The organism is Microbacterium sp. dk485 (genome assembly GCF_004570445.1).
GTDB lineage: Bacteria > Actinomycetota > Actinomycetes > Actinomycetales > Microbacteriaceae > Microbacterium > Microbacterium wangchenii.
This window is the reverse complement of the sequence record NZ_SPQW01000001.1, coordinates 1,965,116-2,188,094: the sequence shown is the minus strand read 5'-3', so window position 1 is coordinate 2,188,094 and position 222,979 is coordinate 1,965,116. Positions and strand designations below refer to the sequence as shown.

Here is a 222,979-nt window from a genome sequence, read left to right as displayed (position 1 = left end):
GAGTGTCGCTGCGGGTGGTCGACATGAGCGACCTGGAAGCCGTCGCCGCGGCGCTGGCCGTGGGCGCCCCGCAGATCCTGTGGGTGGAGACCCCGAGCAACCCCCTCCTGCGGGTGACCGACATCGCCGGGCTCGCACGCCTGGGCCACGACGCCGGCGCGCTCGTCGTGGTGGACAACACCTTCGCCTCCCCCGCGCTGCAGCGCCCGCTCGCGCACGGGGCCGATGTCGTCGTGCACTCCACGACGAAGTACCTCGGCGGCCACTCCGACGTCGTCGGCGGCGCCCTGGTGCTGAACGACGACGCCCTCGCCGAGCAGGTGCGCTTCCTGCAGTTCGCCGCCGGCGCCGTGTCCGGCCCCATGGACGCGTGGCTGACGTCACGCGGCATCAAGACCCTCGGGCTGCGGATGCAGCGGCACAGCGAGAACGGGCTCGCGCTCGCGCGCTTCCTGGACGAGGACGACCGGGTCGCCCGCGTGTACTACCCGGGGCTGCCGACGCACCCCGGTCACGACATCGCGGCCGCGCAGATGTCGGCGTTCGGCGGCATCGTCTCCGTCGAACTCGCCGACGCCGCATCCGCCCGCCGCTTCGCGGAGTCGCTACGCCTGTTCCAGCTCGCCGAGTCGCTCGGTGGCGTCGAATCGCTCGTGAACTACCCCGATGAGATGACGCACGCGTCGGTGCGCGGCACGGAGCTCGCGGTGCCCGCCGAGGTCGTGCGCCTCTCGGTCGGCATCGAGTCGCTCGACGACCTCCGCGCCGACCTCGACCAGGCGCTCTCGGCCGGCTGATTCGCTCTCACGGCCGCCTCCCTCCGTTCAGAATTCAGGAGACACGCCGCGCCGCGGCATCCCCAGCCCGGCGAAACCCCCGGATCTCCTGAGTTCTGCGCACCGCGGTGGGCTGGCGGCCGTCGCCCCGCAGCCGGAGCGGCACGCCCCCTCACCGGGATGCACCCTCATCGCGGCAACCGCAGCGACGCCGGGTGCGGCCCCCGGCCTGCGCAGAATTCAGGAGACACGCCGCGCCGCGGCATCCCCAGCCCGGCGAAACCCCCGGATCTCCTGAGTTTTGCGCACCGCGGTGGCGGTCAGGCGTGCGCCGCGCCCCACCGCCACCCCGCGATGGCGGGCTCGTCCTCGCCGTGCTCGCGCGTGTAGGCGCGGGCGCGGGCTCGGCGATCCAGCAGGTCCTGGCGCAACCCGGCATAGCGAGCCGCGCCCCCGGGCACGCGGTCGAGTGCGTCGATGGCGAGCTGGAAGCGGTCGAGATCGTTGAGCATCACCATGTCGAACGGAGTGGTGGTCGTCCCGCGCTCCTTGTACCCGCGCACGTGGAGATTGTCGTGCCCGTGCCGGCGATACGTGAGGCGGTGAACGAGCCACGGATAGCCGTGGAACGCGAAGATCGTCGGCACGTCGGGCGGGAAGTACCCGTCGAAGTCCGCGTCGCTCAGACCGTGCGGATGCTGATCCTCGGACTGCAGGCGCATGAGGTCGACGACGTTGACGACCCGGGTGGACAGATCCGGCGCGTGCTCGGCCAGGATCGCGGCGGCGGCGACGGTCTCGTGCGTGGGGACGTCGCCGGCCGCCGCGAGCACCACGTCGGGAGCGCGCCCCTCCTCCTCCGTGCCGGCCCACGGGAAGGTCCCCAGCCCGCGGCGGCAGTGCGCGATGGCTTCGTCCATCCCCAGCCACTGCGGCGAGGGCTGCTTGCCGGCGACCACGACGTTGATGTAGTCCACCGACCGCAGGCAGTGGTCGTACGTGCTCAGGAGCGTATTGGCGTCGAAGGGCAGGTACACCCGCACGATCTCGGCGCTCTTGTTCACCGCGACGTCCAGGAATCCCGGATCCTGATGCGTGAAGCCGTTGTGGTCCTGACGCCACACGTGGCTGGAGAGCAGGTAGTTGAAGCTCGCGATCGGCGCGCGCCACACGAGCGGCCGCGACGCCTCCAGCCACTTCGCGTGCTGGTTGAACATCGAATCGACGATGTGCACGAACGCCTCGTAGCTGTTGAACACGCCGTGCCGCCCGGTGAGGAGGTACCCCTCGAGCCACCCCTGGCACTGGTGCTCGCTGAGCACCTCCATCACCCGGCCCGCGCGCGCGAGGTGCTCGTCCAGGGGTGAGAACTCCGCGTTCCACTGCTTGTCGGTGGCGTCGTACACCGCCGGCGCCAGCCGGTTGGAGGCGGTCTCGTCGGGTCCGAAGATCCGGAAGGTGCGGGGATTGCGCCGGATGACGTCGGCGAAGAAGCGCCCGAGCACGGCCGTGGCCTGGGCGTCCTCGGCTCCCGGCGCACCGACCGGGACGGCGAAGTCGCGGAAGTCGGGCAGGTCGAGGTCGGCGCGGATGGTGCCGCCGTTGGCGTGCGGCGTCGCCGACATGCGCCGCTCGCCGTCGGGGGCGAGCGCGACGGTGTCGGGCAGCGGTGCACCGTCGTCGCCGAACAGCTCCTCCGGCCGGTACGAGCGGAGCCACTCCTCGAGCTGCCGGAGGTGCTCCTCGGTGTCGCGCGCGGAGGGGAGCGGCACCTGGTGCGCACGCCACGTGCCCTCCACGGGCAGTCCGTCGACCTCCTTCGGGCCGGTCCAGCCCTTCGGCGAGCGCAGGATGATCATCGGCCAGATCGCGCGCTCGGTGGAGCCGTCCTCACGCGCGGCCCGTTGGATGTCGCGGATGCGGTCCAGCGCGCCGTCCAGCGCCTCGGCGAACACTCGATGCACGTGGGCCGGCTCGTCGTCGGCATTGAAGGACACCAGGATCGGATCGTGGCCGTACCCCCGCAGGAGGCTCAGCAGCTCGTCATCGGGGATGCGGGCCAGCAGCGTCGGGTTGGCGATCTTCCAGCCGTTGAGGTGGAGGATCGGTAGCACGGCCCCGTCGGTGACGGGGTCGACGAACTTGTTGCCGTGCCATCCGGTCGCCAGCGGTCCCGTCTCCGCCTCGCCGTCCCCGACGACGCAGAAGACGGTCAGATCCGGGTTGTCGAACGCCGCACCGTACGCGTGGCTGAGCGAGTAGCCGAGCTCGCCGCCCTCGTGGATCGATCCCGGCGTCTCGGGCGCCGCGTGACTGGGGATGCCGCCGGGGAAGGAGAACTGGCGGAACAGCCGCCGCATCCCGTCCCCGTCGCGCGTGATCCGCGGGTAGATCTCGGTGTACGTGCCGTCCAGCCACCCGCACGCCACGACGCCCGGCCCCCCGTGACCGGGACCGGCGATGTACAGCGCGTCGAGGTCGCGCTCGCGGATGGCGCGGTTGGCGTGCGCGTAGACGAGGGTGAGCCCTGGGACGGTGCCGAAGTGGCCGAGCAGCCGCGGCTTCACGTGCTCCCGCGTCAACGGCTCGCGCAGGAGCGGATTGTCGAGGAGGTAGATCTGCCCGACGCTGAGGTAGTTGGCCGCCCGCCACCACGCATGCAGGCGCTGCAGGGTCTCGTCGTCCATGGGGGGAACCTAGTGCATGGGCGAGCCGCCGGTCACGGCGATCGTCTCGCCGATGACGTAGCTGGCCTCCTGCGACGCGAGGAACACGAAGGCGGGCGCGAGCTCCACCGGCTGGGCGGCGCGGCCGATGGGGGTCTGCGCGCCGAACTGCTCGATCTTCTCGTTCGGCACGAAGGCGGGCTGCAACGGCGTCCACACCGGCCCCGGCGCCACGCCGTTGACCCGGATGCCGCGTTCGATGAGCTGCTGCGACAGCGCCCGGGTCCAGTTGGCGATGCCGGCCTTGGATACCGCGTATTCGGCGAGCGAGGGCGAGGGCTGGAACCCCTGGATGCTGGAGGTGGTGATGATGGCCGCCCCCGGCTGCAGGTGCGGCGACGCCGCCTTCGTCAGCCAGAAAAGCGGGTAGATGTTCGCCTTCACGACGTGGTCGAGGGTCTTCGTCTCGAAGTCGTCGATGCTGTCGACCGTGGGCATCGTGCCGGCGTTGATGACGAGGATGTCGATCCCGCCCAAGCCCGCCACGGCCTTCTCCACGACGTCGATGTTGGTCTGCTCGACCTGCAGGTCGCCGGGGAGGAGGACGGCGGTGCGCCCCTCCTTCTCCACGAGTGCGGCAACTTCCTCGGCCTGCGCCTGCTCCTCCGGGAGGTAGCTCAGCGCCACGTCGGCGCCTTCACGGGCGTAGGCGATCGCGATCGCGCGCCCGATGCCGGAGTCTGCACCGGTGATGAGGGCCTTGCGCCCCGGCAGCCGACCGAGCCCGATATAGGTGGTCTCGCCGTGGTCGGGGGCCGGATCCATCTGGTGGATGTCGCCCGGTCCCGACTGCTGCTGCGGCGGGAAGGGCGGGCGCGGGTACTGCGTGGTGGGGTCCTGTGCGGTGTACATGTCGGCCATGCCCGCCACGGTAGGAGCCCCGGCTGACCCGCCCACCGGGGTTGCGGCGGGCGGGCCCGGCGGCTATGCGCTGCGCGTGGAGGGGGTGCGGTTCTCGGCGCTGACCATCCAGGAGAGCTGCTCGAGCCGCTCCAGGACGGCGTGCAGGATGTCGGCGCTGGTGGGGTCCTCCTCGTCCACCTCGTCGTGCACCTCGCGGCACATGGAGGTGACGGCATCCAGGCGCTCGGTGATGAGGTCGATGACCTCGGCGGTGTCGATCTCGCCCTGCGGGAACTCCGGAAGGCTGGTCGTCTCGGCGACGGTGTCGCTGCGGCCGTCGGGCAGCGCGTGGAGGGAGCGCATGCGCTCGGCGACGGTGTCGCTGAATTCACGCGCGGATTCGATCACCTCGTCCAGCTGCAGGTGGGTGTCGCGGAAGTTCCTGCCCACGACGTTCCAGTGGGCCTGCTTGCCCTGGATCGACAGCTCGATGAGGTCGACGAGCACCTTCTGGAGGTTCTCGCTCAGCTCCGCGGATGCGGTGAAGCCGCTCTCGGCGTTCTCCTCCTTCGTCAGACCCGCCCCCGCTCCGCCGCGTGCGGGCCGGCGGCGGTTGCGCGTGGGGGCGCTCTTGGCGTCCTTCGCCTTCGTGGTGGCCATGGCTGTTCTCCTTGCACTCGGAAACGGGACGCCTGCGACGCTAGCGCGGCTCCCCTCGAGCGGGCCGGGGCTTGTCGCTGCCGCACCCCGTTGCTATGCGCGCCCCGAGCGATAGTCGACGTGCTGCCGCGGCGCAACCCCGCCCGGCGCGGCGTCCGAGCTTTCTAGCGTGGCGGCATGGCTTCCGCCGATGCGCCCCGTCACACCGACCTGCGTGAGTACGCGCCCATCGGTGACGGGCGGACGATCGCGCTGGTGGGGCGGCGAGGACAGATCGATTGGCTCCCCCTCCCGCACCTGGACTCGCTGCCCGTCTTCGCCGGGCTTCTCGACACCGAAACCGGCGGGCGGATCGAGCTCGAACCCGACGAGGAGTACACCGTGCGGCGGAGGTATCTCCCCCGCACCAACGTGCTCGAGACCACGTTCCGCACCGCGTCGGGATCAGCGAGGGTGACGGATGCGATGGTCACAGGGGTCGCCGGACGCCTGCCCTGGGCCGAGCTGGCCCGGCGGATCGAGGGGGTCGAGGGCAGCGTCCGGTTCCGGTGGCGCGTGCAGCCGGGGACGCGGCTGCAGACGGCCGCACCGTGGACCGAGGAGCGCGGGGGCGTGTCCATCCTGCGCGTGGGCGACATCTCCCTGGCCGTGGTCGGCGACGGTCACGGCACCGCCCACGCCCAGCCGGACGGCGATGACGGTCCGGCCGTGCACGGGTCGTTCGCGACACGCTCGGGATCCTCCTCGGTGCTGATCCTGGTCGCCACCGACGGCGAGCCTCTGCACCTGCCCGACCCGGGCAACGTGCAGCGCGGCATCGACCGCACCGTGGCGGGATGGCGCGCGTGGTCACGGGAGTTCTCCTACGACGGGCCGTGGCAGCGGGCGGTGCAGCGCAGCGCCCTGGCGCTGAAGCTTCTGGTCTACGCCCCCACCGGGGCCATCGCGGCGGCGGCCACCACATCGCTGCCGGAGAGCCCGCGCGGCGGCAAGAACTGGGACTACCGCTTCGCGTGGGTGCGCGACCTCGCGTACACGACGCATGCGCTGGTGCGCTTCGGCCTGCGCGAGGAGACCCACGCGGCGATCTCGTGGCTGCTGCAGACGATCCGGCGCAACGGCCCCGAACTGCATGTGTTCTATTCGCTGCGCGGGGAGGTGACGGACGGCGTGCACGAGTACGACGTCGGCGGATGGCAGGGCCTCGGGCCCGTCGTCACCGGCAACCCCGCGCACGGCCAGCTGCAGCTGGGAGTGTACGGCGACCTCTTCGCGATCTGCCGCACCTACGTCCACAGCGGCAACATCCTGGACGTGGCCACCGGCCGCTCGCTGGCGGCGATGGCCGACCGCACGTGCGACCTGTGGCGCCAGCCGGATTCGGGGATGTGGGAGCTCCCCGAACTCCGCCACTACACGTCGTCGAAGATGGGCTGCTGGCAGGCGCTCAACGACGCCGTCTTCCTCGCCGAGCGCGATGCGATCCCGGGCAACCCTGAGCGATGGCGTTCGGAGCGCGACCGGATCGCGGACTGGGTGGCGCGGCACGGATGGTCGGAGGAGGCCGGCAGCTACGTCATGCACCCGGGCACGACCGACCTCGACACCTCCGTGCTGCTGCACGCCGAGAGCGGGTTCGACCGCGGCGAGCGGATGGCGGCCACGATCGACGCGATCACGCGCGACCTCGGCGCCGGGCCCCTCCTGTACCGGTACACCGGGATGGATCAGGAGGAGCACACCTTCGTCGCGGCGGCCTTCTGGCGCGTCTCGGCGCTGGCGTGCATCGGCCGACACCGGGAGGCGGTCGAGGCGATGGACGACCTGGTGTCACGGGCCAACGACGTGGGGATCTTCGCGGAGATGATCGCCGAGGACGACGGCGCATTCTGGGGCAACGTGCCCCAGGCCCTGAGCCACCTCGGCGTGGTCAGCGCCGCGCTCACGATCCGCGATCTCGTCCCCGCCGAGCTGCTCGACGGCCGGTGAGGAGCCGGTCAGGACCGCAGGTTCTTGCGGAGGAAGATCTGGTCCTCCCCCGTCTCGCCGCCGGCGCGCTCGGATTCGCGATACCCCTCCCGCGTGTACAGCCGGAGGTTGGCTTCACTCAGCCGCCCCGTGAACAGCTCCGCCTCGCGGGCTCCGGCCTCCCGGCCGCGCTCCTCCACGGCGTGCAGGATGAGCGAGCCCAGCCCTGCCCCCTGCATGTCGGGCGCGACGGCGATCCGGCCGATCAGCAGCAGATCCCCGTCGCGCTGCGCCCGCGCGGCGGCGACGATCCGTGACCCCGCGACGGCGACGCATCCGAGGTTCTCCACGAGCTCGGCCTGAAGTTCTTCGAGCGTCTGCGTGAGAGGCGGCATGTCCGCGTCGCCGTAGATGAGCGCCTCGGAGACGAACGCCGCCCGCTGTAGCGTCAGCACCTCGCCGGCGTCGGCCGGCGCGATGGGGCGGACCCGAGCCTGCGGCTCAGAGGACCGCGACGATGCCACGTGCGCTCAGCTCTGCCATCAGTTCCTCTTCGAAGATGTCGGCCTCGTCGCGAAGGTCGGCGTCGGCGGCGGTGCTCCCCTCGTTCATGGTGTCCTCCTGTGTGGAAATGTCTTCCTTCCAGTGAACACGCGACAGCGCCCCGGCCGGAGAGCGTTGACAACCGGGGCGCTGCTCGTTAGCGAGGGGTCAGCGAGGCACGTCCTCGCGCCACTGACCGGTCTCCGCGCCGCGGCTCTCGATGAACTCCTTGAAGTTCTTGAGGTCCTTCTTGACGGCGTGCTGGCCGACCCCGACGAGCGAGCCGACCTTCTCCAGCAGCCCCTCGGGCTCCCAGTCGATCTGCACGGTGACGCGCGTGGAGGTGTCGGAGAGCTTGTGGAAGGTCACGACGCCCGCGTGCTCGGTCTCCCCGCCGACGCTGCGCCACGCGACGCGCTCGTCGGGGTGCTGCTCGGTGACCTCCGCGTCGAACTCGCGCTCGGCGCCGCCGACCTTCACCTTCCAGTGGAGGTGGGTGTCGTCGCGCTGCTGGATCGACTCGACCTCATCCAGGAAGGAGGGGAAGGTCTCGAACTGCGTCCACTGGTTGTATGCCGTGCTCACGGGCACGTCGACGTCGATGGTCTCGATGATCTGAACCATGTCACTCCTCGTGTGGTTTGGTGCGACCAGCCCACCCCACGCGACCCGGGAAAGGGGAGGGATTGACAAGAGGCTGATGCGCGCTCGGCCCGGCCGCGACGGACGCGACTCAGCGCCCGGCGGCGTAACCGGACGCGCCGCGGGGATTCGCCGCGGCGGAGAGGATCCCGCCGGCGTCGCGGCCGACGGAGGACAGACGCCCCAGCGACCAGCCGTCGACGACCGTGACGGCGTGCCCGCGGGCGCGCAGGTCGTCCACGACGTCGGCGCCGAGGCGGGCTTCGACCACGACGCCGCACGGTTCCCATGCCCGCGGCCAGAACGAGCTCGGCAGGTGGGTCGTGTGGAAGGTCGGAGCGTCGATTGCGGCCTGCGCGGAGAATCCGCCGAGGATGCGGCGCAGCAGGTAGGGCACCTGCCACTGGTCCTGCTGGTCGCCGCCGGGGGTGCCGAGTGCCTCGATCACCTCGCCGTCGCGCTGCAGCAGGGTGGGCGACAGGGTCGTGCGGGGGCGGGCGCCGGGCCGCAGCGCCGCGGGTGCCGCCTCGTCCAGCCACGTCATCTGCAGCCGCGTGCCGGCGGCCAGCCCCAGCCCGGGCACCGCCGGGGAGGACTGCAGCCACCCGCCCGAGGGGGTGAGGCTCGCGATGTTGCCCGCCGCATCCACCACGTCCAGGTGGCACGTGTCGCCGCGGGTCTCGCCGTCGCTGCGCACGGTGGGCTCACCGACGCTGCCGCCCGCGCCACCGGCATCGGACACCAGCGGGGGCAGGAACGGCTCGCGTCCGGGCACGGCACCCGGTCGCCAGTCGGGGCTGGCCGCATCCGTGATCAGCGCGGCACGCTCGCGCGCGTACGCGTCGCTGAGCAGCACCTCCAGCACCTCGCGCGCGTCCTCTCCGTAGTACGCGTCGCGGTCGGCGAAGGCCAGCTTGAGGGCCTCGATGATGACATGTGCACCGCGCGCGCTGGCCGGGTCGAGCTCGTCGTCGGGGAAGGCCGACAGGATGGCGAGGGCCTGCAGCAGCACGGGCCCCGAGCCCCAGGCCGGGGCCTTGACGACGTCGATGCCGCGGAACCGGTAGGTCACCGGCTCCTCCCACGCGGCGTCGTATCCGCGCAGGTCCTCCGGCGCGAGCACTCCCGCGTACGCGCCGCCGTCGGAGTGGCGGTGGGGCCGGGCCAGGAACGCCGTGAGCTCGCGCGCGACGGATCCCTCCCGCCATTCCCGCAGCACCGCGTCGATGCGCTCGGTGCGCGATGACCCGGCTGCCGCGGCCAGCCGCCGCAGCGTGTGTGCCCACTCGGGATTGCAGAAGGTCTCCCCCGCCTCGGGGACCCGCCCGTCCGGCATCCACAGCGCCGCCGAGGTCGGCCAGTGCGCACGGAAGAGCTCGGCCACGGCGCCGACGGTCCGCGCCCAGGCCGGGGCGACGGGCACGCCGCGATCGGCGTACCCGATCGCGTAGGCGGCGACGTCGGCGAACTCCCACGTGCCGTGCTCGCGCAGGAGCAGCAGGAGCGCGGGGAAGGCGCCCGGGATCGCGGCGGCCAGGCCCCCCGCCCCCGGGACGGCCTCCAGTCCCAGCGACCGGTAGTGCGCGATGGTCGCCGCGGCCGGGGCGGCACCCTGGCCGGACAGCACGCGGGGCGCCCGCCCGCCGGGTGCGACCAGGCCCACGAGATCGCCGGCCGGGCCGTTCAAGTGGGGTTCGGCGACGTGCAGCACGAGGCATCCGGCCACCGCCGCGTCGAACGCGTTGCCGCCGCGCTCGAGCACGCTCTGCGCAGCGCCCGTCGCGAGCCAGTGGGTGGAAGCGGTCATCCCGAAGGATCCGGTCAGGGTCGGGCGCGTCGTGAAGGCCGGCGGAGTCCAGGGGGAGGGCGACATCGTCCCATTCTGACCTCTCCCCCGCGCCTGCGTCTTGCTTCACCACGGCGCGACGCAGTAGTTTTTCGGCATGCCGAAAAATCTCCGCCGAACGGTGACACTCGTGTCGATGGCGGCCCTCATGGCAGGGCTTCTCACCGGATGCGTCACCGCTTCGGCGACCCCCGGCGCGGACGATCGCCCCCGCGTGCTGACGACCTTCACCGTCCTGGCGGACATGGCGCGCAACGTCGCGGGCGATCACCTCGAGGTCGAGTCGATCACGAAGGTGGGCGCTGAGATCCACGGGTACGAGCCCACCCCCGGCGACGTCGCCAAGGCCGCCGAGGCCGACCTCATCCTGGACAACGGGCTGAATCTGGAGGCGTGGTTCGCGCAGTTCGTAGAGTCCGCCGATGTGCCCCACGTCGTGGTGTCGGAGGGGGTCGACATGATCGACATCACCGGCGACGCGTACGACGGCCGTCCGAACCCGCACGCGTGGATGAGCCCGGTCAACGCCCAGCGATACGTCGCGAACATGGTCGACGCCTTCAGCGAGCTCGCGCCCGAGCACGCCGACGACTTCGCCGCGAACGGCGAGGCGTACACGGCTGAGCTGCAGCAGATCCACGAGGAGCTGGTGAGCGAACTGGGGGCGCTGCCGGAGAACCAGCGCGCCCTCGTCACGTGCGAGGGCGCCTTCTCCTACCTCGCGCGCGACGCCGGTCTCACCGAGGCGTACATCTGGCCCGTCAACGCCGAGCAGCAGGCCACGCCGCAGCAGATCGCCGCGACGATCGAATTCGTCGCCGACAACGAGGTGCCCGCCGTCTTCTGCGAATCCACGGTGTCGGACAAGCCCATGCAGCAGGTCGTGGATGCCACGGGCGCCGAGTTCGGCGGCGTGCTCTATGTCGACTCCCTCTCCGAGGCGGAGGGCCCGGTGCCCACGTACCTCGACCTGCTCCGTCATGACACCGAGACGATCCTGGCCGCGCTGACCGGCGGCGCGCGGTGACACCCGCGATCACCGTCGAGGGGGTGACGGTCAGCTACGGCGATGTCGTCGCGCTCCGAGACGTGTCCCTCGAACTGGCGGCCGGAAGGGTGACGGGCCTGATCGGCATGAACGGATCGGGCAAGTCCACGCTGCTGAAGACCATCCTCGGGCTCATCCGTCCCGACTCCGGCACGGCGCAGGTGTCGGGCATGGCACCGGCGGTGGCGCGGCGGAAGGGCCTGATCGCGTCGGTGCCGCAGAGCGAAGACGTCGACTGGGCCTTTCCCGTCTCGGTGCGCGACGTCGTGCTCATGGGGCGATACGGGCGGCTCGGCCCGACCCGGCGCCCGCGAGCGGCCGACGACGCCGCCGTCGACGGGGCCCTCGCCCGCGTGGACCTGACCGACCTGGCCGACCGGCAGATCGGCCGCCTCTCCGGGGGGCAGCGCAAACGCGCGTTCGTCGCACGGGGCATCGCCCAGGATGCGGCGGTGCTGCTGCTGGACGAACCGTTCGCGGGGGTCGACAAGACCTCCGAGGCCACCATCGTCCGTCTCCTGCGGGAGCTCGCCGCGGACGGCCGCACGGTCCTGGTCTCCACCCACGACCTCGCGGCCCTGCCGTCCCTCGCCGACGACGCCGTCGTGCTGCTCCAGCGCGTCGTGTTCCGCGGGTCCGTCGCCGACGCCCTGCAGCCCGACACCCTCGCGCGCGCCTTCGGCCTGGACGCCCCTCTCGAGGGAGGAACACGATGAACCTCCTCGACGTGCTTGTGGAGCCCCTGCAGTACGAGTTCATGACGCGCGCGATCCTCACCACGGTGATCGCCGCGGTCGTGTGCGCCATGCTGTCGTGCTGGCTGGTGCTCATCGGCTGGTCGCTCATGGGCGATGCGGTGTCGCACGCCGTACTGCCCGGGGTCGTGCTCGCCTACGTCGTCGGCGCGCCGTTCGCACTGGGCGCGGTCGTCTTCGGCCTGCTCGCGGTCGCCCTGATCGGCGTCATCCGCGACACCAGTCGTGTGAAGGAGGATGCGGCGATCGGGATCGTCTTCACGACGCTGTTCGCGCTGGGCCTCGTGCTGATCTCGGTCACCCCGAGCCAGACCGACCTCAACCACATCATCTTCGGCAACATCCTGGGGGTGTCCACGGCCGATCTCGTCCAGATCGCGGTGCTCGCGCTGGTCGCCTTCGCCGTGCTCGTGGTCAAGCGGCGGGATCTGACCCTGTACGCCTTCGATCCCGCCCACGCGTTCGCCATCGGGCTGTCGCCCCGCCTGCTGGGGGCGCTCCTGCTCGGCGTCCTGGCACTGACCGCCGTCGTGGCCCTGCAGGTGGTCGGCGTGATCCTGGTGGTGGCGATGCTGATCATCCCCGGTGCGACGGCGTATCTGCTCACCGACCGGTTCGGCCGCATGCTCGTCATCGCACCGGTGACCTCGGCGCTGTCGTCGGTGCTCGGCATCTACCTGAGCTACTGGCTGGATGCCTCGTCGGCCGGGCTCGTCGTCCTGGTGCAGGGCGCGGTGTTCACTGCGGTGTATCTCTTCAGCCCCCGCCAGGGCGTGCTGGGGCGGCGCCGACGCGGAGCGGCTCAGCCCGCCGTGACGGCGGGCTGAGCCGGGCGCGGATCACGCGTCTTCGTCGTCTTCGCCTACGTCGCTGGTGATGGTGTGTTCGCGTTTGACGTCTTCGACGATGTCGGTCTTCAGATCGTCCGCGGGGTTCTCGTCTCCCGGTGACAGGGGCGGCACGGGGGTGCTCATCATGTCGAGACTCCTTTCAAGGACCACCAGCGTAGGCACCGGCACACGGGAGCGGCAGGAGGGTTGCGTCGGTCGCCCAGGGCGATTACGTCTCCGGGTCCGTCGAGCGCGCCATGGCGTGAGCGGGAAATTCGGCCACCGGTACGACGACGACGTCGTGGAGCTTCCAGTCCAGCCGCCGGCATCCCTCCTGGGCATCGGCGAGCTTGCGCAGCGACGGCGTGCGACCCCGCACCGGCAGCACGAACGCCTCCACGTGGAAGAACTGCCCCTGGTCGCGCGTGCGCGTGCGCACCTCTGCGACCCAGGGAAGCGATGACAGGTAGTCGTGCACCGCGTCGGCGTCGGGATGATGGTGCGCGTCGTCGAAGGTCGTCGCCGTGGTGTCCATCAGGTCGGTGATCGCCGCGCGGGTGTTCTTCACACCGTCCCACAGGATGCTGCCGGCGATGAAGGTCGCTGCCGCCGCATCCATCCACCACAGTCCCAGGCCGATGCCACCGACCCCCACGATCGTCCCGACCGCGGTCATCCAGTCGGCCTTGTTCATGTCGGCGTCGGCGTACAGCACTTTGTTGTGCAGTTCGCGCGCGAGCTTCATCTTGACGCGGCCGAAGTAGATCGGCAGCGGAATGGTGAGGACCATCACGGCCATCATGATCCAGCCCAGCCAGACGGTCTGCCCGAAGAGCTCGACCGATCCGATCGGCGGGCGCTCGGCCCGGACCAGCGCCGTCACCGATTCGACGATGAGAATGGCACCCATCGTGAACAGGGCGACGCCGGCGACCAGGTGGGCCACCCCCACGGAGCGGAAGAACCCATACGGGTACTTGCGGGTCGCCGGCATCGCGATGACGCGCACCGCGACGAGGAATGCGATCGGGGGGGCGAGGGAGAGGAGATCTTCGATCCACGCCGCCCGCATCGCCTGGGAGTTGCCGACGGTGAGCCCGACGGCGGTGATGGCGGCAGCGAGGAACGCGATCGTCGCCCACTCGATGCGGACGGCGCGCGCGAGGGCCCGCGCCTGCTGCTCGGGCAGCGTGTCGGCCAGCGTGCGACGGCTCACCGGTCCGCGCCGTTCTCGCGGAGGTGGTCCTCGACGGTGACCAGGAATCGGTTCTCGCCGGGGCGGGTGAGCATCACGTGCTTCTCGGTGACACCACGGTCATTGCGGACCTCGCGGTACACCGCGGTGACGGCGGCCTGGTCCGTCCACGGGGTGTCGTCGGTGAATCCGCCGACGGCCATGTCCAGTTCACCCTCGTGCAGAGCGTCGGCCAGCACCGCCTCGCTTCCCTCCACCCACTCCACGCGGGCGTCCAGGGCGCGAGCGAGGCTCTCCACGAGAGCGACCTCCGCACCCGTCGGCTCCCCCGAGGAGGTGTCGGTCCATGGCGGGTTGTGCGTGATCCCCGCCCGCAGCTCACCCCCGCGGACGCGGTCAGAGGTTCCCGCGGCGTCGGCGGGGATGCTCGTGCAGGCGGTCAGCAGGAGGATCCCGGCCAGTGCCATCACCGTAGCCGGACGCCCGCGGCGCGCGAGCACCGCTGACCTCTTGGATGGGGACGGAAGACGCGGACGCATGTCGCTCCTTTTCGCGAAGCCGGATTCCGGCGTAGCCTGACACAAACAGCGCGGGCGGGTGTGACCCTGGCGGTCTGCTCCACACACCGTCAGGTTCCGCTTCGGGGGCGGCATGAAGCGGAGGACCCGTGGGCAAGTTCCTGTTCGAAGGTCAGTTGAAGGCCGACTTCGATGACCGCCTGCTCGCGCATCTGCAGGTCGTCATCGGCGCCAAGCTGCGGCGCGGGGAGTCGTTCCACTTCACGTGGAAGGACGATCCGAGCATCGGCGACGGGAGGACGTCGATCTGGGTGCATCCGCACAGCGTCATCACCTACAAGTTCTACGGCGGCCGGCTGCCGGCCCTCAACCGCGCGTGGGTGGACGCGCTCATGTTCACCGCCAACTCGCCGCGTGGGCTGTACGTCGTGCCGGAACCGCCGGCGAACACAGGAGGGGAGCAAGCGACCGATGAAGCGTATTGACATCGCGTACGGCGGCCAGGCTTACTCGGTCGGCAACATCGACATCGCTCAGCTGCGCGAGCAGATTCTGAGCGCCACGAAGGACGGGGAGCCGATGTGGCTCGAAGTCAACGTCGGCGAGGGACAACCGCGGCCGACGTTCCTGCTGATCACCCGCGGAGTGGACATCGCGCTCACGCCCGTGCCGGGTGACGACGCGCATCCCTAGGCCTCAGATGCCCTCGTAGTCCGACCACTCTCCTGCCGCCAGGTCACCCTGCTCATGCGTGACGGCGCCGGCGTCCGGCGTTCCGTAGCGGCGAAGGTTGCGGGTCTTCTCGCGCAGCTGCTCGACGAGGTCCTCGTCGACGACCTCCTCGTACGGCACATCCGCGGAGCTGCTGATCAGCTGGCTGGCCGGGCCCACCAGGATCTCCGAGCGTCCGGGCTCTCCGTCGTCGTCGACGGTCGGGACGTCCACCGTCGCGGCGGTGCCCACCTGGGCCAGCGCCTGCGCGCACTCGAGGAGGGCACGTGCGATGTCGGTCCCGGTGAGGATGGAATCTCCGGCGTAGTGAATCCTGTCCATGCTCCACTTCTATCCGGCAGACGGAGTTTTCCGTTGACCCTTTTGATCTGCGCCGGAATGGGCTACAGCATTCCGGCGGCCCACGCCGGCGCCGCCGGCCTACGTGACCCGGATGAGGGTGCGGTGCCATCCGGTCGAGCCGTCCGGGGCCACCGGCGTCCGCTCCCCGATCTGGACGTCGCCGTTGCGGTCGACGGCACGCACGACGATGTTGTGCGCACCGGGAGCGGCATCCCATTCCAGGAACCACTGCACCCACGTGTCGTCGCTGACGGGGGTGGACAGGGTTGCCTGCTGCCAGCGGCTGTCATCGATACTCACCTCGACGCGCTCGATGCCGACCGTCTGCGCCCACGCGACGCCCGCCAGAGGGATGCGCCCGGCCGGGACGGGCTGCCCGGTGCGGGGGGTGTCCAGTCGCGAGGAGAACCTGATGGGCGCTTTCGCGCTGTAGCCGCGGGGTGTCCAGTACGCCTCATCCGCCGCGAAGGTGGTCACCTTCAGCCCGCTCAGCCATTTCGTCGCCGACACGTAGCCGTACAGCCCCGGTACGACCATGCGCACGGGGAACCCATGCTCCAGCGGCAGCGGTTCACCGTTCATCCCCACGGCCAGGATCGCGTCGAGGTCGTCGTCCAGCAGCGAGCCCAGCGGTGTGCTGGCGGTGAAGCCGTCGACGCTGCGCGAGAGCACCATGTCGGCGCCCGGGGTCGGTGCCGCCATCCTCAGCACGTCGCGGACGGGTACGCCCAGCCACTTCGCGTTGCCCACGAGAGGCCCGCCGACCTCGTTGGACACGCACGTCAGCGTGATGGCGTACTCGTCGAGCCCCATTCCGACGAGATCGTCGAAGGTGAGTTCAACCCTCTGCTGCACCATCCCGTCGATCACCAGCCGCCAGGCGGCCGGATCCACGGACGGCACCGTCAGCGCGGTGTCGACGCGGTAGAAGTCGGCGTTCGGCGTGAACAGGGGCGAGATCCCCGGGATATCGAGCTCGGCACCGGCGGGAATCGCCACGGAGGATTTCGCCGCGGGCAGGCGCAGGGCTTTGCGGACGGCGGCCAGCGACGACGAGGAGGCAGTGATCAGCGCGCGTGCCCCGACACCGATGAGGAGCGCGGATGCTCCGGCGATCGCGGTGACGCCGAAGAACGCGCGCCGGTCGACGGATCCCGGTCCGGCAGCGCCCTTCGCATGGACGGTGGGTCGCTCGGCGGGCTCCCCCTCGTGCGCGTGCGGCACGGGCTGCTCGAGCGGCCCCTCATCGCCGGGCGCGGCGGCCCAGGCGCGTAACCGGGCGATCAGCCACCACAGCACGAGGCCGCCGGCGACCGTGCCCCCCGCAGCGGGAAGCGCGGCGGCGGGACCGGCCCCGGCCCGCGTGAGGGAGGCGGCCAGCGAGAGGCCACCGGCGATCACGACCACCGCGATGCCCAGCGGCGGCCGGACGAACTGCAGCACGCCGGCCACGGACGCGGCGACCAGAACGGCGACGGCGAGACCGAGCAGCAGCGCGATCTTGTCGTACTCCCCGAAGGTCGTGATCGCGAGTTCCTTCAGCGGCTGCGGAACCGCATCGATCACGACCGACCCCAGGGCCAGCAGCGGGCTGGCCTCCGGCGATGCGACGAGCGCGACCAGCTCTGCCGCGGCGAGGAAGACCCCCGCGCCCACCACTCCCCCGAGGGCGGCCCAGCCCCAGAATCTGCGCCGCATCCTCGTCACCTTCCCCCACAGCCGATCCCCCCGTCGCGCGCCTGCGCGGCATCCCGTCGTGTGCATTCTCCCTGCCTCCGGCCGTTTCGCACCGGGAGGAGCCCCGGCGACGCACCGCCTGCGCGGATGCGCGGTCGCCGACGCTCCCCCTCGCACGCGTCGGCGACCGCTCTATCCCCCGGGCCCCCGCCCACCGGGAGCTTTCTCACATCATCGGCGGCATCAGCACCGTGTCGATGAGGTAGACGGTCGCGTTGGCGGTCTGGACGCCACCGCAGATCACGGCGGACTCGCCGTTGACCATGATCTCGTCACCGCTGCCGGTGACTTCGAGCTCGGCGCCGTTGACGGTGGCCAGAGTCCCCTCGACCTCGTCGGGGGCCAGCGCACCCGGAACGACGTGGTACGTCAGGATCGAGGTGAGCAGGTCGCTGTCGGTCTTGAGCGTCTCCAGGGTGGCCGCGTCGATCTTGGCGAACGCGTCGTCCACCGGCGCGAACACCGTGAACTCGTCCCCGTTCAGCGTGTCGACCAGATCGACGCCCGGGTTCAGCTGGCCCGACACCGCCGCCGTCAGCGTCGTCAGCAGGGGATTGTTCGAGGCCGCGGTCGCGACCGGATCCTGAGACATCCCCTCGACCGACCCGGCACCATCGGGCACCGTCTCGGCGTACTCCGCGCAGCCGGCTCCGACCAGGCCGGCGGCCGGATCCATCTCTTCCGTCTCCATGGTCTCCTCGGACGAGGGCGCAGAGGAGGACTCCTCCGACATGTCTCCACCCGATGACGGCGAGCAGGCGCTCAGGGCGATGACGGCCGCCACGGCCATCGGCATGCCGAGCAGGTACAGCTTCTTGCGGGACATCGTCTTCTCCTGATCTGGCGACGCCGGGGCGCCGTCGTGTCGGTGCTGCTGCAGCCGCTCAAGCGGGCTACACGGACTCTTCGGAACACGTCGCGGATCGGATGGGACGAAGTCGGCCCGGTTCGAATCGGACGGAGTCGGCGCGGCTCGGATCACCCGGTTCCGCGCGGGGGCGGACCGTCGCGTGTGTCCTGCGGCATGCTGGATGCTGTGGTGATCGACGGCGTGGAGGTGCCTGAGGACGGCGGCGATGCCGTCGACCACGTCGGCGCCCTCCTCGTGCGGATCGCCGGTGGGGATCAGGGCGCCTTCGCGCGCCTCTACGACATGCTCTCGCCCCGCGCCTTCGGCCTCATCCTGCGAGTCCTCGTCGACCGTGCGCAGAGCGAGGAGGTGCTGCAGGAGGTGTTCCTGGAGATCTGGCAATCCGCCGCCCGCTTCGCTCCGGATAAAGGTCAGGGGAGATCGTGGATTCTCACAATCACGCATCGCCGGGCGGTGGACCGCGTGCGGGCGGCGCAGGCCAGCACCGACCGCGACGTGCGTGCGGGCTTCCGCGACCTGGGGGTCGCCCATGACGGGGTGGCGGAGGAAGTCGAGCTGCGAGCCGACGCGGAACGGGTCGCCAAGGCCCTGGCGACCCTCCCCGAGCCGCAGCGTGAGGCGCTCACACTGGCGTATTACGGCGGTTACAGTCAGAGCGAGATCGCGGCGCTCGTCGGGTCTCCCCTGGGCACGGTCAAGACGAGGATGCGGGACGGCCTGTCCCGCCTTCGAGCGACGATGGGGGTGACGACGTGAACGAGCAGGACTTCGCCGAGCTCGCCGCCGGCGCCGCACTCCACGCCCTGTCGCACGACGACCAGGTCGCCTTCGACACCGCCCGCCGGCAGCATCCGGAATGGGAGCATCACGTGACGGCGAACGTCGCCACCGCCGCCGTGCTCGCCGACGGCGTCGCCGACGTCGCCCCACCCGCCGGCATCCGCAGCGCGCTGCTGGCCCGGATCGCCGTCGCCCCGCAGGATCCCGCCCCCGCGGCGCCGGAGGCCGAGCCGGACGTCCCCGGCGCGCCGGGCGCGCCGGCGCGGCGACCCCGTGCGTGGCGCGCGCGCTCCTGGTTCGCCCTGGCCGCGTCCCTCGCGCTGCTGGTGGGCATCGGCTGGGGTGCGGCGTTCGTGAACCAGCAGCTCAACCGCCCCGCGCCGGTTGCGGCCCTCGAGGAGATCCGGCAGGCCCCGGATGCCCGAACGGAGTCGGCCGCGGTCGCCGGCGGAGGCGAGGCGACGGCGTACTGGTCGCCGACGGTCGGCAAGGCCGTCCTGGTCCTGGAGGATTTCCCTCCCCTCGGCGAGGACGAGAGCTACCAGATGTGGCTCATCCGCGACGGCGCCGCCGTCTCCGCCGGCCTCGTGCCCGCCGATGACGGCAGCGGGCCCGCGCTCCTGGCCGACACGCCCGAGCCGGGGGACGTGCTGGCGGTCACGCGGGAGCCCGAGGGCGGTTCGCCCACCGGCCAGCCCACGTCCGATCCGCTCGTCGCGATCGAGACGCCCTGACGCCCTCGGTTCAGCCCGCCGCGGCGCCGACCCCGCCCCCTCTACCGTGCAGAATTCAGGAGACACGCCGCGCCGGGGTGCTCCGGCGGCGGCGATACGCCCGGATCTCCTGAATTCTGCGCACTCGGTCCAGCCCGATCCTGGCCCCACCCGGTCAGGCGAGCATGGCGTCGAGGGTCGACGCCAGCTCCGTGGAGACGTGGACCGCGCGATCGCCGCGAGGCGCGAGCAGTCCGCGGTCGTCGGCGCGGTACAGCTCTGCCAGGCTCTCGGCGATGTGCGGACGGAAACCCGCCTCGATCAACGCGGCCGGCCACGCCTCCTCCGGGACGGTGGCGACGTGGAGCTCGCGACCCAGCGCCGCGCCGAGGAGGTCGGCCACCGTCCGCTCGGAGTACTCCGGACCCAGCACGTCCACCACCTCGCTGCGGACCGGCGGGTTCTGGAGGACGTCGGCGACGACCGCGCCGATGTCACGCGTGGCCGCCATCGGGCGGGCGGTATCGGCGGAGGAGGCGAAGACCGGATAGACGCCGGCCTCCCGGGCCACATCGATCACGTCGCCGACCTTCTCCTGGAAGTGCCCCGAACGCAGGGCGGTCACGGTGGCCCCCGTCTCCGCGAGCGCGCGCTCCATCCGATGCAGCCCGCGGATGGGCCCCGTGCCCTCGGGAAGATCCGCGCCGCCGGAGGAGAGCATCACCACGTGCGGCACGCGCTGGTCGGCGACGGCCCCTGCGACCGAGGCGATCAGTTCGTCGGCGTGTGCGTCGAGGTCATCCGCGCTCAGGTCGAAGGGGAGCAGGACGAACAGACCGGAGCATCCCCGCAGTGCCGTCCCCAGCGCGGCTCGGTCCGCGAGCGCCGCCACGGCGGCTTCGGCTCCACGCGCGGCCCATCGCTCGGCGTCCGCCTGTCGCCGCACCACGACGCGGACGTCGGCGTGCGCGTCCATCAGTTCCTGTGCGGCGGCCGACCCGACGCGTCCGGTTGCTCCTGCGATGACGTACATGGTGGATCCTTTCCGTAGGGGTGAACGCGTCCGAAATTACGGGGATGCGCCAGGATGCTCCATGCCAGAAACGCCGTGATTCTTGCTCGATCGTCCAGCAACCGTGGACCGCCGGGAGTAATCTCTTCCGCAATGACCTCGATCGGAGGAGCCCCATGGATCGAGCACGGCTCGCACGACTGCTCCGAACCGTCCAGATGCGGAGCACGTTCTACTGCCATGCCGAACTGACCGGCCCGTGGGCGCTGGAGATGCCGGCCATCGAGGACTCCGTCAGCTTCCACGTCGTGACGAACGGGTCCTGCTGGGTGCGGCTCCCCGACTCCCCTCCGCTCGAACTGCGCCGCGGCGACCTCGCCCTCGTGCCGCACGGCAGAGGTCACGACCTCGTGAGCTCGCCCTCGGCGGGCCCGGCCCTGCGGGTCGACCGGCTTCCGCAGGAGTACATCGGCGAGCAGTACTCCACCCTGCGGCACGGCGGCTCCGGCGAGGCGTCGCAGCTCATCTGCGGCATCGTCTCCTTCGACGCCCCCGCCGCTCGAGAACTCATGCGTGCGCTGCCCGCCGTCGTGCCGGTGCGCGGCGACGACCTCGAGGCCGGATCCTCCGTCCACGACACGCTGCGCACGATGGCGAGGGAACTGTCGCACCCTCAGATCGGCGGTGAGACGGTGGCCACACGCCTGGCCGACGTGCTGGTGCTCCAGGCCATCCGGGCATGGATCGCCGGCCAGGACGGGTCGGCGAGCGGGTGGATGCACGCGGTGCAGGACGAGCGGATCGGGCGTGCCCTCGAAGCCATCCATGACGATCCCGGGCGCCGGTGGAACCTCCAGCTCCTCGCGCACGCGGCCACAATGTCTCGCTCTGCCTTCAGCGCGCGCTTCACCGAGCTCACCGGAGAAGCCCCGATCGCCTACCTGGCGCGGTGGCGGATGGCTCTGGCCCAGTCGCGTCTGGCGGACGGCGATACGACGGTCGCCGCCCTCGCCGACGAACTGGGATACCACTCCGAGGCGGCGTTCCATCGGGCCTTCACCCGCATCGTCGGGCGGACCCCCGGCTCCATCCGTCGACGAAGCCCTCTCCGCGCCGAGGTGGCCGCGCCGTCTTGACCCTGACGTCGCGTCATGCTCGAAGGTGATCGTCATGGCAAGCACGGCAGAGCGGGTGGGAAGGGCCGACGGGATGACCGCCGGCACGATCATCGGCGACGTCGGCCATCCCGCCGTGCGCCGCGTCCGCGACATCCTCCGGAGCTCGGCCGTCCGCCGGCGCACATTCGTCATCGACGACGAGGAGAACATCCTCGAGGCCGTGCGCAGCGGAGTGCGCCTGGACAGCGTCTACGGCACCGTCGATCAGCAGTCACGGCACGCGCCCCTTGCCGCAGCGGGGTTGACGGATGCGCCGTTCCATCTCCTCGCCGACGACGTCGTCGCGGCCCTGTTCGGCACGGACAGGCGATCACGGCTGTTCGCGCTGGCGCGGACGCCTCCCCCCGCCGTCCTCGCCGATGTGATCGCCCGGCCGGGCGACATCGTGGTCCTCGACGGAGTCCGGCTGATGGGCAACGTCGGGGCAGTGATCCGCTCGGCACGCGCGTTCGATGCCGCCGGAGTGGTACTCCTGGACAGCGGAGTTCCCACCGTCGTGGATCGGCGGCTGGTGCGCTCGAGCCGCGGCACGGTCTTCGCGATGCCGGTCGTGCTGGCCGACGCGGGCGAGCTTCAGCGGTGCCTCGACCGGGCCGACATCCCCGTCGCGAGCCTCAGCGCCCGCGCGCCCGCTCCCCTCAGCGAGGCAGGCCTCGTCGATCGCCGCCTCGCCCTCCTGATGGGCAGTGAGAGGCGCGGGGCGTCCGCCCGCATGGAGGAGGGCGCGGCGCTTCGTTTCCACGTCCCGGTGAGCCCGGCGGTGGAATCGCTCAACGTCTCCGTCGCGGCCGCCATCGCGCTCTACGAGCGGCGGGTCCGGATGAGTGCACCCGCGATCAGGAAGACGACCGCTGCGACCGGCTGGGCGGCAGTCCACACCGGTCCGCTCAGCGCGAGCGGATAGACGGGATTCCACACGACGGCGATCGCGACGAACACCGGCACCCACCACCAGTGCCGCGCCTGCACCGCGAACCACGCCACGATCAGGGCGAGGATGGCGGTGGCGAAGAGCACGAACAGCGCCCACCCGGCACCGAACAGCAGCGGCGCGAGGAACAGGATGGCCGCCGCGAGCAAGGACGGGACGAATGCGTTGCGCTGGGCCGGTGCCCGCGAGGGTTGCGCCATCCACTCAGCCTCCCACGGATGCGCCGGCCACCTCGCCATGCGACGACGGGCCGAAAGGCCCGGCCGTCCTTGCTGCCCTGCGCGGCCGGGAACTAGCGTCGGCCAGACACCACCCCCAGCGAAGCGAGGACCCCATGGCCGACCTGATCGTGATCGCGTTCGACACCGAGCCGGACGCGGAAGCCGCCTACAACAAGATCCAGGAACTCCAGAACGACCTCGTGGTCGAGCTCGCCGGGCTCGCGCTGGTCAAGGTCGACGGCGACGGCAAGACCCGCGTCGAATATCCGGGCTCGGCGGCCAGGTTCGGTCTCGGCACCGCCAGCGGAGCCCTGTTCGGAACGCTCGTGGGCATCCTCTTCTTCGTCCCCGTCGTCGGCCTCGTGTTCGGCGGCCTCCTGGGCGCCCTCTTCGCCGCGATGGACAAGTCCGGCCTGGATGCGGAGTTCCGCCAGCGTGTGCAGGACGCCGTGAGCGCCGGGAAGTCGGCCGTCGTCCTCTACGCCACCAAGCTGACGGCGGACAAGTTCGCCGCCGCCCTGGCGCCCTACCACGGGAGCGTCGTGCAGACCTCGCTGTCCCACGATCAGGAGCGCGAACTCGTCCACGACCTCAGCGCCACCTCCGCGTAGGCGAGGTCGGCGGGAATCACTCTTTTCCGCCCTCACCGTCCCGGCGGGGCCCCGCCGAAGAGTGACTGGGCCCGGGCCGGCAGGCGGGGGTGCGGGGTTCGTTGATGGACCATTTTGTCGACGATCATGGCGCAGACCTTCCTGTCGCATGCCCCGATCGGTAGTTTTGCGCGTAGGTCCGGCGCCCCCGACCGGACGTGTGAAGACTCGACGAGGAGCATCATGCACAGAATGACGCATGCCGTCGCGACGGTGACCGTCGCTTTGGTGGCAGCGCTACTGACCAGCACAGCCGCGTCCGCTCAGGAGGCAGCCCCTCCGATCGATGCCGAACGCTGCGCTGCTTTGGTGGGAATGGAGATCGACGCCGCGGAGATCGGCCTGCCCACGACGGGAGCCGCGGTCACGGCAGCCGAGTGGGTGACGGAGACCAACGGCCAGTGCCGCGTGAAGGGCGATATCCGCCCTGTCGACCCCACTGCGCCGAACATCACCTTCCAGGTGAATCTTCCCGACAACTGGAACAGCAGAGCGCTGCAGATGGGCGGCGGTGGCCTGAACGGCACCCTGGTCGCCGCGACCGGACCCTACCGCTATCAGCCTCCCGGGCAGCCGACCCCGCTGCAGGACGGCTTCGTCACACTCGGATCCGACGGAGGTCACCAGGGCGGAGGCGGCAGCTTCGCACTCAATGCGGAGGCGCTGCTCAACTACGGGCAGCACTCGATCAAGAAGACCCATGACGTCGCGATGTCACTGATGAAGGCCGCCTACTCCGCCGAACCCGAATGGTTCTACTTCGCCGGGTTCTCTCAGGGCGGTCATGAGGCCCTCGACGCGGCGGGACGATACTCGGACGACTACGACGGCGTCGTCGCCGGCACGCCTGCGTACAACGTGACGATGATGCACGCCGGCTGGGGCGACGTGTACAAGAACGCCCTCTACGCCGACGGGGGCGCCGGCTGGGTGAACCCCGCCAAGCAGACCCTGCTCGTCGACTCGGTGTACGCCACCTGTGACCCCATCGACGGCCTGGCCGACGGCATCATCTCCGACATATCGGGGTGCCTCGAGGCATTCGATGTCCAGACCCTGCGCTGCCCGGATGGAGCGGACACCGGCGACACGTGCCTCTCCGACGCGCAGATCGCGACGCTCGACACGCTGGCCTCCCCCAACGACATCGGCATCGACATCGCCGGAAACAGCGTCGCCGCACCGAACCCGATCTACAACGGCGGACTGCTCGCGGGCGGCACGATAGCCGGGTCGGCCATCCGGGGACAATACAACCTGGGTCTCGCCCCGACACCGTCCAACCCCGCCGTTCCCGCCCAGGACGCGTGGCACTACCAGACCGGAGATACGAACGCGAAGTGGTTCGTCACCGGCGACCCCACCCTCGACTATCTGGACTTCGACCTCCGGGCGCACGCCGAGCGCGTCTCCGAACTGGGCGACATCGTGGACACCACGAACGTGGACTTCACCCCCGCGCACGACAAAGGCGTGAAGATCCTGCTGTACACGGGGCTCGCCGATGACGGCATCTCGCCGTACAACACCATCCAGTTCTACGACCGGCAGGTCGCGGCGATGGGGAAGGAGAAGGTCGACGAGTTCCTGAAGTTCTACACGATCCCCGGGATGTCGCACGGCTTCGGCCCGTTCGTGGCCGGTTTCGAGTCGCTGCCCGCGCTCATGAAGTGGGTGGAGGAAGGTGTCGAGCCGGGCACCCTCACGGCGATCGACACCGTCGCCGCAACCGCCGGACGCGAGCGCCCCGTGTGCGAGTACCCGACGTGGCCGCAGTACACCGGCGAAGACCCGGACTCCGCCGACAGCTTCACGTGCGTCACCGACGCGTCGCCGGTGAACACCGCGGCGCCGCTCATCAGCGGCACCCCGGTCGTGGGGTCGACCCTCTCCGCGAGCGCCGGCGAGTGGACGGGCGGCGAGCCGACCTTCGCATATCAGTGGCTGCGGGACGGGCAGCCGATACCCGGTGCCACCTCGGCGCAGTACCGTGCGACCCCCGCCGACCAGGGCACGTCGCTGAGCGTGCGGGTGACCGCCACGTCCGCCGGCGGTTCCACCGAGGCGACAAGTGCCTCGGTGACCGTGAAGTACAAGGCTTCGGTTCTCGTGACGACGAAGCCGCTGTTGGTCACGAGCACGTCGAAGAACGTGACCGTCACCGTGCACATCCTGCCCTCGCGGGCGAGCGGCGACGTCACCGTCACGCTTGCCGGCAGGACCTTCACCGGAACGGCGGTGGACGGCAGAGTGACGGTGGACGCCGGCAAGCTGCCCCGGGGGGCTCACGTGATCACCGCGACCTATGCCGGTGACGACGCGGTCGCACCCGGAAAGGGCTACGGGGTGGTGCTCGTCCTGAGGTAGCCTTCCCGCCGGACCCGGCAGCCGCCGGAAGCAGAGAACCCCCGGGGATTCCCCCGGGGGTTCTGGCGGTAGCAGGAGCGGGGCTTGAACCCGCGACCTCACGATTATGAGTCGTGCGCTCTCACCAACTGAGCTACCCTGCCGCGACGCATCCGTTGGATGCTTCGAGCCCCGAGTCAGGATTGAACTGACGACCCCTTCCTTACCATGGAAGTGCTCTACCACTGAGCTATCGGGGCGTACCCGGAGCGATCCGGGCAACTCAACGAGAATACCAGAGCCCTGGGCCTCGCCTCACGCAGGTCAGCCGCCGGCGTGCTCCCGGAGCCACGGGAGTGGATCGATCGCCGTCGTACCGCCGGCGAGGAGTTCGAAGTGCGTGTGCGCGCCGAAGGAGCGCCCGGTGTCTCCGGTGCGGCCGAGGAAGGTCCCCACGCTGACCTGCTGGCCCGGTGTGACCTGGAGCGAGCCGTACTGCATGTGCGCGTAGCGGCTGGAGATCATCTCGCCGTCGATGACGTGATCGATCACGACGGTGACACCGAAGGCCCCGCCCGATTCGGTCGCGATGCGCACCGTGCCGTCGGCGATCGCCTGGATGGGCGCACCGGCGCCGGGCACGAAGTCGAGGCCCTCGTGCAGGCGGCCCGAGCGCATCCCGTAGCCGTAGGTCATCGGCACCCCGACCGCGAACGGCCACTGGATGGCCGAGCTCGGGTTGTTGACGAAGAAGCTGGAGAAGTTGGAGATGCCCGACTCGGCGGCGATCTCGGCGATCGTCGCGGTGCGGTAGCTCTCGTTGCGTACGAGGCCCTGAGTGTGCACGTCGGCCGGCGCGACGTAGGCCTGGATGGCCTCCTCGTCGGTTTCCGCGTCGCCCGGCGCCATGACGCTGAGGGCTGCCGTGCCACCCTGCGCAGCGGCGACGGCCTCGACCGGCGTGGTCATGCCGACGGTGAGCAGTCCGACGACGCCGATGACGCCGACGGAGAAGGATGCAGCGGCCATCCGCCGGAAGCCGGCACCGCGTCGCGCGGGCTCCGGCGCCGGAGCAGGCGTCAGGTCGCCCTCGTCGCGCGCCGCGGCGGCGACCTGCACGGGCGTCTCACCGGTGAAGGCGAACAGCCGGGCGGCGGCCTCGAACGCATCGAGTTCCGTCTCGTCCAACAGGGGCGCGGCCTCGTCGGCCAGGGGATGCGCGTCGGCCTCGGGCCATCCGGTGCGCACTCGGCCGAAGGCGGTGTCCTCTGCCTCCGCAGCACGCCCGGCGCGCACCTGCGGGAGATCGATCGGCGAGGTGGGGAGAGTGGCGGGCGAGGCGTCGATGGCGGCCGCAGCCGTCTCGACGACCACCGGAACGTCGGCCGGAACGGCGGGGAGCTCGAGCGCTTCGGGCGCGAGGTCGGGCAGGTTCTCGACGGCGACCTCGGGCGCGACGCTCGCGGCGCCGAGTCGGCCACGGGCTTCACGACGCGTGAGCGGCGGAGAGGCGGGCGCGGCCGGGAGGGTTTGAGCCTGTCGCCGCAACTCGGCTCTGGTGAGGGCGAGGCTTTCGTCCGCACGCGCGTGGGACGTGTGGCCGGACCGCCGGGGAAGGGCGGGCTCAGCCGGGCGAGGGTCGGTCAAGACGAGGAGGCTTCCGGGTCGTGTCACGAGGGCGCGACGATGTACATCGATTCGGGTTGGGCCACCCCCGCCATTCGGGCGACGAAGGTAACGATCGGGTAAACACTACATCGCGCGGTCTGGGAATGCCATGTGGACGTGAATCGAGCGGTACATCCCGCGGCTGCCGGAGCATGCGCTCGCTTCAGGATGACGCGCGCGCGCTCAGTCCGGCACGGTCGGACAGGCGGATCTCACGCATGAAGAATGCCGCGATGAAGCCGACCGCCGCCACCGGGACGAGGTACCAGAAGGACGGCGCGAGGGAGGTGGTGTAGGCCTCCACGACCGCCTCGCGCACGCTCGCAGGCAGGGACGCGACGTCGGCGGGGGTCAGGGAGCGGGCGCCGAATGCGGCAGGCACGTCGGATGCCGGCAGCTGCCGCATGTCTTCGGCGAGTGTCGTCGACAGACGCGTGGTGAAGGCGGTGGAGAACGCGCTCGTGCCCACGGCGGCGCCGATCTCTCGCAGGAAGTTGTTGGTCGAGGTCGCCACGCCCACCTGGGTGGCCGGAACGGAGTTCTGCGCCGCGATGACGATCGTCTGCAGGACCGCGCCCAGCCCGAGTCCGAGCACGAAGATCATCGCCCCGAACAGCACCATCGACATGCCCGCCGAGATGAGGGTGAGCCAGGCCAGCGCCGCCGTCGCGACCCCCATCCCGACGATCGGATAGAGCTTGTAGTGGCCGGTGCGGGTGATGAGCAGGCCCGACGCGAGGGAGGTGATGAGGATGCCGATCGTCATGGGCAGCATCAGCAGACCGGATTCGGTGGCCCCCACGCCCTGCGCCATCTGCAGGAAGGTGGGCAGGAACGACAGCGCCGCGAACATCGCCATGCCGATCGAGAGGGCGATGATCGCCGCGACGGCGAAGGTGCTGCTGCGGAACAGACGCAGCGGCACGATCGGGTCGCTGACCCGCGACTCCACGACGAGGAAGCCCGCCACGGCGAGCAGGGTCCCCGCCGTCAGCGCCAGCAGCCCCGGATCGCCCCAGTCGTAGCCGGCGGCGCCGGTGAGGGAGGTCCAGCTCGTGAGGAAGACCACGCCGGCTGTGGCCGTCGCCAGCAGCAGCGCCCCGCCGAGGTCGAAACGGTGCGCGGGGCGGTGCGAGGGCAGCTTCAGGGCGAACCATGCGACGCCCAGAGCGATCAGCCCGATCGGCACGTTGGTCCAGAAACACCACCGCCAGCCGGGCCCCTGCGTGAACCATCCGCCCAGGAGCGGGCCGGTCACCGTCGCCACGCCGAACACCGCACCCATGGGGCCCATGTACTTGCCGCGTTCGCGGGCGGAGACGATGTCGGCGATGACGGCCTGCGCGAGGATCACCAGCCCGCCGGCGCCCAGCCCCTGCACCGAGCGCCAGAGGATCAGGTCGACGAACGACCCGGCGAGCGCGGAGCCGGTCGATCCGACTACGAACAGCGCGATCGCCACGAGGAACGGGATGCGCCGACCGACGAGGTCGCCCAGCTTGCCGTAGATCGGCATGACGATCGCGATGGCCAGGAGGTAGGCCGTGATGATCCAGCCCTCGTTCTGCGCGGCGCCGAGGTCGCCCACGATGGTGGGAAGCGCCGTGCCCACGACCGACTGGTCCAGGGAGGAGAGGAACATCGCGGCAAGGAGTGCGCCGAAGATGACGAAGACGCGTCGGCGGGAGAGCTCGACGGGCGGGGCCGAGCTCGGTCCTTCGACGGGCTGGGTCATGCCCCGGGTCTACGCCGTGACACCTGGTGAGGCAAGCGTGGATCGCTCATCCGGGCCTTTGGGACCGGGAAGCCGCACGAGCCGGCAGGCGGTGTGGGCGTGTCAGTCGTCCAGCAGCGCAGACAGCCGCTCGAAGAGACCGGGTGCGGCGGCGATCGTCATGCGCCGGCCCGGACGGCCGCCGGGCGAGCCCGACACCACGCCGCCGGCCTCGTGGACCAGGAGCGCGCCGGCCGCGTGGTCCCAGGGCTGCAGTCCACGCTCGTAGTACGCGTCCAGTCGCCCCGCGGCGACGCTCGCCAGGTCCAGGGACGCCGCGCCCCCGCGTCGCAGATCGCGTGCGAGGGGCATCACCCGGCGGATCTGGTCCAGAGTGCCCTCGTGCGTGGCCGGGTCGTAGCCGAATCCGGTACCGATCAGGGCGCCGGCGGGGCCGGCATCGTCGTTGACCCGCAGCCGGTGGTCGCCGAGCCATGCGCCGCCACCCTGGGCGGCGCGGAAGAGCTCCCCGGTGGGTGGGCAGTACACGACGCCCGCCAGCGCGGTCCAGCTCTCCGGGTCCGGCTCACCGGCGACCGCGGCGATGCTGACGGCATAGGCGGGCTGCCCGTAGGCGTAGTTGACGGTGCCGTCGATGGGATCGACGACCCACGTGACCTCCGCGCCGCTCGGCCGGCCACCCGACTCTTCGCCCAGGAACCCGTCGGCCGGCCGCGCGACGCTCAGGCGCTGGCGGATCAGGTCCTCCACCTCGCGATCGGCCTCGGTGACGATGTCGGCGAGCGCCGACTTGGTGGCGGCGATCGTGACGCCCTCGGCGCGGCGCCGGTGCGCCAGGGCGCCGGCCTCCCGCCCGATCTCGGTGGCGATGTCGAGCAGGTCGTCGGCGGAGGTCATACCTCCACGCTACTGGCGCGTTCCCCGTCGCTCCGTGCACCGCCGAGATCCACCCTTCCGAGGGACGGTTCTTTCTGTAAAGTGTGAGAGCTTTACTTTCGCTTGTCGCACCGCTGCGACGGAGCCGCGCCGCCATGAGTCAGGACGCGCACTCCCTCGGCACGGCGCTCACCGACGAGCATGTCGATGAGGAGCCGACGAATGTCACCGAGCCTGCCCCGGGAGGGGAACGCCCGCGCGGGCGCGACTCCCGCCTCGGAAGCGATCCTTGCGGAACCGGTGGCGGATGCGGGCAGTGACGAGGTGCCCGGGTCCCCGCAGCGCCGCAGCTTCCTGTTCTTCTTCGTACTCGCCTGGTTCGGGCTGAGCCTGGCGACCGGGACGATCGGCGGGGCGGCCATCCCCAAGGTCTTCGCCTTCCTGGACGACGACACCAAGGGGCTGAACCTCTCGATCACGGCGGCGATCGGCGGAATCGTCGTCATGGTGATCACTCCGCTGTTCGGGCGGTTCAGCGATCGCACGATGTCGTCGCTGGGCAAACGGCGGCCTTGGATCCTCGGCGGCGCGATCGCGGGAACCGTGGGCGTGGTCGTCCTGGCCTTCTCCGGCTCGGTGTGGATGGTCGTCCTCGGATGGATCATCGTGCAGTGCGGGTTCGGCGCATCCAACGCCGCCGTCCACGCGCTGCTGGCCGATCAGATCCCCAAGCGCATCCGGGCGAGGGTCGCCGCCGTCGCCAGCGCCTCCGCGGGTCTGGCGCTCATCGTGGGCGCATCGCTCATCGCCGCGCTGCCCAACGGGGCGCAGTGGTCGTGGTTCCTCGTTCCCGGTGCGCTCGGAGCGCTCTTCAGCGCGCTGCTGTTCTTCGGGCTGCGCGACATCGTCCGCACGGAGCGCCCCGCCCCCTGGAAGTGGTCGGACGTCGTGGCGACGTACTGGCTCGACCCCATCCGCTACCGCGACTTCTTCTGGGCATGGTCGTGCCGGCTTCTCGTGACGATGTCGATCGTGTCGGTGTCGACCTACCTCCTGTTCTTCATCATCGATCACCTCGGAGTACCGGCCGAGGAGGCATCCGGAGTTCAGGCGATCACGCTGATCGTCTTCACCGTCGGCAACATCGTCATGACGATCCTGTTCGGGTGGATCTCGGACCGCACCGGCCGACGCAAGGGGATCGTGTGGGCATCGTGCGCACTGTCGGCGGCCGGCCTGCTCGTGGCGATCGCCGCCCCCGACATGTTCCTGGTCGGCATCCTCATCGTCGGGGCGGCGCAGGGCGCGTACGTCTCCGTCGACATCGCGCTGATGACCGAGGTGCTGCCGACGTTCGAGGAGGCCGGGAAAGACCTCGGGATCGTCGCGCTGTCCTACCAGCTGCCGCAGCTGCTCGTCCCTGTCGTCGCCGTGCCGCTGCTGGCGATCGGCGGCGGTGAGAACTACACGGCGCTGTACGTCGCCGCGATCGTCTTCGCCGTGCTCGGGGGGCTCTCGGTGCTGCCCATCAAGAGTGTGCGCTGATCGGGACGGATCGTCGTCCACCCGTATGCCCGGACTGGAGAGCTCATGCCGTTGCCACGCCCGCTGAGTGACAGCGAGCCCGACCACGCGGCCCTGATCGCGGAGATCATCGCCCGAGGACTCCCCCGGCTCGCACCGGGCGGAGGCCCGCTGCCCGAGCCGCCGCCGGCCGATCCATCCTCCCGGCCGGCATGGGAAGCCGAGGTGGCGCTGCGACGCGCACGCCACGACGCCGCCGCCCTGGCCGCGGGCGCGTTCTACGACACGATCCTGGCGGAGGCCTCGGGCGCCGCTTTCCCCGCGGCGGGCGAGCAGCCGGTCCAGACGACGTGGGCCGGTGCGCCGGTGCCCGGGGGCGCCGTGGGGCTCCGGGTCCACCGTCCGGCCGCCGAGGAGAAGCTGCCCGTGATCGCCTTCGTGCACGGCGGGGCCTACTGGATGGGCGGTGGCGCCGCCGGCTGGCACCTGAACGACACCCTGTGCCGGGAACTCGCCGCACGCCTTCCGGCCGTCGTCGTCGGAATCGACCACCGCCTGGCTCCGGAGCATCCGTACCCCATCCCCGCCGACGACGTCGCCGCGGCGATCTCGTGGATCGCCGATCACGCCGACGAGTGGGGAGCGGATGCGGACCGTCTCGTGCTCTTCGGGATCAGCTCGGGCGGAAACCTCGTTTCCGCCGCAGCGCACCGCGCCCTGGACGGGGAGCTGCCACGTCCGGTCGCCGTCGTCCTGCAGTCCCCGTCGGTGGATCTGAGCATCGAGTCGGGTCGCTTCCGGGCCGACGAGGCGAGCGTCGCGGACGCCCGGCGGATCATCGCGCTGTACACGGCCGGCGCAGACCCGGAGGATCCGCGCGTCTCACCCGCTCGCCGAGAAGACCTCCGCGGCTCCAGCCCGACCCTCGTCATCACCGGCGACGACGACCCGTTGAGCGCGGACGCGCTGGCCTACGCCGATCGGCTCGAGCTCGCGGGGGTCGCCGTAACTCGGCACCGGTATCCGATGACGCACACCGTCGCGACACCGGAGGTGTTCCGCCGCATGCACGACGAGACCCTCGCGTGGCTGGGCGGGGTGCTGGAATGAGCCCAGCGTCACCGTCGGCCGCGTTCCCGCGCGCGGTGGATGCTCCGCGCCTGCGCCGGCGGGCACGCGCGGAGCACCGGCGGCTCGGGGCCACGGCCGGCATGCCCGCGCCGAGCCACTCGGGCGTCAAGGTGCAGCGGGACATCCGCGTCCTCGCCTCCGACGGCGTCGCGCTGCTCACCGACCACTGGTTCGCTCACAACGCCGGCGGGGCGACGATCCTGATCCGCACGCCCTACGGCCGGCGCGGCATGGCGGCGGTCGCGACGTTCTTCGCCGAGCGCGGGCACCACGTCGTCATCCAGAGCGTCCGCGGGACTTTCGGGTCGGGCGGGCAGTTCTCCCCATTGCGCGACGACGTGTCAGACGGCCAGGCGACGATGCGGTGGCTCCGCACCCTGCCGTGGTCGGCCGGCCCTGTCATCTCGTGGGGTTTCAGCTACGTCGGAACGACCCAGTGGGCACTGTGCGACGGCCCCGACCGCCCCGACGCCCTCGTCGCGGGGCTGTCGGCCCGCAGCATCGACCGCGCCATGATCTATGCCGGCGGCGGTTTCAGCATGGAGACCGCCGTGACCTGGGCGTACGCCCTCGACATGCAGGAGCGAGCACTCATCGTGCAGCTGTGGAAGCTCCTGCACGCCCGGCACCGCGTCGCCCGGGGCAGCCTCGCCGTGCCTCCGGAGACCGCAGTACGCGTCACGACCGGCCGGGAGGCGGCCTTCTTCCGCGATTGGCTCGCGCACAGCGGCGACGACGCGTGGTGGGAGCCGATGCGGTTCGCCGGCGACCCGCGGACTGTGCCGCCGGTGACGGTGATCGCCGGGTGGCACGATCTTTTCCTCACCGGTGGAGTGGACGATTACCGGGAGTTGCACGCCGCCGGCCGCCCCGTCCGCCTGATCGTCGGCGACTGGACCCATGACGGGGCCGAAGCGGGGGCCGTCGCCGTCGGGGAGGCGCTGCGCCGCCTGAGCGATGCCGCGACGGTGCCGCCCCCATCGCCGGTGCGCGTGCAGGTGGGCGGCGCGGGCGGATGGCGCGACCTTGCGGCCTGGCCCCCTCCGAGCACCGACTCCCGGTGGCTGCTCGCGCCGGAGGGTCACCTCGACCCCGTCACGGGCACGCATGCCGGCAGCAGTGAGCACACGATCGCGTACGCGTACGATCCGGCAGATCCCACACCCCAGGGCGGCGGACGCTCCCTCAACCCCTTCACGTCCGGGCCGCGCGACCAGCGGGAGCGCGAGAGGCGGGCGGACGTCCTCGTCTTCACCGGCACCCCGCTCCCCCACGACACCGTCATCATGGGCGAGGCGACCGTCGACCTCACCTTCACCTCGACGAACCCCCGCGTCGATTTCTTCGTCCGCCTGTGCGATGTCGACGTGCGCGGACGCTCGCGCACGATCACCGACGGGTACCGGCGCATGGACGCTGTCGGCACCGTCTCGGACCGACGGAGCGTGCGTCTCACGCTCTCCCCCGCGGCGTACCGCGTGGCGGCCGGGCATCGGCTGCGACTCCAGGTGTCCTCCGGCGCGCACCCGCTCCACCTGCGCAACCCCGGCACCGCCGATCCACTGCACGACTTCGGCCGGCTGATCCCCAGCACGCAGACGATCGTCCTGGGCGGGGCGAGCCCCTCCCAGCTGACTCTGCCGGTGGCCGAATGATCGCCGCATCGCCCGCCGGCACCCGACCAGCGAGCTCCGAGACCGCATCCGAGGAGGACGCCCCATGATCGACTACACCGGCCTGGAGCCCGGCATTCGAGACTGGCTGGCCCGCATCGACGATCTGCAGGCGGAGTTCCCCCTGCCACGGCCGGGGGATTTCCCCGCCCGGCGCGAACGCGATCGGCGGCTCTCCGATGCGCTGGCGGCCGAGTTCGTCGCACCGGTGGATCCGCGTGCCGAGCTCACCGACATCGAGTTCCCCGGCGTCGACGGGCACGCACCGCTTTCCGCCCGCCGCATCCGACCTCGCGGAGTCGGCGGGCCCTTGCCCACCCAGCTGTTCCTGCACGGCGGCGGCTTCGTCTCGGGCAGCGCTCGCGAGCTCCTCAACGACGCGGTGCTGTCGGAGCGGTCCGCCGCGGCGGGGTTGCAGATCATCGCGCTGGACTACCGGCTGGCTCCCGAGCACCCGTATCCCGCCGCCGTCGAAGACGCCCTGTCGGTCCTGCAGGCGCTGTACACGGCCGCAGACCGCTGGGACGTCGACCCCTGGCGGCTGGGGATCGGCGGCGGCTCCGCGGGCGGCCACATCGCGGCCGTCACGGCGTTACGGCTGCGCGACGCGCGGCGCGCGGACCCGGCCGGCCCGTCACTCGCGCACATGCTTCTCGAGGTTCCCGCACTGGACCTGTCGGTGGACTGGCCCTCCATGCGGGCGTTCGCCACACCGGCCGAGCTCCAGGGCGCCCTGGCGGTCGTCGCGGCGTACCGCGGTGTCGAAGACCCCGGCCCCTACCTCAACCCGTCCCGGGTCGCCGACCTGTCCGGGCTTCCCCGCACCCTCGTCATGACGGCACAGTTCGACGCACTGCGGGATGCGGCCGAAGCCTTCGTGCACCGGATCACCCATGCCGGCGTGGCGGGACGACTCCGCCGAGGCGCGGGCCAGTTGCACGGCACGCCCGGCCTCACGGCGGCCGTCGCGTCGTCGCGCGACTGGCAGGAAGCGGCGATCGAGGAGCTGCGCGGGGAACTGGCCGAGTTCGACAGTGCCACCGCGACGGACCGCGAGGACCCCTCTCACACCGCCGACGCGTCGCCGTTACGATGAGGTCCGTGCGGATCGAAAGGTCGCGATGAGTCATGCCGTCTGACATCGAACCGCCCGACGAACGACGCGCATCCGCGAACGTGACGATCTACGAGGTCGCCGCCCGATCCGGCGTCAGCATCGCCACGGTCTCGCACGCGCTCAACCGTCCGGAACGGGTCGCCCCCACCACTCGCCGGCGGATCCTGGAGACGGCGGAAGAACTCGGATTCGTCCCCCGGGGCCGGGGCAGAGCCGTGCGGACCCTGCGTCGCATCGCCGTCGTCGCGCCGTTCTCGACGCATTCCACGTATCTGCAACGGCTCCTGGGGGTGCTCGCGGAAGCGGAACCCGACGCCGATGTGACCGTGATCGACTTCCCCGCGACGGATCAGCCGACGATCGACCGCGTCGTGGGCCGCGGGCCCGTGGACGGTCTCATCATCATGGGCGCCGAGCCGACGACGCGCCTGGCGGCGGAGCTGGAGGACAGCGGGGTACCGATCGTCCTGCTGGATCGGCCCTCGCAGGAGTACACCAGCGTCACCGTCGACGACAGGCGGGGCGGAGCACTCGTGGCCGATCACCTGCTCGAAGAGGGTGTGCGCGAGATCGCGTGGGTGAGCCCCGTACCGCGCTCGAGCGAATACGTCACCAACGGCGAGCTCCGCCTCCAGGGCTTCGCGCAGCGACTGCGCGAAGCGGGCTTCGACCGCAAGCTCGCCTTCGTCGTGTGCGACGACAGCTTCGAGGGCGGGCGGGCCGCGGCGGCCGAACTGCTCGCGGCGGAAAAGCGGCCCGACGGCGTCTTCGCCCTCCACGACATCATCGCCGCGGGTGTGGTGTCAGGGCTGCGCGAGGGCGGCGTCCGAGTGCCCGACGACGTCCGCGTGGCCGGCTACGACGATGTCGAGGTCGCGGAGGTGTTCTCCGTGACGACGGTGCGTCAGCCGTTTCCCGAGAGCGGTGCGGCGGCCGTGGAGGCGCTGCGGGCGCTCCGGGCCAACCCGCGTCGACCGGTGTCGCACATCAGCCTGCTTCCCGAGCTGGTCGTGCGCGGGTCCACCGCGACGACCAGCCCGGGCGCGGCGGATCAGCGCGGTGCCGGCGGCGGAGGCGGGAAGCCCTCGTAGCCCGGCTGCGGAGCACCGGGATAGCCGGGCTGCTGCTGCTGCTCGGCCGGCGGGTACGCCTGCGGCTGCTGCTCGGCGGGCGGGTACGCCTGCGGCTGCTGCTCCGGCGGGTACGCCTGCGGCTCGGCGGCCGGATACGCCTGCTGCTGCTCGACCGGCGGGTGCGCCTGCGGAGCGCTGCCCGAAGCGAGACCGTGCTGCTGCGGGTACGTCGGGTAACCGGTGTAGTACGCGTTCCAGTCGGGCGACCCGTCGGGCATCACCGGCAGCGGCGTCACGCCGTCGGCGAAGGTGGGCCACGGCAGGAGCGCCGGCTGCTCGGGCGCGTACGCGGCGCCGCCCTGCGCGGGCAGCGCGGCGTACGGCGCGGGCAGCGCGGCGTACGGCGCGGGCTCGGGCCGCGGGCGCTTGGGCGCGAACAGGGCGTTCATGAGCGGGATCAGCGCCGTGCCGACGGCCGCGAGGATCGTGATGGCCACGACGATGCGCCAGTACAGGTCACGGAAGTCGATGAACTCGTGGAACGTGAGCGGCAGCACGAGCATGACGGCGAGGCTGGCGACGAGAGCGACGGTGACGCCCGCGATCGTCTGGGTGAACGGCGTGATGTGGCGCGCGAGGGACTTGATGTAGAGGCGCACGTGCAGCAGCGCCAGCTGGAGCACGAGGATCACGGCGAGGAAGGACACGAAGCGGGTGAAGCCCTCGAAGCCGTATTCCTCTGTCGGCATCCAGATGAGGAACGCCCCCACCAGAAGCGTCACGACCCACGTGATCATGCTCGTGAGCGCGAACCACGCGGGCCGGCGCTCCGAGAGATGCACATCGAGGATCGCCACTCCGGCGAACGCCGCCAGCAGCAGGATCGTCAGGAACGCCCGGCCGATGATGTCGTTCTCGGGCCCGATGAGCACCCAGACCACGCACACGATCGCTGCGGCGATGAGTGCACCGATGGCGACCCAGATCGCCATCCTCAGCAGACCGCGGCTGCGGTCGCGGGCGGGCGGGGCGGGCTGAGGCGGATGCTGCAGGGCTTCGGTCATGAGGATCCTCTCGTGGCAGGTTCGCTCCATCCTGGCATGCGCACGCTCCGCCGCCCGGCTGCGTCGGCCCGGCTGGGGAAGATCCGCTAGTGTTCTCGCCCCGGGGGCATGACGCCGTCGACCACTGCAGCAGGCACGGCGTACCGACGCGGCGTCCCGAACCGGTGGGCGGTGATCGACACGGCCTGCTCCCGCAGGAACGGGAGCATCTCCACCCTGCCCGCACTGACGGCCGGGCCCGAGTACACGGCGACCGCCGGTGATCCCTCCGTCGCCGCGGCGATATCGCCCACTGACCCGCCCAGCAGCCGGATGCGACCACCTCCGCGCGCCAGGTCCGCCACGCGCCGCGTCCAGGCGGCGGGTCCCTCCGTGTGCGCCGTGATCCCCAGGCCTTCCAGCCAGGCGCGCACCGCCGGCGCCGGGTCGCTCGCGGTGCTGACGGTGAGATCCGCGCCGGCGCGCGCACCGGCGGCGACAACGCGCACGAGCGACCGCCAGGGCGCGTCCTCGATCCGGACGGTCACGGCAACGGGCGCATAGCGGAGGACGTTCTGCTCCGTCTCGAGCGCGGAGACGTCGCGGGCGAGGCCGAACTCTTCACGCCAGGCCCGCTCATCGGTGGCCAGTGCAGCGGCCAGCCATGCCCGATCGTCCTCGGGCACCGCGGCAAGGGCCGTGGTGGCGAAGGCGTCGAGGCGGCCGTCGGCCGAGGGCGCCGCATCCGTCCACGTTCCGAACCCGAAGAGGTAGCTCGGACCGCCGGCCTTGGTTCCGGCCCCCACCGCCGACTTCTTCCAGCCGCCGAAGGGCTGCCGCTGCACGATGGCCCCTGTCGTGCCTCGATTGACGTACGCGTTGCCCGCCTCCACCGTGCGCAGCCACGTGGCGATCTCCGCCTCCTCCAGCGAGTGCAGCCCCGAGGTCAGCCCGTACTCGATGGCGTTGACCAGCGTGACGGCTTCTTCCAGCGTCGCGGCGGACATGACTCCCAGCACCGGCCCGAAGTACTCGGTGAGATGGAACTCGCTCCCCGGCTGCACACCCACCCGGATGCCCGGGGTCCACAGCGCGCCCTCGTCGTCCAGACGTCGCGGCTGCACGAGCCAACGCTGACCGGACTCGAGCGTCGTGAGCGCGCGCAGGAGCTTTCCCTCCGCCGGGCCGATGAGCGGTCCGATGCGGCTGGCGGGCTGCCACGGCATCCCCACCTCCATCGAGGTGACGGCATCCACGAGCTGCTGCCGGAACCGGTCGGAAGTCGCGACCGATCCGACCAGGATCACCAGCGACGCGGCCGAGCACTTCTGGCCGGCATGGCCGAACGCCGAGAAGGCCACGTCGCGGGCGGCGACATCCAGGTCGGCGCTCGGGGTGACGATGATGGCGTTCTTGCCGCTGGTCTCGGCCAGCAGGGGCAGATCCGGCCGGAAGGAGCGGAACAGCTCCGCCGTCTCGTACGCGCCGGTGAGCACGACGCGCTCCACCGCCGGATGCGCGATGAGCCGCCGCCCGAGATCGCGGTCCTCCAGCTGCACGTAGCGCAGCACGTCGCGGGGGACGCCGGCCTCCCACAGCGCCTCCACCATGACCGCCCCGGCCCGGCGCGACTGCCGCGCCGGCTTGATGATCACGGCACTTCCGGCGGCGAGGGCGGCCAACGTGGACCCGGCAGGGATCGCCACGGGGAAGTTCCACGGCGGGGTGACGACCGTCAGCGCCACGGGCGCGAACTCGGCGCCGTCGACCCCGCTCAAGCCGCGACCCTGCTCGGCGTAGTAGTGCGCGAAGTCGATCGCCTCCGACACCTCCGGGTCGCTCTGCTCGACGACCTTGCCGCATTCGGAGCCCATGACCTCGATGAGGTCCGCTCTACGGGCCTCGAGCACGTCGCCGGCGCGGTGCAGGATCTCGGCGCGGCCTTCGGCCCCCAGGGCGCGCCACGCGGCGGATGCCGCGGATGCGGCGGTGAGGAGCTCATCCAGCGCGCCCGCCTCGGTGACGATGTGCCCGGCAGCGGTCTCCTCGCCCAGGCGGGAGGCGGCCATCCGGCCGACGATGCCGGCAGCCCACTCCCGGTTCGCGGCGATCGACGGATCGGAGTCGGGCGCGTTGCGGAATCCGCCACGCGGCGCCGGCTCCGCCGGAGTGCGGCGGTCCTGTACCCGGCGGGGCTCGGGAACACCGGAGGGCAGATCCTCGAGGGCGGCGAGGAAACGGTCGCGTTCGCGGGCGAACAGGCCCGCGTCGCTGTCGAGGTCGAACACCGCCGACATGAAGTTCTCCCCCGACGCCCCCTCTTCCAGGCGGCGGATGAGGTAGGCGATCGCGACGTCGAACTCCTGGGGGTGCACGACCGGCGTGTACAGCAGGATCGAGCCGACCGTGCGCCGCACGACGGCGGCCTGCGCCGTGGCCATCCCCAGCAGCATCTCGACGTCGATGCCGCCGGTCACGCCGCGCCGTTCGGCGAGCAGCCACGCCAGGGCGATGTCGAAGAGGTTGTGCCCGGCCACCCCGATGCGCACGTGCGCGGTGTGCTCGGGGCGCAGTGCGTAGTCGAGCACCGCTTTGTACGACGCATCCGTCGCCTGCTTGGTGGGCCAGGTGGCCAGTGGCCAGTCATGCACGTCGGCGTCCACGCGCTCCATGGGGAGGTTCGCGCCCTTGACCACGCGCACCTTGATGGGTGCGCCGCCGGCGGCGACGCGCGCCGCCGCCCACTCCTGGAGCCGCATCATCGCGCCCAGGGCGTCGGGCAGGTAGGCCTGCAGGACGATGCCCGCCTCCAGGCTCTGGAACTCCGGTTCGCCGAGGGTGCGCATGAACACCTCGAGGGTGAGGTCGAGGTCTTTGTACTCCTCCATGTCGAGGTTGACGAACTTGCCACCCGCGGCGGCGAGCCGGTACAGCGGCCGCAGGGCGTCGACGGCGTCGGTCACGGCATCCTCGAAGGCCCACGGCGTGTGCGGCGCCACCGTGGACGACACCTTGATCGAGACGTAGTCCACGTCGTCCCGGGCGAGCAGGCGGCGCGTGCCCTCCAGCCGGCGCGCGGCCTCGCGCTTGCCCAGGATGGCCTCCCCGAGGAGGTTCACGTTCAACCGGATGCCGCTGTCCGCTCCACCGCGGATCCGCGCGATCGAGCGTCCCAGGCGGCGGTCGGTGGCATCCACGATGAGGTGACGGACCATCGCGCGCAGCGCACGGCGGGCGATGGGCACGACCACCGCCGGCAGCACCGGCGCGGCGAGCGCCCCCGCACGGATCGCGGCCCTGAGGTACCACGGCAGGAAGGCGGGGACGAGGGGTTTCAGCGCGGCGAGGTTCCGGGCGGCCACGCGCAGATCCTCCGGACGGACGACGCCGTCGACGAAGCCGACGGTGAAGTCCAGCCCGCGCGGGTCGCGCAGCACCCCGGCCAGGCGCTGGGCGGAGACGTCGGCGGGCTGATCCCGCGCCGCCTCCAGCCATGCGCGCACGAGGGCGATGGCCTCGTCGGCGAGATCGGCCGGCGCGACGGCGTGGGGCGGGGAATCGGTGAGCGTCATGGCGTGCCTCCTGGGGATGAGCCCAGTCTCACCGCCCAGACCCTTCGAGAAAAGCGATGGATTACGATCAGTACCATTCGGCTCAACTGATGGGTGCTCGGAATGTTCGACCTGCGGCGTTTGCGCCTGCTGTACGAGCTGTCGGTGCGGGGCACGCTCGCCGCTGTGGCCGAGGCCCTCGCGTACAGCCCGTCGACGATCTCGCAGCAGCTCGCGCAGCTGGAGCGCGACGCGGGCGTGCCGCTCCTCGAGCCCGACGGGCGCCGCGTACGGCTCACGGCCCAGGGTGAAGCGCTGGCCGCGCACGCCGCCATCATGCTGGACGCGGACGAGCAGGCACGGGCAGAGCTCGAGCGCCTGCAGCCCTCGCACGCGCCCGTCCGCGTGGCGGCGATGCAGTCCGCCGTGCACGGTCTCATCCCGGCGGCCGTGCGCTCCCTCGCCGAGAGCGAACCCGAGCTGCGCGTCGAGGTCATGGAGCTCGCGCCCGAGGAGGGCCTGTTCGAGCTGTCGGCCCGGGGCTTCGATCTCGTCGTGGCCGAGCAGTACCCCGGCCACACCCGCGAGCACCGCGCCGGCATCGAGCACACGCTGCTGGGGCGCGACGCGATCCGCCTCGCCGTCTCACCGGACGAGCCGACGACCGATCTGGCCGCGTTCGCCGATCGCGCGTGGGTGATGGAGCCGCGTGGCACGGCGGCCCGGCAGTGGTCGACGCAGCAGTGCCGGGCCGCCGGCTTCGAGCCCGACGTGCGGTTCGAGCTCGCCGACCTCACCGCGCACGCCCGGCTGGTCGCCGCCGGCGCCGCTGTGGGCATGATCCCCGACCTGGTCTTCGCCGGCGCCACTCCCCCGGTGCGCCTGGTCGACCTTCCCGGCACGCCCCGACGCGACGTCTTCACCGCCGTACGCCGCGGGTCCCGTGGGCGTCCCGGCATCCGTGCGGTTCGGGCGGCGCTCGCCGCTGCCTTCGACGCATCCGCCGACGGGGATACGGAAAAAGCCCCCTGAGGGGGCTCTCCTTTGGTGGCGAGTGAGGGATTCGAACCCCCGAATGCTGAGCAGTCTGATTTACAGTCAGATCCCTTTGGCCGCTTGGGTAACTCGCCAGGTGCGCACCCGCCCGGCTTGTGCAGTCGACCGGAGGCGCGATCCCCCATATTACCTCCCCGCGACCGGCGCACCGAATCAGCAGGTCCGCCAGCCGAAATCAGGCGAATCGCCCGAATCAGGACGGATGCGGCGCAAAGCATCCTGATTCGGGCGTTTCTCCTGATTTCGGCGACCGCAGGCGCCGCAGGCGGCGGGGGCGGACGGGCGTCAGGTGCCGATGCGGTCCATGTCGCGGCCCTCGAGCGCGCGGGGAACGCGCAGCAGCGCGCCCTCGAACCGGCACGTGGCCGCTGCGACATCCATGGCCCGCTCGAGCACGGCACCCCACTCGTCCGCGTCGGCGGGCATGCCGTCCTGCAGCAGCGCGACGGTGGCGGCCAGCACGGCGTCGCCGGCGCCCATCGTGTCGACGATGCGCCCCGGCATGGCGGAGATCGGACGCGACACCGTGTCGGCCCCGGCGTCGATCGCGGCACCGCCCGCGCCGTACGTAGCCAGCACGGCGCCCACCCCGAGGTCGGCGATGCGGGGACGCAGGAGATCCAGCGATTCCCCGTACAGCAGTGTCGCGTCGTCCTCGCCGATCTTCACCAGCACGGCGCCGGTGCTGATCCGCTCGAATCCGCGCACGAACTCCTCCCGGTCGTGCAGCATGCCCTCGCGCGGGTTCGGGTCGACCGCGAGGGCCGCGGATGCCGAATCCAGCGCATCGGCGAACTCGTCGGTCTGCGCCCGGTCGTCGAAGGGGAAGCAGCTGACGACGACCATCGCCGCATCCGCGAAGGCGGCGCGCTCGGCGTCGCCGAAGCGGATGCGGCGCTTCTGCGCGGCTTCGTTGAAGACGTATTCCGGCTCACCCGAGGGCGACCGCGTGCTCACGGCGCGCGACGTCCCGAACGGCGACGGCGTCGCCAGCAGCTCGACGCCGTAATCCTCGAGGTACGTGCGGATCCGGCCGCCGGGTTCGTCCTCGCCGACCATCGCGACGAGCGTCGTGGGAACGCCCAGGCGTGACAGCCCCACGGCCACGTTGAGCGCGGCACCGCCGACGAACTCCCGAACGCCGGTGTCGTCGCGCAGCTCGTCGATGAGGGCATCACCGACCACGACCACCCGGCCGCTCATGCGTGCGCGCTTTCGAGCACGCGCTCCACGAACGCCTCGGTGCGCCGGCGCGTGCCGTCGATCTTCAGGTCCACGCTGGCGCGCACCTCGTTCGGCGCGAGCGGCATCGCCAGTCGCACCGTCTCGTGGCACGACAGGTCGGCGCACATGTACGTGCCGACGCTGTCGCCCGCCTCGCCGGCGTGACCGGCCTTGCGCGCGGTGAAGAGGGCGACCTGGTCACCGGGCTGCATCGTGTGGCACAGGTTGCACAGGGCCGAGCGCGCATGGGAGGTGCCCTCCGCCGCACGCAGGACGACTCCCAGCGGCCGGCCGTCGCGCTCGGTCACGAGGTATCCCCGGCCGCGCGTGCGGGGGTCCCGCCACGCGAGGAAGTCCAAGTGGTCCCAATCGGTCAGCAGGAAATCATCGGGCATCGCGACGATCCGTCGGTCCTCGCCGGCGGCGTTGACGAACGACTCGCGCACTTCTTCCTCGGTCAGAGGACGCATGGCATCACCTCGGCGACCAGTCTACGAAGTCGGATCCGACGCCGGGCCCGCCGGCTCGTCGCCGCCGATGCGTGCGAGCCGGGCGGGCTACTTGACGCTGCCGGCCGTGAGCCCTCCGACGATGTACCGCTGCAACGCCAGGAACAGCGCCATGGGCAGGATCGCCGCCAAGACCGCGCCGGCGGCGAAGAGGCTCCAGTTCGCCGCCGTCTCTTCCGACACCATCCGGTACAGCCCGACCGCCAGGGTCTGCTTGTCGGTGTCGACGAGCACGACGGAGGCGATCACGAAGTCGTTGAGGGTGGCGATGAATGACAGCAGCCCGACGACGGCGAGGATCGGCGCCACCAGGCGCAGGATGATCGTGAAGAAGATGCGGGCGTGCCCCGCGCCGTCGATCTTCGCGGCCTCGTCGATGGACATCGGCACGGTGTTGAAGAACCCGTACATGAGGTACGTGTTCACCCCGAGCGCCCCACCGAGGTAGACCATGATGAGGCCGATCTGCGTGTTCAGACCGATCGCGGGGAAGATGTCGGCGATCGTCGACATGAGCAGGAAGATCGCGACGAAGGCCAGCAGCTGCGGGAACATCTGCACCAGCAGCAGGCTGAGCAATCCGATGCGACGCCCGGCGAACCGCATCCGCGAGAACGAATACGCCGCCAGCGCGCCGAGGAACACGGTGCCGATCGCGGTGGCGAGCCCGATCACCATCGAGTTCACGAACCAGGCCGCGAACGGCTGGGTCGGGTTCTCGAACAGCCGCGTGAAGCTCTCCACACTGAACGTGCGGAACAGCCCGTTCGCCGTCAGCAGGGTCCCACCCGGGTTCAGCGCCGCGGACAGGACGTACAGGAGGGGGAAGGAGCAGAACACCAGCATCACGATGCCGATGAGGTGACGCCATCCGGTCTGCCGGAACCACACGCCGAAGGGACGTCGCGGCGCGCGCGCGCCTCGCCGGCCGGAGTCGTCGGCGCGCCCCGCCGCGGCGTCTTCGCCCAGAGCGCGGGCGACCTCCGGCCCGGTGCCCCCGGTCAACGGGGTCGAATTCAGCGCCATGTCAGTTCAGCTCCTCGAGGGCCTTGGTCTGGCGGAACGAGATGTAGGAGATGACCCCCACCAGGACGAAGATGATGATCGAGAACGCGCTGGCGAGCCCGAAGTCGCGCAGCTGCCCCACGAAGGCGACCTTGTAGACCATCGAGATCAGGATGTCGGTGGCGCCGGCGTTGATCGAGGCGTCGGCGAATCGGGGGCCGCCGCCGGTGAGCATGTAGATCAGGTTGAAGTTGTTGAAGTTGAACGCGAAGGACGAGATCAGCAGCGGGGCGACCGATACCAGCAGCAGCGGGAACTTGATGTACCGGAAGATCTGCCACACGCTCGCCCCGTCGACCTTGCCGGCCTCGGTGACGTCGTCGGGAATGGACTGCAGCGCGCCGGTGGTCACCAGAAACATGTAGGGGAAGCCCAGCCAGAGGTTCACGATCAGGATCGCGATCTTGGCCAGCAACGGATCCTGCAGCCACGGGATGGAGGCACCGCCGAAGATCACCTGGTTGATGAAGCCGAAGTCCTGGTTGAACAGTCCCGCCCACACCAGCGCCGACAGGAACGCCGGGAACGCGTACGGCAGGATCATGATGACGCGGTAGTACTTCCGGCTCTTCATGCGCGGATCGTTGAAGACGATCGCGAGGAACAGCCCCAGCACGAACGTCGTCGCCACCGAGAGGAAGGCGAACACGAAGGTCCAGATGGCCACGGCGATGAATGGGCCGCGGATGGATTCCTCCGTGAAGGCGCGGACGAAGTTGTCCACACCGACGGTCACGACCCACCCGGGAAGGAGCTCGGTGCCGTCATCGGCGGTGAAGGCACCCGTGCCGACGTCGTGGTACACCGTGCCCGTGCGCGTGTCGGTCATCGTGTCGGCGTCGGGGTCCCACTGCAGGCTCGACGTGAACAAGTACGCGCTCGAGCCGTCGGTCGTGCGGAGGTAGCCGTCGTTGGGGTCTTCGGACACCGGCACCGCGATGGCGCCGATCTCCTTCTGGTTGGCGATCACCTCGGCGAACTGGAGGGTGGTGTACCCCTCGGCTTCGATGGCCTTGCCGCCGCTGAACTCGGCGTCGACCGGCTCGAGGGGGGCGTCGCTGTTGCCCACCTCGGCGTCGCCGGTCTCGGGGTCGGTGACCAGCAGCGAGAACACGCCGTTCTGCTCGACCACCGTGATGGGGTACGTCGCGGAGTCCTCCAGCCGCGACTGCGACTGCAGCAGGAGCGCGTTCACCGCGTCGTCCTTGCTGGAGTTGTGGCCGGACCCGTAGTTGGTGAAGGCGATGTACACCGTGTACCCGATCACGAAGATCTGGAACACGAGCAGGAAGATGAGTCCGGGCGTGAGGTACTTGGCGGGAAGCAGTCCCGGCGTGAGATAGACGACGTTGACGGCGACCGTCACGACCGCCACGATGCCCGCGATGACCCACTGATCGGATGCGGCGAGCACCATCGTGGCGTAGACGGCGGCGGCGTCGATGATCGCCAGCGCGGCGATCTTGACCAGCCACACCTTCCACCCCGCCGACGCCGCTTCGGCGTAGCGCTCCGCGCGGCGGCGGCGCTTGTCGGCGGCCGGGTCCCGGCGCTCGGTGGGCTGATCGGTCTCGACCGGGGTGAGGGTCATCCTCGGGGCCTTCTTCTTCGTCGGATCGTGTGGGGTGAGGATGGGGCGGCCCGAAGACCGCCCCATCCGTGGGCGGAGAGACGCGGAGTCTCAGCCGCCGATGTTGCCCTGGATGTCCTCCGCCATCTTCGTCCAGGTGGCGGCGGGGTCTTCACCCTTGAGGATCGCAACCTCGGCGACGCCCCAGAACTCCCACACGGCGCCCATCTCGGGAATGCTCGGCATCGGCGCACCTTCGGCGCCCACCGCACCGAATCCGGCGATGATCGGGTCGCTCGCGGCCTTCTCGTACGCGGCAGTCAGGGCCGGCGGGCGGTCGCCCGCCTCGTACAGGGCGGTCTGGACCGGCTCGGTGGCCAGGTAGTTCACAAGGAACTCGTTGGCCGCGAGGGCGTTGTCCGACTTGGCGTTGAGGTAGAAGCCCTGCACACCGACGAACGGCTTGGCCGTCTGGCCACCGGCGGAGGGGATCGGGTCGATGGCGACCGTGATGCCCTTCGCCTCGGCGTCGGCGACGTTCCACGGGCCGGTGAGGATGAACGGCGTCTGGCCCGAGTTGAAGGCCTCCTTGGAGAGGTCCTGCGTCAGGTTCAGGTTGATGGTGCCGGCGGCACCCTGCTGGCCCAGCCACGACGCGAACGCGAGTCCGCTCTCGTCGCCGATGGTCAGCTGCGAGCCGTCGTAGCTGCCGTCGGCGTTCTGGGCGAAGACGGAGTTTCCGAACGACGTCTCGAACGGGTACAGGTGGTACGGGTCGGCGTTGGCCGGGTCGAGACCCACGACGAACGGGTACTGCACACCGGCCGCGGTGCCCTTGGCGATCATGTCGTCGAAGGACGTCGGGGCCTCGGGGGCGAGGTCGACGTTGCGCATGAGGGCGAGGTTCTCGGTCGCGTAGGGCAGGCCGTAGACGTTGCCCTCGTTGGTGAAGGCCTGGATGGCGACCTCCTGGAACTCCGCGGCCTTGTCGCCGAGTTCGATCGGGGCGACCAGGCCGTCCTGGACGAAGCCGCCCAGCCAGTCGTGCGCGCCGACGGTGATGTCGGGGCCCTTGCCCGTGGGGACCTGAGCGGCGAAGTCGGCCTGGATCTTGGTGAAGTCGCGCTGGACGAGTTCGACCTCGATGCCCTTCTCCTCCTCGAAGGTGGCCGCGACGTCCTTGAGTGCGTCCACGCGGTTCGCGTCGACCCAGACGGTCAGCTTCGCCGACGCGTCGCCGCCGCCGCTCGAACCTTCGTCGTCCCCGCCGCCGCCGGCGCATCCGGCGAGGAGCAGGGCGCCGGTCGCGAGGAGTGCGCCGAACCCGAGCGCTCCCTTGGTGTTCACCTTCATCGGTGTGTGCCTCTCTGTCAGAAGGAGTTCCCGCTGTCAGCGCACTGGCGGACACCGTCGACCCCGGCTCGTTATGCAAGCGCTTACAGTTTGGGCGAGCGGCGAGGGCCGCGCAACGCGCACGCCCATTCGATATCAAGACGTGATGGATCCGTATCAAGACGTGATGGATCCGTCTGGGCGGAAGCGCTTGCACCGCGGGGCGCCTCGCCGATGTCCGGCGGCACCCTCCCGGCTAAACTCGCGTCATGGCCGACAGCTCATTCGACATCGTCTCCAAGATCGATCGGCAGGAAGCCGACAACGCGCTCAACCAGGCCCGCAAGGAGGTCGAGCAGCGCTACGACTTCAAGGGCACGGATTCCTCGATCGAGTGGAGCGGGGAGTCCATCCTCATCAAGGCGAACTCCGAGGAGCGCGCGAAGGCGGTGCTCGACGTCTTCCAGACGAAGCTCATCAAGCGCGGGATCTCCCTGAAGAGCCTCGAATCCGGTGAGCCCACCGCCAGCGGCAAGGAGTACCGCATCGTCTCCACGCTGAAGGAGGGCATCTCTCAGGAGAACGCCAAGAAGATCGGCAAGCTCATCCGGGACGAGGCCCCCAAGTCGGTCAAGTCCCAGATCCAGGGTGACGAGCTGCGCGTGCAGTCCAAGAGCCGCGACGACCTCCAGGAGGTCATCCGCATCCTCAAGGCCGCCGACCTGGACGTCGACCTGCAGTTCATCAACTACCGCTGAGACGGCTCGCCGGCTCCGGCGCGCCAGAAGTCCACGATCGCTCGCGCGAGCGCGGCCGGCTGCTCGAGCGGGATGAGGGTCCGTGCACCCGCGATCGTGACGGATCGAGCGTTCGGCGCCTGGTCGGCGGCCCGCCGGGCGTCGGCCGGGCTCCAGTCGCCGCGGTCGTCGGAGGCGACGAACAGGCTCGGTGCGCAGATGCGCGCGAGGCGGTCGGTGACATCGGAGCGATCGATGATGAAGGAGCGCAGCGCGAAGCTCAGGCTTGCGCGCGTCGGTCGCGCCAGGCTCTCCATGACGACGCGCAGGATGCCGGTGTCCTTCGCAGAGTCGGACGTCAGCATCGCCGCCACGATGGCGTTCTCCACGGGACGGACGGGGCCGGCCAGGCGCAGGAGCGGATGCAGCAGGGCGATCTTCCGCCGGAGCTCCGCAGGAAGCGGCTCGACGGGTGCGCTGATCGCGACGAAGCTCCGTACCACCGACGCATCTGTGGCCAGCTCGTACCCGACATGACCTCCGAATGCGTTGCCGATCCAGTCCACCGGCTCGCCCACCCCGAGCACCTCGAGGGCGTCGCGCGCGGCACCGGCCGCCTCGGCGATGGTGGTGCGGCGCTGCAGAGGCTCGCTGAGGCCGAGCCCCGGCGGGTCGATCACGATGTACTCCCGCCCCGGAGCATCGGCCAGCAGAAGGGGCAGCAGCCGGTCCCACGTGTGACCGTCGACGAACATCGACGACCACAGCACCGTGGGGACGCCACGGCCGACCCGCCGGACGAACAGGGAGCCGAGGCGCGTGGGGACGCGCCGAGCGTGCTCGATGAAGGCTTCCACATTTTGATGTTAGCGTAATTAACATGAAAACCCGCACGTATCGCATGTCGGCACGGGCGGATGCGGCCGAGTCGACCGCGGAGCGGATCGTGGACGCGATGCTCGCGCGGCTGCGCACCACGCCGTACGAACGCGTCCGCCTCGAGGACGTCGCCTCGGATGCCGGCGTCACGGTGCAGACGGTCATCCGCCGGTTCGGAAGCAAGCCCGGGCTGATGACCACGACGGTGGAGCGTGAACTCGCGCGCATCGCCGCGACACGTGAGGCCGCGTCTCGGTCGACGCCGACCGAGACGATCCGCGCCCTCGTGGCGCACTACGAGGAGTATGGGCTGCTGATCCTCAAGACCTACGCGGAGGCGCCCCTCGTGCCAGGGCTTGCGGACATCGCCGGGCGCGGCCGGGCGTATCACGTGGACTGGTGCCGACGAACGTTCGCCCCACACCTCGATCCCGAGCTGGACGAGGCGACCCGCGCCCGCCGCTCGGCGCAGATCGTGGCGCTCTGCGATGCCACGACATGGCGCGTGCTCCGCATCGACGGCGACCTGGATCCGGGCGCCACCGAGCGCGCGCTCACCGAGATGCTGCTGCCGCTCCTGCACCGAACCGGCCCTTCGCCGAGCTGAGCCCCCGATCGCCGCCATGGCGTACGACCGCTGACAGTCCGCCGACCATCCTCGCCAAGGGCTTCTCGTGCGGAGCCGCCGCCCCTAGGCTGACACCGATCGGCCCAGACCCCGTCGTTCCCCCGAGGCTTCCGCGCCTCCCTCATCCCGACAAGGGGTCACCATGACCGACATCCTCCCCGGTTCCTCCGCCGCAGCCGTGCGGTCGACCACGCCGAAGCTCGCAAACGACTTCACCGAGCTCTCGCGCCGGGTCACCTCCAGCGGACTGATGCGACGCAGGTACGGCTACTACTGGACGAAACTGCTCGCCGTCCCGGTCGTCATCGCGGCGATGGGTCTCGCGTTCGTCTGGATCGGCGATTCGTGGTGGCAGCTGGTCACCGCCGCCGTGCTGGCCGTCGTGTTCACGCAGATCGCCATGCTCGGGCACGACGCCGCCCACCGGCAGATCTTCCGCTCGGGCACGTGGAACGACTGGACGTCGTTGATCATCGGCAATCTGTTCGTGGGGATGAGCTACGGCTGGTGGCAGCACAAGCACACCAAGCACCACGCCAATCCCAACAAGATCGGCTCAGACCCCGACATCGAGCTGCCGGTCATCTCCTTCACGGCGGATCAGGCGGCCGAGCGACGAAAGGGGCCGCTGGGCTGGCTGATGGCCCACCAGGGGCTCTTCTTCTTCCCCATCCTCCTGCTCGAAGGCCTCTCCCTGCACGCCGCCGGTGTGCGCCGGGTGTTCTCCCGTGAACCCCTGCGGCGACGGCCCGTGGAGATCACCTTCCTCCTGGTGCGCATCATCGGCTACCTGGTGCTGGCGTTCGTCGTCCTCTCCCCCGGGATCGCCTTCGCCTTCCTGGGCGTGCAGCTCGGAGTGTTCGGGGTGTACATGGGAATGTCGTTCGCGCCGAATCACAAGGGGATGCCGCTCGTTCCGGCCGGCGTGAAGGGCGACTTCCTCCGCCGGCAGGTGCTCATGAGTCGCAACATCCGGGGCAGCCGGCTGCTGGACACCGCGATGGGCGGGCTGAACTACCAGATCGAGCACCACCTGTTCCCCTCCATGCCCCGGCCGCACCTTCGCAAGGCCTCGACGATGATCGCGGCGTACTGCCGCGAGAAGGGGGTCACCTACACGCAGACCGGCCTGTGGCAGTCGTATGCGATCGTGGTCCGCTACATCAATCGCGTGGGCCTGGGCGAGCGCGACCCGTTCGAGTGCCCCCTGCTTCAGCAGCGCCAAGCGGTCTGACGCGGTCCTCTCTCACCCGCGCCCCTGACCCCGCCCGGGCGCGGCACGTTCGTCGAGCCGGCGCACCGACTCCCGCATCGCTCCGTGCAGCATGATCTCCAGATCGCCGACCACCCGGTAGGGGTGCTCCACCATGCCGTCCGCGACCCACCGCAGCACCACGGCGAGCACCGCTGAGGTGTAGAAGTCCACCACCAGGACGCGGTCCTGCGCGCGCACCGGCCCGCCGCCCTCCCGGTCCATCACGGCCTCGGTGATGGGCCGCATCTGCCCGAACAGGAAGCGCTCGAGCCCCGACCGGCCCAGCCCGTCCAGCACCCCCAGCGTCGACGAGCGGTTGTCGCGCATGTACCGCATCAACCGGACGAGGCCGTCGGCCCAGCCGAGTTCGGACGCGAACGCACGGACCCGGCCGGCGACCTCGGTCTCGAACACCCACACCGCGAGCTGCCGCACGTCGGGGAAGTGGTAGTAGAACGCCTGCCGGGTCAGCCCGCAGTCGCGCGTCAGCTCGGTGACCGTCACCCTGTCCAGCGGCTCGGTCCGCAGGCGGGCTTTCAGCGCCGCCGCCAGCGCTTCGCGCGCACGTCCATGCCGGTGCTCCTCGGCGGTCGCGTGGGCCATGCCCGACGGTACCACCGCACCGTTCTGGACACTTCGCCGAAGGTGTCTAATGACCAGCTGAACAGGGATTTATACCGTGGATATCACAGACGGCACGCATGCCGCGGGCCGCGGAACCGGAGGTCCGAAACATGTTCTTGTACGAATCGATTCCCTGGTATTCCTGGGCGATGTTCGGCGTCGTCCTGGTCGCCCTCATTGCGCTCAACGAGGTGACGCGCCGCTGGAAGTGGGCCGGTATCGGCTTCTTCGTCGTGCTGCCCCTCGTCCTGACGATCTTCGTGTGGCCGACGACGGCCGGAGAGGGGTCATCGACCGGCACCTGGTTCCACTGGGTGAAGGTGTACTCCGCCCTCATCGGGTGCCTGGGCTTCATGCTCATCCGCTACATCCCGCGTCTGGCCGCGAACCGGTGGATGCTGCTGTTCCCGCCGTTGATCCTCGCGATCAACATCGGTGAGGCCGTCATCCGCGACTTCGAGGTGGCCGGCCTGCAGGGCATGCACGACGGCGTCTTCATGGTCGGCGGCCCCTGGAACTACATGAACGCCATCGCCGGGATCCTCAACCTGATCACCATCTGCGGCTGGGCCGGCATCATCGTGTCGAGCGACAAGTCCAAGGACATGATCTGGCCCGACATGATGTGGTTCTGGATCATCGCCTACGACCTGTGGAACTTCGCCTACGTCTACAACTGCGTCGGTGACCACTCCTTCTACGCCGGTGCGGCCCTGCTCATCTCCTGCACCATCCCCGCCTTCTTCATCAAGAAGGGTGCGTGGCTGCAGCACCGCGCCCACACGCTGGCCCTGTGGATGATGTTCACGATGGCGGTTCCGACGTTCGTGACGTCGTCGCCGTTCGCCGTGCAGTCCTCCCACAACCCGACCGCGCTGTTCGTGGTGTCGGCCCTGTCGCTGGCGGCCAACGTCGCCGTGGCGGCCTACCAGCTGCACACGATCGTCAAGCTGCACAAGAACCCGCTGCGCGACGAGCTCTACACCGACCTGCCCCAGTACAAGGAGGTGCGCGACGCGAACCTCCCCGTCGAGTCTCCGGTGGCTCTGCCGCAGTCCCGGGAGACCGACCGACTGGTCACGGCCTGACCGCCGCCCCCGGCCGCGCGCCGCCGGGCGGCCCCCCCACGCGCGCGGGGGCCGAGCCTCACCGGCTCGGCCACGGCGCGTTCCTATTTCAAACCGGCCGTCGCGACACCCTGGATGAAGTACCGCTGCAGGAAGAGGAACAGGATCAGCACCGGCAGCAGCACGACCACGGCGCCGGCGAGCAGGAGGCCGAACTCGGTGGTGTTCGACGCCTGGGATGCCACGGCCAGCGCGACCGGCAGGGTGAAGGTGCCCTGACTCTGCGCGACGATCAGCGGCCAGAGGAAGGAGTTCCACGAGCCCAGGAACGACAGGATCGCGATGGTGGCGACGGCGGGCCCCGACAGCGGAAGGAAGATCTGGAAGAACAGGCGCCCCTCCCCCGCACCATCCACTCGCGCGGCCTCCAGGAGATCGTTGGGCAGCGAGTAGGCGAACTGCCGCATGATGAACACCGACAGCGGCGACACGAGGATCGGCGCGATGATCCCCGCGAGCGTGTCCACGAGCCCCAGCTGCACGATGATGAGGAACTGCGGAACGAAGATCGCCACGTAGGGCACGATCCACGCGAAGATCACGATGGAGAAGATCAGGTTCTTCCCACGGAAGTCGAGCTTGGCCAGGGCGTAGCCGGCCATCGAGCTGAGCAGCACGTTCGCCGAGACTGCCACCGCCGACACGATGGCGCTGTTGAGGAAGTAGCGCCCGAAGCCTTCCTCCACGAACAGGTCGACGTAGTTGTCGACGGGGAATCCGCGGGGGAACCACGCGCCGGGGTCGGACATGAACTCGGCCTGGGTCTTGAACGAGCCGAAGACCACCCACACGAACGGCAGCAGGAGCGCCGCGACGACGAGAATCGTCGCCGCGTACATGACGGTGGTGGCGAGGCGGGAGGTCTTGTTCAATCCTTCCCCCTCAGGAATCGGAACTGCACGACCGCCACCACCGACACGAAGGCGATCAGGATGAACGATCCCGCCATCGACGCGGCGGTGTTGCCGAAGCCGAACTGCTCGTAGACCCACAGCGCGATGGAGCGCGTAGAGCCCAGCGGGCCACCCGCGGTGAGGAGGTAGGGCTCTTCGAAGATGCTCAGGAACGACACCGTCATGAGCACCGTCACCAGCAGCGTGGTCGGCTGCAGGAGCGGGAGGGTAATCGACCAGAACCTGCGGGGTGCAGTCGCACCGTCGACGGCGGCCGCCTCGTACACCGACTCCGGGATCGACTGGAGCCCGGCGAGGAACAGCACCATGCACGTGCCGACGTTGCGCCACACGCCCAGCATGACGATGGCCGCGACCGCCGACGGGGGTTCGCCCAGCCAGTTCAGCCCGCCCGTGCCGAGATTCTCCAGGGCCGCGTTGACCGGTCCGCGCGGAGCGAAGGCGTACTGCCAGATGACGGCGGCGGCCACGATGTTCGTGATGACCGGCAGGTAGGCGGCGGCGCGGAAGAAGGTCCGCAGGCGTCGGATGCCGCGGTTCAGCAGCAGTGCGAGGGCGAGGCCCAGGACGAGGTTCAGCGGCACGCTCAGCAGCACGAACATCGCCGTGTTCAGCATCGATCTCTGGAACGCCACGTCCGTCAGGACGTCGACGAAGTTCTCCAGGCCGACGAAATCCACCGCCAGCGGCGTCCGGATGTCGCGCGAGGTCAGATCCGTGAGGCTCATCCCCAGTGCCGCGACCACCGGGATCGCGGTGAAGACCGCCGTGATGAGCAGGAACGGCGCGAGGAAGATCCACGCCGCACGGGTCTGGGACCTGCGGAGAACGCTCGAGCGCGGCTTGTGACGGTGCGGCGACCCCCGGCCGCCGGAAGGAGGGGACGGCGCCCGCTCTTCCGGCGTCGTGGTCGCCACGGCCGACACGACTACCGCCCGACGCCGATCGATTCGGCTTCGGCCTGCGCGGTGTCCAGCGCCTCCTGCGGCGTCGCCCCACCGCGCACGACACGCTCGATCTGCTCGCCGAGGATCTTGCCCACCTGATTCCACGTCGGCACCGCCGGGATGGGGACGCCGAACTCCATCGCCGCCCGCACCTCGTCCAGCGCCTCGTCGTCGGCGATGGCGGGGTCATCCCACGCCACCTTGACCGTCGGCAGGTTGCCCATGAGCCCGAACCACGTCAGCTGGACCTCGGGCTCGGACGCGTACTGCACGAACTTCCAGGCGGCGTCCGCGTTGTCGGCGTCTTCGGGGACCGCCCAGTTGCCTCCGCCGATGGATGCTGCGCGCTCCCCGTCGGGCCCGGCCGGCGGGACGAGCGCAGCCATGTGCGCGTCGAGCCACTCCTGACCGTTGGCATCCTTGATCCAGCCGCGCAGCCACGGCCCGTTGAGCACGCCGGCGAGGCGTCCTTCGGTGAGGTAGGCCACGGAGTCCACGGAGGTCGGACCGTCCGGCGACACGAACCCGTCGGCGAACAAGGAGCTGTAGAACTCCAGCGCCTCCACGTTCTCCGGGGAGTTGATGGTCCAGGCCGAGTTGTCGTCGTCGATGATCCCCCCGCCGTTCTGGTGCGCGAAGGTATCGAACTGCGCCGCGGTGTACTCGTCGAACGGCACGACGTAGAACCCGAGCGGGTAGGCGACGCCGGTGTCCTTGAGCGTTCGGGCGAATGCGCGGAGATCGTCCCAGTTCTCGGGGGCGTCCACGCCTGCCGCCTCCGCCAGGTCGGCGCGGTACTGGAACACGCGCGCGTAGGTGAACCACGGAACGCCGTAGGCGACGTCGTCCACCTGACCGGTCTCCCACACCGACTCGAAGAACGCGCTTTCGTCGACGAGGCCGTCGGGCACCGGCGCGAAGGCCTCGGTCGCGAACAGGGCGGGCTGGTGCTCGGCGAAGACGTAGATGAGGTCGGGCACCGTGCCGGCGGCGATGGCCGCCGTCATCTTCGTGACGAAGTCCTCCTCGGGGATCGGCGTCATGTTGATGTCGACGTCCGGATTGTCTTCGATGAAGGCGTCGAACAGCTCGGGCAGTTCTTCGCCCTCGGCTCCGGCGGCCCACAGTTCTATCGTGCCGGTCGCCGGTCCGTCGCTGATCCCCTCCGATGCACCGGAGGCGCCAGCGCCGTCGTCGGCGCGACCGCATCCGGCGAGGGTGACTGCGGTGATGGCCACCGCGGCACCGAGTCCGGAAGCCCGAGACAACCCTGTCTTCGTGGTGCGCATCATTGTCGCTGTCCTTTCCCTGGTGGTCAGGTGCAGGCCGGGTGTGCAGCGCTGCGGCCCGTCCTCCTGCATTGGATGTTACGTGCGCCCGCGCGCACTTCCGAGGGGACACGGCGACGCGATACCGCTGCGCTCGACCGCTTCGACGCAGGAGCACAGAGCCGGCGCTCACCCTTGATTGCCACGCACGAAGATTGACACACGCCCGGACCTTTGTCTACCTTTCAGGCATAAGTCCGGCAATGCTGAGACACGCCCGATGCGGAGGGAAGGTCATGACCACAGTGCTCCGGAACGCGCGGGTGGGCGGCGGTGACGTCATCGACGTGCGGGTCGAGAACGGGGCCATCACGCAGATCGGTGCAGGCCTGGAGCGCTCGGCAGAGGAGGTCGAACTCGACGGCCGCATCCTCCTTCCCGGCATGTGGGACAACCATGTGCATTTCACGCAGTGGGCGATGGTGCAGCAAAGGGTCGACCTGTCGGGGGCGAGGTCCGCCGCCGAGACAGCCGCGCTCGTCGCCTCCGCCCTGCCGCAGCGCGCCGGCGTACCGCTGACCGGGTTCGGGTTCCGCGATGGCCTCTGGCCGGATGCTCCCACCCGGACCATGCTCGATGACGCGGCGGGTCGCCACCCTGTCGTACTCGTCAGCGCCGACCTCCACACCGTGTGGCTGAACTCTGCCGCCCTCGAGCGGTACGGGCATGCAGATCACCCCACCGGACTCCTGCAGGAAGAGGCGGCGTTCGAGGTCACCCGCCGCATCGGCACGGTGCCCGAGGCGACGCTCGATGCGTGGGTGGCCACTGCGGGCGAGCATGCTGCCCGCCGCGGCGTGGTCGGTGTCGTCGACCTGGAGATGCGCTGGAACCTCGACCCCTGGGTCCGGCGCACCGCGAACGGGTTCGAATCGCTGCGGGTGGAGTTCGGCATCTACACGCGAGACCTGGAGCGTGCCATCGGGATGGGGCTGCGCACAGGCATGGCGATCAACGACCTGGTCACCGTGGGCGGGTACAAGGTGCTCACGGACGGTTCCCTCAACACTCGCACGGCCTTCTGCCACGACGAGTATCCCGGCCTGGAAGGGCAGGCGAACTCCCGCGGACTGCTCGAAGTGCCGCCCGAGCGGCTCGTCCCGTTGATGCGGCGCGCATCGGAAGCGGGGCTCGTCCCCGACGTGCATGCGATCGGCGACAGAGCGAACACCCTCGCGCTGGACGCCTTCGAAGCGCTCGGGATCGGCGGGCGCATCGAGCACGCCCAGCTCCTCGACGAGTCCGACGTCGGCCGGTTCGCGGAGCTCGGCGTCGTGGCCAGCGTGCAGCCCGAGCACGCCATGGACGATCGCGACGTGGCCGATCGGTACTGGGCGGGGAAGACTGCTCGCTCCTTCGCGCTGAAGACCCTCCTGGATGCCGGTGCGGAGCTGGCGCTGGGTTCGGACGCACCCGTGGCTCCGCTGGATCCGTGGGTGACTCTCGCCGCCGCGGTCGACCGCTCCCGCGACGGCCGCCCCCCGTGGCATCCGGAACAGGCGATCAGCGTGGAAGCGGCGCTGGCGGCGTCCACACGCACACGCGTCCAGGTCGGGCAGCCGGCGGACCTGATCGTCGTCGAACGCGACCCCTTCCATTGCACCTCCGACGAGCTGCGCTCGATGCCGGTGGCTGCCACCATGCTCGGAGGGCGCTTCACCCATCGGACGCTGTGACCTGCACCCGCCGGTTGCGGAGACGACCCCTACAACTCGCGCAGGTCCAGCCACGCGCTCGTGGCGTCGTCCAGGTCGATGTCCAGCGCTGCCGTCGAGGTTCTCGTCTCAGCGAGCGTGCGCGGCCCGATGAGGGCGAACGTGGGGAATTTCTGCTTCAGCACGTAGGCGAGGGCGACGGCAGTCGGGGAGACGCCGAGGTTGTCCGCGAGTTCTCGCACACGCCGGAGCCTTTCGAAGTTCTGCTCGCTGTAGTAGCACTCCACCAGGATCGGATCGGACAGGTCTGCGGGGTCGGCGCGGCTGAAGAAGCCCCGCGCGCCCGAAGCCCACGCGAACAGCGGGATCTGAGCCTCCTCGAGCCACCGCTTGGACGCACTGTCGGTGACGTGCCGACTCCCGGGGAACGGCAGTGCATGGGCTTCGGCGAGCCCGAAGTGATTGCTCAGCGCCGTGAAGCCCTGCGTTCCGTTGGCCCGCGCATACTCGTTGGCGGCGTCGAAGCGTTCCCGGCTCCAGTTCGATCCGCCGAAGGCACGGATGGCGCCCGCTCGGTGGTAGCGGTCGAGGACGTCCACGAACTCCCCGACGGGGATCTCTTCGTTGTCGCGGTGCAGGAAGTACAGGTCGAGGTGGTCGGTCTGCAGGTCCTCGAGGGTCTCCAGCAGCTGGGACTCCAGATTCTGCGGATCGCAGTACGGCGTGTGCGCGCCCTTCCCGATCACGAACACCTCCTCACGCACGCCCCGATTGGCCATCCACTGCCCGAACAGCTTCTGCTGCAGCCGATCGCCGTACTCATACGCGGTGTCGAACGCGTTCCCGCCGCGCTCGAAGAAGTCATCGAACACGACGCTCGCGAACCCGAGGTCGCGCTGGTTGTCGCAGCCGAAGACGAGACGCGAAATGGGCTTGTCCACGCCGGGGATCGTCCCGTAGGTCATCGAGTGGTCTCCGCGGACGAGGGGCCGCCTGCCGACAGTGGGGATGAACGCGTCGTCGTGTTCGAACGGGTAGCGGACGCCGGCCGCGGCCCGCCACCGGGCGAGGAGCTGCGCCAGCGCGATGGCTGTGCTCGCCGCATCCGGCGAGAAACCGGCTTCGGCGGCAGTGTGGACCGCGTCGGCCTCCCGCGCATACACCGCGGCCGGCTCGCACACCACGGCGCGTCGCCCCTCACCGGCGCGCGCCACCGTGAAGGTCGGCCGCTCGCCGGGCAGGACGGTCCAGGGCTGGGAAACCTCGATGACGCCCTCCGAGCCCCAGATCCGCAGCGGCGGAGTGTCCTCGAGCGAGATGGCGCTCGTCAGGTGGGCGGTGATGCCGTCGGCGAAGGTCAGCGAAGCGGTCGACCATTGATCGACCCCCGAGGGGTGCAGGGACGCCCGAGCGGTCAGCGTGACCGGATCGGGTTTGCGGCCGGTCGCGGAGACGACGGCCTGTGCCATCGAGGCCGCGTACCCGCCCACGTCGAGGATCGCTCCCCCGGCGACCTCGGGGTCGAACAGCCGGCCCGCGGGGTTGCCCGCCTGGAAGAGATACCCGGCCTCGATGTGCTGCAGGTCGCCGATCTCCCCCTCGGCGACGCGACGCAGGACCTCTTCGGTCTGGGGGTGGTACCGGTACATGTACGCCTCGACGAGCGCCACGTCCGCTCGCCGGGCAGCCTCGTGCACAGCCATCGCCTCAGCGAACGTGACGGTCAGCGGCTGCTCGCACAGGACGTGCTTGCCCGCTTCGGCGGCCCGCACGCTCCACACGGCGTGCTCGGTGTGCACGGTGGAGACGTACACCGCGTCGATCCCGGGATCGGCGATCAGCTCCTCGTACGACCCGTAGGCACGCGTCTGCGCTGATCCGTGTCGTGCAGCGAACGCCGCGGCGCGGGTGCCGTCGCGGCTGCCCACGGCGGCAAGCCGCCCGGACGCGCTGAGCGGCAACTGCTCGGCGAAGCGTTCGGCGACCTCTCCCAGGCCGAGAATTCCCCACCTGAACACCGTCGCGCTCATGGGAGCTCCCCTCCGAAACAGTCGGCGTTCAGGCGCGCGATTCCAGCTCCGTGCCGCGCAGACGGCTGAACGCGTCTCGGCTGATGCGCGCGGATTCGAGATCTTCGTTCGTGCTGAAGTCCTGCTCCAGCACCATGCAGCGGAAGGATGGCAGCTCGGCCAGCGTCGTGATGATGTCCTGGATGGGGAGGGTCCCCGTTCCGATCTCCACGAAGGACAACGGGTTCTTGACCTCCAGGAAGCGTTCCAGCGTGATGTTCTCGCGCGGATCGACGATGCCGTCGTAGAGGTTCAGAGGTTCAGAGAAGTCACGAGGGAAGTCCTTCTGATGGGTGAGGATCACGCGGTCGGCATACCGGTGGATCCACTCGAGCGGATCGTGGCCGCCGCGATACACCCAGAACGTGTCCATCTCGATCTTCACGAGCGCAGGATCGGTGTGCTCCAGGATCAGCTCGTACACGGGTGTGCCGTCGAATTCCTGGAACTCCTGGAAGTGATTGTGGTAGTAGAAGACCATCCCGCGCTGGGCGCACAGCTCCCCCACGCGATTGAACGCGTCTGCGCGCCGCTTGACGTAGTCGATGTCGCCATACGGGTAGAACTCGATGTCGCATCCGATGCCCGGACTGCCGATGCCGGCATGGAAGTCGAGCGTCGGGCCGAGCTGGGAGAGGTCGAGGGGATTGATGTGACTCCCGACGATCGAGAGCCCGTTGGCCTCGAGGACCGCAGCCAGGCGATCGGCCGAGATCCCGAACCCGATCCCCGGATCGGTGTCTGCTTCGTGATTGGCGCCTTCCACGCGGGTGAACCCGAGTCCGGCCAGGCGCGCCAGCGTCCCCTCGGGATCCACGGCCATCGCGTTGCGCACGGAGTACAGCTGAATGCCGACCTCGACGCTCATGATTGCCCTTCCTCCGCACCAGACGGACCGTCCACGTGAATGCTGGCACGCTTATGTCTTGTAAACAAGCAAAAGTACTTCCCTTCGCGGAAATTTGAGGCAATCGGGCACCCACAACGGATGCAGCGGCTCGCTGCCGGCATGAAGGCCGCCTCGTCGGACTGATCGGTGCGTAAACTCCCGACATGAGCCACCCTCAGGACGCCGTGGGCCTTGATGCCGGCGCAGTGGACCTGCTCAAGCTCCTGGCGGACCGCACCCCTCGGACGCGAGCCGAGATCGCTCGCCTCACGGGCGCATCGCGTTCGACGGTCTTCAACCGGATCAACGCTCTGCGCAGAGCCGGACTCGTCGCGGCAGTCGGCGAGGGATCATCGACCGGGGGCCGACCATCCACGAGGTTCGCCCTCAACGACCGGGCGCGCACGGTGGGCGCCATGCAGATCGGGCGCCGACACTGCACGGTCGCGGTCGCCGACCTCGGAAGCGGGATCCTGGCTCGCGAGCGATTCGACATCCGGCTCAGCGACGGGCCGGAGGTCGTGCTGGACCGCGCAGCGGAGGAGCTCGAACGGCTCATCCGGGAATTGCCGGCCGAGTACGGGCCCGTCGCGGTCATCACGGTCGGGGTCTCGAGCCCGATCGATCCCACGACCGGACTCATCTTCAACGTGAGCCCCATGCCGAACTGGTCCGCCTTCGCGCTCGAGCCGTGGCTGCGGGCGCGATTCGCCGTCGACATCCTCATCGACAATGACGCCACCCTGATGGCGATCGGCGAGCAAGCCGCGCACTATCCGTCGGCCGAGGACCTCATGTTCGTCACGGCCTCCAACGGAATCGGCCTCGGGCTCATCCTCCGGGGATCCGCCTACTCCGGTGCTCACGGCCTCGCCGGCGACATCGGCCACCTCCCGGTGCGTCGCCCCGACGCCGACGTTCCGTGCAACTGCGGCAACACCGGATGCCTCGTCGCCGTGGCGAGCTCGGATGCCATCTTCAGCGAGCTCCGCTCGCGGGGGGTGCAGGCGGAGAACGCCCAGGACCTGTTCGCCCTCGTCCGCGACGGCGACGTCACGACGGCGCATGTGCTCCGTCGTGCCGGACGCGACCTCGGCGATGTCCTCACCTCCTGCGTGACGCTGCTCAATCCCTCGGTGCTCGTCGTCGGAGGATTCCTCGCGTTCGCCGGCGACCACCTGATGGCAGGAATACGCGAGGTGCTCTTCGCCCGCTCCATCCCCCACATCACCGACAGCCTGACGATCGCGAAGACGCAGACCGAGCGTGATGCCAGCATCACGGGCGCAGCCATCCACGGGGCCCTGTGGACCCTGCGTCAGGAGAACATCACACGATTGCTCGCCACGGCGCCGGCCGGTGGCGCGCGGCAGGCATCCACCGCCGCCGGCTGATCCGTCAGCCGGCGGACGGCGTGCGGCCACCCACGTCGCGGGCCAGGGGCGCCAGGATACCGCCGGCATCCACCCCCGGCAGCAGCTTCGCGACCAGTCGGTCGAGCTGTGCCAGGTCGTGATCATCGAGCCGGTCGAAGAACAGCTCGTGCGCGGCCGCGAGGTACCCCGGTGCAGCGGTGCGGAACAGCTCCTCTCCCCGGTCGGTGAGGGTGGCGACGGCGACCCGCCCGTCTTGCGTCGAGCGACTCCGCGCCACCCGCCCGTCGGACTCCAGCCTCGACACCACGTGCGACAGGCGCGAGAGCGACGAGGCCATCAGGACGGCCAGGCGCGACATCGGCATGGAGCGGTCCTCGCTGAGGTGGAGGTGGTTCAGGACGAGGAACTCGAACTGACCGATTCCCTGCTGGGCGAGCAGGCGGGAGTTCAGCTCCGCCGGGATGCCGTGCGCGACGATGGCGAAGCGGATCCACGCGGTGCGTTGCAGCACGCTCAGTTCGGGGCCCAGCGGTTCATTCGTCATCACCCCAGCATAAAGGTTGACGCTTCAAGTATTCGGCCGTATCGTCGGTGCCCAACGCAGCGGATGTCCAGGGAGGAACGTGATGGGAACGAACAGCGAGGTCGATGTGTCCGTGTCACGCGGGCAGCGCAGGGCGTACCGCGCGCTGGCCGTGGCCGTGTCCGTGTGCGCGGCGCTGCTCGTGTGGGTGATCGCCTGGGCCGGCGGAGGCGGTCTCGAGGTCACGAGTCCGGCGGCCGGCACGCTTCGCATCGGAGCCGCCCTGGTCGTGGCGAGCGCACTCCCCCTGGCCCTCGCGGCATGGGGCGCCCTCGCACTGGCGGAGCGATTCACCCCCCGCCCACGGCGGGTGTGGACCGCGGTGGCCGTCGCCGTGCTGCTGCTGTCCCTGCCGCCGCTGCTCTTCCTGGAGGCGACGGACGCGACCAAGCTGACACTGGCGCTCATGCACGTGGTGACCGGCGTCGTCCTGATCGCGATGCTCCGTCGCAGCGGACGCCCCACGCGGTGAGTGGCGCTCCTGCGACGATCAGTCGTCGCCGGAGCCGGCGCCGTCCGCGCCGGACTCCATCTGCTCCTGCGGAGCCGCCGGCGGCTCGACGATCTGCTGCTCCGCCACGACGTCGTCGTGCCGGTCGTCGGGTGCGCTCTTCTCCGTGTTCGCCATCCCCCGAGCGTAAGGAGGTCACGGCACCGGGCACGGGGGGCTTGACGCGCACGCGGAGGATCCATCCGACCCGCTCGCGGATGCCAGGATGAATCAGTGAGCGGAGCGAGGACATGAGGCGCCCCCGCTCGCTCACCCCCGGCCTGCTGGCGGTGCTCGGCTTCCTCTCCGCCGTGGGGCCGCTGGCAACGGACATGTACCTGGCGTCGTTCACCGACATGACCGGCGACCTGCGCACCGACGCCCCCTCCGTGCAACTGACCCTGACGGCGTTCCTGGCGGGCATGGGTGCCGGGCAACTCGTCCTGGGCCCGCTCTCGGACCGCTGGGGGCGCCGCGCCGTGCTGCTGACGGCGGTGTCGCTGTTCGCTGCGACGAGCGTGGCGATGGTCTTCACCCCGTCGATCGAGGTGCTCATCGGCCTGCGCCTCCTCCAGGGGTTCGCGGGAGCGGGGAGCGTCGTGATCGCCCGGGCGATCGCCGCCGACCTCAGCACGGGTGCCACGGCGGTGCGCGCCCTGAGCCTCATCGCGACGGTCGGTGCGCTCGGGCCCGTGGTGGCTCCGCCCATCGGCGGCCTCATCGCCCCGATCGCGGGATGGCGGGGCGTGCTGGCCGCCCTCGCGCTGGCGGCCGTGCTGATGCTGGCGCTGGCAACCGTCGTGGTGCCCGAGTCGCTGCCCCCGGAGAGCCGGCACACCGGGACCGTCCTCTCCGTCTTCCGGCGGTTCGGGCAGCTCGCGCGCGATGCGTCGTTCACCGCGTACGTGGTCGTGTTCGGCCTCGGGTTCACCGGCATGATGGCCTACATCGCGGCCTCCCCCTTCGTGGGTCAGGTCGTGCTCGGGCTCTCGCCGCTGCTGTACTCGCTGTCGTTCGCCGCCGGCGGCGTCGCCCTCGTGTGCGTGAACCTCGTCAACGCGCGCGTGGCTCCACGGGTGGGACCCGAGCGGATGCTGCTGATCGGGGTCGCCGCGACCCTTACCGCCGGCGCGGCGATGACGGCGCTCGCGGCCACCGGCGCGCTCTCGGCGGCCCTGTTCATCGCCTACGCCTTCGTGATCACTGGCGGCGCCGGGCTGATCATGTCCAACGCCAGTGCGCTGGCCCTCGCACGCACCGGGCCGACCTCCCGCGGCGCCGGGGCGGCGCTGCTGGGCGCGACGCAGTTCGCCCTCGGCGGGTCGATCTCCCCCATCGTCGGCTTGTGGGGCGAAGGCACGGCACTGCCGATGGCCGTGGTCGGAACGTGCGCCGCGGCCGCCGCGCTGGTGTGCGCGCTCGTCGCACGGTCACGACACTGACGGATGCCTCATCCGCGGGTCACGCGGGCGTGCCGTCGACCCCGTCGTCTTCCTGCAGGGCCGGGCGATCCTCGGCGTCGATGCTCTCGCCGGTGCCACTGGGCTCGCCGGCGGACGTCGTGTCGGGCTCGGTGGTGGGTTCGATCGGCGGCTTCTCGCGGTCGATGTCCATGCCATCACTCCAGCACGGGTGCGTCCCACCCCGGACGGGGGTTGACACCCCGCCGTCAGCGGAGCCAGCGCATCCACCGGTCCAGGGTCGCGAACGCTGCCGCCCGCGGCTCGGGGCGGGAGCGGAACACGTCGTGGATCGCACCCTCGATGCGCGCGATGGTGACGAGCTCGCCTATGCGCGTCGCCGCGCGGGCGATGTCGTCGACGAAGAGCACCGAATCGGTCGAGGTCATGTCATCGCTCCACCGGATCGGCGGCGTCGAGCGCGCCGAGAGCAGCACGAGCGCGGGACATCCGACATCCACCCCGTCCGCGATCCGGCCATGCCCCGCCACGACGGCGGCCAGCCAGCGCGGATGCGTCGGGAACCCCTGCTCGGGCCGCCACGGTCCGACGCCCGCCGGGAGCACACCGATCTCGCGCTGCGCACGCGTATAGAACCCGAGGTCGAGGACCGGCTGCGCCCCGAGCGGATCGATGCGCGCGCGGGCGTTGATGAGCGGTGTCAGGGCCTGACGCCCAATCGGGCCCAGCTGGAGCTCGAGCCACGGGCTGTTCAGCACGAGAGCGGCCGCGCGGCCGCGGTGCCGGGCTGCCCACAGCGTGAGGGTGAGTCCGCCCGTGGAGTGTCCCAGCAGCACGAGCCTACGGGGGCCACGCGCGTCCACCTCCATCGCCGCGAGGGCGGCGGCGATGTCGAGGTCGTAGTCCTCGAGGGAGCGCACGTCGCCGGGGCGCTGCCCCGGCCGCAGGCTCCGGCCGTACCGGCGCAGGTCGAGCGCGAAGAAGCGGGCACCGCGTTCGGTCCAGAACTCCGCGACCTCGGTCTGGAAGAAGTAGTCCGACCAGCCGTGCACGTACAGCACGTCCACATCCCGCAGCGGACCCACCGTCCGCAGCAGGACAGAGGGGATGCTCCGCACCAGGGTCGCGACGATCTCCTCGCCGTCCTCGTCGCCGAGCGGGAGCGTCAGCTGCTCGAACCCCGGCCCGAGGATGTCGGCGCGCCACTGGCCACTCATCCTCCCACCCTACGGGCGGACCGATCCGCTCCCCCAGGGCCGCGCCCCCGCCCGGGCAGGGGTGCCCTCGAGCTGGCGGTGGTGGGTCACTCGCCGCGAGAGATCGAGACCATCTCGTCGCGAGGGACGACCTTGATGCGGGCGCGCTCGTGCGGGAGGCCGAGGGCCACTTCGTGCTCGTCGAGACGGTGCCATCCCTCGAGGTCGGTCCACTGGACCCCGCGCGACTCCAGCAGCGCGGGGATCGCCCCCTCCGACGCGTCCTCGGGCTGCCACCACGAACCCTGGTCGTTGATGAGATGACGCACGGTCTCCATCGCGTCCGATTTGGTGTGCCCGATGAGCCCGACCGGTCCCCGCTTGATCCACCCGGTGGCGTACACGCCCGGCACCGGCTCGTTGGAGTCCTTGTGCAGCACCTGGCCCTCGCGGTTGGGGATGACGCCGTGCCGCTTGTCGAAGGGCACACCCGGGAGCGGGGAGCCGAAATAGCCCACCGCGCGGTAGAGCGCCTGAATGGGGATCTCGCGCAGTTCGCCGGTGCCGACCACGCCGCCCTCGCCGTCGGGGCGCGTGCGCTCGTAGACGAACCCCGACACGTGGCCGGCCTCATCCGTCTTGACCTCGACGGGCTTGGCCCAGAAGTGCAGGTGCAGGCGGCGGGACGCCTCGCCGCCGGCGTTGTTCACGCTCGGACGCTTGCGCCAGGCCTGCAGCACGCGATCGATCACCATGACCTGCTTGTTGCTGGCGATGGCCGCCTTGGAGGCCTCGTCGTAGTCGAAGTCCTCGTCGTACACGACCATGTCGACGTCGTGGAGCTCGCCGAGCTCGCGCAGTTCGAGCGGGGTGAACTTCACCTGCGCGGGGCCGCGGCGTCCGAACACGTGCACGTCGGTGACGGGTGAGGCCTTCAGGCCCTCGTACACGTTGTCCGGGATCTCGGTGGGCAGCAGGTCATCGGCATGCTTGGCGAGCATGCGAGAGACGTCGAGGGCGACGTTGCCGTTGCCGATGACGGCGACCGAGGCGGCGTCCAGCGGCCACGTACGCGGCACGTCGGGGTGACCGTCGAACCAGCTGACGAAATCGGCCGCGCCGTACGAGCCCTCCGCGTCGATGCCGGGGATGTCGAGGCTCGTGTCGCGGACCGCGCCGGTGGCGAAGATGACCGCGTGATAGTGGCGCTTGAGGTCTTCGAGCGTGATGTCCTGGCCGTAGCGGACGTTGCCGAACAGGCGGATGTCGCCGCGGTCGAGCACTTCCCGCAGGGCGGTGATGATGCCCTTGATGCGCGGGTGGTCGGGGGCGACGCCGTAGCGGACGAGCCCGTAGGGCGCGGGCAGCTGCTCGAACAGATCGATCGACACATCGAACTTGCGCTCGGCCTTGAGCAGGATGTCGGCCGCGTAGATGCCGGCGGGTCCGGCGCCGACGATGGCCAGCCTGAGCTTGGTCATGAAGATCCTTTCGGGTTTTCCGGAGACCGGTCGCTGCGCGCGTTCGAAGGTCAGCTGGAGCGGTCGGCGACAGCCTGCGCGAAGCGCGTGAGCGCCTCGCGCACGGGGCCGTCGGGCACCGGGCCCAGCGCCGCGATCGCTTCGGCCGACCAGGAGTGGGCCAGATCGAGGGTCGCACGGGTCGCCTCGTGATCGCGCAGCTCGGCGAGCGCGCCGTCGAGGATCCCCGGGTCGGCGCCGTCGGCGATGCGCGCCACGCCGTCGTCGATGCGCGCGTGCAGGTCGCGGGATGCCGCATCCTGACGCTGCCCGAGCAGCAGGTAGGGCATCGTCGGCACACCCGCGCGCAGGTCGGTGCCGGGCACCTTCCCCGTCTCGTCGGGGTCGTCGGAGAGGTCCAGCACGTCGTCCAGCAGCTGGAACGCGACTCCGGCCTTCTCGCCGAAGACGCGCACGGGCTCTTCGTACTCCTCGGGGCCGCGCGCGAAGACGACACCCGCCTCGGCGGCGGCGGCGATGAGCGATCCGGTCTTGTCCGAGAGCACCTGCAGATAGAAGGCGACCGGATCGTCGTCGGCCTGCGGGCCCACCGTCTCGTGCATCTGCCCGAGGACGAGCCGCTCGAAGGTGTCGGACTGCAGCCGGATGGCGCGATCGCCGTGCCGCGCCATGATCCCGCTCGCGCGGGAGAACAGCAGGTCGCCCGTGAGGATCGCGATGTTGTTTCCCCACACCGTCTGCGCGCTGGGGACCCCGCGGCGGACGTCCGCGCCGTCCATCACGTCGTCGTGGTACAGCGAGCCCAGGTGGGTCATCTCCAGTGCGGTCGCGCCCTGCACGACGGCATCGGTCACGCCGTCCCCCAGCTGCGCGGTGAGGATCGCCAGCATCGGACGCACGCGCTTGCCGCCGGCCTCGTAGAGGTAACGGCTGGTCGCATCAGCGAGGGAATCGGTGACGCGCAGTTCGCCGGCGAGGCTCTGCTCGACGCGCTCGAGTCCGGCCTCGACCGTGGCGAGGAGCTTGCGGGAACGGACGCCGGCGAAAATGCGGTCGGCGAGGCCCAGTTTGCCCGCCATCTGCGAGCCCGCAGCGGAAGGTCTGGGGGTCACCGTCCCACCCTACCCCGCCAGGCTGGAGGCCTCTGTTCCCGGAGCGATGCCCCGGTGCAGCGCCACGATCCCGAACGACAGGTTCCGGTAGGCGACATCCGTCCAGCCCGCTTCCCGCAGCCACCTCGACAGCGTGCGCTGGTCGGGCCACGAGCGGATCGACTCGTTCAGGTAGTCGTACGCCTCGGCGTTGGAGCTGACCGCCTTGGCCACGAGCGGCAGGATGCGGCCGTTGTAGAAGCGGTACAGCTCGGCGAAAGCACGTGCGGGCGGGTGGGAGAACTCGCAGATCACGATGCGGCCACCGGGCTTGGTGACGCGGCGCAGTTCGCGCAGCGCCGCACGCGGGTCGTGAACGTTGCGCAGTCCGAACGACATCGTCACCGCGTCGAACTCGGCATCGCCGAAGGGGAGGTCGGTCGCGTCGGCCTGGACGAACGACAGGTTCGGGATGCCGCCGTGGCGGCGCCGGCCCTCCGCGATCATCCCGGGCGAGAAGTCGGCGGCGATGACCTCGGCGCCGCTGCGGGCCAGCGACACCGAACTGGCGCCGGTCCCGGCCGCCAGATCGAGGATCCGCTGCCCCGGGCGCGGGGCCACCGCGCGGGTGGTGGCGACGCGCCAGAACCGGTCGTTGCCGAGGCTGAGGACGGTGTTGGTGCGGTCGTAGGCGGGCGCGACCTGGTCGAACATGCCGCTGACGCGTGCCGGGTCCTTGCCGAGGTCGGCGCGATTCGGCTCGGGAGTGGTCACGTGTCGAGTCTAGGCCGGGCGGATGCGCCGCCCCACCGTGCACGCACCCCGCCCGGGACGGTGCGAGTCAGCCGGGGAAGGAGGCGAGCGCGTCGAGCCAGCGGCCGATCGTGGCGTCGTCGAAGGGGGCCCGCCGCCGCCGCACCTGCAGCTCGAGGTCCAGGGCGACCGACTCCAGGCGCTCGACGATGTCGAGCGGGTAGCCGTACTGCACGCGGTGCTCGTCCCACTCGTCGCGGTCGTCGATCCAGATGCCGCGGCCGGCCTCCTCGACCACATCGAGGTCCATGTCGATGCCGGTGGGCTCGTCGCCCTCCCAGCCCACGTCCCACGCGAGGTCGATGTAGACGCGCGTGGGGTGCGGGGCGGCGTTGGAGGTGAACGTCCACTCCCCGCTCGGCGGGATCAGGGTGACATTGGGCTGTCGTGCCCGCACATCGCGGCCGGGGCGCACGCTGCGCCATCCGGCCTGCTGCCCCACCCAGTCGCCGTGGTCATCGCGACCCAGGTACACGCACTCGTGCTCCCAGTGCACACCGCCGTCCCACTTGCGCCAGCGGAACATCACGCGGGTGCCGGGGGCAGGACGAGGGATCACGATCGCAGTCTAGGGATGCGGCGCCCACCCCGGGCCCTTCCCCCAGGATCGCTGACCGGGCGCGAACTAGGCTGGGAGTCGTGCCTTCGCCCGCCTCGCCTCCGATCCCGCGGCTGCGCGTCGTCACGCGCGAGATCGCGACGGTGGACGACGTCCTCGCGCATTCCGCCGCCACCGACCCGCTCTTCTGGAGTCGCCGCGGCGATGCGCTGGCCGGTTTCGGCGTCGCTCTGCGACTGGAGGCGGCGGCGGGCGCCCTGACTCCGGCGGCCGAACTGGCCGTCCGCTGGCGCGCGGTCGCGGCAGCCGCCGACATCGACGACGCCGTGGGGATCCCGGGAACGGGCCTGGTCGCGTTCGGCTCCTTCGCGTTCGACCCCAGCTCCGCTCACGCGAGCGTGCTGACCGTGCCGGCGACGCTCGTGGGGCGGCGCGGCGGGCGCACGTGGGTCACGCACGTCCGCGTCGACGACCCCGTTCCCGCCGAGGACGCCACCGCGCTCCCGCCCGCGACGCCGTACGGGCCGCACTGGTCGGCGACGCTCGGCCCCGGGCGCATGAGCGCACAGGGGTACCAGGACGCGGTGCGCGCGGCGCTGGCGGCGATCGCCCGCCACGACGTCGAGAAGGTCGTCCTGGCCCGCGACGTCGTGGGCACCGCGCCCTCCGGAGCCGACCTTCGCCGCCTCGTCCGCGCCCTGCTGTCGGGTTACCCGGACTGCTGGGTGTTCGCCGTCGACGGCCTGATCGGGGCGAGCCCCGAGACCCTGGTGACCGCCTCGCACGGCACCGTCACCGCGCGCGTCCTCGCCGGGACGATCGCCCGCGGCGCCGACGCGGATGCCGACACCGCGGCATCCCTGTTCCTCTCCGACAGCGGGAAGGACCAGGACGAGCACCGCTTCGCCGTGCAGAGCGTGTTGGACGCACTGCGCCCGCACACGAGCGCCCTCGCCGCGGCCGAGCAGCCGTTCACGCTGCGCCTGCCGAACGTGTGGCACCTCGCCACCGATGTGGAGGGGGAGCTGGACGACGGATCGTCCTCCCTCGACCTCGTCGCGGCACTGCATCCCACGGCAGCGGTCGCGGGAACCCCGACCCCCGCCGCGATGGCGATGATCCGCCGGCTCGAACCCTTCGACCGGGGCCGGTACGCCGGGGCGGTCGGATGGATCGACGCATCCGGGGACGGGGAGTGGGCCATCGCGCTGCGCTGCGCCCAGTTCGATCTGCCCGACGCCAACGGCGCCCTGCCCCTCACCGCCTATGCCGGAGCGGGCATCGTCGCGGGCAGCGACCCGGAGACGGAGCTGCTGGAAACGCGCGTGAAGTTCCGGCCGATCGTCGAAGCACTCGCCTGAGCCGGGGTCAGCGGGCGAAGCGCAGCGTGACGAGCTGGAACGGCCGCAGCTGCAGCGTCGCCTCCGGCCGTTCGCCCATCTGCACGTCCACGACCGCGGATGCCGTGGACTCGCGCTCGAGCAGGTCGGTCTCCGTCACGGCGGTTGCGGCGAACCCCGTCGACAGGCTGGCCGTCGTGCGGCGTCCGAGCGCTTCGTACAGACGGACGACGACGTCGCCGCTGCCGTCCTCGGCCAGTTTGACCGCTTCCACGACGACGCCGGGGGCGGACACGGACACGAGCGGCGGGATGTCCGTCGCGGCGGCTCCGGTCACGACCCGCTCGGGCAGGTTCATCCGGTAGCCCTCCGCGACGGCATCGGCGACCTCGGCGCCGATGACCAGACCGACCCGCAGCGCGTGCGCCCCCTGATCCTGCGTGGGATCGGGGAACAGCGCCGCGCGGATGAGCGACAGCCGCACGATGGAGACCGTGCCGCCGCCGGTGGAGCGCGGAGCGCGCGTGATGTCATGGCCGTAGGTGGAGTCGTTCACGACGGCGACGCCGAAATCGGGTTCGGCGACGCGCACCCATCGGTGCGCCACGGTCTCGAAACGGGCCGTGTCCCACGAGGTGTTCGTGTGGGTGGCGCGGTCGATGTGGCCGAACTGGATCTCCGAGGTCGCCCGGTCGGTGTGCACGTCGATCGGGAAGGCGAGCTTCAGGAGCTTCTGCGTCTCGTGCCAGTCCAGCTCGAAGGCGAACTCCACCGTGCGCGAGCCGGCCTCCAGCGAGATCCGCTGCACGATGCGCGAGTCGCCGAAAGACCGTTCCACCACGACCGCGTCCTCCACCGCCACGACGCGGTCGGCATCGGTCAGCTCCATCACGGTCGCGCGGTAGTGCACGTCGACGTCCCACGCATCCCACTGCGTCGGGGTGTCGCGATGCAGCTGCAGCAGTCCACCCGCGGCATCCGGCGGGATGCATTCGCGCCCGGTGGCGAGATCGACCGCTGAGGTCACCAGCCCGCGCCGGTCGATCACGACGCGGACGACGCCGTTGTCGAGCACCCACCCGGCGGCCTCGGCACGCGGGACCGTGCCGGCGGTGGCCGTGCGGGGAGCAGCCGACAGGGCAGGCACACCACGACGGGCATGCGGCGCCGCGTTGGCGGTGAGGGTGTGCGCGCCGTCCCCGGCCAGGCGGCGCAGGCTCGCGTCGATGATGTCCTCGAGCTCGCGCGCGACGTGGACGTAGTTGCGCTCGGCGTCGCGGTGGACCCACGCAATGGAGGACCCGGGCAGGATGTCGTGGAACTGCTGCAGCAGCACCGTCTCCCACGCGCGCGACAGGCGCTCGGCCGGATACTCCGCGCCTGTGTGGACGGTCGCGGCCGTCGCCCACAGCTCCGCTTCGCGCAGGAGGTGCTCGCTGCGCCGGTTGCCCTGCTTCGTGCGGAGCTGGCTCGTATACGTGCCGCGGTGGAACTCCAGGTAGAGCTCGCCCACCCACACCTCGGGGTCGGGGTATTCTGCCTCGGCCGTCTCGAAGAACCGACGCGGGGACGAGTGCACGACGCGGGGCGAGCCCTCCAGCGACTGCGCACGGGCGACGGCCGCGGCCATCTCCCGCGTCGGGCCGCCCCCGCCGTCGCCGTAGCCGTAGGGCAGGAGCGACACGGTGCCGCGTCCCTTGTCGGCGTAGTTCCGCTCGGCGTAGGCGAGCTCGGCGGCGGACACGGTGGAGTTGTACGTGTCCACCGGCGGGAAGTGGGTGAACAGTCGCGTGCCGTCGATCCCCTCCCACTGGAACGTGTGGTGGGGGAAGCGGTTGGTCTCGTTCCACGAGATCTTCTGCGTGAGGAACCACCGCGCGCCGGCGGCGGCTGCCACCTGCGGCATCGCGCCGGTGTAGCCGAACGAGTCCGGCAGCCACACCTCCCGCGTGTCGATGCCGAACTCGCGCAGGAAGAAGCCCTTCCCTGCGACGAACTGCCGCGCCAAGGCCTCCCCGCCGGGCATGTTCGTGTCCGATTCCACCCACATGCCCCCCACGGGGACGAACCGACCCTCCGCCACCCGCGCGCGGATGCGCTCGAACAGGTCGGGGTAGTACTCCTTCATCCACGCGTACTGCTGCGCCGACGACGCCGCGAAGACCACCCCCGGGTCTTCGTCCATGAGCGACAGCACGTTGGAGAACGTGCGGGCCACCTTGCGGACGGTCTCGCGCACCGGCCACAGCCACGCGGAGTCGATGTGGGCGTGACCGACCGCGTGCAGCGTGTGCGCACTGGCGGCCGCGGGGCGGGCGAGCGCCGGCGCGAGCACGGCACGACCGGCGGTCGCCGTGCCCGCGACGTCGTGCGGATCCACGGCGTCGATCATCCGCTCGAGCGCCGCGACGATGTCGGCCTGGCGCGGCGAGGCCGGATCCAGCTGCGCCGCGAGACCGTGCAGGGCCACGGTGTCGGCCAGCAGGCCGGCCACCTCCAGGTCGCGCAGTCGCACGTCGACATGACGGAGGCGGTAGACCGGATCCGTGCCCGCGGTGAGCGGATCCCCCACGGGTGTCGGCGCGAAGGTGAACAGGCTCCCGACATCGGGGTTGGACGCCCCTTCGATGTAGACGTCGACGGCGCCGTCGGCGCCGACGGCCTCGATGACGGCGTTGTTCAGCGGGGCGATCCCGCGCACCGGCCGGCCGTCGGGAGACCACACCATCGCCTCGCACTGGAAGCCCGGCTGGCCGATCGTGAAGCCGAGGTCGGCCACCAGTTCGGCTCGTGTCCCGGCCGGCAGCGCACCGTCCGCCCCGCGCCAGCGGTCGGGCACCGCGCCCGTCACGCGGAACCAGGTCGTGCCCCACGGGCGACCCCACGCCTCCCCCGCGGAGATCGGCCGGTACTCGCCCGCAGCCGCCTCCGCGAAGGTCACCGGCTCACCGGGTGCCTCCCAGCACGTCACCTCGAGAGGGTGCGCGTCGCGGTGCACGGCGGGCAGGAGCCGTTCGCGGATGAACCGGTCGACGCGGAGTGCGGCCAGGGTGGAGCGGTCGTGCATGTCGTGCCTTCCGGTGGAGCAGTGGGGAGAGGAGGCGGTCAGCCCTTGACGGAGCCGGCGAGGGCGAAGGCCCCGCCGGAGAGCTTCTGGACCAGGACGTAGAGGAGGACCATCGGTGCGGCGTAGAGCACCGAGTACGCGGCGAGCTGCCCGTAAGCGACCGAGCCGTACTGCCCGAAGAAGTTGAAGATCGATACGGCAGCGGGGAGGTTCGACGACGTGAACAGCAGCACGAAGGGAACGAAGAAGTTCCCCCACGCCATGGTGAACACGAAGATGAACACCACGCCGATACCTTGCCGCATGAGCGGGATGACGATGCGGCCGAGCGCCTGCATCGACCCGGCGCCATCGACCCACGCGGCCTCCTCCAGGGAGATGGGCACGGAGTCCATGAAGTTCTTCAGCATCCAGATCGCCATCGGGAGCGATGTGGCGGCCATGAAGACGACGACGCCCCACACCGAGTCGAGCAGTCCGAACGACACGAACAGCGCGTAGACCGGCACCATCATCGCGGTGATGGGCAGGCCCGTGCCGAAGAGGATCCCGTACATGAACGTCTGCTGGAACCGCATCGAGTACCGCGAAAGCGGGTAGGCCGCGAGCACACCGGCCACCACCGTGATGACCGCGGTGCCGAGGGAGATCACGACGGAGTTCAGCAGGGGCTGCCACGTCAGTTCCCACGTCATCACCTGCGTGTAGTTCTCCAGCGTCCACGTCCCCGGCAGCTTCATCGTGACCTGCGCGTCGCCGTCGAAGGAGGCGAAGACAATCCACAGCAGCGGCACGAGGAACAGCACGCCGATCACGGCGAGGAGAATCGAGGACAGCACGGTCTGCGGGCGCCGGCGCGGCGCGGAGACGGACACTGCCGCGGTGGAGGTCGCCATCACACCACCTCCGGCTTGAGGATCCTGATGTAGATGGCCGAGAACACGGCGCCGATCAGCAGCGTGACGGTGGCGATGGCCGTGCCGTAGCCGACCTGTGCGAACTTGAACGCCTCCTGGAAGGCGAGCACCGGCAGTGTCGAGGACTGGGTGCCCGGCCCGCCGCCGGTCATCACCCAGATGAGGGTGAACACGCCGAGGGTCTGCAGGGTCGTGAGGAGCAGGTTGGTGGAGATCGACCGGTTGATCACGGGAAGGGTCACGCGCGTGAAACGCTGCCACGCGCCGGCACCGTCGATCGTGGCCGCCTCGATCAGCTCGGGCGGCACTTCGGACAGCGCGGCGTTGTAGACCATCATCGAGAAGGCGGTGCCGCGCCAGATGTTCGCGAGGATGACCGACAGCATCGGGAAGTAATACAGCCAGCTCGTGCCCTCCAGCCCGAACCAGCCGAGGAACGCGTTGAGCGTGCCGTCGGTCTGGAAGAAGGCGTACAGGGCGAAGGCCGCCACGATCTCCGGCAGCACCCACGCGAGCACGACGAGCCCTCCCACCAGGGACCGCAGCGGCTTGACCGCGCTGCGCAGGAGCACGGCCAGCAGCATCCCGAGCACGTTCTGGCCGATCACGGCCGAGGCGAGGACGAACACCACCGTGAGCCCGAGCGAGAGCCAGAAGTCCGGGGATGCGAACAGCTCGGTGTAGTTGGCGAAGCCGATGAACTGCGGGTCGGCGGCGCGCGGCCCCGTCATCGCCCGGTCGGTGAGGGATCCGTAGAGCGAGTAGACGATGGGGCCCAGCATGAACGCGAGCAGCAGCAGCGTCGCGGGCAGGAGTGGCAGCAGGCGAGCGGCGGTGCGTCCGGGCCGTCCGGGCCGGGAGGGTGTCCCCCGGCCCGGACGGTGCCGACCACCGGTCGTGAGGGTGGCGGTGGCGGTCATCGCGGGTTCAGCCCGCCTGCGTGTTCTCTTCGCCGACGATGCCCACGAGAGCCTGGTCGTACGCGGTCTGCGCGTCCTCGGGCGTGGTCTGCCCGGTGTACACGCCCTCGGTGGCGACCGGGATGTTCGAGGAGATCTGCGAGTAGTCCGGCGTCGCGGGGCGGAAGTTCGTGTACGGGACCAGCGAGGAGAAGAACTCGAACGACGGGTTGAAGTCGAGGTACTCCTGGCTTTCGGCGACGTCGGTGCGCACGGCGATCTGGCCGGCCTCCTGGTGGTAGGTCAGCGCGTTGTCGAAGGTCAGGGCCTGTGCCATGAAATCGAAGGCCGCCTGCGGGTCGGAGGCGTTGGCGCCCATCGAGAGCGTCCATCCGCCCGACATCGAGGTGAAGCCGTCGCCCCCGCCATCCTGCGTGGGCATCGCGGCGAACCCGAGCGTCTCCTCCCACTCCGGCCATTCGTTCTCGCCGTTGATCCAGTTGCTCGGCAGCCACGAGCCGTCCAGCGCGATCGCGATGCCGCCCTGCGGGAGCAGCTCGGTGCTGACCTTCGTCCCCCAGCCGGCGTCCAGGGCCAGCGCAGGGTCGGGGCCGAGCTTCTCCTCGGCGACGGTCTGGTAGAACTCCAGCGCGTCGAGGAAGCCCTGTGATCCGGTCACCCACTTGTTCGACTCGGTGTCCATGAGCTCGTCCCCGGTGCCGTACAGCAGCATCTCGAAGCCCTGCATGGAGGTCGCCTCCCCCAGCGCCTGCGCGGCGTAGACGTTCAACGGGATGACGTCGGCATTGCTCTCCTGCACCGCACGCGCGGCGTCCAGCACGTCGTCCCAGCTCGTCGGAGCCCAGTCCTCGGGAAGGCCGGCGTCGGCGAAGATCTCCTTGTTGAAGTACAGGCCGCGCGTGTCGGTGCCCAGCGGCACCCCATAGATCTTGCCGTCATCGCCGAGTCCCGCCTGGCGGGCGCCCTCGTCGTACTGCTCCCACTCGTCCCACTCGGCGACGAACTCGTCGATCGGCTGCAGGTAGCCGGCCGCGGCGTCGGAGCGGATCTGGAAGGTGTCTTCGTAGATCACGTCGGGCGCGGTGTCGGCGGATCCGTTCATCAGCGCGAGCTTGGTGAAGTACTGATCCTGCTCGGCCTCGATCGGCATGAGCTCGACCGAGCGATCGGGGAACTCCTCCTCGTACTGCTCTTTGACCTTCTTCATGAGTTCGTCCATCGCGGTGAACGATTTGGTCTTCTGGTAGGCGACGCGGATGGTTCCATCGGACGCCTCCGACTCGGCACCTCCGCCGCATCCGCTCAGCGCCAGTGCCGTGGCGGTGAGGCCGGCGAGGGCGAGAGTCGTCGTCGATCTCTTCATGGTCGAAGCTCCTTTGCTCGTTCCGCAGTGCGCCCGGGGTGCGCCCCTCTTTTCTAAACCAACTGGAGTAAATGGGCAAGAGTGCGCCGAACCGGACCGCGGGTCAGCCCGAGGAGATCATCAGGTCGGCCGGGCGCGCCGTAAGCGCGGAATCGAGCACGAGACACGCGGCGCCCACCGCGGCGACGTCGGTTCCGAGCGCGCTGTCGAGCAGCCGGATGCCGCGCACCGTCGCGGTGGCGCGGCTGGCGGCCACCGCGCGCTCCAGCACGGGGCGCGCCGCCTCGGCCAACCGGCTCCACAACGGTCCCCCGACCACCACGACGTCGGCGTCGAGGAGATTGTTGATCTGGACGACGGCACGCGCGAGGTTCTCCCCGACCCGCTCGACGGCGGCCGCGGCGCGCGCGTCCCCGCCCCGTGCACGGCGCGTCAGCACGTCGACGTGGGCCCGCAGCTCCGGAGCGGTCGGCGCCGCACCCGCCCGCAGAACCCCTCCGTCGACGAGGAGCCGCTCCGGCGCGATCGCTGCGCCCAGGCACCCGCGGTGCCCGCACTCGCACAGCGGGCCATCGCGCTCGACGCCGAGGTGGGCGACGTCGCCGGCGTTGCCGGTGCGGCCCCGCAGCGGCGTGCCACCCATCGCGAGCCCCATTCCGACCCCGGCGCCGTAGTACACGAAGATCGCGTCGTCGAGCTCCTGGTCGGCATCCATCCACAGCTCCCCCACCATTGCGGCCACGACGTCCTTCTCCACCGTCGTGGGGAGCCCGGTGGCCGCGAACAGGTGCTCGCGCAGAGGGGCGTGATGCCACGCCGGTGCCAGCAGGGGCGGCTCGAACAGTGCTCCGCGCTCGGCGTCGAAGGGGCCGGGCGCGGCCACGCCGATGCCCAGGACGCGCTCGCGCGGGACGCCGGCGGCGGTCAGCAGCTCCTCGACGGCGTCGGCCAGATCGGCGACGAGGTCGGCGGCGGTGCCCATCTGAGGCGGAGTGCGCTCGCTGTGGGCGATGACGGCGCCGGTCAGATCGACCACGACGAACGTGTCGACGGCGGGGTCGAGATGGATGCCGACCGCGCAGCGGGCGGCGGGGCGCAGCTGCAGCGGCGTGCGCGGCTTGCCGGGCCCTGCGGCGACCGGGGTGCCCTCGACGATCCACCCCTCGCCCACGAGCCGACGCGCGACGTTGCTGAGCGTCTGCGCCGACAGTCCCGTCCGCTCGGCGAGCTCGGTACGGCTGATGCCCTCCGGCGCTCGGCGGATGAGGTCGAGCACCAGCGTCTGGTTGTACGTGCCCACCGCCGGCAGGTTCGACCCGCGTCTCATGAATCCCTCCGGTCGCACCCTACTGCGCCCCGGCAGTGCGAGGCCTCACGTCGCCGCCAGCCGCGCCTTCTCCCGTTCGACGTCGTAGTCCGGTGCCGGCCAGGTCGGGTTCAGCCCCGCCAGCGCCTCGGCCAGCAGTTCCTGTACGGCCAGCCGCGCGTACCATTTGCGGTCGGCGGGCACCACGTGCCACGGCGCCGCCTCGCTGGAGGTGCGCTCGATGGCCACCTGATAGGCGGCCATGTAGTCGTCCCAGCGCTCCCGCTCGTCGACGTCGCCCGGGTTGTACTTCCACTGCTTGTCGGGGCGGTCGAGCCGGTCGGCCAGCCGTTTCCGCTGCTCTTCGCGGGAGAGGTGCAGCATGACCTTGACCCACCGGATGCCGCGGGCCGCCGCATCCGCCTCGAACTCCTCGATCGCGCCGTAGCGCCGTTGGATCTCCTCCGGCGGAGCAAGGGCGCGCACGCGGCCGATCAGCACGTCTTCGTAGTGCGAACGGTCGAACACCCCGATGCGGCCGGGCTCGGGCAAGCGCCGTTCGACCCGCCACAGGAAGTCGTGGGCGAGCTCCTCCTCGGTCGGCTTCTTGAACGCCGCCAGCTCGACGCCCTGGGGGTCGACGGCGCCCACCACGTGCCGCACGACGCCGCCCTTGCCGGCGGTGTCCATGGCCTGCAGGAGCAGCAGCACCGACCCCTCAGCCGTACCGGCGACGCTCTGTGCGAACAGGCGCTCCTGCAGCTCGCCCAGCCGCGTGGCACCCTCCGCCAGGTCGTCGACGCCGTCACGTTTCCTCCCGGTGTACCCCGGCGTCGAGTTCGGATCGACATCCGCGAGGGCGAAACCCGCTCCGGCGCGCAGCGCCTCGGATGCAGCGGTGCGCCACCGCGCGGAAGTGGTCATGCCCTCATGATGGCGGCCCGCAGCCGGCCGCGCATCCCCTGCCTCACGGTGGCAGTGGGATGGCAGTGGTCACCGTGGAAGCGGGACCTCGATGAGCTGGCGCCCGCCGGCGGGGGACGTGAGCAGCTGATCGAGCGCGCCGCGCGTGGTGACCCGGTGGAACTCCCACCCGTACGCGAGAGCGAGGTGCTCGAGCCGCACGGCCTGCGGCGTGTACAGGACCCGGTCCATGGCCTCGGGGCCGGCCGTCGCCGCCACCTCCAGGCCGTCGAAGATCGTGCCGCCGCCGTCATTGCCCACGACGACCTGGATGCGGGGTTCGTCCTCGACGCCGGGCATCAGCAGCGCACCGGCGTCGTGCAGGAACGCCAGGTCCCCGACCAGGGCACGGGTGACGCCGGGCCGCCCGTCGGCCTGACTGGCGAGAGCCACCCCCAGTGCGGTCGCGACGGTCCCGTCGATTCCGGCGAGGCCGCGGTTGGCGTGCACGGGCACCTTCTTGCCCCCGAGGAGCGCGTCGGCCACGCGCACGAGCCGGGAGGAGCCGAATACGAGCCGGTCATGCGGCCACGTCGCCCGCCACAGCGCATCCACGAGCGACGCGCGGTCCAGCGGGGTGCGCAGGACGGCGACTTCGGCCGCGATCGCCCCGAGCCGCTGCTGCGGTTCGGCGGAGGACAGCGCCTGGGCGTCGGGCGCGGGCGGTGTCAGATCCACCGCGGCGGCGGCCGAGGCGCGCATCCAGCGGCCCCGCCACTCGCGATCGGGCGCACCGTCACCGACGCGCACGGCATCCACCCACGCGGTGGCGCCGTTGAGGTTGAGCGGTTCGCCGGGTCCGCGCACGGCGAGCACCTCGACGTCGGGGCGGGCCAGGAGCGCCGCGACCTCGCGGCTGAGGGTGGGATGACCGAACACCACGACGCGCTGCACGGCGCCGCCGAGGTCGGGTTCGCGCAGCAGTTCGCGATACCCGTGGACGAGGTTGCGGCCGAAGCGGGCACCGCTGACGATCTCCGCCACGAGGGGCCACCCGCCCACGTGGGCGAGTTCCTCCGCCGCGGGACCGGCATCCGCCCCTGCCACCACGATCGTGCGCGGCCCACGGGCGAGTTCGTGCGGCAGTGTCTCGGCAGGGCCCGCGTCGGCGCCGCCGATGCCGCCGCCGCCCTGATACAGCGCCCCCGACTCGCCCTCCGGCGATGCGTCGCTCTCCGCCGCCGCCGGCTCCGAGAGCCACGCGGGGAGGGCGCCGGCGAGCGGTTCCCGGTACGGCAGGTTCAGGTGCACGGGGCCGGCAGGGCGGCCCGCGCTCCCCCGCGCTGCGGTGAGAGCCTCCGCCGCGAGCGAGCGCAGCAGCATCGTCTGCTCGGAGGATCCATCGGGGTCGACGCTCTCCGGCACCGGCAGATCGGCGTCGAAGCGGACGTTCGGGGCGAACAGGCCCGGCTGGCGCGTGGTCTGGTTCGCGCCCACTCCGCGCAGTTCTGGCGGCCGGTCGGCGGTCAGGAGCACGAGGGGGACGCCGGCGTGATGCGCCTCCAGGACGGCGGGAAGGAGATTGGCGACGGCCGTGCCCGACGTGCAGATGAGCACCGCGGGGGTGCCGGTCTCGCGTCCGATGCCCAGGGCCGTGAAGCCGGCCACGCGCTCGTCGATGCGCACGTGCAGCCGGATGCGGCCGGCTCGCTCCAGCGCGGCGGCCACGAGCGCGAGCGCCTGCGACCGGGAGCCGGGGCTGAGTACGACGTGTGCGACACCGCTGCCCACGAGGGCACCCAGGAGCGCAGCGGCCGCGTCGGTGGCGGGTGCCGCGTCGGGGCGGCGGGCTGAGGTCACCTCAGCCGACGGCGCCGCGCTGACCGCGCGCGTCGTCGTCGCCGTCGGTGCTCGGCGGGGTGGGGCCGGGGTCGGCGGGCGGGGTGTCCGCGGAGGCATCCCCCCGGAACTGCTCGTCGTCGGCCTCGGCGTCGAGCTGGGCGAGCTCCTCCTCGAGGCGGCGGATGCGCTCGTCCTGGTCGGCGATCGATCCGATGCTGCCGAGGAACTCCGGGTCGTCATCGGGAGCGCGACGGGCGGCTGCGGCCTTCGCGCCTCGGCCACGTCCGACCACGAACCACAGGAGGCCGCCGAGGACGGGAAGCAGCACGACGATGGCGATCCATGCGCCCTTGCTCACACCGCGGTGGCGGGTGGCGGGCTGCAGCGCGCAATCCACGATCGCGTACACCCAGAACGCGGTGCCCACGAGCGCCAGGATCAGCAACAGCCTCGTCATGTGCTCATCCTAGGCGGGATGTCTGAGCGTGGGCCGGGCGGCCGGGACCTCGAGAGGTGCGAATTAGGATGGAGGCATGAACGCACGCTCCGCCCTGGTCTACACGGTGCTGCGGCTGCTCGCGTTCTTCGTGCCGTTCGGTGTCCTGATGCTGTTCCCGGTGTTCCAGGACCTGCCGTGGCTGGCCGCGCTGTTCGCGGCGCTGATCGGCCTGAGCCTGTCGCTGCTGTTCCTGCGCCGCCCGCTCGATCAGGTGACCTCCGGCATCGCGGAGCGCCGCAGCAGGGCCCACCGCCCGAACGCCGCCGACGACGCCCTCGCCGAGGACGCCGCGGCAGACACCGCGGCCTCCTCCCGCGACACCGACCGCTGACGATCCGCTCGGGGCGTCAGCCGATGAACGCCCAGAAGAGGAACGCGCCGTAGGCGAGCGAGGTGAGCGACGTCAGTGCGAGCGCGATCACCAATTCGCGGGGCACGCGGTAGGTCCAGACGATGAGGATCGCCGGCAGGGCGGCCAGCAGTGCCATGAGGCTCAGCCAAGCGATGGGGTAGAACAGCGCCAGATACGCCGCGATCCCGAAGGGGGCCAGCACCAGCACGGTGTACAGCACCTGCGTCGCCCGCCGTCCGATGCGCACCGTGAGGGTGCGCTTGCCGGCGACGCGGTCCTGGTCGATGTCGCGCAGGTTGTTGGCCAGGAGCACGGCGCATGCGAGGAAGCCGATCGCGACCGCGCCGAACCACGCCTCCTGCGGGAGAGCGAAGGCCTGCACCCACGTCGTCCCGAGCGTTGCGACCAGCCCGAAGAAGACGAAGACGAACAGCTCCCCCAGCCCCGCGTAGCCGTAGGGGCGCTTCCCGCCGGTGTAGAACCACGCCGCCACGATGCACGCCGCCCCGACCACGATCATCCACCACTGCTGCGTGCGGATGACGATGGCAAGGCCGGCGAGCGCGCCGATGCCGAAGAAGACCAGGGCCACGACGAGCACGGTGCGGGGCTGAGCCTTGCGCGATGCGGTGAGCCGCGCAGGCCCCACGCGGTGGTCATCGGTGCCGCGGATGCCGTCGCTGTAGTCGTTGGCGAAGTTCACCCCGATCTGCAGGCTCACCGCCACGACGAGGCAGGCCAGCGCGATGACCCAGTGGAACGGCTCGGCGCCGAGGTTGGCGGCGCCCGTTCCCACGAGCACGGGGCTCACCGCGAGCGGCAGCGTGCGCAGGCGTGCCGCACCGATCCAGTCGCGCGCGGTGGCCTTCGCGGGAGGCGCCGCGACCGGACGCTTCTGCGGATTGCCACGGGGGCGGGGGCGCGCGGAGCTGGTGCGGGCGGGACGTTTACGGGGTTGAGCGGCCACGAAGTGCCATCCTAGGCGGGCGCGCCACCCTCCACCGGCGGTCGCTGCCCGCTCCGCCTAGTGCAGCGATGCCACGAGTCGGCGGATCGCCTCGCGGTCGGGCTTGCCGGAGGGCAGGGAGTCGAGCTCGTCGACGACGATGAGCCGGGACGGCCGCGCGGGGGCACCCAGCTCGGCGGCGACGGCTGTGCGCGCGTGCTCGAGCTGCTCCGCCTCGCTACGGCGCAGGGCGTCGCCGCGCGGGGCGACGATGACGGATGCCTCGCCCCACTGCGGGTCGGCCACGGGCACCACGACGGCGGATTCGAGTCCGCGGATGCTGCGCACGACCTGTTCCACGCGATCGAGGGAGATGTTCACGCCGCCGGACACGATGACGTTGTCGATGCGTCCGTGGATGCGGAGCAGCCCGTGCTCGTCGACGAGTCCGGCGTCGCCCGTGCGGTACCAGCGGGTTCCGTCGGGATCGGTGGGGAACACCGCGGCCGTGCGGTCGGGTTCGCCGAGGTAGCCGTCGGCCAGGACGGGGCCGGTGATCTGCACCTCGCCGCCGACGACCCGGATACGCACGCCGTCCAGCGGCGCGCCGTCGTAGACGCAGCCCCCGCACGTCTCCGTCGACCCGTAGGTGCGGACGATCCGGGCGCCGGCGTCGGCCGCGCGCTCGCGGAGGGCGTCGGGGAGGGACTGCCCGCCGACGAGGATCGCCTCGAACGATTGCAGCGCGTCGGCGACGTCGCGATCGGATGCGGCGGCGTCGAGCACCCGCTGCAGCTGCACCGGCACGAGGGAGGTGTACGTGGGCACGCGCACGCCGTTCTCGGTGGAGGTCATGAGCCGTGCGGCGGCGGCGAAGGATGTGGGTGAGAACGATCCCGACAGGATCGCCGGCTCGCGCCCGGCGATCAGGGAGCGCACGAGCACCTGCACACCTGCCACGTAGGCCGGCGGAAGCGCGAGCAGCCACGCGCCCTCGCCGATGCGGGCGGAGGTCGCCAGCGCACTGGACGTCAGCGCGCTGCGGCTGAGCGCGACGGCCTTGGGCACGCCGGTGGAGCCCGACGTCGTCACGACGACCGCCGTCCCCGCCGGCACCTCGGCGGGCAGCTGGCCACGGGTGGAACCGAACCCCACCGCCGGCCCTGCGCCGAGGGCCGCGCGCAGGGCCCGCAGCACATCCCGCGGGTCGGCCGCGTCGATCTGCTCCAGCCTCACGTCGGTCTCACCCCCTCCGGATGCCGCTGTTTTCCACGGTCGACTCGGCGGTCGCTTCTCGCAAGGGGGTGCGCGGGGGCGTCAGTAGTGCCACGGGAAGCCGGTCCAATCGGGGTCGCGCTTCTCCAGGAAGGCGTCGCGACCCTCGACGGCCTCATCCGTGCCGTACGCCAGGCGCGTGGCCTCCCCCGCGAACACCTGCTGTCCGACGAGGCCGTCGTCGACGGCGTTGAAGGCGAACTTGAGCATGCGGATCGCCGTGGGGGACTTGCCGAGGATCGTGCGGGCCATCGCGATCGCCTCGCGTTCGAGGTCGGCGTGCGGCACGACGCGGTTGACCGCGCCGATCTCGTACGCGCGCTGGGCGGAATATTCCTCCGCGAGGAAGAATACCTCCCGTGCGAGCTTCTGCCCGATCTGGCGCGCGAAGTACGCGGAGCCGTAGCCGGCGTCGAACGAGCCGACATCCGCGTCCGTCTGCTTGAACCGGCCGTGCTCGGCCGAGGCGATCGACAGGTCGCACACGACGTTGAGGGAGTGCCCGCCTCCCGCGGCCCACCCGGGGACGACGGCGATGACAACCTTCGGCATGAAGCGGATGAGGCGCTGGACCTCGAGGATGTGCAGCCGCCCGGCGCGGGCGGGGTCCGGCGCGGTCGCGTCGTCGCCGGCGTAGGTGTAGCCGTCGCGCCCGCGGATGCGCTGGTCGCCGCCGGAGCAGAACGCCCAGCCACCGTCCTTGGGGCTGGGTCCGTTGCCGGTGAGGAGCACGACGCCGATGCGCGGATCCTGCCGCGCGATGTCCAGGGCCGTGTAGAGCTCGTCGACGGTGTGCGGGCGGAAGGCGTTGCGCACCTCCGGGCGATCGAACGCGATGCGCGCGATCCGCCCGTCGTGCGAGACGTGCGCCGTGATGTCGGTGTAGCGCTCGCTTCCAGGTGCCGCCGTCCACTCCGCGGCGTCGAACAGCTCCGAGACCATCAGGAGCCGTTCTTTCCGTCGCGCCAGCGCAGCCATCGCGCCACCGTGTCGTAATCCGCGGCGCCGGGCGCCCAGCCGAGGGTGTACAGACGCACACCGGCGTCGAACAGTGCGTCGGCCGCGTCGTCGTCGCGCCCCTTGAGCTCGTTGGAGACGACCATCCCGGAGACATCCCGACCTTCCACCTCGCCCCACTTCCGGATGACCGAGATCTTGTGCGCCATCTCCTCCGGCGCGACGAAGCTGTGCCAGATGTCGGCGTGACGCGCGACGATCCGCAGGGTCTTCTGCTCCCCTTTGCCGCCGATGAGGATCGGGATGCGGCGGGTGGGCGGCGGGTTGAGCACGCCCCAGCGGGCCACGACCCGGTCGAGGCCTTCCGCGAGGTCGTTCAGGCGCGTCCCGGGCGTGCCGAATTCGCACCCGTACTCGGCGTAGTCCCGCTCGAACCAGCCCGCGCCGGTGCCGAAGACGAACCGGCCGCCGCTGATGTGGTCGATCGTGCGGGCCATGTCGGCCTGCAGATCCGGATTGCGGTAGCTGTTGCAGTTCACCAGCGCGCCGAACTCGACGCGCTCGGTCTGCTCGGCCCACGCCGCGAGCATCGTCCACGACTCGAAGTGCAGACCATCGGGGTCGCCGTGCAGGGGGAAGAAGTGGTCCCAGTTGAACAGGACGTCCACGCCCATCTCCTCCAGCCGCAGCACCGCATCGCGGATCTGCGGGTAGGAGGCGTGCTGCGGTTCGATCTGCACGCCGATGCGCACGGGGGTGTCCAGGAGCATGCCGTCAGCCTATTCCGCGGTCACCGCGGCCCGGGCCCGGGTTGACGTCCGCCCCGCGCGCCGGGCCTTGAGGAAGGCCTCCACGCTGTCCCACCCGGCGACGCCGACCAGCGTGAACCCGAAGACGACCCCGACGATCACCGCCACGGTGTCGCCGGACTCCGGGATCACCGAGGCGAAGAACTCCGGGTTCACCAGCTCGCCCCGCACCAGCAGCCACAGCCCCGGCACCACGATGAGCAGATTCAGCAGCAGGTTGACCGAAGCCGAACGCGCCGTCCAGCGGCCGTGCGCATACACGCGGATTGCCAGGAGCGCCTCGCACGCGCACAGGGCGAGCAGGCCCCCGATCCACCACGGCCACAGCCCCGGCGCCAGGAACGACGTCCAGCCGCGGTCGGCCAGGTACGCCGTCCCCACGAAGTGGTCCCACAGGACAGCGCCGGCCACCACCCCGAGGAGAACGAGCGACGCGACCAGGTCGGACAGGCGCGCACCGCTGTCGCGAGGCTCCGGAAGCTGGTCGGGCGTCCATCGGCTCACGAACCCGACGTCCGCACCGCCCGCAGACCGTTCCACGGTGAAGAACACCAGCGTGGTCCAGAAGCCGACGTTCACGATCACGCTCACCGTGACGCTCGCGACCGAGCCGACGATCTCGCCGAAGGCCGCGCCGGAGAGGGTCTGGCCCAGCGCCACCCCGAACGCGGCGCACACCGGCACGATCGCCCACAGCAGCTTCGTCAGTCGCCACCACGCGAGGTAGTAACGCGGCCCGATGAGCTGCAACGGGCGGTCGATGTAGTCGGCCGCGAGGCGATCGGGGTCGCCCAGGTCCGTCAGCACCCCCCGCTCGGCGGCATCGGGCGATTCCCCGGCCGCCACGCGGGCGTCGAGCTGATCGTCGATCAGTGCCCGCAGCTCCGCGGCGAGGTCAGCGCGCTGCTTCTCGGGCACCGAACGCATCGCGGCATCGACGTACCGGTCGGTCAACGTGGACATGGTCATCTCTCCTCAGGCAGGGTGGCGATTGCGTCGGCGACGGCGCGCCATTCGGCGGTGAGCCGGTCGGCGAGCGCCGCGCCGGCGGCACTCGTGCGGTAGAACTTGCGGGGCCGCGTCTCGTCGGTGTTCCACTCGCTGGTCAGGTAGCCCTGCTTCTCGAGGCGGCGCAGCAGGGGATAGAGCGTGTTGGCGTCGGTGGGGAACCCGTGACGCTCCAGGTCTTCGAGCAGGCCATAGCCGTAGCCGGGCTCGCGCAGGAGCTGCAAGCAGGCGAGCACGACGGTCCCGCGCCGGATCTCCTGCAGGTGTCCGCTCAGCGCGTCATCCTCACTCATGACGCACACGGTACTGTGCGTCACACACTAACGTCAACCCCACACCGCTGTGTGCCCGTCACTGCACGGACGCACATCCGAGGCAGGATGGGGGCGTGACCGCTCCCCTACCCCCGCTCGACGAACTGCTCGCCGACGCGCACGTCGTCGCCCTCCCGATGGCGCGACGCTTCCGCGGTGTCGACGTGCGCGAGGCGGTCGTGCTGGAGGGCCCGTCGGGATGGACGGAGTTCTCGCCCTTCGTCGAGTACGACGACTCCGAGGCCGCGACGTGGCTCGCCGGCGCGATCGACTTCGGATGGGGCGAGCCCCCGACGACTCGGCGCGACACCGTGCGGGTCAACGCCACGATCCCCGCGGTCTCGGCCGACGACGTCCCCGCGGTGCTCGCGCGCTTCGACGGCTGCCGCACGGCCAAGGTGAAGGTCGCCGAGCCGGGGCAGACCCTCGCCGACGACATCGCGCGCGTGCGCGCCGTCCGCACCGCCATGGGCCCCGAGGGCCGAGTGCGCGTGGATGCCAACGGCGGCTGGAACCTCGATGAGGCAGAGCACGCCGTGCACGCCCTGGCGCCTTTCGATCTCGAGTACGTCGAGCAGCCGTGCGGCGGCCTGGAAGACCTGGCGCAGTTGCGGGAGCGCATCGCCTACCTGGGGATCCCCGTCGCCGCCGACGAGAGCGTGCGCAAGGCGGATGACCCGTTACGGGTCGCGCGCGCCGGCGCCGCCGACCTGCTCGTCGTCAAAGCCCAGCCCCTGGGGGGAGTGCATCGCGCGCTGGAGATCGTCGCCGCATCCGGCCTGCCGGCGGTCGTGTCCAGCGCGCTGGACACCTCCGTGGGACTGGCCATGGGCGTGGCGCTGGCCGCGGCGCTGCCCGAGCTGGATTACGACTGCGGCCTGGGGACCTCGTCCCTGTTCCTGGCCGATGTCGCCGACCCGCCGCTGCGACCGCGCGAGGGGATGCTGCCGGTGGGAGCCGTGGTGCCCTCGCCGGACCGGCTGCGCGCACTCGCTGCCGCGCCCGAGCGCCGGGAGTGGTGGCTGCGCCGTCTCACGCGCTGCCACGCGCTGCTCGCCGAACGCTGACCGGGGGTCAGTCCGACCCGGCGATGAGCAGCGGGACGACGCCCGCGAGGGCGTGCTGGACCTCCTCGCGTGCGCCGAGACGGTCACGTCCCGCCATCACCGCGCGCGTCATGGTCCCTTCCCACACCAGCAGCAGCAGCTGGGCCACCTGATCCTGCGGCAGCGCGAGGCGCAGCCCGCTGGCGCGCGCGATGTCGCCGATCATGCGGGCGATGTTCCGGCTGAGCTCCTGATCCTGCTCGAGGAACGCTTCGGCCATCGCGGGATTGCGCAGGGCATGGATGCGGATCTCGCTCATGAGCAGCACGCCCAGCCGGTCATCCCCCGGGAGATCCAGCACGCGCTCGACCAGCGCGACGGCGGTGGCCGGGGTCGCATCCAGCGCCCCCTCGCCCGCCAGCTCGGCGACCCGCGCCTCCACATCCGAGACGCGGGACCGCGCGACGGAGGCCGCGAGCTCGAGGAACATCTCCTCCTTCGACGCGAAGTTGGAGTAGAACGCCCCGCGCGTGAACCCCGCCCGCTCGCATACCGATTCGACGGAGGTCGCATCGAGCCCGACTTCGGCGAACACCTCGGTGGCAGCGTCCAGGAGCCGCTGGCGCGTGGCCTCCCGGCCGCGAGGGGTCGTGGCGGTCGTCTCGCTCATCAGTCCTCGTTTCACACGGATCACTCAGCCCCGGGGGGCTCTGCGCCACATACGATACATGGGTGTATCGGATACGACGCTGTATCGGAGCCGTCTGACCGATCGGAGCCGCTGTGTCCACTCTCCTCGCCACGCTGGGACGCTGGTCGTACCGTCACGGCTGGCGCGTGCTCATCGCCTGGGTGGTCGTCCTGCTGGCAGCGGGCGGCGGGGCGCTCGCGTTCAACCAGGGCACCGACAACTCCTTCTCCATCCCCGGCACCGAGTCGGAGGAGGGTCTCGAACAGCTCTCCCGGACCTTCCCGCAAGTCAGCGGAACGAGCGCCCAGATCGTCGTCGTGGCGGCGGACGGCGACCGGATCGATGACGATCCGTATGCGTCCCGCATCGACGAGCTGGTCGCCGATCTGGGTGACATCGACGGCGTCCTCGCCGTCACCGACCCGTTCGACGAGACCGTCTCGGGCCTGATCAGCGACGAGGGCGACGCCGCCATCGTGCGGCTGCAGTTCGACGGCCAGGGCGCCAGCGTCTCGCCGGAGTCCAAGCAGACGCTCAGCGACGCCGCCGACGACTTCGCCGCCGACCTCCCCGACGGCGCGCAGGCCGCACTGGGCGGCGACCTGTTCGCCCAGTCGATCCCCGGCGTGACGATCACCGAGGCGCTGGGGCTGCTCATCGCCCTGATCGTGCTGATCGTGACCTTCCGCTCGTTCGTGATGGCGGGGCTGCCCCTGGTCACCGCGATCCTCGGGGTGGGGCTGTCCATGGCGCTCATCCTCCTGGCCACCGCGGTCGCCACCATCTCCTCGACCACCCCGCTGCTCGCGCTCATGCTGGGCCTTGCCGTCGGGATCGACTACTCGCTGTTCATCGCCGCGCGACATCAGGACCAGGTGCGCGGCGGGATGGACCCGGAGGAGTCGGCCGCACGCGCCACCGGCACCGCCGGATCGGCCGTCACGTTCGCCGGCGTCACGGTGCTCATCGCCCTGATCGGCCTGTCGTTCGCGAACATCCCCTTCCTCACCACCATGGGGATCGCCGCATCCGTCGCCGTCGCGATCGCCGTGGTCGTCTCGGTGACCCTCACTCCCGCGCTGCTGGGCTTCGTGGGCCGCCGCGCGGCCGGGCGCACAGCGGGCGGTCGCGCCCGTCGGCGGGAGGCGGCTGCACGCGAGGCCGAGTCCCAGGCTGAGGCGGAGTCCCAGGCCGGGGCCGATCTCGACGCCGACGCCCCGGCCACGCCCGCTGCCGTCGTGCGTACCAACCGGTGGGTCGCGATGGTGTCGCGGCGGCCTCTGGTCACCGCCATCGCCGTCGTGGTGGGCTTGGGCATCCTGGCCATCCCGGCGGGAAGCCTCGCGCTCGCCCTCCCCAACGCGGGCGTCCTGCCCGAGAGCAACTCCGCCCGCCAGAGCTACGACCTCGCCGCCGAGCACTTCGGCCCCGGTGTCAACGGACCTCTCGTGCTGACCGGCACGATCGTGACCTCCACCGACCCCCTGGGGCTCATGTCCGACATCGCCGCGGAGGTCGAAGACCTTCCCGGCGTCGCGGAGGTGGCCCTGGCCACCCCGAACGAGACCGCCGACACCGGCATCGTGCAGATCGTGCCGGAGACGGCACCGGATGACCCGGCCACCGCCGACCTCGTGCGCGAGCTGCGCGCCCAGCACGACCGGCTGCTCGACGAGTACGGCATCGACCTCAAGGTCACCGGCTACACCGCCGTCGCGATCGACATCTCCGACCGCCTGGGCGCCGCCCTCGTCCCCTTCGGCCTGTTCGTGGTGGGCCTGTCCTTCCTTCTGCTCATGGTGGTGTTCCGCTCCATCGCCGTCCCCCTCACGGCCGCCCTCGGCTACCTGCTGTCGGTGGCCGCGGCCTTCGGCGTGGTCGCGGCGGTGTTCGAGTGGGGCTGGTTCGCCGACCTGCTGCACGTGTCCCGAGTGGGGCCCGTGATCAGCTTCATGCCGATCGTGCTGATGGGCGTGCTGTTCGGGCTCGCGATGGACTACCAGGTGTTCCTCGTGACCCGCATGCGCGAGGACTACGTCCACGCGCGGGCCAAGAACGCCTCGCGCGCCGACGCCCGCGCTGTAGCCGTGGCGGCGGTGCGCTCGGGCTTCTCCGCGACCGCGCGCGTGGTCACGGCCGCCGCGCTGATCATGTTCGCAGTGTTCGCCGCGTTCGTGCCCGAGGGCGACTCCTCGATCAAACCCATCGCGCTGGGCCTGGCCGTCGGCATCGCCGTCGACGCGTTCCTGGTGCGGATGACCCTGATCCCCGCGCTCATGACGCTGCTCGGCGACAAGGCGTGGTGGATCCCGCGATGGCTCGACCGGATGCTGCCTCAGCTCGACGTCGAAGGCGAAGCCGTCGAGCGCGAGATCGCTCTGCAGGACTGGCCGGGGCCCGGCTCGCGCGCCGTCGTGATCGCGGACGGCGTTTCGCTGGCCGCCGACGACACCCCCCTGTTCGACGGCCTCTCCCTCGAGGTCGAGCCGGGGCACGCGGCCATCCTCACCTCCGCCGACCCGCGGACCGCACGCGCGGCCCTGTACACCCTCGCCGGACGCGTCTCGCCCACGGACGGCCGCCTCCGCGTCGCCGGGCACCTCCTGCCCGGCCGGGAGGCGTGGGTGCGCAGTCATGTCGGCATCGCCGCGCTGGATGAGGCCGCAGACCCGCTCGCCGAGCTCCGTGACGCGCTCACCGGCACACCCGGAGTGCTCGCCGTCTCCGGCATCGACACCATCGCCCACGGCGCCCTGCGTGATCAGGCCGCCGCCACCCTGCGGGATGCCGCGACCACCGGCGAGTGGACGCTGCTGCTGACCGCCGCCGACCACGACGCGGCACGCCGCGTGCTGTCGGAGGCCGGCTGGACCGGCGCATCCGTCACTCACGTCGCCGCCGCATCCCCCCGCACGTTCGACCTGTCCGAGGTGACCGCATGACCCGTCCCGGCTCCCCCCTCGCGCTGGAGCGCGCCGGCTCCCGCCGGCCCGTGACCTGGCTCACGATTCTCGGCGCCCTGCTGCTGCCGGTGATCGTCGGCGGCGTGCTGGTCGCCGCCCTGTACAACCCCGTCGAGCGCCTCGAATCCATGAGCGCGGCCATCGTGAACGAGGACGAGCCGGTCACGATCGACGACCAGCCCGTGCCGCTCGGCCGGCAGCTGACGGCGGGTCTCGTGGAGGGGTCGGATGACATCCCGAGCAATCTGAACTGGACGATCACGAACGACGAAGACGCCCGGCAGGGCCTCGCCGACGGCTCGTACGCGGCCGTCATCCGCATCCCGGAGAACTTCTCCGCCGCGGCGACCTCCACCTCCCCGGGAGGCGAGGCGCCCGAGCGCGCCACGATCGAGGTGACCACGCCGCCGGACAGCCTCGTGGTGGACGACGCCATCTCCGCGCAGATCACGCAGGCGGCGGCATCCCTCCTGGGAACGTCGCTGTCGGAGGTGTATCTGGAGAACGTGTTCCTGGGTTTCACCACGCTCGGCGACCAGCTCGGCACCGCCGCCGAGGGCGCCGCCCAGCTGGCCGACGGCGCGACGCAGGCCGCCGACGGTGCCACCGAGCTCTCCGGCGGCATCGCGCAGCTCTCCGACGGAGCGGCCGTCCTCGCCGACGGCGCGACCCAGCTCGCCGGCGGCGCCGCCGAGCTGGGCACAGGGGCCACGCAGGCCGCCGACGGCCTGGACACGTGGGCCGGCGGGGCGCAGGAGATCGCCGCGAACGGACGGCTCCTCGCCGGCGGGCTGCAGCAGACCGCCGACGCCATCCCGCAGCTTCCCGCCGAGCTGGTCACGGCGGCGAACGGTCTGGCCGCCAACAGCGCCGCCATCCAGTCGCAGGTCACCGCGGCATCCGAGGCGCTGAGCCAGGCGGCTACCGAGTGCGCCGCGAACGGCGGATCGGCGGAGCTGTGCGCCACCCTCACCCAGCTGTCCACCGAGGCCCAGGCGGCCGTCGGGCCGGTGAACGAGCTGATCGGCCAGTCCGACGCGATCGCCGCCGGTGTCACCGGGCTCCAGCAGCTCGGCCCGGGCCTGCAGACGATCTCCGCGAACCTGGCACAGCTGTCCGGCGGAATCGACCAGCTCGCCGCCGGAGCGACGTCCGCTGCCGGCGGGGTGCGTCAGCTGTCGGACGGTGCCACCCAGCTGTCGGGTGGAGCATCCGCGTTGGCCGACGGGGCATCACAGCTGGCCGACGGGGCCGGCGAGGCGGCCACGGGTGCCGAGGAGCTGTCCGGTGGCGTGCGGCAGGTCGCCGACGGCACGGCAGGCCTGGCCGAAGGCCTCGACACCGCTGTGGCCGAACTGCCCTCCTACACCGACACCGAGGCGGCCGACCTCGCCTCCGTCGTGGCCGACCCCGTCGCGGCGGAGGGCGTGGGCACGAACCTGTTCGGCGCGTCGGCGGTGCCGCTCGTGGTCACCGTGGCGCTGTGGTTCGGCGGTCTGGGAACCTTCGTGGCGCTGCGCGCCGTGACCGCGCGCACGCTGTCCTCCCGCCGCCCGTCGGCTCTGCTGGCGCTTCGCGCACTGGCTCCGGCCGCCGGGATCGGGGCGGTGCAGGGCGTGCTCGTGGCGATCGTGGTGCAGCTCGCCGCCGGCTACGACTGGGCGGACTGGTCGCTGTTCGCCGCCGTCGCCGCGGTGGCGGGCGTCGCCTTCGCCGCGGTCAACCAGGCGCTCGTCGCGGTGTTCGGCGGGGCCGGGCGCTGGATCTCCGCACTCGTGGGCGTCCTCGCCGTCGCGACGGGGGTCGTCTCCACCGTCCCGGGGGTCATCTCCGCCGCGGCGGGGATCCTCCCCACGGCTCCGGCCTACCAGGGGATGCTCGCGGCCCTGACCGCCGCGGGCGGCTTGGGAGCGGCGGTCGTCGGGCTCGTCGTGTGGACAGCGCTGGCGTTCGTCGCCACGACCATCGCCGTGGCACGTCGCCGCTCGGTCTCCGCGCGAGCCCTCCTGACCGCCGCCCCGGCCTGACGCCGGCTGACCCTGGTCACTCGCGTCGACCGCTCACGCGGTCGACGAGCTGAGTGACTCCTGCGCGAGGGCACTCCGGGCGGCGTCGACGATCACGCCTGCCACCGTGTCGGACTGCGTGATGTAGACGTCGTGGCTCCCCGAGACCCTCGTGGTCTGGGCGCCCATGCGCTCGGCCATGTACCGGAGCATCGCCGGGTCGAAGGACTTGTCCTCCGTCGCGATGACGGCCCACGTCGGCTTGTCGTGCCACGCCGCGTTCTTCACGGGTGTGGCGAACACCGACATGTTGATCGGCACCTGGCTGTCACGCAGGAACGCGGCATCCTCGTCCGTCGCGTCCGCAGCGAACCCCGCCTTGAACTTCTCGAGGTTGAGGAAGCCGTACCCGTCCTCGACGGTGTCGATGATGAATTCCGGCGTCGGCGCGAAGCCCTCGTACTGCTGGCCGGTCGTCTCTCCCGCGTCCGGCGCGAGGGCCGAGACGTAGACCAGTCCCGCCACGCGGGGGTGCACGCCCGCCTCGGTGATGACGGTGCCGCCCCACGAGTGGCCGACGAGGATCGTCGGCCCGTCCATGAGGTCCAGCACGCGCGTGGTGGCCGCGACGTCGTCCTCGAGGGAGGTGAGCGGGTTCTGCACGATCATGACCCGGTACCCGCGCGCGGTCAGTGCGTCGTAGACGCGGCGCCAGCCGGAGCCGTCCGCGAACGCGCCGTGCACGAGCACGACATTGGTGATCTCTGGGGTGGGAGTGGTGCTCATGGTGCTGTTCCTTTCGTTCGCGCGCCGGCAGGTCTCCCCCGGTGCTGTCCAGTCGGGACGGTTGTCCGGACGGAATGCAATATATTGCATTCCGCGGACTACGACAAGACTGCGACGATCGTGATGCACGCGAAACGCCGCCCCGCGCCGGAAAGGCGCGGGGCGGCGTCAGGACCGAGGGAGACCCGGGGTCAGCTGGTCAGACCGGAGTACGCGTGCAGGCCCTTGAAGAACATGTTCACGATCGTGAAGTTGAAGATCACGGCGGTGAACCCGATGATCGACAGCCACGCCGATCGCGTGCCGCGCCATCCGCGCGTCGCACGGGCGTGGATGTAACCGGCGTAGAGCACCCAGATGACGAAGGTCCAGACTTCCTTCGTGTCGAAGCCCCAGTACCGGCCCCATGCGTCGTTGGCCCAGATGGAGCCGGCGATGAGGGTGAAGGTCCAGAAGATGAACCCGACGATCGCGAAGCGGTAGGCGAGGGACTCCAGCGTCTCACTGGAGGGGAGGGTGCGCAGGAACCCGGGCCCGCGCTTGGCCGACGGCGCGGATGCTGCGTCGCCCGACGCCACGGCCGCCACCGCACGCCGCTCCCGGCGCGACTGCATGAGCTGCAGCACCGACAGGCCGAAAGCGAGCGCGAACAGGGCCGTGGCCAGCGACGCGACGAACACGTGGATGACCAGCCACGCGGACTTCAGCGGGTCGGCCAGGGGCACGACCTCGACATAGAACGCCAGTGTCGCGCCGCCGAGGAGGACGACCGTGAGCCCCGTGATGAAGGAGCCCAGGAAGCGAAGGTCGTAGCGGAAGAGGACGACCAGGTACACCGCGACGATGAGCATCGTGCCGGTGAGGGCGAACTCGTACATGTTCGACCAGGGGACGCGCTCGGCGGCGATTCCGCGCGTGACGTCGGCGGCGACGTGGAAGAGGAAGCCCAGCACCGTCAGAGACGTGCCGATCCGCCCCCAGACGTAGCGGGGCTTGGCTGCGGCGCCCGCGTCCATGGCGCCCTGCGGCCGCCCGGTCCGGGTGCCGGCGGGAGCGGTGGCGGCGCCGGCGGTCACGAGTTCGCGCTCGCGCGCGGCGTCCTGCGCCTTGAGCGCCACATCGGAGCGGCGCGCGAGATCGACGGCGTAGGCGATGAAGGCCAGCACGTAGATCGCGATGGCGGTCCAGACCAGCAGCACGGAGACCGCGTCGAGGGAGAGCGTTTCGGATCCGGGCATGGTCTCAGTCTACGTCCGAGGTGCTGCGCCAACCCTGGACGGCGGCGGCGTGACGGGCCTGGAACTGATCCACCGCGGCGCCCAGCGTGGGGTCCTCCCCGCGGGCGAGTCCGGCGTACTCCAGGTGCACGGAGCTGCCCTGCACCGTCGCCTTGACCCACATCCGCCGTCGCGGGACGAACAGCGCCGCCAGCAGGCCGAGGGTGGCCAGAACCGCGAAGAGCAGCACCCACGGGGCGGCCAGGTCGCGATGGATCGACAGCGACGCGAACCGCTTCACGGATTCGGCATAGCCGGTGGCACCCTCGGGCGATTCGTCCTCGAAGGTGATCGTGCCGAGCCCGTCCGGCAGTTCGGCCGACTGCCCGGGGGCGAGCTCGATCGAGTCGATGCCCGTGTCTCCACCGCTGAGCTGTTCCATCTCGCTCGTGTCCAGCGTGTAGACCGAGCGCGGCTGGCCGCCGTCGATGCCGAGGTCGCCGACGAAGACGTTGAAGGTGACGACGGGACTGATGAGGTCGGGATACGCCGACGTGAACGCGCCGGAGGCCAGCGCCGCCTGCGTGGGATAGAAGAACCCGACCAGGCCCATCTGCTCGGGCAGACCGTCGGGCACCTTCACGACGCCGAGCGAGGTCATGTTGGTGTCCTGCGGCAGGAAGGGCACGGAGTCGTGGAAGATCTCCTCGCCCTCGGCGTTGCGGATGGTGAGGGTCGGGGCGTAGCCGTTGCCCATCAGGTAAACGCGGTCGCCCGCGACGTCCAGCGGGTGGTTGACGCGCACCTGCCCCTCGCCCTCCTCGCCGTCCACGCGCGTGGTGAGGTTCGCGGCGAAGTCGCCGGCCTGACCGGCGCCCTGTTCGCCGAGGGGCACATAGCTGACGTCGAACTCGTCGAGGGTCAGCGCGTAGGGCGTGAGAGTCTCGGCGCTCACGAAGCGACCGGGGTTGAACGAGGAGTAATCCAGCAGCGAGTTGACGAACGTCGTCCCCTCGACGATGACGCGCTGGCCGGTGTAGGTGAATCCGCCGCCCACACCGACGGCCACGAGCACCCCGACCAGTGCCCCGTGGAAGACGAGGTTGCCCGTCTCACGCAGGTACCCGCGCTCCGCCGACACCGAGAAGGCCCCACGGCCGTCGTAGCGCTCGACGCGGTACCCGGCCTTGCGCAGCTGCCCGGCCGCCAGCTCGACGGATTCGGCCGCCAGGCGGGCGGCGTCGTCGGGGGACGCGGCATCCAGCTCCGCCTCGCGGAAGTCGTCCAGGCGCGACAGGCGCGCGGGCGTCCGCGGCGGGCGTGAGCGCAGCGCCTTCCAGTGGTGCTTGGTGCGCGGGATGACGCAGCCGATGAGCGAGACGAACAGGAGGAGGTAGATCGCGGAGAACCACGGCGAGGAGTAGACGTCGAACAGGCTCAGGTTCTCGAGGATGGGAGCCAGGTCGGGGTTGTCGGTGAAGTACTGCGTGACGCCGTTGGGATCGGCACTGCGCTGCGGCACGATCGATCCCGGCACCGCGGCGATCGCCAGCAGCAGCAGCAGGACGAGCGCCGTGCGCATGCTCGTCAGCTGACGCCAGCCCCACCGCATCCATCCGACGAATCCGAGGGCGGGCGCGGTGATGTCCTCGGGATCGGCGGAGGCGTGGTCGGCAGGGCGCAGCGGGTCGGTCATGGTCGATTCGTCAGAGCGGGAGGGGGACACTCTGGATCACCCCCTGGAGTTGCGACATCCACGCGCCCCACACGCCCGTGACCATCGCGAGGCCCAGGAGGATCAGGAGCGCCCCGCCGATCAGGTTGATGGCGCGGATGTGGCGGCGCAGGAACGCCACCGAACGGGTCGCCCAGCCGAAGCCGAGCGCGAGGAGGAGGAACGGGATGCCCAGGCCCAGCGAGTAGGCCAGGCCCAGCAGCGCGGCGCGGCCGGGGTCGCCCAGGTTCCACGACACCGAGAAGATCGCGGCAAGGGTCGGGCCGATGCACGGCGTCCACCCGATGCCGAGGGCGATGCCCAGCAGCGGTGCGCCGATGAGCCCGATGTTGTTGCGCGCCTGCGGTCGCACGGTGCGCTGGGCGATGCCGAACAGCCCGATGAAGACCAGCCCGAGCAGGATGACGATGACGCCCATGACGCGCGTGATCGGGTCGGCGTACTCGACGAAGAAGCGCCCGACCGTGCCGCCCAGGACGTTGACGGTCATGAACACGAGCGTGAACCCGGCGATGAACAGCAGCACGCCGCCCAGGAGCCGGCCGCGGCCGGGCGCCGCCGTGGACGAGCCGCGGCGGGGCGCGACGGAGCCGCCGATGAACCCGAGGTAGCCCGGGACGAGCGGGAGCACGCACGGGGAGAGGAACGACACCAGCCCGGCGGCGAGGGCGATGGGCAGGGCGAGCCACAGCGCACCGTCGAACACGACCGCGCCGGGGTTCACGCCGGCTCCGCGAGGACGTCGCGCACGATCGTCTGGAGGATCGAGGCCTCCGGCAGTTCGCCGATGATGCGCGCGGCGACGCGACCCTCCTTATCGAGCACGAGCGTCACGGGCGTGGCGGTGAGCGGCGCATGCTCGGCGAAGGCGAGCTTGACCGCGCCGCCGTTGACGTCGATGACGCTCGGGTAACTCACGCCGTTGTCGCGGGCGAAGGATGCCGCGGTCGCGGCCTGGTCGTAGGTGTTCACGCCCAGGAACGCGACGTCCTGCCCTTCGAAGCTCTCATACGCCTCTTCCAGGCGCGGGGCCTCGACGATGCAGGGGCCGCAGGCGGCGTACCAGAAGTTCACGACGAGCACCTGGCCGGCGTAGTCGGCGTCCGACACCTCGGCGCCCGTCTCGGTCACGCCGGCGAACTCGACCCGTTCACCGCGATCCGCGGCCGGGATCTCGGAGGTCTGGAAGCCGTTGGCGGCGATATAGCCCTTGTTGTCGCCCGCCCGGTACTGATCGGCCAGCGGATCGGCCGCACACGCGCCCAGCCCGAACGCGAGAGCGGCGGTGAGGGATGCGGCGAGGAGGCGCCGGCGCATCACACGGCCCCCACGTCGACGGCACCAGCGGTCGACGCCGGCTCTGCGTAGTCGACCTCGACCCAGCGGTCGCCGCGGCGCTCGAAGCTCGTGACGCTGGACAGTGCGCAGCGACGGCGACGCGGATCGTGGCGCAGCGCGCCGCCGGCGATCGAGAGGTGCGAGATCCAGATCGGGAGCTGGTGCGACACGATCACGACATCCCCGCCGTCAGCCGTGTCCCACGCGTCGTCCATGGCGGCCCGCATCCGCGCGACGATGCTCTCGTAGGCCTCGCCCCAGCTGGGGAGGGCGGGGCGGGCGAGGTGGCGCCAGTTCAGCGGGTTGTAGAAGACCCGCCCCATCCGCCGGCCTTCGAAGACGTTCGTCGGCTCGATCACGCGCTCATCGATGACCGGCTCCAGCGCGAACAGCTCCGCGAACGGCTCGGCCGATTCGCGCGTGCGCTGCAGCGGTGAGACGACCAGTGCACTCACGGATCGTTCGAGCGATCGCACGTACTCGGCGGCCTGCCGGGCCATCCGCCGCCCATCGGGGCTCAGGCCGAAGCCGGGCAGCCGTCCGTAGAGGACACGCCCGGGGTTGTCGACCTCGCCGTGGCGCACGAGGTGGAGGCGATCGGCGGACACCCCTCCAGTCTAGGCGGGGGCGTTCTGTGGAGCGCCTGTGGGGAGGGTGGGCCCTGGGCTCGGTCAGACGCCGTCAGTGCCGGTGCGGCGCGCGCGCGTCAGCATGCGCACCCGGACGACCACGAACCACACCACCGCGACGAGAACGGCGGCGATCACGACGTACTGGAGGATGTCGGCGTACTGCTCGATGACGTGCCACTGCTCGCCGAGGAGATACCCGGCCAGGACGAAGATCGTGTTCCAGATCAGACTGCCCGCCGCCGTCAGCAGCGTGAACCGCCACACCGGCATCTTCGCGACACCGGCGGGGATCGAGATGAGGCTCCGGAAGATCGGCAGCATCCGGCCGAAGAACACCGCCTTGCCGCCGTGCCGCTGGAACCACGCCACGGTCACGTCCACGTCCTGCACCTTCATCAGCGGCATCCGGTCGGCGATCCGGCGCAGCCGCTGGACCCCCAGCCACCGGCCGAGGCCGTACAGCGCGAGGGCGCCGACGATCGATCCGATCGTGGTCCAGATGAGGGCCTCGGCCAGCGAGAAGGAGCCGCGGCTCGCCGCCAGACCCGCCATCGGCAGCACCACCTCGCTCGGCAGCGGGGGGAAGAGATTCTCCAGCGCGATCGCCAGGCCCGCGCCCACCGGTCCGATGATGTCCATCAGGGAGACGGTCCAGTCGGCCAGCGCCGACAGCCACGATCCGTCGCCGGCTGTGGAGGTCGCGGCAAGCGTGATTTCGGTCATCGGGGCCTTTGCTCTCGGTGATCGGCGGACGTGCGGGTGCCGCGGTTCAGCCTAGGCGCGGGAGGTTACGAGTTGCTGGGGGCTCGCCCCCGTCCCGGTTCCGGTCAGCTGGATCCCGGACTACGCACCCACCGCGGCGCCGACGATCGCGACCGCCACGAAGAAGGTCAGCACCATCAGCGCAGCGCTCACCAGGGGCACCCAGAAGGCGACACGCCTCACGACGAGGAGGATCACGGCCCCCACGAGGCCGAGCAGGAGCGTCACCCACGGCGAGATCGCCGCGAACCAGACCCCGAAGGTCAGCAGGCCGTCGTTGCAGTTGTCGTCGAAGCATCCGTCCGACGCCATCGCGAGGAAGAGGCCGAAGTACGACGCCAGCGCCGCGAAGATCGCCAGCAGGATCAGCAGGACGACGGTGAGCACGATGTCCCACACGCGCACGGGCCGGGCGGTGCGCGGCGGGGCGGCGGTGGAGTCGGGGGGCGGGGCGTAGCTCACGCGCTCATCGTAAGGGGCGGCCGCGGACGGGGCGCAGGGCACGCGGGTTATCCACAGAACGCGGTGCGACCGGGGTTTTTCGCGGTCGCAATGGCGGTGGCCCGCGGGAGGATACGGGTATGGACGAACTCGTCGGCACCCTCCGCGATCTGATCGATCGCGCGGATGCGGCCGTCGGCGAGCTGATCGCGCGAGACGCGTTCGGCATCGCCCGTGACGACGACATCCTCGAGGCGCTCAGCCTCGCGGGGCGCCTCGAGCGCCGGGTCGAGGCCGTTCTCGTCGAGCTCGCCGGTGAAGCGGCAGCGCGGTCGGGTTCCCCCGATCGCGATGCCCGGCTCACTTCGCACGCCGGGTGCCACGACGTGTCGGAGCTGCTGCAGCGCACCACGCGGGTGGCGCCCCAGACGGCGGCGAAGTGGCAGCGGGCGGCCCGTGCCGTGCGCGGGCAGGTGTCGCCGTCGTCCGGTGAGGTCCTCCCCCCTTTCCTGCCCGCTCTGCGCGCCGCCATGACCGCCGGCGAGGCCGGCGTCGACGGCGTCCTGGCGGTGAGCACGGCGCTGGCCACGCTCGACCGACGCGTCCCGCGGGAGGACCTGCTCGTCGCCGACGAGATCCTCGCCGCCCAGGCACGGGGAACCGGACCGGATGCCGCCCCGCCGGCGTGCGCGGAGCTGCTCCGCCTGCAGGCGCTGGTGTGGTCGGCGGCGCTCGACCAGGACGGCGCAGAGCCGCGCGACCGGGCCGCCGCCCACCGCCGCGGCGTGACGCTCGGAGCACCCCAGGACGGCCTCGTGCCCGTGCACGGAAGGCTCATGCCGGAGGTGGCCGCGCAGCTGCGGCGCATCTTCGACGCCGTGCTGTCGCCGCGGGTCGGCGGCGTCGCGTTCCGCGAGGAGCCGCCGGCCGGTTCGTACGCCGACCTCGACGAACGACCCCCGGTCGATGACCGCCGGCTCGCGCAGCGGCAGCACGACGCGCTGGCCACCGCTCTGGGCGCCGCCGCCGCGAGCGGTGAGCTGCCCACGATCGGCGGGGCCGCCCCCACGCTCGTGGTCTCGGTCCGCGAAGAGGACCACCTGACCGGTGCGGGCTGGGCGTACGCCGAAGGCACCGATGAGCCGCTGTCGCCCGCATGTGCCCGCCACGTCGCCTGCAGCGGCAGCATCCAGCGGGTCGTGGTGGATTCCCACGGCCGCATCCTGCGCCTCGGCACGGAGGAGCGCGTCTTCAACCGGCATCAGCGTCGCTCGATCTCACTCCGCGACGGCGGGTGCCTCATTCCCGGATGCGGCGTTCCAGCCGGGTGGTGCGAGATCCACCATGTCACCGAGCACGCCCACGGTGGGCCCACCCACACCGACAACGGCGTGCTCCTGTGCTGGTTCCACCATCGGTTCCTCGACCGCAGCGGCTGGGGGATCCGGATGAATCGCGGAGTCCCCGAGGTGCGTGCCCCCGGGTGGCACGACCCTCATCGCCGATGGCGAGCGGTCACCCGGTCGCGCACCCGCCTCCTCGACCTCGTCGGCCGGCGGACGTAGAACCATCCGGGCCGGGACATGGCAGCCGGCGATGAGCGCGGGAATGTGTGACCGCGCGAGCGGCTGGATCGGGCCGTGCCCTGCAGATACGGTCGGGGCATGGTCGCTGATTCCGTGGCCGCGCGCTATCGCGGTTTCGCCGAGATGGAGGCGCGTGGGGTTTCCCCGACCTACGAGGAGTGGGCACTCGGCGTCGGCGGAGACGAAGAGGTCGCCGCGCTGATCGGCACGCTCCCCCGCGCGAAGCAGCAGGCAAACCTCGTCTTCGCTTCGGCCCGGGCCGCTGGCGCGCCGCTGGCGGACTACGAGCGCTTCCGCACCTGGCTCGTCCCGCACTGGCGCCGCGTCCGCGCAATCATCACCGTGCGGTCGACGCAGACCAACGAGGCGGGCCGATGCGCGGTGCTGCTCCCGGCCCTCGACGCCATCGACGGACCGCTCGCCCTGCTGGAGGTCGGCGCATCCGCGGGTCTTTGCCTCTATCCCGACCGGTACAGCTACCGATACGACACGCCCGCCGGCGCCGTAGCGATCGATCCGACGAACGGCCCGAGTCCCGTGCTCGCCCGTTGCCGCACCACGGCGACGACGCTTCCGGCGCGCGTGCCGGAGGTGGTGTGGCGCGCGGGGATCGATCTCCATCCGCTGGATCCCAGTCGGGGGGACGACCTTGCCTGGCTCGAGGCGCTCGTATGGCCCGAGCACGGCGAACGACGAGAGCGGCTCCGCTCCGCCGCATCCCTCGTCGCGGCGGAACCGCGGCCGGCCGATATCGTCCCCGGTGATCTCGTCGCAGAACTCGACACCCTCGCCGCCGCCGCGCCGAAGGGTGCGACCCTGGTCGTGTTCCACAGCTCGGTACTCGTCTACCTCGACCCCGGCCGGCGCTCTGCTTTCGTCGACATCGTGCGCTCCCTCCGCGGCGCGCGGTGGCTCAGCAACGAAGGTGAGGGGGTCTTCCCCGACATCGCGCGGAAACTACCCGAACCGGCCGCGGGGCGAACGGTGCTGGCTGTGGACGGCGAACCCATCGCCTTCACCGGGCCGCACGGTCAGAGCTACGAACCCATCGAGGCCGACCCGGGGGAACGGGTTCACCGCCCGCACGTAGACTGAACCCTCGTGAGTGAACGCGTTCTCGTCAAGCAGCTGCAGTCCCTCCCCGACGGCCCGGTATCGGTGTCGGGATGGGTGGAAACGGTGCGCGATCAGAAGAAGGTGCAGTTCGTCATCCTCCGGGACGAGACCGGTGCCGTGCAGCTGGTGAACCCCGCCACGCGTGAGCTCGCCGAGGACGCCGGCCCCGAGGCATCCGCCGCGCTCGCCCTGACCGAGACGATCTCGGCCCTCGCCACCGGAACCTTCCTGACGGTGCGCGGCCAGCTCAAGCACGACGAGCGCGTCAAGCTCGGTGGCGTCGAGATCAAGATCGGCACGCTCGACATCGCGGCCGAAGCCCTCCCCGAGACGCCCATCGCCGCCGACAGCGGCATGGACAAGCGCATGGACTGGCGCTTCCTCGACCTGCGCCAGGCCCGCAACAACCTCATCTTCCGCGTGCAGACCACGCTCGAGCACGCGATGCGCACGTACTGGATCGAGCGCGACTACATCGAGATCCACTCCCCCAAGCTCATGTCGAGCCCTTCGGAATCCAACGCCGAGCTGTTCAGCATGGACTACTTCGAAGACAAGACCGCGTACCTCGCGCAGAGCCCGCAGCACTTCAAGCAGATGGCGCAGTCGGCCGGCTTCGGCAAGATCTTCGAAATCGGCGACGTCTTCCGCGCCGACCCGTCGTTCACGAGCCGCCACGCGACCGAGTTCACCTCCGTCGACGCCGAGATCAGCTGGATCGACTCGCACGAGGACGTCGCCCGGATGCAGGAGGAGCTCCTGCAGTTCGCCATCCAGGCGGTCAAGGACAAGCACGGCGCCGAGATCCAGGAGCTCTTCGGCATCCAGGTCGTCGTCCCCACCCTCCCCTTCCCCCGCATCCCGCTGGCCGAAGCCCGCGAGACGGTCAAGCAGCGCGGCTACGAGATCCCTCGCACCGACGGCGACCTCGACCCCGAGGGCGAACGTCAGGTCGCCGCGTACATCGAGGAGACCTACGGACACCAGTTCGTCTTCGTCACCGACTACCACCCCGAGATCCGGCCGTTCTACCACATGCGCGATCCGGAGACCGGGATGACGCGGAGCTACGACCTTCTGTTCAAGGGCGTGGAGATCACCACGGGCGCTCAGCGCGAGCACCGCGTGCGCGTCCTGGAGGAGCAGGCCGTCGAGAAGGGGCTCGACCTCGCCGGCCTGGAGCACTACCTCGACTTCTTCCGGTACGGCACTCCCCCGCACGGCGGGTTCGGCATGGGTCTCGCGCGTCTGCTGATGCTGCTGCTGGGCGAGTCGTCGATCCGCGAAGTCACGTTCCTCTTCCGCGGTCCCACGCGCCTGGCTCCCTGACCCCACCCCGCACCATCCGGCACTGAGCCGACGGCCAGGATCGGTCCAGCCTCGCCCCGTAGCGTGGATGCACGTGTTCGACAATGCCTGGCTGAACTTCGCGGTCACCTTCGTCGCGTGCGTCGTCGTCGCGACGATCGTCACCCTCCTCGTCGCGTGGATTGCGCGGCTGGTCGCGCGACGACGGTCGTGGCCGCACCGCCTCGTCCACCACGCCCGCCTACCGTTCCGTACGCTCGTGCTGCTCGCGGGGATGTGGACGGCCGTGGGGCTGGCATTCCCGGAAGCGTCGTGGCTGCCCGCGCTCACTCAGCTGCTCTCGATCCTCGTGATCATCGCCGCCGCGTGGCTGCTCGGCGCCCTCGTGACGTTCGCGACCGACCTCACCCTCGGCCGTAATCGCATCGACGTCCCCGACAACCGGGTGGCCCGCCGCATCCGCACGCAGACCCTCATCGTGCGACGCCTGGCGATCGCGCTCATCGTCGTGATCGCGCTGGGCGCGATCCTGCTCACCTTCCCCGCCGTGCGCGCCGTCGGGGCGAGCGTGCTCGCGTCGGCCGGTATCGCCTCGATCGTCGCCGGTCTGGCGGCCCAGACGGTGCTGGCGAACATGTTCGCCGGCCTGCAACTCGCCTTCAGCGACGCCCTGCGCGTGGACGACGTCGTCGTCGTGGAGGACGAGTGGGGACGCGTGGGCGAGATCACCCTGAGCTACGTCGTGCTCGATCTGTGGGATGACCGCCGGCTCGTGCTGCCGTGCACGTATTTCACCACCCAGCCGTTCCAGAACTGGACTCGGCGGGGCAGCGAGCTGCTGGGTTCGGTCGAGCTCGACGTGGATTGGCGCGTCTCGCCGGCGCGCATGCGCGAGCACCTCGACGACGTGCTGGCCCGCACCGACCTGTGGGACGGGCGCGCCTCCGTGCTGCAGGTGACCGAGGCCACCGGCGGACTCGTCCGCATCCGCATCCTCGTCACGGCCGCCGACGCGCCGACGCTGTTCGATCTGCGCTGCCACGTGCGCGAGGCGATGGTGACGTGGATGCAGCACACGATGCCCGCCGCGCTCCCCGTGCAGCGCGTGCTGGTGACCAGCGCGGGGGACGCGCAGCCCGCGCCCGCGCGCGAGCACTCCCCCGAGCCGGGTGCGGGCCTGTTCACCGGCAGCGCGGAGGCCGAGGAGCGCGCATCCGCCTTCACGAACGCGATCCCCGTCATCCGCCCCGAGGACGATCCGCCCCGTCCGCCCCGCGAAGACTGACCCCGGCGTCCCCGCCGACCTGCCTCGGCCCGCTGCCCAAACTCCGCAGAAACCGGCCGGATGGCCTCGAAACGGGTTTGTCGGGGCCTTTCCGGCGCATTCTTGCGGAGTTCGGGCAGCGGGAGGGCGGCGCGAGGGCGCAGCGGCGGCGCGGCGCAGCGCGAGGACTCGGAGGCGCGAGGGCGCAGCGCGAGGGCGCGGCGAGGCGCGCGGGGGCCCTAGGCCCTCTCCGCCACCAGCAGCGCCTCGCGCAGGCGGTCCGCGGAGACCCGCCAGTGCGCGTGGAGGGATCCGTCGATCAGCACGACCGGGATCTTCTCCCACCATCGCTCATACAGGGCGGCGTCCTCCAGGATCGAGAGACGCTCCACGGCGACGGAGTCGGCGACGTCGTCGGGCAGGTCGGCGACCACCGCCTCCACGATCTCCTCGGCGACATCGCACAGATGGCACTCCGGTTTGCCGATGACCGTCAGCGTCGTCACGACCGGATCCCCTGCGGCATCACGGCGCGGCACTCAGTGCTCGAGGCCGTAGCCGGCCTCGACCCACGCACCCGTGCCGCCTTCAATGTTGGTGGCATCCATGCCCCGCGCGGTGAGGGCCTCCACGACACGCGCCGAGCGTCCACCGACCTGGCAGATCACGTCGAACGGGCCCTCCGGGAGCTCATCGAGGTGCTCGCCGAGGGTCGACATCGGCATGTTGACGGCACCCGGCACATGGCCGGCCGCGTACTCGTCGGGCTCGCGCACGTCCACGAGCGGAACACCCTCGCGCTCGCGCAGCTGCTGGACGGAGATGGACTGCATGGCGACTCCAGAATGACGGCGGAACGGTCGAACACGAAGCGCCCGCCACGAAGGACAGGCGCTCGGTGTGTTCGGCCGCTTACTTCTTGTTGCGGCGCTGGTGACGAGTCTTGCGAAGCAGCTTGCGGTGCTTCTTCTTCGCCATGCGCTTACGGCGCTTCTTGATGACAGAACCCACGGAAAACCTCACAATGTCAGGGGTCTGGGTGCCGATCGCCGGCTCCCGGGTACACGAGGCGCAGAAAAAGGCCTCAGATCAGTCTAGCCGACGTCGGAGACCGGCCGTTGCATGGCATCGACCACAGCCGATTCCGGCACGCGGTAGCTGCGGCCGAATCGCACGGCGGGAAGCTCGCCGGAGTGCACGAGCCGGTAGACCGTCATCTTGGACACGCGCATCAGCTCGGCCACCTCGGCGACGGTGAGGAAGCGCACGTCCGGCAGTTCGGCCATGGCGTTCCCCTCTCGCGGTGTGCTGTCGACACTCTAGGCCGTGGGTGCGACGCGTGTAAACCCGCGTGGCTGATGGGCCGGATGGGGCAGAATCACGTGTCGCGGCGAGTGCGCGCCGCACGCTGACGCGCTTCGGCGAGCGCCTGGCGTTCGAGCTTCCGCGCCGCCCTGAGCGCCTTCTCCGCGTCCCGCACGGCCTTGCGCGCCTCGCGGTACCGCTTGTCCTCGGCGACATCGGGCGCTTCCGGCTCGTGCCACGGCGCGGAGGGTGCCGGCGGTGCTCCGGATTCACGCTCGGCCATGTATGCGGCGAGCCCGTCGAGAGTGCGATCCAGCCCGAACTGGAAGGGGTCGGCCTCCGAGCGGAACACACCGGCGTCGACGGCCCGCCGGAGGGCCGGGTACTCCTCCGGCGTGATGAGGGTCGCGAAGAGCCGATCCTCGTACGCCGCGATCTCCTCCGGCGACATCCCCCGTTCCCTGGCCTGGCGGGCGTAGGCGGCGAGGATCGTGCCGTACCACCGGGCCTGGCCGGTGACCTGCAGCGCCGCCGCGAGGCGCTCGTCATCGGTCAGCGGAGTCTCGGCGAGGGCGTCGAGCATGACGTCCATGAAGGCCGCGGAGTTCGGCGTGGCCGGTGACCCGGTGATCGGGATGTCGAGGATCCACGGGTGCTCCAGGTACACCTGCACGCTGGCACGGAATGCGGCGACCAGCCTGGCCCGCCACCCCTTCGCCTCGCGGATGGACTCCGGGGGAAGCCCCGTCGCCTCCTCCTGCATGAGCTGGATGAGGTCGTCCTTGGCGCTGACGTATCGGTAGAGCGACATCGTCGTGTACCCCAGGCGCGCGGCGACCGCCGCCATCGACACCGCGCCGAGTCCGTCGGCGTCGGCGATCTGCACGGCGGCGTCGACGATGCGCTCGAGGCTCATCTCCCGCTTCGGCCCGCGCTGCGGGTCGGCCGCCATGCCCCACGCCAGCGCCACGCCGCGCGGCAGCTCGAGATCGGGGGTCTGCTCATCCACACCGACATCTTAGGGCTGTTTATGACGTACACCGTGTGTTATCTTCATACGCAGTTTAGGTCGTATACAGAAAGGAAAGCCGATGGATGCCGCCATCTCGGTCCACCGCCTGCGCAAGCAGTACGGCGGACATGCCGTCCTCGACGGCCTGGAATTCAGCGTCCGTCGCGGTGAGGTCTTCGCCCTGCTCGGACCGAACGGGGCCGGCAAGACGACGACGATCTCGATCCTCACGACGCTGCAGCTACCCGACGGCGGGGAGGCCTCCGTCGCGGGATTCGACGTCGCGACCTCCCCGCGCGACGTGCAGCAGCGCATCGCCCTGACCGGACAGGCCGCCGCGGTGGACGATGTGCTCACCGGAGCCGAGAACCTCATGATGCTCGGCCGGTTGTCCGGCCTGCGCCCCCGCATGGCGCGCGAGCGCGCGACAGAGCTCCTCGCGCGGTTCGATCTGACCGACGCCGCGTCGCGGCCGGTCGGCACCTACTCCGGAGGGATGCGGCGGCGTCTGGATCTGGCCCTGAGCCTCGTCGTCACCCCGGAGGTGCTCTTCCTGGACGAACCCACGACCGGATTGGACACCCGCAGCCGGCGTGAACTGTGGGACGTCATCCGCACGCTTGCCGCGGGTGGGACCACGGTGTTCCTCACGACGCAGTACCTGGAGGAAGCGGACCAGCTCGCCGACCGCGTGGCCGTCCTGCACGGGGGTCGCATCGCCGCATCCGGCGCTCCGTCCGAGCTGAAATCGCGCGTCGGAACCGAGGTGGTGGAGCTGCGCGACCCCGCCGGCGAGCTCCTGCAGGAGATCGCCACGGACGGGACGGTGCGGGGACTGCGCGCCGCCCTCGACACCCTCGACGCGGACCGGGACGAGGGTGCCGTGACCCTTCGTCGACCGACCCTCGACGACGTGTTCCTTGCCCTGACCGACGACCCCGCAGCCCTCCCCGAAAGGAGCACCCCGTGACCACCCCCGCCCTCCTGCGCCCCCGCCTGACCGGGATCACCGCCGAACGCGTCTTCGTGCGGCGATCGCTCGTGCGCTCGCTGAGAGATGGGGAATCCCTCATGATGGCGATCCTGCTGCCGGTCCTGCTGATGCTGATGTTCACGTTCGTCTTCGGCGGCGCCCTGGAACCCGGCGGCGGCTACGTCGACTACGTCGTCCCCGGGATCATCCTCACGTGCGCGGGCTTCGGCGCGTCGTCCACGGCCCTGTACGTGGCCGGCGACATGAAGGCCGGCATCGTCGACCGTTTCCGCACCATGCCGCTGCGCTCGGGGGCGGTGCTGACCGGACACGTCGTCGCGAGCCTCGTGCGCAACCTCCTGGCCACCGGCGTCGTCATCCTCGTCGCCGTGGTGGTCGGCTTCCGCCCCACCGCGGGCGTGCTGGGATGGCTGGGCGCCCTGGCAATCATCGCGCTGTACATCCTCGCGATCACGTATCTGTTCGCCGCCATCGGCCTGGCCGCACGGAGTCCGGAAGGGGCGAACGCCTACGGTTTCATCCTGCTGTTCCTGCCGTACCTCTCCAGCGCCTTCGTCCCCGTGGAGACCATGCCGCAGTGGCTGCAGGGGATCGCCAGCACCCAGCCGGTGACACCCATCATCGAGACGATCCGCGCCTTCCTCTTCGGCACGGGCGCGGGAGCCGAACTCGGATGGGCGCTGGCGTGGTGCGGTCTCATCCTCGCCGTCTCCGTCGCGTGGGGCGCGTGGCTGTTCCGCCGGCGCAGCCGCTGACGAGGATTCACAGCGCACGCTGAAACTGCCCTGACATCGCGCAAATCCCGGATGGCGATAGTGAGGGCATGACCGAGAAACCAGCTGCCGGACCGGCTCCGGCCACACCCAGTACCCCGGAAGAATCCACCACCCCCGACGCCACGATCCCCGCGGCTCCTTCCCCCGCCGAGACTGCGGACGAGCCGACGAAGCGCAAGCGGAACTGGCCCGTCATCGCCGCGGCCGTCGCCGGTGGCGTCGCCGTCACGGCGCTCGCCTTCGGCGGCGGTCTCGCGACCGGCTGGAACCTGAACTCGGGCCCCGAGTCGGGATTCGAATTCACCGACGGCTCACAGATGCCGGAGGAGGGCGGCCCGGGCTCCGACGACCGGAACGGCCCGCGCGGGCACGACCACCCCTCCGAATCGCACGACCGCGACGGCTCCGGACCGCGTGACGGATTCGGACCGCGCGGCGGCGACGACGACCGCACCCCCACGGCCCCGGACGACGACGCCGACGCGGACGACACCGAGAAGGACGACGCGGATCGGGACGCCGACCGGAGGGACGCCGACCAGAAGGACGACGCCGACAGCGACGCGTGAGGCGTCAGCGGCCCGGCAGTTTGCGCAGGGCCGCTGTCACGGCGTGCTTCGCCGACGCGGCGGCGCGCCCGACCACGTCCGCCGCATGAGCGGCGGGTTCGGGCAGCGTCGCCGGCGTCGGCGGATCCGCGGAGAAGAAGGGAACCAGCCAATCGTCGACCTCGTCCAGCGGCGCGGTCTGCAGGCTGTAATAGCGATGCTGACCCTCTTCGCGCACCGACACCAGCCCTGCGTCCCGGAGCACCCTCAGGTGCTTGGACACCGTGGGCTGGCTCGCCCCGAGGACCTGCACGATGTGCGACACGCTGGTGCCGTCCTGGCCGTCCGCGGAACGATCGAGGAGGAGCTGGAGGATGTCGCGACGCGTGCGGTCTGCGATCACGTCGAAGATGTCCGCCATTGCTTCAGATTAGTCGCGCTCGCCGCGGAGTACCATGAGCGGGGTCCACGAGCGAAAGGGGCGACGCGATGGCGTCAGCGCCGGCGTGGGCTCGAGACCGCCACAGATGGTCGGCGCCACTCGACCGAGGCTGGGACCGGGTCCGCAACCTGACGACGTCGTCGCCGGCCCGGTTCGCGGTGCTCGTGTTCCTCGCGCTCATCCTGCTGTTCACGGCGCTGTACTCGTTGCCGGCCGCCTCGGCCGACGGAACCCGCACGCCGTTCGCCGACGCGCTGTTCACCGCGGTGTCCACCATCTGCGTGACGGGCCTCGCGACGGTGGACATGTACTCCCACTGGTCGCCGCTGGGTCACGTCTTCACCTACATCGGCGTCAACGTGGGCGCCCTCGGCGTGCTCACGCTCGCATCCATCCTGGGGCTGGTGATCTCCAAGCGCCTCGGGCTGCGGGCCAAACTCATCGCCGCCGGCGACTCGAACCCGCTCCGCGTGCACGGCGGGCCCGTCAACGAGGGCCAGACGGTTCGTCTGGGCGAGGTGGGACAGCTGCTGCTCACGGTCGCCCTCTCCACCCTCGCGATCGAGGCGGGGCTGGCGATCCTGCTCTACCCCGCGCTCATCATGGCCGGCATCGACCCGCTCGTGGCACTGTGGGAAGCGCCCTACTACGCCGCCATGGCCTTCACCAACACGGGGTTCGTCCCCAACGCCAACGGCCTCGTGCCCTTCGCCGACGACTACTTCCTGCTCACCGTGCTCATGGCCGGCGTGTTCCTCGGCTCGATCGGCTTCCCCGTCATCTTCTCGCTGTGGAAGAACTACTGGCACGTGCGCCGCTGGTCGCTGCACACCAAGCTCACCCTCATCACCACGACGATCCTCTTCGTCGCCGGGGCGGGCATCATCCTCCTGCTCGAATACAACAACCCCAAGACCTTCGGGAGCATGGACGCGTGGGACACCACGTTCCAGGCCTTCTTCGTCTCGGCGATGACCCGGTCGGGCGGATTCAGCGTCGTCGAGATCGGCGACATGAACGGCTCCACCCTCGTGGTCGGCTCGATGCTCATGTTCGTCGGCGGCGGATCGGCCTCCACCGCCGGCGGGATCAAGGTGACGACCCTCGCCGTGCTGGCCCTGGCCGTGTGGTCGGAGGCGAAGGGCCGCTCGTCGGTCGAGGCCTTCGGTCGCCGCATCCCCAGCGACGTGCAGCGCGTCGCCCTCTCCGTCGTGGCGTGGGGCGCGACGATCGTGGCGGTCTCCACCGTGGCGATCGGTCAGATCACCCAGGCGCCCATCGAACAGGTGCTGTTCGATGTGATCTCCGGCTTCGCGACGGTCGGACTGTCCACGGGTCTGACCGCCGACCTGCCCGACCCGGCCATCTACGTTCTGGCGGCGACCATGTTCATGGGGCGCGTTGGTACAGTGACACTCGCCGCGGCGGTCGCTGCGACGTCCCGCACGCAGCTGTACTCCCTGCCCGTGGAAAGGCCCATCGTTGGTTGACCGCATCCGGAACGATTCGCCCGTCCTCGTCATCGGCCTCGGCCGGTTCGGCGCCGCGTGCGCCGGTGAACTCGACCGGCTGGACCGCGATGTGCTCGCCATCGACGAGAGCCTCGAGCTCGTGCAGAAGTGGTCCGAACGCGTCACGCACGCCGTCCAGGCCGACGCCCGCAACATCGACGCCCTCAAGCAGATCGGCGCGCAGGACTTCCAGGTCGCCGTCGTGGCGGTCGGATCGCTCATCGAGGCATCCGTGCTCATCACCGCCAACCTCGTCGACCTGAAGGTGCCGCAGATCTGGGCCAAGGCCGTCTCGCAGGCGCACGGCAAGATCCTCGCCCGCGTGGGCGCCAACCACGTCATCTACCCCGAACGCGAGGCCGGCGAGCGCGTGGCGCACCTCGTCAGCGGGCGGATGCTCGATTTCATCCGCTTCGACGACGACTTCGCGCTGGCGAAGATGTACCCGCCGAAGTTCATCCGGGGCATCGGCCTGAACGAATCGGGCGTGCGCAGCAAATACAACGTCACAGTCGTGGGCGTGAAGAGCCCCGGGCGGCCGTTCCGATACGCGGAGGCGAACACCATCGTGACCAACCACGACCTCATCATCGTGTCGGGGACCAACTCCGACATCGAGCGGTTCGCCTCGCTCGACCGCTGAGCGCCGGCGGCGGCGTCAGCCTGCGGCCAGCTCCCGCGCGCGTGCCAGCGCCGCATCCGTCGCCCGCTCGAACACCGCGGCCAGATCCGCCTCCTGCAGCACGGCGACGGCGCGTTCGGTCGTGCCCTTCGGGCTCGTGACCTGACGACGCAGTTCGCGCGGGTCCTCGCCCGTGGCCTCCATCAGCGCCGCCGCGCCGACGAAGGTCTGCCGCGCCAGCATCCACGCCTCCGCCTCGGTGAACCCCTTCCGCACGGCCGCCTCGGCGAGCTGTTCCACGAGCAGGAAGACGTAGGCCGGACCGGAGCCGGAGATGGTGGAGAGGGCATCGATCTGCGACTCGGGCACCTCCACGACCTCTCCCACCGTCTCGAACAGGCGTCGCACGACGGCGATGTCGCCCGGGGATGCGGCGGCATCGGCCGCGAGGCCCGTGACGGCCTTGCCCACCAGCGCGGGCGTGTTCGGCATCGAGCGGAGGACGACCGCGCGCGGGCCGAGGATCCGGGTGAAAGTGGCGAGCGGCACACCCGCGGCCAGGCTCACCACGAGAGCTCCCTCGCGCACGTGCGGGGCGATCGCGCGGAGCAGATCGGGCACCATGGCGGGCTTGACGCCCACGAGGACGACATCGGCGGAGGAGGCCGCGACGGCATTGGCCTGCGGGTCCTCCTCGAGGGCGAGACTGGTCACGCCTTCCAGCGCGGCGAGACTCCCCGCCTTCGCGGCCGTGCGGTTGGTGACGGTGATCGACGGGGCCAACCCCGAACGCACGAGACCCTTCAGGATGGCGCCGCCCATCGATCCGGCTCCCAGGATCGCGACGGCGGGCAGGGAGTCGGACGGCGCATCGGTCATGGCGCCATCCTAGAAGCACCGCACGGCCGCAGCGGCGGCACCGACGGCCCGACCGGAGGAGAGGAACCGCCGCAAGGGCCGAGGGTCGCGTTCCGTCGCGCCGACGCCGGAGATATAGTCGATGCGCAGGCGCCCGATCGCCCGCGACACAGTGCGGAGGACCTCCCCATGACCCTGTTCGACGGAATCTCCTCACGACGCGTCGAGACGCCGCGGCTGAGCGTGACCGTGCTCGAGCGGGACGGCGACGATCCGTCCACCCCCGCCGATCGCACCGTCGTCTTCGTCCACGGCACCGTCGGGTCCTCGCTGTTCTGGCAGGAGATCCTGCAGGACCTCCCGAGCGACCTCCGCGTGCTCGCCGTCGATCTGCGCGGGTACGGCGGCACCGAGAACGCACCGGTGGACGCCACACGCGGGGTGCGCGACTTCAGCGACGACCTCGCCGCCACCCTGGACACGATCGGCATCCGCACCGCCCATCTCGTGGGCTGGTCGCTCGGCGCAGCCGTCATCCTGCAGTACGCGCTGGAGCATCCCGCGCTCTCGCTCACTCTCGAAGCGCCGATCTCGCCGTACGGCTTCGGCGGCACCCGCCGGGACGGCACGCGCCTCACACCGGAGGATGCCGGCACCGGGGGCGGGACGGCGAACCCCGACTTCGTGCGGCGCCTCGCGGCAGGCGACTCCGGCGACGAGGCGGAGACCTCGCCGCGCAGCATGTTCCGCGCCGGCTTCGTCGCGAGCGGCTACCGCAGCGATCACGAAGACGTGTGGGTGGCGGCGATGCTCGCCACCTCCACCGCCGGCGGCAACTACCCGGGTGACTCCGTGCGCACCGACGCGTGGCCCGGCTTCGCCGCCGGCACCACCGGTGTCCTGAACGCGCTCGCCCCGAAGCACTTCGACCTCTCCGGCATCGTCGACCTCGCCGAGAAGCCGCCGCTGCTGTGGGTGCACGGAGAGGTGGATGCGATCATCTCGGATGCGTCGGTCTACGAGCCCAACGGACTCGGGAGCCTCGGGATCCTGCCCGATTGGCCCGGAGACGACATCGCCCCGCCGCAGCCGATGGTGTCGCAGACCCGCGACGTGCTGGACGCGTACGCCGCGGCCGGCGGCGACGTCGTGGAGATCGCGCTTCCCGGCGTCGGGCACAGTCCGCACCTGGAGGCCCCGGCGAAGTTCCGCCATGCGCTGCTGACCCGCATCGGCTACGTCGGCACGCCCGCCGACCCTGCTCCCACCACCGAGGCCATCATCATCCGATCGGCGGACTGACGTGAGCGCAACCGGAGGCGGCCGCGCCATCATCGCGGCGTTCCTGGCCAACATGGGGATCGCGATCGCGAAGTTCCTCGCGTGGCTGGTATCGGGCTCGGCATCGATGCTCGCCGAGGCGATCCACTCGCTCGCCGACTCGGGCAATCAGCTGCTGCTGCTGCTGGGCGGTCGCCGTGCGCGGCGCAGCGCCGACCGTGAGCATCCGTTCGGCTACGGCCGCGAACGCTACGTGTACGCGTTCGTGGTGTCGATCATCCTCTTCTCCGTGGGCGGGCTGTTCTCCCTCTACGAGGGCGTGGACAAGCTGACGCACCCGCACGAGCTGGAGAACGTGTGGATCCCCATCGCCGTGCTGGTCATCGCGATCGTCCTGGAGTCCTTCTCGCTGCGGACCGCCGTCAAGGAGAGCAATCATGTCCGGCTGCCCGGCCAGTCCTGGGTGTCGTTCGTGCGCCGCTCCAAGGCCCCCGAGCTCCCGGTCGTGCTCCTGGAGGACATCGCTGCGCTGACCGGTCTGGTGTTCGCGCTGTTCGGCGTGGGGCTGGCAGCCCTGACCCACAATCCCGTCTTCGACGCCATCGGCACCCTGATGATCGGCACCCTCCTCATCCTCGTGGCGATCGTCCTGGGCATCGAGACCAAGAGCCTGCTGGTCGGCGAGGGCGCGACCGAGGCCGACCACGACCGCATCGTCGCCGCCATCGAGGACGGTCCTGAGGTCGATCGCGTGATCCACCTCAAGACGCTGTACCTCGGCCCCGACGAGCTGCTGGTCGCGGCGAAGCTGGCGCTGCCCGCCGACGAGACGCTGACCGCCGTGGCCGCGCACATCAACACCGTCGAGGAGCGCATCCGCGCAGCGCTACCGGTCGCACGGGCGATCTATCTCGAGCCGGACCTCGACCGTGCCGGCACGGACGTCGCCCCGGGTGGCGCGACAGCGGCGGGGACGGGCACCCTCGCGGACGGCACTCCCCCGGCGGGCTGACAGACTGGGCCGGTGGAGTACTGCATTTTCACCGAGCCGCAGCAGGGCTACGACTACGACGACCAGCTCGCCTTCGCCCTGGCGGCCGAACGCCTCGGCTTCGACGCGTTCATCCGCTCCGACCATTACCTGCGCATGGGTGAGGGCGATCCCCTCCCCGGAGGCACGGATGCGTGGACGACCCTGGCCGGCCTCGCCCGCGAGACCAGCCGCATCCGCCTCGGCACGCTCGTCTCCTCCGCGACGCACCGCCTCCCCGGTGTGCTCGCCGTCCAGGTCGCGCAGGTCGATCAGATGTCCGGCGGCCGGGTGGAGTTCGGCCTCGGCACGGGCTGGTTCGAACGCGAGCATCGCGCCTACGGCATCCCGTTCCCCGCGAAGAGGTTCGGCATCCTCGAGGAGCAGCTGGCCATCCTCACCGGCATGTGGCAGACCCCCGTCGGTGAACGGTTCGACTTCGCCGGCGAGCACTACACCGTCGAGGACTCCCCCGCCCTGCCCAAGCCGGTCCAGACGCGCATGCCGGTGATCGTCGGCGGCGGCGGCCCGCGCCGCACGCCCGCGGTGGCGGCGCGGTTCGCGACGGAGTTCAACATCGGCTTCGTGCCCGAGCCCACCGTGGCCGAGAAGTTCGCCGGCGTGCGCGCGGCGTGCGAGGCCATCGGTCGCGACCCGCGAACCCTCAAGCTCTCGGTGGCGACCCCGACGCTGGCCGGGGCCTCCGAGACCGATGTGGCCCGACGCGCGGCGACGCTCGGCCGGGATCTGGATGAGTACCGCGGCAACGGCGGCAACGTCGCGGGCGGACGGGCGGAGATCGCCGCCAAGGTCGAGCGGCTGCAGGCGCTCGGCGCCGAGCGCGTGTACTTCCAGCTCATGGACATGGGCGACCTGGAGCAGCTCGAGTACCTCGGGTCCGAGGTGCTGCCGCACCTTCCGCGCTGACCTCTCCGTGCGGCCGGGTCCGCGGCCGGATCAGCGGCGCCCGGCGAAGAAGCGCTGCAGCAGCATCAACGACGCCTCCGCCTCGACACCGGCGACCACCTCGACCCGGTGGGGCAGACGGCGGTCGCGCACGACGTCGTACATCGAGCCGGCAGCCCCGGCCTTGTCGTCCCACGCGCCGAACACCAGCCGCGGCACGCGCGCCTGCAGCACCGCCCCCGCGCACATGACGCACGGCTCGAGGGTCACCACGAGGGTGCAGCCGGCCAGATGCCATGTGCCCGCGGATGCAGCCGCCGCCCGCAGCGCGACGACCTCGGCGTGCGCGGTGGGATCGTGCGTGCGTTCGCGCAGGTTGCGCCCCTCGCCGATCACCGTGCCCGCCGCATCCGTCACGACCGCTCCCACGGGAACGTCGCCGGTCTCCTCCGCCCGCTCGGCCAGGGCGAGCGCGCGACGCATCGCGAGAAGGTCGCCGGGCAGGACGGTCATGCGGCTCCGAGGTTCGGACGAGGTCGAGCGGATAGATTGAGCCTATGCGTGTGCACGTGGCCGACCACCCCCTCATCACCCACAAACTGACGGTGCTGCGCGACGCGCGCACCCCCTCGCCGGTGTTCCGGCAGCTCACCGAGGAGCTCGTGACGCTGCTGGCGTACGAGGCCACCCGCGGCGTGCGCGTCGAGCCCCACGAGATCCAGACCCCCGTCACGACCACCGTGGGCGTGCACATCAGCGAGCCGCGCCCCATCGTCGTGCCGATCCTGCGCGCGGGGCTGGGCATGCTCGAGGGCATGGTCAAGCTCCTCCCCACCGCCGAGGTCGGCTTCCTCGGCATGGTGCGCGATGAGGAGACCTTCGAGCCCACGACGTACGCCGAACGCCTTCCCGACGACCTCAGCGACCGCCAGTGCTTCGTGCTGGATCCGATGCTCGCCACGGGCGGCTCGCTGGGAGCTGCGATCGACTTCCTCTTCCGCCGCGGCGCGCAGGACGTCACCGCGATCTGCCTGCTGGGCGCGCCGGAGGGCGTCGCCGCGATCGAGAAGCAGGTCGACGGACGCGACGTGACCCTCGTGCTGGGAGCGCTGGACGAGCGCCTCGACGAGAAGGGCTACATCGTGCCGGGCCTCGGCGACGCCGGCGACCGCCTGTACGGCACCGTCTGACCTCCTCCGGAGTCCTCAGGCGGGCACGAGCGTCGCTGCCGGAGTCGCTGCGGACACCAGTCGCGCGAAGGCGCTCAGGCGCGCGACGCCCTCCGGGGTGCGCGGCAGGTCGTCGAGCAGCCCCGGCGAGTAGATCAGGTACGCGGCTTGCATCGCGCGCGAGAGCGCGACGTTGATGCGGTTGGCCAACAGCAGGAACTCCGGACCCCGCGGCGCATCCCGCCCAGACGACGCCGCGAGCGACACGATCGCCACGACGGCTTCCTGCCCCTGGAACCGGTCGACGGTGCCCACGCGCACGGCGGGGAACCCGGACGCGGACAGCGCCTCCTCCACCGCGACCTGCTGCGCGTTGTAGGGCGTCACCACGATGATGTCCTCCGGCCGGAGAGGCCGGGACGGCAGCATCCGCACCGCGCCGTCGTCGTCGACCTCCGTCGCCGTCCACGAGCGGCCGACGAGGTCGGCGACGATCCGCACGACCTCCGCCGCCTCCTCCGGCGAGCACGTGGCGTTGCCGGAGTGGCGGAGCGCGACCGGATGCACGCCCGGCTCGATGCCCTCGAGCTCGCGCAGCGCCGTGGAGGGGTGGGAGGCGAGCTTGCCCTCGTACGACAGGCGCGAGACGGGGCCGGCCACCCGCGGGTGCATGCGCCATGTGCGCGAGAGGAAGTAGCCGTACTCGGGCGGCACGACCTCCGCGCCGTCCATGACCCAGCCGAGCGCCGAGGTGTCCACGGGCTCGGGGTGGGTGCCCTGCGACACCTGCGGCAGCTGCTGCGGGTCTCCCAGCAGCAGCAGGCGCGGCGCGGCGAGGGAGACGGCGATCGTGGAGGCCAGGGAGAACTGGCCGGCCTCGTCGATGACGAGGAGGTCGAGGCTCCCCCGGGGAATGCGCCCCTCGTGACTGAAGTCCCACGCGGTGCCGCCCACGACGAACCCGCCCGACGCGTGCTCGGCGGTGAAGGCGGCGAGGCCGTTGCGCGGCAGCGGCGTGAAGGAGGTCTCCGCCGCGGGGTCTTTCGGGGTCTTCGCCACGACGGCTGCCGGCACGCCGGCGGCGACCACGCGGTCGAGCATGTGCTCCACGACGGCGTGCGACTGCGCCACGACGCCGATCTTGTACCCGCGCTCGGCGACCAGCCGGGCGATGACGTGGGAGCCGACATAGGTCTTCCCCGTGCCGGGAGGGCCCTGCACGGCCAGGTAGCTCCGGTCGAGGTCGGCGACGCTGCGCACGATGGCGGCGACGTCGTCACCGGCGGACGGCGTGAGGGCCCCGGCCCCGCCCTGCCCCTGTCGAAGGGTGCGCGGCGGACGGCGGAGCAGGATGTCGGTGGCCGCGTCGGCCGGCAGCGAGGGGGCGGCGGCCAGCGCCGCATCCGCCCATGCGTCGATCGCGGCCTGCTGGTTGCCCGCGCGCGGCGGGGCGGCAGGCGTGAGGGCCAGCGGCAGCTCGCTCCAGGTGTTGCCGTCGACGGCGGTCTCCTCCACGACGGCGCCGTCGTCGAGCACCTCCACCACGCGCACCCAGCGTGCCCCGTGGATCCACCGCGGACGCGGCTGGTACGGGAACGGTGCCGGCAGGTCGTAGATCGCGAACGGCTCTCCGCCCGCGGTGAGGCGGGTTCCGGGCGCGACATCGCCCCGCAGCTGCAGGATGCGGCGCTCCGCTCCCCTGCCCGATTCGGCGAAGTGCCAGTCGGTCAGCACGCGCGAGCGCGCGGCGTCGACCACGACCACGTCGCGCGTGTCCTCCCACACCGAGACCGGTTCGCGCAGGCGCAGGAAGTGCGTGGCCCAGAACGACTTCGCCTCGCGCGGGTAGTAGTCGATGGCCGCAGCACCCAGCCGCAGCGCACCGGCCTCCGACTCCGGCGCCTCGGCGGCCCAGCGCTGCAGGGCGGTGGCCCGCGGCGACTCGGCGTAGACCACCTCGTCGGGCTCGAGTCCGCGCGCGGGCACGAGCCCGGCCTCACGCGCCCGGTCGACGAGCCAGTCGCGCAGGCGCCGCGTCGAGACGCAGTCGTAGCGGTTGTAGTCGGCGAGGTCGGCGAGGATCGCCTCGGATGCGGCGGTGTCGCCGTCGTCGGCGAGCGCCCGCGCCTGCACGTACCGCACGATCGAGTCGTCGCCGCGCTGCACGTCGGAGGTGCGGACCTCCTCGCCCATGTACAGCGGCTCGAGCTTCTTGATCGAGTACGACCGCGACCCCACCCGCAGCGCGCGGCGCACGATCGGGTACAGGTCGACGAAGACGCCCTCGCGCAGCAGCCGGTCGACGTCACCCTCCCGCACGCCGTAGCGCGCCGCCATCGTGAGCAGGTGGGCCGGCTCGTAGGGCGCGTAGTGGTAGATGTGCATGTCGGGATGCTGCGACCGGCGGAGGGCCACCAAATCGAGGAAGCGCTCCAGCGCCGCCTTCTCGGCGGCGAAGTCGTGCGCCCACAGCGCGGAGTACTGCTCCCGCATGTCGACCCAGCCGAAGAGATAGTCCAATCCCCACTGGCCGCCTTCGCCCTCGGTGTAGAGGGGGTCGCCCTCGAAGTCGAAGAAGATGTCCCCCAGATCGGGGCGGGGCAGGGCGCCGAGCGCCTGGGGTGCGACGACCTCGTATACCGGCACGGCGGTCGCGTCGGCGTCGGGGTCGGGACTCTGCAGCTGCAGTCGGGCCTGCGTGCGCAGCGACGCGAACGTGTCGGCGCTCATGCCGTCGGGCGCCTCGGGCGCACCGGCCAGCGCGTCGATCGTGCGGATGCCGGCCGCCGTCAGCCGTGCCCGCTGCACCGGGCGCATGCCGGCGACCAGCAGCAGGTCGCGGTGGGCGACGATCTCGAGCTCGCACGTGGGGCAGCGCCCGCACGCGACGACGGCGAGGTCTCCGCGCGGGTCGCCCCACGCGATGGGCTCCCCCGCGCCGCCCAGCTCGACACGACGGTCGGCGATCAGCGCGCGCAGCCGCTCGCGTCGCAGGCCGAAGACGGGCAGGAGGTCGTCGACCTCGTGCGTGCTGACGGTCCCGTCGCCCAGGAGCAGCTCGACGCGGTCGGAGCGCGGCACGCCCAGCCGGTCGAGCTGGTCGACGTATGCCGCCAGCTGCATGAGAGCGGTCACGCGGGCGTGTCGGGCGAGCTTGGTGTCCTGCACGAGCCACCGCGCAGTCGGCTGGCTTGTCGCGGTCGCCGGGCCCGTCGCGCCTCCCGGCTCCGCCCCGGGGTCGCGCACGAGGAAGTCGGCGAACCCCACGAACTCGTCCGTCGCGAACGCCGCCTGGTAGATCACGTCGGCGTCGGAGGCCAGGGCGGCGCGCGTGCGCTCCACCGCCGCGGCGAGCGCCGCCGCATCCGAGGACCGCGTCTCGGGGATCTCCACGACCCCGGCGCCGTACCGCTGCCGGTACGCCTCGAGCACGCGCAGTTCGTGCGCCGTGCCCAGACGCCCCGCCCGTTCGAGGGTGGGGTCTTCGGGGTCTTCCACGGCGGCGACCCGGCCGAGCTTGGCGTCGATCGCACGCAGCCACGCGAACTCGCACTCGGCGGCTGCTTTGAGGTCGCTCGCGCTCCAGACGATCCGGCCTTCGTTCTCGATGTAGCGCATGGTCCCCTTCTCCGTCTTCGACCCTAACCGCGACCTCCGACGTCGCCGCACGCCCCCGCGCGGGAGCGTCAACCCCCGAGCGGCCGCGGGAGCGCCCTGCCAGGATGGGACGGTGAGCACGAGCCTTCCCTTCGCCAGCGCATACCGGCACGGGTTCGCCCGCGTCGCCGCGTGCACGATCCCGGTCGCCATCGCCGACCCCGCCACCAACGCCGAATCGGTCCTCGCCACCGCACGGAAGTGCCACGACGAGACCGTGGCCGTCGCACTGTTCCCCGAGCTGTGCCTCACCGGCTACTCCCTCGAGGACCTCGTGCTGCAGGACCCGGTCCTGGATGCGGTGGAGGCGGCCGTGCAGCGGCTGGTCGAGGCATCCGCCGACCTGCTCCCGATGCTCGTGGTCGGGGCGCCGCTGCGCCACCGCAACCGCCTGTACAACTGCGCCGTCGTGATCCACCGCGGCGAACTGCTCGGCGTCGCGCCGAAGTCGTACCTGCCCAACTACCGCGAGTTCTACGAGCGGCGGTGGTACGCGGCCGGCGACGATCAGGCCGGCGAAGACATCCGCATCGGCGACCTCGCGGCCCCGTTCGGACCGGATCTGCTCTTCGAGGCGCTGGATGTCCCCGGCCTCGTGGTGCACGCCGAGGTCTGCGAAGACATGTTCGTGCCCGTCCCGCCGTCCTCCGAGGCGGCGATGGCCGGCGCCACGGTGCTGCTGAACATGTCGGGCAGCCCCATCACGATCGGGCGCGCGGATGACCGCAACCTGCTGGCGCAGTCGCAGTCGCTGCGGTGCCTGGCCGTGTACGCGTATGCGGCGGCCGGCATGGGCGAGTCGACGAACGACCTGTCATGGGACGGCCAGACGATGATCTACGAGGGCGGGCAGCTGCTCACCACCACCGAGCGCTTCCCCGACGGGCCGCGGCGCAGCGTCGCCGACGTCGACCTCGACAAGATCCGCCAGGATCGCCTGCGCCAGGGCACCTTCGACGACAACCGCCGCACGTACCGGCCGGCGTTCCGCACCGTCCCCTTCGTCCTCGCGCCGCCGGCGACCGACATCGGGCTGCGCCGCTCCCTCGACCGGTTCCCCTTCGTCCCCGACGACCCGGCCCGCCTCGCGCAGGACTGCTACGAGGCGTTCAACATCCAGGTCTCGGGGCTCGAGCAGCGCCTCACCGCGATCGGCGGACCCAAGCCCGTCATCGGGGTCAGCGGCGGCATCGACTCCACGCACGCGCTGCTTGTCGTGGCCAGAGCGATGGACCGCATGGGACGCCCGCGCAGCGACATCCTCGCGTACACGATGCCCGGCTTCGCCACGAGCGACCGCACGCGGAAGAACGCCATCGCGCTCGCGGAGGCTCTCGGCGCATCCATCGAGACCATCGACATCCGCCCCGCCGCCGAGGAGATGCTCCGCCAACTCGGGCACCCGTTCGCCTCCGGCGAGCCCGTGCACGATGTGACGTTCGAGAACGTGCAGGCGGGCCTGCGCACGGATTACCTCTTCCGCCTCGCCAACCACCACGGCGGCCTCGTGATCGGCACCTCCGACCTGTCCGAGCTGGCCCTGGGCTGGGCCACGTACGGCGTCGGCGACCACATGAGCCACTACGCCGTCAACGTCGGGGTGCCCAAGACGCTCATCCAGCACGTCATCCGCTGGGTCATCTCCGCGGGCGAGGTCGACGAGGCCAAGGACGTGCTGCAGTCGGTGCTCGACACCGAGATCAGCCCCGAGCTCGTGCCGGCCGACGCCGAGGGACGGATGCAGTCGACCGAGGACCGCATCGGCCCGTATGCGCTCCACGACTTCACGCTGCACCACATCCTGCGGTTCGGGTTCCGCCCGTCCAAGATCGCGTTCCTCGCCTACCAGGCCTGGCGCGACGCCGAGGCCGGCGAGTGGCCGCCCGGATTCCCCGACGACGCACGCTATGCGTACGACCTGCCCACGATCGCCCGGTGGCTGGAGGTGTTCCTGCAGCGGTACTTCGCGTTCGCGCAGTTCAAGCGCTCGGCCATCCCGAACGGGCCGAAGGTGTCCCCCGCGGGGTCGCTGTCGCCCCGCGGCGACTGGCGCGCCCCGTCCGACGGCAACGCCCGCGCGTGGCTCGAGGAGTTGCACGCCGCCCTCCCCGACGTCTTCCCCTCCTCCTGACGCCGAGACACCACATCCCGTCCGAGACCCCCGGCGACGCGTGGTGTTTCGGACGGAAAGTGGTGTCTCGGCGGACCGGGGCGGGGGCCGGCGGCGGGGGTGCTACTCCTGCAGGCCGATGCGGTCGGGGATGGCGAACGGCAGGCCCGGTAGCCACGAGGCCGGGTCGGGCCACGGGCGCGAGGTCGGCAGCGCCGTCAGGGTGCGCCGCAGCGCGGCATCGCGCGGTGACGAGGGTGCGGCCCTGGGGAGGACGCGGCGGGGTGCGCGGTGCCCGAGCGCCCCGCACCACCAGTGCCGCCACGTCGCGTCGGCCTGGTCGGGGTCGAGCACGATGTAGTAGTCGGGCATGAGCGCGCGGCCGGCCTGGAAGTCGGCCAGCGTCGTCTCGACCTCCACTTCGAGCGTCCCGAGCGTCGCGCGCTCCTCGTACAGCTCCACCCACGCGGCGGCGACGTGCTCGAGCGGGTCGGCGTCGTGCACGATCCACGGGGTGGATGCGGCGGCGATGCGCCGCGCGGCGAGGGCCGGTTCGGTGCCGTGCAGGCTCAGCGTCTCCACTCCCGCGAGGCCCTCCAGCGTCTCCAGCGCGTCGCCCGAGCCGGCTCCGACGACGGCGACGATGGTTCCCGTTCCCGATGTGTGCGCCATGCTCCACGGTACGACGCCGCACGTGCGCTGTGGGAAAGACTCGCGCGGACGCAACCCCGATGCACGGGTAGGGCGGCGTCCCTAGCCTCGGACGCATGGACGGCTTCGCCGCGATCGACTTCACCCTGGCCAGGGAGGTGCTCCAGCGGGGCATCGCCGCGGTCTACGTCGTGGCCTTCCTGTCCACCGCCGCGCAGTTCCGTGCGCTGCTGGGCGAAGACGGGCTGCTCCCGGCCCCGCGGCTGCTGGAGTGGGTGCGCTCGGGCTCCCGCGCGCGACGGCGGATGCTGCATCCCACCGTGTTCCGCTGGTGGGCCTACACCGACCGCCGGCTGCTCGCGGTGTGCGGCGCGGGAGGCGTGGTGGCCGCGGCGCTCGTGTGCGGGCTCCCTCAGCTCGGTCCGCCGTGGGTGCCGATGCTGTGCTTCCTGTTCGTGTGGCTGGCGTACATGTCGATCGTGAGCCTCGGCCAGACCTTCTACGGTTTCGGCTGGGAGATGCTGCTGCTGGAGGCCGGGTTCCTCGCGGCCTTCCTCGGCTCGGCCGACCAGCCGCCGCCCACGGTCGTGATCGTGCTGTTCTGGTGGCTGCTGTTCCGGCTGGAGTTCGGCGCCGGCATGATCAAGATCCGCGGAGGCCGGGAGTGGCGGGATCTGTCCGCACTGACCTACCACCACGAGACGCAGCCGCTGCCGGGGCCCCTCAGTCGTCAGGCCCACCTGCTGCCGCGCTGGTTCCATGAACTCGAGGTGATCGGCAACCACTTCTCGCAGCTCGTGGTGCCGTGGTTCCTGTTCGCTCCGCTTCTGGGCGTATGGATCCCGTGGCCGGGCTTCGCGTGGATCGGCACGATCGCCGGCGCGATCGTGATCGCCACGCAGCTGTGGCTCGTGGCGACCGGCAACTTCGCCTGGCTGAACGTTCTCACGATCGTCCTCGGTTTCTCCGCCGTGAGCGTCCCGGGCTCCGGCTCCCCCGCCGACGTGCCGCTGTACTGGCTGCTGATCACCGGGGCCGTGGCGGTGCTGTACGTCGTGCTGAGCTGGCCGGCGCTGCGCAACCTCGCCGCGCGCCGGCAGCTCATGAACGCGAGCTTCAACCGATGGAACCTCGCCAACGCGTACGGCGCGTTCGGAACGGTCACCAAGCGACGCATCGAGTGGGTCATCGAAGGCACGGAGGCCACCGATCCGGACGACCCGGACGCGGTGTGGCTGGAGTACGGATTCCGCGGGAAGCCGGGGGAGGTCCGCCGCATCCCTCCGCAGGTGGCGCCGTATCATCTGCGCCTGGACTGGCTGATGTGGTTCCTGCCCCTGGGCCGGTCGCTGGAGGACTGGTTCACCCACTTCGTCGTGCGCTTGCTGGAGGCCGACCCGCGGATGCTGCGCCTGCTGCGCCGCGACCCCTTCGACGGGCGCCGACCGGCGTGGGTGCGCGTGCACGCCTACCACTACCGCTTCACCACGCGCGCCGAGCACCGCCGCACCGGTGCGGTGTGGCACCGCACGTTCGAGGGCGTGGTGCTCGATCCGCTCCGCGCGCCCGCGAGCAGGTAGCCTGGACGCGATGGAAGACGCCCGCCCCGTCCGACGCCCCCGCGCCGCCGCCGTGATCGGCATCATCGTGGGCGCGCTGTTCCTCGCGCTCGGCGCCGCCGCGCTCCTGATCGGCCTCGGCCTCGTCATCGGCGTCATCGCCCTGGTCGGCGGCGCGCTGACCCTCGCCGCCGCCGTCTTCCTCCTCGTCCGACCCTGAGGACCCGCATGTTCCCTGCCCCGAACGACCCGAAAAAGCCCTCTCCGACCCGCGTGGGCATCTGGATCGTCGTGGCCGGCGTCGGCGTCTACATGCTCGCCTCGGGCATCATCGGGATTCTCACGACCGGCGGCTGACCGCTCCGACCGGCAGAATGGGTGGGTGAGACTCCTCGTCGCCGCCCACGAATCCGAACTCGTCGCCTTCGAACCCGAGCTCCCCGGGTTCGACCGCCTCCTCACCGGCGTGGGCAAGCTCCGCGCCGCCTACGCGCTGACCCGTGCGCTGGATGCCGCGCACTACGACGAGATCGTCGTCGTCGGCACCGCCGGCGCGCTGGACCCGGAGCTGGAGCCGGGCGTGTACGACATCGACGCGACGGTGCAGCACGACGTGACCGACCTGGAGGGCGTGCGCGGCCAGCACGTGTCGCTGCCCCCGCGCATGACCCTGGCCGTGGAGGGCGCCACGATCGCCACGGGCGACTCGTTCGTCGACGACCCGGACGCCGTCGCGATCATCCGCCGCCTGGGCGCGCGCCTGGTCGACATGGAATCGTTCGCCTACGCGTGGGTGGCGGCGCAGTTCGGCGTGCCGATCCGCATCCTCAAGGCCGTCTCCGATCGCGCACAGGACGGCGCGACCGTGGAATGGGACACCGCCGTCATCGAGTGCTCCCGCCAGCTGCGCGAGCGCATCCGCGAGGCCTACGGCGTCTGATCCGGCGCCGCCAGGAGGGGCGGCTCACCGTCGCGACGGCGGACGGCGAGGTCGACGACTGCGGCGATGAGGGCGAGCCCGAGGAACACGCCCACCGAGGTCATGCCGACGGCGTACGCGTCGTGGAAGACCACCGGGTCGGGCTCAGTGCCCTTCTCCCGGTACACCGTGGCGTAGAACAGCGCCAACGCGACCGCGGTGCCCACCGCCGTTCCGATCCGCTGGCCGAGCTGGCCGATCGAGCCGGCGACGCCGCCCTGACGGACGGGCACCTCGGCGAGCATCAGGGTCTGGTTCGGCGAGATGACGACGCCGGCAGCCAATCCACTGAGGACCATCACGGCGGCCATGGCCCACGGGGTCCACTCAGCCGGCGTGAACAGCACCGCCAGCACGAGCCCGCCGACACTCACCAGCAGCCCGACCAGTCCCCACACCACCAGGGGCCGGCCGATCCGGCTGACGTACACGCCCCCCACCCACGAGGACAGGGCGGATGCGGCGGCGAAGCCGATCGTCACCATGCCGGCGAACACCGGCGCGATCTTGAGCCCGAACTGCAGGTACAGCGTCCCGAGGAGGAACATCGCCGGGGCTCCCGCGAAGTACGCCGTCGACACGAGCACCCCGTTGCGGTAGGACACCCGCTGGAACACCGAGAACGGGATCAGCGGCACCCGCCCGCGGGCGGCGTACCGGTGCTCCCACAGCAGGAACATCGCGACGAAGAAGACGCAGACCACGAGCAGCCACCAGCGGCGGGGGTCGTCGTCGGGCGAGCCCGTGGTGAACAGGAAGGGCCACAGGAACGCCAGCACGCTCAGCCCGAACAGCACCACGCCGACCGGGTCGAGGTCGAGCGGGCGGTGCGACCGCGTGCGCGTGTCAGGGAGCAGCCACGCCGCCAGCGCCATGACGATAATCACCAGCGGCACGTTCATCCAGAAGATCAGCCGCCATCCGTCGGCCTCGCCGCCGACGGCGATCAGCAGGCCTCCCAGGGTCGGACCGAACGCCGTGGAGATGCTGATCGTGGCACCGAACAGCCCGAACGCCCGGCCGCGCTCGGCGCCGACGAACAGCTGCTGGATGAGTCCCAGCACCTGCGGCATCTGGATACCGGCGGCGACCCCCTGCAGCAGGCGGAACACCAGCAGCAGCGTCGCATCCGGGGCGAGGGCGCAGCCCAGACTCGTCAGCAGGTACAGCGACAGCCCCACCAGGAACAGCACACGCCGCGACCGCTGGTCACCCAGGCGACCGGCCGGCACGAGCACGAGCCCGAAGGTGAGGATGAACCCCGACACGATCAGCTGCACCTGCGTGGGATCGGCGCCCAGGGCCGTCTCGATCGCCGGAAGTGCGACGTTGACCTTCGTCAGATCCAGGATGGTGAGCGCCGCCACCGACACGGCGATCCAGTACGCCCGCCACCGATGCGACGGCGGAAGCTCGATATCGCGCGTGGGCGGATGCCCGGACGGGGGTGACATCCCGCCCACGCTACTCGCCGCGCGCCCGGACTCCGCAGGCCTTGCGGTCAGCTGCCGACGGCTGCTCCCTGACGGATGACGCTCGCCCCCTGCGGCCCCGCCTCCACCAGGAGCTGGGCGGGCAGCTGCTCCTTCATCGCTGCGACGTGGCTGATCACTCCGACGGTGCGCCCGCCCTGGCGCAGTTCGTCGAGGGCGCGCATTGCCAGTTCGAGCGTGTCGTCATCGAGCGAACCGAAGCCCTCATCGATGAAGAGCGTGTCGAGACGGATGCCGCCCGCCCGCGCCGTGACCACCTCGGCCAGGCCCAGCGCCAGGGCCAGGGAGGCCAGGAAGGTCTCCCCGCCGGACAGCGACTGCGGCGGCCGCGCCTGCCCGGTGTAGGAGTCGAGCACCTCCAGCCCCAGGCCGGATGCCGCACCTCGCGCCGCGAGCGCGTCGGAGTGCTGCAGGCGGTACCGGCCCGCGGACATGTCGGCCAGGCGGAGGTTCGCGGCGGCGACGATCTCCTCGAGTTCGGCCGCCAGGACGAACGTCTCCAGCGTCATCCGGCGCGTATTGGGCGCGCGGCCGGCGACGGTGTGCGCGAGGCGCCCGACCACGGCGGCGCGCGCTGCGGTGTCGGCGATGGCACGGTGGGCGGCGTCGGCCCGCTCCGCCAGGTCGCGCAGCCGCGTGAGGATGGCGTTCGCCTCGGCGGTGGCGGCGGCGGCGGCGGTGACGCGGGCACGCGCGTGCGCCAGCTCCGCCTGCACCGGTCCCAGGTCGGCCGGCTGCTCGGGCTGGTCGACGAGCACCAGCTCCAGTTCGAGCAGACGCTGGCGGGCCGACCGCTCGGCGTCGTCGTGTGCACGTACGCGGTCCTCCATCGCGGCGCGCTCCCCAGCAGGGCGCAGCGCGGCGCGGGCGGCGTCGGCGTCGTCGAAGATCGACGCGGCCAGCCGCTCGTCCCGGTGGGCGGCGGCGCCGGAGAGCACTTCGGCGCGCACCACGCTGTCGGCGGCGGAGTCGGTCAGGGCGCGCAGCAGCTCGCGGCGCCGCTCGGCATCGTCGCGACGCTCGGCGACCGTCGCCGCATCCCCTCGCGCGCCGTCGACGCGGGCGCGCAGCGCGTGCGCACGCTGGGTGGCCAGCGCCGCATCCTGCCGGCCCTGCGCCGCTTCGGCCACGAGCGCCTCGCGCCCGGCCGCGGCGTCGGCATCGGCCGCGGCGAGCCCGGCCCGCTCGGCGGCGAGCCGCTCGGCGGTGGCGACGCGTTCCTCGGCCGCATCCCGCGCGGCCCGCGCGGCGTCGCAGTCCGCCTCGGTCTCCTCGGGCCCGGTGCCGCCGGCGCGTGCGACCGCGGCCGCATGTGCGGCGCCCGCATCGCGGAGTGCCTCGGCGGCACGACGATCCTCGGCGAGGGCGGTCTCCTTCGCGAGCGCCGCATCCTCGATGGCGGCATCGCTGACCGGTTCATCCGACGGCGACGCGGTGTGCGGATGCTCCGTGCCTCCGCACACCGGACAGGGTTCGCCCTGCACCAGGCCGGCGGCCAGGTCGCCCGCCGCCGACGCCAGGCGCCGCTGCAGCAGCGACGTGTGATGTGCCGTGGCCTCCGCCAGCGCGATGCCGCAGGCCACCGCGCGGCGCTCGGCGGCGCGCAGCGGATCGACCAGGGTTTCAGCCTCCCGCGCGGCATCCCGGCGGCGCTCGGCTTCCGTGAGCCGCGCCTCCGCCGTCGCGCGTTCGGCCGGGGCCGCGGCAAGCGCCTCGAGCTTGTCGTCCAGGTCGCGCAGGAGCGCCGGCACCGCCGCGCGCTGGGCGTCGAGGGCGGCGACGGCACGCTCGGCATCCGCGGCGGCGGCCGCCGCCTGCTCCACCTCGCGCTCGGCCTCGGCCAGTTCGGTTTCGGCGGCCAGGGCGTCCGCGCACGCGGCCAGCACCGCCGCGAGCTCGTCCTCGCGAGAGCGCAGCTGCGCCGGGGTGGACGCGGTCTCCCCCGCCGCCGCCCACGCGACGGTTGCAGCGGCAGCGCGCTCGGCACTGACGGCGGCGTCGCGCTCCGCCCGATCGGCGGCCTCGAGAGCCGCACGCAGCTCCTCCCCCGCACGCGCCCGTGCGAGCACCTCGCGCTCGGCGTCGACGGCCGGCGCATCCTCGGTCAGGCGGGCCAGGCGTTCGCGCAGCTCGAGCCGCTGGCGCTGCCGCTCGGCCAGCTCGCGCGCGTCGCGCTCCCGCTCCAGGGCGCCGTCCAGTCCCGTCTCGGCGGTGCGCTGCTCCTGGGCGGCGACCTCGGCACGGTAGGCGGCGCGCTCGGCGGCCCGGACCACGGCGCTCAATCGCGCGGGGATGTCGGCGGGCGCGGGGTCTTCCACGGGAAGCACGTCGGCGTCGCGAGCGACGCGCTCGGCCTCCTCCAGCAGCATCCGCACGTTCTCGCCCTCGGACAGCAGTGCGGCTTCGGCGTCTTTGCGCATGCCCTCGAGGATCTCGGCGTACTGCTCGTACGTGCGTGTGCCGAAGAGGGTGCGCAGCAGCGCCTGACGCTCGTCGTTGCGAGCGAGGAGGAAGCGCGCGAACCGGTTCTGGGCGAGCAGGATGACCTGCAGGAACTGCTGCTGGGTGAGGCCGACGATCTCGTCGAGGTGCGCGGCCACGTCGACGGGGCGTGCCGCGACACCCGTCCACTCGACGCCGTCGAACTCCTCGAGCATCGCGCGGTGCGGTTCGGTCGTGAAGCCCCCGCCGCGCAGCTTCGGGCGCTCGTACTCCGGCGAGCGGGTCACACGCCAGCGCCGCTCGCCGGCGGTGAACTCCAGCACCACCTGCGTCGGGTCCTCGGGGTCGCAGTGGTCGCTGCGCAGCCGCCGCTCGCCCCCGTCATAGCGCGGCACCCCGCCGAACAGGGCGTAGCAGACCCCGTCCAGGACGCTCGATTTCCCCGCCCCGGTGCGACCGGAGATGAGGAAGATCCCGTCGTCGGCGAACGCGTCGAAATCGACGACCTGACGATCCCGGAAGGGACCGAAGCCGGCGAGCTCGAGGCGATGCAGCTTCACGCGCGGGCCTCCGCGACGGTGCGCGCATCGACGACGTCGCGGATGAGGGCGCGCTCCGCGTCGGTGGCACCCTCCCCCGCGCGCACGTGGGTGAGGAAGGCATCGAACAGCTCGGCGTCGTCGCGGGCGGCGCGCACGCGGCCCGAGTAGTCCAGCCCGTCCGGGGCCGGCGCGCCGACGGGGGTATGCACGACGGTCGCGCAGAAGGCGAAGCGGCGCTGCAGACGGCGCATCGGCTCGATTTGCGGCGTCGGGTCGGTGTACTGCGCGCAGACCCACGCGTCTTCGTCGGCGGCGAAGCGGGAATCCTCTAGCAGCTCCGCGATCGTCCCCCGCAGCGTCACGAGCCGCCGGGGCACGGGCAGGGGGATCCATTCCACGTTCGTCAGGCCCGCCGCATCCAGCTCGACCAGCCACGATCCGCGCGGCTTGTCGGCCTCGCCGAAGCTGTAGTGCAGCGGAGCGCCGGCGTAGCGCACGCGCTCGGACAGCTGCTGACGCCCGTGGATGTGGCCGAGCGCGACGTAATCGGGCCCGTCGAAGGCCGGGAGGGGCACGACGTCCAGGCCGCCCTGGCGGATCTCCCGCTCCACGCCGGGCGTCGCCTCGACCCCCGCCGCGAAGCAGTGCGCGATCGCCACCGACCGGCCCCCGCGCGCGGCGAGGTCGGCGCGGACGAGCCCGAGCGCATGGTTCATCGTCTGCGCCTGGCTGCGCAGTTCGACCCCCTCCCACCGGTGGCGCACGATCGCCGGCTCCAGGTACGGGATGCCGTGGAAGTGCACCGGCCCGTGGGCGTCGGAGACGGTGACGGGCGTGCCGACCGCGGCGGGGTCGGTGAGCACCGTGATGCCCTCCCTCAGCAGCGCGGACTGGAAGCCCAGCCGCGCGGCGGAGTCGTGGTTGCCGCTCGTGACGATGATGCGGGCGCCGGCGTCGGAGATCGCGGCGAGGGTGTCGGTCAGCAGCGCGTAACAGGCCGGTGCCGGTGCGGCCGAGTCGAACACGTCTCCGGCGAGGACGACGACGTCCACGCGCAGCTCCGCCACCTGAGCGACGAGCGCCTCCAGGACGCCGCGCAGCGCATCGAAGGTCGCATGTCCGTGGAAGGACCGCCCGATGTGCCAGTCGGAGGTGTGCAGGATGCGCATACCAGCACGCTACGTCGAGCCTCCGACATCCCCGCGAAGGCGCTCAGGAGGTTCGCCGACAGCGAGCGGGCGGATCCGCCCGTCCCGCACCTCCCGCGCGCCGTAACGATGTCGGGGGACCGCACCCAGGTCGGAGGATGAGCTGCGCATCCTCCGACGTCCGTGCGATCCTCCGACGCCGCTGCGCGGCTCAGGATGCGGCGGCGACGCGCGGTTCGTAGCGTCCGGAGCGCTCCGCCCTGGCGCGGGCCTTCGCCGCTTCTTCGGCGCGGTCCTTCGGCGGAGCCACGGCGACGAGGTCGTCGAGCAGGTGCGCCGTGGCGTGGGCGATGTCGGCCACCGCACGATCGAAGGCCGCCTGGTTCGCACGCGAGGGCTTGGTGGTCCCGGCGATCTTGCGCACGTACTGCAGGGCGGCCGCCTGGATCTCCTCGGTGGTCGCGGCGGGCGCGAAGTTGTGGAGGGTGTGGATGTTCCGGCACATGCCGCCCACGGTACGCCCGGTCGGGGTGCCGCATCCAGACCCGGTAGCGTCGGAGCGTGGATCCCGAGCCGACCGACGACGTCTCGGTGAGCACGTTCACCGCGGCCGGCTGCACGCTCGTGGCCGAGACCCAGGGGCACGGGGAGACGGTGTTCCTGCTCGTGCACGGGATCGGGATGGGACGGACGGTGTTCGCCCACGCCGTGAAGCTCCTCCGCCGCCACGGCCGCGTGATCGCGATCGACCTGCCCGGCTACGGCGAGGCTCCCGAGCCCGCGCGCACGCCCGCCATCGAGCGGCTGGCAGACCTCGTGGCGGCCTTCATCGTCGAGCGGGCGCCGGGGCGCGTCGTGCTGGTCGGGCATTCGATGGGCTCGCAGGTGGCCATCGAGGTCGCCGCACGCCATCCGGCCACCGTCGCCCGGCTCGTGCTGGCGGCCCCCACGGTGGATGCTCGTGCGCGTCGCGCGCTGCCGCAGATGTGGCGGCTGCTGCGCGACCTCACCGACGAGCATCCCAAGGTGATCCTCGCCGGCGCGCGGGAGTATCTGCGCGCGGGGCCATGGCTGCGCCGGAAGTTCCGCGCGATGCTCGCGCATGCCCCGGAGGACTCCCTCGATCGCGTGCGCGTACCGGTGCTCGTGCTGCGCGGGGAGGAGGACCCCGTCTCCCCCCGGGCGTGGTGCCGGTTCGTCGCGGATTCCCTGCCCGACGGCCGCCTGGAGGAGATCCCCGATCGCGGGCACGAGACGATGATCCGGGATGCGGCGCCCGCTGTCGCACGCATCCTGCTCTTCGCCGCCTGACCGCCATGGCAGGACGTTTTCCTGCCAGCATCGGCGTCGACGGCAATGTCGGCGGCCGCGCGTACGTTCGCTCGTGAGGCAACGACTGACCCACAGGAGCGATGATGTTCGGGATCTATGCCGCAGAAGTCCAGTTCCAGCACGACAGCGCCGAGCGCGATCGCGCGCTGCGCCGCCGAGCACTGCGGGCGGAGCGTCTCATTCCGGAGCGCGTGCTCCGGCCGCTCGACCCTCCGGCCGCGCCGCGCCGCGCGTTCCGCGGCGTGTGGCCGCGCCCGGTCGCGGTCGCGCCGGGCCCTGACGCGGGATTCGGCCCGCGCGCGTCCGACGCCGCCTTCCGGCCGCACACCTGCACGGTGTGAGCCGGGGCGGGTGCTGATTCAGCGCTGGGCGATCTCCGCGGCCAGCGCCCGGATGCGGTCATCGCCGATGTCGGTGCCGGTCTCGGAGAAGCGCTGGCGCAGCACGTCGGCGATGCGCTCCTCGGGGGCGTCGCCGACGTCGACGCGCGTCTGAGCCACGATGCCTTCGACGCGGTCTTCGTTGGTAGCCGAATGCATGTCCATGGCCGGAGCATCCTGCGTGCCAGGCGAACCGGCCGGGGCGGCCTCGGGGGCCTTGGCATCGTGAGCGACCGCGCCGCCCTGCACGTCCTGCGTCGCTTCGCCGTGCTGCACGGTCGCGTCACCGTCACCGTCACCGCGGCGATCCTCCGCCTGCGAAGGCTCGACCGGCTTCTCGTCGTAGCGGTCGGGGTAGTTCCCGCCCGGTTCGTCGAACTCGTTCGTCGTACCCGACATCTCAGCTCTCCTCGTCGTTGGACAGATCGGGGTCCGCCGCCTGTGACGGCTCGTCGCTCTCGATCGGCGCATCGGGGCTGGTGCCCCCGGACGACTCGCCCGGCAGGCCCGCGTCGCTCAGGCGTGACGACCCCTGGGCCGCGCGGCTCTGCTCGGCCGTCTCGCCGTCGGCGGCGGCACCGCTCTCCCACCCGCCGGGCGGGTCGGCGTCGATGACACCCTCGGGCAGATCGCGATCATCCATGGCGTGTTCCTTCCGTCCCTTCCACCCTCCCGCGCCGCCCCTCGCGCTCGCGAGGGCTTGACGCGCCCACCGACGCCGACTACCCGCCCCTCCGACCCCCGCCCCGCCCCACCCCACCCCCGGTTCCGCGAGACAGCACGCCACCGGCGAGACCGCGACATAAAGCCTCGGTCTCGCCGGTGCGCAGCAGTCTCGCGGATTTGCGCGGCGCATTTGCGCGGCGCGGCGGGCGGCGGGCGGCCGCGGCGGGCGGCGGGCGCGGCGCGGCGGGCGGCGGTACGGTCAGGCGGAGCGGGCGGTGCGGAGGATGCCGGCGTGTTCGGGGTGGGCGTCGAACCACTCGGCGACGTACCAGCACACCGGGATCACCTCGCGGTCGCCGGCCGCCTCCAGGTGCGCCACGGCGCGGGCGACCAGTTCGCCGGCGTAGCCGTGTCCGCGGAAGGTCGGGATCGTGTACGCCCGCGTCATCGCCACGGTGCGTCCGTCGTCGCGGTAGTCCAGCACGCTCACGAGGTCGTCGCCGCGGTGCAGCGTGTAACGCGAGGCGTCCTTCTCGTCGGTGAATCGCAGTCCGGTCACCCCGACAGGGTACGCCTGGTCCGGCCCGGCGTCGCCGCATCCGCGCCACGCCCGCGCAAAACTCAGGAGACACGCCGACCCGACCACCGTCGGCGGGGCCGCAGCCCTCAGTTCTCCTGAATTCTGGACGGCAGGGCTGCCAGCCACGCGTCCACCTGCCGCTGACCGGCCAGGCGCACCACCGGCATCCCGGCGGCGATCCTGCGCTGCATCCGTTCGCGCGTCACCGGATGCTGCGTCCACGCCCACCGCACGATGTTCTCCTCGGGGGGTCCACCGGATCCAGTTGGCCGGGGTCTCGCGATTGCCGTGCCACAGCTCCTGCCGGGTGAGCCCGCGGCGCAGCGTACGCGCGACGACGCGCCGCATGACGACCGGTCGCGGGTGGTCGAGCCACACGAACGCGTCCGCCCCGCCGGTCGTCCCCGGATCCAGCAGCCCGTTCAGCCGCGACGACCAGTTGCCCTCGATCACCCACCCGTCCGGATGCTCCGTCACGAACCCGCGCACGAGCCCGAGCGCCTCGCCCAGGTCACGATGCTGCCAGCCCGCATCCCAGAAGACGGCGTCCAGCTCGAGCACCGGAACGCCCAGCCGGGCTCCGGCCTCCCGGGCGAGGCGGGTCTTCCCCGCGCCGGAGACCCCCACGATCCGCAGCTTCACGGGCCCAGTGTGGCAGGGACCTCAGTCCGGCAGCACGCCCGTGCGGGCGAGCTCGGAGTACCAGCGGCCGCTGTCCTTCACTGTGCGCTCGAGGGAATCGAAGTCCACGCGCACGATCCCGAACCGCTTGGAGTAGCCGTAGCCCCACTCGAAGTTGTCCAGCAGCGACCACACGAAGTATCCCCGCAGGTCCACGCCCTGAGCCATCGCCCGGTGGGCGGCGGTGAAGTGGCGGCGCAGGTAGTCCAGGCGATCGGGATCGGGCACGGAGCCGTCCTCGGCGACGACGTCGTCGAACGCGGCGCCGTTCTCGGTCACCATGAGCGCCTGGCCGGGGAACTGGTCGCGCAGCGAGAGCAGCAGCTCCTCCAGGCCCTCGGGGGCGATGTTCCACCCCATCGCGGTGTACGGCCCGGGCTGCTCGAGGAACTCCACGACCCCGTCGCTGCCCGGCCACGCGGTGCCGCCGTCGGCGGCCTTGTGCCCGTCGTTGTTCTGCTTCGGGGAGACGCCGTCCCACATCTGCACCGTGACGGTCGAGTAGTAGTTCACCCCGAGCACGTCGATCGGCTGGTGGATGGCGCCGAGGTCCCCGTCCTTCACGAACGACCAGTCGGTGACGGATGCGGTGTCCTCGAGCAGGTCCGCAGGGTACTCCCCGCGCAGCATCGGGCCGGTGAAGGCGCGGTTGGCGAGGGCGTCGACGCGACGGATCGCCTCGGCGGCCTGGTCGCCCCTGCCCCGCGGCACGTGGAAGTTGAGCGTCACGGAGTACTCCGGGTCTCCCGTGGAGGTCGCCCGCAGCGCTTGGAGGGCGCGGCCGTGCGCGAGGTTGAGGTGGTGGACGGCGGCCAGCGCCGCGGCGGGTTCGTGCCGCCCGGGCGCGTGCCCGCCCTGCCCGTAGCCGAGGTAGGCCGAGCACCAGGGCTCGTTGAGGGTGGTCCAGGTGTGGATGCGGTCACCGAGCGCCGCGCCGACCACCTCCGCGTAGCGTTCGAACGCATCCGCGGTCGCGCGCACGGGCCATCCACCGGCGTCCTCCAGCGTCTGCGGCAGGTCCCAGTGGTACAGCGTCGCGACGGGGCGGATGCCGCGTTCGAGCAGTCCGTCGACCAGGCGGGAGTAGAAGTCGAGGCCCGCCTGGTTCACCGGCCCGGTTCCGGTCGGCATGATGCGCGGCCACGCGATCGAGAAGCGGTACGCGCCCAGCCCGAGGCCGCTCATGAGGTCGAGGTCGGCCTCCCACCGGTGGTAGTGGTCGCACGCGACGTCACCCGTGTCGCCGTTCCAGACCTTGCCCGGGGTCTTGCTGAACGTGTCCCAGATGGAGGGCAGGCGACCGTCCTCGGCCGCGGCGCCTTCGACCTGATACGACGCCGTGGCGGAGCCGAAGGTGAAGCCCTCGGGGAAGACCAGGCCGCTGTCGCGGTAGTCGGCGTTGCCGGTGGACGTGCTCATCGGGTGATCTCCGAACGGTCGGCGGTCAGGAGGACGCTCCGGCCGTCGGGGGTCGTGACGCGCACCTCGGCGATGCCTTCGCCGCCGGGGAACACCCGGAGACGCAGACCGTCGAGGTAGTCGTAGTCGGGCCGGTCGGTGCGCGCTCCCCAGGGGATCACGGCACCGGGACGAACGTACACCGGGATGCTGTCGAATCCGTGACGCTCGCGACGCCAGCGTCCGCCGGTCACGGTCTCACCGATGAGCAGCTGCGTCCATTCGCCCTCCGGCAGGTAGAACTCGACGTCGCCGTCGGCGGAGAACACCGGCGCCACGAGGAGGTCGGAGCCGAGCATGTACTGCCGGTCGAGGTATGCCGCCGCCGGGTCGTGCGGGAACTCCAAGGCCATCGGGCGCATGACGGGCACCCCCGTCTCGGTCGCATCCAGGCCTGCTTGATACAGGTAGGGCATGAGGCGCATCTTGAGGTGCGTGAAGGTGCGGGTGACCTCCACGGCCTCCTCGTCGAACTGCCACGGCACCCGGTACGACTGCGATCCGTGGAGTCGGCTGTGGGTGCCGAGCAGGCCGAACGCGGTCCAGCGCTTGAACACGGCGGGGTCGGGGGTGCCCTCGAATCCGCCGATGTCGTGGCTCCAGTGCGCGAACCCGCTCATCGCCAGCGACAGGCCACCGCGCAGCGTCTCGGCCATCGACGCGAAGGTCGACGTGGAGTCGCCGCCCCAGTGCACCGGCATCGTCTGACCCCCCGCTGTCGCCGACCGGGCGAACAGCACCGCCTCGCCCTCTCCGCGCGCCTCGACGAGCACGTCGTACACGGCCTGGTTGTACAGGTGGGTGTACAGGTTGTGCATGCGGTCGGGGGCGCTGCCGTCGGCGTAGACGACGTCCAGCGGGATGCGCTCGCCGAAATCGGTCTTGAAGCAGTCCACGCCCTGCGCCACGAGGGCGCGCAGCTTGTCCTGGTACCAGCGCGTGGCGCCGGGGTTGGTGAAATCCACCAGGCCCATGCCCGCCTGCCACAGGTCCCACTGCCACACCGATCCGTCAGCGCGCTGAACCAGGAATCCCTGCTCCGCCGCCTCGGCGAACAGCGGCGACGCCTGGCCGATGTAGGGGTTGATCCACACGCTGACGCGCAGATCGCGCTCGTGCAGGCGCTGCAGCATCCCGTCGGGGTCGGGGAAGACCCGCGGATCCCACTCGAAATCGCACCACTGGAACTCCCGCATCCAGAAGCAGTCGAAGTGGAACACCGACAGCGGCAGCTCCCGGGCCGCCATCTCGTCCAGGAACGATGAAACGGTGGCCTCGTCGTAGTCGGTCGTGAAGCTCGTGGACAGCCAGAGCCCGTACGACCACGCCGGCACGACGGGGGCGCGGCCGGTCAGCTCCGTGTACCGCGAGAGCACGTCCTTGGGAGTCGGGCCGTCGATGACGAAGTACTCCAGCGCTTCGCCGGGCACGGAGAACTGCACGCGCTCGACCGCTTCGGAGCCCACTTCGAACGACACGTGACCCGGATCGTTCACGAGCACGCCGTAGCCGCGGTCGGACAGGTAGAAGGGCACGTTCTTGTACGCCTGCTCGCTGGAGGTGCCGCCGTCGGCGTTCCAGATGTCCACGGTCTGGCCGTTCTTCACGAGGGGACCGAACCGCTCCCCCAGTCCGTAGACGAGCTCGCCCACACCGAGGTCGAGCTGCTCGTGCACGAAGGTGCGCGAGCGCCCGGCGGGACTCCCCGTGCGCGCGTTGCCGACGATGCCGGGATCCACCTGCGCGTCGGGGGTGAGCGTGATGTACCCCTGCGACTTGTGGCCGCTCGCGGTGAGCGGGCGCCCGTCCGAGCGGAAGGACAGCGACCACGGGGCGCCCGGGGTCACGTGCGCCTCGAGCGAGCCGGTGCGAAGCCGCGCGCCCGCGTCGTCGATGGAGACGGATGCCGCGCCTGCGACCGTACCCGGGAGCGCGAACGACAGTCCGCGGCCGGCGCCGGAGTGGTGCTCGATCCGCACGCGCACGACTCCCTCCAGCGGAGAGGAGAGCGTCACCGTGAGCACGGGGCGGTTGAGGGTGTCGCCCCGCCGCTCGATGACCTTCGTCGGGGCGATCACCCGGATGCCGGTCCCATCGACCGTGCCGGTCTCGCGGATGTCATAGGCCTCTTGCGAGTACAGGGCGGTGACGCCCGGTCGCAGCTGCCAGAAACCATCGGTGAACTTCATTACTTGACTGCTCCTGCGGTGATGCCGCGCGTGAGGGTGCGCTGGAAGATGAGGAAGAAGAGAAGGGTGGGGATGAGGCCCAGCAGCGCCGACGCGCTCGTGGTCGTCACATCCATCAGGCGGTCCCCTTGCAGGACGCTGATGGCCACCGGCACGGTCTGGTTCTCGTTGGAGACCAGGAAGGTCAGCGGGATGAGGAACTCGTTCCACGTCCAGATGAAGAAGAAGATGACCAGGACCGAGAGCGTGGGACGGCTGATCGGGAAGATCACGCGCCACAGGATCTGCCAGCGGGTCGCGCCGTCGATCGCGGCGGCCTCGAGCACCTCTCGGGGGAAGGTGCCGTACACCGAGGACAGCAGGTAGGTGCCGAAGGCCGCCTGGATGACGGTGAAGACGATGATCACCGACCACACGTTGTTGTACAGCCCGACCTCGCGGAACATGTAGTAGAGCGGGTACAGCAGCGCCTCCTGCGGGAGCAGGTTGGCCAGGAGGAACAGCAGGACGATCCACGAGCGCCCGCGCACCCGCCCGATCCCGATGGCGAACGCGTTGAGCACCGAGATGAGCACCGCCAGGAGCGCCACCATCCCGGCGATGAAGAAGGAGTTCCACACCTTCTGCGGGAAGTTCACGCGCTCCCAGAACGCGATGATGCCGTCGAAGTTCAGCGCGGTCGGCAGGGCCAGCGGCCCGCCGTTGGAGTAGTCAGCGGGCGATTTGAACGAGTTGATGAGGATCAGGTAGAACGGCGCGATGATGACGATGGCTGCCACGATCGCGAAGGCCAGCAGCAGCCAGTCCACACCCCGCCTCTTCGTCATGCCGCCGCGCCCCTTTGCGCCGCGGCGCCGGACGCCGCCTCCCTCGAGGTCTGCGGGGCGGCCCTTCGTCGCCGTGGTCACGGTCATCGTGGCGGCTCTCACAGTCCCGCCCTTTCCTTGCGCTCCGCGCGGTTCTGCGCGCGGATGAACAGAATCGACACGATCGCGATGACGATCGTCAGCGCCGTGGCGATCGTCGCGCCGTAGCCCACCTGCTGGGACTGGAAGAACTCGCTGTAGGCGTAGTACGCGGGCACGATCGTCGAGGTGCCCGGCCCGCCGCGGGTCAGGACGTACACCGGGCCGAAGACCTTCAGGGCGGCGATCGTGCACGTGAGGGTGACGACGTAGATCTCGGGGCGGATGATGCTGACGGTGATGGCTCGGAAACGCTGGAGCCAGTTCGCGCCGTCGAGTTCGGCCGCCTCATACAGTTCCGGATCGACGCGCTGCAGCGCGGCCATGAACACCACGACGGGGTAGCCGATCTGGATCCAGACGAGGACGACCATGATCGCCCCCAGCGCGGTGTCGGGCGAGCCGAGCCAGTTGTGGGTGAGGAACCCCAGGCCGGCGCCTTCCAGGATGGAGTTGAGCGCGCCGTCCTGCGGGCGCAGGATCCACCCGATGACGATGCCGGCGATGGCGGCGGGAAGGATCTGCGGCAGGTAGTACGTCGCGCGCAGGAAGCTGGCCAGCCGGCCGCCGAACTTGCGCCCGATCACGTCGAACAGCAGCGCGGCCAGGACGAGCCCGATGAGGGTCGGGAAGACCACCATCGCGACGATCATCCAGATGCTGTTCCCGAACGAGGTCCAGAACTTGCCGTCGCCCAGCAGCTCGATCCAGTTCTCCAGACCGATGAACTCGGGGGGACGGATGCCGCGCCAGTCGGTGAAGCTCAGGTAGATGTTCCACACCAGTGGGATGACGATGATGACGGTGGCCAGGACCAGCCCGGGCACGAGGTAGAGCCAGTAGCCCGCGGTGCCGCCGCGGCGCTGCGGGATCAGGGGCTCCTCGGGCGGGAGTTTGGTCCGCGCGGGGCGGACGAAGGGAACAGCGGACATCGCCGGCTCCTCGGACGTGGGTGGTGCCGCGATCGCGGCGTGGAGGGCGTGAGCCCGGGTGGTGCGGGTGGCCCTCCGCCGTGACGGCGGGCCACCCGTGTCGGTCAGCGGAAGTCGTCGACGTAGGAGTCGTACTCCGCGCCGAGGGCCTCCTGGACCTCGGCGGCCGACTTGGTCCCGTTGACGAGCTCCTGCAACTCGGCCACGAGGGCGTCGTAGAAGGTCGGCGTGGGCCAGTCGGGGTAGAACGCCAGACCGTCCTGCTCGTTGACCGCGTTGAAGGCCTGAATGAGCTCGAGGCTCTTCTCGTCGGTGATGTCGGCCTCATCCGCGGCGACGGGCAGGCCGCCGTTGTTGCCGATGAGCGCCTGGATCTCCGGCCGCATCGTGATGTCGATGAACTCGTAGGCGAGGTCCTTGTTCTGAGCCCGCTCGGGGACGACCCACAGGTTGCCGGACGAGCCCAGGCTCAGGTCGCTGCCGGGGAAGGGGAACAGACCGAAGTCGAAGCCCTCGATCTCGTCGACGAATCGCCCGTACCACCAGCTGCCGGAGACGAAGATCGGGGCGGTGCCGTTGATGAAGGACACGCCCGCATCCTCGGCCTTCTGGCCGGTGACGTCCGGGGAGAAGTAGCCCTTGTCGGCGTACTCCAGCACCGTCTCGGTCGCGTAGGAGACCTCGTCGCCGGCCCAGTCGACGGGGTTCTCGTACAGCTGGTAGTCGTTGACCCACTGCCGGTCGGCCTGGCTCAGTGCCAGCTGATACCACAGCTGTCCGAGGGGGTACTCGAGGCCCGCTTCGGCCAGCGGCGTGATGCCCTGCGCCTGGAAGGCGTCCAGCACGGCGATGAACTCGTCATAGGTCTCCGGGACCTCGAGCCCAGCGGAGGCGAAGGCGTCCTTGTTGTAGTAGACCGTGACGAACTCGCCGTAGTTCGGCACGCCGTACCACGCGCCCGAACCCATCACGCCGTCCTCGTCGTAGCGCGCGGTGGTCTGCAGCGCGGGGGCGAGCATGTCGTCCCATCCGTGTTCGTCCACGGCGTCGCTGATGTCGGCGAGCAGGCCCTGACTGGCGAGGAAGCCGGCCGTGGCGTTGCCCTTGTTGAACTCCATGAGGTCGGGGGCCTCATCGGAGTTGAGCACCTGGCTGGCGGTGGAGCGGATCTGCTCGAAGCTGCGCTCCTCGAACTCGACCGTCGCGCCGGTCTCCTCCTCGAAGACCTCGATCGCTTCGGCCCACGCGATGCCCATCGCGCTGTTGTCGCCCTCGTAGTGCCACAGCGTCAGGGTGTCGCCGTCGCCTCCCCCGCCCGAGCCGCCGCCGGAGCACGCGGAGAGGGCGAGCGCCGCGATCGTCGCGGTGCCGACGGCCGCAGCGACGCGTCGTGTCTTTCGGATGTTTCGTGCCATCGTCGGCACTCCTTTCTTGAGAGCCCGAGTGATCGGGCCGGTGATCGGGAACTGCGGAGGGTGGTGCTGTCGAAGCGCTTCGATAACGGACATGGGACGGCCGGTTCAGGGAACGGATCAGGAGGAGGCGGGAACAGCCGGGCGACGCAGCGACCCGTGGCCGACATAGGTGGGAGGGATGAGGTGGAGCCCCGGCTCGGGGCGGTCGGCGCCGAGCGAGCGCATCGCGAGCTCGACGGCGAGGTCGCACGACGCCTGCGGGATCAGCGGAATGCTGTCCACCGCGGTGGGCAGGGCGGCGGTGTCGAAACTCGATCCGACCGCCACGACGGAGATGTCGGTGGGGACCGACAGGCCCCGCTCGGCCAGTTCGTCCAGCGCCGCCGCGTGGGCTTCCTGCGCGCAGTGCAGGATGAGCCCGGTGACCCCGGCGTCCACGAGCTCCCGCACGCCGCGGCGCGTGGCAGCCGGGTCGACCATCACGGCGCCGGAGGAGCGGAACATCAGCGACAGCGACCGTTCGGCGGCGCGTCGCTCGGCCGCGACGCGGACGCGCGGCGGGAAGTTGGAGGACCGATAGGCGATATCGGTCTGACCGACGAGGGCGATGCGCTCGTGTCCGGCGTCGGCGAGCGCGTCCACCGCCATGGCGGCTGCCGTCTCGAAGTCGAGATCGACGCACACCAGCCCGTCATTGTCGTCGGGAACGCCGATGAACACGGAGGGCGTCGCGATGGCGCGCGCCAGGGGAACGCGGGGGTCGTCGGGAGCGACATCCAGCACCAGGATGGCGTCCACCAGGCCGCTGGAGGCGACCCTGCTCATGCCGGCTCGGGCTTCTTCGTCGGTGAGGAGAAGGATGTCGTACCCCTGGCGCCGCGCCGCGACGGCGGTGGCCAGCACGAAGGCCATGTGCGTGGGAGCGTGGGTGTCGGTGCGCAGCGGCTCGGTCAGGGCGAAGATGTGGGTGCGGTCGCCGGCGAGCATGCGCGCGCCCGCGTTGGGGCTGTAGCCGAGCTCACGCACGGCCTTCTCGATCCGCTCGCGCGTGTCCTTGGCGACCGGGCGCTTGCCGCTGAGCGCGTAGGAGACGGTGCTGATGGAAACGCCGGCGGCTTTCGCCACCTCGTCGATCTTCGCCATCCGGACTCCATCGTCAGCGGCTACCGCCGCGGCTTCGCGTGTCGAAGCGCTTTCGGGAAGCGCTTCGACCGACACAGTAAAGGACTCGATCGCGCGAGGGCAAGACCTTTGCTGGAGATCGCAACAAAAAGGCGGGACCCTCGCCTGCGCCACGCAGCGGCTGAGCGGTCACACGACGTCATATTCGCGCCCGCACGGCGACACATTTGACGCACGGCGACGCATTCGGACATAATCGGCCCCATGACGGATCACGCGCGTTCTCTGTCCGCCTGGGAGGCGAACGGGACTGCCGGCATGATGATGGCCGGCCGCGCGACCTCGTGTCGAATGTGTCGCTGACTCGGTGACCCCGCCCGACGCCCGCTTGCGCTTCTGAGCGCGCGAGCACGCGTCCCCAGCATCCCGGCACCCGCGTCGATCACGCGTCCCCGGATGCTCCATCCCTGGCCATCGCGGCCCGCTCTCCCGCATTCGAACCGCGCTCTTCCCGCGCCGGTTCCCCCTTCTGAGGACAGCCATCATCATGTCTACTCCCGCCCTGCTCGACCGTCCCGCTCCCACCCGCCACCTCCGTGCGGTCCCCACTCCCGCACCCGAGCCCGCCCCCGGCGCGGCGCGACACCTCCCCCCGGGCACCGCGCCGCGCGGATTCGCCCTGTACGTCGGCATCGACGAAGCCAAGGCGGCAGCCGATGGCGTGAGCCTGGGCGTCCTCGTCGAGGCCCTCCGCCGCACGCTCGCCGACCTCGCCCCCAGCGCCCAGACCTACGCCACGGTCGCGCTGGCCCCCACCGGGGCCGGCGGACGGGACGTCGACGTCGTGCGCCTCGCCCTGCACGAGCCCTCGGCGGTCGCCCGCACCAAGCAGCAGCCCGAGGACGCCGATGACCTCGCCGGCGGCGTCGTGGTGGACATCTCCCGCAAGCGCGTGCTCATCGACGGCGAATCGGCCGCCTTCACCTTCAAGGAGTTCGAGTTGCTGCAGTACCTCGTCCTGCGCGAAGGCCGCACGATCGACCGCAGCGAGCTGGTCGCGTCCCTGTGGCAGAACCCCGCCGACGACGACGCACCCGGCGAGCGCACGATCGATGTGCACGTCCGACGGCTGCGCGCCAAGCTCGGGCGCTTCGAAGACATCGTGCGCACCGTCCGTGGCGTCGGCTACCGCTTCGACCGGCACGCCGACGTCACGATCCGCTTCGGCCATGGCACCCCCTCCCCCGACCGGGTCTGACCCGCGACGCGGGCCAGGCACCCAGGAGGATGTCGAGAGCACGACGTAGGGTGGCGGCATGAGGCCGACAGGAGTGCGCGTACGGGCGTCCGCCCCACCGCGCGCCCCGCGCGATCCGCGTCCGTCCTCCCCCGCGCCACGGGAGACGGTCTACCGTCCGCGTCACCCGCTCGACCTGGCGCGCGCGGTGCTCGCGCAGCGCCACGGCGCGCACGATCCCGCCATGACGACGGCCGGCGGCGTCATCTGGCGCGCGAGCCGGACACCGGAGGGCATCGCGACCCTGGCGTTGCGCGAGGGTCCCGGCGGCACCGTGCGCGGTGCGGCGTGGGGCCCGGGCGCCGAGTGGGCCCTCGCCCAGCTCCCCGACCTCTGCGGAGCCCGGGACGACCCGGGCGACTTCGACCCGTCGCGCCACGCGCTCATCGCCGAGGCCCACCACCGCCACCCCGGACTGCGGATCGGTCGCACCGACCGCGTCTTCGATTCCCTGGCGAGCGCGGTCATGGAGCAGAAGGTCACCGCACTGCAGGCCTTCTCGGCGTGGCGCCGCATCCTCACGTGGTGCGGCGAGCGCGCGCCGGGCCCGACGCCCCGCCCGATGTTCGCGCCGCCGGACCTGGACGGCTGGCGCCGCATCCCCTCCTGGACGTGGCACCGCGCGGGCCTCGAGCCCCCGCAGTCGCGCACGATCGTCGACGCCGCCGCCCGGGCGGACTCCCTCGAACGCGCGAGCATCGCCGCCGCCGACGCAGCGGCCCGCGAGGCGGTGCTTACGAGTGTGCGCGGCGTGGGGGTGTGGACGAGCGCCGAGACCCGCATCCGCGCGTTCGGCGACCCGGACGCGGTGAGCGTGGGCGATTACCACCTCGCGCACCACGTCGGATACGCCCTGACCGGCCACCGCGTGGACGACGACGGGATGCTCGAGCTCCTCGCCCCCTGGGCGGGGCAGCGTCAGCGGGCCATCCGCCTCATCTACGCCAGTGGCGTCATCGAGCCGCGGCGCGGGCCGCGCGTGCACCCCGAGGACCACCGGGCCCGATGACCGCGGGGCGGATGTCGGCACCCCGGAGCACACTGCCCTCATGTCCACGACACTGAACCCCTACCTGTCCTTCCGCGACACCGCGCGCGCTGCGATGGAGTTCTACCGCTCCGTCTTCGGCGGCGAGCTCGCGATCGACACCTTCGCGGCGTACGACATGGGTCAGGACCCCGCCGAGAACGATCTGGTGATGCACGCCCAGCTGGACACCCCCGGGGGGTTCACCCTCATGGCCTCGGACACGCCGCGGTCGCTGCCCTACGCTCCTCCGGCAGGGTTCGCGGTGTCGCTCAGCGGGGACGACGACACGGAGCTCGAGGGCTACTGGCATGCGCTCAGCGACGGCGGCGCGATCACGATGCCGCTGGAGACGCCGCCGTGGGGCGGCCGATTCGGCATGCTGACCGACCGCTTCGGCGTCGACTGGATGGTCTCGATCGCACCGCGGAACTGACCCGGCGCAGGCTCTAGGCTGACCGTATGTCCGAACCCCGCACCGGCTGGCCACGCGGCCGCACCCAGTGGATCCTGGGCACGATCCTCCTCGTGGCCCTGGGCGTGCTCTTCGGGATGGTGTTCGGGAACGTGTGGCTGGGGATCGTCCTGAGCGCCGTCATCTCGATCGGCTGGCTCCTCGCGTACGAGTCGTGGCGCGGACGCAATTCCGGCGTCAACGACCCCGACCGCGGCGTCGAACTCTGAGCCCGCCGGTGGCGGCGCGCGGGTGGCCGATCGCGGCGATCGGGGCGTCGGTGATCCTGTGGTCGTTCGCGTACGTCCTGTCGGACTGGGCCCTGGAGACCGGGTCGCCCGCCGTCCTGTCGGTGAGTCGCTTCGGGCTCGCACTCGTCGTGCTCATCCCTCTCGCCGTGCGGCGTCCCGCCTTCGTGCGCACGCTGCGACAGCCCCGCACGATCCTGCTGGGCCTCACCGGCGTCACGCTCTACTACTCACTGGCGAACATCGGCCTGCTCTTCACGACCCCCGGCACGGCGGCGCTCGTGGTCTCGCTGCTGCCGGTGCTCACGGCGATCGCCGCCGTCCTGATGATCGGGGAACGGCTGTCGTTGCGTACGGTCATCGGCCTGATCCTGGCCTCCCTCGGCGTCGCCCTCGTCGCCGCATCCGGATTCCGCTTCGACCTCGGCGTCGTGCTGAACATCGGGGCGCTGGCCAGTTACGCCGTCTACACCGTGCTGCTGCGTCGCGACGGCGGGCGACCGGATGCTCCGGACGCACTGTCGCTGGCCACCGCCACCGGCGTGTGGGGCACCGCGCTCATGCTGCCCTGGCTGGGCTGGGAGGCGGTGACGGGCACGATCGCCGTGCCCTCTGATGCACGCGGACTCCTCAGCATCCTCATCCTCGCGCTCGTGGTCACCGCGCCCACGCTGGTGCTGTTCAACTACGGCGCCGAGAGGGTGCCCGCTGCCATCTCCGGCGTCTCGACCGCTGCCATCCCGGCGTTCGGGTACGCTTTCGCCCTCGTCCTGGGCGAGCCGCTGGACCCGGTCAAGGCGATCGGCGGCGCCGTGGCCCTCGCCGGGGTGGTCATCGCGACACTCGCGACGCCCGGGGCGGAACCGAGCCCACCCGGATCGGGATTGCCCGAACCCGCCGAGCTGGCCCCGGACGAACCGGACGTCACGCCCAGAGGGTGAGCTTCGCGGGGTTGACCATGATCCACACGTCGGTGACCCGGCCGCCTTCGACGCCCGCCGTCCACACGCTGTGCACCTGCCCGCTCGCCGTGCGCGCGAGGAACCCGAGGCCGTCCGGCGTCGCGACCGGCTCGAGGACGGTCCCGGGCTGAAGATGCGGGAGCCCGAGCAGGAACCGGGCCACCCGGTCAGCGCCGAGCACGGGTCGCCGCGCCGCCGACACGACTCCGCCGCCGTCGGAGTGCAGCACGACATCGGGGGCCAGCACGCTCACGACGGCGTGGTAATCGCCGGTCAGCGACGCCACCGCGAACGCCTGCACGAGGGCGTCGTGGTGTTCGCGCGAGGCCATCCGCGCGCGCCTGTCCCGGATGTGACGCCGTGCGGAGGACGCCAGCTGGCGCGTGGCCGCCTCGGATCGGCCGATGGCGGCGGCGATCTCGGCGAAGCTCAGATCGAACACGTCGTGCAGCACGAAAGCCACGCGTTCGGCGGGGGTCAGGGCCTCCAGCACCAGCAGCAGCGCCGTGCTCACGGCGTCGTTGCGCACCGACACGTCCAGTGGGTCTTCGCCCGAGCGGGCCCCCGTCACCAGATCCGAGTGCGCCGGCACCGGCTCGGGCAGCCACTCCCCGACGTAGTGCTCGTGCCGCATGCGCGCAGAGCCGAGCACGTCCAGGCACACGCGGCCGACCGTGCGCCCGAGCCACGCGCCGGGAGAGCGGATCGCGGCCCGGTCGTCCTCGGGCATCCGGAACCAGCGCGCATAGGTCTCCTGCACGGCGTCTTCGGCGTCGGCGACGGTGCCCAGCATCCGGTACGCCATCGCCGTCAGTTGCGACCGCTCCGTCTCCACGTCGAACACGTCCCGCGCCTCCCCGCCTCAGCGTAGGGCAGCGCGAACCTCACATTCGCGCATGCTGCATCGTCGGGAGGGTATGAACCGGATCGTGCAGCAGACAGGTCGGATCGTGCGGGAGAGGAGCGGACAGCGGTGAGGATCGCGGTGGCCGGGGGTACCGGCGCGGTCGGACGCCATGCCGTCGCGGCGTTGCGTGCGGCCGGACACGAGCCGGTGGTGATCTCGCGCGGCAGGGGCGTCGACGTGCGGAGCACCGCAGGGCTGGATGCGGCGCTGGAGGGCGTGGATGCGGTGATCGATGCGCTCAGCGTCGAGACGCTGGACGGCGCGGAGTCGGTGGAGTTCTTCCGCGAGACGACGCAGAACCTCCTCGCCGCAGAGGCACGGGCGGGAGTGGGGCATCACGTGGCCCTCTCCATCGTCGCGATCGACCACGCCCCGTTCGGGTACTACGCCGGAAAGGTCGCGCAGGAGGAGCTCGTCGGAGTCGGCGAGATCCCGTGGACGATCCTCCGGGCGGCGCAATTCCACGAATTCGCCGCGCAGATGTATGACCGCGCGAAGGTCGGACCGCTGCGCGTCGCGCCGCGGATGCGGACGCAGCCGGTCGCCGCGCGCGAGGTCGGTGACGCCCTGGCTGCGATCGCGGTCGCGAGCCCGGCGGGGCGGGTTCCTGATCTCGCCGGCCCGCGTGAGGAGAGCCTTGTGCGCATGGTGCGGGCTTACGCCCGCGCGATCGGTTCGCACGGGTGGATCCCCGCGGTGCCGGTGCCTGGCCCCTTCGGCCGCGCGCAGCGCGACGGATCGCTCCTGCCCGACGCCTCCGCCACGCTCGGACGCGAGACGTTCGATCAGTGGCTCGCCGGGCTCCGCCCGCCCAGGTGAGGCGAGGGGCTACATCTCCTCGTGCGTGTCTGGGTCGGCGTCCCACAGGCGGCCCCGGCGCAGCCCGGAGAGGGCGTCGACCTCGTCGGCGGTGAGCTCGAAGCCGAACACGTCGGCGTTCTCCCGTTGCCGCTGCGCGTCGCCCGATTTGGGGATGGGCGTGGAGCCCGCCTGCACGTGCCACCGCAGCACCGCCTGGGTGGGCGTCACGCCGTGGGCCTCGGCGACCTCTTTCACGACCGATTCGCCGAGCAGCTCGCTGCGGCGCGCGAGCGGGCTCCAGCTCTCGGTGCGGATGCCGAGTTCGGCGTGCACGGCGCGCAGCTGGTCTTGCGGGAAGTACGGATGCAGCTCCACCTGGTTCACCGCCGGCACGACGCCGGTCTCCTCGACGAGGCGGCGCAGCATCGGCTCGGTGAAGTTCGAGACCCCGATCGAGCGCACCGACCCCGCTGCCCGCAGGTCGATCATCGCCCGCCAGGTGTCGACGTACTTGTCGACGCTGGGGTTCGGCCAGTGGATGAGGTACAGGTCGATGCGATCCAGGCCCATCGCGTCCAGGGACCGCCGTGCGCTGGCCGTCGCCTCGTCGTAGCCGTGGTCACGGCCGGGGATCTTGGTCGTGACGAGGATCTCATCGCGCGGGATGCCGCTGCGGCGGACCGCCTCGCCCACCTCGGCCTCGTTCTCGTAGTTCACGGCCGAATCGAGCAGGCGGTAGCCCGCCTCCAGCGCGGAGACCATCGCGGTCACGCCCGCTTCGCCGCGCAGGTTGTAGGTGCCCAGCCCGAGCTCGGGGAAGGCGGTGCCGTCGTTGAGGGGAACGCTGGGGATGCCTGGCATGCGCCCATCCTCCCCCGGGTACGACGGGGGCGCGCCGCGGTTGCGCCCCCGGGGCCGAGCCGCTAGCCGTCGGCGCGTGCGCCTCCGGCTGCCGGCGCCACGAGCTCGAACAGCTCGCACGTCGTGTCGTAGTACCGGTCGGTCGGGCCGAGCGCGCGCATCCCGATGCGGCGGCACACGCCCTGCGAGGCGACGTTGGCGGGGTTCGTCACCGCGACGATGCGCGGGATACCGGCCGCCCACGCCTCCGGCAGCACCGCGGCAGCGGCTTCCGCAGCGTACCCGGAGCCCCACGCGTCGGGATGCAGGTGCCAGCCGATCTCGATGTCTTCGGGCGTCCCCGGTGCCGCAGCATCCGCAGACCAGGGGATGCGCTTGAGCAGCAGGACACCCAGCCGGTCACCGCGGTGGGTCGTGATCGCCCGGACCCCGAGCGCGCCGTCCTCCAAGCTCGCCCACCTGCCGACCAGGGCTCGAGCCTCAGCCGGGTCGGTCAGCACGCGCGGATTCCGTCCGAGGTAGCGCTGGACCTCCATCCGCGAGTACATGTCGAGGACGAACGCGAGATCGTCCGCATCCGTCGTGAACGGGCGCAGCGTCAGCCGCGCGGTCTGCACCGGGGTCATGATCTCCTCATCGGGATGTGCGGGATGCCGTCCTCCTCGAACGGCTCGCCCGAGCGGACGAAGCCGAAGCGGGCGTACCAGTCCTCGAGCTGCATCTGCGCGTCCAGGGCGATGGGCAGGTCCGGCGCGAGCTCGGCGCACCGCGCCACGGCGGCGCGCATGAGGTCGCCGGCGTACCCGCGCCCCCGCGCCGGCGCGGCGGTGGCCACCCGCCCGATGCGCATTCCGCCCTTGTCGCGGAGGATCCGCAGTGTCGCGGCGACCTCCGGTCCCTCCGCGATCCACATGAGTTCGGCTCCCGGCTCGATGTCGCGCCCGTCGATCTCGGGATAGGCGGCCTCCTGCTCGACGACGAAGACGCTCACCCGCAGCCACAGGATGCGGTAGAGCGTGATCGGGTCGATGTCGGCGACGGCTGCTCGGTGGATCTGAGGCACCCGATGACATTACCGGCCCCGCGCGGACGCCGACGTGCCGGAGACGGGTGGGCGCATTCACCGTCATCGCCGGTGGAATCCGATGAGGGCCGTGTCTGAAAGAGTCGGTCGTGGGTGAGAATCCCCCCATGGAACTCCACGACCTTCTCGAGGCGCTCGATGCCGGCACCACCATCACCGGCGACTCGCCACTGCACCGCGTCATGCACGAGGTCAGTCAGGAAGCGCTGAGGATCACCGGGGAGCTCAACGGCGGGTATCACGACCCCGCACGGGTACGAGAGCTGCTGTCGCAGCTGACGGGGAAGGACGTCGACGAGTCGGTGACGGTGTTCCCGCCGTTCTCCGCCGACTTCGGCAAGAACATCACGCTGGGCAGGCGCGTGTTCATCAACTCCGGATGCAGATTCCAGGACCAGGGCGGCGTGTTCGTGGGAGACGACTGCCTCATCGGGCACAACGTCGTGTTCGCCACGCTCAACCACGACCTCGATCCGAGCCGTCGAGCAGACATGCACCCGTCACGGATCGTCGTCGGCCGCAACGTCTGGCTCGGCGCGAACGTCACCGTCCCGCCCGGCGTCACCATCGGGGACAACGCCGTCGTGGGCGCGGCATCCGTTGTGACGAAGGACGTACCCGAGAACGCGATCGCCGTGGGCTCGCCGGCGCGAGTGGTCCGCGTGCTGACCGATCAGGTCACGGGATGAGACGCCGGGCGCCCGGCCCCTGCTCCCCCATCGCATCACCCGGATTCGTGTACGGGCAGGCTGTGAGGGAGAGACACCCGCAGCCGATGCAGTTCGCGAGGTTGTCACGCAGCGCCTCGAGGCGCTCGATGCGCTGATCGAGGTCGGCACGCCACATCCGGGCGATCCGGGCCCAATCGCGTTTGGTGGGCGGCTGCTCGTGGGGCAGCTCGTCAAGGGCCTGCTTGATCGTCGCGAGCGGGATGCCGAGGGTCTGAGATGCGCGGATGAAGCCGATGACGCGCAGCGTGTCGCGGCGGTACTCGCGGCGGTCGCCGGCGGTGCGCCGGCTGGTGATGAGCCCGAGGCGCTCGTAGTAGTGCAGCGTCGAGACCGCGACGCCCGCGCGCTGGGCCACTTGTCCTGGTCTCAGCCAGACAGCGTCCTCCGGGATGTGCGCCATATCTTCCCTTGACATCAAGTGGACTTGATGAAGTGGACTCTAGGACATGAGCCCGATCGAGTCACCCGCGACCGCAGCATCCAGGGACGCCGACCGCCTCACCGAGCTCGTCGCCGCCATCCAGCGCACGCAGCGGGCGGAGGACGTCGACGGCTTCCTCGCCCTGTTCGCCCCCGACGCCGTGTGGGTGAATGGGGCCGGCGGCCGTCTGCTCGGGATCGAGGAGATCGCCGACTTCACCCGGAAGGCGCTGCCCGGCGGGATGGCCGGGCAGTCTGTCCGCTACGACGTCACCGACGTGCGCTTCCCCGCACCGGACGTCGCCATCACGAGCGTGGATCAGGAGTACCTGACCGCCGATGGGCAGTCGTTCTCCCCTCGGCGCGAAGGAAGGCCGACCTACGTGTGGGCGCGGCGGGACGGGGACTGGCGCATCGTGCACGGGCAGAACACCGGTGTGATCCAGCCCGCCGACGAGACGATCGCGGGCGAGGATGCGGCCACCCTCCGCGACATCGTCGCGAACGTCGAGAGGGGCTTCAATGAGAACGATGCCGAGCTCTTGATCCGCGACATCGCACCGGATGCACGGATCGTCAACGCGGTCGGCGCGGAGCTCATCGGACGCGAGGAGATCGAGACGTCCACCCGGAAGGCCCTCCTGCGGGCGCATCTGCGCGACGCGACGGCGCACTACCGCCTGGACGGGATCGCGCTGCTCGCGCCCGACGTGGCGGTGGCGCACAAGCGGGCGTGGTCGACCGCGGAAGCCGCAGAGCGTGGCGATGCCCCCGAGATGACGGCCCTCTATGTCTTCGCCCGGCGCGACGGCCGCTGGTGGATCCTCCGCCGGCAGAACACGCTCGTCGCCGCCGCGTGAATCCGGCGGGCGACCCGAACGACGATTCGGCCGAACCGCTGGTCGCATGGCACGCTCAACGAGTGCGACCGGAGAACGCGCTCGTTGTGGGCGTCGAGAACGCGGCAGCGCGTGATGGCTTCGCTCTGGACGCAGCTCAGCGGGCGTTACTCGAGCGGCTGGCGACTCTCGGCGCAGATGTCGATCGCGGCCCCTTGCGGCGATCGTCGCCGCGCAGCCTCTACATTCACGGGGACGCGGGGCGAGGCAAGTCCTGGCTCGCTGACGCCTTCTTTGCGGAGCTCCCGCTGGCTCAGAAGACGCGCGTGCATTTCCATCGGTTCTTCGACGAGCTGCACCGCAGCATCCACGGTCACCGAAGCGAAAGAGACGCCGTCGAACGCGCGATCGACGACATCACCGGGAACAGCCGCCTGCTCTTCTTCGACGAGCTCCACGTCCACGACTCCGGCGACGCACGGCTCCTCACCCGCTTGCTCGATCACGTCTTCCAGCGCGGTCTTGCCGTTCTCGCGACGTCGAACTACGCCCCGGACGATCTGCTCCCGAATCCGATCTGGCACCACATCTTCGAGCCGGGCATCGCGCTCATCAAGACGCACATGGACGTGTGGAACCTCGCGGGTCCCATCGACTACCGAACTGTCAATCGAGAGCACGGCCGCGGCTTCGCCGCCGGCACCTGGACACTGGAGCCCGCCGGTTCCGGTGCACCTGAACAGCGGGCCTTCGCCATCGCCAAGGGACGATCATTCACGGTGACGTCACTCGACGGCGGCGAGCTGGTCGCATCGTTCGACCAGCTGTGCTCGGCAGCGACGTCGACGGTCGAGTACCTGGACTGGGCGCGATGCTTCTCCCGCTGGGTCATCACCGACATACCGTCCTTCGGGGCAGTCGACGCGGAGGCTCAGCAGCGCTTCATCAACCTCATCGACGTGCTGGTGGACGCCGACATACCCGTGCGTTTCTCGTCGACGGTCGATCTGTCCGGTTTCCTCGCGGACGCTTCCAGACGGCCCGATGCCTTCCGAATGGCAAGCCGCCTCCTACTCCTCGACAGCGCTTCCCGATCGAGCGCCTGACCGCTCATTCTCGGCCGGGGACAGGTGATGTCCTCGTTCGTTCCTAGCGTCCTCGTGGTGTGGCTCATTCGGGCCGGCACACGACGGAAGGAACTTGGATGACTGCCGCAATTCAGCCGTTTCGAATCGACATCCCGGACAGGTCAGTCGATGAGCTCAGACGCCGGCTGGGCGAGACCCGTTTTCCGCCGCCCCTGCCTGGCGATGATTGGTCGACAGGAGTGCCGGTCAGCTACCTGCGGCGAGTGGTCACGTATTGGGCTGACGAGTTCGAGTGGGCGGCGCAGCAGGCTGCGCTGAACACGTTCCCGCAGTTCACCACGGTGATCGAGGGGCAGACGATCCACTTCCTCCACGTTCGATCGAAGGTGGAAGGTGCCCTGCCGCTCGTGCTCACCCACGGATGGCCGGGGTCGTTCCTCGAGTTCGTGGATCTGATCGGCCCCCTCACCGATCCGGAAGCCCACGGAGGCGCCGCCGTGGATGCGTTCGATGTGGTCATTCCGTCGCTACCCGGATTCGGATTCTCAGGCTCGGTCGTTGAGGGCGGCTGGGACGCGGCTCGCATCGGGCAGACGTGGGCGACGCTGATGGAACGCCTCGGCTATGACCGATACGGGGTACAGGGTGGGGACATCGGCGCAGCCGTCTCTCCCGAGGTCGCGCGAGTGGCACCGACTCATGTGGTGGGCGTCCATGTCAACGGCTCGATGGGTATGCCGCTGCAGGCTCCCAGCGAAGCAGACCTTGCATCCCTCACCCCGTTGGAGCTGGACCGTCTCGAGCGGGTGCAGACCTTCATGCGGGAGGAGTATGGCTACATCGCGATCCAATCCACCAGACCCCAGACTCTCGCAGCGGGGCTCGTGGATTCTCCCGCCGGCCAGCTTGCGTGGATCATCGACAAGTTCCAGAAGTGGACCGTTCCCCACAAGGCGCTCCCCGAAACGATCATCCCCCTCGATCGAATCCTGACCGACGTGTCGCTGTACTGGTTCACCGAGTCTGCCGGCACAGCCGCCTACGTCGGATATGCGCAGCACTCGGCGTGGGGGGCGACCAGGAAGCCGACCGGCGTTCCCACGGGGGTCATCATGTTCGCCCACGACGTCGGCATCCGCAGGTTCGCCGAACGGGAGAACACCATCACCCGGTGGACTGACGTGAGCGACCGCGGCGGGCACTTCGCCGCCCTCGAGGAACCGCAGCTCCTTGTCGCGGATCTGGCGGAGTTCTTCCGTCCCCTCCGGTGAGGGAGTGGTCGTCGAGTTCTCGCACCTCGCGGCATCATCACCCCGTCGAAAGAATCACAGAAAGATAACGGCGGGGTCTTCCCTCCCGTTATCTTCTCGTTATAGAGTGCTCGCACGGTAGTTGTTTTGCTGTGGCAGCTACCGGACATGTGATTGCAGGACACTCTTGGTGCAAGGGAACAGGGCCGGTCGGAAGCCTCTCCGACCGGCCCTTACTCTTGCCCGGCCGCATACCTCTCCTCCCCAGCCCACGGCCCAGCGGAGTTATCCACAGAAATAGCTCCTGACCTGGGGTGAAGACCATCCGGATGTCGGTGGCCCCTGCGAGAATCGCCTCATGTTCGACAGCGATCGCACCGCCCTCACGACCTCTCTCCGCGCAGGTCTGCAGGCGATGGTCGACGGGCTGGATGCTGCGGCCGCATCCGATGACGAGCTCCTGCGGCACGTGGCCGACGTGGAAGCCCTCGGCCGACTACTGGACGCGGCCCGCGTGACGCTCGCCGGAGAGGTCGCGCACCGCAGTCGAACCGACCTGGGCAGCGAGCGGCTGACGGTTACCCGCGGTTGCCGCACCCCCGGGGAACTCCTCGAACGCGTCACGCTCGTTTCGGGTTCGACCGCACGGGCACGCATACGCGCCGCGACGCCGCTCCGAGCTCGCGTCGCGCTCACCGGCGAGACGCTGCCCCCGGCGTTCCCCGTGGTCGCCGGCGCCGTGGCGTCAGGTGCACTCGGGGTGGATGCCGCCTCCGCGATCGTGACAGCGCTCGCCTCGATCCGCGAGCGCGGCGCCGCGTGTGAGGCGGACGCGTTCGCAGCGGCGGAGCAGGCGCTCGTCGATGCCGCCACGGGAGAAGGCGACGCACTGCCCGCGGGTGCGGATGAGGTCGCGATCATGGCCAACACGTGGGCGCTCTTCCTCGACCCGGATGGGGCACTCCCCGACGGGGAACGTGCGATGAAGGCGCGCGGGCTGACGCTCGGGCGGGAGAGGGCGGGCGTCGTCGGCGTGCAGGGCGCACTGCTTCCCGACGTCGCCGCCCAGTTGCAGCGGTTGCTCGACGCCTTCCTCAACCCGAAGGCGCCGGGCGCTCCCGGCCCGCGCTTCGCGGACGAAGCGGAAACCGATGAGAGCGGCGAGGATGTGCCGGCGGACCCGCGCACGACCACCCAGCGCCGGCACGACGCGTTCGCAGGTGTCCTCTCCGTCGCCGCCGGCATGGACGGCATCCCCAGCCTCGGCGGATCCGCCCCGACGCTCGTGGTCACCGTCCGCGCGGATCAACTCGATCAGGCGTCAGGAGTGGCCTTCGTCCCTCCCACCGGCGCCGGCGACACCGGAGCGGTACCCGCTTCCGTCGCCCGGCATGCCGGCTGCGCCGGACAGATCCAGCGGATCGTCTTCGATCCCGCGGGGCGGATCGTCGATCTCGGCACCCCGCAGCGTCTCTACACCGCACATCAGCGCCGCGCGATCGCCACGAGGGACGGCGAATGCATCATCCCGGGGTGCCACGTCCCCGCCGCCTGGTGCGAAGTGCACCATGTGCAGGAAGCCGCCCGTGGCGGCCCCACCCACACCGACAACGGTGTGCTCCTGTGCTGGTTCCACCACCGCACGATCGAGACGAGCGGCTGGGAGATCCGCATGGTCCGTGGGTCGCCGTGGCTCCGGGGCCCGGGATGGCTCGACTCCGCGCGACGATGGCGACCCGCCACAGGTTCGGTCCACCGCCGGCACGACGCGCTCCTCCAGGCCGCGCCGCCGTGAGCGGCCCCGGGTCAGACGCCGCCGCCGCCTCCGCCTCCCCCGCCCCCGCCGGCGGAACCACCACCGGTCGACCCGCCCGACGTGGACGACGACGACGTCGCACTCGCCGAGAGCGAGCCGATCCCCGACGCGAACGCCCCGGCGTTGAAGCCCGCAGCGCCCACGTACCACCCGGGCGTCCCGGTGGACTCGTACAGCACCCCGAGCCGCTCCGACCACTGCTTCTCCTGCCCGAACACCACGGCGTACGGCAGCAGCGACTCGTAGATGCGGAGCATCTGCCGCGGGTCGCCGGCGTCCACGGCGATGCGCTCGGCACCGCCCGGAGACTGCAGCATCCGGATGCGGTCCGCCTCCGCCCAGTCGATGAACACCTTCAGCCCCGCCAGATGGTCGCGTGTGTCCGTGCCCAGCGGCGTGAGCGGCTTGTGGGCCAGCAGACCGATTCCGAAGACCATCGCCAAGGCGCTGACGATCAACAGCACGATGGGCAGGAGCGGGGTGACGCTCCCCGCCAGCGCGAGCACGCCGAAGACAGCCGACACCGCCATCCCCGCCAGCATCAGCACCCCCGGCCACATGCGGGGCCCCAGCGGCACCTCTCGGCGCAGACCCCGCCGCACGAGCTCCTTCCCCGCGTCGGCCAGGATCGCCCGAGCCGCGGTCGAGAGCCTGGTGTCCTGCCGCCCGAACGTGAACACCGCGCCGGGTGCGGCGTCTTCGCCGAACAGGCCCTTCAGCAGCATCCGCCCGTCCCCGTCGGCGCGTTCAGGATCGACCAGGTGCGCCTCCAACTGCACGCCCCCGAAGCGGCGCCGCTCACCCTCGACGATGCGGATGCTGCCCACCACGGCCTGCTCGAGCACCTCGGCGGGGATTGCCTTCGTCGTCTTCCCCAGCAGCACGGCGCTCTCGAGGGCGTCCACGGCGGCGGGGGGAGTGAATTCCGCGACGATCGTCGGACGACCCTCGGCATCGGAGAGCAGGCGGACCCTGACCACGATCGCCCACGCCAGCGCGGCCAGGACGATCAGCACGCCCACGAGCTGGAGCCAGCCCCACGGCGAAGCGAAGAACGACGGGTTGAAGGGCGTGAACGTGCCCGAGGCGAAACCGACCGCCACCGTCAGCGTCTCGTGCGCGCCGAGGCCCGTCGCCTCCGCGCGGACGGTGACGGCGCCGTCCGGGGCCTTCTCGCTCGCGATCGGGCACTCGGCCGTCGAATCGCGCGCGCCGGCATAACAGGCCTCCGAGCCGGTCAGCTCTGCGGCGAGCGCCTCATCCACGTGCAGGGCGGCGGTGACGCGATCGAACGGCTGCTCCCAGTCCAGTCCGTTGACGTTCCAGTAGAACTCGTCGGCGTCGGTGTCGTCGAAGAAGCGCACGACGTTGCGCATCGTGTAGGTGAAGACGTACGTCTGCTCCCCGTGCACGTAATCGTCGGCCCGCGAGGTGACCAACAGGTACCCGTCGTCGCTCTCGGTCTCGACCTCGCGGGGATTCCCGTCGGCGTCGGTGACAGAGATCAGATCGACCTCCAGCGGCGCGCCGAGATACTTCTCGGGCAGCAGCCGCTGCATCCCGCGGTTCTGATCCGCGTCTGGGAACTCCGCCACGAACGTCTCCACCACCCGCAGCTCGCTGGCCCCGTCCTCGGCGCGGGTGAGGGTGTAGTCGGCGTCCATGCTCGCGAACGTGAAGTCGTTGACGTCGGCGCGCACCACGGATGCAGCGGCGCCCGGCACGGTGGACGCACCCGACGCAGCCGGCGCGACGACGACCCCCGCACCCACCGAGGCGAGGGCGATCACCAGGGCTGCCAGGGTGCGTCGCATCCACTTCATGCCGCTCAGCCTATGCGGCGCCCGTGCGCCTTACTCTTGTCGGTATGACCGACCGCCACCTCGCCGTCGATGCGTGGGAGAGCCTGTTCCGTGCGCAGCACGAGGTCTTCGAGCAGCTCAGGGTCGACTTCACCGAGACGGATCTGTCGCAGGCGGAGTACGACGTTCTGCTGACCGTCACGCGTGCGCCGGAGATGACGGCGCGTCTGCGCGACGTCACCGCGAACATGCTCATCAGCCAGCCGAGCGTCTCGCGGCTGGTCGACCGGATGGTCGCGCGCGGCCTGATCAGCAAGTGCCCCGATCCCGACGACGGCCGGGGCGCTCTGGTGCGGGCCACCGAGGCCGGGGCGGCGGCGTTCCGCCGCCTGGCGTCCGAACATGCCGCCAACATCGCCGAGCAGATGTCGTGCCTCAGCGACGACGAACTGGCGCTGCTTCGCGATCTCACCGCCAAGCTGCGCCGGCCGAAGCCCGTCACCGACTGCTGACCGGCCCTGTCACCGGCGGTTGCACACCCGGGGCCACGTTCGGAGGTCTACGAGCGGATCCGATCATCCGCATGCATGCCGATCATCCGGTCGACCCGCTCGTCATCATGGCCCCGCATCCGCACGTCCGGAAGGAGGTCGGCCTCGGAGATGCCGGAGGCGGCTGCCGGGTCGACCAAGACGGACACCGCCGGATGACGGTGCAGTGCGGTGACCGGCAGCTCCGGATCGGCCGGGCGGCTCACCAGGCCCGCGATCGCATCCGCCTTCGCGGCGCCGGTCGCGATCAGCAGAAGGCGTCGAGCGCGGAGGATGGTCCCGATGCCCTGCGTCATCGCCGCGCGGGGCACCGCGTCCACACGGCCGCCGAAGAAGCGTGCATTGTCCTGCCGTGTCCGATCGGTGAGCCGTGTGACGTGCGTTCCTCGGGCCAGAGTCGCCCCCGGCTCGTTGAAGGCGATGTGTCCATTGGTTCCCACGCCGAGGAGTTGGAGGTCAACGCCGCCCGCTGCCGCGATGGCTTCGTCATATCTCTCGCCCGCCGCCGCAAGGTCGCGGGCATCGACATCGGGGGCGTACACGCGGTCCCGCGGAATGCCCAGCGGATCGGTCACCGTGCGGCGGATGACCGCGGCGTATCGCTCCGGATGCCCCTGGGGAAGCCCGACGTACTCGTCGAGCAGGAAGACCCGGCACGCACGGTAGGCACCAGGGAAGGCGGCGTGGCGGTTGACGAGCTCGGCGTAGACCTGATCGGGCGACGACCCCGTGGCGAGCCCGAGCACGCGCGCGCCGCCTCCGACGACCTCGTCGAAGCGGTTCGCCGCCTCCGCACCGATCGCCCTGGGGTCGGGCATCACGTGCACCTCGATCATTCGCGCACCGCTCCCTCGAGCATGCCTTTAATGAAGTACCGCTGCAGGAAGATGTACAGCGCGACGACGGGAAGGGCGACCATCACGGCGCCGGCGGCGAGCAGGGCGGTTCCCTGGGTGTACTGGCCCTGGAAGAAGGCCAGCCCCAACGGGGCGGTGCGCACGCTGCCGTTGGGCGACATCACGAGCGGGACGAGGAACTCGTTCCAGGTCCACATGAACACCAGCAGCACGAGCGTGAGGATCGCCGGGCGCCCGATCGGGACGAGGATCTGCCACAGGATCCGGAACGAACTCGCGCCATCGAGCTGGGCCGCCTCGATCATGGCGCGATTGGTCGTGCGGAAGTAGGTGCGCATCCAGTACGTGCCGAACGCGATCGACATCGCGATCTGCGGGAACGCCACGCCCCAGACGGTGTTGGTCAGCCCGATCGTGCGCAGATCGAAGTACAGCGGAACGATGATCGCCTCCGTCGGCACCATGATGCCCAGGAGGAACACGTAGAAGATGACATCGGCGAAGCGGAACCTCATCGTCCCCAGCGCGTACCCGGCGAGGATGGAGGCGGTCACGGCGACGATCACGACGACAACGGCCACGACGACCGAGGTGGCCATGTACTGGCCGAACCGGCCGACTTCCCACGCCTCGGCGAAGTTCTCCCAGTGGAACAGCCGGCCCTCGCGTGCGACCGACGCGCTCTCGGGGCCGAGCGCCAGCGAGAGGATCACGCCGACCGGTCCCAGGATCACGAGAGCGAACACGATGAGGATGACATAGTTCGCGGTCTTCTCCACCGCCGAGGTCTTCACTTCTTGTCCCCGATCCTGTTCACGACGAAGTTGATGGCGAAGACGACGATGGTCAGCGCGACACCCACGGCCGTCGCCGCGCCCACTTCACCGAGTTGGAACGCGCGCCGATAAACCTCGTAGCTGGGCACTGTCGTGGAGGTGCCCGGTCCTCCGCTGGTGGTGACATAGATGAGATCGAAGGTCTTGAGCGCCGCCACGATCGTGAGCGTGAGGGCCACGGTGATCTCGCCCCGCACCGAGGGAAGCGTGATGGCGAAGAACTCCTGGAACGGACCCGCCCCGTCGATGCGCGCGGACTCGTACAGTTCCGGCGGGATGCGGCTCATTCCTGCCATGAGCAGCACAGTGACCAGCCCGAGGCTGACCCAGCTGCCGATGAGCCCGACCGCGGGGAGCGTGAAGGTGTAGTCGCCGAGCCACGGGCGGGCGAGATCGCCCAGGCCGATCGCGCGCAGGAACCCGTTCAGAGGGCCGTCCGGCGCGTAGATCTGCCGCCAGGTGACGGCGACGACGACCATCGCGATGACCTGGGGAAGGAAGATGATGGTCCGGAAGAAGCCGAGACCGCGCACCTGCGCCCGTGTCAGTAGCGCCGCCAGCAGCAGCCCGATGGCCAGCGGAAGCACCGCGTAGAAGAAGATGAGCACGAATGCGTGCAGGAACGCCTCACGCAGCTCCTCGTCCTGGACGAGCGCGATGTAATTGCCGAAGCCGACGAAGGTGGACTGCCCGAGTCCGTCCCACTCGAAGAAGGAGAACTGCGCGGCCCGGCCGAGCGGGAATAACAGGAAAGCCCCGTACAGCAGCGCAGCCGGTGCCAGATAGGCGAGGGGAACCCACGCCGCGCGTGACCGACCGGAGCGCCTCGAGGCCCTCCGGTCGGTCACGCCGACGACTGGGTCACTCATTCGCTGCGACGAACTCCGAGTAGTCGGCCTCCAGCTGCTCAGTGAAGGCCGTGGGCGTCATCTCTCCGGCCAGCAACCCCTGCAGCGCCCGCCCGAGCGTCTCGCCGGCCGTGGGCGTGGCGTAGTCGAGGTAGGGCAGGAGATCACCGTCTGTCGTGACCTCGCCGAAGACGGCGAACACGTCCGCGAGCACACCGGAGGACGGAGCCAGTTCGGCGGTGCGGTTGACCGGCAGATTCCCCGTCTCCACGATGATGTCCATCGCGTCATCGCTCGTGAGGAAGTCGATGTACGCCGCCGCGACGTCAGTGTTCTCCGCGGCTGAGGTGATGGCGAAGGGCAGGCTCGTGCCGCCCGTCGTGGCCACCGACCCCGACTCGGTCGCCGGAACGAAGAAGCCCACGTCCTCGCCCATGGCGTCTTCGAGATCAGCCGAGAGCCACGAGCCGCCGAGGAGGAACACGCCCTGACCGTCGGCCAGCGCCTGCCAGGCGGCGTCGTAATCGGTCCCATTCACGCCGTCGTTGAAGTAGCCGCTGTCCACCCAGCCCTGCAGCGCGGCGGCGGCCGCCTCGTTCTCCGGCGTGGTCCAGCTCGCGCCGGGATTGCCCAGGCCGAGCGACGTGATCGATTCCGGGTCGACGTACGCACCCTGCAGCGGCCCGAAAACGTGTCCTGCCGGCCATTGCTCGATGTTGCCGAGCTGAAGCGGGATCTCCCCCGCCTCCTTCGCGGCGGCCAGGGCGGCGTCGAACTCATCCCACGTTCCGGGCACCTCCAGCCCGAGCCCCTCGAGCTTCGACTTGGAATAGAAGACACCCACGACCTCGCCCATCTGCGGGAGGCCGTAGAGGTTGCCGTCGCCGAAGACCGCCGCGTCCTCGCTGTACGTGGAGTACTGCAGCACCGAGGGCGAGTAGCGCTCGAGCCAGCCGTATGCGTCGGCGTAGTCATCGAGAGGACGAAGCTGTCCCGCCTCGACGAAGGCACCCATCGTGTTGCGGCCGTTGTTGGCCTGCACGACGTCGGGGGCGTCCTTGTCCGTGAGCGCGAGACGGAGGGTGGTGTTGAGATCCTCGAACGCCTGCGACACGCGTTCTATGGTGATGTTCGGATACTTCTCCTCGAACGCCGCGTTCAGGCGTTCGATCTCCTCGTTCTGGCCCCCGCGGACCTCCTGGTCCCAGACTGTCAGCGTCATCTCTCCCACTTCGGAGATGTCGGTGCTGATCGCCCCGCCGGAGGGAGCGTTCTCGGGAGTTCCCGCGCCAGGCGCGCATGCGGTGACGCCCAGCAGGAGGGCGGCGCCGCCCGCCAGCGCGGCGAGCCGTGTGTGTCGTTGCATGATTTCCCTTTCGGTTTCCAGTGGTGCAAGAGGCTTGGGTGGTTCACCGGTGGCTCACGAGGTGCGAGCCAAGTACAAGCCGGGGCCGGCACGGCGCACCGGGGGCGGGGCGTCGGCGGGCAGGACGTCGCTCAGGAACCCATAGCGCCGCACGAGGTCCTCATCGCCACCCGCCAGGGTCCGCTCCCACCACTGCCCGATCTCCGCCCAGCCGGGAGCGCCGAAGGATCCGCCGAGCTGGCCTACCGAGAGCCCGGAGCACAGGGCCGCGAAGGCGAGCCTCTGGGCCAGAGGCCACTCGGCAAGCGTGCCGGCGACCAGCGCCGCACCGAATACGTCCCCGGCGCCGGTGGCGTCGACGAAATCAGTCCGGATCGAAGGAACGGCAGCCTCTTCACCGGTGGCGGCGTCGATCGCAACGGCGCCAGCGGCGCCACAGGTCACAACGACCAGGGGAACCTGCTCAGCCAGCCGTCGGGCGGCCTCGCGCGGCTCGTCCGCCCGAGTGTAAGCCGACGCCTCCCGCGAGTTGGGCGTGAACGCGTGGCAGTACGCGAGCGGATCGAGATCACGGGGATCCCACCGTTCGCTGGAGTCCCAGCCGATGTCGGCGAAGATCCGGGTGCCGGCTCGCGACGCCCGCTTCCACCAGGAATCGGGATCGCGCTCCTCGCGCAGAGCGTTGAGATCGGCCAGTGCGGTACGGGCGCGCAGAGGGCCGCTGAGGAGCTCGTCGACGGAGACCGGCCACTCCTGGTCGTACGTCACCATGCTGCGATCCGCGTCCTGCTCGATGGCCACCGTGACGGCGGTCGTGAAGCCGGAGATCATGCGCGATCGGGAGAGGTCGATCCCCTCGTGCTCGCCGAGCACCTCCCAGCTCCAGCGGCCATGAACGTCGTCGCCGAAGACGGATGCCAGCGAGGAGCGAAGCCCGAGCCGCGTTGTCGCGACGGCAAGATTCGCGATGCCTCCCGGGCTGATTCCGAACTCCTTGGCGCGCACTTCGGTGCCGGCGGCGGGGCGGCCATCGAGTCCAGTGAAGACGAAGTCCAGGAACAGCGGCCCGGTGAGCACGACGTCCACATCGGCGTGAGCATCGGCGGAGGTCATCTCGCTCCTCTCAGGGGCGTCCACGGCGACAGCGTTTGCTAGAACATACTCCAGAACTGCTCGAATATGCACAATAGATGCTCGAAGCTGACTGATATGCTCGCTCACATGCTCACTTCGACGCGGCAAGCTCGAATCCTCGATTCCCTTCGCTCAGACGGCGAGGTGCGCGTGGAAGACCTCGCCGACCAGCTGGGCGTATCGGCCTCGACGATCCGGCGCGATCTGAACGCGCTGAGCGCGGAGGGCCTCCTCAAGCGGGTGCGCGGCGGCGGCAACATCGAGCCGGACCGCATCCCGTTCTCCGACGTATCCCGTCAGCAGCAGCCGGAGAAGCTCCGCATCGCGCGGCGGGCGGCCGAGCTGGTCTCCGACGGCGACGTGATCCTGGTCGACATCGGAACCACCACCGCACTGTTCGCACGCGAGCTGCGCGGACGTCGCATCACGGTGATCACCTCGAGCCTCGCCGTGATCGACGAACTGCGCTCCGACGACGGAGTCGAGCTGATCGTCCTGGGCGGAGTCGTCCGCAACAACTACAACTCGATGGTCGGCACTTTGACCGAACAGGCCCTCGCGCAGATCCGCGCGACCACATGCTTCCTCGGGACGAGTGGCATCCGACCGGACGGCACCATCGCCGACACGACCGGCATGGAGGTCCCTATCAAACGGGCCATGATCGCTTCTTCCGTCCGCTCGGTCGTCTTGGCGGATGCCTCCAAGTTCCCCGGCGTCGGACTGCTGAACGTCTGCGGCCCGGAGCAGCTGTGGGGCGTCGTGACGAACGAGGGAGCGGACGAGGCGACCCTCGACGTCTTCCGCAGCAATGACATCGAGGTGATGACGGCGTGAAACTGACCATCGTCGGAGGCGGCGGCTTCCGTGTGCCTCAGGTGTTCGAAGCGGTGTCCTCGGAGGACGCACCCGTGCGCATCGACGAACTGGCGCTGTTCGATGTCTCACACTCGCGCCTCGCGATCATCCGATCCGTCATCGACCGGATGTCGGAGACCAGTGCGCACGTCCCCACGATCACCGTCACCGAAGACCTCGCCGAAGCCCTGCGCGGTGCCGACTTCGTTTTCGCGGCCGTGCGCATCGGCGGCACCGCCGGACGGGTGGTCGACGAGCGTACGGCGCTGGAGCTCGGCGTGCTCGGGCAGGAGACCGTCGGGCCCGGCGGCATCTCGTACGCCCTGCGCACCATCCCCTTCATGGTGAACCTCGCCCACGTCGTGCGCGAGGTGGCACCCGACGCGTGGGTGATCAACTTCACCAACCCCGCTGGCATGGTCACCGAGGCGATGCGCGCCGTCCTGGGCGATCGCGTCGTCGGCATCTGCGACACCCCCATCGGCCTGATGCGTCGCGCCGTCTCGGCGGTCGGCGCGACTCCCTCCTCAGGGCCGGGTGCGGGCGGGCTGCACTTCGATTACGTGGGGCTGAACCACCTCGGATGGTTGCGCAGCGTCCAGATCGACGGCGTCGACCAGCTGCCGCGGCTCCTCGCCGACGATCGTGCGCTCACAACGATCGAGGAGGCCCGGCTCATGGGGTTCGACTGGGTGCGCGCCCTGGGCGCCCTCCCCAACGAATACCTGTACTACTACTACTTCACTCGCGAGGCGACCGAGCGGATCCGCTCGGCGGAAACCACCCGCGGAGAGTTTCTGGACCGCCAGCAGGGCGGTTTCTTCTCCGCGCCCGGTCACGACCCCCTCGACGCGTGGCTGCGCACCCGGCGGGAGCGCGAGTCGAGCTACATGGCCGAGAGCCGGCAGGACGGCGAATCGCGTGAGACGAGCGACGTCGACGGCGGCGGCTACCAGACCGTGGCCCTCGAGCTGATGGCGGCGATCGCCTCAGACCGACCGGCGACGATGATCCTGAACGTCCGCAACGGCGACCTCATCCCCTCCCTCCCAGCGGATTCGGTGATCGAAGTGGGATGCGTCGTCGACGCGGACGGCGTGCACCCCTGGCCGATCGCCCCGGTCCGCGGTGAGATGCTCGGCCTCATGACTCAGGTCAAGTCCGCCGAGCAGCTGACGATCGAAGCGGCGCGCACCGGCTCCAGAGAACTCGCATGGCGAGCATTCGCCGCGCATCCGCTCGTGGACTCCGTCACCGTCGCCCGCAGACTCCTGGACGGCTACCAGCAGCGATTCACTGATCTCGGACGCCTCCTCACGTGAGGTGACGATGTGGACGGCCGCCGCCTCACACCCGCTGGAAGGCGACGAGCCCGACGAGGTTCCCCTCGGTGTCGCGCACGAAGGCATGCCATTCCTCATGCCGCGCCGGCCCGAGCACATCGCCGTCATGGGTGAAGATCACATGCGGACGCGTGACGACCTCCGCCACACCCTGCAGCCGCTCGATCGCCTCATGCACATTGTCGACATGCAGATACACCAGAGCCGAGGGCGCGTTGCGGTCGAGCACGAGGCGCACGCCGTCGAGATCGAAGAACACGAGCCCCGGATCGTCGAACCGCGCGACAGGCCCGGCCTCGAGCAGCACCGTATAGAAGTCCGCTGCCCGATCAAGATCCTCGGCACGCTGCGCCACCTGCACCAGTCGCATGTTCCTCCGTCGCCTTGCCGTGGTGCCCCCAGTCTCACCCGACCCGTCCGAGGCCGCAATCACGGACCTGCGGATATGGCGGCGGCACCGATTCGTCGGTGCGGCTCAGTGTGGGGTATTCTCTAGGAGGCCCACGCGCCGTTTCGCGCGGGGGCCGTGCGCCCGTAGCTCAATGGATAGAGCATCTGACTACGGATCAGAAGGTTAGGGGTTCGAGTCCCTTCGGGCGCGCACTGTGTTGAGACAGTAACGAAATCCCCCGCTCTCCTCGGAGAGCGGGGGATTTCTGCGTCCCGACCGCGGCCGCGACGACGCACGGTCAGGATTCAGCGGCCTCCGCGGATTGGCGTCTGCGCTGCGTGTGCGCCGCCAGGCGTGCGAGATCCACCATGCGCAACGCGTCCATCCGCGCCTTGCGCATGCGTTCGTAGTCGGGGTCCGCGTCGGGAGTCATCCCCTCGACCTTGAGGCGCCGTTGCAGGTTGGCCTCGACGTCACCCCACGCCGCCTCCCGAGCGGTGTCGACCAGCTGGTAGACCCGCTCGGGGTCATCGGCCCATGCGCGCAGCTCCTTGGCGACACCCTCGTACTGCTTCCGCCGGCGGCGCAGGTTGCGCATGTCGCGCTCCCGGTAGTCGTGGGTGCCACTGGAGGTGGAGAACTTGCCCCACGCGCCACGCCGCAGATCGCGCATGCGCTGAGCCGCCCGCTCCTGCTCCTCCGCCAGGGCGAGGATCGTGTCACGGGCGAACCCGGCGAGCCTGTCGCGATCGAAAGCGGCACCGGCGGAGATCGTTTCAACCAGGATGTGGTTCCGCACGGTCAATCGAGCAGCTGCCGAGGCGATCGACACGCCCTCCGCCACCGCTTCCGACGTTCGCCCCACCACAGACCTCCCTCGCACCGAGGCTAGCGGCTCGCGCCCACCCCACCGGCCGCACTTCGCGTCAGTTCGTCGCAACCTTCGCCAAGCCCTGGCTGATGGCGGCCAGTTCGGCGGAACTGACACGGTCCAGGAAGAGCCGTCTGACCAGCGCGATGTGGCCGGGAAGGGCCTGCGCGAGCAGCTCCGCGCCGGCCGGCTCCAGCCGGATGAGCACGGCGCGGGCGTCCTCCTCGCTCGCGCGACGGCTCACGAGCCCGCGGTTCTCCAGCTGCGTGGCCTGATAGGTCAGCCCGTTCTTCGACGCGACGACCACGTGGGCCAGGTCGCTCATCCGCAGCTCGCCGGCATCCTGCAGCTGCGCGAGCACGGTGAACTGCGCCTCCGTCAGTCCGTGTTCGCGCAGCTGCGTCGCCACCGCGCGCTGCAGGCGGTCCCCCGCGGCACGAAGCGCGAAGTACGCCGAGAGCTCGTCGCGACTGATCTGCTGGTCCACCAAGGGCGTGTCCTTCCCGCCCTCGTAGGGTACCGAACCGTAGGTGCGCCCCGCGGTGCACGGGGGATGCGGTCATCCCGGCTGCGTGTCCAGGGCGGCGCGGATGAAGTCCCCGGCATTGCCGAGGGCGACATCGGCTTCGTCGAGCATCGCGGCGAAACCCACGAAAACGTGCGGGACGCCCGGCGTGACTTCCAGTCGCACGCTCACGTCCTGCGCGGCGGCATGCGCCGCCAGCCGTGTGGCATCGTCGAGCAGCACTTCGTTGCCTCCGACCTGCACCAGAAGCGGCGGCAGCCCCGCCAGATCCCCGAACAGCGGGCTGATCAGCGGATCGCGCAGATCCGCCTCACCGGCGTAATCCCGCGCCCGGCGCATCAGCCCTTCGGCCGTCACCGATGGATCCGCCGCCGCCTTGGCTGCCGCACTCCGCCCGGAGAGGGTCAGATCGACCCACGGCGATGCGGCGTAGATCGCCGCGGGCCCCGGCATCCCCGCCGCGCGGATCGCCATCGCCGCCGCCACCGCCAGTCCGCCGCCGGCCGACTCCCCCGCCAGGACGATGTCGTGGCCGGGCACGCCGCTGTCCAGCAACCCGCGGTAGGCCGCCACGGCATCTTCCACCGCCGCCGGGTGGGGCGACTCGGGAGCCAGCGCGTACTCCACGGAGACGACCCGGGTCCGCGAGCGGCGTGCCAGCTCGGAGGCCAGACCCGCGGAGAGCTCCGCCGCCCCGATCGTGTAGGCGCCGCCATGGAAGTACAGGATCGTCCCGCGTGGGCGGACCCCCTCGATGCCGACGGTGACCACCGGGACGCCGAGTCGCCCGCTCCCGGTGACGACATCGCCGGCGAGGGGGATCGATTCCATCATGTGTGCGAAGAGCTGGCGCTGCTCGGCCACGTCGCCGCCGAGGTCGAGGGGTAGGGAACGGAGCATCTCGTCCAGCGCGATCCGCTGCTGCTCGGTCATGTGAGCGATCCTCTCCGCACCGTCAGCGGATGACGGCGACGTTGAAGCGCTCGCTTCGCAGCCCCATCATCATCGCGGCGAACAGCATGAAGTAATGCTCGACCGCTCGCGCGGTCGCGATCCCGCCGAGGTCGATCTGCTGCTCGTCGGCCCACCCGAGGGTCCGCAGGATGTCGGCGACGATGGCCTTGGCCTGGGCATCGTCACCGGAGAGGAACACCGTGGTGGGGACGGGCAGGCTCGACGGATCGACCGCCAGGGTCCCGGCGAGGGTGTTCAGGGTCTTCACGACGCGCGCATCCGGAAGCGCCTGCTGCAGCCGCTCGCCGAGGCTCCCGTCGGGGTAGAGGAGTTCGAGGTGCTGATCGACCGCGTTGCCGATGTCGATCAGCACGCGATCCCCGATGTCGCCTGCCAGGGCGGTGAGGGTCTCCAGCGAGTGGGCGGCCGCCACGGCGCTCAGCAGGATCTCGCCCCGCGCGATGGCGTCGCGATGACCGAGGACAGGCGCGGGCAGATCGGTGACCGCCCCCGGGTCGCGGGAGCCGAAGACGACGGAATGTCCGGAGCGAAGCAGTCCTGCTCCGAGGGTCCGGGCCATGTGGCCGGTGCCCAGGATGGTGATGTTCATGATCTCCTCGATCGGTGGGGTAGTAGTTCCAAGTGGAACGACCTGCGACGTTACACATAGTTCCAGTTGGAATCAACCAGAATCGCGATACCGCGATGAGCCGCGTGGCGCAACCCCGTCGAGGGATCCGTTCCCCGGGACCTACCGTCGAGACACCTCTTCCGGAAGGAGGAAGACATGGGATTCATGGACGACGCGAAGCGTGCGGCAGAAGAAGCCGCGCGCAAGGCCAAGGATGCGTGGGAGGACATCACCGACAAGAACGACGATCATCCCGACACGCACGGCACGGCTGCCGGGCGCACGAAGGAAACGCCGGCGACCGGCGACAACAGTCAGCCCGCCGCCGACACCCGCAGAGCGGATGCCGAAAGCGGGAACGCTCAGCACCAGAACGAAATGGGCGAGCAGCTGCGCCGCGACCCCTGACCCGCGCGCGCGGCCGCGCCCGCGACTGCGCGCACGAACGGAGGGCCTCGGCGATCATCCCGAGGCCTTCCCCCTGCGCCCCAGCCAGGGGCGTCCCACCGCACCACACACACGGAGGTATCCATGGGCTCATCACCCAACCGTCTCGTCGCCGTCATCTTCGGAGCCGTCTACGCCCTCGTCGGCCTGCTCGGGTTCACCGTGACCGGCGCCGTCGAATTCGCCGGACCCGACGGCGAGCTCCTCCTGGGGATCTTCCAGGTGAACCCGCTGCACAACATCGTGCACCTGCTGATCGGCCTGGCCCTCCTGGTCGGCGGCATCGCCGGCGTCCGCGCCGCCAAGACGGTCAACATCATCGTCGGTGCGGCGTACCTGCTGCTGGGCATCGTCGGGTTCTTCCTCGACGGACCCGCCAACTTCCTGGCGCTCAACGTCGCCGACCACTTCCTCCACCTGGCCACGGCGATCATCCTCCTGGGTGTCGGCCTGGCCGCCGACCGGGAAGTCCGCAACAGCACCACCCGCACGCGCGCCGCGTAAGGGACTCTGCATGCCGGTGCTCACCGCGACCCGCGCCGCCCCCGCACGTGATCCGCGTGCGGGGGCGGCGCCGGTCGCGTTCACCGGATCATGGCCGGCCGTGGGAGCGTGGGGAGCCGGCCTGGTCGTGGCGGGCCTGGGCGCAGGGGCCATCGCCGGTCCGAACGGCTCGGGGCCGTCGCGCGCGGTGGGTTTTGTCGTCTTCTCCCTGGGCCTTGCCTGGCTCGCCTGGGGAACCGCGGCCCTCTCGCGTGGGCGCATCCCGGCCCCGCGCGCCGTGGCCGGCGGCGCGGTCGCCGGGATGCTGCTGCTGACAGCGCTGCTGGTGCTCTCGCCGGCGCACACGAGCGTCTTCGCCGTCGGGACGGCGATGGGCCTCCTCCTGGCGGTCGCCCTGTGCACCGCGGGTGCACTCCGGCGGCCCCACGACGAGCGCCCCGCCCGAGCCATGAGCGTGTGGGGACTCGTGCTCGCCGCAGCCGTGCTCTCGGTCGTCGTGACGCCCGCCCTGACCGCATCGCGGGACGCGGTACTGCTGCGAGAGGACGGCACGGTGCCCGTCGTCACGCACGACGGGCACTGACGACGCTCAGCCGACGGGGTGGATCGTCCAGCCCGCGGCGACCGGCTCGCCACCCGGCTCCAGCAGCAGCAGGCCGGTGTCGAAGTCGTAGCTGCCGGCATTGAAGGCGTCGGGGGCGCACGTCATGGGCTCGACCGCCAGCCCGGTGCGATGCGCCGGCGACGCCTCGCCCTCCGGCTGGTCCGCGGTGTGCACCTGCACCCACGGGCAGTCGAGGGACCATGTGATCGCCGCTCCCCGCCCGGTGCTGTCGGTCACCGCGACGGTCGTCGTCCCGTCGGCGGTGCGGTCCAGGCCGGTGAAGGCGTGGTCGATCTCGACGCTGCCGATGCGGCGCGCTTCGCGGAAGTCGAAGCGCTCGGGGTCGGTCGTCACATCGGCCAGGCGCGTGGGGACGAGCCGGTCCGGTGTCACCTCGAGCACCCGTGACGCCGGCAGGTGCAGCATCCAGTCGTCGACACGACCCTCCCCCGCGACCAGGTAGGGGTGCGGGCCGGTTCCCCACGGCGCTGCGGAGTCACCCTCGGTGTGGGCCCGGACGGTCTGGGTGAGGCCGTCCGCGGCGAGCACGAAGCTCGTCTCCACATGCACGCGCCACGGATAGCCGGTCTGCGGCTCGACGGTCGCGGCGAGGGTGACATGACTCGGGCCTTTGTCGGTCACGGCATACTCGGTCCACGCGAGCAGACCGTGGAGCGCGTGCGACCGGCTGCGCTCGGTCAGCGGCAGGAGCTGATCGGCATCGGCGAACCGGTAACGCCCGTCCACGACGCGGTTGGGCCACGGAGCCAGGGTCGCGCCGCGGTAGCCGGGACGCACCTCATCCGCCTCGAAGCCGAGCACGAGGGGCCGACCCTCGTGCGTGTACGTGCGCAGGGAGGCTCCCACCCCCGCGATGATCGCTTGTGCATCACCGGCGCGCAGGCAGTGCTGGGTGCCCGAGAGTGGGGTGCGTGCCATGTCAGAACCCCTGCGCGAGCCGGTAGTACGCCTGGTTCCAGCGCAGCTCGTGCTGGAACCCGCGGACGGTGGTGTCGGCATCGATCACGACGAGCTCGGTCGCGGCGATCTCGGCGAAGTCGCGGAACACCTCGATGCCCACCGCCGTGGTCATGACGGTGTGGTGGGCCGCTCCTGCGGCGAGCCAGCACGCGGCCGATGTGGCGAAGTCCGGCTGCGGCTTCCACACGGCACGCCCCACCGGCAGCTTCGGCAGATCGGGCGCCTCGATGTTCTCGACGACGTTCGCGGTGAGGCGGAAGCGGTCGCGCATGTCGCTCATCGCCACGACGAGTGCCGGACCCGGATCCGCGGTGAAGACCAGACGCACCGGATCGTCCTTGCCGCCGATGCCGAGCGGGTGGATCTCCAGGCGGGGCTTCGCGGTGGTCAGCGAGGGCGACACCTCGAGCATGTGTGCACCGAGGATCTTCTCGTCGCCCGGAACGAGGTCGTACGTGTAGTCCTCCATGAGGCTCGCGCCGCCGGGGAGACCCGCGCCCATGACGTTGGCGACACGGACGAGGATCGCCGTCTTCCAATCGCCTTCGGCGCCGAAGCCGTACCCTTCCGCCATCAGTCGCTGCACGGCGAGCCCCGGCAGCTGCCGGAGGGCACCGAGGTCTTCGAAGCTCGTCGTGAACGCCCCGAACCCGCCCTCCTCGAGGAAGGCCCGCAGCCCGAGCTCGATGGCGGCGGCGTCGCGCAGCGACGAGTGCCGCTCGCCGCCGGCGCGCAGCTCCGGCGCGACGTCGTAGAGCTCTTCGTACTCGGCCACGAGCGCGTCGATCTCCGCCTCGGATGCCGCGGCGACGGCATCGGCGAGATCGTTGACGCCCCACGTGTTCACCTGCACGCCGAAACGCAGCTCGGCCTCGGTCTTGTCACCCTCGGTCACGGCGACGTAGCGCATGTTGTCGCCGAAGCGCGCGAGCTTGAGCGAGCGCGCGGCCGCCCATCCGGCCGCCGCGCGCTGCCAGTCCTCGATCTGCTGCCGGACAGCGGGGTTCGAGACGTGTCCGACCACCGTCTTGCGCGCCACGCCGAGCCGCGTCTGGATGTAGCCGAACTCGCGGTCGCCGTGCGCGGCCTGGTTCAGGTTCATGAAGTCGAAGTCGATCTCCGACCACGGCAGCTCGACGTTCGCCTGGGTGTGCAGGTGCAGGAGGGGCTTCTGCAGCGCGTCCAGCCCGCCGATCCACATCTTCGCCGGGCTGAACGTGTGCATCCAGGCGATCAGGCCGATCACCTCGTCGCGCGCGTTAACGTCGAGTGCGAGGCGACGGATGCTGTCGGCATCCGTGAGCACCGGCTTCCACACGACCTTCACGGGAAGACCGTCGAGGCCGCCGACGACGGCCTGGGACTGCTCGGCGACCTGGCGGAGGGTCTCCGCGCCGTACAGGCCCTGACTGCCGGTGACGAACCAGATCTCGTACGCATCGAGCGAGGTGGACAGCGGGGTGCGGGTCATGAGGCGTCCTTCGGAACAGGGGTCGGATCAGAGAGCGGCTGCGGCGGCGGCCTCGGCCGCGATGCCCGCGCGGTAGCGCTGGAGATAGTCGGCGTACCCGGCGACGTCGCCGGCGTCGGGGGCAGCCGTCGCGAACGCCGCGTCGGCGAACACGCGCTCGCGGAGATACCCGTCGAGGTCGATCCGGCCCGCTTCGGAGAGGTACGACGCCAGGACCGCGATCCCCCAGGCGCCACCCTCGGAGGCCGTCTCCGCGACGGTGACGGGGGCACCCAGCGCGCCGGCGAGGAAGCGCTGGGCGACTCCAGCGGTGCGGAAGATGCCACCATGCGCATACATCTCATCCAGCGCGGCACCCTCCTCGGCGAGGATGCGCATCCCGATGCTCAGCGTGGCGAACACGCCGTACACCTGGGCCCGCATGAGGTTCGCGAGGGTGAGCCTGCTCCCGGGTGTGCGGACGACGAGCGGACGCCCCTCCGCGAGCCCCACGATGGGCTCCCCGGCGAGGTGGTTGTACGCGAGCACACCGCCCGCATCCGGCTCCCCGGAGAGGGCCTCGGTGAGGAGCGTGGCGAACACCGCGTCGGAATCGGCAGGCGAGCCCGAGGCGGCCGCGAACCGGCCGAAGACCTCGGCCCACGCCGCCAGTTCGCTCGCGCCGTTGTTGCAGTGGACCATCGCGACGAGGTCGCCCGCGGGCGTCGTGACGAGATCGATCTCCTCGTGCACGCGCGGCAGCGGGCGCTCCAGGACGACCATCGCGAAGATGCTGGTGCCCGCACTGACGTTGCCGGTGCGCGGCGCGACGGAGTTGGTCGCGACCATCCCCGTCCCGGCGTCGCCCTCCGGCGGGCACATCGGGATGCCGGGGCGCAGCCGGCCCGTCGGGTCGAGCCACGCGGCACCCTCGGGCGTGAGCTCCCCCGCGGGCTGCCCCGCCACCCGCACCTCGGGCAGGAGCTCGGCGAGAGGACGACTCAGCGGCGACCGGGCGATGAGCTCGTCGTAACGGGCCACCAGAGCCGCGTCGTAGTCGCGCGTCACCGGGTCGATCGGGAACATCCCGGAGGCATCGCCGACCCCGAGCACGCGGCGTCCGGTCAGGCGCTCATGGACGTAGCCGGCGAGGGTCGTGATCGCATGGACGCGGGGCACGTGCGCCTCGCGGTCCCGCACCGCCTGGTGGAGGTGGGCGATCGACCAGCGCAGCGGGATGTTGACCCCGAACAGCTCCGTGAGCTCGGCGGCGGCCGCGCCGGTGGAGGTGTTCCGCCATGTGCGGAACGGCACGAGCAGCTCGCCGTCGGCGTCGAAGGCGAGGTAGCCGTGCATCATCCCCGAGACGCCGATCGCCCCGAAGGTCGCCGGCTGCACGCCGTATCGGCGCTCCACGTCTGCCACGAGGTCGGCGTACGCCGCGCGAAGCCCCGACTCCACCGCATCCAGGGAGTACGTCCACGTGCGGTCGACGTATTCGTTCTCCCACGCGGCACTGCCGACGGCGATCACGTCGGCCGGGTCCTCCCCCACGAGGCAGGCCTTGATGCGGGTCGAACCGAGTTCGATGCCGAGCGACGTGCGCCCGTTCTCGAGCTGGTCCCGGATGCGGTCGTCGGCGGCGCTCACGGGGATGTCCTCACAGTGCTTCATCGGCTGGGGCGGGGGGTTCTCGCGGAATGTTACCGGTCTCATCGCCGGTTCGCGAACGAGGCGGCGGGGCGGTCGAGGCGCGCCGCACGAGGCGCGGCGGTGCCGGAGGCGCCGGCGGATCGCCGACCACGTCGGCGACGACCCGGTGCGCCTCCCCGTCGAGGTCGAGGCGCACGGTGGTCAGCGCGGGTCGGTAGAACGCGGCATCCGGATTGTCGTCGAAACCCGTGACGCTGACGCGTCCCGGCACGTCCACCCCTCGCGCGTGCAGCCCGGCCATCAGTCCCAGCGCCATCTGGTCGTTCGCCGCGACCACGGCCGTCGGCCCGTCCGCCGTCGCCACCGCCGCGGCCACGGCGGTCGCGACGGCGAAGCCGGCCGCAGCGCTCCAGTCGCCGGTCCACGATGCGGCCGCCGCCAGCCCCTCCGCACCCAGCGCGCAAGCGACGCCGCGGGAGCGCGCAGCCGCCTCGGTCCAGTCCTCCGGCCCGGCCAGTTCCGCGATGCGGCGGTGACCCAGGCCGACGAGGTGACGTACGGCGAGCGCCGCGCCCTCCTCCTGCCGGCGCGCCCCGGATCCCTCGTGCAGGACGACGACCGGAACCCCCGGACGGGCCTGCGCGACCGCGTCGCGGGTGAGGGCGTGGGCGGCGACCAGGACGATGCCGTCCACGCCCTGGGAGAGCAGGTGGTGCACCGCGGCGACGACCGATGCGGCATCTGCGGCATCGGCGTACGCGGTGGCGACCCATCGTCCCCGGGCGCGCGCGGCGGCCTCGATCGCGGCGATCCCGGCCGACGGCCCGTAGAGGGCCGGGGCCGATGCCACGACGCCCAGCGTGCGGGTCGTGGCCGTGCCCAGCGCACGGGCGGCGTTGTTCATGCGGTAGCCGAGCGCGGAGACGGCCTCGCGCACGCGGGCTCGCGTGTCGTCGCGGATGTTCGCGTGGCCGTTCAGCACGCGCGACACCGTCTGCGGTGACACCCCGGCAGCTCGGGCGACATCGCGGACCCCGACGCGGGCTCCGCGCTCCGGCGGGGACGTGGGAGTCTCCTCGCCCATCGCATCCCTCCGCCCGGGCCCGCCAGGAGCCGCGCGGCCACCCTAGCGCGATGGTGGATCTCCGGCGCCGGGGGCCGCAGGCGGTCGTAGGCTCGAAGGAAGACCCCTGCGGAGGTGCTGATGAGCGAGGACCCGAGGCAGGCGGCCGCGCGATATCGCCTCGAGCGGGAAGCGCGCGCGGGACGCCTGTCGCCCGAGGATGCGGCAGCCCTGGCGGAGGAGCGCGCCCGGGACGCGCCCGAGCGCGGATCGACGGCGGCCGAACGGGCGGCGTTCGTGGAGACCTCGATCCAGCAGGCCATCCGCCGCGGCGACTTCGACGGCCTGCCGGGCGCGGGCAAGCCTCTCCCCGACCTCGGCGAGAGCCACGACCCGGACTGGTGGATCCGGCGGAAGATCGCCGCCGAACAGCTCACCGGGCTCGGCCCGCCCGCGTTGACCCTGCGCGTCGAGCACGCCGAGATGCACCGGCGCCTGGATGAGCTGAACCGCCGCGACGACGTCCGCGAGGCGGTCGAGGACTTCAATCGCCGCGTGATCGAGGCGCGCCGGCAGCTGCTGGGCGGGCCCCCGGTGATCACCCCGACCCTCGACGTGACGGCGGAGGTGGCGGCGTGGGAGGAGCGACGCACCGTGCGCGAGGCGGCCGCCGCATCCGCCCCGCCGCCCGAGCCCCGCCGGCGACGGCGTCTCCTGCGCCCCCGCCGCCGCTCGTGAGGCACTCGTAGGGCAGGCGCGCGGGCCGATAGGTTCGAGGGGTGACAGAGAACCCCGGTGCTCTCCCCGTGTCCGCGCCCCCGCGCACCGACTCGCTGCCGGCGATGGCCCTGACCGGCCTCGTCAAGCGCTTCGGCGACAAGACGGCCGTCAACGCGCTCGACCTCACGGTGCCGGCGGGGTCGTTCTTCGGCCTGGTCGGGCCCAACGGCGCGGGTAAGACCACGACCCTGTCCATGGCCACGGGCCTGCTCCGTCCGGATGCGGGGAACGCCGTCATCCACGGCGTGGACATGTGGGCCGACCCGGTGCGGGCGAAGGCGATGATCGGCAACCTCGCCGACGGCGTGCGCCTGTTCGACCGGCTCACCGGCGAGCAGCTGGTCGTCTACACCGGCATGATGTTCGGGCTCGCCCGCGAGGAGGTCACGGCGCGCACGGCGGACCTGCTGCGCATCATGGACCTCACCGAGGCCGCCGGCACCCCCGTCGTGGACTACTCCGCGGGCATGACCAAGAAGGTCGCCCTGGCGTGCGCACTCGTCCACGCGCCGCGCCTGCTCGTGCTCGACGAGCCCTTCGAATCGGTCGACCCGGTTTCGGCCGCCAACATCGAGGACATCCTCCGCGGCTACACCGCCGGCGGCGGCACCGTCATCGTCTCGAGCCACTCGATGGACCTCGTGCAGCGCATGTGCGACCACGTCGCCATCATCGCGCAGGGCCGCCTGCTTGCCGCGGGCACCATCGACGAGGTCCGCGGCACCCAGACGCTGCAGGACCGGTTCGTCGAACTGGTCGGCGGCCGGCACCGTTCGGAGGGGCCGCAGTGGTTGCGACAGTCCTGAAGATCCGGTTCCGGGTCCTCGGCAACACCCTCGCACGCAGCCCCTGGCAGCTCGTCGGCTTCCTCCTCGGCGCGCTCTCCGGGGTGTGGATGCTGGGGCTCGCGACCCTCGGGCTGTTCCTCATCGGCGGCTTCGGCCTGGACCCCGCCCGCTACGCGGTCACCGCCGCAGGGGCCGTGCTGACCCTCGGCTGGGTCATCGGCCCCGTCTTCGCCGCCGGCGTGGACACGACGCTGGATCCCGCCAAGCTCGCACCCTTCCCGATGTCCACGACGAAGATGATGGTGGCGATCACGGCCGGCGGCGCCACCGGGATACCGGGGATCACGACCGCCCTCGGTGCTCTGGCGACGTTCGCGGTGTGGTGGCGATGGCCGATCGCCGCCGCCGCGGCGGTGATCGCGATACCGCTGGGCTTCGCCCTGTGCATCCTCGCGTCGCGCGCCGTCGCATCCTTCGCGCAGGGGCTCGGCGGCCGACGGCGCGTGCGCGAGCTCATCGGCCTGCTCGCCTTCGCCCTCATCATCTTCGCCAGCCCCCTCATCCTCGGCCTGATCGCGGTACTCGAATCGGCCGGTGCCGACGGCGAGCAGCTCGTCGCGCTCGTGGAGGGCCTGTCGTGGACGCCGGTCGCCGCCGCGTGGGCCGTGCCGGGCGACCTCGCCGCCGGACACCTCCTGACCGGGGCCCTCAAGCTCGTGATCGCGGCGGCCTCCGTCGCCGCGGTGTGGCTGCTGTGGCACCGGAGCCTGTCCGCCTCCCTCGTCGCCCCGCCCACCCAGTCGTCGGGCCGACGCGCCCGCGCGGGCGCGCTGGGCTGGTTCGGCATCCTGCCCACCGGGGGGACCGGCGCCTCCTGGGCGCGCTCACTCACGTACTGGCTGAAAGACCTGCGCTACCTGCAGCAGCTGCTCATCGTCCCGCTGTGGCCCGTGCTGACCCTGATCTGGAGCCGCGGCGACGTCGACGGGCCCCTTTTCGCCCTCTCCGCCCTGCTGGTGGCGTTCTTCCTGGGCGTGCTGCCCTACTCCGACGTGTCCTACGACAACACGGCCTTCGCGACAGTGCTGCAGACGGGCATCCGCGGCCGGGCCGACCGTGCCGGACGGATGCTGGCGGCAGCATCCGTCGGCGTGCCGGTCGTCCTCGCGGTGATCGTCATCACCGCCGCGATATCGGGACGCTGGGATCTGACCCCGGCCGCCGTGGGCGGGGCCCTCGGAATGCTCCTGGCCGGCTACGGCGTGTGCGCGGTCAGCTCGGCTCTCGTCGTGGTCCCCGTGGCCGCGCCGGGGGCCAATCCCTTCCAGCGCGTCCCCGGGCAGACCTTCCTGATGTTCCTCGCCTACATCGCCTGCTGGGTCGTGGCCCTGGTGATCGCCTCCCCCGCGCTGGGGCTGGCGATCGCCGCCGGGATCACCGGCTCGTCGGTGCTCGGGTGGATCGCGCTGCCGGTGGGGATCGTGGTGGGCGCGGCCGCCCTGACCGGCGGCATCCTGCTCGGCGGGCGCATCTTCGACCGCACCGCACCGGGCCTGCTGGTGCGGGTGCGCGCGTTCGCCGCATCCTGACGGGGCCCGCGGGCGGCGCCCTCAGGTGTGCTGGGGGAAGCCCAGGTCGATACCGCCGTGGTCGCTCTGACCACGCGTGGCGGGGTCGAGCCACCGGGCGGTGATCGCCTTCTCCCGCGTGAAGAAGTCGAACCCGTGCACCCCGTACGCCTTGGCGTCGCCGAACATCGAGGCCTTCCAGCCGCCGAACGAGTGGTAGGCCACGGGCACCGGGATCGGCACGTTGACTCCGATCATCCCGACCTGCACCTCCCGCTGGAACCGGCGGGCCGCTCCCCCGTCGTTGGTGAAGACGGCGGTGCCGTTGCCGAAGTCGCCGGAGTTGATGAGGTCCACGCCCTCCTGGAACGAAGCCACGCGCACGACCGAGAGCACGGGCCCGAAGATCTCCTCGGTGTACGCGCGGGAGGTCGTGGGGACGTGGTCCAGGAGCGTGGGCCCGAAGAAGAACCCGTCTTCGTGACCGTCGACGGTGAATCCACGACCGTCCACGACCACCGACGCGCCGTCGGCCTCGGCGATGTCGACGTACGACGACACCTTGTCGCGGTGCACGTCGGTGATGAGCGGCCCCAGGTCGGGCTCGCCGTCGGCACCGCCGGCACCGTTCCCCACGCGCAGCCGGGCGACCCGGTCGCGCACCTTCGCCACGAGTTCGTCGGCGACCGGCTCGACGGCCAGGACCACGCTGATCGCCATGCACCGCTCGCCCGCCGCACCGTAGCCGGCGTTCACCGCCGAATCGGCGACGAGGTCGAGATCGGCGTCGGGGAGGACGAGCATGTGGTTCTTCGCGCCGCCCAACGCCTGCACGCGCTTGCCGTGGCGCGCCGCGGTCTCGTAGATGTACTGCGCGATCGGGGTGGAGCCGACGAACGAGATCGACTGTACGACCGGCGAGGTCAGCAGACCGTCCACGGCCACCTTGTCGCCCTGCAGCACCGTGAACACGCCGTCGGGCAGGCCCGCTTCCTGCCACAGCCTGGCCAGCCAGAGAGCGGCCGACGGATCCTTCTCGCTGGGCTTGAGCACGACGGCGTTGCCCGCGGCGATCGCGACGGCGAAGAACCACAGCGGCACCATGGCCGGGAAGTTGAACGGGCTGATGATGCCCACCACCCCCAGCGGCTGCTTGAGGGTGTACACGTCGATCCCGGAGGAGGCGTTGTCGGAATAGGCACCCTTCACCAGGCTCGGGAAGCCGGTGGCGAGGTCGACGACCTCCAGACCGCGGGCGATCTCGCCCATCGCATCCGAGAGCACCTTGCCGTGCTCGGCCGTGATGATGTGCGCCAGCTCGCCCTTGCGGGCATTCAGCAGCTCACGGAACGCGAACATCACCGCCTGCCGCTTCGCGATCGAATACCCGCTCCACACCGCGAAGCCGCGCTCTGCCGACGCGAGCGCGGCGGCGATGTCCTGTTCGTCGGCCAGGGCCACCTCGGCCTGCACGGCGCCGGTCGCGGGGTTGTAGACGGGCGCGGTGCGCGTGCCGCTCGAGGGATGCTCGGCGCCGTCGATCCAGTGCGGGATGCGCGGCACCTCGGGGGAGGCAGAAGCGGTGACGGTGGCGGATGCGACGGTGCTCATGGCGGTGTCCTCTCTGACAGCGGGGTGCGCGCCTCGCGGCGGCGGGCTGGTGGCCCTTCGCTCGGAACGGTAGTCCACATCCCCGCCGAACGGGAGGCCGTGAAGCCGTCCACGCTCACCGCTGCGCGACGCGGGTGGTGAGCTGGTGGGCGTGGGCGAGGAGCGTTCGGCCGAGCTCTGCGATCCGGTCGGGACCGAATCGGAACTGCACCCCAGTGAGACTGAGCGCCCACTGCGGGTCACCCTCGCGCGTGAACACCGCCGCGCCCATCCCCCAGCTGCCCTCCACGATCAATCCTGGGTTCACGGCGAAACCACGCTCCTGCGTCTCGCGCAGGCGCGCGCGCAGGCGCTTCTGGCCGTGCGCCGCGCCCCACGTCGCTGCCAGGTCGGGGTGACGCTCGAAATAGGCGTCCACATCGTGGGGTGCCTGGAAGGCGAGGATGGCCAGGCCCGCGGATGCCACGCCCAGCGGGAAGCGCACACCCTCGGAGAGCACGAAGGAGCGGATGGGGAAGCTGCCCTCCTCCCGCAGGAGGCACACCGTCTCGTCGCCGCGGCGCACGGAGAGGAACGCGCTCTCCTCGGTGCGCACCGCGAGGGAACGCACGATGTCGCGGGCGGTCGCGGTGATGTCGTAGCGCGACGCCGCCACCGTTCCCATCAGGTACAACTCCGGGCCGGGCAGCCACCGCCCTGTCGTCTCGTCGCGGTCGACGAGACCCTCGCGCCGGAGGGCCGTGAGCAGCCGGTGCACGGTCGGGCGGGTCAGATCGGCGTCGGCGGCGAGCGCGCCGATGGGCGCACCCGTCGTTCCCGCCGCCGTCACCAGGCGCAGCAGATGCGCGGCCCGGGCGATCGCCTGCGCGCCGGGGACCGCCCCGCGTTCGGCTGCGCTGTCCACCATACGGACACTACGGCGCTCCGCATCCACATCGCAACGCACGCCGCCCCGCAGCCGCCCTGCGGCGCCCAGGATGGAACCACCCGCGCGTTTCCCGCGCGCCGCACGAAGGAGTGACGCGTGATCGACAAGACCTGGGCCTCGGCCGCGGAGGCCGTCGCCGACATCCCCGACGGGGCATCGCTCGCCGTCGGCGGTTTCGGCCTCTCGGGCAACCCCATCGCCCTCATCGAGGCGCTCCTGGCGCAGGGCACGACGGATCTCTCGGTCGTCTCGAACAACTGCGGGGTGGACGACTGGGGCCTCGGGGTGCTGCTGAACGCCCGCCGCATCCGCAAGATGACGTCGTCGTACGTGGGGGAGAACAAGGAGTTCGAGCGCCAGTTCCTCTCCGGTGAGCTCGAGCTCGAGCTCACGCCGCAGGGCACGCTCGCCGAGAAGCTGCGGGCGGGGGGTTCGGGCATCGCGGCCTTCTACACGCAGGCCGGCGTCGGCACGCAGGTCGCCGAGGGAGGTCTCCCCCGCCGCTACGACGGCTCGGGAGGTGTGGCCCTCGCCTCCCCCGCGAAGGACGTCCGCGTCTTCGAGGTCGACGGAGAGGACCGCGACTTCGTCCTGGAGGAGGCGATCCGCACCGACTTCGCCCTCGTGCACGCGCTGCGCGGAGACCGCCACGGCAACCTGGTCTTCAACAAGGCCGCCCGCAACTTCAACCCGCTCGCCGCCATGGCCGGGCGCGTGTGCATCGCACAGGTGGAAGAGCTCGTCGAACCCGGCGGACTCGATCCCGACAGCATCCATCTGCCCGGGGTCTACGTGCATCGCATCATCGAGGTCGGCACCGGCATCGAAAAGCGCATCGAGAAGCGCACCGTCCGCGCGGAAGGAAACTGACATGGCACTGAACCGACAGGAGATGGCCGCGCGCGCGGCACGAGAGCTTCCCGACGGCGCGTACGTGAACCTCGGCATCGGACTGCCCACGCTTGTGCCCAATCACGTGCCCGACGGCGTCGCGCTCGTGCTGCAGTCCGAGAACGGCATCCTCGGCGTCGGGCCGTACCCGAGCGAGGATGCCGTCGATCCCGACCTCATCAACGCCGGCAAGGAGACGGTCACGACCCTCCCGGGAGCGGCGTACTTCGATTCGTCGCTGAGCTTCGGGATGATCCGCGGCGGCAAGATCGACGCCGCGATCCTCGGGGCGATGCAGGTGTCGCGAACCGGTGACATCGCGAACTGGATGATCCCGGGGAAGATGGTCAAGGGCCCCGGTGGCGCGATGGACCTCGTCCACGGCGCCGGCCGCGTCATCATCCTCATGGAGCACGTCGCTCGCGACGGCAGCCCCAAGATCGTCGACACCTGCTCCCTGCCGCTGACCGGGAAGGGAGTGGTCGACCGGATCATCACCGACCTCGCCGTGATCGATGTCACCGAGGAGGGTCTCGTGCTCATGGAGACCGCTCCCGGCGTCACGGTGGAGGATGTACGGGCGGCCACCGAACCGCCCCTTCTCGTCCGCATCCCCCAGGAGACGCACTCATGATCCTCGACGACATCGTCCTCGTCGCCGCCGCCCGCACACCGCAGGGCCGGCTCAAGGGCCAGCTCGCGTCGGTCCCGGCCCCGCAGCTGGGCGGCATCGCGATCCGCGGTGCGCTCGAGCGCGGCGGCATCCCGCCCGAGGCCGTCGACGCCGTTCTCGTCGGTCAGGTGCTGCCGGCCGGGGTCGGCCAGAACCCCGCCCGCCAGGCGGCCGTGGCGGCAGGCCTCGGATGGGACGTGCACGCCGCATCCGTCAACAAGGTCTGCCTGTCGGGCCTGACCGCCATCATCGACGCCGCGCGGATGCTCCGCACCGGCGACGCGCGTGTCGTGGTCGCCGCCGGCATGGAATCGATGACGCGCGCGCCGCACCTGCTGATGGGCTCGCGCGAGGGCTGGACGTACGGCGCGGTCGAGGCCCTGGACCACATGGCCTTCGACGGACTGACCGATGCGTACGACCGCGAGAGCATGGGCGCGTCCACGGAGCGCGCCAACGAGCGCTTCGAGGTCTCCCGCGAGGCGCAGGACGCCGTCGCCGCCCGATCGCACCAGCGCGCCGCCGCCGCCCAGGAGACCGGCATCTTCGACGCCGAGATCGTGCCGGTGGAGATCCCGCAGCGCAAGGGCACTCCCGTCCTGGTCACGCGCGACGAGGGCGTGCGACCCGAGACCACCGTCGAAACCCTCGCGCGCCTGCGCCCGGCCTTCGCGCAGGGCGGCACGATCACGGCGGGCAACTCGTCGCAGATCTCCGACGGCGCCTCCGCCGTGGTGGTGACGACACGGTCGCACGCCGACGAGAACGGATGGGATGTGCTCGCCGTCGTCGGCGCGAGCGGCCAGGTCGCCGGCCCCGACAACTCGCTGCACGAGCAGCCGGCCCGCGCACTCGCACAGGCGTGCGAGAAGGCCGGGATCTCCCCCGCCGACCTCGACGTCGTGGAGATCAACGAGGCGTTCGGCGCTGTCGTCGCCCGCTCGCAGGCGGAGCTCGGCCTCTCCGACGACGTGGTCAACATCCACGGCGGCGGGATCGCGCTCGGCCACCCCATCGGCGCATCCGGCAACCGTCTGGTCGTCCACGCCGTGCACGAGCTGATCCGTCGCGGCAGCGGCACCGCCGCGGTGTCGCTGTGCGGTGGTGGCGGTCAGGGCGACGCCCTCATCCTCACCCGCTGACCTCGGCTACACGCCGGGGAGGTCGAAGACCTCCGGATGCCGCGACAGCTCGAGCCGGCTGCGACGGATGTGCTGCGCGAGGAGGGTCTCGGCGTCGTCGGCGTCGCGGCGGCGGAGCGCGCCCACGAGGAGCTGGTGGTCGTGGTGGACGCTGCGATCGCCTTCGCTCCAGAACAGCCGGGTCGCCGCCCGCCGGTAGTGCTGCGTCCGGTTCCACAGGCTCTTCACCAGATCCGTGAGCACGGTCGTGTCGGCGTGGTCGACGCCGGAGAGGTGGAACTCCCGGTCCATCAGGAGGAAGTCCTCGACGTCGGCGGAGCGCTCCATCCGGTCGGCGAGCACCTGGAGGCGCGCGATCTCGTCATCCGTGAGCAGCGGCACGTTCATCCGCAGCAGGAGCGGCTCGAGCCGCTCGCGCACGAGGTACAGCTCCTGGCACTCGCCGGAGCTGAGCGTCGACACCCACGCGCCGGTGTTGGCGACGAGGGTCACGAGCCCCTCGGCCTCCAGCATCCGCAGCGCCTCGCGCACGGGGAGTCTGCTCGCCCCGTGCCGCTCGGCGAGTTCGTCCTGACGGATCCGCTCCCCCGGCGCGTACGCGCCGTCGAGGATCGCCTCGCGCAGCGTCGCGGCGATCCGGGCGCCGGTGGCGCCGTGCACGCCCGCACGCGCAGAAGCCATGGCCGATCCTCTCCTCACGCCGCCGGGTCGGTCGGCTTCCACAGCAGGCGCGACGCGCCGGCCTCGTACGCCTTGCCGTCGGGGTAGCTGACGAGCTCGAACTGCAGCCCCCAGGGGCTGCGGAAGTAGATCCACCGCTGCCCGAGGGCCGCCTGCCGGCTGGCGACCGGCTCGCCCATCACTTCGACGCCGGATGCGCGGAGGTACTCCACCGCAGCATCCATGTCGTCCACGTACAGAGCCAGATGGTACCCGCCGATGTCGCTGTTGCGCGGCTGCGGGCTCTGCCCGTCGGCCGCGTCGTAGGCGAACGTTTCGATGTTCAGCCCGGTGCCCAGCCGGTAGAACCGGATCTCCCGGATGACGGTGCGCGGATGGACACCGAGCTGCCGCTGCATCCAATCGTCGTCGGCGCGCTTCTCGCCGAGGGAGTAGACGGGCTCGGCCCCCAGGACCTCGACGAGGAAAGAATGCGCCTCGTCGAGGTCGGGCACCGTGATCCCGATGTGATCCGCTCCCCGCAGTCCGGGGATCCCTCCACCAGTTCCCATGCTCATACGCGACCTCCTCGTCGACCGATGCCTCATCGTATCCACTGCGAGCCACTTTCGGCAGCTAATCCGCCCCAGCCGGCGGAACGGGCCTTGCATTGGATCAAATGTGACCTTACGCTCGGGGGATCGGACCGGCCCCGTGGGCCGCGGATGGGATGAGGCGACGATGCCGGAGCGCAAGAGACTGTCCACGGGCGTGGACTGGATCGAACTGTCCACGACGAAGGCTGACTGGGACGCCGCGGATCCGGCACTGCTGGGCACGATGCTCAGCGAGCTGCACCTGATCCGTGCGTTCGAGGAGTCGGTGCTCGAACTCGCCGGCGAAGGTCTCGTGCACGGCCCCGCGCACTCCAGCATCGGGCAGGAGGGCGGCGCGGTGGGCTCGATCGTGGGCCTCCGCTCCACCGACGGCGTCAACGGCTCGCACCGGGGCCACCACCAGTTCCTCGCCAAGGCGCTCACCCACGTCAGCGGCGGAACCATCGACCCGGCGAACCCCGTGGACGACGACATCCAGACGGTGCTGCAGCGCACTCTCGCGGAGATCCTCGGGCTCGCTCAGGGCTACTGCCGCGGCCGCGGCGGATCGATGCACCTGCAGTGGTTCGAGGCCGGCGCGCTCGGCACCAACGCGATCGTCGGCGGCGGGGCGCCTCTGGCCACCGGCAACGCATGGGCGCAGAAGCACAGCGGCACGACCGACCTCACGATCAACTACTTCGGCGACGGCGCCGCGCAGATCGGCTCCGTGCTGGAGTCGATGAACCTCGCCGCCGCATGGCGCCTCCCGGTGTGCTTCTTCATCGAGAACAACCTCTACGGCGTGTCCACGCGCGCCGACGAGATCACCGCCGACCCGCGGTTCTCGGTGCGCGGGCAGGGCTTCGGCATCCCCTCGTGGCGGGTCGACGGCATGGACCCCCTCGCGGTGCACCTGGCGATGACCGAGGCGGGCGAACGGATGCGGTCGGGCGAGGGCCCCGCGATCATCGAGGCGCAGGTCTACCGCTTCTTCCACCAGAACGGCCCGTACCCGGGCTCCGCCTTCGGCTACCGCACGAAGGAGGAGGAGGCGCAGTGGCGCGAGCGCGACCCGCTGGATCTCACCGCCACCCGCATGCGAGAGCGCGGGCTCATCGACGACGCGGGCGTCGCGGCCCTGCGATCACGCGTGCAGCAGGCCATGACGGATGCGGTGGGTGCACTCGTCGAGGCCGATCCCGATCGCCCCGGCAAGCGCCGCATCCGTCCGGAGCTCTGGCCGGAGACGACGTTCGTCAACGTCGGCGTGCGCGGCGACGCGAGCGAGCTGGAGGGCCTGCCGAGGTTGGATGCCTCGGCAGCGACCCGCCCGGTGAAGTTCGTCGACGCCGTGGCCGAGGTCATGGACCGCCGCATGCAGGCGGACCCCCGCATCGTGGTGATGGGTGAGGACGTGCACAAGCTCAACGGCGGCACCAACGGCGCGACGAAGGGTCTGGCGAAGAAGTACGGTCCCGACCGCGTCATGGGTACGCCCATCAGCGAGAACGCCTTCGTCGGGCTCGGCGGCGGGCTGGCCCTGGACGGCCGGTTCCGGCCGGTCGTGGAGTTCATGTACCCCGATTTCATGTGGGTCGCCGCCGACCAGGTCTTCAACCAGATCGGCAAGGCGCGCCACATGTTCGGCGGCGAGAACCCCGTGCCGCTCGTCCTGCGCACGAAGGTCGCGATGGGCTCGGGGTACGGATCGCAGCACCTCATGGATCCGGCCGGCATCTTCGCGACCAGCCCCGGATGGCGCATCGTGGCCGCATCCAACGCCACCGACTACGTCGGGCTCATGAATGCCGCGCTGGCCCTGGAGGATCCCGTGCTCGTGATCGAACACGTCGATCTGTATGGCAAAGCCGACGAGGTGCCCGAGGGCGACCTCGACTACGTCATCCCGCCGGGCAGCGCCGCCGTCGTTCGCGAGGGGTCGGAGGTCACGGTGCTCAGCTACCTGTCGATGGTCGGTCACGCCGCCGAGGCGATCGAGCAGACCGGCGTCGACGCCGAGCTGATCGACCTGCGGTGGCTGGACCGCGCCTCCATCGACTGGGACACGATCGGGGAGAGCATCCGCAAGACGAACGCGGTGCTCATCGTGGAACAGGGGGCGCAGGGCACGTCGTACGGCGGATGGCTCGCCGACGAGATCCAGCGCCGGTACTTCGACTGGCTCGATCAGCCGGTCGCGCGCGTGACCGGGGGCGAGGCATCCCCGAGCATCTCCCGCGTGCTCGAGCGCGCGGCGATCGCCCGCACGGAAGAAGTCGTCGCGGCCCTCGAGGCCGTCCGCACCGGATTCGGAGCCTGACATGGCTGAGATCGTCCGCATGCCCGAGGTGATGGCCGGAGCCACCGAGGCCGCCATCCAGACCTGGCTCGTCGCCGAGGGGGCGACCGTCGACGTCGGTGAGACCCTCGCCGAGATCGAGACCGACAAGGCCACGGTCGAGCTTCCGGCCGAGGCGGCCGGCACGATCGGTCGCCTCCTGGTGGCCGAGGGCGACAGCGTCGCGGTCGGCGATGTGATCGTCGTGCTCGTGGCCGACGGCGAGGGCGAGGAGGCCATCGACGACGCCCTCCGCGCCGCCGGCGTCGCCGCAGCCCCCGCCGCTTCCCCCGCCGAGCGCGCGCCGGAGGGATCGTCGTCGGCCGGAACGGCGGCCCAGCCCCCGGCCGAGGACGCCCCCGGCGACCCCGACCCCGACCCGGCGGACGGGTCGGGGGTGCGCACCGGCTCCTCCCCCGATGCCCCCGCGGAGCCGGATGCCTCCGGCGGGCGCCTGTTCGCCAGCCCACTCGTCCGCCGGCTGGCGGCCGAGCAGGGCGTCGACCTGGCCGGTGTGCCCGGCACCGGACCGCACGGACGCATCGTGCGACGCGACCTCGAGCGGCACCTGACACAGGCGCCTGCGGGTACTGCGAGCACCGAAGCGGCGGCTGCGGCCGATGCGGCGGCTGCGCCGCCCGCCCCCGCGCCGTCGCCGTCCGCCTCGGCCGAGGGCGCAGCGGGCTACCAAGACGTGCCGGTCGATCGGATGCGGCGCGCCATCGCCCGCCGGCTCACCGAGAGCACGTCCACCGTGCCGCATTTCTACCTCGTGGCCGACTGCCGCGTGGACGCGCTCCTGGACCTCCGCACGCAGGTCAACGAGTCGGCGCCGCGCAAGATCTCGGTCAACGACTTCGTGCTGAAGGCCGTCGCGGGAGCTCTCATCGATGTCCCCGCCGCCAACGCGATCTGGCTGGGCGACAGCATCCGCCGCTTCGACGGCGTGGACCTCGCCGTCGCCGTCGCCACCGACGGCGGACTGCTGACGCCGGTCGTGCGGGGCGTCGACCGCCTGCCGCTGTCGCAGATCAGCGCGGCCGTCGCCGACCTCGCCGAGCGCGCCCGCGCCGGGCGGCTCCGCCAGCACGAACTGGAGGGCGGGAGCTTCTCGGTGTCGAACCTCGGCATGTACGGGACGGCGCAGTTCAGCGCCATCCTGAACCCGCCGCAGTCCGGCATCCTGGCCGTCGGCGCCGCGCGCCCCATGCCGGTCGTCGGCGCTGAGGGCGAGCTGACCGTGGGTTCGGTCATGACCGTCACGCTGTCGGCCGATCACCGCGTGCTCGACGGCGCCATCGCGGCCGAGTGGCTCGCCGCGTTCCAGCGACGCATCGAGAACCCGCTGAGTATCCTCATCTGAGGATGCTCAAGGATGGTCAGGCGATGCGCCAGCCCCGGTCGACGTACAGGGTGTGGGCGCTGACGCCGCGGTTGAAGAGCAGGAATTTCGTCGCATCCACGACGTCCGCCATCGTGGCGAGCTCGCCGCCCGGTGTGCGCTCGCGGTAGCCGTCGAGCACCCCCTCGGGTTTGCCCGCCCAGAAGGGGCTGTTCCCGATGATCCCCGGATGCAGCGAGTTGACGCGGATGGGGGCGAGCTCCCAGGCCAGCGTGGTCATGAGCCCTTCCACGCCGCCGTTGATCGTCGAGACCGTCGTCGAACCCGGGTAGGGCGCATCCTTCGCGCGACCACCGAAGAGGACGATGCCCGTGTCGACGGACGGCGCCAGCCGGTCCAGGAGCGTGTGGACCGTCTCGGCGTAGCCCACGAGCTTGAGGGTCACGAGCCGGCGCGCACGGGCGATGTCGTAATCACGGATGGTGTTCGCGTCACGCTCGATCGCCATCAGCACGAGCCCGTCCAGGCCCGGCACGCCGCGCAGCTGCGCAGCGATGCCCTCCGGCTCTGACAGATCCAACGCGATCCCGGTCGCCTGCGGGCCGAGGCCGGCCGCCACTTCCTGCGCCCGTGCGAGGCTGCGGCTGGTGAGGACGACCGAATCGCCACCGGCGATCAGGTCGCCGGCGAGCTCCAGACCGATGCCGGACGATCCGCCGGCGACGAGGATCGTGCGTCCACTCATGGCTCGGTCTCCCCTTCTCACACAGGTGATCCGCACGCATGTGAAGTCACACTGCACTCATGTAAACGTCGACGCGTTCCACTGTCAAGCAGTGGCGGTGATGAGCGGTCAGAGCTCGACGAGTCGCACGTCGCGGAGGACGCCGGCGTCGGCCACCGCGGTGAGGTAGGTGTGCCGGGGCTGGCGGCGCCGGTCGGTCGGCGACCCCGGATTGAGCAGCCGCAGGCCCCGAGGTGTGGTCGTGTCCCACGGGATGTGGCTGTGGCCGAAGACGAGCACGTCCGTGTCGGGGAACGCGGCATCCATGCGCACCTCCCGCCCCTTCGTCTGCCCGGTCTCGTGGACCACCGCGAGCCGGACACCGTCCACCTCGCGCCGCGCGATCTCGGGGAGCCGTGCACGCAGGTCGGGGCCGTCGTTGTTGCCCCACACCCCCAGGACGTCGCCGTGCTGCTCCAGCTCGTCCAGCACGGATGCGACGATCCAGTCACCGGCATGCACGATCAGGTCCGCGGCATCCGCTTCGCGCAGCACCGTCGGCGGGATCGTGCGCGCGCGGGCGGGCACGTGCGTGTCGGAGATGATCAGCAGACGCGTGGCCATCGGGTTCAGCTCCTCTCCGACAGCGCACGGACGGCCTGCTCGGCGACGTCGGCGACGGGTGGGGTGACGTCCACCACGACGCCGCTCTCGTCCGGGCCGAGAGGCTCGAGGATCGCCAGCTGGGATGCCAGCAGCGTCGCCGGCATGAAGTGCCCCGTGCGGGCGGCGGCCCGCGCCGCGAGGACTTCCTCGGGCGCGCTCAAGTGCACGAACACCGCGTCCGGGGCGAAGCGGCGGATGCGGTCGCGGTAGGTGCGACGCAGAGCCGAGCAGGCGACGATCATGCCGCCGCTCGCCACACCGTCGGCGAGCGTCTGCCCGACCACATCCAGCCACGGCCAGCGGTCGTCGTCGCCGAGCGGCTGCCCCGCGGCCATCTTCGCCACGTTGTCGGCCGAGTGCAGGCCGTCGGCATCCGCCCACGGGACGCCCAGACGCTCCGCGAGCGCGGCGGCGACGCTGGATTTACCCGCCGCCGACACCCCCATCACGACGATCGCGGCGGGGTCTGTCATGAGCGCACCTCCGCACCGAGCGCGCCGGCGAGGACGGCGAGCCGCGCCCGGCACTCGCCGTAGATGTCCGCGGGGTCGGCGGAGACCCCTTCCCGCGCCAGTTCACCCCAGCGCTCCCACGTGACGCGCCACACGGCGACCGTCGTCTCGGCGATGAGGTGAGCCGAGAGCGGATCGAGCTCGGGGGCGAGGACGGCCATCCGCTCCCGCAGGCTCACCGCCAGGTCGTGCTCCTGCGCGGAGGCCGCGGCCCGCAGCAGCGGTTCGGTGGCCAGGAGCGCCGCCACCCGGCGATGTTCGTCGAGCTCGGGATCGTCGCTGCGCCCGATCGCGGCGGATCCTGCGTCGGCGACCGTGCGCGCGATCGCCGCGGCGGAGTGATCGGTCACCCGCAGCGCGGCGATGGCGGCGAGCAGGCGCCGCTGGCCGGGGAGCCCTGCCAGCTCCTTCGTGGGGAAATAGCGGAAGAACGTCCGGCGGGACACTCCCGCCCGCTCGGCGATCTGGGCGACGGTGGTGTCGCGGACGCCCTGCTCCTCGAAGAGGTCGAGCGCGGCGCGGTGGATGTCGCGCGCGGTGTCGAGTTTCCGCCGCATCAGGAGGCCGACGGGCGGGGCGGAGGTCATGTGCTCCTTCCTAACACGATCGGCCTTCGATGGAAACGGCACCTTACGCCGCTCTGGCACTGCGTGCCATAATGGACGGTCGGCTGTCGCCGCGTCCCCCCGCCTCTCCGCACCCGAAAGGGCTTCATGTCGCACGCCCCCACCCCGACCGCTCCGACCCCCACCTCCTCGAGGCGCGGACCAGACACCCCCACCGGACGTGTCGGTCCCGTCATCGCCGTGCTCGTCATCGCGGCCTTCGTCATGATCCTCAACGAGACGGTCCTGAGCGTCGCGCTGCCCCCGCTCATGCAGGAGTTCTCGGTGCCGGCGACGACGGCGCAATGGCTGACCACCGGTTTCATGCTGACGATGGCCGTCGTCATCCCCACCACCGGCTTCCTCATCCGCCGCTTCAGCACTCGCGGCCTGTTCGTGACCGCGCTGGCGCTCTTCCTCGTCGGCACGGTGGTCGCAGCCCTCGCCCCGAGCTTCGCACTGGTGCTCCTCGCGCGTGTGGTGCAGGCCGGCGGCACCGCGATCATCCTCCCGCTGCTCATGACCACGACCCTCACCTCGGTCGCCCCTCAGCACCGCGGGACGATCATGGGCCTGAACTCGATCGTCATCTCCGTGGGCCCCGCAGTGGGCCCGACGCTCTCGGGCATCGTCGTCGACCTCGCAGGGTGGCGCAGCATCTTCTGGGTCATGCTGCCCATCGCGGCGCTGACGCTCGTCGCCGGAACCCTCATCCTCCGCGCGAACGGGGAGACCGCCCGCGCGCGGATGGATGTCTGGTCGGTGGCTCTGTCGGCTGTCGCCTTCGGCGGGATCGTCTACGCGCTCGCCTCCATCGGCGCCGTCCTCGAGGGCGCATGGATCCCGCTCGCCGCCGCCGTCATCGGCGTGGCAGCCCTCGTGATGTTCGCCCGGCGCCAGGGCGCGCTGTCGCGCAGCGCGCGTGAGCCGCTGCTGAGCCTGCGCCCCTTCGCCGTCCCGACCTTCCGCACGGCGGTGCTGGTGGTCATGATGTGCATGGCCACGATGCTGGGCGCCGTGATCGTCCTGCCCATCTACCTGCAGGACGCCCGCGGGGTGAGCGTCCTGGCGACAGGCCTTCTGCTGCTGCCCGGCGGCCTCATCCAGGGCATCATCTCCCCCATCGCCGGACGTCTGTACGACCGCATCGGCGCAGCCCCCGTCCTGATCCCCGGTGCCGTGCTGCTGGCCGGCGGGCAGTGGATGCTGGCGACGATCGGCGCCGACACACCCCTGTGGCTCGTGGTCGTGCTGCACGTGGTCTTCTGCGCCGGGATGGCGGCGCTCATGCCCGTGCTCATGACGATGTCGCTCAGCTCGCTGCCGCGCGAGCAGTACCCCTACGGAAGCGCGATCGTGAACACGCTGCAGCAGCTCGCCGGCGCCGCCGGCACTGCGCTGTTCGTGGCGGCGCTCACAATCGGGGCCGCACTGGCGGCCGACGGCGGCACCGGCGCGAGCGATGCGCTCGTGGCGGGCACCCGCGGGTCGTTCGTCGTGGGCGGGATCCTCGGACTGGTCGCTTTCGTCGCGGTGTTCTTCCTCCGCCCGCGGCGGGAGGCTCCGGCCACGCACTGACCTGACGGCGGCCGCCGCGAGAGACCGGACTCAGAGCAATCGGATGTCCGCGTCGATCGCGGCGGTCGCTGCCAGCAGCGCCGGAAGGCATGCGTCGCGCAGGTGCTCGACGGTGTGGCCGGTGGCGCTGGCGGAGACGTTGACCGCGGCCACGACCGCGCCGTTCCGCCCGTGCACGGGCGCGGCGATCGAGCGCAGGCCCGGCTCCAGTTCGCCGTCCACGAGCGCCCACCCCTGCGCCCGCACCCGCTCCAGCTCGGCCCGCAGGGCCGCCGCATCCGTGCGCGTGCGCGGCGTGAGGGGCTCCGGATGCGCCGCGGCGATGAGGTCGGCCGCCTGCTCCTCGGGAAGCGCAGCCAGCAGCACGCGCCCCATGCTCGTGGCATAGGCCGGGAAGCGGGTGCCGATCGTGATGCGCACGCTCATGATCCGGCGGGTCGGCACGCGCGCGACGTACACGATGTCGGGGCCGTCGAGCACGGCCGCCGAGACGCTCTCGTCGACCTCGCGCGAGAGGCGCTCGAGGTGCGGCTGGGCGATCTCGGGGAGAGACAGTGCCGAGAGGTAGCTGAAGCCCAGCTCGAGCACGCGCGGCGTGAGGGAGAACGTGCGGGCATCCGATCGCACGTAGCCCAGCGTCTCGAGGGTGTGCAGGAACCGTCGCGCGGCCGCGCGCGGAAGCCCGGCGCGCCGGGCCGCGTCGCTCAGGGTCAGCGCGGGATGCTCCGCGTCGAAGGCGCGGATGACGGCCAGGCCGCGCGCGAGCGACTGGACGAAATCCGCCGACGCGGGGGCGGGTGCGGTCTCGTCGGTCACCGCCCCACCCTACCCACGGCCTCAGCGCTCGAGGACGACGGCCAGACCCTGTCCGACCCCGATGCAGATCGCCACCACGGCGACCCCGCCGCCACGACGGGCCAGCTCGTGCGCCGCGTGTCCGAGGATGCGGCCGCCCGACGCTCCCAGCGGGTGCCCCATCGCGAGGGCGCCGCCGTGGATGTTGACCTTCTCCGGATCCAGATCCGGCCAGCCGGCGATGCACGCGAGCGACTGCGACGCGAATGCCTCGTTCAGCTCGACGACGTCGACGTCGGCCCACGTGCGTCCGGCGCGTGCGAGGGCCTTGTTGGCCGCCTCGATGGGGGCGATGGGGAACTGATCCGGGTCGACGCCGTGCGTGGCCCGGCCGGCGATACGGGCGAGCGGCTCAGCGGGCAGAGCGTTCTCGCCGGCGATCAGGACCGCCGACGCACCGTCGTTGATGGGCGAGGAGTTGCCGGCGGTGACCGAGCCGTCCTGCGCGAACAGCGGCTTGAGGCCGGCGAGCTTCTCGACCGACGTGTCGTCGCGGATGCCCTCGTCGCGCGTCAGCTCGGCCCCGGGCACCTGCACGATCTCGGGGTCGTACACGCCCTCGGCCCACGCGGCGGCGGCCAAGCGGTGCGAGCGCACGGCGAACTCGTCCTGCGCCTCCCGGCTGATGTCCCACGCGCGCGCGATCTTCTCCGCCGATTCGCCGTTGGAGATGGTCCAGTGGGCGGGGAACTTCGGGTTCACCATGCGCCAGCCGATGGCGGTGTTCCACAGCGTCTGGTTGCCCACCGCCGGCCACGGCTTGGGCGACTTCTCCACCACGTACGGCGCACGGCTCATCGACTCCACGCCACCGGCGAGAACGATGTCGGCGTCTCCGGTCTCGACGGCCCGCGCGGCCTGGATCGCGGCCTCCAGCGACGACGCGCACAGCCGGTTCACCGTGACGCCGGTGACGCTGGTGGGGAAGCCCGCCAGGAGTGCGGCGAACCGGGCGACGTTGCGGTTGTCCTCGCCGGCCTGGTTGGCGTCGCCGAAGACGACGTCATCGATGCGCGCGGGATCGAGCCCCGTGCGCTCGACGATCGCGCGCATCGTGAGGGCGGCGAGGTCGTCCGGCCGCACTCCGGCGAGCGCCCCGCCGGCACGGCCGAAGGGGGTGCGGACGGCGTCGAAGACGAAACTGGCGGTCATGACAGGGTCCCTTCTGCGGATGCCGCGGCATCCGCCGTCGCGTCGATCAGGTCGAGTCCGGTCAGTGACCGGAGCTCGTCGACGGTGTTGTCGCCGAACAGCTCCCGCACGGCGAAGCCCTCCGCCGTGACGTCGAAGACGGCGTGGTCGGTGTACACGCGCGAGACGCACCCGACACCGGTGAGCGGGTACGTGCAGGAGGCGACGAGCTTGGAGCCGCCGTCCTTGGTCAGGAGATCGGTCATGACGTAGACGTCCTTCGCCCCGATCGCCAGGTCCATCGCCCCGCCTACGGCCGGGATCGCCCCCGGCGCGCCCGTGGACCAGTTGGCGAGGTCGCCGGTCTGAGACACCTGGAAGGCGCCCAGCACGCACACATCGAGATGGCCGCCGCGCATCATCGCGAACGAATCGGCGTGGTGGAAGTATGCCGCTCCCGCCAGGGCGGTCACGGCCTGCTTGCCGGCGTTGATGAGGTCGGGGTCCACCCGCCCCGGCTCGGGCGCGGGTCCCATGCCGAGCAGCCCGTTCTCGGTGTGGAGGATGATCTCCTCGTCGGCGGGCAGGAAGTTGGCCACCAGGGTCGGGGCGCCGATGCCGAGGTTGACGTACGCGCCCTCGGGGATGTCAGCCGCGATGCGGCGGGCCAGGTCGTCGCGGGACAGACGCGTGGTCATCGCTCTCCTCCTGTCGCAGCCTCCAGCGGCCGCCCTTCCAGGTCCACGCCGCCGACGAACTCGCCCTCACGCAGCCAGCGGCGCTCACCCACGGCGACGACGCGGTCCACGAACAAGCCGGGCGTCACGACGGCCTCTGGGTCCAGCGCCCCCAGCGGCACGATCTCATCCACCTGCACGATCGTGGTGGCGGCGGCCGTGGCCATGATCGGACCGAAGTTGCGCGCGGTCTCGCGGTAGACGAGGTTGCCCCACCGGTCGGCGCGGTAGGCGCTGATGAGGGCGACGTCGCCGCGGATCGGGTACTCCAGCACATAGGTGCGCCCGTCGATCTCGCGGGTCTCCTTGCCTTCGGCCAGCTGCGTGCCGACGCCCGTCGGTGAGAAGAACGCGCCGACGCCGGCGCCGGCGGCCCGGATGCGTTCGGCGAGGTTGCCCTGCGGCACGAGTTCCAGCTCGATGTCGCCCGCGCGGTAGAGCCCGTCGAAGACCCACGAGTCGCTCTGCCGAGGGAAGGAGCACACGATCTTACGCACGCGGCGCGCCGCCAGGAGCGCCGCCAAGCCGGTGTCGCCGTTGCCTGCGTTGTTGTTGACGATCGTCAGCTCGCTCGCGCCGTGGGCGATGAGCGCATCGATGAGCTCGACGGGCTGGCCGGCGCGTCCGAATCCGCCGATGAGGACGGTCGCGCCGTCCTGGATGCCCGCGATCGCCGTTTCGACGTCTGGCACGGTCTTGTCGATCACTCCGGCTCCCTATCCGTTCGCACAGCGAACACATGTCCGTATATCGCCCATTCTACGCCGCATCGGCCTCGCGCGCCAGGCCTCATCGCGGCCGATCCGACCCGCCCCATCCGCGAGACTGCACCCCACCGGCGAGACAGCGGCATTATGTCGGGGTCTCGCCGGTGGCGTGCAGTCTCGCGGGTCGCGGGTCGCGGGTCGCGGGGCGCGGGCGCGGGGGGTCAGCGGGCGTCGCGGAGGGCGGCGTGCAGATCGCGCGCGGTCTGGACGACGAGGGGGCCGAGGCGGCGCTCGTCCGCACGGTCCAGGTGCACCACGAGGCCGATCGCGATCGGCGGAAGCCCCTCGACGCGCGGCAGCGCCGCCGCGACGGAGACGTTGCCGAGGGTCATCTCCTCCCGCGTCGTCGCGAAGCCGCGGGCGCGAGCACGGTCGATGTCGGCGCGCAGCGCCTCCTCGGCGACGACGGAGTGCTGCGTCTCGAGCTCGCGCGGGGCGCGCAGATACCGCCGCAGCCACGGCTCGTCGCGGGTCGCGAGCAGCGCTTTGCCCACGCCCGTGGTGTGCAGCGGCCCGCGACCGCCGGCGCGGCTGACCACCGGGATCGAGTTCAGGCCCGTCACCCGCCCCACGAACAGCACGACGGAGGTCTCCGGCGACGCGCCGTCGAGCACGCCCAGGTGGACGTTCTCGCCGGTGGCCTCGTACAGCCGGGCCAGATGCGGCAGCGCCGTCTCGCGCAGCCGCAGCGACAGCGGCGAGAGCTCGCCCAGCTCCCACAGACGCGAGCCGATCGCGTAGGTGGCACCCGGGCCCCGGGCGAGCAGGCCTTCACGGGCGAGGAGGGCGACCCACCGGTGCAGCGAGGACAGCGGGATGCCGGTGCGGCGGGCCATCTCGGCGACGGTCAGCGCCGGCTCGTCCTCATCGAAGCACTCCAGCACCTGCAGCATCCGCCCGAGCGCGCCGCGCTCGTCCGGCCTGGACTCCATGCCTTCACCCTAGCGCCGGGATGGCCCCTCCTCCCGGTCGCGGGAGGCCTGCGCCTGCCCGCCGTCGTCGTCGGGCGTGACCTTCCCGTCGGCGCCGGCGACCAGCGACAGCGGGTCGGCGATGTCTTCGAGCGACTTGCCTGCCGCGCTGACGCCGAACACCCCCGAGATGACACCGCCGACGATCATCACGACCGATCCGAGCACGTATCCCCAGAACAGCGGCACGCGGTCGGTGCCGTCGCCGATGAGGGCGCCGTACAGCGCGGGCGCGATGGAGCCGACCAGCTGCCCGATCGAGAACACGTAGGAGATCACCTGACTGCGCAGCTCGAGCGGGAAGATCTCACTGACGGTCAGGTACGCCGCCGACGCGCCCGCGGAGGCGAAGAAGAACGAGGCGCACCAGAACGCGGTGTGGGTGCCGGCGTTGAGGACGCCCGCGTTGAAGAGGAAGGCGCTGACCAGGAGGATGAGGCCCGCCAGCACGTAGGTGCCGAACAGCATCCGCCGCCGTCCCCACGTGTCGAAGAAGTGGCCGAGGATCAGCGCGCCGGCGAGGTTCCCGACGGCGAAGATGATGAAGTACTGCCCCGCGGAGGCCGGCGGGGTGTCGTAGAAGTTCTGCAGCACGAGTGCGTACGTGAAGAAGATCGCGTTGTAGAGGAACGACTGGGTGACCATCATCGTCACGCCCACGAGCGTGCGCCGGGGGTACTTCCGGAACAGCACCTTCGCGATCACCAGGAAGGGCACCTGGCCGTACTCCTTCACGGTGATCGCCTTGGAGTCGTCCACGGGGCTGATGGTCTTGCCCTCGTTGCGGATGCGCTCCTCGATCCCGTCGACGTTGCGCTCGGCCTCCTCCTCCCGGCCGTGCGTCATCTGCCACCGCGGGCTCTCCGGGATGTGGCGGCGCAGCCAGATGATCAGCAGGCCCAGGACCGGGCCGAGGAAGAAGCTGAGACGCCAGCCCACGTCCTGCGGGAGCAGGTCGGTGTTGAGGAAGAAGATGTTCGCCACGGCGCCGAGGGCCGCACCGCCCCAGTAGGTGCCGTTGATGGCGATGTCGACGCGGCCGCGGTACTTCGAGGGGATGATCTCGTCGATCGCGGAGTTGATCGCGGCATACTCGCCGCCGATCCCCGCGCCGGCGACGAACCGCCAGACGTAGAAGAACCACGGGGCGAACGCCAGGCCCGCGATCGCGCTGCCGGCGAGGTAGACCACGAGGGACAGGATGAACAGCTTCTTGCGGCCGAGCCGGTCGGTGAGCCGCCCGAACACGAGAGCGCCCGTGACCTGCCCGAGCAGATAGAAGGTGCCGGCCAGACCGACCTCGAAGGCGTCCATCCCCAGCGTCTGGGCGTAGCCGTTCGCCGCGACGATCTGGACCTCCAGGCCGTCCAGGATCCAGGAGAAGCCCAGGCCCACCACGATCATCCAGTGGAATCGCGACCACGGCAGGCGGTCCATGCGCGCCGGCACGAGCGACCTGACTTCCTTGACCTGCACCTTGGACGAGGACATCCGCGTGTTCCTTCCTGCGGCGGCGGCACCGCCTCCGGGCAACAGTTCTACTCCCGCGGGGGATTCCGCGCTCCGTATTGACCTCGGCCGGGGCGGCACGGTAAAAACAGGCCGCGGCGGGGGGCGTGGCAGGCTGGGCGTGTGGCGAACTCCCCCTCGGGCGACTCGATGACCGACCGGCTGGTGCGGATCCTCGAGACCTTCACGCCCACCCGGACGGTGCAGACCGCCGCGGAGATCGCACGGCGGGCGGGCCTGCCCGATTCCACCGCCCACCGCATCGTCGGGGAGCTGGTCGCCACGGGGCTGCTCGAGCGCGACGACGACCGGCGCGTGCGGGTGGGGATGCGCCTGTGGGAACTGGCGACCCGCTCCTCCCGCGCCCTCCGGCTGCGTCAGGTCGCCCTGCCCTACATGGAGCGCGTCCAGGCCCGCGTCCGTGAGCACACGCAGCTGGCCATCCGGGAGCAGGATGAAGCGCTGTTCCTGGAGCGGCTGAGCGACCCCGCCTCCGGCGCGAACGTCACGCGCATCGCCGGTCGCCTGCCGCTGCACGCGTCGTCGTCGGGGCTCGTCCTGCTCGCCCACGCCGAGACGGACGTGCAGGAGCGCGTCCTGTCCGCGCCGCTGCGAGCGATGTCACCGCACACCCTCGTCGATCCGGCCGCGCTGCGGCGGAAGCTCGCGGAAGTGCGGCGACTCGGGCATGCCGCCGCACCCGGGTACATCGAGAGCGTGTCCACCGGGGTGGCAGTGCCCATCCGTGAGCGCACCGGCGAGGTCGTCGCGGCCCTGTCGGTCGTACTCCCCCGCGACGCGCCGATCGAGCAGCCGCTCGCCGAGCTGCGCCGCGCGGCTGTGGACATCGAAGTCGCGCTCGATCCGCCTCCCATTGAACGGGGCTCCGTCCCCGCGGAGCGGCGCTGATCCTCCAGGATCGGGGAGTACGTCCGTCGAAGGAGACCCCATGACCACCTCCGTCCGCACCCGTGTGGCCATCATCGGCGCCGGCCCCGCCGGGCTGCTGCTCTCGCACCTGCTGGCAGACGCCGGCATCGAGTCGGTCGTGATCGATTCGCGCACCCGCGCGGAGATCGAGACGACGATCCGTGCCGGGATCCTCGAGCAGGGCACCGTCGAGGTGCTGGAGGCCACCGGCGCCTCCGAGCGCGTCCGCACCGCAGGCAACCGCCATGACGGCATCGAGCTGCGCTTCGCCGGCGAGGGGCACAGGATCGACTTCGCCGGCCTGGTCGGGCGAGGGGTGTGGCTGTACCCGCAGCACGAGGTGCTCAAAGACCTCATCGCGGCGCGACTGGCGGGCGGGCAGGATCTGCGCTTCGGCGTGAGCGCCCAGCGCGTCGAGGGCGCCGACACCGACCGCCCCCGGGTCATCGCGACCGACGCGGATGGCGCGCCGCTGGAGATCGAGGCCGACTTCGTCGTCGGCGCCGACGGCTCACGCAGCGTCGCCCGCGAGGCGGTCACGGGCTCGAGCACCGGCGGATACTTCCGCGAGTACCCGTTCGCGTGGTTCGGCATCCTGTGCGAGGCCCCGCCCAGCGCCGAGGAGCTCATCTACAGCAACTCCCCCGACGGTTTCGCGCTCATCAGCCAGCGCAGCGCGACGATCCAGCGCATGTACTTCCAGTGCGATCCGGAGACCGACCCCACCGCCTTCAGCGAGGCGGAGCTGTGGGATGCGCTGCAGACCCGGGTTCCGGGCACGACCCTGCGGGAGGGTCCCATCTTCCAGCGCGACGTGCTGCGGTTCCGCAGCTTCGTGGCGCACGAACTGCGCCGGGGCCGGGTGGCCCTCGTCGGGGACGCCGCGCACACCGTCCCCCCGACCGGCGCGAAGGGCATGAACCTCGCCGTCGCGGACGTGCTGGTCCTCGAGCGCGCGCTGCGCGCCCTGCTCCAGGAGGGCGACGAGCGGCTCGTTGACGCGTACGCCGAGACGGCCCTCCGGCGCATCTGGAAGGCGCAGCACTTCTCGTGGTGGATGACCAACATGCTGCACGTCGCCCCCGACGCATCCGAGTTCGATCGACTGCGCCAGGTGGGCGAGCTGCGCAGCGTCGTCGAGTCAGAGCACGGGCGCGCGTATCTGGCTGAGGCGTACACCGGCTGGCCGCTCTGACGCGCGCGCGGGGCCGGCGGTGATCGGCAGCCGCGGCGCGGCGACTTGCATCATGACGGCGGAGCGACTGCAATATATTGCATGCCGATTCCCCCTGACGTCCCCGCGCTCGACCGCATGCTCCTCCGGGACGACGTCTACGGACGGCTGCGCGACGCCATCGTCAACGGGACGTTCGAGCCGGGCGAGCAGCTGAGGGACGGGGAGCTCGCGGCATGGCTGGGCGTGAGCCGCACCCCCGTGCGGGAGGCTTTGCTGCGGCTGGCGGCCAGTGGTCTCGTGGTGACGCAGCCGGGGCGTTCCACGACGGTCAGCACCATCGACGACGACACCGTCCGCGAGGCGCGCGATGTCGTCGCCGCGATGCACGAGCTCTCCGTCCGCGAGGGCGTGTCACGGCTGGAGGCGGACGACATCGAGCGGATGCGCGCGGCGAACCGGCGCTTCGCGGAAGCACTGGAAGCCGGCGACACCGACGCAGCGCTGCGCGCCGACGACGAGCTGCACGCCGTCGTGATCGCCGCGGCGCACAATCGGGCGCTGGCCGCCGTGCTGGAGCTGTTCCACCCCGTCGTCCGGCGAGCCGAGCGACTGCGGTTCGGCTCGGACGACGGGCACGCGTCGATCGAGCGGCACGAACGCTTCATCGCCCTGTGCGCCGCCGGCGACACCGAAGCCGCCGCCCGGCTGACGTACGAGACGTGGCACAGCCTCGCCGCGGCGGCCGCCTCCGGCTCCGCCGCCTGAAGCGGCCGGCCGGTCAGGACTCGGCGCGCAGGATCCGGTTCAGCGCCTGCAGGGCGTCCAGGGCGTTGTCGAGCATGTCCTGATGCTCCGGGGTGAGCCGGTCGAACGCGGCGGCGAGCCCCTCGGTCCAGGCATCGGTGATCGCCCGGTGCTCGGATGCGCCGCGGTCGGTGGCGAAGATGCGGACGATGCGGCCGTCGGAGGGGTCGGTCTCTTTCACCACGAAGCCGCGCTGCTGGAGGAGGCGGACCGCCGTGCTGACATTGGGCTGCTGCAGCCCGAGCGCGGCGGCCAGTTCGCCGATCGTCGCCCCCGGGCCATCCAGCACCTGCTTGAGCAGCGCGATCTCGCTCGTGGGCAGCGGACCGACCCCTGCCCGGCCCGGGGCGCGACGGTGGATCGTCCACGCGAGCTCCCGCAGCGTGACCCTGAGCTGCGCGCGCGGGGTGAGCGACTCCGGCATGCATCGACAGTAGTCCCTGCCCACCCTCATGCGGCGCTCCAGCATGTGCTCGTTCACCGCCCGGTGAAATCCGGTCGCCTCTTCTCCTGGAACGCGGCGAAGCCCTCCCGGTAGTCGGCGGTGTCGCGCAGAGCCTCCTGCGCGAGGTTCTCCGCCGCCACGGTCTCCCACAGCCCCGCCCGGTCTTCGCGGAGGAGCGCGATGATGCGCTTGCTCTCCACGAACGCGGCGGTGGGGCCGGATGCGGCGGCCAGCGCGGCCGCGGAGACGGCCTCGTGCACCTCGGCGGCCGGCAGGCTTCGCGAGAACAGACCGAGCCGGACCGCCTCCTCGCCCGAGAGCAGGCCGCCCGAGTAGATGAGGTCGAGCGTGCGGTGTGCCCCGAGCCGCTCGTAGAACAGCGCGTGGCCGCCGGAGTCGAGCGTCGCGCCCAGCGCGGCGAACGGCGATCCGACTTTGGCGGTGTCGGCGACATAGACCACGTCGGTGGCGATGAGCAGGCCCAGGCCCACCCCGAGGCACGCCCCGTGGGCGGCGGCGAACGTGGGCGCGGGAAAGCGGGCCATCCGTTTCAGCAGCGGCGTGAGAAGGCCCGCCAGGTAGCCGCGCACGTCGTCGGTGGCCGGGTCGACGCCGGAGATGTCGCGTCCGGCGCAGAACGCCCGCCCCTCCCCGCGCAGCACGAGCGCACGCACACCGGCCGCCTCGGCGTCGGCGTACGCGGTGTCGAGGCTGCGCAGGGCCGCCTCGTCGAGCGCGTTGAGCTTGGCCGGATTGTTCAGCACCACGTGCGCGACATCACCGTCGATGTGCAGTTCGATCATCGTCGGCCTCAGTTGTCGTAGTCGACCGCGACGCGGTCGGTGGTGGGATGCGACTGGCACGTGAGCACGTAGCCGCGCTCGATCTCGTCGGGCTCGAGGGCGTAGTTCTCCGTCATCGTGACCGAACCGGTCACCACGCGGGCCCGGCACGTCCCGCACACCCCGCCCGCGCACGCGAAGGGCGTGTCGGGGCGCACGCGCAGCGCCGCATCCAGGATCGATTCGCGGGCGCTCACGGGCGACTGGACGCTCGCCGACTGACCGTCCAGCGTGAATTCGATCGTGCGCACCGGTTCGTCCGCGCGCACCTGCACCGGTCGCCGCGGACCCGCGGGCGCGCCCGCCTCTCCCGTCGTGAACAGCTCGTATCGCACGTGCGCCCGATCCACGCCGACGTCGGCGAGGGTGTCACGGCACACCTGAACGAGCTCGAACGGTCCGCACAGGAACCACTCGTCGATCGTCTGCGGCGGGATGAGGCCGTCGAGGATGCGGCGGAGCCGCTCTTCGTCGAGGCGCCCCGACAGCACGGGGGCCGCGCGCTGCTCGCGCGAGAGGACGTGGTGCAGCGCGAACCGGGTCGGATAGCGGTCCTTCAGGTCCGCCAGCTCGTCGAGGAACATGACATCCAGGGTCGAGCGGTTGGTGTAGACCAGCGTGAAGCGTGAGGTTCCCGAGCGGGCGAGCACGGTGGTCGCCAGCGCCATGACCGGCGTGATGCCCGAGCCCGCGGCGATGCCGGCGACGTGGGCGCCGTCCAGGTCGGCGAGCGTCGTGGTGAACGTTCCCTGCGGGCTCATGACGTCGATCTCGTCGCCGGGATGCAGGTCGGTCTGCGCCCACGCGGAGAACCAGCCCCCGGAGTTGCGTTTGATCGCCACGCTCACCGAGCCCGGCGCGGGCGGCCGGCACAGCGAGTACGAGCGGCGCACCTCGTGTCCGTCCAGCCGTGCCCGCAGGGCGACGTACTGTCCGGGAAGGTAGTCGTACTCCGCGGCCAGGTCGTCGGGGACGGTGAAGGTGACCTCGACGGAGTCCGCCGTCAGCGGGCGCACTTCCGCGACGCGCAGCGGGTGGAAGCGCGCACGGGGACGCCCGCGGTCGGCACCGCCCACGGCGGTGTGGAGGAGGGCGTCGGCGACCGCCTCGGTACGGGCGACGGGAGGCGGGGGCGCCATCAGTGCACCTTGAAGAAGTCGAAGGGCTCCAGGCACGCCCGGCATTCGTAGAGGGCCTTGCACGAGGTGGAGCCGAAGCGCGTGACCTCGCGCGTGTTCAGCGAACCGCAGCGCGGGCACTTCACGCCCAGCTGCAGCCGCACCGGCCCCCGGGCGGCGGCACGCCCGGTGGGCGGGGCGATGCCGTACTCGGTGAGCTTGCGCTTGCCCGCATCGCTCATCCAGTCCGTCGTCCACGCCGGCGCCAGCACGAGATCGACCTCGACCCGGTCGTACCCTTCGGCCGAGAAGGCGAGGGCGAGGTCCTGCCGGATCGTGTCCATCGCGGGGCATCCCGAATACGTGGGGGTGATCGTCACCACGACGCCGTCGTCCCGCTCGCGCACGTCGCGCAGGATGCCGAGGTCCTCGATCGTGAGCACCGGCACCTCCGGGTCGCACACCCGGGCGGCGATGTCCCAGGCCCGGCCGCGCGCGGTCACCATGTCGCCCCCGGATGCTGACGGGCGAGCACCTGCATCTCGGCGAGCAGGGGACCCAGCGTGGCGAAGTGCGCGCCGTCGCGCCCGCCGGCTCTCGAGGGCTGCACCGACGGCACGTCGAGTCCGGCCTCCGCCAGGACGGCGGCGATGACGTCGTCGAACCCCGGACGCAGCGCGGAGGGCCGCGGCGCGACGCCCTCGAGCCGATCGAGGAGGTCGTCGTCACGGAAGAGCTCGTCCACGTAGGGCCACATGTCGGTCAGCGCCGCGATCATGCGTCGCCGCGATTCGTCGGTTCCGCCGGCCAGCCGCAGCGTCCACGTCACGGCATGGTCGCGGTGGTAGTCGACCTCCTTGACGGCCTTCGCCGCGATCGCCGCGAGCGACGGGTCGGCCGACCCGCTGAGTGCCGTGTAGAGCTCGACCATGTAACCGGCGGCGACCAGCTGGCGCGCGATCGTGTGCGCGAAGTCCCCGTTGGGCTGCTCCACGAGCCACGAGCTGCGGAACTCCGGCTCGTCGCGCCAGTACGCCAGGTCGTCCTCAGAGCGGCCGTCCGCGGTGCCGGCGTAGCGCAGCAGCGAGCGGGCGTGCCCGAGCAGGTCGAGGGCGATGTTCGCCAGCGCGACGTCCTCCTCCAGCTCGGGGGCATGGGCGACCCAGGCGCTGAGCTGCTGAGAGAGGATGAGGGCGTCATCGCCGAGGCGGAGGGCGTACTCGGCCACGTCCGCCGACGCGGCGCGGCCATCCTCCCCGGCCAGTTCGGCCGAGAGCTCGATCTCGTCGACGGTGACCTCGCCGTGCACGTCGGCCTCGATCGGATGCTGCGGCTGTCCGGGGGCGCTCACAGGTGCGGTACCCCCTCGGACGCGGTGTAGTACGACGCGTGCCGGTAGTTCTTGCCGGCCGGGCTCTCGAAGAACGCGCCCTTCGCGTCGGGATCGCTCGTGGTGATCGCGTCGGCGGGCACGACCCAGATCGACACGCCCTCATTCCGCCGCGTGTACAGGTCGCGCGCGTTGCGCACGGCGAGCGCCGCGTCGGGGGCGTGCAGCGAGCCGACGTGGACGTGACTCAGTCCCCGCTTGGCGCGGACGAACACCTCCCACAGGGGCCACTGCTCGGCAGGCGATGCACCCGGCGCCGACATCACGCCACCTGCCGTCCGTCAGCGCGGGCGGCCTGCGTGCGCGCGTACGCGGCGGCCGCCTCCCGCACCCACGCGCCGCTCTCGTGCGCGTCGCGGCGGTTCTGCAGTCGCACGGCGTTCATGGGTCCGCGACCGGCGAGCACTTCGGAGAACTCGGTCCAGTCGATCTCGCTCGTGTGCCACCGCTCGTTCTCGGCGTCCCAGCGCAGCTCGGGGTCCGGCAGCGTCACCCCGAGCGCCTCCGCCTGGGGGACGAGCATCCCGATGAAGCGCTGACGCAGGTCGTCGTTGGAGAACCGCTTGATCTTCCACGCCGTGGACCGCGCCGAGTTCGGCGACTCGTCGTCGGGGGGCCCGAACATCATCAGGCTCGGCCAGTACCAGCGGTTCACCGCATCCTGCGCCATCCGCTGCTGCGCCTCGGTGCCGCGCATGAGCGTGAGGAGGATCTCGAACCCCTGCCGCTGGTGGAAGGACTCCTCCTTGCAGATGCGCACCATGGCCCGCCCGTAGGGCCCGTACGACGCACGGCACAGCGGCACCTGGTTGCAGATCGCCGCGCCGTCCACGAGCCATCCGATCGCGCCCATGTCGGCCCACGTGGGCGTCGGGTAGTTGAAGATCGAGGAGTACTTCGCCTTGCCGTCGATGAGCTGCTGCGTCATCTCCTCGCGTGTGATGCCGAGCGTCTGGGCCGCGGAGTACAGGTACAGTCCGTGCCCGGCCTCGTCCTGCACCTTGGCCAGGAGGATCGCCTTGCGCTTGAGGCTCGGCGCACGCGTGATCCAGTTGCCCTCGGGCTGCATGCCGATGATTTCGGAGTGCGCGTGCTGCGAGATCTGCCGGATGAGGGTCTTCCGATACGCCTCGGGCATCCAATCCCGCGGCTCGATACGGGAGTCGGCGGCGATGATCTCGTCGAAGCGGGCCTGCGCCTCGTCTTCGGCGGCCAGGACGGCCGCGTCGGATGCTGTCATCTTCGACTCCTTAACAGAACGATCGTTCAGTTAGTCTAACCGCGGGTTCACCGTCGGGCAACCGCGGGTCATCGGTTGTCATAGACGCGCTTGTACTTGCCTTCGCTGCGCGGGAGCGTGCCGGGCTCCTCCACCACCACGTCCACCGACGTGCCGATATGCACCTTGATGCGCTGGGCGAGCACCTCGGCGGCCGCCTCGCACGTCTCCCGGTCGAGGTCGGGGTGCCGCTCGATCCGAACGGCCATGACGTCCATGCGCCCGGCCCGGCTCAGCTCGAGGATGAAGTGCGGGGTCAGCGTCTCGATCCCCATCACGAGCTCCTCGATCTGGGTGGGGAAGAGGTTCACGCCGCGCAGGATGATCATGTCGTCGTTGCGGCCGGTGATCTTCTCGATGCGGCGCATCGCCGGGTACGCGGTGCCCGGGAGCAGCCGGGTGAGGTCGCGCGTCCGGTAGCGGATGACGGGGAAGGCCTCCTTCGTGAGCGACGTGAACACGAGCTCCCCGAGGTCTCCGTCCGGTACCGGTTCCCCGCTCTCGCCGTCGATCGTCTCGGGCAGGAAATGGTCCTCCCACACGTGCGGGCCGTCCTTGGTCAGCACGCTCTCGCTGGCCACCCCCGGCCCCATGACTTCGCTGAGCCCGTAGATGTCGACGGCGTCGATGTCCAGGCGCCGCTGGATCTCTGCACGCATCTCGTTGGTCCACGGCTCCGCGCCCAGGACGGCCACCTTGAGAGACGTGGTGGTCGGATCGATGCCGGCCTGCTGCATCGCGTCGGCGATCGTGAGCAGATAGCTCGGCGTGCACAGGATCGCGTCCGGCTCGAAGTCGCGGATGAGTTGCACCTGCCGCGCGGTCTGACCGCCCGACATCGGGATGACCGTCGCGCCGAGCTTCTCGATCCCCCCGTGCGCGCCGAGGCCACCGGTGAACAGCCCGTATCCGTACGCGTTGTGCACCTTCATCCCCGGCGCGATGCCCGCTGCCCGCAGAGATCGCGCGACGCAATCGGCCCACCGGTCGAGGTCGCCCTCGGTGTACCCCACGACGGTGGGGCGCCCGGTGGTTCCGGAGGAGGCGTGGATGCGGCGCACGTGCGTCATCGGGACGGCGAACATCCCGAACGGGTAGGTCTCGCGCAGGTCCTCCTTCGTCGTGAACGGCAGCCGACGGACGTCGGCCAGTGACCGGATGTCGTCGGGCGTGACGTCGGCCTCGTGAAACTTGCGGCGGTACAGCGGCACGTTCTCGTACGCGTGCCGCACCGTCCACTGCAGGCGCTCCAGCTGCAGCGCCTCGAGCTCCGGGCGCGTGAGGACCTCGGCGGCCGTGTCGCGGAACGCCGCCGCGGAGCCCGTGTCGGGTGTCGTCGTCTTGGGCATGGGGGCTCCCTGGGGGTCACACGGGTCGGTTGGTGGTGAGGGAGCGGCCACGGAACTCCGCGACGGTGTCGCCGGCCTCATCCGCGACCGTTACGTCATAGATGCCGGTGCGGCCGCTGACCGTGCGCCGCACGGCGGTGGCGGTGAGGGTCTGACCGGCGGTGGTGGACTTCAGGAACGTGATGTCGGCGCCGGCGGCGACGGTCACCCGCTCGTCCTCGTTGCACGCGATGGCGAAGGCCGTGTCGGCGAGGGCGAACACGAACCCGCCGTGGGTGATCGCGAAGCCGTTGGTCATGTCCTCGCGCACCCGCATGCTCACCACCGCGACGCCCGGTTCATCGCGTTCGACGACCATCCCCAGCGACGCCGAGGCGCGGTCGCTCTGCATCATGGCGCGCAGTGCCGTGTCGCTCATCGGGCGCCGACCTCCTCGCGCACGGCGCCGGTGTCGACGCGTTCGCCGTCGGTCTTGGCCACGAGGGTCAGGACGTCGTACGAGGCCACCAGCTCGTCGTTCTGGTTGAGGATGACCGCATCCCAGCGCACCTCGCCGTAGTCGTCAGTCTCGCGAGGGGTGATCTGCTTGGCCGTGAGCACCACCCGGATCTCATCGCCGGGCGAGACCGGCGTGACGAAGCGGAGGTTCTCCAGGCCGTAGTTGGCGAGCACGGGACCGGGTTCGGGATCGACGAACAGCCCGGCCGCCCATGACACCAGCAGGTAGCCGTGGGCCACACGCCCGGGGAAGAACGGATTGGCCGCGGCTGAGGCCTCGTCCATGTGCGCGTAGAAGGTGTCGCCGGTGAAGCGGGCGAAGGTCTCGATGTCGTCCAGCGTCACCGCGCGCGAGGCCGACGCCACCTGGTCGCCGATGCGCAGCTCGCTCAGCGCCTTGCGGAAGGGGTGGCGGCCGCCGGGGGCGGATGCGGCGCCGGCGTGCCACACGCCGGTCAGCGCCGTCAGGGTCTCGGGAGAACCCTGGAGGGCGGTGCGCTGCATGTGGTGCAGCACCGCACGGATGCCGCCGAGCTCCTCCCCGCCGCCGGCCCGCCCCGGTCCGCCGTGGACCAGATGCGGCACGGGCGATCCGTGACCGGTGGAGGTGCGCGCGTTGTCGCGGCTGAGGAAGAGGATCCGGCCGTTGTACGCGCCGATCCGGGTCATCAGCTCCCGCGCGACCTCGTCCTCGTGGGTCGCGACGCTCGTGACGAGAGACCCGCCACCCCGCGTGACGAGCTCGGCGGCCTCGGCCACCGTGCGGTAGGGCAGCACCGTGGCCACCGGCCCGAACGCCTCGATCTCGTGCGCGGCGGGGGTCGTGGCATCGGCGAAGCCGATGATCATGGGCGAGAGGAACGCGCCCTCATCCGCGCGACCGACAGTGCCGTCGGCGCGCACGACCTCCGGCGCCTCCGTCGAACCCAGCAGGAGTTCTCCGCCGGCGTCGCGGAGAACCTCCACCTGACGCAGCACCTCGTCGCGCTGAGCGCGGGAGACCACCGGTCCCATCGTGACCGATTCGGCGTGCGGGTCGCCGATCACGACGCGCTCGTCGATCTTCGCCTTGAGCGCCCCGACGACGTCGGTCACCGCATCCGCCGGCACGATCGCCCGGCGGATCGCGGTGCACTTCTGTCCCGCCTTGGTCGTCAACTCCACCAGCAGCTGCTTGACGTACGCATCGAATTCGGGCGTGCCCGCAGTGGCATCGGGACCCAGCACCGACGCGTTGATGGAGTCGGTCTCGCTCGTGAACCTCACGCGGCCGGACTGCACGTTGTCGTGGCGGCGCAGCCGGTCGGCGGTGGAGGAGCTGCCGGTGAACCCCACGATGTCGCCGAGTTCGAGGCGGTCCAGGAGGTCGGGCACGCTGCCGCTGACCAGCTGCAGCGACCCGGCCGGGAGGAGGCCGGTGTCGACGAGGATGCGCACCCACGCCTCGGCCACGTAGGCCGTCGGCGTCGCGGGCTTGATCACGGAGGGCATCCCGGCGAGGAATGCGGGAGCGAACTTCTCCAGCGCCCCCCATGTGGGGAAGTTGAAGGCGTTGATCTGCACGGCCGCACCGGGAAGACGCGTGTACACGTGCCGGCCGAGGAAGGAGCCGTCCTTCGACAGCGACTCGACCGGGCCGTCGAGGTAGACCTTCGCGTTGGGCAGTTCGCGCCGCGCCTTGGAGGAGTACGTGAAGAGCACCCCGATCCCGCCGTCGATGTCGCTCAGCGAGTCGCGCACGGTGGAGCCGGAGTGGCGGGACAGCTCGTAGAGCTCCTCTTTGCGCTCCCCCAGCGCCAGCGCGAACTGCTTGAGCAGCATCGCGCGCTGATGGAAGGTCAGTTCGCCGAGGCTCGCCTGCCCCACGGTGCGCGCGTGGCCGAGCACCGCGTCCAGGTCGACGCCGCGCGCGCTGACGGTGGCGACCGCTTCACCCGTGGAGGCGTCGTGCACCGTCGTGGCGCCGGAGGCGTCGTCGGGGGTCCACCAGGCGTCGCGCAGATAGCTGGGCAGGATGGTGCTCATCGATCACTCCATTCGTAGAAGCCGCGGCCGCTCTTGCGGCCCAGATGTCCCCCCGCGACGAGGTCGCGCAGCAGCCGGGGCGGCGTGAACCGGTCGCCCAGCTGCGCGGAGAGCTCCTCCGCGATCCCCAGGCGCACGTCCAGGCCCACGAGATCCGTCGTGCGCAGCGGGCCGACCGGATGCCGGTAGCCCAGCTCCATCGCCGCGTCGATGTCGGCCGCCGAGGCGACGTCCTCCTCGAGCATCCGGATCGCTTCGAGGGCGAGGGCCACGCCCAGGCGGCTGGAGGCGAAGCCGGGCGAATCGCGGACCACGACGGCGCGCTTGCCGAGGGCGTCGACCCAGTCCACGGCGGCCGCGCCCACGGCCGGGTCGGTCGCGGCACCGAGGACGACCTCGACGAGGCCGGACGCGGGAACGGGGTTGAAGAAGTGGAGCCCGAGGAAGCGGCCCGGCCGCTCCAGCGACGCGGCGAGCCCGTCGATGGAGATCGACGACGTGTTCGAGGCGAGCACGCCCTCGGGCGACAGTGCGGACTCGGCCCGCCGCAGGGCGTCGAGCTTGAGTGCGCTGTCCTCCGGCACCGCCTCGACCACCAGCCCGGCACCGGTGAAGGCGGCGAGGTCGGTGCCGGAGAAGATCAGGGCCTCGAGCTCGGCGAGGCCGCGGGAGGTGGCTCCGCGCTCGACCGACGTACGCAGGCTCTCGCGGATGCGCCGGGTAGCCGCATCCGCCGACGGCCCGTCGCGTTCGACCACGGCCACGTGGGCGCCTGCCAGCGCGAACGCGTGGGCGATACCCGCTCCCATGCGGCCTCCGCCCAGCACCCCGACATGTGAGGGGATCGGCGCGGTCATGCCCTGCCCCGTTCCAGGAACGCCGTCATGCGCCGCTCCTTCTCCGGGCTTTCGAACAGCTCGGCCTGCAGGTCGAGTTCGATCGCGGGGTGGGCCTCGCGCGGTGCGAGGAGGGCGCGCTTGGTGGAGCGGGTGGCGAGGGGATCGTTCGCGGCGATGCGGTCGGCGATCGCGTGCGCGGCCGGCAGGAGGGATTCGGCGGGATGAACGGCGTTCAGCAGTCCCCACACGAGCGCCTCTTCGGCGTCGAGGATGCGTCCGGTCAGCAGCAGCTCCGTGGCTCTGGCTTCCCCCACGATCTGCGGCAGCCGCCACGTCGCCCCCGCGGCGGCGATGATGCCCAGCCCCGTCTCGGGGTTGCCGATGCGTGCGGCGGGGCTCCCGAGACGGAGGTCGGCGGCGTAGGCCAGTTCCGCACCCCCGCCCAGCGCGTAGCCGTCGATCGCGGCGATCACCGGCATCGGCAGGTCGCGGATGCGCCGGAAGGCGAGCGTGTTGATTCCCGCTCGCGCGTCGTCGGCGCGCCGCGCACGGAGCTGGGCGATGTCGGCCCCCGAGGCGAAGACGCCGTCGGCGCCGGTGAGGATGAGCACGCGGGGCGCGGCTTCCAGTTCGGCGCACAGGACGTGCAGCCGGTCGATCATCGCCTGGTCGATCGCGTTGCGGACCTCCGGGCGATTCAGCGTCGCCACGACGCGGTCGTCATGCCGCTCGATGAGGAGGGGGTCAGCCATCGATGCGCTCCACACCGCCGACGAAGAAGACCTTGGACATCGTCATCCTCTCGTGCGCCGTCGCAGGATCCACATCTTTGCAGACCGATCGTTCAGTAATAGTGTCAGAGGGCAGCCGGTTGGGCAAGGCGCCGACGGCGGAGAGAGGCAGCGATGACCGGCATACCCTGGCGGATCACCCCGGGCGATCTCGACGTCAAGCTCGGCATCGAGGTGCGCGAGCAGTCGCCCGAGCGCGTCGTGGCGACGATGCCGGTGGCGGGCAACACGCAGTCGCTCGGGCGCCTCCACGGCGGCGCCACGGCGGCCCTGGCCGAAGCCATCGGATCGTGGGCCGCGATGATCCACGCCAGCACGCTGGGCAAGGTGTGCGTCGGCGTGGACCTGAACATCACGCACCACCGGGGCGCCCGCTCGGGCGTCGTCACCGGCACCGCGACGGCACTGCATCGCGGCCGGCGGATGGCCACGTACGACATCCGAGTAACCGGGGAGGATGGCGCACTCCTGGCCACCGCCCGGATCAGCAACCTCCTCGTCGACCCCGACTGACCCCCCATCGCCGGGACACTTCCCGCGCCGCGGTCACCTCCGCTATGTTGTGCTTTACTCACCGATCGGTCAGGAATCCCGCTCGGCCGGCCCCACCCGAACAATGGAGTTCACCATGGCGTCAACGACGCAAGACCGCACGCCCTCGGCTGCGGTGACCCGCGAGGAGCGCAAGGTCCTGGCCGGCACCCTCGTGGGCACATCCATCGAGTGGTACGACTTCTTCATCTACGCGCAGGCGGCAGGGCTCGTCCTCGCGCCACTGTTCCTCGCGCCGCTGGCCGCCTCGAATCCGGGGCTGGCGCAGGTGCTCTCGTTCGCCACGATCGGGATCTCCTTCCTCTTCCGCCCCCTGGGCGCCGTCGTCGCCGGACACCTCGGCGACCGCCTCGGCCGCAAGAAGATGCTCGTGCTCACCCTCATCATGATGGGCGCCTCGACCGCGCTGATCGGCGTGCTCCCCACGTATGCCGCGGCGGGCATCGTCGCCCCGATCCTGCTCATTCTGCTGCGCATCCTGCAGGGCTTCTCCGCCGGCGGCGAGTGGGGCGGCGCAGCGCTGCTGTCCGTCGAACACGCGCCGGCCGGGCGGCGCGGATTCTTCGGCGCGTTCCCACAGATCGGCGTGCCGATCGGCATGATCCTCGCCACCGCCACCCTGTGGATCCTGACCTCGTCGATGTCGGCGGAGGCGTTCCTGGAGTGGGGCTGGCGCATCCCGTTCCTCTTCTCGATCGTGCTCATCGCGATCGGCTACGTCATCCGGCGCGCGGTGGAGGAGAGCCCCGTCTTCGAGGACCTCATGCGCCGCCGCAAGGAGTCCTCGGCCCCGCTCGGGCAGCTGTTCCGCAAGAACTGGCGCGAGGTCGCCCTGACGGCCGTGGTCTTCATCGGCAACAACGCCGCGGGCTACCTGCTCATCGCCTTCTTCGCGACGTACGCCGTCGCGGTGCTGGGGATGGACCGCCCCACGGTGCTGCTGGCGACCACGCTGGCCTCCTTCGGCTGGCTCGGGTTCACGCTGTGGGGCGGGCGGGTCTCCGATCGCCTCGGACGCGTCCGCACGTTCCAGATCGGCTACCTCTTCCTCGCGCTGTGGGCGATTCCGATGTGGTTCCTCATCGACACCGCGAACATCGTCTGGTACTTCGTCGCGCTGTTCGTGATGACGTTCGGCCTCGGCCTGTCCTACGGGCCGCAGGCGGCGCTGTACGCCGAGATGTTCCCGGCCAACGTCCGCTACTCCGGCGTCTCGATCGGCTACGCGCTCGGCGCCATCCTCGGCGGGGCGTTCGCGCCGATGATCGCCGAGGCGCTGTTCGGGGCGACGGGGATGTCGTGGACGATCGGCGCCTACATCGCCCTGGCCGCGGTGATCTCCCTGGTCGGGGTGTCGCTCATCAAGGAGCCGAAGGGCATCGACCTGCACGCGTGACGCGTCAGTGGGGCGATTGGAGCCCGTCCAGCGCGACCGTCATGATGTCGTGCCCGAGGCGGTCTCCGTCGACCGGCCCGCCCGGGCGGTACCACTCCACGACGGAGTTGATCATGCCGAAGATGAGGCGGGCCACCACGGCCGCGTCGACGTCCGTCCGCACGTCGCCCTCACGCTGGGCATCCGCGACCAGGCGCGTCACACGGTGGTCGAACAGACGCCGGCGCTCGAGCGCACTCTGCTCCACGGGGCTGTTGCCGCGCACCCGCAGCAACAGGGTCACCGACGGCAGCTGAGCCACCAGCACGTCGGTGGCGCTGCGGATCACATGGCGCAGCCGATCCGATGCCGGCCCCTCCTGCGCACGCGGGTCGTCGAGCACCGCCTCGAGGCTGCTGAGGGCCTGGTCCAGCGCGACGGCGAGGAGCTCCTCCTTCGACGCGAAGTGGTGGTACAGCGCGGACTTGGTCAGCCCCAGCCGCTGAGCCAGGTCGGCGACGGAGGTGGCGTCGTACCCCTGCTCGTTGAACAGCTGCACGGCGATCTCGAGCACGCGGTCGCGGTCGTATCCCGGCCGACCTCGCCGCGCCGGCGCCGTCACGGCCGCGTCGGTGTCGGAGGTCATGCCGACAAGTCTCGCACTCCGAGCCGGCGACGCGGCGTCAGTCCCGGCCGCGCACGGACGTGCGGATCGAGTAGAGGCTCGTGGTCGCCGTCAGGTACAGGACGTTGCGCTGTCGTCCCCCGAACTCCAGATTGGAGACCGGCTCGGGGACGGCGAGCTTCCACATCTCCACACCGTCGGTGTCGAAGCAGCTCACCCCGTCGGAGGTCGCCGCCCAGATGCGCCCGTGCACGTCGACGCGGATGCCGTCGAAGCCGAAGCTCCCCTCCACGACGGTGCGACGCGACGACACGCCCGCCTCGTCGATCGAGAACGCGGCGATGCTCCCCTGTTCGCTGTCCACGACGTACAGGGTGGATTCGTCGGGCGAGAACGCGAGCCCGTTGGGCTGCGTGAAATCGCCGGAGACCAGCTCGGGCTCGGGCATCCCCTCCGACCAGCGGTACAGACCGCGCACGTCGAGCTCGGGTTCGGCCGCGTGACCCTCGTACTCGTTGAGGCCGTAGGTGGGATCGGTGAACCAGATCTCCCCTGAGGAGGACGCGACGACGTCGTTGGGGCTGTTGAGCCGGCGCCCGGCGATGTGCGAGGCGATGAGGGTCTCACGCCCGTCGTGCTCGCGGCGCACGACGGCGCGCTCGCCCTGCAGGCACGTGATGAGGCGGCCGATCCCGTCGTGCGTGCGGCCGTTGGCGAAGCGTGACGGCTGATCGAACACCGACACGTCCCCGGTCATCTCGTCCAGCCGCAGCGTCCGGTCGTTGGGGATGTCGCTGAAGAGCACGTATCTGCCCTGCACCGAATGGGATGGGCCCTCCAGCCACTTGCCGTCGGAGAAGTGCAGCGTGAGCGTCGTGTCGGTCTTGGTCTCCGCCATCCGTTCGTCCACGACCGTGATCTCCGCCGGAACCGCCATTCCTGTCCTCCCGTTTCCCTGCCGCCCAGTGCGCGCTGCCGCGAGCCTAGTAGAGGGGTGGGGCGCGCAGGCCGCAGGCGGTCGACGTGCTCCATGGTGGGCGGCGATTGGACGCTCCGGTCCTCCCCACGGTGTCCGCGATTCGACTTATCCACCGGTTCTGCCGGTGCTCGTCGGGGCGGGCTCCATGTCGGTGGCCCTCGCTAGTTTGAGGGTATGGAAATCAGCTCCTGGCCTGGGGAAACCACCACGGCGGACGCCACCCGCATGCGGACGGGTCTCGCCGGGCTGCAGGACGCTGACGCGGCCGTCGCGAAGGCGCAGGCGCAGCGGATCCGTTCCCTTGCCGCCCTCGCCGAGGTGGCCACCGGGCAGGTCGCGCGGCTCTCGTCGCGGGACTCCCGGGAGCGGGAGATGCCGATGCGGTCCGTCGCTGCGGAGGTGGCGTTCGCCACGCAGGTGCATGACATGACCGCGCAACGAGAACTCGGCGACGCCCACACCCTCGTCACCCAGTTCGCCGCGACCGTCACCGCGCTGGAGGACGCCCGGATCTCCAAGAGACACGTCGACGTGATCCTGGAAGCCGGGCTGCCGATCGCCGATGACCAGGTCCGCGCGGCGTGGGAGGAAACCGTCCTGGAGTACGCCGCACGACAGGCGCCGGGACGGACGAAGGCCTACGCCCGGCAGCTGGCCGAGGCGGTCAACCCGGAGGGGATGACCGTCCGGCACGCGCGAGCGGCCGAGACCCGGGGCGTGTCGATCATCGACCTCGACGACGGGATGGCGCTGCTGCAGCTGCGGCTGCCCGCGGCGGTGGCGTACGGGATCCGCGACCGGCTCCGCCGGCAAGCCCGCGCCATCCGCGATGCCGCGAACACCGAACGCGCCCGCCGAGCCCACGAAGCCGCCGCCATGGACGGCGCCACCGAGTCAGGCAATGGTGCGCCGTCGCCCACGGATGGAAGCGAGCAGCTCACGGGTCAGACGCTCGACATCACGGTCGAGGGCACGGCGCCGGGCACCGAAGACGAGCCGGTCGTCGACGACACGCGCACCCTGGTCCAGATCGGCGCGGATGTCGCCGCCGACATGCTGCTCACCGGCGCCCCCGCGATCGACCCCACCACCGGAGAACACCTCCCCGGCGGGCTCGGCGCGATCCACGCCCAAGTCCAGGTCGTCGTCCCCGTACTCACACTGCTCGGCAAGACCGACGCCGGTGCCAGCCTGCACGGGCAGATCCCGATCGACCCCGACACTGCCCGGCACTTCGCCGGCGGGGCGACCGGATGGGACCGGGTGCTGTGTCACCCGATCACCGGGACCGTGCTCGAAGTCGACCGATACACCCCCGGCACCGACCAACGCCGCTACCTCCAAGCCCGAGACCAGCACTGCCGCGGATTCGGCTGCCGCCAACCCGCCCACCGCTGCCAGATCGACCACAACCACGAACACCACGACGGCGGACCCACCGCCCTCAGCAACCTCGCCCACTTCTGCACCCGACACCACACGCTGAAAACCGAAACCGAATGGACCGTCCGGCAGTTACCGGATGGAACAGTCGAGTTCACCAGTCCCCTCGGCAACACCTACACCGACGAACCCCCACCACGGGTGATGTTCATCCCCGACGGAGACCCGCCACCGTTCTGAGCCGGCCTCGCCACGGGCGCAGAAAGGGGATGCGGCGGTGCGCCCGCCGCATCCCCTGGCCGATCAGATCAGCTTCCGTCGCGGACGGTGTCCCGGGCCTCGCGGGCGCGCTCGGTGACGGTGTCAGCGGAGGAGGTCGCCTCCTCCTTGACCGTCGAGGCGGCTGACGTCGCAGAGTCCTTCACGGCGGCGGCGGCCTCCTGAGCGGGCTCCTTCAGGTGCTCGCCCATCTCCTTCACGGCGCCCGACGCCTGATCCACGAGCGGCTGCGCCTGCTCCTTGATCGTTCCGGCTGCGTCCTTCTCCCTCTGCGAAGCAGGGATGAGGGATGCCGCAACCAGGCCCACGCCGAAGGCGACCAGCCCGACGGCGAGGGGGTTGCCCTGCGCCTTGGACACCACGGTCTGGCCCGCGTCGGACACACTCGACATCGCGCTGGAGCCCGCACCCTGCACAGAGGAGCCGGCGTCGTCGGCTGCACCCATCACGCGGTCACGCAACGATCCGAACCTTCCCTTGATCTTGTCGGTCTGCCGCTGGGCGATCTTGGACGGGGTGACCTTGTCGGCGAGAGCGTCGACGTCAAGGCCCAGCTCCTCACGCGTGCGGTCGATGTTGGCGCGGATTGCTTCCGGTGAATCACTCATCGGTTCTCCTCATTTCTCTTCACGGCGTCAGGGATGCGCTTGAGCGTGTCCACGGTTTGCGGCGCACCCTCGGCCTTCTTCAGTTGAGAGCGTCCGCTCAGGTACAGCACGAGGCCGATGACGCCCCACAGAACCGCGACGATCACGGCCGACCAGCCGAATCCCACCAGGTAGGCCAGCGCCCACCACAGTGCGACCGACAGGAAGAAGATCGCCATCATGGCTGCGTAGGCTGCGCCCCCGAGCATCCCGGCGCCCTTCCCGGCGCGGGTCGCGGACTGCCGGAGCTCGGCCTTCGCCAGCTCGAGCTCCTGACGCATGAGCGTCGACAGGTCGCTCGTGACCTCCCCGAGCAGTTCGCCGAGCGAGGTGGTCGCGGCCTTCTGCTCAGAGGGTGTCGGATCGGACATCCGTGCTCCCTCCGCCGTCACCGGGACCGTCGCCGGCTGCGCGGACCTGGTCATAGACCGGGGTTCCGGCGGGGACGCCCGCGCCGGGAGTGGCTCCGCCGATGACCGGCGGGACGGTGGTGACGTTCTCCGCTCCGATGGTCGCGGCCGGTGCCGCGTCCACCCGGGCCCCCTGAGACTGGGGCTGCTGCGGGGCGCTGCTCTTCTCATCCGAGGCCTGGTCGGCGAGCGCACGCGTGAGGCGTCCCGCGGCCAGACCTGCGAGGGCGGCGACGGCGATGAAGGTACCGGGCTTGCGGCGCGCGTAGCTCTTCACCTCGTCCAGCAGCGAGCCTGGGTCACGATCCGCGATCCAGGATGCGACGCCGTCGAGGCGCGTGGAGACCTGCGACACGATGTCGGTGGCGACGCCCGGGTTCTCGGAACGCTGCGCCATCGCACCCAGTTCGTCACCCACTGACCGCAGCCCCTCGGCCACGCGCTGCTGCTGCGTGGCAGCCTGGTCCCTCAGCTCGCGCTGGGTCTGCGCATACAGGTCCTTGACCTGGGTCTTCGCCTCGCCGGCGACGGACGCCGCCTCCGACTTGGCCGTCTCGACGACGTGACCGGCTTCTGCCTTGGCCGACCCGGCGACCTCGCCCGCTTCGCTCTTGGCCGTGTCCACCTTGCCCGACTGAGGCTCGGCGGTCGACGTGACGGCAGGCTCTCCTCCATACATATTCGACATGTCTTCCTCTCACTTCCGATCGGGGGATCGGGCTGGCTTACCGGTCTACGGGGGAAGCACTCTCTTGTCGCGCGGGTTGACGTGGCCTCTCCGGCGTGCATACAGCGAACGGGGCGCAAGCCTCCGACGCACGACGAGCGCCCCGGCGGCCGGAGAGTGCCGGCGCCGGGGCGCTGTACGACCGGATC

220 protein-coding genes and 4 tRNA genes (1 of these 224 only partly in view) are annotated in these 222,979 nt (G+C 70.9%); 85 read left to right on the top strand and 139 right to left on the bottom strand.

Translation table 11 applies throughout. From position 1 onward, the window contains the following. Positions 1 to 797: the 3' portion of a cystathionine gamma-synthase gene (locus E4V99_RS10330; protein WP_245233158.1), read on the top strand. It extends 379 nt beyond the left edge of the window; 797 of the gene's 1,176 nt are visible here — the last part of the coding sequence; the start codon falls outside the window, past its left edge; its stop codon occupies positions 795 to 797. Between the two features lie 299 nt (positions 798 to 1,096). Here the strand turns inward: E4V99_RS10330 and E4V99_RS10325 are convergent, their stop codons facing one another. From E4V99_RS10325 to E4V99_RS10315, 3 genes are all read right to left on the bottom strand, one after another. Continuing rightward, the gene (locus E4V99_RS10325) at positions 1,097 to 3,463 is read right to left on the bottom strand and encodes a phosphoketolase family protein (protein ID WP_135117158.1); all 2,367 of its coding nucleotides are present in this window, start codon (positions 3,461 to 3,463) and stop codon (positions 1,097 to 1,099) included. A gap of 9 nt (positions 3,464 to 3,472) precedes the next feature. Continuing rightward, positions 3,473 to 4,363 carry an SDR family oxidoreductase gene (locus tag E4V99_RS10320; protein ID WP_276321924.1) on the bottom strand — a complete coding sequence of 297 codons (891 nt, stop codon included), beginning with the start codon at positions 4,361 to 4,363 and terminating at the stop codon, positions 3,473 to 3,475. 63 nt (positions 4,364 to 4,426) lie between these two features. Beyond that, positions 4,427 to 5,005: a DNA starvation/stationary phase protection protein gene (locus E4V99_RS10315; RefSeq protein ID WP_135068605.1), complete on the bottom strand. Its 579-nt coding sequence runs from the start codon at positions 5,003 to 5,005 to the stop codon at positions 4,427 to 4,429. Positions 5,006 to 5,182: 177 nt separating this feature from the next. Between E4V99_RS10315 and E4V99_RS10310 the strand changes: the two genes are divergently transcribed. Next, positions 5,183 to 6,994: a glycoside hydrolase family 15 protein gene (locus E4V99_RS10310; protein WP_135117157.1), complete on the top strand. Its 1,812-nt coding sequence runs from the start codon at positions 5,183 to 5,185 to the stop codon at positions 6,992 to 6,994. Positions 6,995 to 7,002: 8 nt separating this feature from the next. Here the strand turns inward: E4V99_RS10310 and E4V99_RS10305 are convergent, their stop codons facing one another. The 3 genes from E4V99_RS10305 to E4V99_RS10295 all read right to left on the bottom strand — a co-directional run bounded on the left by E4V99_RS10305 (position 7,003) and on the right by E4V99_RS10295 (position 10,031). Continuing rightward, positions 7,003 to 7,497: a GNAT family N-acetyltransferase gene (locus tag E4V99_RS10305; protein WP_135117156.1), complete on the bottom strand. Its 495-nt coding sequence runs from the start codon at positions 7,495 to 7,497 to the stop codon at positions 7,003 to 7,005. 187 nt (positions 7,498 to 7,684) lie between these two features. After that, the gene (locus tag E4V99_RS10300; RefSeq protein ID WP_135068611.1) at positions 7,685 to 8,140 is read right to left on the bottom strand and encodes an SRPBCC family protein; all 456 of its coding nucleotides are present in this window, start codon (positions 8,138 to 8,140) and stop codon (positions 7,685 to 7,687) included. Between the two features lie 109 nt (positions 8,141 to 8,249). Beyond that, a complete protein-coding gene (locus E4V99_RS10295; RefSeq protein WP_135117155.1) occupies positions 8,250 to 10,031 on the bottom strand; it encodes a gamma-glutamyltransferase in 1,782 nt (593 codons plus the stop codon). A 70-nt stretch (positions 10,032 to 10,101) separates the two neighbouring features. Between E4V99_RS10295 and E4V99_RS10290 the strand changes: the two genes are divergently transcribed. Genes E4V99_RS10290 through E4V99_RS10280 form a run of 3 tightly spaced genes read left to right on the top strand, consistent with a single transcriptional unit; the run spans position 10,102 to position 12,634 of the window. Then, positions 10,102 to 11,031: a metal ABC transporter substrate-binding protein gene (locus E4V99_RS10290; RefSeq protein WP_135117154.1), complete on the top strand. Its 930-nt coding sequence runs from the start codon at positions 10,102 to 10,104 to the stop codon at positions 11,029 to 11,031. Next, the gene (locus tag E4V99_RS10285) at positions 11,028 to 11,768 is read left to right on the top strand and encodes a metal ABC transporter ATP-binding protein (RefSeq protein WP_135117153.1); all 741 of its coding nucleotides are present in this window, start codon (positions 11,028 to 11,030) and stop codon (positions 11,766 to 11,768) included. Before E4V99_RS10290 ends, E4V99_RS10285 begins: the two co-directional genes overlap by 4 nt. After that, positions 11,765 to 12,634 carry a metal ABC transporter permease gene (locus tag E4V99_RS10280; RefSeq protein WP_135117152.1) on the top strand — a complete coding sequence of 290 codons (870 nt, stop codon included), beginning with the start codon at positions 11,765 to 11,767 and terminating at the stop codon, positions 12,632 to 12,634. Before E4V99_RS10285 ends, E4V99_RS10280 begins: the two co-directional genes overlap by 4 nt. A gap of 12 nt (positions 12,635 to 12,646) precedes the next feature. Here E4V99_RS10280 and E4V99_RS18460 read toward each other — a convergent pair whose 3' ends face one another. The 3 genes from E4V99_RS18460 to E4V99_RS10270 all read right to left on the bottom strand — a co-directional run bounded on the left by E4V99_RS18460 (position 12,647) and on the right by E4V99_RS10270 (position 14,332). Beyond that, positions 12,647 to 12,784, bottom strand: a complete 138-nt coding sequence (locus E4V99_RS18460; protein WP_167758115.1) for a hypothetical protein — start codon at positions 12,782 to 12,784, stop codon at positions 12,647 to 12,649. 82 nt (positions 12,785 to 12,866) lie between these two features. Further along, on the bottom strand, positions 12,867 to 13,853 hold the full coding sequence (locus E4V99_RS10275; protein ID WP_135117151.1) for a cation transporter: 987 nt from the start codon (positions 13,851 to 13,853) through the stop codon (positions 12,867 to 12,869). Then, positions 13,850 to 14,332 (bottom strand): transporter substrate-binding domain-containing protein, encoded by a 483-nt coding sequence (locus E4V99_RS10270; protein ID WP_245233157.1) that lies wholly within the window; start codon positions 14,330 to 14,332, stop codon positions 13,850 to 13,852. Before E4V99_RS10270 ends, E4V99_RS10275 begins: the two co-directional genes overlap by 4 nt. A 167-nt stretch (positions 14,333 to 14,499) precedes the next feature. On the opposite strand from E4V99_RS10270, the gene E4V99_RS10265 reads away from it, so the two are divergent. Together E4V99_RS10265 and E4V99_RS10260 are read left to right on the top strand one after the other, a co-directional pair. Then, the gene (locus E4V99_RS10265) at positions 14,500 to 14,835 is read left to right on the top strand and encodes an ATP-dependent DNA ligase (protein WP_135068623.1); all 336 of its coding nucleotides are present in this window, start codon (positions 14,500 to 14,502) and stop codon (positions 14,833 to 14,835) included. Beyond that, entirely contained in the window at positions 14,822 to 15,043 is a 222-nt protein-coding gene (locus E4V99_RS10260; RefSeq protein ID WP_135068625.1) for a hypothetical protein, read from the top strand. Before E4V99_RS10265 ends, E4V99_RS10260 begins: the two co-directional genes overlap by 14 nt. 3 nt (positions 15,044 to 15,046) lie before the next feature. Here E4V99_RS10260 and E4V99_RS10255 read toward each other — a convergent pair whose 3' ends face one another. The 3 genes from E4V99_RS10255 to E4V99_RS10245 all read right to left on the bottom strand — a co-directional run bounded on the left by E4V99_RS10255 (position 15,047) and on the right by E4V99_RS10245 (position 17,987). Beyond that, the gene (locus E4V99_RS10255; RefSeq protein ID WP_135117150.1) at positions 15,047 to 15,403 is read right to left on the bottom strand and encodes a hypothetical protein; all 357 of its coding nucleotides are present in this window, start codon (positions 15,401 to 15,403) and stop codon (positions 15,047 to 15,049) included. 99 nt (positions 15,404 to 15,502) lie between these two features. Beyond that, positions 15,503 to 17,122: a molybdopterin-dependent oxidoreductase gene (locus E4V99_RS10250; RefSeq protein WP_135117149.1), complete on the bottom strand. Its 1,620-nt coding sequence runs from the start codon at positions 17,120 to 17,122 to the stop codon at positions 15,503 to 15,505. A 205-nt stretch (positions 17,123 to 17,327) separates the two neighbouring features. Further along, entirely contained in the window at positions 17,328 to 17,987 is a 660-nt protein-coding gene (locus E4V99_RS10245) for a fasciclin domain-containing protein (protein ID WP_135068631.1), read from the bottom strand. A 198-nt stretch (positions 17,988 to 18,185) separates the two neighbouring features. Here E4V99_RS10245 and sigK point away from each other — a divergent pair, with 198 nt between their 5' ends. Together sigK and E4V99_RS10235 are read left to right on the top strand one after the other, a co-directional pair. Continuing rightward, the gene (gene sigK / locus E4V99_RS10240) at positions 18,186 to 18,788 is read left to right on the top strand and encodes an ECF RNA polymerase sigma factor SigK (RefSeq protein WP_135117148.1); all 603 of its coding nucleotides are present in this window, start codon (positions 18,186 to 18,188) and stop codon (positions 18,786 to 18,788) included. Next, positions 18,785 to 19,546 (top strand): anti-sigma factor, encoded by a 762-nt coding sequence (locus E4V99_RS10235; protein WP_135117147.1) that lies wholly within the window; start codon positions 18,785 to 18,787, stop codon positions 19,544 to 19,546. The genes sigK and E4V99_RS10235 overlap by 4 nt, the downstream gene beginning before the upstream one ends. A gap of 154 nt (positions 19,547 to 19,700) precedes the next feature. Here E4V99_RS10235 and E4V99_RS10230 read toward each other — a convergent pair whose 3' ends face one another. Next, positions 19,701 to 20,558 (bottom strand): NAD(P)H-binding protein, encoded by an 858-nt coding sequence (locus E4V99_RS10230; protein WP_135117146.1) that lies wholly within the window; start codon positions 20,556 to 20,558, stop codon positions 19,701 to 19,703. Positions 20,559 to 20,713: 155 nt separating this feature from the next. Between E4V99_RS10230 and E4V99_RS10225 the strand changes: the two genes are divergently transcribed. Further along, positions 20,714 to 21,673: an AraC family transcriptional regulator gene (locus tag E4V99_RS10225; RefSeq protein WP_135117145.1), complete on the top strand. Its 960-nt coding sequence runs from the start codon at positions 20,714 to 20,716 to the stop codon at positions 21,671 to 21,673. A 34-nt stretch (positions 21,674 to 21,707) separates the two neighbouring features. Next, positions 21,708 to 22,619, top strand: a complete 912-nt coding sequence (locus E4V99_RS10220; protein WP_135117144.1) for a TrmH family RNA methyltransferase — start codon at positions 21,708 to 21,710, stop codon at positions 22,617 to 22,619. Here the strand turns inward: E4V99_RS10220 and E4V99_RS10215 are convergent. Continuing rightward, a complete protein-coding gene (locus E4V99_RS10215) occupies positions 22,517 to 22,846 on the bottom strand; it encodes a DUF6804 family protein (RefSeq protein WP_135117143.1) in 330 nt (109 codons plus the stop codon). The two genes, E4V99_RS10220 and E4V99_RS10215, sit on opposite strands and share 103 nt — an antisense overlap. A gap of 134 nt (positions 22,847 to 22,980) precedes the next feature. On the opposite strand from E4V99_RS10215, the gene E4V99_RS10210 reads away from it, so the two are divergent. Further along, positions 22,981 to 23,478, top strand: a complete 498-nt coding sequence (locus tag E4V99_RS10210) for a DUF1269 domain-containing protein (protein ID WP_135117142.1) — start codon at positions 22,981 to 22,983, stop codon at positions 23,476 to 23,478. A gap of 222 nt (positions 23,479 to 23,700) precedes the next feature. After that, positions 23,701 to 25,884, top strand: coding sequence for a tannase/feruloyl esterase family alpha/beta hydrolase (locus tag E4V99_RS10205; protein ID WP_167758112.1), 2,184 nt, complete (start codon positions 23,701 to 23,703; stop codon positions 25,882 to 25,884). A gap of 69 nt (positions 25,885 to 25,953) precedes the next feature. Here E4V99_RS10205 and E4V99_RS10200 read toward each other — a convergent pair. The 5 genes from E4V99_RS10200 to E4V99_RS10180 form a co-directional block, all read right to left on the bottom strand. Further along, a tRNA-Met gene (locus E4V99_RS10200) sits at positions 25,954 to 26,027 on the bottom strand. Between the two features lie 24 nt (positions 26,028 to 26,051). After that, a tRNA-Thr gene (locus E4V99_RS10195) sits at positions 26,052 to 26,123 on the bottom strand. Between the two features lie 64 nt (positions 26,124 to 26,187). Further along, positions 26,188 to 27,510, bottom strand: coding sequence for a M23 family metallopeptidase (locus E4V99_RS10190; RefSeq protein ID WP_245233156.1), 1,323 nt, complete (start codon positions 27,508 to 27,510; stop codon positions 26,188 to 26,190). A 184-nt stretch (positions 27,511 to 27,694) separates the two neighbouring features. Then, the gene (locus E4V99_RS10185) at positions 27,695 to 29,266 is read right to left on the bottom strand and encodes an MDR family MFS transporter (RefSeq protein ID WP_135117139.1); all 1,572 of its coding nucleotides are present in this window, start codon (positions 29,264 to 29,266) and stop codon (positions 27,695 to 27,697) included. Between the two features lie 102 nt (positions 29,267 to 29,368). After that, a complete protein-coding gene (locus E4V99_RS10180) occupies positions 29,369 to 30,163 on the bottom strand; it encodes an inositol monophosphatase family protein (RefSeq protein ID WP_135117138.1) in 795 nt (264 codons plus the stop codon). Between the two features lie 201 nt (positions 30,164 to 30,364). On the opposite strand from E4V99_RS10180, the gene E4V99_RS10175 reads away from it, so the two are divergent. From E4V99_RS10175 to E4V99_RS10155, 5 genes are all read left to right on the top strand, one after another. Continuing rightward, on the top strand, positions 30,365 to 31,687 hold the full coding sequence (locus E4V99_RS10175) for an MFS transporter (RefSeq protein ID WP_167758111.1): 1,323 nt from the start codon (positions 30,365 to 30,367) through the stop codon (positions 31,685 to 31,687). Between the two features lie 45 nt (positions 31,688 to 31,732). Next, positions 31,733 to 32,776 (top strand): alpha/beta hydrolase, encoded by a 1,044-nt coding sequence (locus E4V99_RS10170; protein ID WP_135068655.1) that lies wholly within the window; start codon positions 31,733 to 31,735, stop codon positions 32,774 to 32,776. Beyond that, positions 32,773 to 34,452 carry a CocE/NonD family hydrolase gene (locus tag E4V99_RS10165; protein ID WP_135117136.1) on the top strand — a complete coding sequence of 560 codons (1,680 nt, stop codon included), beginning with the start codon at positions 32,773 to 32,775 and terminating at the stop codon, positions 34,450 to 34,452. Before E4V99_RS10170 ends, E4V99_RS10165 begins: the two co-directional genes overlap by 4 nt. Positions 34,453 to 34,516: 64 nt before the next feature. Further along, a complete protein-coding gene (locus E4V99_RS10160; protein ID WP_135068659.1) occupies positions 34,517 to 35,566 on the top strand; it encodes an alpha/beta hydrolase fold domain-containing protein in 1,050 nt (349 codons plus the stop codon). Between the two features lie 32 nt (positions 35,567 to 35,598). Beyond that, entirely contained in the window at positions 35,599 to 36,678 is a 1,080-nt protein-coding gene (locus E4V99_RS10155; protein WP_135117135.1) for a LacI family DNA-binding transcriptional regulator, read from the top strand. Here the strand turns inward: E4V99_RS10155 and E4V99_RS10150 are convergent. Then, positions 36,639 to 37,724, bottom strand: a complete 1,086-nt coding sequence (locus E4V99_RS10150) for a hypothetical protein (protein ID WP_135117134.1) — start codon at positions 37,722 to 37,724, stop codon at positions 36,639 to 36,641. The two genes, E4V99_RS10155 and E4V99_RS10150, sit on opposite strands and share 40 nt — an antisense overlap. Positions 37,725 to 37,810: 86 nt before the next feature. Then, complete coding sequence (locus E4V99_RS10145; RefSeq protein ID WP_135117133.1) at positions 37,811 to 41,275, bottom strand: bifunctional proline dehydrogenase/L-glutamate gamma-semialdehyde dehydrogenase; 3,465 nt, start codon at positions 41,273 to 41,275, stop codon at positions 37,811 to 37,813. A 102-nt stretch (positions 41,276 to 41,377) separates the two neighbouring features. Here E4V99_RS10145 and E4V99_RS10140 point away from each other — a divergent pair, with 102 nt between their 5' ends. After that, on the top strand, positions 41,378 to 42,286 hold the full coding sequence (locus E4V99_RS10140; RefSeq protein ID WP_135117132.1) for a LysR substrate-binding domain-containing protein: 909 nt from the start codon (positions 41,378 to 41,380) through the stop codon (positions 42,284 to 42,286). Positions 42,287 to 42,299: 13 nt separating this feature from the next. On the opposite strand, the gene E4V99_RS10135 is transcribed toward E4V99_RS10140, so the two are convergent. The 6 genes from E4V99_RS10135 to E4V99_RS10110 form a co-directional block, all read right to left on the bottom strand. Continuing rightward, positions 42,300 to 42,384, bottom strand: a tRNA-Tyr gene (locus tag E4V99_RS10135). Positions 42,385 to 42,595: 211 nt separating this feature from the next. Continuing rightward, the gene (locus E4V99_RS10130; RefSeq protein WP_135117131.1) at positions 42,596 to 43,513 is read right to left on the bottom strand and encodes a PfkB family carbohydrate kinase; all 918 of its coding nucleotides are present in this window, start codon (positions 43,511 to 43,513) and stop codon (positions 42,596 to 42,598) included. Further along, positions 43,510 to 44,004 carry an FBP domain-containing protein gene (locus tag E4V99_RS10125; RefSeq protein ID WP_135068671.1) on the bottom strand — a complete coding sequence of 165 codons (495 nt, stop codon included), beginning with the start codon at positions 44,002 to 44,004 and terminating at the stop codon, positions 43,510 to 43,512. Before E4V99_RS10125 ends, E4V99_RS10130 begins: the two co-directional genes overlap by 4 nt. A gap of 87 nt (positions 44,005 to 44,091) precedes the next feature. Then, entirely contained in the window at positions 44,092 to 45,069 is a 978-nt protein-coding gene (locus tag E4V99_RS10120) for a sugar ABC transporter permease (RefSeq protein ID WP_135068673.1), read from the bottom strand. 1 nt (position 45,070) lies between these two features. Then, positions 45,071 to 46,699, bottom strand: coding sequence for an ABC transporter permease subunit (locus E4V99_RS10115; RefSeq protein WP_135117130.1), 1,629 nt, complete (start codon positions 46,697 to 46,699; stop codon positions 45,071 to 45,073). A gap of 90 nt (positions 46,700 to 46,789) precedes the next feature. Beyond that, entirely contained in the window at positions 46,790 to 48,031 is a 1,242-nt protein-coding gene (locus tag E4V99_RS10110) for an extracellular solute-binding protein (RefSeq protein WP_135117129.1), read from the bottom strand. A gap of 248 nt (positions 48,032 to 48,279) precedes the next feature. Between E4V99_RS10110 and E4V99_RS10105 the strand changes: the two genes are divergently transcribed. Beyond that, positions 48,280 to 48,768: a YajQ family cyclic di-GMP-binding protein gene (locus tag E4V99_RS10105; RefSeq protein ID WP_135068679.1), complete on the top strand. Its 489-nt coding sequence runs from the start codon at positions 48,280 to 48,282 to the stop codon at positions 48,766 to 48,768. Here E4V99_RS10105 and E4V99_RS10100 read toward each other — a convergent pair. Then, on the bottom strand, positions 48,759 to 49,604 hold the full coding sequence (locus E4V99_RS10100) for an alpha/beta hydrolase (RefSeq protein WP_205805780.1): 846 nt from the start codon (positions 49,602 to 49,604) through the stop codon (positions 48,759 to 48,761). The genes E4V99_RS10105 and E4V99_RS10100 overlap by 10 nt on opposite strands. A 23-nt stretch (positions 49,605 to 49,627) precedes the next feature. Between E4V99_RS10100 and E4V99_RS10095 the strand changes: the two genes are divergently transcribed. Together E4V99_RS10095 and E4V99_RS10090 are read left to right on the top strand one after the other, a co-directional pair. Beyond that, on the top strand, positions 49,628 to 50,233 hold the full coding sequence (locus E4V99_RS10095; RefSeq protein ID WP_135117128.1) for a TetR/AcrR family transcriptional regulator: 606 nt from the start codon (positions 49,628 to 49,630) through the stop codon (positions 50,231 to 50,233). Positions 50,234 to 50,396: 163 nt separating this feature from the next. Further along, on the top strand, positions 50,397 to 51,488 hold the full coding sequence (locus E4V99_RS10090) for an acyl-CoA desaturase (protein WP_135117127.1): 1,092 nt from the start codon (positions 50,397 to 50,399) through the stop codon (positions 51,486 to 51,488). A gap of 12 nt (positions 51,489 to 51,500) precedes the next feature. Here the strand turns inward: E4V99_RS10090 and E4V99_RS10085 are convergent, their stop codons facing one another. Continuing rightward, entirely contained in the window at positions 51,501 to 52,112 is a 612-nt protein-coding gene (locus E4V99_RS10085; RefSeq protein ID WP_135068685.1) for a TetR-like C-terminal domain-containing protein, read from the bottom strand. Positions 52,113 to 52,243: 131 nt separating this feature from the next. Here E4V99_RS10085 and E4V99_RS10080 point away from each other — a divergent pair, with 131 nt between their 5' ends. Continuing rightward, on the top strand, positions 52,244 to 53,221 hold the full coding sequence (locus E4V99_RS10080) for a DUF5692 family protein (RefSeq protein ID WP_135117126.1): 978 nt from the start codon (positions 52,244 to 52,246) through the stop codon (positions 53,219 to 53,221). Between the two features lie 83 nt (positions 53,222 to 53,304). Here the strand turns inward: E4V99_RS10080 and E4V99_RS10075 are convergent, their stop codons facing one another. From E4V99_RS10075 to E4V99_RS10065, 3 genes are read right to left on the bottom strand one after another with little or no spacing between them, the layout of a single operon-like run. Next, positions 53,305 to 54,132 carry a carbohydrate ABC transporter permease gene (locus tag E4V99_RS10075; protein WP_240742709.1) on the bottom strand — a complete coding sequence of 276 codons (828 nt, stop codon included), beginning with the start codon at positions 54,130 to 54,132 and terminating at the stop codon, positions 53,305 to 53,307. Beyond that, on the bottom strand, positions 54,129 to 55,091 hold the full coding sequence (locus E4V99_RS10070; protein WP_135068689.1) for a sugar ABC transporter permease: 963 nt from the start codon (positions 55,089 to 55,091) through the stop codon (positions 54,129 to 54,131). The genes E4V99_RS10075 and E4V99_RS10070 overlap by 4 nt, the downstream gene beginning before the upstream one ends. Before the next feature lie 11 nt (positions 55,092 to 55,102). Next, positions 55,103 to 56,359 carry an extracellular solute-binding protein gene (locus tag E4V99_RS10065; protein ID WP_167758110.1) on the bottom strand — a complete coding sequence of 419 codons (1,257 nt, stop codon included), beginning with the start codon at positions 56,357 to 56,359 and terminating at the stop codon, positions 55,103 to 55,105. A 326-nt stretch (positions 56,360 to 56,685) separates the two neighbouring features. Between E4V99_RS10065 and E4V99_RS10060 the strand changes: the two genes are divergently transcribed. Then, positions 56,686 to 58,125 carry an amidohydrolase gene (locus E4V99_RS10060; protein WP_135117124.1) on the top strand — a complete coding sequence of 480 codons (1,440 nt, stop codon included), beginning with the start codon at positions 56,686 to 56,688 and terminating at the stop codon, positions 58,123 to 58,125. 29 nt (positions 58,126 to 58,154) lie between these two features. Here E4V99_RS10060 and E4V99_RS10055 read toward each other — a convergent pair whose 3' ends face one another. Together E4V99_RS10055 and E4V99_RS10050 are read right to left on the bottom strand one after the other, a co-directional pair. Continuing rightward, complete coding sequence (locus tag E4V99_RS10055; RefSeq protein WP_135117123.1) at positions 58,155 to 60,134, bottom strand: aldo/keto reductase; 1,980 nt, start codon at positions 60,132 to 60,134, stop codon at positions 58,155 to 58,157. 28 nt (positions 60,135 to 60,162) lie between these two features. Beyond that, positions 60,163 to 61,041 carry a sugar phosphate isomerase/epimerase gene (locus E4V99_RS10050; RefSeq protein WP_135117122.1) on the bottom strand — a complete coding sequence of 293 codons (879 nt, stop codon included), beginning with the start codon at positions 61,039 to 61,041 and terminating at the stop codon, positions 60,163 to 60,165. Positions 61,042 to 61,226: 185 nt separating this feature from the next. On the opposite strand from E4V99_RS10050, the gene E4V99_RS10045 reads away from it, so the two are divergent. Beyond that, complete coding sequence (locus tag E4V99_RS10045; RefSeq protein ID WP_135068699.1) at positions 61,227 to 62,456, top strand: ROK family transcriptional regulator; 1,230 nt, start codon at positions 61,227 to 61,229, stop codon at positions 62,454 to 62,456. A gap of 4 nt (positions 62,457 to 62,460) precedes the next feature. Here the strand turns inward: E4V99_RS10045 and E4V99_RS10040 are convergent, their stop codons facing one another. After that, positions 62,461 to 62,982: a MarR family transcriptional regulator gene (locus E4V99_RS10040; protein ID WP_135117121.1), complete on the bottom strand. Its 522-nt coding sequence runs from the start codon at positions 62,980 to 62,982 to the stop codon at positions 62,461 to 62,463. A gap of 82 nt (positions 62,983 to 63,064) precedes the next feature. Between E4V99_RS10040 and E4V99_RS10035 the strand changes: the two genes are divergently transcribed. Then, positions 63,065 to 63,493 (top strand): DUF6069 family protein, encoded by a 429-nt coding sequence (locus tag E4V99_RS10035; protein WP_135117120.1) that lies wholly within the window; start codon positions 63,065 to 63,067, stop codon positions 63,491 to 63,493. Between the two features lie 18 nt (positions 63,494 to 63,511). Here the strand turns inward: E4V99_RS10035 and E4V99_RS18455 are convergent, their stop codons facing one another. Beyond that, positions 63,512 to 63,649: a hypothetical protein gene (locus E4V99_RS18455; protein WP_167747804.1), complete on the bottom strand. Its 138-nt coding sequence runs from the start codon at positions 63,647 to 63,649 to the stop codon at positions 63,512 to 63,514. Positions 63,650 to 63,762: 113 nt separating this feature from the next. On the opposite strand from E4V99_RS18455, the gene E4V99_RS10030 reads away from it, so the two are divergent. After that, entirely contained in the window at positions 63,763 to 64,953 is a 1,191-nt protein-coding gene (locus E4V99_RS10030; RefSeq protein ID WP_135117119.1) for a multidrug effflux MFS transporter, read from the top strand. Between the two features lie 19 nt (positions 64,954 to 64,972). On the opposite strand, the gene E4V99_RS18450 is transcribed toward E4V99_RS10030, so the two are convergent. From E4V99_RS18450 to E4V99_RS10005, 6 genes are all read right to left on the bottom strand, one after another. After that, positions 64,973 to 65,125 carry a hypothetical protein gene (locus E4V99_RS18450; protein ID WP_167747805.1) on the bottom strand — a complete coding sequence of 51 codons (153 nt, stop codon included), beginning with the start codon at positions 65,123 to 65,125 and terminating at the stop codon, positions 64,973 to 64,975. A 55-nt stretch (positions 65,126 to 65,180) separates the two neighbouring features. Further along, the gene (locus tag E4V99_RS10025) at positions 65,181 to 66,149 is read right to left on the bottom strand and encodes an alpha/beta hydrolase (protein WP_135117118.1); all 969 of its coding nucleotides are present in this window, start codon (positions 66,147 to 66,149) and stop codon (positions 65,181 to 65,183) included. Between the two features lie 86 nt (positions 66,150 to 66,235). Continuing rightward, positions 66,236 to 67,609, bottom strand: coding sequence for an FAD-dependent oxidoreductase (locus tag E4V99_RS10020; RefSeq protein ID WP_135068709.1), 1,374 nt, complete (start codon positions 67,607 to 67,609; stop codon positions 66,236 to 66,238). A 50-nt stretch (positions 67,610 to 67,659) separates the two neighbouring features. Further along, entirely contained in the window at positions 67,660 to 68,721 is a 1,062-nt protein-coding gene (locus tag E4V99_RS10015; RefSeq protein WP_245233155.1) for a polyprenyl synthetase family protein, read from the bottom strand. 9 nt (positions 68,722 to 68,730) lie between these two features. Further along, positions 68,731 to 69,474 (bottom strand): demethylmenaquinone methyltransferase, encoded by a 744-nt coding sequence (locus E4V99_RS10010; protein WP_135068711.1) that lies wholly within the window; start codon positions 69,472 to 69,474, stop codon positions 68,731 to 68,733. A gap of 67 nt (positions 69,475 to 69,541) precedes the next feature. After that, positions 69,542 to 70,072 (bottom strand): DUF402 domain-containing protein, encoded by a 531-nt coding sequence (locus tag E4V99_RS10005; RefSeq protein ID WP_135068713.1) that lies wholly within the window; start codon positions 70,070 to 70,072, stop codon positions 69,542 to 69,544. A gap of 80 nt (positions 70,073 to 70,152) precedes the next feature. Between E4V99_RS10005 and E4V99_RS10000 the strand changes: the two genes are divergently transcribed. Next, positions 70,153 to 71,433: an isochorismate synthase gene (locus E4V99_RS10000; RefSeq protein WP_245233154.1), complete on the top strand. Its 1,281-nt coding sequence runs from the start codon at positions 70,153 to 70,155 to the stop codon at positions 71,431 to 71,433. Positions 71,434 to 71,440: 7 nt separating this feature from the next. On the opposite strand, the gene E4V99_RS09995 is transcribed toward E4V99_RS10000, so the two are convergent. The 8 genes from E4V99_RS09995 to E4V99_RS09960 all read right to left on the bottom strand — a co-directional run bounded on the left by E4V99_RS09995 (position 71,441) and on the right by E4V99_RS09960 (position 82,187). Beyond that, positions 71,441 to 74,479: a glycoside hydrolase family 38 C-terminal domain-containing protein gene (locus E4V99_RS09995; RefSeq protein ID WP_135117117.1), complete on the bottom strand. Its 3,039-nt coding sequence runs from the start codon at positions 74,477 to 74,479 to the stop codon at positions 71,441 to 71,443. Positions 74,480 to 74,517: 38 nt separating this feature from the next. Further along, positions 74,518 to 75,375 carry a carbohydrate ABC transporter permease gene (locus E4V99_RS09990; protein ID WP_135068717.1) on the bottom strand — a complete coding sequence of 286 codons (858 nt, stop codon included), beginning with the start codon at positions 75,373 to 75,375 and terminating at the stop codon, positions 74,518 to 74,520. Continuing rightward, entirely contained in the window at positions 75,375 to 76,316 is a 942-nt protein-coding gene (locus E4V99_RS09985; RefSeq protein WP_135117116.1) for a sugar ABC transporter permease, read from the bottom strand. The genes E4V99_RS09990 and E4V99_RS09985 overlap by 1 nt, the downstream gene beginning before the upstream one ends. Before the next feature lie 7 nt (positions 76,317 to 76,323). Next, positions 76,324 to 77,679 (bottom strand): extracellular solute-binding protein, encoded by a 1,356-nt coding sequence (locus tag E4V99_RS09980; protein ID WP_135117115.1) that lies wholly within the window; start codon positions 77,677 to 77,679, stop codon positions 76,324 to 76,326. Positions 77,680 to 77,782: 103 nt separating this feature from the next. Next, a complete protein-coding gene (locus E4V99_RS09975; RefSeq protein WP_135068723.1) occupies positions 77,783 to 79,006 on the bottom strand; it encodes an ROK family transcriptional regulator in 1,224 nt (407 codons plus the stop codon). Between the two features lie 45 nt (positions 79,007 to 79,051). Next, the gene (locus tag E4V99_RS09970; RefSeq protein WP_135117114.1) at positions 79,052 to 79,909 is read right to left on the bottom strand and encodes a PPK2 family polyphosphate kinase; all 858 of its coding nucleotides are present in this window, start codon (positions 79,907 to 79,909) and stop codon (positions 79,052 to 79,054) included. A gap of 69 nt (positions 79,910 to 79,978) precedes the next feature. After that, entirely contained in the window at positions 79,979 to 81,847 is a 1,869-nt protein-coding gene (gene menD, locus E4V99_RS09965; RefSeq protein ID WP_135117113.1) for a 2-succinyl-5-enolpyruvyl-6-hydroxy-3-cyclohexene-1-carboxylic-acid synthase, read from the bottom strand. Further along, a complete protein-coding gene (locus E4V99_RS09960; protein WP_135068729.1) occupies positions 81,750 to 82,187 on the bottom strand; it encodes a PLDc N-terminal domain-containing protein in 438 nt (145 codons plus the stop codon). Before E4V99_RS09960 ends, menD begins: the two co-directional genes overlap by 98 nt. Positions 82,188 to 82,263: 76 nt before the next feature. Here E4V99_RS09960 and E4V99_RS09955 point away from each other — a divergent pair, with 76 nt between their 5' ends. Continuing rightward, positions 82,264 to 82,560, top strand: coding sequence for a DUF4229 domain-containing protein (locus tag E4V99_RS09955; RefSeq protein ID WP_135068731.1), 297 nt, complete (start codon positions 82,264 to 82,266; stop codon positions 82,558 to 82,560). Between the two features lie 16 nt (positions 82,561 to 82,576). Here E4V99_RS09955 and E4V99_RS09950 read toward each other — a convergent pair whose 3' ends face one another. From E4V99_RS09950 to E4V99_RS09925, 6 genes are all read right to left on the bottom strand, one after another. Continuing rightward, complete coding sequence (locus tag E4V99_RS09950) at positions 82,577 to 83,548, bottom strand: 1,4-dihydroxy-2-naphthoate polyprenyltransferase (protein ID WP_135117112.1); 972 nt, start codon at positions 83,546 to 83,548, stop codon at positions 82,577 to 82,579. A gap of 57 nt (positions 83,549 to 83,605) precedes the next feature. After that, positions 83,606 to 84,763: an AMP-binding protein gene (locus tag E4V99_RS09945; RefSeq protein ID WP_135117111.1), complete on the bottom strand. Its 1,158-nt coding sequence runs from the start codon at positions 84,761 to 84,763 to the stop codon at positions 83,606 to 83,608. A gap of 81 nt (positions 84,764 to 84,844) precedes the next feature. Beyond that, positions 84,845 to 85,744, bottom strand: a complete 900-nt coding sequence (locus tag E4V99_RS09940) for a 1,4-dihydroxy-2-naphthoyl-CoA synthase (RefSeq protein ID WP_135068737.1) — start codon at positions 85,742 to 85,744, stop codon at positions 84,845 to 84,847. Then, the gene (locus E4V99_RS09935; RefSeq protein ID WP_135068739.1) at positions 85,744 to 86,529 is read right to left on the bottom strand and encodes an LLM class F420-dependent oxidoreductase; all 786 of its coding nucleotides are present in this window, start codon (positions 86,527 to 86,529) and stop codon (positions 85,744 to 85,746) included. The genes E4V99_RS09940 and E4V99_RS09935 overlap by 1 nt, the downstream gene beginning before the upstream one ends. 9 nt (positions 86,530 to 86,538) lie before the next feature. After that, positions 86,539 to 87,531 carry a permease prefix domain 1-containing protein gene (locus tag E4V99_RS09930; protein WP_240742711.1) on the bottom strand — a complete coding sequence of 331 codons (993 nt, stop codon included), beginning with the start codon at positions 87,529 to 87,531 and terminating at the stop codon, positions 86,539 to 86,541. A gap of 2 nt (positions 87,532 to 87,533) precedes the next feature. Then, positions 87,534 to 87,869, bottom strand: coding sequence for a PadR family transcriptional regulator (locus E4V99_RS09925; protein WP_135068743.1), 336 nt, complete (start codon positions 87,867 to 87,869; stop codon positions 87,534 to 87,536). A 95-nt stretch (positions 87,870 to 87,964) separates the two neighbouring features. Between E4V99_RS09925 and E4V99_RS09920 the strand changes: the two genes are divergently transcribed. Next, positions 87,965 to 88,957 (top strand): o-succinylbenzoate synthase, encoded by a 993-nt coding sequence (locus E4V99_RS09920; protein WP_135068745.1) that lies wholly within the window; start codon positions 87,965 to 87,967, stop codon positions 88,955 to 88,957. Positions 88,958 to 88,964: 7 nt separating this feature from the next. Here E4V99_RS09920 and E4V99_RS09915 read toward each other — a convergent pair whose 3' ends face one another. After that, positions 88,965 to 89,606, bottom strand: a complete 642-nt coding sequence (locus E4V99_RS09915) for a TetR/AcrR family transcriptional regulator (RefSeq protein WP_135068747.1) — start codon at positions 89,604 to 89,606, stop codon at positions 88,965 to 88,967. 113 nt (positions 89,607 to 89,719) lie between these two features. Here E4V99_RS09915 and E4V99_RS09910 point away from each other — a divergent pair, with 113 nt between their 5' ends. Further along, positions 89,720 to 92,569, top strand: coding sequence for an MMPL family transporter (locus E4V99_RS09910; RefSeq protein ID WP_135117110.1), 2,850 nt, complete (start codon positions 89,720 to 89,722; stop codon positions 92,567 to 92,569). Then, the gene (locus tag E4V99_RS09905; RefSeq protein WP_135117109.1) at positions 92,566 to 94,617 is read left to right on the top strand and encodes a YhgE/Pip family protein; all 2,052 of its coding nucleotides are present in this window, start codon (positions 92,566 to 92,568) and stop codon (positions 94,615 to 94,617) included. The genes E4V99_RS09910 and E4V99_RS09905 overlap by 4 nt, the downstream gene beginning before the upstream one ends. 33 nt (positions 94,618 to 94,650) lie before the next feature. Here the strand turns inward: E4V99_RS09905 and E4V99_RS09900 are convergent, their stop codons facing one another. The 8 genes from E4V99_RS09900 to E4V99_RS09865 all read right to left on the bottom strand — a co-directional run bounded on the left by E4V99_RS09900 (position 94,651) and on the right by E4V99_RS09865 (position 101,570). Continuing rightward, complete coding sequence (locus tag E4V99_RS09900) at positions 94,651 to 95,382, bottom strand: alpha/beta hydrolase (protein ID WP_135117108.1); 732 nt, start codon at positions 95,380 to 95,382, stop codon at positions 94,651 to 94,653. Positions 95,383 to 95,573: 191 nt separating this feature from the next. After that, complete coding sequence (gene ccsB, locus E4V99_RS09895) at positions 95,574 to 96,620, bottom strand: c-type cytochrome biogenesis protein CcsB (RefSeq protein ID WP_135117107.1); 1,047 nt, start codon at positions 96,618 to 96,620, stop codon at positions 95,574 to 95,576. A gap of 4 nt (positions 96,621 to 96,624) precedes the next feature. After that, complete coding sequence (locus tag E4V99_RS09890) at positions 96,625 to 98,295, bottom strand: cytochrome c biogenesis protein ResB (protein WP_135117106.1); 1,671 nt, start codon at positions 98,293 to 98,295, stop codon at positions 96,625 to 96,627. Positions 98,296 to 98,305: 10 nt separating this feature from the next. Next, on the bottom strand, positions 98,306 to 99,058 hold the full coding sequence (locus E4V99_RS09885; RefSeq protein WP_135117105.1) for a cytochrome c biogenesis protein CcdA: 753 nt from the start codon (positions 99,056 to 99,058) through the stop codon (positions 98,306 to 98,308). Continuing rightward, positions 99,055 to 99,651: a TlpA disulfide reductase family protein gene (locus E4V99_RS09880; RefSeq protein WP_135068761.1), complete on the bottom strand. Its 597-nt coding sequence runs from the start codon at positions 99,649 to 99,651 to the stop codon at positions 99,055 to 99,057. Before E4V99_RS09880 ends, E4V99_RS09885 begins: the two co-directional genes overlap by 4 nt. Then, positions 99,651 to 100,280: a histidine phosphatase family protein gene (locus E4V99_RS09875; RefSeq protein WP_135117104.1), complete on the bottom strand. Its 630-nt coding sequence runs from the start codon at positions 100,278 to 100,280 to the stop codon at positions 99,651 to 99,653. The genes E4V99_RS09880 and E4V99_RS09875 overlap by 1 nt, the downstream gene beginning before the upstream one ends. A 63-nt stretch (positions 100,281 to 100,343) precedes the next feature. Continuing rightward, entirely contained in the window at positions 100,344 to 101,027 is a 684-nt protein-coding gene (locus E4V99_RS09870) for a DedA family protein (RefSeq protein ID WP_135068765.1), read from the bottom strand. A 120-nt stretch (positions 101,028 to 101,147) separates the two neighbouring features. Then, positions 101,148 to 101,570, bottom strand: coding sequence for a DUF6264 family protein (locus E4V99_RS09865; RefSeq protein WP_261799179.1), 423 nt, complete (start codon positions 101,568 to 101,570; stop codon positions 101,148 to 101,150). Positions 101,571 to 101,647: 77 nt separating this feature from the next. Here E4V99_RS09865 and E4V99_RS09860 point away from each other — a divergent pair, with 77 nt between their 5' ends. The 4 genes from E4V99_RS09860 to E4V99_RS09845 all read left to right on the top strand — a co-directional run bounded on the left by E4V99_RS09860 (position 101,648) and on the right by E4V99_RS09845 (position 106,802). Then, positions 101,648 to 103,072 (top strand): HNH endonuclease signature motif containing protein, encoded by a 1,425-nt coding sequence (locus E4V99_RS09860; protein ID WP_135117103.1) that lies wholly within the window; start codon positions 101,648 to 101,650, stop codon positions 103,070 to 103,072. A gap of 99 nt (positions 103,073 to 103,171) precedes the next feature. After that, positions 103,172 to 104,188, top strand: coding sequence for a DUF2332 domain-containing protein (locus E4V99_RS09855; RefSeq protein WP_135068773.1), 1,017 nt, complete (start codon positions 103,172 to 103,174; stop codon positions 104,186 to 104,188). Positions 104,189 to 104,194: 6 nt separating this feature from the next. Continuing rightward, positions 104,195 to 105,538: an aspartate--tRNA(Asn) ligase gene (aspS, locus tag E4V99_RS09850; RefSeq protein WP_135117102.1), complete on the top strand. Its 1,344-nt coding sequence runs from the start codon at positions 104,195 to 104,197 to the stop codon at positions 105,536 to 105,538. A 73-nt stretch (positions 105,539 to 105,611) separates the two neighbouring features. Beyond that, the gene (locus E4V99_RS09845; protein WP_245233153.1) at positions 105,612 to 106,802 is read left to right on the top strand and encodes a mechanosensitive ion channel domain-containing protein; all 1,191 of its coding nucleotides are present in this window, start codon (positions 105,612 to 105,614) and stop codon (positions 106,800 to 106,802) included. Positions 106,803 to 107,020: 218 nt separating this feature from the next. On the opposite strand, the gene E4V99_RS09840 is transcribed toward E4V99_RS09845, so the two are convergent. The 5 genes from E4V99_RS09840 to E4V99_RS09820 form a co-directional block, all read right to left on the bottom strand. Further along, positions 107,021 to 107,287, bottom strand: a complete 267-nt coding sequence (locus E4V99_RS09840; RefSeq protein WP_135068779.1) for a glutaredoxin family protein — start codon at positions 107,285 to 107,287, stop codon at positions 107,021 to 107,023. 33 nt (positions 107,288 to 107,320) lie between these two features. Next, entirely contained in the window at positions 107,321 to 107,614 is a 294-nt protein-coding gene (locus tag E4V99_RS09835) for a rhodanese-like domain-containing protein (protein WP_135117100.1), read from the bottom strand. A 79-nt stretch (positions 107,615 to 107,693) separates the two neighbouring features. Then, on the bottom strand, positions 107,694 to 107,792 hold the full coding sequence (locus E4V99_RS09830) for an AURKAIP1/COX24 domain-containing protein (protein WP_003792170.1): 99 nt from the start codon (positions 107,790 to 107,792) through the stop codon (positions 107,694 to 107,696). A gap of 83 nt (positions 107,793 to 107,875) precedes the next feature. Then, positions 107,876 to 108,067, bottom strand: coding sequence for a helix-turn-helix domain-containing protein (locus E4V99_RS09825; protein ID WP_135068783.1), 192 nt, complete (start codon positions 108,065 to 108,067; stop codon positions 107,876 to 107,878). A gap of 92 nt (positions 108,068 to 108,159) precedes the next feature. After that, on the bottom strand, positions 108,160 to 109,095 hold the full coding sequence (locus E4V99_RS09820) for a TetR/AcrR family transcriptional regulator (protein ID WP_240742713.1): 936 nt from the start codon (positions 109,093 to 109,095) through the stop codon (positions 108,160 to 108,162). Between the two features lie 82 nt (positions 109,096 to 109,177). On the opposite strand from E4V99_RS09820, the gene E4V99_RS09815 reads away from it, so the two are divergent. From E4V99_RS09815 to E4V99_RS09805, 3 genes are all read left to right on the top strand, one after another. Further along, on the top strand, positions 109,178 to 110,068 hold the full coding sequence (locus E4V99_RS09815; RefSeq protein ID WP_135068785.1) for an ATP-binding cassette domain-containing protein: 891 nt from the start codon (positions 109,178 to 109,180) through the stop codon (positions 110,066 to 110,068). After that, positions 110,065 to 110,847: an ABC transporter permease gene (locus E4V99_RS09810; protein WP_135117099.1), complete on the top strand. Its 783-nt coding sequence runs from the start codon at positions 110,065 to 110,067 to the stop codon at positions 110,845 to 110,847. The genes E4V99_RS09815 and E4V99_RS09810 overlap by 4 nt, the downstream gene beginning before the upstream one ends. Positions 110,848 to 110,915: 68 nt before the next feature. After that, positions 110,916 to 111,437, top strand: coding sequence for a hypothetical protein (locus E4V99_RS09805; protein WP_135117098.1), 522 nt, complete (start codon positions 110,916 to 110,918; stop codon positions 111,435 to 111,437). Positions 111,438 to 111,441: 4 nt separating this feature from the next. Here E4V99_RS09805 and E4V99_RS09800 read toward each other — a convergent pair whose 3' ends face one another. Further along, a complete protein-coding gene (locus E4V99_RS09800; RefSeq protein WP_135117097.1) occupies positions 111,442 to 111,837 on the bottom strand; it encodes a metalloregulator ArsR/SmtB family transcription factor in 396 nt (131 codons plus the stop codon). A gap of 68 nt (positions 111,838 to 111,905) precedes the next feature. On the opposite strand from E4V99_RS09800, the gene E4V99_RS09795 reads away from it, so the two are divergent. Both E4V99_RS09795 and E4V99_RS09790 read left to right on the top strand, forming a co-directional pair. Next, on the top strand, positions 111,906 to 113,348 hold the full coding sequence (locus E4V99_RS09795) for a potassium transporter TrkG (RefSeq protein ID WP_135117096.1): 1,443 nt from the start codon (positions 111,906 to 111,908) through the stop codon (positions 113,346 to 113,348). Continuing rightward, positions 113,341 to 114,012: a TrkA family potassium uptake protein gene (locus E4V99_RS09790; protein WP_135068795.1), complete on the top strand. Its 672-nt coding sequence runs from the start codon at positions 113,341 to 113,343 to the stop codon at positions 114,010 to 114,012. The genes E4V99_RS09795 and E4V99_RS09790 overlap by 8 nt, the downstream gene beginning before the upstream one ends. 15 nt (positions 114,013 to 114,027) lie before the next feature. Here the strand turns inward: E4V99_RS09790 and proC are convergent, their stop codons facing one another. After that, positions 114,028 to 114,870 (bottom strand): pyrroline-5-carboxylate reductase, encoded by an 843-nt coding sequence (gene proC / locus E4V99_RS09785; protein ID WP_135117095.1) that lies wholly within the window; start codon positions 114,868 to 114,870, stop codon positions 114,028 to 114,030. Between the two features lie 168 nt (positions 114,871 to 115,038). Between proC and E4V99_RS09780 the strand changes: the two genes are divergently transcribed. Genes E4V99_RS09780 through E4V99_RS09770 form a run of 3 tightly spaced genes read left to right on the top strand, consistent with a single transcriptional unit; the run spans position 115,039 to position 118,087 of the window. Next, a complete protein-coding gene (locus E4V99_RS09780; protein ID WP_135068799.1) occupies positions 115,039 to 116,151 on the top strand; it encodes an alpha/beta hydrolase in 1,113 nt (370 codons plus the stop codon). Between the two features lies 1 nt (position 116,152). Beyond that, on the top strand, positions 116,153 to 117,142 hold the full coding sequence (locus E4V99_RS09775) for a cation diffusion facilitator family transporter (RefSeq protein ID WP_135117094.1): 990 nt from the start codon (positions 116,153 to 116,155) through the stop codon (positions 117,140 to 117,142). 12 nt (positions 117,143 to 117,154) lie between these two features. Beyond that, entirely contained in the window at positions 117,155 to 118,087 is a 933-nt protein-coding gene (locus tag E4V99_RS09770) for an LLM class F420-dependent oxidoreductase (protein WP_135068802.1), read from the top strand. A 30-nt stretch (positions 118,088 to 118,117) separates the two neighbouring features. Here E4V99_RS09770 and tadA read toward each other — a convergent pair whose 3' ends face one another. Beyond that, a complete protein-coding gene (gene tadA, locus E4V99_RS09765) occupies positions 118,118 to 118,549 on the bottom strand; it encodes a tRNA adenosine(34) deaminase TadA (protein ID WP_135117259.1) in 432 nt (143 codons plus the stop codon). Between the two features lie 74 nt (positions 118,550 to 118,623). Here tadA and upp point away from each other — a divergent pair, with 74 nt between their 5' ends. Then, on the top strand, positions 118,624 to 119,256 hold the full coding sequence (upp, locus tag E4V99_RS09760) for a uracil phosphoribosyltransferase (RefSeq protein ID WP_135068804.1): 633 nt from the start codon (positions 118,624 to 118,626) through the stop codon (positions 119,254 to 119,256). Positions 119,257 to 119,271: 15 nt separating this feature from the next. On the opposite strand, the gene E4V99_RS09755 is transcribed toward upp, so the two are convergent. Then, on the bottom strand, positions 119,272 to 122,853 hold the full coding sequence (locus E4V99_RS09755) for a bifunctional RecB family nuclease/DEAD/DEAH box helicase (protein WP_135068806.1): 3,582 nt from the start codon (positions 122,851 to 122,853) through the stop codon (positions 119,272 to 119,274). A 112-nt stretch (positions 122,854 to 122,965) separates the two neighbouring features. On the opposite strand from E4V99_RS09755, the gene E4V99_RS09750 reads away from it, so the two are divergent. Continuing rightward, positions 122,966 to 125,023 (top strand): NAD(+) synthase, encoded by a 2,058-nt coding sequence (locus E4V99_RS09750; RefSeq protein ID WP_135068808.1) that lies wholly within the window; start codon positions 122,966 to 122,968, stop codon positions 125,021 to 125,023. A 102-nt stretch (positions 125,024 to 125,125) separates the two neighbouring features. On the opposite strand, the gene E4V99_RS09745 is transcribed toward E4V99_RS09750, so the two are convergent. Beyond that, entirely contained in the window at positions 125,126 to 125,674 is a 549-nt protein-coding gene (locus tag E4V99_RS09745; RefSeq protein WP_135117093.1) for a hypothetical protein, read from the bottom strand. Between the two features lie 95 nt (positions 125,675 to 125,769). Here E4V99_RS09745 and E4V99_RS09740 point away from each other — a divergent pair, with 95 nt between their 5' ends. The 4 genes from E4V99_RS09740 to E4V99_RS09730 are packed head-to-tail and all read left to right on the top strand — an operon-like array spanning position 125,770 to position 128,152. Next, on the top strand, positions 125,770 to 127,233 hold the full coding sequence (locus tag E4V99_RS09740) for a lipase maturation factor family protein (RefSeq protein ID WP_135117092.1): 1,464 nt from the start codon (positions 125,770 to 125,772) through the stop codon (positions 127,231 to 127,233). A 10-nt stretch (positions 127,234 to 127,243) separates the two neighbouring features. Next, positions 127,244 to 127,432, top strand: coding sequence for a hypothetical protein (locus tag E4V99_RS09735; protein ID WP_135068814.1), 189 nt, complete (start codon positions 127,244 to 127,246; stop codon positions 127,430 to 127,432). Positions 127,433 to 127,440: 8 nt separating this feature from the next. Next, on the top strand, positions 127,441 to 127,569 hold the full coding sequence (locus E4V99_RS18730; protein WP_261799178.1) for a hypothetical protein: 129 nt from the start codon (positions 127,441 to 127,443) through the stop codon (positions 127,567 to 127,569). Positions 127,570 to 127,594: 25 nt separating this feature from the next. Then, the gene (locus tag E4V99_RS09730) at positions 127,595 to 128,152 is read left to right on the top strand and encodes a nucleosidase (RefSeq protein WP_135068818.1); all 558 of its coding nucleotides are present in this window, start codon (positions 127,595 to 127,597) and stop codon (positions 128,150 to 128,152) included. Here E4V99_RS09730 and E4V99_RS09725 read toward each other — a convergent pair. From E4V99_RS09725 to E4V99_RS09710, 4 genes are all read right to left on the bottom strand, one after another. Continuing rightward, the gene (locus tag E4V99_RS09725; RefSeq protein WP_135117091.1) at positions 128,140 to 129,645 is read right to left on the bottom strand and encodes an MFS transporter; all 1,506 of its coding nucleotides are present in this window, start codon (positions 129,643 to 129,645) and stop codon (positions 128,140 to 128,142) included. The genes E4V99_RS09730 and E4V99_RS09725 overlap by 13 nt on opposite strands. A gap of 47 nt (positions 129,646 to 129,692) precedes the next feature. Further along, positions 129,693 to 132,686 (bottom strand): SMC family ATPase, encoded by a 2,994-nt coding sequence (locus E4V99_RS18725; protein WP_135117090.1) that lies wholly within the window; start codon positions 132,684 to 132,686, stop codon positions 129,693 to 129,695. Beyond that, the gene (locus tag E4V99_RS09715) at positions 132,683 to 133,837 is read right to left on the bottom strand and encodes an exonuclease SbcCD subunit D (RefSeq protein ID WP_135117089.1); all 1,155 of its coding nucleotides are present in this window, start codon (positions 133,835 to 133,837) and stop codon (positions 132,683 to 132,685) included. Before E4V99_RS09715 ends, E4V99_RS18725 begins: the two co-directional genes overlap by 4 nt. 190 nt (positions 133,838 to 134,027) lie before the next feature. Continuing rightward, positions 134,028 to 134,321, bottom strand: coding sequence for a DUF2277 domain-containing protein (locus tag E4V99_RS09710; RefSeq protein WP_135068826.1), 294 nt, complete (start codon positions 134,319 to 134,321; stop codon positions 134,028 to 134,030). A 56-nt stretch (positions 134,322 to 134,377) separates the two neighbouring features. On the opposite strand from E4V99_RS09710, the gene E4V99_RS09705 reads away from it, so the two are divergent. Both E4V99_RS09705 and E4V99_RS09700 read left to right on the top strand, forming a co-directional pair. After that, on the top strand, positions 134,378 to 135,127 hold the full coding sequence (locus E4V99_RS09705) for an alpha/beta fold hydrolase (protein WP_240742714.1): 750 nt from the start codon (positions 134,378 to 134,380) through the stop codon (positions 135,125 to 135,127). Positions 135,128 to 135,231: 104 nt separating this feature from the next. Beyond that, positions 135,232 to 135,489 (top strand): hypothetical protein, encoded by a 258-nt coding sequence (locus E4V99_RS09700; protein ID WP_135117088.1) that lies wholly within the window; start codon positions 135,232 to 135,234, stop codon positions 135,487 to 135,489. Between the two features lie 18 nt (positions 135,490 to 135,507). On the opposite strand, the gene E4V99_RS09695 is transcribed toward E4V99_RS09700, so the two are convergent. The 9 genes from E4V99_RS09695 to E4V99_RS09650 all read right to left on the bottom strand — a co-directional run bounded on the left by E4V99_RS09695 (position 135,508) and on the right by E4V99_RS09650 (position 145,557). Next, positions 135,508 to 135,927 carry a hypothetical protein gene (locus E4V99_RS09695; RefSeq protein ID WP_135117087.1) on the bottom strand — a complete coding sequence of 140 codons (420 nt, stop codon included), beginning with the start codon at positions 135,925 to 135,927 and terminating at the stop codon, positions 135,508 to 135,510. Position 135,928: 1 nt separating this feature from the next. Continuing rightward, positions 135,929 to 136,171, bottom strand: a complete 243-nt coding sequence (locus tag E4V99_RS09690) for a hypothetical protein (protein ID WP_135068833.1) — start codon at positions 136,169 to 136,171, stop codon at positions 135,929 to 135,931. A 282-nt stretch (positions 136,172 to 136,453) separates the two neighbouring features. After that, positions 136,454 to 136,753 (bottom strand): GNAT family N-acetyltransferase, encoded by a 300-nt coding sequence (locus E4V99_RS09685; protein ID WP_135068835.1) that lies wholly within the window; start codon positions 136,751 to 136,753, stop codon positions 136,454 to 136,456. A 684-nt stretch (positions 136,754 to 137,437) separates the two neighbouring features. Next, the gene (locus E4V99_RS09675; RefSeq protein WP_135068839.1) at positions 137,438 to 138,874 is read right to left on the bottom strand and encodes a GH1 family beta-glucosidase; all 1,437 of its coding nucleotides are present in this window, start codon (positions 138,872 to 138,874) and stop codon (positions 137,438 to 137,440) included. Further along, complete coding sequence (gene yicI, locus E4V99_RS09670) at positions 138,871 to 141,102, bottom strand: alpha-xylosidase (protein WP_135117086.1); 2,232 nt, start codon at positions 141,100 to 141,102, stop codon at positions 138,871 to 138,873. Before yicI ends, E4V99_RS09675 begins: the two co-directional genes overlap by 4 nt. Then, positions 141,102 to 141,929: a carbohydrate ABC transporter permease gene (locus E4V99_RS09665; RefSeq protein ID WP_167747807.1), complete on the bottom strand. Its 828-nt coding sequence runs from the start codon at positions 141,927 to 141,929 to the stop codon at positions 141,102 to 141,104. The genes yicI and E4V99_RS09665 overlap by 1 nt, the downstream gene beginning before the upstream one ends. A gap of 98 nt (positions 141,930 to 142,027) precedes the next feature. Further along, positions 142,028 to 142,999: a sugar ABC transporter permease gene (locus E4V99_RS09660; RefSeq protein WP_135068845.1), complete on the bottom strand. Its 972-nt coding sequence runs from the start codon at positions 142,997 to 142,999 to the stop codon at positions 142,028 to 142,030. Positions 143,000 to 143,103: 104 nt separating this feature from the next. Then, positions 143,104 to 144,414 carry an extracellular solute-binding protein gene (locus E4V99_RS09655; protein WP_135068846.1) on the bottom strand — a complete coding sequence of 437 codons (1,311 nt, stop codon included), beginning with the start codon at positions 144,412 to 144,414 and terminating at the stop codon, positions 143,104 to 143,106. 117 nt (positions 144,415 to 144,531) lie between these two features. Continuing rightward, positions 144,532 to 145,557 carry a LacI family DNA-binding transcriptional regulator gene (locus E4V99_RS09650; protein ID WP_135117085.1) on the bottom strand — a complete coding sequence of 342 codons (1,026 nt, stop codon included), beginning with the start codon at positions 145,555 to 145,557 and terminating at the stop codon, positions 144,532 to 144,534. 526 nt (positions 145,558 to 146,083) lie between these two features. Between E4V99_RS09650 and E4V99_RS09645 the strand changes: the two genes are divergently transcribed. From E4V99_RS09645 to E4V99_RS09625, 5 genes are read left to right on the top strand one after another with little or no spacing between them, the layout of a single operon-like run. After that, positions 146,084 to 146,794, top strand: coding sequence for a winged helix-turn-helix domain-containing protein (locus tag E4V99_RS09645; protein WP_135117084.1), 711 nt, complete (start codon positions 146,084 to 146,086; stop codon positions 146,792 to 146,794). A gap of 58 nt (positions 146,795 to 146,852) precedes the next feature. After that, positions 146,853 to 147,842 (top strand): DNA-3-methyladenine glycosylase 2 family protein, encoded by a 990-nt coding sequence (locus E4V99_RS09640; protein WP_135068852.1) that lies wholly within the window; start codon positions 146,853 to 146,855, stop codon positions 147,840 to 147,842. Between the two features lie 40 nt (positions 147,843 to 147,882). Continuing rightward, entirely contained in the window at positions 147,883 to 148,296 is a 414-nt protein-coding gene (locus E4V99_RS09635; protein ID WP_135117083.1) for a VOC family protein, read from the top strand. Positions 148,297 to 148,322: 26 nt separating this feature from the next. Further along, on the top strand, positions 148,323 to 148,544 hold the full coding sequence (locus tag E4V99_RS09630) for a hypothetical protein (RefSeq protein ID WP_135117082.1): 222 nt from the start codon (positions 148,323 to 148,325) through the stop codon (positions 148,542 to 148,544). Between the two features lie 8 nt (positions 148,545 to 148,552). Further along, positions 148,553 to 149,503, top strand: coding sequence for a DMT family transporter (locus tag E4V99_RS09625; RefSeq protein WP_167758109.1), 951 nt, complete (start codon positions 148,553 to 148,555; stop codon positions 149,501 to 149,503). On the opposite strand, the gene sigJ is transcribed toward E4V99_RS09625, so the two are convergent. Beyond that, positions 149,487 to 150,368 carry an RNA polymerase sigma factor SigJ gene (sigJ, locus tag E4V99_RS09620; protein WP_240742715.1) on the bottom strand — a complete coding sequence of 294 codons (882 nt, stop codon included), beginning with the start codon at positions 150,366 to 150,368 and terminating at the stop codon, positions 149,487 to 149,489. The two genes, E4V99_RS09625 and sigJ, sit on opposite strands and share 17 nt — an antisense overlap. Positions 150,369 to 150,509: 141 nt before the next feature. Between sigJ and E4V99_RS09615 the strand changes: the two genes are divergently transcribed. Continuing rightward, positions 150,510 to 151,250 carry an SDR family oxidoreductase gene (locus E4V99_RS09615; RefSeq protein ID WP_348630737.1) on the top strand — a complete coding sequence of 247 codons (741 nt, stop codon included), beginning with the start codon at positions 150,510 to 150,512 and terminating at the stop codon, positions 151,248 to 151,250. A 9-nt stretch (positions 151,251 to 151,259) separates the two neighbouring features. Here E4V99_RS09615 and E4V99_RS09610 read toward each other — a convergent pair whose 3' ends face one another. From E4V99_RS09610 to E4V99_RS09600, 3 genes are all read right to left on the bottom strand, one after another. Next, positions 151,260 to 152,093 carry an aldo/keto reductase gene (locus tag E4V99_RS09610; protein ID WP_135068862.1) on the bottom strand — a complete coding sequence of 278 codons (834 nt, stop codon included), beginning with the start codon at positions 152,091 to 152,093 and terminating at the stop codon, positions 151,260 to 151,262. A 62-nt stretch (positions 152,094 to 152,155) separates the two neighbouring features. After that, positions 152,156 to 152,719 (bottom strand): GNAT family N-acetyltransferase, encoded by a 564-nt coding sequence (locus E4V99_RS09605; protein ID WP_135117079.1) that lies wholly within the window; start codon positions 152,717 to 152,719, stop codon positions 152,156 to 152,158. Continuing rightward, entirely contained in the window at positions 152,716 to 153,156 is a 441-nt protein-coding gene (locus tag E4V99_RS09600; protein ID WP_135117078.1) for a GNAT family N-acetyltransferase, read from the bottom strand. Before E4V99_RS09600 ends, E4V99_RS09605 begins: the two co-directional genes overlap by 4 nt. Positions 153,157 to 153,284: 128 nt before the next feature. On the opposite strand from E4V99_RS09600, the gene E4V99_RS09595 reads away from it, so the two are divergent. Then, entirely contained in the window at positions 153,285 to 153,866 is a 582-nt protein-coding gene (locus E4V99_RS09595; protein ID WP_135117077.1) for a sugar O-acetyltransferase, read from the top strand. Here E4V99_RS09595 and soxR read toward each other — a convergent pair. After that, entirely contained in the window at positions 153,856 to 154,308 is a 453-nt protein-coding gene (gene soxR / locus E4V99_RS09590) for a redox-sensitive transcriptional activator SoxR (RefSeq protein ID WP_135068870.1), read from the bottom strand. The genes E4V99_RS09595 and soxR overlap by 11 nt on opposite strands. A gap of 46 nt (positions 154,309 to 154,354) precedes the next feature. On the opposite strand from soxR, the gene E4V99_RS09585 reads away from it, so the two are divergent. From E4V99_RS09585 to E4V99_RS09570, 4 genes are all read left to right on the top strand, one after another. Further along, on the top strand, positions 154,355 to 155,188 hold the full coding sequence (locus E4V99_RS09585) for an SgcJ/EcaC family oxidoreductase (protein ID WP_135117076.1): 834 nt from the start codon (positions 154,355 to 154,357) through the stop codon (positions 155,186 to 155,188). Continuing rightward, complete coding sequence (gene zapE, locus E4V99_RS09580) at positions 155,185 to 156,273, top strand: cell division protein ZapE (protein WP_245233152.1); 1,089 nt, start codon at positions 155,185 to 155,187, stop codon at positions 156,271 to 156,273. Before E4V99_RS09585 ends, zapE begins: the two co-directional genes overlap by 4 nt. Before the next feature lie 98 nt (positions 156,274 to 156,371). Then, the gene (locus E4V99_RS09575; protein ID WP_135117074.1) at positions 156,372 to 157,526 is read left to right on the top strand and encodes an epoxide hydrolase family protein; all 1,155 of its coding nucleotides are present in this window, start codon (positions 156,372 to 156,374) and stop codon (positions 157,524 to 157,526) included. Between the two features lie 337 nt (positions 157,527 to 157,863). After that, complete coding sequence (locus E4V99_RS09570; RefSeq protein ID WP_135117073.1) at positions 157,864 to 159,300, top strand: HNH endonuclease signature motif containing protein; 1,437 nt, start codon at positions 157,864 to 157,866, stop codon at positions 159,298 to 159,300. 11 nt (positions 159,301 to 159,311) lie between these two features. Here E4V99_RS09570 and E4V99_RS09565 read toward each other — a convergent pair whose 3' ends face one another. Further along, entirely contained in the window at positions 159,312 to 161,144 is a 1,833-nt protein-coding gene (locus E4V99_RS09565; RefSeq protein ID WP_245233151.1) for a DUF2207 domain-containing protein, read from the bottom strand. Positions 161,145 to 161,188: 44 nt separating this feature from the next. Between E4V99_RS09565 and E4V99_RS09560 the strand changes: the two genes are divergently transcribed. Next, positions 161,189 to 161,635: a MarR family transcriptional regulator gene (locus tag E4V99_RS09560; RefSeq protein WP_135068892.1), complete on the top strand. Its 447-nt coding sequence runs from the start codon at positions 161,189 to 161,191 to the stop codon at positions 161,633 to 161,635. Positions 161,636 to 161,682: 47 nt separating this feature from the next. Here E4V99_RS09560 and E4V99_RS09555 read toward each other — a convergent pair whose 3' ends face one another. The 5 genes from E4V99_RS09555 to E4V99_RS09535 are packed head-to-tail and all read right to left on the bottom strand — an operon-like array spanning position 161,683 to position 166,694. Further along, complete coding sequence (locus E4V99_RS09555) at positions 161,683 to 162,492, bottom strand: glucosamine-6-phosphate deaminase (protein WP_245233150.1); 810 nt, start codon at positions 162,490 to 162,492, stop codon at positions 161,683 to 161,685. 14 nt (positions 162,493 to 162,506) lie between these two features. After that, positions 162,507 to 163,325 carry a carbohydrate ABC transporter permease gene (locus E4V99_RS09550; protein WP_135117071.1) on the bottom strand — a complete coding sequence of 273 codons (819 nt, stop codon included), beginning with the start codon at positions 163,323 to 163,325 and terminating at the stop codon, positions 162,507 to 162,509. Further along, positions 163,322 to 164,236 (bottom strand): sugar ABC transporter permease, encoded by a 915-nt coding sequence (locus E4V99_RS09545; RefSeq protein ID WP_135117070.1) that lies wholly within the window; start codon positions 164,234 to 164,236, stop codon positions 163,322 to 163,324. Before E4V99_RS09545 ends, E4V99_RS09550 begins: the two co-directional genes overlap by 4 nt. Next, complete coding sequence (locus E4V99_RS09540; RefSeq protein WP_135117069.1) at positions 164,229 to 165,581, bottom strand: extracellular solute-binding protein; 1,353 nt, start codon at positions 165,579 to 165,581, stop codon at positions 164,229 to 164,231. The genes E4V99_RS09545 and E4V99_RS09540 overlap by 8 nt, the downstream gene beginning before the upstream one ends. A gap of 54 nt (positions 165,582 to 165,635) precedes the next feature. Continuing rightward, positions 165,636 to 166,694, bottom strand: a complete 1,059-nt coding sequence (locus E4V99_RS09535) for a PfkB family carbohydrate kinase (RefSeq protein WP_135068900.1) — start codon at positions 166,692 to 166,694, stop codon at positions 165,636 to 165,638. Between the two features lie 108 nt (positions 166,695 to 166,802). Between E4V99_RS09535 and E4V99_RS09530 the strand changes: the two genes are divergently transcribed. Both E4V99_RS09530 and E4V99_RS09525 read left to right on the top strand, forming a co-directional pair. After that, positions 166,803 to 167,552 (top strand): DeoR/GlpR family DNA-binding transcription regulator, encoded by a 750-nt coding sequence (locus tag E4V99_RS09530; RefSeq protein WP_135068902.1) that lies wholly within the window; start codon positions 166,803 to 166,805, stop codon positions 167,550 to 167,552. Further along, positions 167,549 to 168,895 carry a 6-phospho-beta-glucosidase gene (locus E4V99_RS09525; RefSeq protein WP_135117068.1) on the top strand — a complete coding sequence of 449 codons (1,347 nt, stop codon included), beginning with the start codon at positions 167,549 to 167,551 and terminating at the stop codon, positions 168,893 to 168,895. The genes E4V99_RS09530 and E4V99_RS09525 overlap by 4 nt, the downstream gene beginning before the upstream one ends. 25 nt (positions 168,896 to 168,920) lie before the next feature. On the opposite strand, the gene E4V99_RS09520 is transcribed toward E4V99_RS09525, so the two are convergent. Then, positions 168,921 to 169,286 (bottom strand): methylmalonyl-CoA epimerase, encoded by a 366-nt coding sequence (locus E4V99_RS09520; protein ID WP_135068906.1) that lies wholly within the window; start codon positions 169,284 to 169,286, stop codon positions 168,921 to 168,923. Between the two features lie 158 nt (positions 169,287 to 169,444). Between E4V99_RS09520 and E4V99_RS09515 the strand changes: the two genes are divergently transcribed. Then, a tRNA-Arg gene (locus E4V99_RS09515) sits at positions 169,445 to 169,517 on the top strand. A gap of 88 nt (positions 169,518 to 169,605) precedes the next feature. Here E4V99_RS09515 and E4V99_RS09510 read toward each other — a convergent pair. The 4 genes from E4V99_RS09510 to E4V99_RS09495 form a co-directional block, all read right to left on the bottom strand. Further along, positions 169,606 to 170,172: an asparagine synthase gene (locus E4V99_RS09510; RefSeq protein ID WP_135068908.1), complete on the bottom strand. Its 567-nt coding sequence runs from the start codon at positions 170,170 to 170,172 to the stop codon at positions 169,606 to 169,608. Positions 170,173 to 170,233: 61 nt separating this feature from the next. Then, positions 170,234 to 170,665, bottom strand: a complete 432-nt coding sequence (locus tag E4V99_RS09505) for a MarR family transcriptional regulator (protein WP_240742906.1) — start codon at positions 170,663 to 170,665, stop codon at positions 170,234 to 170,236. Positions 170,666 to 170,737: 72 nt separating this feature from the next. Then, positions 170,738 to 171,637 carry an alpha/beta hydrolase fold domain-containing protein gene (locus E4V99_RS09500; RefSeq protein WP_135117067.1) on the bottom strand — a complete coding sequence of 300 codons (900 nt, stop codon included), beginning with the start codon at positions 171,635 to 171,637 and terminating at the stop codon, positions 170,738 to 170,740. A gap of 22 nt (positions 171,638 to 171,659) precedes the next feature. Further along, the gene (locus E4V99_RS09495) at positions 171,660 to 172,268 is read right to left on the bottom strand and encodes an NAD(P)-binding domain-containing protein (RefSeq protein WP_135117066.1); all 609 of its coding nucleotides are present in this window, start codon (positions 172,266 to 172,268) and stop codon (positions 171,660 to 171,662) included. A 186-nt stretch (positions 172,269 to 172,454) separates the two neighbouring features. On the opposite strand from E4V99_RS09495, the gene E4V99_RS09490 reads away from it, so the two are divergent. The 3 genes from E4V99_RS09490 (at position 172,455) to E4V99_RS09480 (ending at position 173,823) form a co-directional block, all read left to right on the top strand. Then, the gene (locus E4V99_RS09490; protein WP_135068916.1) at positions 172,455 to 172,697 is read left to right on the top strand and encodes a hypothetical protein; all 243 of its coding nucleotides are present in this window, start codon (positions 172,455 to 172,457) and stop codon (positions 172,695 to 172,697) included. 123 nt (positions 172,698 to 172,820) lie between these two features. After that, entirely contained in the window at positions 172,821 to 173,240 is a 420-nt protein-coding gene (locus tag E4V99_RS09485; protein WP_135068918.1) for a DUF4383 domain-containing protein, read from the top strand. A gap of 10 nt (positions 173,241 to 173,250) precedes the next feature. After that, a complete protein-coding gene (locus E4V99_RS09480) occupies positions 173,251 to 173,823 on the top strand; it encodes a hypothetical protein (RefSeq protein WP_135117064.1) in 573 nt (190 codons plus the stop codon). Between the two features lie 6 nt (positions 173,824 to 173,829). On the opposite strand, the gene E4V99_RS09475 is transcribed toward E4V99_RS09480, so the two are convergent. Genes E4V99_RS09475 through E4V99_RS09460 form a run of 4 tightly spaced genes read right to left on the bottom strand, consistent with a single transcriptional unit; the run spans position 173,830 to position 179,012 of the window. Then, positions 173,830 to 174,783, bottom strand: a complete 954-nt coding sequence (locus tag E4V99_RS09475; protein WP_135117063.1) for an aldose 1-epimerase family protein — start codon at positions 174,781 to 174,783, stop codon at positions 173,830 to 173,832. A 1-nt stretch (position 174,784) separates the two neighbouring features. Further along, positions 174,785 to 176,296, bottom strand: coding sequence for an L-arabinose isomerase (gene araA, locus E4V99_RS09470; protein WP_135117062.1), 1,512 nt, complete (start codon positions 176,294 to 176,296; stop codon positions 174,785 to 174,787). Between the two features lie 27 nt (positions 176,297 to 176,323). Then, entirely contained in the window at positions 176,324 to 177,949 is a 1,626-nt protein-coding gene (locus E4V99_RS09465; protein ID WP_135117061.1) for an FGGY-family carbohydrate kinase, read from the bottom strand. Next, positions 177,936 to 179,012 (bottom strand): LacI family DNA-binding transcriptional regulator, encoded by a 1,077-nt coding sequence (locus tag E4V99_RS09460; RefSeq protein WP_135117060.1) that lies wholly within the window; start codon positions 179,010 to 179,012, stop codon positions 177,936 to 177,938. Before E4V99_RS09460 ends, E4V99_RS09465 begins: the two co-directional genes overlap by 14 nt. Before the next feature lie 120 nt (positions 179,013 to 179,132). On the opposite strand from E4V99_RS09460, the gene E4V99_RS09455 reads away from it, so the two are divergent. The 3 genes from E4V99_RS09455 to E4V99_RS09445 all read left to right on the top strand — a co-directional run bounded on the left by E4V99_RS09455 (position 179,133) and on the right by E4V99_RS09445 (position 182,148). Next, positions 179,133 to 179,729 carry a DUF1992 domain-containing protein gene (locus E4V99_RS09455; RefSeq protein ID WP_135117059.1) on the top strand — a complete coding sequence of 199 codons (597 nt, stop codon included), beginning with the start codon at positions 179,133 to 179,135 and terminating at the stop codon, positions 179,727 to 179,729. 104 nt (positions 179,730 to 179,833) lie between these two features. Beyond that, positions 179,834 to 180,577 carry an ABC transporter ATP-binding protein gene (locus tag E4V99_RS09450; RefSeq protein ID WP_135071447.1) on the top strand — a complete coding sequence of 248 codons (744 nt, stop codon included), beginning with the start codon at positions 179,834 to 179,836 and terminating at the stop codon, positions 180,575 to 180,577. Then, a complete protein-coding gene (locus E4V99_RS09445) occupies positions 180,559 to 182,148 on the top strand; it encodes a hypothetical protein (protein ID WP_135117058.1) in 1,590 nt (529 codons plus the stop codon). The genes E4V99_RS09450 and E4V99_RS09445 overlap by 19 nt, the downstream gene beginning before the upstream one ends. Positions 182,149 to 182,169: 21 nt before the next feature. Here the strand turns inward: E4V99_RS09445 and E4V99_RS09440 are convergent, their stop codons facing one another. Continuing rightward, complete coding sequence (locus E4V99_RS09440; protein ID WP_135117057.1) at positions 182,170 to 183,738, bottom strand: CoA-acylating methylmalonate-semialdehyde dehydrogenase; 1,569 nt, start codon at positions 183,736 to 183,738, stop codon at positions 182,170 to 182,172. Between the two features lie 115 nt (positions 183,739 to 183,853). Then, positions 183,854 to 184,645 carry an IclR family transcriptional regulator gene (locus E4V99_RS09435; protein ID WP_135117056.1) on the bottom strand — a complete coding sequence of 264 codons (792 nt, stop codon included), beginning with the start codon at positions 184,643 to 184,645 and terminating at the stop codon, positions 183,854 to 183,856. Positions 184,646 to 184,762: 117 nt separating this feature from the next. On the opposite strand from E4V99_RS09435, the gene E4V99_RS09430 reads away from it, so the two are divergent. From E4V99_RS09430 to E4V99_RS09420, 3 genes are read left to right on the top strand one after another with little or no spacing between them, the layout of a single operon-like run. Further along, positions 184,763 to 185,536 (top strand): CoA transferase subunit A, encoded by a 774-nt coding sequence (locus E4V99_RS09430; RefSeq protein ID WP_135117055.1) that lies wholly within the window; start codon positions 184,763 to 184,765, stop codon positions 185,534 to 185,536. 1 nt (position 185,537) lies between these two features. Then, a complete protein-coding gene (locus E4V99_RS09425) occupies positions 185,538 to 186,191 on the top strand; it encodes a CoA transferase subunit B (RefSeq protein ID WP_209305604.1) in 654 nt (217 codons plus the stop codon). Further along, positions 186,188 to 187,372: an acetyl-CoA C-acetyltransferase gene (locus E4V99_RS09420; protein WP_135117054.1), complete on the top strand. Its 1,185-nt coding sequence runs from the start codon at positions 186,188 to 186,190 to the stop codon at positions 187,370 to 187,372. Before E4V99_RS09425 ends, E4V99_RS09420 begins: the two co-directional genes overlap by 4 nt. A 6-nt stretch (positions 187,373 to 187,378) precedes the next feature. On the opposite strand, the gene E4V99_RS09415 is transcribed toward E4V99_RS09420, so the two are convergent. Both E4V99_RS09415 and E4V99_RS09410 read right to left on the bottom strand, forming a co-directional pair. Then, the gene (locus E4V99_RS09415; protein ID WP_135117053.1) at positions 187,379 to 188,053 is read right to left on the bottom strand and encodes a GntR family transcriptional regulator; all 675 of its coding nucleotides are present in this window, start codon (positions 188,051 to 188,053) and stop codon (positions 187,379 to 187,381) included. Between the two features lie 14 nt (positions 188,054 to 188,067). Next, entirely contained in the window at positions 188,068 to 188,610 is a 543-nt protein-coding gene (locus E4V99_RS09410; protein WP_245233149.1) for a VOC family protein, read from the bottom strand. A 163-nt stretch (positions 188,611 to 188,773) separates the two neighbouring features. Here E4V99_RS09410 and E4V99_RS09405 point away from each other — a divergent pair, with 163 nt between their 5' ends. After that, positions 188,774 to 190,951, top strand: coding sequence for an alpha-ketoacid dehydrogenase subunit alpha/beta (locus E4V99_RS09405; RefSeq protein ID WP_135117052.1), 2,178 nt, complete (start codon positions 188,774 to 188,776; stop codon positions 190,949 to 190,951). A gap of 1 nt (position 190,952) precedes the next feature. After that, positions 190,953 to 192,332 (top strand): dihydrolipoamide acetyltransferase family protein, encoded by a 1,380-nt coding sequence (locus tag E4V99_RS09400; RefSeq protein WP_135117051.1) that lies wholly within the window; start codon positions 190,953 to 190,955, stop codon positions 192,330 to 192,332. 16 nt (positions 192,333 to 192,348) lie between these two features. Here the strand turns inward: E4V99_RS09400 and E4V99_RS09395 are convergent, their stop codons facing one another. The 4 genes from E4V99_RS09395 to E4V99_RS09380 all read right to left on the bottom strand — a co-directional run bounded on the left by E4V99_RS09395 (position 192,349) and on the right by E4V99_RS09380 (position 194,800). Continuing rightward, the gene (locus tag E4V99_RS09395) at positions 192,349 to 193,056 is read right to left on the bottom strand and encodes an SDR family NAD(P)-dependent oxidoreductase (RefSeq protein ID WP_135117050.1); all 708 of its coding nucleotides are present in this window, start codon (positions 193,054 to 193,056) and stop codon (positions 192,349 to 192,351) included. A gap of 108 nt (positions 193,057 to 193,164) precedes the next feature. Beyond that, a complete protein-coding gene (locus E4V99_RS09390) occupies positions 193,165 to 193,659 on the bottom strand; it encodes a metallophosphoesterase (protein ID WP_135117049.1) in 495 nt (164 codons plus the stop codon). A 5-nt stretch (positions 193,660 to 193,664) separates the two neighbouring features. Further along, the gene (locus tag E4V99_RS09385) at positions 193,665 to 194,174 is read right to left on the bottom strand and encodes a gluconokinase (RefSeq protein WP_135117048.1); all 510 of its coding nucleotides are present in this window, start codon (positions 194,172 to 194,174) and stop codon (positions 193,665 to 193,667) included. Continuing rightward, positions 194,171 to 194,800 (bottom strand): TetR family transcriptional regulator, encoded by a 630-nt coding sequence (locus E4V99_RS09380; protein ID WP_135068950.1) that lies wholly within the window; start codon positions 194,798 to 194,800, stop codon positions 194,171 to 194,173. The genes E4V99_RS09385 and E4V99_RS09380 overlap by 4 nt, the downstream gene beginning before the upstream one ends. Positions 194,801 to 194,926: 126 nt before the next feature. Here E4V99_RS09380 and E4V99_RS09375 point away from each other — a divergent pair, with 126 nt between their 5' ends. Next, positions 194,927 to 196,396: an MDR family MFS transporter gene (locus E4V99_RS09375; protein WP_135117047.1), complete on the top strand. Its 1,470-nt coding sequence runs from the start codon at positions 194,927 to 194,929 to the stop codon at positions 196,394 to 196,396. 30 nt (positions 196,397 to 196,426) lie between these two features. On the opposite strand, the gene E4V99_RS09370 is transcribed toward E4V99_RS09375, so the two are convergent. The 6 genes from E4V99_RS09370 to E4V99_RS09345 form a co-directional block, all read right to left on the bottom strand. Continuing rightward, positions 196,427 to 197,212 (bottom strand): IclR family transcriptional regulator C-terminal domain-containing protein, encoded by a 786-nt coding sequence (locus E4V99_RS09370; RefSeq protein ID WP_135068954.1) that lies wholly within the window; start codon positions 197,210 to 197,212, stop codon positions 196,427 to 196,429. Positions 197,213 to 197,233: 21 nt separating this feature from the next. Continuing rightward, on the bottom strand, positions 197,234 to 198,403 hold the full coding sequence (locus E4V99_RS09365) for a thiolase family protein (RefSeq protein WP_135117046.1): 1,170 nt from the start codon (positions 198,401 to 198,403) through the stop codon (positions 197,234 to 197,236). After that, positions 198,400 to 199,080: a 3-oxoacid CoA-transferase subunit B gene (locus tag E4V99_RS09360; RefSeq protein WP_135117045.1), complete on the bottom strand. Its 681-nt coding sequence runs from the start codon at positions 199,078 to 199,080 to the stop codon at positions 198,400 to 198,402. The genes E4V99_RS09365 and E4V99_RS09360 overlap by 4 nt, the downstream gene beginning before the upstream one ends. Beyond that, positions 199,077 to 199,826, bottom strand: coding sequence for a 3-oxoacid CoA-transferase subunit A (locus E4V99_RS09355; RefSeq protein ID WP_135068960.1), 750 nt, complete (start codon positions 199,824 to 199,826; stop codon positions 199,077 to 199,079). The genes E4V99_RS09360 and E4V99_RS09355 overlap by 4 nt, the downstream gene beginning before the upstream one ends. Positions 199,827 to 200,047: 221 nt before the next feature. After that, entirely contained in the window at positions 200,048 to 200,818 is a 771-nt protein-coding gene (locus E4V99_RS09350; RefSeq protein ID WP_135117044.1) for an IclR family transcriptional regulator, read from the bottom strand. Between the two features lie 9 nt (positions 200,819 to 200,827). Continuing rightward, a complete protein-coding gene (locus E4V99_RS09345; RefSeq protein ID WP_135117043.1) occupies positions 200,828 to 202,348 on the bottom strand; it encodes an MFS transporter in 1,521 nt (506 codons plus the stop codon). Positions 202,349 to 202,489: 141 nt separating this feature from the next. Here E4V99_RS09345 and E4V99_RS09340 point away from each other — a divergent pair, with 141 nt between their 5' ends. The 3 genes from E4V99_RS09340 (at position 202,490) to E4V99_RS09330 (ending at position 205,238) form a co-directional block, all read left to right on the top strand. Further along, complete coding sequence (locus E4V99_RS09340; RefSeq protein WP_135117042.1) at positions 202,490 to 203,275, top strand: IclR family transcriptional regulator; 786 nt, start codon at positions 202,490 to 202,492, stop codon at positions 203,273 to 203,275. Between the two features lie 40 nt (positions 203,276 to 203,315). After that, the gene (locus E4V99_RS09335; protein WP_135117041.1) at positions 203,316 to 204,491 is read left to right on the top strand and encodes a 4-hydroxybenzoate 3-monooxygenase; all 1,176 of its coding nucleotides are present in this window, start codon (positions 203,316 to 203,318) and stop codon (positions 204,489 to 204,491) included. An 81-nt stretch (positions 204,492 to 204,572) separates the two neighbouring features. Beyond that, positions 204,573 to 205,238, top strand: a complete 666-nt coding sequence (locus E4V99_RS09330; RefSeq protein WP_135117040.1) for a GntR family transcriptional regulator — start codon at positions 204,573 to 204,575, stop codon at positions 205,236 to 205,238. A 13-nt stretch (positions 205,239 to 205,251) separates the two neighbouring features. Here the strand turns inward: E4V99_RS09330 and E4V99_RS09325 are convergent, their stop codons facing one another. The 12 genes from E4V99_RS09325 to E4V99_RS09270 all read right to left on the bottom strand — a co-directional run bounded on the left by E4V99_RS09325 (position 205,252) and on the right by E4V99_RS09270 (position 215,814). Then, entirely contained in the window at positions 205,252 to 205,701 is a 450-nt protein-coding gene (locus E4V99_RS09325) for a MarR family transcriptional regulator (RefSeq protein ID WP_135117039.1), read from the bottom strand. Between the two features lie 53 nt (positions 205,702 to 205,754). Further along, the gene (locus E4V99_RS09320) at positions 205,755 to 206,525 is read right to left on the bottom strand and encodes an enoyl-CoA hydratase-related protein (protein ID WP_135117038.1); all 771 of its coding nucleotides are present in this window, start codon (positions 206,523 to 206,525) and stop codon (positions 205,755 to 205,757) included. 8 nt (positions 206,526 to 206,533) lie between these two features. Beyond that, a complete protein-coding gene (paaE, locus tag E4V99_RS09315; protein ID WP_135117037.1) occupies positions 206,534 to 207,703 on the bottom strand; it encodes a 1,2-phenylacetyl-CoA epoxidase subunit PaaE in 1,170 nt (389 codons plus the stop codon). Then, the gene (paaD, locus tag E4V99_RS09310) at positions 207,703 to 208,188 is read right to left on the bottom strand and encodes a 1,2-phenylacetyl-CoA epoxidase subunit PaaD (RefSeq protein ID WP_135117036.1); all 486 of its coding nucleotides are present in this window, start codon (positions 208,186 to 208,188) and stop codon (positions 207,703 to 207,705) included. Before paaD ends, paaE begins: the two co-directional genes overlap by 1 nt. Then, positions 208,182 to 209,033, bottom strand: a complete 852-nt coding sequence (gene paaC / locus E4V99_RS09305; RefSeq protein WP_135117035.1) for a 1,2-phenylacetyl-CoA epoxidase subunit PaaC — start codon at positions 209,031 to 209,033, stop codon at positions 208,182 to 208,184. Before paaC ends, paaD begins: the two co-directional genes overlap by 7 nt. Further along, positions 209,030 to 209,335, bottom strand: coding sequence for a 1,2-phenylacetyl-CoA epoxidase subunit PaaB (gene paaB / locus E4V99_RS09300; protein ID WP_135117034.1), 306 nt, complete (start codon positions 209,333 to 209,335; stop codon positions 209,030 to 209,032). The genes paaC and paaB overlap by 4 nt, the downstream gene beginning before the upstream one ends. Further along, complete coding sequence (paaA, locus tag E4V99_RS09295) at positions 209,335 to 210,312, bottom strand: 1,2-phenylacetyl-CoA epoxidase subunit PaaA (protein ID WP_135117033.1); 978 nt, start codon at positions 210,310 to 210,312, stop codon at positions 209,335 to 209,337. The genes paaB and paaA overlap by 1 nt, the downstream gene beginning before the upstream one ends. Positions 210,313 to 210,380: 68 nt before the next feature. Then, on the bottom strand, positions 210,381 to 211,700 hold the full coding sequence (paaK, locus tag E4V99_RS09290; protein ID WP_135117032.1) for a phenylacetate--CoA ligase PaaK: 1,320 nt from the start codon (positions 211,698 to 211,700) through the stop codon (positions 210,381 to 210,383). Positions 211,701 to 211,716: 16 nt separating this feature from the next. Further along, positions 211,717 to 212,118 (bottom strand): hydroxyphenylacetyl-CoA thioesterase PaaI, encoded by a 402-nt coding sequence (gene paaI, locus E4V99_RS09285; RefSeq protein ID WP_135117031.1) that lies wholly within the window; start codon positions 212,116 to 212,118, stop codon positions 211,717 to 211,719. Continuing rightward, positions 212,115 to 214,223 (bottom strand): phenylacetic acid degradation bifunctional protein PaaZ, encoded by a 2,109-nt coding sequence (gene paaZ, locus E4V99_RS09280; RefSeq protein ID WP_135117030.1) that lies wholly within the window; start codon positions 214,221 to 214,223, stop codon positions 212,115 to 212,117. The genes paaI and paaZ overlap by 4 nt, the downstream gene beginning before the upstream one ends. Next, positions 214,220 to 215,080: a 3-hydroxyacyl-CoA dehydrogenase family protein gene (locus E4V99_RS09275; protein WP_135117029.1), complete on the bottom strand. Its 861-nt coding sequence runs from the start codon at positions 215,078 to 215,080 to the stop codon at positions 214,220 to 214,222. Before E4V99_RS09275 ends, paaZ begins: the two co-directional genes overlap by 4 nt. Then, a complete protein-coding gene (locus E4V99_RS09270; protein WP_135117028.1) occupies positions 215,077 to 215,814 on the bottom strand; it encodes an enoyl-CoA hydratase/isomerase family protein in 738 nt (245 codons plus the stop codon). Before E4V99_RS09270 ends, E4V99_RS09275 begins: the two co-directional genes overlap by 4 nt. 153 nt (positions 215,815 to 215,967) lie before the next feature. Between E4V99_RS09270 and E4V99_RS09265 the strand changes: the two genes are divergently transcribed. Both E4V99_RS09265 and E4V99_RS09260 read left to right on the top strand, forming a co-directional pair. Next, a complete protein-coding gene (locus E4V99_RS09265) occupies positions 215,968 to 216,366 on the top strand; it encodes a PaaI family thioesterase (protein WP_135069004.1) in 399 nt (132 codons plus the stop codon). 115 nt (positions 216,367 to 216,481) lie between these two features. Beyond that, positions 216,482 to 217,801: an MFS transporter gene (locus E4V99_RS09260; RefSeq protein WP_135117027.1), complete on the top strand. Its 1,320-nt coding sequence runs from the start codon at positions 216,482 to 216,484 to the stop codon at positions 217,799 to 217,801. A 4-nt stretch (positions 217,802 to 217,805) separates the two neighbouring features. Here E4V99_RS09260 and E4V99_RS09255 read toward each other — a convergent pair whose 3' ends face one another. Both E4V99_RS09255 and E4V99_RS09250 read right to left on the bottom strand, forming a co-directional pair. Beyond that, on the bottom strand, positions 217,806 to 218,426 hold the full coding sequence (locus tag E4V99_RS09255; protein WP_135117026.1) for a TetR/AcrR family transcriptional regulator: 621 nt from the start codon (positions 218,424 to 218,426) through the stop codon (positions 217,806 to 217,808). A gap of 37 nt (positions 218,427 to 218,463) precedes the next feature. Continuing rightward, positions 218,464 to 219,342 (bottom strand): SMP-30/gluconolactonase/LRE family protein, encoded by an 879-nt coding sequence (locus tag E4V99_RS09250; protein ID WP_135117025.1) that lies wholly within the window; start codon positions 219,340 to 219,342, stop codon positions 218,464 to 218,466. A 216-nt stretch (positions 219,343 to 219,558) separates the two neighbouring features. Here E4V99_RS09250 and E4V99_RS09245 point away from each other — a divergent pair, with 216 nt between their 5' ends. Continuing rightward, positions 219,559 to 221,007 (top strand): HNH endonuclease signature motif containing protein, encoded by a 1,449-nt coding sequence (locus E4V99_RS09245; protein WP_135117024.1) that lies wholly within the window; start codon positions 219,559 to 219,561, stop codon positions 221,005 to 221,007. 68 nt (positions 221,008 to 221,075) lie between these two features. Here E4V99_RS09245 and E4V99_RS09240 read toward each other — a convergent pair whose 3' ends face one another. The 3 genes from E4V99_RS09240 to E4V99_RS09230 are packed head-to-tail and all read right to left on the bottom strand — an operon-like array spanning position 221,076 to position 222,791. After that, positions 221,076 to 221,654 carry a DUF3618 domain-containing protein gene (locus E4V99_RS09240; protein ID WP_135069020.1) on the bottom strand — a complete coding sequence of 193 codons (579 nt, stop codon included), beginning with the start codon at positions 221,652 to 221,654 and terminating at the stop codon, positions 221,076 to 221,078. Next, positions 221,651 to 222,064: a phage holin family protein gene (locus E4V99_RS09235; protein WP_135069023.1), complete on the bottom strand. Its 414-nt coding sequence runs from the start codon at positions 222,062 to 222,064 to the stop codon at positions 221,651 to 221,653. The genes E4V99_RS09240 and E4V99_RS09235 overlap by 4 nt, the downstream gene beginning before the upstream one ends. Continuing rightward, positions 222,042 to 222,791, bottom strand: a complete 750-nt coding sequence (locus E4V99_RS09230) for a hypothetical protein (RefSeq protein ID WP_135069027.1) — start codon at positions 222,789 to 222,791, stop codon at positions 222,042 to 222,044. The genes E4V99_RS09235 and E4V99_RS09230 overlap by 23 nt, the downstream gene beginning before the upstream one ends. Positions 222,792 to 222,979 lie beyond the last annotated feature (188 nt).

Coding starts and splice junctions, on each gene's coding strand:
- E4V99_RS10325 (WP_135117158.1), bottom strand. CDS start 3,463: ATGGACGACGAGACCCTGCAGCGCCTGCATGCGTGGTGGCGGGCGGCC.
- E4V99_RS10320 (WP_276321924.1), bottom strand. CDS start 4,363: ATGGCCGACATGTACACCGCACAGGACCCCACCACGCAGTACCCGCGC.
- E4V99_RS10315 (WP_135068605.1), bottom strand. CDS start 5,005: ATGGCCACCACGAAGGCGAAGGACGCCAAGAGCGCCCCCACGCGCAAC.
- E4V99_RS10310 (WP_135117157.1), top strand. CDS start 5,183: ATGGCTTCCGCCGATGCGCCCCGTCACACCGACCTGCGTGAGTACGCG.
- E4V99_RS10300 (WP_135068611.1), bottom strand. CDS start 8,140: ATGGTTCAGATCATCGAGACCATCGACGTCGACGTGCCCGTGAGCACG.
- E4V99_RS10295 (WP_135117155.1), bottom strand. CDS start 10,031: ATGTCGCCCTCCCCCTGGACTCCGCCGGCCTTCACGACGCGCCCGACC.
- E4V99_RS10290 (WP_135117154.1), top strand. CDS start 10,102: ATGCCGAAAAATCTCCGCCGAACGGTGACACTCGTGTCGATGGCGGCC.
- E4V99_RS10280 (WP_135117152.1), top strand. CDS start 11,765: ATGAACCTCCTCGACGTGCTTGTGGAGCCCCTGCAGTACGAGTTCATG.
- E4V99_RS18460 (WP_167758115.1), bottom strand. CDS start 12,784: ATGATGAGCACCCCCGTGCCGCCCCTGTCACCGGGAGACGAGAACCCC.
- E4V99_RS10260 (WP_135068625.1), top strand. CDS start 14,822: ATGAAGCGTATTGACATCGCGTACGGCGGCCAGGCTTACTCGGTCGGC.
- E4V99_RS10255 (WP_135117150.1), bottom strand. CDS start 15,403: ATGGACAGGATTCACTACGCCGGAGATTCCATCCTCACCGGGACCGAC.
- E4V99_RS10250 (WP_135117149.1), bottom strand. CDS start 17,122: ATGCGGCGCAGATTCTGGGGCTGGGCCGCCCTCGGGGGAGTGGTGGGC.
- E4V99_RS10245 (WP_135068631.1), bottom strand. CDS start 17,987: ATGTCCCGCAAGAAGCTGTACCTGCTCGGCATGCCGATGGCCGTGGCG.
- sigK (WP_135117148.1), top strand. CDS start 18,186: ATGCTGGATGCTGTGGTGATCGACGGCGTGGAGGTGCCTGAGGACGGC.
- E4V99_RS10230 (WP_135117146.1), bottom strand. CDS start 20,558: ATGTACGTCATCGCAGGAGCAACCGGACGCGTCGGGTCGGCCGCCGCA.
- E4V99_RS10225 (WP_135117145.1), top strand. CDS start 20,714: ATGGATCGAGCACGGCTCGCACGACTGCTCCGAACCGTCCAGATGCGG.
- E4V99_RS10220 (WP_135117144.1), top strand. CDS start 21,708: ATGGCAAGCACGGCAGAGCGGGTGGGAAGGGCCGACGGGATGACCGCC.
- E4V99_RS10215 (WP_135117143.1), bottom strand. CDS start 22,846: ATGGCGCAACCCTCGCGGGCACCGGCCCAGCGCAACGCATTCGTCCCG.
- E4V99_RS10210 (WP_135117142.1), top strand. CDS start 22,981: ATGGCCGACCTGATCGTGATCGCGTTCGACACCGAGCCGGACGCGGAA.
- E4V99_RS10205 (WP_167758112.1), top strand. CDS start 23,701: ATGCACAGAATGACGCATGCCGTCGCGACGGTGACCGTCGCTTTGGTG.
- E4V99_RS10185 (WP_135117139.1), bottom strand. CDS start 29,266: ATGACCCAGCCCGTCGAAGGACCGAGCTCGGCCCCGCCCGTCGAGCTC.
- E4V99_RS10180 (WP_135117138.1), bottom strand. CDS start 30,163: ATGACCTCCGCCGACGACCTGCTCGACATCGCCACCGAGATCGGGCGG.
- E4V99_RS10175 (WP_167758111.1), top strand. CDS start 30,365: ATGTCACCGAGCCTGCCCCGGGAGGGGAACGCCCGCGCGGGCGCGACT.
- E4V99_RS10170 (WP_135068655.1), top strand. CDS start 31,733: ATGCCGTTGCCACGCCCGCTGAGTGACAGCGAGCCCGACCACGCGGCC.
- E4V99_RS10165 (WP_135117136.1), top strand. CDS start 32,773: ATGAGCCCAGCGTCACCGTCGGCCGCGTTCCCGCGCGCGGTGGATGCT.
- E4V99_RS10160 (WP_135068659.1), top strand. CDS start 34,517: ATGATCGACTACACCGGCCTGGAGCCCGGCATTCGAGACTGGCTGGCC.
- E4V99_RS10155 (WP_135117135.1), top strand. CDS start 35,599: ATGCCGTCTGACATCGAACCGCCCGACGAACGACGCGCATCCGCGAAC.
- E4V99_RS10150 (WP_135117134.1), bottom strand. CDS start 37,724: ATGACCGAAGCCCTGCAGCATCCGCCTCAGCCCGCCCCGCCCGCCCGC.
- E4V99_RS10145 (WP_135117133.1), bottom strand. CDS start 41,275: ATGACGCTCACCGATTCCCCGCCCCACGCCGTCGCGCCGGCCGATCTC.
- E4V99_RS10140 (WP_135117132.1), top strand. CDS start 41,378: ATGTTCGACCTGCGGCGTTTGCGCCTGCTGTACGAGCTGTCGGTGCGG.
- E4V99_RS10130 (WP_135117131.1), bottom strand. CDS start 43,513: ATGAGCGGCCGGGTGGTCGTGGTCGGTGATGCCCTCATCGACGAGCTG.
- E4V99_RS10125 (WP_135068671.1), bottom strand. CDS start 44,004: ATGCGTCCTCTGACCGAGGAAGAAGTGCGCGAGTCGTTCGTCAACGCC.
- E4V99_RS10120 (WP_135068673.1), bottom strand. CDS start 45,069: ATGGCGCTGAATTCGACCCCGTTGACCGGGGGCACCGGGCCGGAGGTC.
- E4V99_RS10115 (WP_135117130.1), bottom strand. CDS start 46,699: ATGACCCTCACCCCGGTCGAGACCGATCAGCCCACCGAGCGCCGGGAC.
- E4V99_RS10110 (WP_135117129.1), bottom strand. CDS start 48,031: ATGAAGGTGAACACCAAGGGAGCGCTCGGGTTCGGCGCACTCCTCGCG.
- E4V99_RS10105 (WP_135068679.1), top strand. CDS start 48,280: ATGGCCGACAGCTCATTCGACATCGTCTCCAAGATCGATCGGCAGGAA.
- E4V99_RS10095 (WP_135117128.1), top strand. CDS start 49,628: ATGAAAACCCGCACGTATCGCATGTCGGCACGGGCGGATGCGGCCGAG.
- E4V99_RS10090 (WP_135117127.1), top strand. CDS start 50,397: ATGACCGACATCCTCCCCGGTTCCTCCGCCGCAGCCGTGCGGTCGACC.
- E4V99_RS10085 (WP_135068685.1), bottom strand. CDS start 52,112: ATGGCCCACGCGACCGCCGAGGAGCACCGGCATGGACGTGCGCGCGAA.
- E4V99_RS10080 (WP_135117126.1), top strand. CDS start 52,244: ATGTTCTTGTACGAATCGATTCCCTGGTATTCCTGGGCGATGTTCGGC.
- E4V99_RS10060 (WP_135117124.1), top strand. CDS start 56,686: ATGACCACAGTGCTCCGGAACGCGCGGGTGGGCGGCGGTGACGTCATC.
- E4V99_RS10055 (WP_135117123.1), bottom strand. CDS start 60,134: ATGAGCGCGACGGTGTTCAGGTGGGGAATTCTCGGCCTGGGAGAGGTC.
- E4V99_RS10050 (WP_135117122.1), bottom strand. CDS start 61,041: ATGAGCGTCGAGGTCGGCATTCAGCTGTACTCCGTGCGCAACGCGATG.
- E4V99_RS10045 (WP_135068699.1), top strand. CDS start 61,227: ATGAGCCACCCTCAGGACGCCGTGGGCCTTGATGCCGGCGCAGTGGAC.
- E4V99_RS10040 (WP_135117121.1), bottom strand. CDS start 62,982: ATGACGAATGAACCGCTGGGCCCCGAACTGAGCGTGCTGCAACGCACC.
- E4V99_RS10035 (WP_135117120.1), top strand. CDS start 63,065: ATGGGAACGAACAGCGAGGTCGATGTGTCCGTGTCACGCGGGCAGCGC.
- E4V99_RS18455 (WP_167747804.1), bottom strand. CDS start 63,649: ATGGCGAACACGGAGAAGAGCGCACCCGACGACCGGCACGACGACGTC.
- E4V99_RS10030 (WP_135117119.1), top strand. CDS start 63,763: ATGAGGCGCCCCCGCTCGCTCACCCCCGGCCTGCTGGCGGTGCTCGGC.
- E4V99_RS18450 (WP_167747805.1), bottom strand. CDS start 65,125: ATGGACATCGACCGCGAGAAGCCGCCGATCGAACCCACCACCGAGCCC.
- E4V99_RS10025 (WP_135117118.1), bottom strand. CDS start 66,149: ATGAGTGGCCAGTGGCGCGCCGACATCCTCGGGCCGGGGTTCGAGCAG.
- E4V99_RS10020 (WP_135068709.1), bottom strand. CDS start 67,609: ATGACCAAGCTCAGGCTGGCCATCGTCGGCGCCGGACCCGCCGGCATC.
- E4V99_RS09995 (WP_135117117.1), bottom strand. CDS start 74,479: ATGCACGACCGCTCCACCCTGGCCGCACTCCGCGTCGACCGGTTCATC.
- E4V99_RS09990 (WP_135068717.1), bottom strand. CDS start 75,375: ATGGCGACCTCCACCGCGGCAGTGTCCGTCTCCGCGCCGCGCCGGCGC.
- E4V99_RS09985 (WP_135117116.1), bottom strand. CDS start 76,316: ATGACCGCCACCGCCACCCTCACGACCGGTGGTCGGCACCGTCCGGGC.
- E4V99_RS09980 (WP_135117115.1), bottom strand. CDS start 77,679: ATGAAGAGATCGACGACGACTCTCGCCCTCGCCGGCCTCACCGCCACG.
- E4V99_RS09975 (WP_135068723.1), bottom strand. CDS start 79,006: ATGAGACGCGGGTCGAACCTGCCGGCGGTGGGCACGTACAACCAGACG.
- E4V99_RS09970 (WP_135117114.1), bottom strand. CDS start 79,909: ATGACCACTTCCGCGCGGTGGCGCACCGCTGCATCCGAGGCGCTGCGC.
- menD (WP_135117113.1), bottom strand. CDS start 81,847: ATGCCTCCGCGGACACCCCGCCCGCCGACCCCGGCCCCACCCCGCCGA.
- E4V99_RS09960 (WP_135068729.1), bottom strand. CDS start 82,187: ATGACGAGGCTGTTGCTGATCCTGGCGCTCGTGGGCACCGCGTTCTGG.
- E4V99_RS09955 (WP_135068731.1), top strand. CDS start 82,264: ATGAACGCACGCTCCGCCCTGGTCTACACGGTGCTGCGGCTGCTCGCG.
- E4V99_RS09940 (WP_135068737.1), bottom strand. CDS start 85,744: ATGGTCTCGGAGCTGTTCGACGCCGCGGAGTGGACGGCGGCACCTGGA.
- E4V99_RS09935 (WP_135068739.1), bottom strand. CDS start 86,529: ATGCTCCTGGACACCCCCGTGCGCATCGGCGTGCAGATCGAACCGCAG.
- E4V99_RS09930 (WP_240742711.1), bottom strand. CDS start 87,531: ATGTCCACGTTGACCGACCGGTACGTCGATGCCGCGATGCGTTCGGTG.
- E4V99_RS09925 (WP_135068743.1), bottom strand. CDS start 87,869: ATGAGTGAGGATGACGCGCTGAGCGGACACCTGCAGGAGATCCGGCGC.
- E4V99_RS09915 (WP_135068747.1), bottom strand. CDS start 89,606: ATGAGCGAGACGACCGCCACGACCCCTCGCGGCCGGGAGGCCACGCGC.
- E4V99_RS09905 (WP_135117109.1), top strand. CDS start 92,566: ATGACCCGTCCCGGCTCCCCCCTCGCGCTGGAGCGCGCCGGCTCCCGC.
- E4V99_RS09900 (WP_135117108.1), bottom strand. CDS start 95,382: ATGAGCACCACTCCCACCCCAGAGATCACCAATGTCGTGCTCGTGCAC.
- ccsB (WP_135117107.1), bottom strand. CDS start 96,620: ATGCCCGGATCCGAAACGCTCTCCCTCGACGCGGTCTCCGTGCTGCTG.
- E4V99_RS09890 (WP_135117106.1), bottom strand. CDS start 98,295: ATGACCGACCCGCTGCGCCCTGCCGACCACGCCTCCGCCGATCCCGAG.
- E4V99_RS09880 (WP_135068761.1), bottom strand. CDS start 99,651: ATGCGCCGGCGCCTCCTCGCCGCATCCCTCACCGCCGCTCTCGCGTTC.
- E4V99_RS09870 (WP_135068765.1), bottom strand. CDS start 101,027: ATGACCGAAATCACGCTTGCCGCGACCTCCACAGCCGGCGACGGATCG.
- E4V99_RS09860 (WP_135117103.1), top strand. CDS start 101,648: ATGGACGAACTCGTCGGCACCCTCCGCGATCTGATCGATCGCGCGGAT.
- E4V99_RS09855 (WP_135068773.1), top strand. CDS start 103,172: ATGGTCGCTGATTCCGTGGCCGCGCGCTATCGCGGTTTCGCCGAGATG.
- E4V99_RS09835 (WP_135117100.1), bottom strand. CDS start 107,614: ATGCAGTCCATCTCCGTCCAGCAGCTGCGCGAGCGCGAGGGTGTTCCG.
- E4V99_RS09825 (WP_135068783.1), bottom strand. CDS start 108,067: ATGGCCGAACTGCCGGACGTGCGCTTCCTCACCGTCGCCGAGGTGGCC.
- E4V99_RS09815 (WP_135068785.1), top strand. CDS start 109,178: ATGGATGCCGCCATCTCGGTCCACCGCCTGCGCAAGCAGTACGGCGGA.
- E4V99_RS09805 (WP_135117098.1), top strand. CDS start 110,916: ATGACCGAGAAACCAGCTGCCGGACCGGCTCCGGCCACACCCAGTACC.
- E4V99_RS09800 (WP_135117097.1), bottom strand. CDS start 111,837: ATGGCGGACATCTTCGACGTGATCGCAGACCGCACGCGTCGCGACATC.
- E4V99_RS09795 (WP_135117096.1), top strand. CDS start 111,906: ATGGCGTCAGCGCCGGCGTGGGCTCGAGACCGCCACAGATGGTCGGCG.
- proC (WP_135117095.1), bottom strand. CDS start 114,870: ATGACCGATGCGCCGTCCGACTCCCTGCCCGCCGTCGCGATCCTGGGA.
- E4V99_RS09780 (WP_135068799.1), top strand. CDS start 115,039: ATGACCCTGTTCGACGGAATCTCCTCACGACGCGTCGAGACGCCGCGG.
- tadA (WP_135117259.1), bottom strand. CDS start 118,549: ATGCGTCGCGCGCTCGCCCTGGCCGAGCGGGCGGAGGAGACCGGCGAC.
- upp (WP_135068804.1), top strand. CDS start 118,624: ATGCGTGTGCACGTGGCCGACCACCCCCTCATCACCCACAAACTGACG.
- E4V99_RS09755 (WP_135068806.1), bottom strand. CDS start 122,853: ATGCGCTACATCGAGAACGAAGGCCGGATCGTCTGGAGCGCGAGCGAC.
- E4V99_RS09745 (WP_135117093.1), bottom strand. CDS start 125,674: ATGGCGCACACATCGGGAACGGGAACCATCGTCGCCGTCGTCGGAGCC.
- E4V99_RS09740 (WP_135117092.1), top strand. CDS start 125,770: ATGGACGGCTTCGCCGCGATCGACTTCACCCTGGCCAGGGAGGTGCTC.
- E4V99_RS09735 (WP_135068814.1), top strand. CDS start 127,244: ATGGAAGACGCCCGCCCCGTCCGACGCCCCCGCGCCGCCGCCGTGATC.
- E4V99_RS18730 (WP_261799178.1), top strand. CDS start 127,441: ATGTTCCCTGCCCCGAACGACCCGAAAAAGCCCTCTCCGACCCGCGTG.
- E4V99_RS09725 (WP_135117091.1), bottom strand. CDS start 129,645: ATGTCACCCCCGTCCGGGCATCCGCCCACGCGCGATATCGAGCTTCCG.
- E4V99_RS09715 (WP_135117089.1), bottom strand. CDS start 133,837: ATGCGCATCCTGCACACCTCCGACTGGCACATCGGGCGGTCCTTCCAC.
- E4V99_RS09710 (WP_135068826.1), bottom strand. CDS start 134,321: ATGTGCCGGAACATCCACACCCTCCACAACTTCGCGCCCGCCGCGACC.
- E4V99_RS09700 (WP_135117088.1), top strand. CDS start 135,232: ATGTTCGGGATCTATGCCGCAGAAGTCCAGTTCCAGCACGACAGCGCC.
- E4V99_RS09695 (WP_135117087.1), bottom strand. CDS start 135,927: ATGTCGGGTACGACGAACGAGTTCGACGAACCGGGCGGGAACTACCCC.
- E4V99_RS09690 (WP_135068833.1), bottom strand. CDS start 136,171: ATGGATGATCGCGATCTGCCCGAGGGTGTCATCGACGCCGACCCGCCC.
- E4V99_RS09675 (WP_135068839.1), bottom strand. CDS start 138,874: ATGAGCACGTCCACCGGCAACGCCGACTACCGCGACAGCGGCCTGGTC.
- yicI (WP_135117086.1), bottom strand. CDS start 141,102: ATGAAGTTCACCGATGGTTTCTGGCAGCTGCGACCGGGCGTCACCGCC.
- E4V99_RS09665 (WP_167747807.1), bottom strand. CDS start 141,929: ATGACGAAGAGGCGGGGTGTGGACTGGCTGCTGCTGGCCTTCGCGATC.
- E4V99_RS09660 (WP_135068845.1), bottom strand. CDS start 142,999: ATGTCCGCTGTTCCCTTCGTCCGCCCCGCGCGGACCAAACTCCCGCCC.
- E4V99_RS09655 (WP_135068846.1), bottom strand. CDS start 144,414: ATGGCACGAAACATCCGAAAGACACGACGCGTCGCTGCGGCCGTCGGC.
- E4V99_RS09650 (WP_135117085.1), bottom strand. CDS start 145,557: ATGGCGAAGATCGACGAGGTGGCGAAAGCCGCCGGCGTTTCCATCAGC.
- E4V99_RS09645 (WP_135117084.1), top strand. CDS start 146,084: ATGTCTACTCCCGCCCTGCTCGACCGTCCCGCTCCCACCCGCCACCTC.
- E4V99_RS09640 (WP_135068852.1), top strand. CDS start 146,853: ATGAGGCCGACAGGAGTGCGCGTACGGGCGTCCGCCCCACCGCGCGCC.
- E4V99_RS09635 (WP_135117083.1), top strand. CDS start 147,883: ATGTCCACGACACTGAACCCCTACCTGTCCTTCCGCGACACCGCGCGC.
- E4V99_RS09630 (WP_135117082.1), top strand. CDS start 148,323: ATGTCCGAACCCCGCACCGGCTGGCCACGCGGCCGCACCCAGTGGATC.
- E4V99_RS09610 (WP_135068862.1), bottom strand. CDS start 152,093: ATGCCAGGCATCCCCAGCGTTCCCCTCAACGACGGCACCGCCTTCCCC.
- E4V99_RS09605 (WP_135117079.1), bottom strand. CDS start 152,719: ATGACCCCGGTGCAGACCGCGCGGCTGACGCTGCGCCCGTTCACGACG.
- E4V99_RS09595 (WP_135117077.1), top strand. CDS start 153,285: ATGGAACTCCACGACCTTCTCGAGGCGCTCGATGCCGGCACCACCATC.
- soxR (WP_135068870.1), bottom strand. CDS start 154,308: ATGGCGCACATCCCGGAGGACGCTGTCTGGCTGAGACCAGGACAAGTG.
- E4V99_RS09585 (WP_135117076.1), top strand. CDS start 154,355: ATGAGCCCGATCGAGTCACCCGCGACCGCAGCATCCAGGGACGCCGAC.
- E4V99_RS09575 (WP_135117074.1), top strand. CDS start 156,372: ATGACTGCCGCAATTCAGCCGTTTCGAATCGACATCCCGGACAGGTCA.
- E4V99_RS09570 (WP_135117073.1), top strand. CDS start 157,864: ATGTTCGACAGCGATCGCACCGCCCTCACGACCTCTCTCCGCGCAGGT.
- E4V99_RS09565 (WP_245233151.1), bottom strand. CDS start 161,144: ATGAAGTGGATGCGACGCACCCTGGCAGCCCTGGTGATCGCCCTCGCC.
- E4V99_RS09560 (WP_135068892.1), top strand. CDS start 161,189: ATGACCGACCGCCACCTCGCCGTCGATGCGTGGGAGAGCCTGTTCCGT.
- E4V99_RS09555 (WP_245233150.1), bottom strand. CDS start 162,492: ATGCCCGACCCCAGGGCGATCGGTGCGGAGGCGGCGAACCGCTTCGAC.
- E4V99_RS09545 (WP_135117070.1), bottom strand. CDS start 164,236: ATGAGTGACCCAGTCGTCGGCGTGACCGACCGGAGGGCCTCGAGGCGC.
- E4V99_RS09540 (WP_135117069.1), bottom strand. CDS start 165,581: ATGCAACGACACACACGGCTCGCCGCGCTGGCGGGCGGCGCCGCCCTC.
- E4V99_RS09535 (WP_135068900.1), bottom strand. CDS start 166,694: ATGACCTCCGCCGATGCTCACGCCGATGTGGACGTCGTGCTCACCGGG.
- E4V99_RS09530 (WP_135068902.1), top strand. CDS start 166,803: ATGCTCACTTCGACGCGGCAAGCTCGAATCCTCGATTCCCTTCGCTCA.
- E4V99_RS09520 (WP_135068906.1), bottom strand. CDS start 169,286: ATGCGACTGGTGCAGGTGGCGCAGCGTGCCGAGGATCTTGATCGGGCA.
- E4V99_RS09500 (WP_135117067.1), bottom strand. CDS start 171,637: ATGACCGAGCAGCAGCGGATCGCGCTGGACGAGATGCTCCGTTCCCTA.
- E4V99_RS09495 (WP_135117066.1), bottom strand. CDS start 172,268: ATGAACATCACCATCCTGGGCACCGGCCACATGGCCCGGACCCTCGGA.
- E4V99_RS09490 (WP_135068916.1), top strand. CDS start 172,455: ATGGACGACGCGAAGCGTGCGGCAGAAGAAGCCGCGCGCAAGGCCAAG.
- E4V99_RS09485 (WP_135068918.1), top strand. CDS start 172,821: ATGGGCTCATCACCCAACCGTCTCGTCGCCGTCATCTTCGGAGCCGTC.
- E4V99_RS09480 (WP_135117064.1), top strand. CDS start 173,251: ATGCCGGTGCTCACCGCGACCCGCGCCGCCCCCGCACGTGATCCGCGT.
- E4V99_RS09475 (WP_135117063.1), bottom strand. CDS start 174,783: ATGGCACGCACCCCACTCTCGGGCACCCAGCACTGCCTGCGCGCCGGT.
- araA (WP_135117062.1), bottom strand. CDS start 176,296: ATGACCCGCACCCCGCTGTCCACCTCGCTCGATGCGTACGAGATCTGG.
- E4V99_RS09465 (WP_135117061.1), bottom strand. CDS start 177,949: ATGAAGCACTGTGAGGACATCCCCGTGAGCGCCGCCGACGACCGCATC.
- E4V99_RS09460 (WP_135117060.1), bottom strand. CDS start 179,012: ATGGGCGAGGAGACTCCCACGTCCCCGCCGGAGCGCGGAGCCCGCGTC.
- E4V99_RS09455 (WP_135117059.1), top strand. CDS start 179,133: ATGAGCGAGGACCCGAGGCAGGCGGCCGCGCGATATCGCCTCGAGCGG.
- E4V99_RS09450 (WP_135071447.1), top strand. CDS start 179,834: ATGGCCCTGACCGGCCTCGTCAAGCGCTTCGGCGACAAGACGGCCGTC.
- E4V99_RS09440 (WP_135117057.1), bottom strand. CDS start 183,738: ATGAGCACCGTCGCATCCGCCACCGTCACCGCTTCTGCCTCCCCCGAG.
- E4V99_RS09435 (WP_135117056.1), bottom strand. CDS start 184,645: ATGGTGGACAGCGCAGCCGAACGCGGGGCGGTCCCCGGCGCGCAGGCG.
- E4V99_RS09425 (WP_209305604.1), top strand. CDS start 185,538: ATGGCACTGAACCGACAGGAGATGGCCGCGCGCGCGGCACGAGAGCTT.
- E4V99_RS09420 (WP_135117054.1), top strand. CDS start 186,188: ATGATCCTCGACGACATCGTCCTCGTCGCCGCCGCCCGCACACCGCAG.
- E4V99_RS09415 (WP_135117053.1), bottom strand. CDS start 188,053: ATGGCTTCTGCGCGTGCGGGCGTGCACGGCGCCACCGGCGCCCGGATC.
- E4V99_RS09410 (WP_245233149.1), bottom strand. CDS start 188,610: ATGAGCATGGGAACTGGTGGAGGGATCCCCGGACTGCGGGGAGCGGAT.
- E4V99_RS09405 (WP_135117052.1), top strand. CDS start 188,774: ATGCCGGAGCGCAAGAGACTGTCCACGGGCGTGGACTGGATCGAACTG.
- E4V99_RS09400 (WP_135117051.1), top strand. CDS start 190,953: ATGGCTGAGATCGTCCGCATGCCCGAGGTGATGGCCGGAGCCACCGAG.
- E4V99_RS09395 (WP_135117050.1), bottom strand. CDS start 193,056: ATGAGTGGACGCACGATCCTCGTCGCCGGCGGATCGTCCGGCATCGGT.
- E4V99_RS09390 (WP_135117049.1), bottom strand. CDS start 193,659: ATGGCCACGCGTCTGCTGATCATCTCCGACACGCACGTGCCCGCCCGC.
- E4V99_RS09385 (WP_135117048.1), bottom strand. CDS start 194,174: ATGACAGACCCCGCCGCGATCGTCGTGATGGGGGTGTCGGCGGCGGGT.
- E4V99_RS09380 (WP_135068950.1), bottom strand. CDS start 194,800: ATGACCTCCGCCCCGCCCGTCGGCCTCCTGATGCGGCGGAAACTCGAC.
- E4V99_RS09375 (WP_135117047.1), top strand. CDS start 194,927: ATGTCGCACGCCCCCACCCCGACCGCTCCGACCCCCACCTCCTCGAGG.
- E4V99_RS09365 (WP_135117046.1), bottom strand. CDS start 198,403: ATGACCGCCAGTTTCGTCTTCGACGCCGTCCGCACCCCCTTCGGCCGT.
- E4V99_RS09360 (WP_135117045.1), bottom strand. CDS start 199,080: ATGACCACGCGTCTGTCCCGCGACGACCTGGCCCGCCGCATCGCGGCT.
- E4V99_RS09350 (WP_135117044.1), bottom strand. CDS start 200,818: ATGGAGTCCAGGCCGGACGAGCGCGGCGCGCTCGGGCGGATGCTGCAG.
- E4V99_RS09345 (WP_135117043.1), bottom strand. CDS start 202,348: ATGTCCTCGTCCAAGGTGCAGGTCAAGGAAGTCAGGTCGCTCGTGCCG.
- E4V99_RS09335 (WP_135117041.1), top strand. CDS start 203,316: ATGACCACCTCCGTCCGCACCCGTGTGGCCATCATCGGCGCCGGCCCC.
- E4V99_RS09330 (WP_135117040.1), top strand. CDS start 204,573: ATGCCGATTCCCCCTGACGTCCCCGCGCTCGACCGCATGCTCCTCCGG.
- E4V99_RS09325 (WP_135117039.1), bottom strand. CDS start 205,701: ATGCCGGAGTCGCTCACCCCGCGCGCGCAGCTCAGGGTCACGCTGCGG.
- E4V99_RS09320 (WP_135117038.1), bottom strand. CDS start 206,525: ATGATCGAACTGCACATCGACGGTGATGTCGCGCACGTGGTGCTGAAC.
- paaE (WP_135117037.1), bottom strand. CDS start 207,703: ATGGCGCCCCCGCCTCCCGTCGCCCGTACCGAGGCGGTCGCCGACGCC.
- paaD (WP_135117036.1), bottom strand. CDS start 208,188: ATGGTGACCGCGCGCGGCCGGGCCTGGGACATCGCCGCCCGGGTGTGC.
- paaB (WP_135117034.1), bottom strand. CDS start 209,335: ATGTCGGCGCCGGGTGCATCGCCTGCCGAGCAGTGGCCCCTGTGGGAG.
- paaA (WP_135117033.1), bottom strand. CDS start 210,312: ATGACAGCATCCGACGCGGCCGTCCTGGCCGCCGAAGACGAGGCGCAG.
- paaK (WP_135117032.1), bottom strand. CDS start 211,700: ATGCCCAAGACGACGACACCCGACACGGGCTCCGCGGCGGCGTTCCGC.
- paaI (WP_135117031.1), bottom strand. CDS start 212,118: ATGAGCGACACGGCACTGCGCGCCATGATGCAGAGCGACCGCGCCTCG.
- paaZ (WP_135117030.1), bottom strand. CDS start 214,223: ATGAGCACCATCCTGCCCAGCTATCTGCGCGACGCCTGGTGGACCCCC.
- E4V99_RS09275 (WP_135117029.1), bottom strand. CDS start 215,080: ATGACCGCGCCGATCCCCTCACATGTCGGGGTGCTGGGCGGAGGCCGC.
- E4V99_RS09270 (WP_135117028.1), bottom strand. CDS start 215,814: ATGGCTGACCCCCTCCTCATCGAGCGGCATGACGACCGCGTCGTGGCG.
- E4V99_RS09265 (WP_135069004.1), top strand. CDS start 215,968: ATGACCGGCATACCCTGGCGGATCACCCCGGGCGATCTCGACGTCAAG.
- E4V99_RS09260 (WP_135117027.1), top strand. CDS start 216,482: ATGGCGTCAACGACGCAAGACCGCACGCCCTCGGCTGCGGTGACCCGC.
- E4V99_RS09255 (WP_135117026.1), bottom strand. CDS start 218,426: ATGACCTCCGACACCGACGCGGCCGTGACGGCGCCGGCGCGGCGAGGT.
- E4V99_RS09250 (WP_135117025.1), bottom strand. CDS start 219,342: ATGGCGGTTCCGGCGGAGATCACGGTCGTGGACGAACGGATGGCGGAG.
- E4V99_RS09245 (WP_135117024.1), top strand. CDS start 219,559: ATGGAAATCAGCTCCTGGCCTGGGGAAACCACCACGGCGGACGCCACC.
- E4V99_RS09240 (WP_135069020.1), bottom strand. CDS start 221,654: ATGAGTGATTCACCGGAAGCAATCCGCGCCAACATCGACCGCACGCGT.
- E4V99_RS09235 (WP_135069023.1), bottom strand. CDS start 222,064: ATGTCCGATCCGACACCCTCTGAGCAGAAGGCCGCGACCACCTCGCTC.
- E4V99_RS09230 (WP_135069027.1), bottom strand. CDS start 222,791: ATGTCGAATATGTATGGAGGAGAGCCTGCCGTCACGTCGACCGCCGAG.